At 41.5% G+C, this 230,686-nt stretch carries 216 protein-coding genes, 2 tRNA genes and 1 other RNA gene (2 of these 219 running past the window's edge); 98 read left to right on the top strand and 121 right to left on the bottom strand.

Annotated features, from left to right (window positions below; genetic code table 11):
• Positions 1–812 carry the 5' portion of a proline--tRNA ligase gene (gene proS / locus ACXAFK_RS05485; protein ID WP_474957058.1) on the bottom strand. Its footprint begins 664 nt before the window's first position, so only the first 812 of its 1,476 coding nucleotides appear in the window; its start codon is at positions 810–812; the stop codon falls past the left edge of the window.
• A gap of 95 nt (positions 813–907) precedes the next feature.
• Here proS and ACXAFK_RS05480 point away from each other — a divergent pair, with 95 nt between their 5' ends.
• Together ACXAFK_RS05480 and ACXAFK_RS05475 are read left to right on the top strand one after the other, a co-directional pair.
• A complete protein-coding gene (locus tag ACXAFK_RS05480) occupies positions 908–2,209 on the top strand; it encodes a hypothetical protein (protein WP_474957057.1) in 1,302 nt (433 codons plus the stop codon).
• Positions 2,210–2,245: 36 nt separating this feature from the next.
• Positions 2,246–3,748, top strand: a complete 1,503-nt coding sequence (locus ACXAFK_RS05475; protein WP_369885005.1) for an OmpP1/FadL family transporter — start codon at positions 2,246–2,248, stop codon at positions 3,746–3,748.
• 50 nt (positions 3,749–3,798) lie between these two features.
• Here the strand turns inward: ACXAFK_RS05475 and ACXAFK_RS05470 are convergent, their stop codons facing one another.
• Both ACXAFK_RS05470 and ACXAFK_RS05465 read right to left on the bottom strand, forming a co-directional pair.
• The gene (locus ACXAFK_RS05470; protein ID WP_474957056.1) at positions 3,799–5,244 is read right to left on the bottom strand and encodes a T9SS type B sorting domain-containing protein; all 1,446 of its coding nucleotides are present in this window, start codon (positions 5,242–5,244) and stop codon (positions 3,799–3,801) included.
• Positions 5,245–5,360: 116 nt separating this feature from the next.
• On the bottom strand, positions 5,361–7,163 hold the full coding sequence (locus ACXAFK_RS05465; RefSeq protein ID WP_474957055.1) for a T9SS type B sorting domain-containing protein: 1,803 nt from the start codon (positions 7,161–7,163) through the stop codon (positions 5,361–5,363).
• Between the two features lie 133 nt (positions 7,164–7,296).
• Between ACXAFK_RS05465 and folE the strand changes: the two genes are divergently transcribed.
• Together folE and cysS are read left to right on the top strand one after the other, a co-directional pair.
• The gene (gene folE / locus ACXAFK_RS05460) at positions 7,297–7,980 is read left to right on the top strand and encodes a GTP cyclohydrolase I FolE (RefSeq protein WP_375334443.1); all 684 of its coding nucleotides are present in this window, start codon (positions 7,297–7,299) and stop codon (positions 7,978–7,980) included.
• A gap of 13 nt (positions 7,981–7,993) precedes the next feature.
• On the top strand, positions 7,994–9,475 hold the full coding sequence (gene cysS, locus ACXAFK_RS05455) for a cysteine--tRNA ligase (RefSeq protein ID WP_474957054.1): 1,482 nt from the start codon (positions 7,994–7,996) through the stop codon (positions 9,473–9,475).
• Here the strand turns inward: cysS and ACXAFK_RS05450 are convergent.
• On the bottom strand, positions 9,472–10,380 hold the full coding sequence (locus ACXAFK_RS05450; protein WP_224835316.1) for an AraC family transcriptional regulator: 909 nt from the start codon (positions 10,378–10,380) through the stop codon (positions 9,472–9,474). The genes cysS and ACXAFK_RS05450 overlap by 4 nt on opposite strands.
• A 211-nt stretch (positions 10,381–10,591) precedes the next feature.
• Between ACXAFK_RS05450 and exaC the strand changes: the two genes are divergently transcribed.
• The 7 genes from exaC to ACXAFK_RS05415 all read left to right on the top strand — a co-directional run bounded on the left by exaC (position 10,592) and on the right by ACXAFK_RS05415 (position 16,123).
• On the top strand, positions 10,592–12,115 hold the full coding sequence (gene exaC / locus ACXAFK_RS05445; protein ID WP_224835317.1) for an acetaldehyde dehydrogenase ExaC: 1,524 nt from the start codon (positions 10,592–10,594) through the stop codon (positions 12,113–12,115).
• Between the two features lies 1 nt (position 12,116).
• Positions 12,117–12,503 carry a DUF779 domain-containing protein gene (locus ACXAFK_RS05440; protein ID WP_474957053.1) on the top strand — a complete coding sequence of 129 codons (387 nt, stop codon included), beginning with the start codon at positions 12,117–12,119 and terminating at the stop codon, positions 12,501–12,503.
• A gap of 63 nt (positions 12,504–12,566) precedes the next feature.
• Positions 12,567–12,788 carry a membrane protein insertion efficiency factor YidD gene (gene yidD / locus ACXAFK_RS05435; RefSeq protein WP_224835319.1) on the top strand — a complete coding sequence of 74 codons (222 nt, stop codon included), beginning with the start codon at positions 12,567–12,569 and terminating at the stop codon, positions 12,786–12,788.
• 67 nt (positions 12,789–12,855) lie between these two features.
• Complete coding sequence (gene lgt, locus ACXAFK_RS05430) at positions 12,856–13,818, top strand: prolipoprotein diacylglyceryl transferase (protein ID WP_224835320.1); 963 nt, start codon at positions 12,856–12,858, stop codon at positions 13,816–13,818.
• A 4-nt stretch (positions 13,819–13,822) separates the two neighbouring features.
• Complete coding sequence (locus ACXAFK_RS05425) at positions 13,823–14,308, top strand: DUF192 domain-containing protein (RefSeq protein WP_474957052.1); 486 nt, start codon at positions 13,823–13,825, stop codon at positions 14,306–14,308.
• Positions 14,309–14,833, top strand: coding sequence for a GNAT family N-acetyltransferase (locus tag ACXAFK_RS05420; protein ID WP_474957051.1), 525 nt, complete (start codon positions 14,309–14,311; stop codon positions 14,831–14,833).
• A 30-nt stretch (positions 14,834–14,863) separates the two neighbouring features.
• Entirely contained in the window at positions 14,864–16,123 is a 1,260-nt protein-coding gene (locus ACXAFK_RS05415; protein ID WP_474957050.1) for an ATP-binding cassette domain-containing protein, read from the top strand.
• A gap of 134 nt (positions 16,124–16,257) precedes the next feature.
• Here ACXAFK_RS05415 and secDF read toward each other — a convergent pair whose 3' ends face one another.
• Positions 16,258–19,227 (bottom strand): protein translocase subunit SecDF, encoded by a 2,970-nt coding sequence (gene secDF / locus ACXAFK_RS05410; protein ID WP_252079073.1) that lies wholly within the window; start codon positions 19,225–19,227, stop codon positions 16,258–16,260.
• Between the two features lie 220 nt (positions 19,228–19,447).
• Positions 19,448–20,374: a malate dehydrogenase gene (gene mdh, locus ACXAFK_RS05405; RefSeq protein WP_224835325.1), complete on the bottom strand. Its 927-nt coding sequence runs from the start codon at positions 20,372–20,374 to the stop codon at positions 19,448–19,450.
• 243 nt (positions 20,375–20,617) lie between these two features.
• On the opposite strand from mdh, the gene ACXAFK_RS05400 reads away from it, so the two are divergent.
• Positions 20,618–20,989 (top strand): hypothetical protein, encoded by a 372-nt coding sequence (locus tag ACXAFK_RS05400; protein ID WP_224835326.1) that lies wholly within the window; start codon positions 20,618–20,620, stop codon positions 20,987–20,989.
• 81 nt (positions 20,990–21,070) lie between these two features.
• Here ACXAFK_RS05400 and ACXAFK_RS05395 read toward each other — a convergent pair whose 3' ends face one another.
• The 3 genes from ACXAFK_RS05395 to asnB all read right to left on the bottom strand — a co-directional run bounded on the left by ACXAFK_RS05395 (position 21,071) and on the right by asnB (position 26,020).
• Positions 21,071–22,081, bottom strand: coding sequence for a DUF6588 family protein (locus tag ACXAFK_RS05395; RefSeq protein ID WP_338193381.1), 1,011 nt, complete (start codon positions 22,079–22,081; stop codon positions 21,071–21,073).
• A gap of 73 nt (positions 22,082–22,154) precedes the next feature.
• The gene (gyrB, locus tag ACXAFK_RS05390) at positions 22,155–24,095 is read right to left on the bottom strand and encodes a DNA topoisomerase (ATP-hydrolyzing) subunit B (protein WP_224835328.1); all 1,941 of its coding nucleotides are present in this window, start codon (positions 24,093–24,095) and stop codon (positions 22,155–22,157) included.
• A 254-nt stretch (positions 24,096–24,349) separates the two neighbouring features.
• Positions 24,350–26,020, bottom strand: a complete 1,671-nt coding sequence (gene asnB / locus ACXAFK_RS05385; RefSeq protein ID WP_474957049.1) for an asparagine synthase B — start codon at positions 26,018–26,020, stop codon at positions 24,350–24,352.
• Positions 26,021–26,261: 241 nt separating this feature from the next.
• On the opposite strand from asnB, the gene ACXAFK_RS05380 reads away from it, so the two are divergent.
• Positions 26,262–26,795 carry a DUF2911 domain-containing protein gene (locus ACXAFK_RS05380; RefSeq protein WP_474957048.1) on the top strand — a complete coding sequence of 178 codons (534 nt, stop codon included), beginning with the start codon at positions 26,262–26,264 and terminating at the stop codon, positions 26,793–26,795.
• 118 nt (positions 26,796–26,913) lie between these two features.
• Here the strand turns inward: ACXAFK_RS05380 and ACXAFK_RS05375 are convergent, their stop codons facing one another.
• The 4 genes from ACXAFK_RS05375 to ACXAFK_RS05360 form a co-directional block, all read right to left on the bottom strand.
• Positions 26,914–28,533, bottom strand: coding sequence for an amidohydrolase (locus ACXAFK_RS05375; protein WP_474957047.1), 1,620 nt, complete (start codon positions 28,531–28,533; stop codon positions 26,914–26,916).
• A 42-nt stretch (positions 28,534–28,575) separates the two neighbouring features.
• The gene (locus tag ACXAFK_RS05370) at positions 28,576–29,625 is read right to left on the bottom strand and encodes an OmpA family protein (RefSeq protein WP_252079070.1); all 1,050 of its coding nucleotides are present in this window, start codon (positions 29,623–29,625) and stop codon (positions 28,576–28,578) included.
• Positions 29,626–29,772: 147 nt separating this feature from the next.
• On the bottom strand, positions 29,773–31,524 hold the full coding sequence (locus ACXAFK_RS05365) for a TonB-dependent receptor (protein ID WP_474957046.1): 1,752 nt from the start codon (positions 31,522–31,524) through the stop codon (positions 29,773–29,775).
• Between the two features lie 12 nt (positions 31,525–31,536).
• Positions 31,537–34,560, bottom strand: a complete 3,024-nt coding sequence (locus tag ACXAFK_RS05360) for a tetratricopeptide repeat protein (protein WP_474957045.1) — start codon at positions 34,558–34,560, stop codon at positions 31,537–31,539.
• Between the two features lie 258 nt (positions 34,561–34,818).
• On the opposite strand from ACXAFK_RS05360, the gene ACXAFK_RS05355 reads away from it, so the two are divergent.
• The 4 genes from ACXAFK_RS05355 (at position 34,819) to ppgK (ending at position 38,124) form a co-directional block, all read left to right on the top strand.
• Complete coding sequence (locus ACXAFK_RS05355) at positions 34,819–35,364, top strand: LemA family protein (protein WP_474957044.1); 546 nt, start codon at positions 34,819–34,821, stop codon at positions 35,362–35,364.
• A gap of 11 nt (positions 35,365–35,375) precedes the next feature.
• Positions 35,376–36,506 (top strand): DUF3137 domain-containing protein, encoded by a 1,131-nt coding sequence (locus ACXAFK_RS05350; protein ID WP_474957043.1) that lies wholly within the window; start codon positions 35,376–35,378, stop codon positions 36,504–36,506.
• Positions 36,507–36,583: 77 nt separating this feature from the next.
• Positions 36,584–37,267 (top strand): cell division ATP-binding protein FtsE, encoded by a 684-nt coding sequence (locus ACXAFK_RS05345; protein WP_293294028.1) that lies wholly within the window; start codon positions 36,584–36,586, stop codon positions 37,265–37,267.
• Positions 37,268–37,362: 95 nt separating this feature from the next.
• Positions 37,363–38,124, top strand: coding sequence for a polyphosphate--glucose phosphotransferase (gene ppgK / locus ACXAFK_RS05340; RefSeq protein WP_252079067.1), 762 nt, complete (start codon positions 37,363–37,365; stop codon positions 38,122–38,124).
• Between the two features lie 7 nt (positions 38,125–38,131).
• Here ppgK and ACXAFK_RS05335 read toward each other — a convergent pair whose 3' ends face one another.
• The 4 genes from ACXAFK_RS05335 to ACXAFK_RS05320 form a co-directional block, all read right to left on the bottom strand.
• Positions 38,132–39,028: a hypothetical protein gene (locus ACXAFK_RS05335; protein ID WP_474957042.1), complete on the bottom strand. Its 897-nt coding sequence runs from the start codon at positions 39,026–39,028 to the stop codon at positions 38,132–38,134.
• 90 nt (positions 39,029–39,118) lie between these two features.
• A complete protein-coding gene (gene typA / locus ACXAFK_RS05330; protein WP_224837524.1) occupies positions 39,119–40,915 on the bottom strand; it encodes a translational GTPase TypA in 1,797 nt (598 codons plus the stop codon).
• Positions 40,916–41,012: 97 nt separating this feature from the next.
• A complete protein-coding gene (locus ACXAFK_RS05325; protein ID WP_474957041.1) occupies positions 41,013–41,570 on the bottom strand; it encodes a hypothetical protein in 558 nt (185 codons plus the stop codon).
• Positions 41,571–41,636: 66 nt separating this feature from the next.
• Positions 41,637–42,218 (bottom strand): hypothetical protein, encoded by a 582-nt coding sequence (locus ACXAFK_RS05320; protein WP_224837522.1) that lies wholly within the window; start codon positions 42,216–42,218, stop codon positions 41,637–41,639.
• A gap of 73 nt (positions 42,219–42,291) precedes the next feature.
• Between ACXAFK_RS05320 and kdsA the strand changes: the two genes are divergently transcribed.
• The 6 genes from kdsA (at position 42,292) to ACXAFK_RS05290 (ending at position 48,671) form a co-directional block, all read left to right on the top strand.
• The gene (gene kdsA, locus ACXAFK_RS05315) at positions 42,292–43,110 is read left to right on the top strand and encodes a 3-deoxy-8-phosphooctulonate synthase (RefSeq protein WP_474957040.1); all 819 of its coding nucleotides are present in this window, start codon (positions 42,292–42,294) and stop codon (positions 43,108–43,110) included.
• Positions 43,111–43,275: 165 nt separating this feature from the next.
• Positions 43,276–45,738: a TonB-dependent siderophore receptor gene (locus tag ACXAFK_RS05310; RefSeq protein ID WP_474957039.1), complete on the top strand. Its 2,463-nt coding sequence runs from the start codon at positions 43,276–43,278 to the stop codon at positions 45,736–45,738.
• Positions 45,739–45,747: 9 nt separating this feature from the next.
• Positions 45,748–46,464 (top strand): DUF4198 domain-containing protein, encoded by a 717-nt coding sequence (locus ACXAFK_RS05305; protein WP_474957038.1) that lies wholly within the window; start codon positions 45,748–45,750, stop codon positions 46,462–46,464.
• Between the two features lie 2 nt (positions 46,465–46,466).
• Positions 46,467–46,799: a hypothetical protein gene (locus ACXAFK_RS05300; RefSeq protein WP_474957037.1), complete on the top strand. Its 333-nt coding sequence runs from the start codon at positions 46,467–46,469 to the stop codon at positions 46,797–46,799.
• Between the two features lie 3 nt (positions 46,800–46,802).
• On the top strand, positions 46,803–47,102 hold the full coding sequence (locus tag ACXAFK_RS05295) for a hypothetical protein (protein ID WP_293294008.1): 300 nt from the start codon (positions 46,803–46,805) through the stop codon (positions 47,100–47,102).
• Between the two features lie 3 nt (positions 47,103–47,105).
• On the top strand, positions 47,106–48,671 hold the full coding sequence (locus tag ACXAFK_RS05290) for a PepSY-associated TM helix domain-containing protein (protein WP_474957036.1): 1,566 nt from the start codon (positions 47,106–47,108) through the stop codon (positions 48,669–48,671).
• A 2-nt stretch (positions 48,672–48,673) separates the two neighbouring features.
• Here ACXAFK_RS05290 and ACXAFK_RS05285 read toward each other — a convergent pair whose 3' ends face one another.
• The 5 genes from ACXAFK_RS05285 to ACXAFK_RS05265 form a co-directional block, all read right to left on the bottom strand.
• A complete protein-coding gene (locus ACXAFK_RS05285) occupies positions 48,674–49,042 on the bottom strand; it encodes a DUF1801 domain-containing protein (RefSeq protein WP_474957035.1) in 369 nt (122 codons plus the stop codon).
• Between the two features lie 13 nt (positions 49,043–49,055).
• On the bottom strand, positions 49,056–49,928 hold the full coding sequence (locus ACXAFK_RS05280) for a DUF808 domain-containing protein (RefSeq protein WP_252080403.1): 873 nt from the start codon (positions 49,926–49,928) through the stop codon (positions 49,056–49,058).
• Positions 49,929–50,030: 102 nt separating this feature from the next.
• Positions 50,031–50,486 carry a COG2426 family protein gene (locus ACXAFK_RS05275; RefSeq protein ID WP_224837513.1) on the bottom strand — a complete coding sequence of 152 codons (456 nt, stop codon included), beginning with the start codon at positions 50,484–50,486 and terminating at the stop codon, positions 50,031–50,033.
• Between the two features lie 140 nt (positions 50,487–50,626).
• Complete coding sequence (locus ACXAFK_RS05270; protein WP_224837512.1) at positions 50,627–50,896, bottom strand: hypothetical protein; 270 nt, start codon at positions 50,894–50,896, stop codon at positions 50,627–50,629.
• A gap of 80 nt (positions 50,897–50,976) precedes the next feature.
• The gene (locus tag ACXAFK_RS05265; RefSeq protein WP_474957034.1) at positions 50,977–52,182 is read right to left on the bottom strand and encodes an NAD(P)-dependent oxidoreductase; all 1,206 of its coding nucleotides are present in this window, start codon (positions 52,180–52,182) and stop codon (positions 50,977–50,979) included.
• Positions 52,183–52,542: 360 nt separating this feature from the next.
• On the opposite strand from ACXAFK_RS05265, the gene ssrA reads away from it, so the two are divergent.
• Positions 52,543–52,942: a transfer-messenger RNA gene (gene ssrA, locus ACXAFK_RS05260) on the top strand.
• A gap of 42 nt (positions 52,943–52,984) precedes the next feature.
• Here the strand turns inward: ssrA and ACXAFK_RS05255 are convergent.
• A complete protein-coding gene (locus ACXAFK_RS05255; protein WP_474957033.1) occupies positions 52,985–53,908 on the bottom strand; it encodes a LysR family transcriptional regulator in 924 nt (307 codons plus the stop codon).
• A gap of 96 nt (positions 53,909–54,004) precedes the next feature.
• On the opposite strand from ACXAFK_RS05255, the gene ACXAFK_RS05250 reads away from it, so the two are divergent.
• From ACXAFK_RS05250 to ACXAFK_RS05235, 4 genes are read left to right on the top strand one after another with little or no spacing between them, the layout of a single operon-like run.
• Positions 54,005–54,313, top strand: a complete 309-nt coding sequence (locus ACXAFK_RS05250) for a hypothetical protein (RefSeq protein ID WP_224837496.1) — start codon at positions 54,005–54,007, stop codon at positions 54,311–54,313.
• Positions 54,314–54,359: 46 nt separating this feature from the next.
• Positions 54,360–54,560 (top strand): hypothetical protein, encoded by a 201-nt coding sequence (locus ACXAFK_RS05245; RefSeq protein ID WP_293293997.1) that lies wholly within the window; start codon positions 54,360–54,362, stop codon positions 54,558–54,560.
• Between the two features lie 22 nt (positions 54,561–54,582).
• Positions 54,583–56,040 (top strand): proton-conducting transporter transmembrane domain-containing protein, encoded by a 1,458-nt coding sequence (locus tag ACXAFK_RS05240; RefSeq protein ID WP_474957032.1) that lies wholly within the window; start codon positions 54,583–54,585, stop codon positions 56,038–56,040.
• Positions 56,037–58,433, top strand: coding sequence for a DUF2309 domain-containing protein (locus ACXAFK_RS05235; protein ID WP_474957031.1), 2,397 nt, complete (start codon positions 56,037–56,039; stop codon positions 58,431–58,433). The genes ACXAFK_RS05240 and ACXAFK_RS05235 overlap by 4 nt, the downstream gene beginning before the upstream one ends.
• Before the next feature lie 133 nt (positions 58,434–58,566).
• On the opposite strand, the gene ACXAFK_RS05230 is transcribed toward ACXAFK_RS05235, so the two are convergent.
• On the bottom strand, positions 58,567–59,328 hold the full coding sequence (locus ACXAFK_RS05230; protein WP_474957030.1) for a 3-keto-disaccharide hydrolase: 762 nt from the start codon (positions 59,326–59,328) through the stop codon (positions 58,567–58,569).
• Between the two features lie 158 nt (positions 59,329–59,486).
• Here ACXAFK_RS05230 and trxA point away from each other — a divergent pair, with 158 nt between their 5' ends.
• On the top strand, positions 59,487–59,786 hold the full coding sequence (gene trxA / locus ACXAFK_RS05225) for a thioredoxin (protein WP_474957029.1): 300 nt from the start codon (positions 59,487–59,489) through the stop codon (positions 59,784–59,786).
• Positions 59,787–59,800: 14 nt separating this feature from the next.
• On the opposite strand, the gene ACXAFK_RS05220 is transcribed toward trxA, so the two are convergent.
• The 6 genes from ACXAFK_RS05220 to ACXAFK_RS05195 all read right to left on the bottom strand — a co-directional run bounded on the left by ACXAFK_RS05220 (position 59,801) and on the right by ACXAFK_RS05195 (position 66,858).
• Positions 59,801–60,661: a universal stress protein gene (locus ACXAFK_RS05220; protein WP_474957028.1), complete on the bottom strand. Its 861-nt coding sequence runs from the start codon at positions 60,659–60,661 to the stop codon at positions 59,801–59,803.
• Between the two features lie 5 nt (positions 60,662–60,666).
• Entirely contained in the window at positions 60,667–61,512 is an 846-nt protein-coding gene (locus ACXAFK_RS05215) for a universal stress protein (RefSeq protein WP_474957027.1), read from the bottom strand.
• A 160-nt stretch (positions 61,513–61,672) separates the two neighbouring features.
• Entirely contained in the window at positions 61,673–63,391 is a 1,719-nt protein-coding gene (locus ACXAFK_RS05210) for a DUF885 family protein (RefSeq protein ID WP_474957026.1), read from the bottom strand.
• A 12-nt stretch (positions 63,392–63,403) separates the two neighbouring features.
• A complete protein-coding gene (locus ACXAFK_RS05205) occupies positions 63,404–64,411 on the bottom strand; it encodes a 4-hydroxyproline epimerase (protein WP_474957025.1) in 1,008 nt (335 codons plus the stop codon).
• Between the two features lie 3 nt (positions 64,412–64,414).
• Positions 64,415–65,938 (bottom strand): aldehyde dehydrogenase (NADP(+)), encoded by a 1,524-nt coding sequence (locus ACXAFK_RS05200; RefSeq protein ID WP_474957024.1) that lies wholly within the window; start codon positions 65,936–65,938, stop codon positions 64,415–64,417.
• Positions 65,935–66,858, bottom strand: a complete 924-nt coding sequence (locus tag ACXAFK_RS05195; RefSeq protein ID WP_474957023.1) for a dihydrodipicolinate synthase family protein — start codon at positions 66,856–66,858, stop codon at positions 65,935–65,937. The genes ACXAFK_RS05200 and ACXAFK_RS05195 overlap by 4 nt, the downstream gene beginning before the upstream one ends.
• A gap of 133 nt (positions 66,859–66,991) precedes the next feature.
• Here ACXAFK_RS05195 and ACXAFK_RS05190 point away from each other — a divergent pair, with 133 nt between their 5' ends.
• Both ACXAFK_RS05190 and ACXAFK_RS05185 read left to right on the top strand, forming a co-directional pair.
• On the top strand, positions 66,992–67,834 hold the full coding sequence (locus ACXAFK_RS05190) for an AraC family transcriptional regulator (protein ID WP_369884243.1): 843 nt from the start codon (positions 66,992–66,994) through the stop codon (positions 67,832–67,834).
• 69 nt (positions 67,835–67,903) lie between these two features.
• The gene (locus ACXAFK_RS05185) at positions 67,904–69,280 is read left to right on the top strand and encodes an exonuclease domain-containing protein (protein WP_474957022.1); all 1,377 of its coding nucleotides are present in this window, start codon (positions 67,904–67,906) and stop codon (positions 69,278–69,280) included.
• A 63-nt stretch (positions 69,281–69,343) separates the two neighbouring features.
• Here ACXAFK_RS05185 and aceA read toward each other — a convergent pair whose 3' ends face one another.
• Positions 69,344–70,624, bottom strand: coding sequence for an isocitrate lyase (aceA, locus tag ACXAFK_RS05180; RefSeq protein WP_474957021.1), 1,281 nt, complete (start codon positions 70,622–70,624; stop codon positions 69,344–69,346).
• Positions 70,625–70,710: 86 nt separating this feature from the next.
• Positions 70,711–72,309 carry a malate synthase A gene (gene aceB, locus ACXAFK_RS05175; RefSeq protein WP_474957020.1) on the bottom strand — a complete coding sequence of 533 codons (1,599 nt, stop codon included), beginning with the start codon at positions 72,307–72,309 and terminating at the stop codon, positions 70,711–70,713.
• A 127-nt stretch (positions 72,310–72,436) separates the two neighbouring features.
• On the opposite strand from aceB, the gene ACXAFK_RS05170 reads away from it, so the two are divergent.
• On the top strand, positions 72,437–73,912 hold the full coding sequence (locus ACXAFK_RS05170) for a helix-turn-helix domain-containing protein (RefSeq protein ID WP_474957019.1): 1,476 nt from the start codon (positions 72,437–72,439) through the stop codon (positions 73,910–73,912).
• A gap of 1 nt (position 73,913) precedes the next feature.
• On the opposite strand, the gene ACXAFK_RS05165 is transcribed toward ACXAFK_RS05170, so the two are convergent.
• Both ACXAFK_RS05165 and ACXAFK_RS05160 read right to left on the bottom strand, forming a co-directional pair.
• A complete protein-coding gene (locus ACXAFK_RS05165) occupies positions 73,914–74,690 on the bottom strand; it encodes an aldose epimerase family protein (protein WP_474957018.1) in 777 nt (258 codons plus the stop codon).
• Positions 74,691–74,705: 15 nt separating this feature from the next.
• Positions 74,706–75,947 carry an ABC transporter permease gene (locus ACXAFK_RS05160; RefSeq protein WP_474957017.1) on the bottom strand — a complete coding sequence of 414 codons (1,242 nt, stop codon included), beginning with the start codon at positions 75,945–75,947 and terminating at the stop codon, positions 74,706–74,708.
• Positions 75,948–75,950: 3 nt separating this feature from the next.
• On the opposite strand from ACXAFK_RS05160, the gene ACXAFK_RS05155 reads away from it, so the two are divergent.
• Positions 75,951–77,174: an exo-beta-N-acetylmuramidase NamZ family protein gene (locus tag ACXAFK_RS05155; protein WP_474957016.1), complete on the top strand. Its 1,224-nt coding sequence runs from the start codon at positions 75,951–75,953 to the stop codon at positions 77,172–77,174.
• 81 nt (positions 77,175–77,255) lie between these two features.
• Positions 77,256–80,693, top strand: a complete 3,438-nt coding sequence (gene mfd / locus ACXAFK_RS05150; protein WP_474957015.1) for a transcription-repair coupling factor — start codon at positions 77,256–77,258, stop codon at positions 80,691–80,693.
• Between the two features lie 123 nt (positions 80,694–80,816).
• Here mfd and ACXAFK_RS05145 read toward each other — a convergent pair whose 3' ends face one another.
• The 3 genes from ACXAFK_RS05145 to ACXAFK_RS05135 all read right to left on the bottom strand — a co-directional run bounded on the left by ACXAFK_RS05145 (position 80,817) and on the right by ACXAFK_RS05135 (position 83,479).
• On the bottom strand, positions 80,817–81,974 hold the full coding sequence (locus tag ACXAFK_RS05145) for a serine hydrolase domain-containing protein (RefSeq protein WP_474957014.1): 1,158 nt from the start codon (positions 81,972–81,974) through the stop codon (positions 80,817–80,819).
• A gap of 158 nt (positions 81,975–82,132) precedes the next feature.
• Positions 82,133–82,963: a sterol desaturase family protein gene (locus tag ACXAFK_RS05140; protein ID WP_474957013.1), complete on the bottom strand. Its 831-nt coding sequence runs from the start codon at positions 82,961–82,963 to the stop codon at positions 82,133–82,135.
• Between the two features lie 21 nt (positions 82,964–82,984).
• A complete protein-coding gene (locus ACXAFK_RS05135; RefSeq protein WP_224837474.1) occupies positions 82,985–83,479 on the bottom strand; it encodes a YkgJ family cysteine cluster protein in 495 nt (164 codons plus the stop codon).
• Between the two features lie 74 nt (positions 83,480–83,553).
• Between ACXAFK_RS05135 and ACXAFK_RS05130 the strand changes: the two genes are divergently transcribed.
• Both ACXAFK_RS05130 and ACXAFK_RS05125 read left to right on the top strand, forming a co-directional pair.
• Positions 83,554–84,264, top strand: a complete 711-nt coding sequence (locus ACXAFK_RS05130) for a class I SAM-dependent methyltransferase (protein WP_474957012.1) — start codon at positions 83,554–83,556, stop codon at positions 84,262–84,264.
• 41 nt (positions 84,265–84,305) lie between these two features.
• On the top strand, positions 84,306–85,130 hold the full coding sequence (locus tag ACXAFK_RS05125; RefSeq protein WP_474957011.1) for a hypothetical protein: 825 nt from the start codon (positions 84,306–84,308) through the stop codon (positions 85,128–85,130).
• Positions 85,131–85,144: 14 nt separating this feature from the next.
• Here the strand turns inward: ACXAFK_RS05125 and ACXAFK_RS05120 are convergent, their stop codons facing one another.
• Both ACXAFK_RS05120 and ACXAFK_RS05115 read right to left on the bottom strand, forming a co-directional pair.
• Positions 85,145–85,777 (bottom strand): 7-carboxy-7-deazaguanine synthase QueE, encoded by a 633-nt coding sequence (locus ACXAFK_RS05120; RefSeq protein WP_338196458.1) that lies wholly within the window; start codon positions 85,775–85,777, stop codon positions 85,145–85,147.
• Between the two features lie 32 nt (positions 85,778–85,809).
• On the bottom strand, positions 85,810–86,262 hold the full coding sequence (locus ACXAFK_RS05115; RefSeq protein ID WP_474957010.1) for a RidA family protein: 453 nt from the start codon (positions 86,260–86,262) through the stop codon (positions 85,810–85,812).
• Between the two features lie 57 nt (positions 86,263–86,319).
• Here ACXAFK_RS05115 and ACXAFK_RS05110 point away from each other — a divergent pair, with 57 nt between their 5' ends.
• From ACXAFK_RS05110 to ACXAFK_RS05095, 4 genes are read left to right on the top strand one after another with little or no spacing between them, the layout of a single operon-like run.
• Complete coding sequence (locus ACXAFK_RS05110) at positions 86,320–87,831, top strand: helicase HerA-like domain-containing protein (protein WP_224837469.1); 1,512 nt, start codon at positions 86,320–86,322, stop codon at positions 87,829–87,831.
• An 8-nt stretch (positions 87,832–87,839) separates the two neighbouring features.
• Positions 87,840–88,388 carry a hypothetical protein gene (locus tag ACXAFK_RS05105; RefSeq protein WP_474957009.1) on the top strand — a complete coding sequence of 183 codons (549 nt, stop codon included), beginning with the start codon at positions 87,840–87,842 and terminating at the stop codon, positions 88,386–88,388.
• Positions 88,389–88,409: 21 nt separating this feature from the next.
• A complete protein-coding gene (locus ACXAFK_RS05100) occupies positions 88,410–89,249 on the top strand; it encodes an alpha/beta hydrolase (RefSeq protein ID WP_474957008.1) in 840 nt (279 codons plus the stop codon).
• A 35-nt stretch (positions 89,250–89,284) separates the two neighbouring features.
• Positions 89,285–89,707, top strand: coding sequence for a VOC family protein (locus ACXAFK_RS05095; RefSeq protein WP_474957007.1), 423 nt, complete (start codon positions 89,285–89,287; stop codon positions 89,705–89,707).
• A gap of 1 nt (position 89,708) precedes the next feature.
• Here the strand turns inward: ACXAFK_RS05095 and ACXAFK_RS05090 are convergent, their stop codons facing one another.
• A complete protein-coding gene (locus tag ACXAFK_RS05090; protein WP_474957006.1) occupies positions 89,709–90,335 on the bottom strand; it encodes a DUF2306 domain-containing protein in 627 nt (208 codons plus the stop codon).
• A gap of 119 nt (positions 90,336–90,454) precedes the next feature.
• Here ACXAFK_RS05090 and ACXAFK_RS05085 point away from each other — a divergent pair, with 119 nt between their 5' ends.
• Positions 90,455–90,607, top strand: a complete 153-nt coding sequence (locus ACXAFK_RS05085) for a hypothetical protein (protein WP_224837464.1) — start codon at positions 90,455–90,457, stop codon at positions 90,605–90,607.
• 1 nt (position 90,608) lies between these two features.
• Here ACXAFK_RS05085 and folD read toward each other — a convergent pair whose 3' ends face one another.
• The 3 genes from folD to ACXAFK_RS05070 form a co-directional block, all read right to left on the bottom strand.
• Positions 90,609–91,490 (bottom strand): bifunctional methylenetetrahydrofolate dehydrogenase/methenyltetrahydrofolate cyclohydrolase FolD, encoded by an 882-nt coding sequence (gene folD / locus ACXAFK_RS05080; RefSeq protein ID WP_293293941.1) that lies wholly within the window; start codon positions 91,488–91,490, stop codon positions 90,609–90,611.
• A 31-nt stretch (positions 91,491–91,521) separates the two neighbouring features.
• Complete coding sequence (gene ffh / locus ACXAFK_RS05075) at positions 91,522–92,850, bottom strand: signal recognition particle protein (RefSeq protein ID WP_224837462.1); 1,329 nt, start codon at positions 92,848–92,850, stop codon at positions 91,522–91,524.
• A 105-nt stretch (positions 92,851–92,955) separates the two neighbouring features.
• On the bottom strand, positions 92,956–94,716 hold the full coding sequence (locus tag ACXAFK_RS05070; RefSeq protein WP_293293938.1) for a hypothetical protein: 1,761 nt from the start codon (positions 94,714–94,716) through the stop codon (positions 92,956–92,958).
• Positions 94,717–94,830: 114 nt separating this feature from the next.
• On the opposite strand from ACXAFK_RS05070, the gene ACXAFK_RS05065 reads away from it, so the two are divergent.
• From ACXAFK_RS05065 to ACXAFK_RS05055, 3 genes are all read left to right on the top strand, one after another.
• Positions 94,831–95,331 carry an RNA polymerase sigma factor gene (locus ACXAFK_RS05065; RefSeq protein WP_474957005.1) on the top strand — a complete coding sequence of 167 codons (501 nt, stop codon included), beginning with the start codon at positions 94,831–94,833 and terminating at the stop codon, positions 95,329–95,331.
• 65 nt (positions 95,332–95,396) lie between these two features.
• A complete protein-coding gene (locus ACXAFK_RS05060; protein ID WP_474957004.1) occupies positions 95,397–96,311 on the top strand; it encodes a FecR family protein in 915 nt (304 codons plus the stop codon).
• Positions 96,289–98,856 (top strand): TonB-dependent receptor, encoded by a 2,568-nt coding sequence (locus tag ACXAFK_RS05055; RefSeq protein ID WP_474957003.1) that lies wholly within the window; start codon positions 96,289–96,291, stop codon positions 98,854–98,856. Before ACXAFK_RS05060 ends, ACXAFK_RS05055 begins: the two co-directional genes overlap by 23 nt.
• A gap of 158 nt (positions 98,857–99,014) precedes the next feature.
• On the opposite strand, the gene argS is transcribed toward ACXAFK_RS05055, so the two are convergent.
• A complete protein-coding gene (argS, locus tag ACXAFK_RS05050; protein ID WP_474957002.1) occupies positions 99,015–100,793 on the bottom strand; it encodes an arginine--tRNA ligase in 1,779 nt (592 codons plus the stop codon).
• A 106-nt stretch (positions 100,794–100,899) separates the two neighbouring features.
• On the opposite strand from argS, the gene ACXAFK_RS05045 reads away from it, so the two are divergent.
• From ACXAFK_RS05045 to ACXAFK_RS05030, 4 genes are all read left to right on the top strand, one after another.
• Positions 100,900–101,253: a bleomycin resistance protein gene (locus ACXAFK_RS05045; RefSeq protein WP_224837456.1), complete on the top strand. Its 354-nt coding sequence runs from the start codon at positions 100,900–100,902 to the stop codon at positions 101,251–101,253.
• Positions 101,254–101,255: 2 nt separating this feature from the next.
• Positions 101,256–101,681, top strand: a complete 426-nt coding sequence (locus tag ACXAFK_RS05040) for a hypothetical protein (RefSeq protein ID WP_224837455.1) — start codon at positions 101,256–101,258, stop codon at positions 101,679–101,681.
• On the top strand, positions 101,678–103,102 hold the full coding sequence (locus ACXAFK_RS05035) for an SDR family oxidoreductase (protein ID WP_474957001.1): 1,425 nt from the start codon (positions 101,678–101,680) through the stop codon (positions 103,100–103,102). Before ACXAFK_RS05040 ends, ACXAFK_RS05035 begins: the two co-directional genes overlap by 4 nt.
• Positions 103,103–103,387: 285 nt before the next feature.
• A complete protein-coding gene (locus ACXAFK_RS05030; protein ID WP_474957000.1) occupies positions 103,388–105,025 on the top strand; it encodes a peptidase associated/transthyretin-like domain-containing protein in 1,638 nt (545 codons plus the stop codon).
• A gap of 256 nt (positions 105,026–105,281) precedes the next feature.
• Here the strand turns inward: ACXAFK_RS05030 and ctlX are convergent, their stop codons facing one another.
• Both ctlX and ACXAFK_RS05020 read right to left on the bottom strand, forming a co-directional pair.
• The gene (gene ctlX, locus ACXAFK_RS05025; RefSeq protein WP_474956999.1) at positions 105,282–106,223 is read right to left on the bottom strand and encodes a citrulline utilization hydrolase CtlX; all 942 of its coding nucleotides are present in this window, start codon (positions 106,221–106,223) and stop codon (positions 105,282–105,284) included.
• A 43-nt stretch (positions 106,224–106,266) separates the two neighbouring features.
• Positions 106,267–107,181 (bottom strand): dimethylarginine dimethylaminohydrolase family protein, encoded by a 915-nt coding sequence (locus ACXAFK_RS05020; protein WP_224837447.1) that lies wholly within the window; start codon positions 107,179–107,181, stop codon positions 106,267–106,269.
• 281 nt (positions 107,182–107,462) lie between these two features.
• On the opposite strand from ACXAFK_RS05020, the gene ACXAFK_RS05015 reads away from it, so the two are divergent.
• Positions 107,463–107,930, top strand: a complete 468-nt coding sequence (locus ACXAFK_RS05015; protein ID WP_474956998.1) for a hypothetical protein — start codon at positions 107,463–107,465, stop codon at positions 107,928–107,930.
• Positions 107,931–107,997: 67 nt separating this feature from the next.
• Here ACXAFK_RS05015 and ACXAFK_RS05010 read toward each other — a convergent pair whose 3' ends face one another.
• The 36 genes from ACXAFK_RS05010 to rpsL all read right to left on the bottom strand — a co-directional run bounded on the left by ACXAFK_RS05010 (position 107,998) and on the right by rpsL (position 130,812).
• A complete protein-coding gene (locus ACXAFK_RS05010) occupies positions 107,998–109,281 on the bottom strand; it encodes a citrate synthase (protein ID WP_474956997.1) in 1,284 nt (427 codons plus the stop codon).
• A gap of 120 nt (positions 109,282–109,401) precedes the next feature.
• Entirely contained in the window at positions 109,402–110,940 is a 1,539-nt protein-coding gene (locus ACXAFK_RS05005) for a glycogen synthase (protein ID WP_474956996.1), read from the bottom strand.
• Positions 110,941–111,060: 120 nt separating this feature from the next.
• The gene (gene eno / locus ACXAFK_RS05000; RefSeq protein ID WP_224837443.1) at positions 111,061–112,353 is read right to left on the bottom strand and encodes a phosphopyruvate hydratase; all 1,293 of its coding nucleotides are present in this window, start codon (positions 112,351–112,353) and stop codon (positions 111,061–111,063) included.
• A 117-nt stretch (positions 112,354–112,470) separates the two neighbouring features.
• Positions 112,471–113,583 (bottom strand): glutamine-hydrolyzing carbamoyl-phosphate synthase small subunit, encoded by a 1,113-nt coding sequence (gene carA, locus ACXAFK_RS04995; RefSeq protein ID WP_474956995.1) that lies wholly within the window; start codon positions 113,581–113,583, stop codon positions 112,471–112,473.
• Between the two features lie 97 nt (positions 113,584–113,680).
• Complete coding sequence (gene rplQ / locus ACXAFK_RS04990; protein ID WP_224837441.1) at positions 113,681–114,184, bottom strand: 50S ribosomal protein L17; 504 nt, start codon at positions 114,182–114,184, stop codon at positions 113,681–113,683.
• Between the two features lie 60 nt (positions 114,185–114,244).
• Complete coding sequence (locus ACXAFK_RS04985) at positions 114,245–115,237, bottom strand: DNA-directed RNA polymerase subunit alpha (RefSeq protein WP_224837440.1); 993 nt, start codon at positions 115,235–115,237, stop codon at positions 114,245–114,247.
• Between the two features lie 21 nt (positions 115,238–115,258).
• Positions 115,259–115,864, bottom strand: coding sequence for a 30S ribosomal protein S4 (rpsD, locus tag ACXAFK_RS04980; protein ID WP_224837439.1), 606 nt, complete (start codon positions 115,862–115,864; stop codon positions 115,259–115,261).
• A gap of 113 nt (positions 115,865–115,977) precedes the next feature.
• On the bottom strand, positions 115,978–116,370 hold the full coding sequence (gene rpsK, locus ACXAFK_RS04975) for a 30S ribosomal protein S11 (RefSeq protein ID WP_224837438.1): 393 nt from the start codon (positions 116,368–116,370) through the stop codon (positions 115,978–115,980).
• Between the two features lie 98 nt (positions 116,371–116,468).
• On the bottom strand, positions 116,469–116,843 hold the full coding sequence (gene rpsM, locus ACXAFK_RS04970) for a 30S ribosomal protein S13 (protein ID WP_224837437.1): 375 nt from the start codon (positions 116,841–116,843) through the stop codon (positions 116,469–116,471).
• 2 nt (positions 116,844–116,845) lie between these two features.
• The gene (gene ykgO / locus ACXAFK_RS04965; RefSeq protein WP_010519235.1) at positions 116,846–116,962 is read right to left on the bottom strand and encodes a type B 50S ribosomal protein L36; all 117 of its coding nucleotides are present in this window, start codon (positions 116,960–116,962) and stop codon (positions 116,846–116,848) included.
• Between the two features lie 4 nt (positions 116,963–116,966).
• On the bottom strand, positions 116,967–117,182 hold the full coding sequence (infA, locus tag ACXAFK_RS04960; RefSeq protein ID WP_014031991.1) for a translation initiation factor IF-1: 216 nt from the start codon (positions 117,180–117,182) through the stop codon (positions 116,967–116,969).
• 3 nt (positions 117,183–117,185) lie between these two features.
• Positions 117,186–118,529, bottom strand: a complete 1,344-nt coding sequence (secY, locus tag ACXAFK_RS04955) for a preprotein translocase subunit SecY (RefSeq protein WP_224837436.1) — start codon at positions 118,527–118,529, stop codon at positions 117,186–117,188.
• Positions 118,530–118,539: 10 nt separating this feature from the next.
• Positions 118,540–118,992 carry a 50S ribosomal protein L15 gene (gene rplO / locus ACXAFK_RS04950; protein ID WP_224837435.1) on the bottom strand — a complete coding sequence of 151 codons (453 nt, stop codon included), beginning with the start codon at positions 118,990–118,992 and terminating at the stop codon, positions 118,540–118,542.
• Between the two features lie 13 nt (positions 118,993–119,005).
• On the bottom strand, positions 119,006–119,185 hold the full coding sequence (rpmD, locus tag ACXAFK_RS04945; protein WP_224837434.1) for a 50S ribosomal protein L30: 180 nt from the start codon (positions 119,183–119,185) through the stop codon (positions 119,006–119,008).
• Between the two features lie 12 nt (positions 119,186–119,197).
• Complete coding sequence (rpsE, locus tag ACXAFK_RS04940; RefSeq protein WP_224837433.1) at positions 119,198–119,722, bottom strand: 30S ribosomal protein S5; 525 nt, start codon at positions 119,720–119,722, stop codon at positions 119,198–119,200.
• A 6-nt stretch (positions 119,723–119,728) separates the two neighbouring features.
• On the bottom strand, positions 119,729–120,082 hold the full coding sequence (gene rplR, locus ACXAFK_RS04935) for a 50S ribosomal protein L18 (RefSeq protein WP_224837432.1): 354 nt from the start codon (positions 120,080–120,082) through the stop codon (positions 119,729–119,731).
• Positions 120,083–120,093: 11 nt separating this feature from the next.
• A complete protein-coding gene (rplF, locus tag ACXAFK_RS04930; RefSeq protein WP_224837431.1) occupies positions 120,094–120,636 on the bottom strand; it encodes a 50S ribosomal protein L6 in 543 nt (180 codons plus the stop codon).
• A 19-nt stretch (positions 120,637–120,655) separates the two neighbouring features.
• On the bottom strand, positions 120,656–121,054 hold the full coding sequence (rpsH, locus tag ACXAFK_RS04925; protein ID WP_224837430.1) for a 30S ribosomal protein S8: 399 nt from the start codon (positions 121,052–121,054) through the stop codon (positions 120,656–120,658).
• An 18-nt stretch (positions 121,055–121,072) separates the two neighbouring features.
• Complete coding sequence (gene rpsN, locus ACXAFK_RS04920) at positions 121,073–121,342, bottom strand: 30S ribosomal protein S14 (RefSeq protein WP_474956994.1); 270 nt, start codon at positions 121,340–121,342, stop codon at positions 121,073–121,075.
• Position 121,343: 1 nt separating this feature from the next.
• Positions 121,344–121,895, bottom strand: a complete 552-nt coding sequence (gene rplE / locus ACXAFK_RS04915; RefSeq protein ID WP_108246819.1) for a 50S ribosomal protein L5 — start codon at positions 121,893–121,895, stop codon at positions 121,344–121,346.
• 2 nt (positions 121,896–121,897) lie between these two features.
• Entirely contained in the window at positions 121,898–122,209 is a 312-nt protein-coding gene (rplX, locus tag ACXAFK_RS04910; protein WP_224837428.1) for a 50S ribosomal protein L24, read from the bottom strand.
• A gap of 16 nt (positions 122,210–122,225) precedes the next feature.
• Positions 122,226–122,594: a 50S ribosomal protein L14 gene (rplN, locus tag ACXAFK_RS04905; RefSeq protein WP_014032002.1), complete on the bottom strand. Its 369-nt coding sequence runs from the start codon at positions 122,592–122,594 to the stop codon at positions 122,226–122,228.
• 2 nt (positions 122,595–122,596) lie between these two features.
• A complete protein-coding gene (gene rpsQ, locus ACXAFK_RS04900; protein WP_014032003.1) occupies positions 122,597–122,854 on the bottom strand; it encodes a 30S ribosomal protein S17 in 258 nt (85 codons plus the stop codon).
• A gap of 13 nt (positions 122,855–122,867) precedes the next feature.
• Positions 122,868–123,059: a 50S ribosomal protein L29 gene (gene rpmC / locus ACXAFK_RS04895; RefSeq protein WP_014032004.1), complete on the bottom strand. Its 192-nt coding sequence runs from the start codon at positions 123,057–123,059 to the stop codon at positions 122,868–122,870.
• A gap of 19 nt (positions 123,060–123,078) precedes the next feature.
• The gene (gene rplP / locus ACXAFK_RS04890; RefSeq protein ID WP_224837427.1) at positions 123,079–123,498 is read right to left on the bottom strand and encodes a 50S ribosomal protein L16; all 420 of its coding nucleotides are present in this window, start codon (positions 123,496–123,498) and stop codon (positions 123,079–123,081) included.
• Between the two features lie 20 nt (positions 123,499–123,518).
• Entirely contained in the window at positions 123,519–124,229 is a 711-nt protein-coding gene (gene rpsC / locus ACXAFK_RS04885; protein WP_224837426.1) for a 30S ribosomal protein S3, read from the bottom strand.
• Positions 124,230–124,238: 9 nt separating this feature from the next.
• Entirely contained in the window at positions 124,239–124,646 is a 408-nt protein-coding gene (gene rplV, locus ACXAFK_RS04880) for a 50S ribosomal protein L22 (RefSeq protein ID WP_014032007.1), read from the bottom strand.
• 7 nt (positions 124,647–124,653) lie between these two features.
• Complete coding sequence (gene rpsS, locus ACXAFK_RS04875) at positions 124,654–124,932, bottom strand: 30S ribosomal protein S19 (RefSeq protein WP_014032008.1); 279 nt, start codon at positions 124,930–124,932, stop codon at positions 124,654–124,656.
• Between the two features lie 11 nt (positions 124,933–124,943).
• Positions 124,944–125,768: a 50S ribosomal protein L2 gene (gene rplB / locus ACXAFK_RS04870; RefSeq protein WP_474956993.1), complete on the bottom strand. Its 825-nt coding sequence runs from the start codon at positions 125,766–125,768 to the stop codon at positions 124,944–124,946.
• A gap of 9 nt (positions 125,769–125,777) precedes the next feature.
• A complete protein-coding gene (gene rplW / locus ACXAFK_RS04865; protein ID WP_224837424.1) occupies positions 125,778–126,068 on the bottom strand; it encodes a 50S ribosomal protein L23 in 291 nt (96 codons plus the stop codon).
• Positions 126,069–126,075: 7 nt separating this feature from the next.
• Positions 126,076–126,705: a 50S ribosomal protein L4 gene (rplD, locus tag ACXAFK_RS04860; RefSeq protein WP_224837423.1), complete on the bottom strand. Its 630-nt coding sequence runs from the start codon at positions 126,703–126,705 to the stop codon at positions 126,076–126,078.
• A complete protein-coding gene (gene rplC / locus ACXAFK_RS04855; RefSeq protein WP_224837422.1) occupies positions 126,705–127,322 on the bottom strand; it encodes a 50S ribosomal protein L3 in 618 nt (205 codons plus the stop codon). The genes rplD and rplC overlap by 1 nt, the downstream gene beginning before the upstream one ends.
• 166 nt (positions 127,323–127,488) lie before the next feature.
• Positions 127,489–127,794 carry a 30S ribosomal protein S10 gene (gene rpsJ, locus ACXAFK_RS04850; RefSeq protein ID WP_014032013.1) on the bottom strand — a complete coding sequence of 102 codons (306 nt, stop codon included), beginning with the start codon at positions 127,792–127,794 and terminating at the stop codon, positions 127,489–127,491.
• A 12-nt stretch (positions 127,795–127,806) separates the two neighbouring features.
• A complete protein-coding gene (gene fusA, locus ACXAFK_RS04845) occupies positions 127,807–129,933 on the bottom strand; it encodes an elongation factor G (RefSeq protein WP_224837421.1) in 2,127 nt (708 codons plus the stop codon).
• An 8-nt stretch (positions 129,934–129,941) separates the two neighbouring features.
• Entirely contained in the window at positions 129,942–130,418 is a 477-nt protein-coding gene (gene rpsG, locus ACXAFK_RS04840) for a 30S ribosomal protein S7 (RefSeq protein ID WP_108246806.1), read from the bottom strand.
• A gap of 19 nt (positions 130,419–130,437) precedes the next feature.
• Entirely contained in the window at positions 130,438–130,812 is a 375-nt protein-coding gene (gene rpsL / locus ACXAFK_RS04835; protein WP_014032016.1) for a 30S ribosomal protein S12, read from the bottom strand.
• A gap of 527 nt (positions 130,813–131,339) precedes the next feature.
• Between rpsL and ACXAFK_RS04830 the strand changes: the two genes are divergently transcribed.
• From ACXAFK_RS04830 to rlmB, 7 genes are all read left to right on the top strand, one after another.
• A complete protein-coding gene (locus tag ACXAFK_RS04830) occupies positions 131,340–134,552 on the top strand; it encodes a SusC/RagA family TonB-linked outer membrane protein (RefSeq protein ID WP_474956992.1) in 3,213 nt (1,070 codons plus the stop codon).
• A gap of 18 nt (positions 134,553–134,570) precedes the next feature.
• On the top strand, positions 134,571–136,208 hold the full coding sequence (locus ACXAFK_RS04825) for a SusD/RagB family nutrient-binding outer membrane lipoprotein (RefSeq protein WP_474956991.1): 1,638 nt from the start codon (positions 134,571–134,573) through the stop codon (positions 136,206–136,208).
• Between the two features lie 11 nt (positions 136,209–136,219).
• Positions 136,220–137,557, top strand: coding sequence for a hypothetical protein (locus ACXAFK_RS04820; protein ID WP_293293891.1), 1,338 nt, complete (start codon positions 136,220–136,222; stop codon positions 137,555–137,557).
• 76 nt (positions 137,558–137,633) lie between these two features.
• The gene (locus ACXAFK_RS04815; RefSeq protein ID WP_474956990.1) at positions 137,634–138,977 is read left to right on the top strand and encodes an aryl-sulfate sulfotransferase; all 1,344 of its coding nucleotides are present in this window, start codon (positions 137,634–137,636) and stop codon (positions 138,975–138,977) included.
• Positions 138,977–139,717: a hypothetical protein gene (locus tag ACXAFK_RS04810; protein WP_474956989.1), complete on the top strand. Its 741-nt coding sequence runs from the start codon at positions 138,977–138,979 to the stop codon at positions 139,715–139,717. Before ACXAFK_RS04815 ends, ACXAFK_RS04810 begins: the two co-directional genes overlap by 1 nt.
• The gene (locus ACXAFK_RS04805; protein ID WP_224837415.1) at positions 139,714–140,490 is read left to right on the top strand and encodes a hypothetical protein; all 777 of its coding nucleotides are present in this window, start codon (positions 139,714–139,716) and stop codon (positions 140,488–140,490) included. Before ACXAFK_RS04810 ends, ACXAFK_RS04805 begins: the two co-directional genes overlap by 4 nt.
• A 16-nt stretch (positions 140,491–140,506) precedes the next feature.
• Positions 140,507–141,244 (top strand): 23S rRNA (guanosine(2251)-2'-O)-methyltransferase RlmB, encoded by a 738-nt coding sequence (gene rlmB, locus ACXAFK_RS04800; RefSeq protein WP_224837414.1) that lies wholly within the window; start codon positions 140,507–140,509, stop codon positions 141,242–141,244.
• A gap of 3 nt (positions 141,245–141,247) precedes the next feature.
• On the opposite strand, the gene ACXAFK_RS04795 is transcribed toward rlmB, so the two are convergent.
• Complete coding sequence (locus tag ACXAFK_RS04795; protein WP_474956988.1) at positions 141,248–141,973, bottom strand: rhomboid family intramembrane serine protease; 726 nt, start codon at positions 141,971–141,973, stop codon at positions 141,248–141,250.
• A gap of 109 nt (positions 141,974–142,082) precedes the next feature.
• On the opposite strand from ACXAFK_RS04795, the gene ACXAFK_RS04790 reads away from it, so the two are divergent.
• Positions 142,083–143,360 carry a replication-associated recombination protein A gene (locus ACXAFK_RS04790; protein WP_474958153.1) on the top strand — a complete coding sequence of 426 codons (1,278 nt, stop codon included), beginning with the start codon at positions 142,083–142,085 and terminating at the stop codon, positions 143,358–143,360.
• Here ACXAFK_RS04790 and ACXAFK_RS04785 read toward each other — a convergent pair.
• The 7 genes from ACXAFK_RS04785 to ACXAFK_RS04755 form a co-directional block, all read right to left on the bottom strand.
• Positions 143,357–144,202: a hypothetical protein gene (locus ACXAFK_RS04785; RefSeq protein WP_474956987.1), complete on the bottom strand. Its 846-nt coding sequence runs from the start codon at positions 144,200–144,202 to the stop codon at positions 143,357–143,359. The genes ACXAFK_RS04790 and ACXAFK_RS04785 overlap by 4 nt on opposite strands.
• Positions 144,203–144,215: 13 nt before the next feature.
• Positions 144,216–145,598 (bottom strand): DUF5723 family protein, encoded by a 1,383-nt coding sequence (locus ACXAFK_RS04780; RefSeq protein ID WP_474956986.1) that lies wholly within the window; start codon positions 145,596–145,598, stop codon positions 144,216–144,218.
• Between the two features lie 71 nt (positions 145,599–145,669).
• Positions 145,670–146,221, bottom strand: coding sequence for a hypothetical protein (locus ACXAFK_RS04775; RefSeq protein ID WP_474956985.1), 552 nt, complete (start codon positions 146,219–146,221; stop codon positions 145,670–145,672).
• A 36-nt stretch (positions 146,222–146,257) separates the two neighbouring features.
• Positions 146,258–146,947 (bottom strand): YjjG family noncanonical pyrimidine nucleotidase, encoded by a 690-nt coding sequence (locus tag ACXAFK_RS04770; RefSeq protein ID WP_474956984.1) that lies wholly within the window; start codon positions 146,945–146,947, stop codon positions 146,258–146,260.
• Positions 146,940–148,235: a polysaccharide deacetylase family protein gene (locus ACXAFK_RS04765; RefSeq protein WP_474956983.1), complete on the bottom strand. Its 1,296-nt coding sequence runs from the start codon at positions 148,233–148,235 to the stop codon at positions 146,940–146,942. Before ACXAFK_RS04765 ends, ACXAFK_RS04770 begins: the two co-directional genes overlap by 8 nt.
• A 3-nt stretch (positions 148,236–148,238) precedes the next feature.
• Positions 148,239–148,937 (bottom strand): RadC family protein, encoded by a 699-nt coding sequence (gene radC / locus ACXAFK_RS04760; protein WP_474956982.1) that lies wholly within the window; start codon positions 148,935–148,937, stop codon positions 148,239–148,241.
• A 145-nt stretch (positions 148,938–149,082) separates the two neighbouring features.
• Entirely contained in the window at positions 149,083–150,651 is a 1,569-nt protein-coding gene (locus ACXAFK_RS04755) for a hypothetical protein (RefSeq protein WP_474956981.1), read from the bottom strand.
• Between the two features lie 167 nt (positions 150,652–150,818).
• Between ACXAFK_RS04755 and ACXAFK_RS04750 the strand changes: the two genes are divergently transcribed.
• Positions 150,819–151,271 (top strand): DUF1569 domain-containing protein, encoded by a 453-nt coding sequence (locus ACXAFK_RS04750; protein WP_369884271.1) that lies wholly within the window; start codon positions 150,819–150,821, stop codon positions 151,269–151,271.
• 5 nt (positions 151,272–151,276) lie between these two features.
• On the opposite strand, the gene ACXAFK_RS04745 is transcribed toward ACXAFK_RS04750, so the two are convergent.
• Positions 151,277–152,161 carry a Mur ligase domain-containing protein gene (locus ACXAFK_RS04745; protein ID WP_474956980.1) on the bottom strand — a complete coding sequence of 295 codons (885 nt, stop codon included), beginning with the start codon at positions 152,159–152,161 and terminating at the stop codon, positions 151,277–151,279.
• 303 nt (positions 152,162–152,464) lie between these two features.
• On the opposite strand from ACXAFK_RS04745, the gene ACXAFK_RS04740 reads away from it, so the two are divergent.
• The 5 genes from ACXAFK_RS04740 to ACXAFK_RS04720 all read left to right on the top strand — a co-directional run bounded on the left by ACXAFK_RS04740 (position 152,465) and on the right by ACXAFK_RS04720 (position 159,198).
• A complete protein-coding gene (locus ACXAFK_RS04740) occupies positions 152,465–155,341 on the top strand; it encodes a T9SS type B sorting domain-containing protein (protein ID WP_474956979.1) in 2,877 nt (958 codons plus the stop codon).
• Between the two features lie 12 nt (positions 155,342–155,353).
• Positions 155,354–156,289 carry a PorP/SprF family type IX secretion system membrane protein gene (locus tag ACXAFK_RS04735; RefSeq protein ID WP_474956978.1) on the top strand — a complete coding sequence of 312 codons (936 nt, stop codon included), beginning with the start codon at positions 155,354–155,356 and terminating at the stop codon, positions 156,287–156,289.
• A 3-nt stretch (positions 156,290–156,292) separates the two neighbouring features.
• The gene (locus ACXAFK_RS04730) at positions 156,293–158,023 is read left to right on the top strand and encodes an OmpA family protein (RefSeq protein ID WP_474956977.1); all 1,731 of its coding nucleotides are present in this window, start codon (positions 156,293–156,295) and stop codon (positions 158,021–158,023) included.
• 75 nt (positions 158,024–158,098) lie between these two features.
• The gene (locus tag ACXAFK_RS04725) at positions 158,099–158,410 is read left to right on the top strand and encodes a cupin domain-containing protein (RefSeq protein ID WP_474956976.1); all 312 of its coding nucleotides are present in this window, start codon (positions 158,099–158,101) and stop codon (positions 158,408–158,410) included.
• A 2-nt stretch (positions 158,411–158,412) separates the two neighbouring features.
• Entirely contained in the window at positions 158,413–159,198 is a 786-nt protein-coding gene (locus ACXAFK_RS04720; RefSeq protein ID WP_474956975.1) for an SDR family oxidoreductase, read from the top strand.
• Between the two features lies 1 nt (position 159,199).
• On the opposite strand, the gene ACXAFK_RS04715 is transcribed toward ACXAFK_RS04720, so the two are convergent.
• From ACXAFK_RS04715 to ACXAFK_RS04690, 6 genes are all read right to left on the bottom strand, one after another.
• Positions 159,200–159,925, bottom strand: coding sequence for a LytR/AlgR family response regulator transcription factor (locus ACXAFK_RS04715; protein WP_369884274.1), 726 nt, complete (start codon positions 159,923–159,925; stop codon positions 159,200–159,202).
• Positions 159,922–160,980, bottom strand: coding sequence for a sensor histidine kinase (locus tag ACXAFK_RS04710; protein WP_224837399.1), 1,059 nt, complete (start codon positions 160,978–160,980; stop codon positions 159,922–159,924). Before ACXAFK_RS04710 ends, ACXAFK_RS04715 begins: the two co-directional genes overlap by 4 nt.
• Positions 160,981–161,035: 55 nt before the next feature.
• Positions 161,036–161,245, bottom strand: coding sequence for a hypothetical protein (locus ACXAFK_RS04705; protein WP_224837398.1), 210 nt, complete (start codon positions 161,243–161,245; stop codon positions 161,036–161,038).
• Between the two features lie 240 nt (positions 161,246–161,485).
• Complete coding sequence (locus tag ACXAFK_RS04700) at positions 161,486–162,010, bottom strand: DUF4136 domain-containing protein (RefSeq protein ID WP_474956974.1); 525 nt, start codon at positions 162,008–162,010, stop codon at positions 161,486–161,488.
• Positions 162,011–162,073: 63 nt separating this feature from the next.
• Positions 162,074–163,075, bottom strand: a complete 1,002-nt coding sequence (gene obgE, locus ACXAFK_RS04695; RefSeq protein ID WP_293293853.1) for a GTPase ObgE — start codon at positions 163,073–163,075, stop codon at positions 162,074–162,076.
• A 29-nt stretch (positions 163,076–163,104) separates the two neighbouring features.
• On the bottom strand, positions 163,105–164,211 hold the full coding sequence (locus ACXAFK_RS04690; protein WP_474958152.1) for an adenylate kinase: 1,107 nt from the start codon (positions 164,209–164,211) through the stop codon (positions 163,105–163,107).
• A 117-nt stretch (positions 164,212–164,328) separates the two neighbouring features.
• Between ACXAFK_RS04690 and ACXAFK_RS04685 the strand changes: the two genes are divergently transcribed.
• The 8 genes from ACXAFK_RS04685 to ACXAFK_RS04650 all read left to right on the top strand — a co-directional run bounded on the left by ACXAFK_RS04685 (position 164,329) and on the right by ACXAFK_RS04650 (position 172,905).
• Positions 164,329–165,483: a 5-(carboxyamino)imidazole ribonucleotide synthase gene (locus ACXAFK_RS04685; protein ID WP_474956973.1), complete on the top strand. Its 1,155-nt coding sequence runs from the start codon at positions 164,329–164,331 to the stop codon at positions 165,481–165,483.
• Positions 165,484–165,486: 3 nt separating this feature from the next.
• The gene (gene purE, locus ACXAFK_RS04680) at positions 165,487–165,978 is read left to right on the top strand and encodes a 5-(carboxyamino)imidazole ribonucleotide mutase (RefSeq protein WP_474956972.1); all 492 of its coding nucleotides are present in this window, start codon (positions 165,487–165,489) and stop codon (positions 165,976–165,978) included.
• Between the two features lie 15 nt (positions 165,979–165,993).
• Positions 165,994–166,380, top strand: a complete 387-nt coding sequence (locus ACXAFK_RS04675; protein ID WP_474956971.1) for a hypothetical protein — start codon at positions 165,994–165,996, stop codon at positions 166,378–166,380.
• Between the two features lie 11 nt (positions 166,381–166,391).
• Positions 166,392–168,416, top strand: a complete 2,025-nt coding sequence (locus ACXAFK_RS04670) for a M3 family metallopeptidase (RefSeq protein ID WP_474956970.1) — start codon at positions 166,392–166,394, stop codon at positions 168,414–168,416.
• A gap of 144 nt (positions 168,417–168,560) precedes the next feature.
• The gene (locus ACXAFK_RS04665; protein WP_474956969.1) at positions 168,561–171,566 is read left to right on the top strand and encodes a PAS domain-containing sensor histidine kinase; all 3,006 of its coding nucleotides are present in this window, start codon (positions 168,561–168,563) and stop codon (positions 171,564–171,566) included.
• A gap of 5 nt (positions 171,567–171,571) precedes the next feature.
• Positions 171,572–171,970: a response regulator gene (locus ACXAFK_RS04660; protein ID WP_338196588.1), complete on the top strand. Its 399-nt coding sequence runs from the start codon at positions 171,572–171,574 to the stop codon at positions 171,968–171,970.
• A 144-nt stretch (positions 171,971–172,114) separates the two neighbouring features.
• Complete coding sequence (locus ACXAFK_RS04655; RefSeq protein WP_224837390.1) at positions 172,115–172,669, top strand: sigma-70 family RNA polymerase sigma factor; 555 nt, start codon at positions 172,115–172,117, stop codon at positions 172,667–172,669.
• 2 nt (positions 172,670–172,671) lie between these two features.
• Positions 172,672–172,905, top strand: a complete 234-nt coding sequence (locus ACXAFK_RS04650) for a hypothetical protein (RefSeq protein WP_224837389.1) — start codon at positions 172,672–172,674, stop codon at positions 172,903–172,905.
• Here ACXAFK_RS04650 and ACXAFK_RS04645 read toward each other — a convergent pair.
• Positions 172,902–173,726, bottom strand: coding sequence for a UbiA prenyltransferase family protein (locus tag ACXAFK_RS04645; RefSeq protein WP_252080549.1), 825 nt, complete (start codon positions 173,724–173,726; stop codon positions 172,902–172,904). The two genes, ACXAFK_RS04650 and ACXAFK_RS04645, sit on opposite strands and share 4 nt — an antisense overlap.
• A 126-nt stretch (positions 173,727–173,852) precedes the next feature.
• Between ACXAFK_RS04645 and gcvP the strand changes: the two genes are divergently transcribed.
• The 9 genes from gcvP to ACXAFK_RS04600 all read left to right on the top strand — a co-directional run bounded on the left by gcvP (position 173,853) and on the right by ACXAFK_RS04600 (position 185,395).
• Positions 173,853–176,705, top strand: coding sequence for an aminomethyl-transferring glycine dehydrogenase (gcvP, locus tag ACXAFK_RS04640; RefSeq protein ID WP_474958151.1), 2,853 nt, complete (start codon positions 173,853–173,855; stop codon positions 176,703–176,705).
• Between the two features lie 161 nt (positions 176,706–176,866).
• Positions 176,867–177,925: a 3-oxoacyl-ACP synthase III family protein gene (locus ACXAFK_RS04635; protein WP_474956968.1), complete on the top strand. Its 1,059-nt coding sequence runs from the start codon at positions 176,867–176,869 to the stop codon at positions 177,923–177,925.
• Positions 177,926–177,995: 70 nt separating this feature from the next.
• Positions 177,996–178,517, top strand: coding sequence for a class I SAM-dependent methyltransferase (locus ACXAFK_RS04630; protein ID WP_474956967.1), 522 nt, complete (start codon positions 177,996–177,998; stop codon positions 178,515–178,517).
• A gap of 43 nt (positions 178,518–178,560) precedes the next feature.
• The gene (locus tag ACXAFK_RS04625; protein ID WP_474956966.1) at positions 178,561–179,409 is read left to right on the top strand and encodes a glycosyltransferase family 2 protein; all 849 of its coding nucleotides are present in this window, start codon (positions 178,561–178,563) and stop codon (positions 179,407–179,409) included.
• A gap of 271 nt (positions 179,410–179,680) precedes the next feature.
• Complete coding sequence (locus tag ACXAFK_RS04620) at positions 179,681–182,044, top strand: MopE-related protein (protein ID WP_474956965.1); 2,364 nt, start codon at positions 179,681–179,683, stop codon at positions 182,042–182,044.
• Between the two features lie 192 nt (positions 182,045–182,236).
• Positions 182,237–182,443: a hypothetical protein gene (locus ACXAFK_RS04615; RefSeq protein WP_474956964.1), complete on the top strand. Its 207-nt coding sequence runs from the start codon at positions 182,237–182,239 to the stop codon at positions 182,441–182,443.
• A 48-nt stretch (positions 182,444–182,491) separates the two neighbouring features.
• Positions 182,492–182,890: a hypothetical protein gene (locus ACXAFK_RS04610; RefSeq protein ID WP_474956963.1), complete on the top strand. Its 399-nt coding sequence runs from the start codon at positions 182,492–182,494 to the stop codon at positions 182,888–182,890.
• A 347-nt stretch (positions 182,891–183,237) separates the two neighbouring features.
• Entirely contained in the window at positions 183,238–183,663 is a 426-nt protein-coding gene (locus ACXAFK_RS04605; RefSeq protein ID WP_474956962.1) for a hypothetical protein, read from the top strand.
• A 322-nt stretch (positions 183,664–183,985) separates the two neighbouring features.
• Complete coding sequence (locus tag ACXAFK_RS04600) at positions 183,986–185,395, top strand: PKD domain-containing protein (protein WP_474956961.1); 1,410 nt, start codon at positions 183,986–183,988, stop codon at positions 185,393–185,395.
• 4 nt (positions 185,396–185,399) lie between these two features.
• On the opposite strand, the gene pafA is transcribed toward ACXAFK_RS04600, so the two are convergent.
• Entirely contained in the window at positions 185,400–187,073 is a 1,674-nt protein-coding gene (pafA, locus tag ACXAFK_RS04595; RefSeq protein ID WP_474956960.1) for an alkaline phosphatase PafA, read from the bottom strand.
• 117 nt (positions 187,074–187,190) lie between these two features.
• On the opposite strand from pafA, the gene ACXAFK_RS04590 reads away from it, so the two are divergent.
• The gene (locus tag ACXAFK_RS04590; protein ID WP_224837382.1) at positions 187,191–187,928 is read left to right on the top strand and encodes an MlaE family ABC transporter permease; all 738 of its coding nucleotides are present in this window, start codon (positions 187,191–187,193) and stop codon (positions 187,926–187,928) included.
• Entirely contained in the window at positions 187,928–188,695 is a 768-nt protein-coding gene (locus ACXAFK_RS04585; protein ID WP_224837381.1) for an ABC transporter ATP-binding protein, read from the top strand. The genes ACXAFK_RS04590 and ACXAFK_RS04585 overlap by 1 nt, the downstream gene beginning before the upstream one ends.
• 23 nt (positions 188,696–188,718) lie before the next feature.
• On the opposite strand, the gene ACXAFK_RS04580 is transcribed toward ACXAFK_RS04585, so the two are convergent.
• From ACXAFK_RS04580 to porV, 9 genes are all read right to left on the bottom strand, one after another.
• Positions 188,719–190,173: a DUF389 domain-containing protein gene (locus tag ACXAFK_RS04580; RefSeq protein WP_252080555.1), complete on the bottom strand. Its 1,455-nt coding sequence runs from the start codon at positions 190,171–190,173 to the stop codon at positions 188,719–188,721.
• Between the two features lie 3 nt (positions 190,174–190,176).
• A complete protein-coding gene (locus ACXAFK_RS04575; protein WP_474956959.1) occupies positions 190,177–191,256 on the bottom strand; it encodes a mannose-1-phosphate guanylyltransferase in 1,080 nt (359 codons plus the stop codon).
• A gap of 26 nt (positions 191,257–191,282) precedes the next feature.
• Entirely contained in the window at positions 191,283–191,894 is a 612-nt protein-coding gene (locus ACXAFK_RS04570; protein ID WP_474956958.1) for a SprT-like domain-containing protein, read from the bottom strand.
• 45 nt (positions 191,895–191,939) lie between these two features.
• A complete protein-coding gene (locus ACXAFK_RS04565; protein ID WP_474956957.1) occupies positions 191,940–192,617 on the bottom strand; it encodes an SDR family NAD(P)-dependent oxidoreductase in 678 nt (225 codons plus the stop codon).
• Between the two features lie 122 nt (positions 192,618–192,739).
• On the bottom strand, positions 192,740–193,720 hold the full coding sequence (locus tag ACXAFK_RS04560) for a M28 family metallopeptidase (RefSeq protein WP_474956956.1): 981 nt from the start codon (positions 193,718–193,720) through the stop codon (positions 192,740–192,742).
• A gap of 93 nt (positions 193,721–193,813) precedes the next feature.
• Positions 193,814–195,436, bottom strand: coding sequence for a pyruvate dehydrogenase complex dihydrolipoamide acetyltransferase (locus ACXAFK_RS04555; RefSeq protein WP_474956955.1), 1,623 nt, complete (start codon positions 195,434–195,436; stop codon positions 193,814–193,816).
• Positions 195,437–195,440: 4 nt separating this feature from the next.
• Positions 195,441–196,439 (bottom strand): pyruvate dehydrogenase (acetyl-transferring) E1 component subunit alpha, encoded by a 999-nt coding sequence (gene pdhA, locus ACXAFK_RS04550; protein ID WP_252080560.1) that lies wholly within the window; start codon positions 196,437–196,439, stop codon positions 195,441–195,443.
• An 82-nt stretch (positions 196,440–196,521) separates the two neighbouring features.
• Positions 196,522–197,013: a cytidine deaminase gene (cdd, locus tag ACXAFK_RS04545; protein ID WP_252080561.1), complete on the bottom strand. Its 492-nt coding sequence runs from the start codon at positions 197,011–197,013 to the stop codon at positions 196,522–196,524.
• Between the two features lie 80 nt (positions 197,014–197,093).
• The gene (gene porV, locus ACXAFK_RS04540; RefSeq protein WP_224837372.1) at positions 197,094–198,239 is read right to left on the bottom strand and encodes a type IX secretion system outer membrane channel protein PorV; all 1,146 of its coding nucleotides are present in this window, start codon (positions 198,237–198,239) and stop codon (positions 197,094–197,096) included.
• Positions 198,240–198,603: 364 nt separating this feature from the next.
• Between porV and gldJ the strand changes: the two genes are divergently transcribed.
• The gene (gene gldJ, locus ACXAFK_RS04535; RefSeq protein WP_224837371.1) at positions 198,604–200,253 is read left to right on the top strand and encodes a gliding motility lipoprotein GldJ; all 1,650 of its coding nucleotides are present in this window, start codon (positions 198,604–198,606) and stop codon (positions 200,251–200,253) included.
• Between the two features lie 64 nt (positions 200,254–200,317).
• A complete protein-coding gene (locus ACXAFK_RS04530; RefSeq protein ID WP_474956954.1) occupies positions 200,318–201,592 on the top strand; it encodes a UDP-N-acetylmuramoyl-tripeptide--D-alanyl-D-alanine ligase in 1,275 nt (424 codons plus the stop codon).
• Between the two features lie 14 nt (positions 201,593–201,606).
• On the opposite strand, the gene ACXAFK_RS04525 is transcribed toward ACXAFK_RS04530, so the two are convergent.
• Positions 201,607–201,681: transfer RNA gene (locus ACXAFK_RS04525), tRNA-Val, on the bottom strand.
• A gap of 29 nt (positions 201,682–201,710) precedes the next feature.
• Complete coding sequence (locus ACXAFK_RS04520) at positions 201,711–202,124, bottom strand: 6-carboxytetrahydropterin synthase (RefSeq protein ID WP_224837583.1); 414 nt, start codon at positions 202,122–202,124, stop codon at positions 201,711–201,713.
• A 152-nt stretch (positions 202,125–202,276) separates the two neighbouring features.
• Here ACXAFK_RS04520 and ACXAFK_RS04515 point away from each other — a divergent pair, with 152 nt between their 5' ends.
• Entirely contained in the window at positions 202,277–202,960 is a 684-nt protein-coding gene (locus tag ACXAFK_RS04515) for a metal-dependent hydrolase (protein WP_252080563.1), read from the top strand.
• 174 nt (positions 202,961–203,134) lie between these two features.
• On the opposite strand, the gene ACXAFK_RS04510 is transcribed toward ACXAFK_RS04515, so the two are convergent.
• Positions 203,135–204,205 carry an alpha/beta hydrolase family protein gene (locus tag ACXAFK_RS04510; protein WP_474956953.1) on the bottom strand — a complete coding sequence of 357 codons (1,071 nt, stop codon included), beginning with the start codon at positions 204,203–204,205 and terminating at the stop codon, positions 203,135–203,137.
• Positions 204,206–204,321: 116 nt separating this feature from the next.
• Here ACXAFK_RS04510 and ACXAFK_RS04505 point away from each other — a divergent pair, with 116 nt between their 5' ends.
• On the top strand, positions 204,322–204,477 hold the full coding sequence (locus ACXAFK_RS04505; protein WP_474956952.1) for a hypothetical protein: 156 nt from the start codon (positions 204,322–204,324) through the stop codon (positions 204,475–204,477).
• 38 nt (positions 204,478–204,515) lie between these two features.
• Here ACXAFK_RS04505 and ACXAFK_RS04500 read toward each other — a convergent pair.
• The 3 genes from ACXAFK_RS04500 to ACXAFK_RS04490 form a co-directional block, all read right to left on the bottom strand.
• Positions 204,516–204,590: transfer RNA gene (locus ACXAFK_RS04500), tRNA-Val, on the bottom strand.
• A gap of 86 nt (positions 204,591–204,676) precedes the next feature.
• Positions 204,677–205,882 carry a BamG family beta-barrel-assembly machinery protein gene (bamG, locus tag ACXAFK_RS04495; protein WP_474956951.1) on the bottom strand — a complete coding sequence of 402 codons (1,206 nt, stop codon included), beginning with the start codon at positions 205,880–205,882 and terminating at the stop codon, positions 204,677–204,679.
• A 28-nt stretch (positions 205,883–205,910) separates the two neighbouring features.
• Complete coding sequence (locus tag ACXAFK_RS04490) at positions 205,911–207,242, bottom strand: DUF4270 family protein (RefSeq protein WP_474956950.1); 1,332 nt, start codon at positions 207,240–207,242, stop codon at positions 205,911–205,913.
• Positions 207,243–207,467: 225 nt separating this feature from the next.
• Here ACXAFK_RS04490 and ACXAFK_RS04485 point away from each other — a divergent pair, with 225 nt between their 5' ends.
• The 4 genes from ACXAFK_RS04485 (at position 207,468) to ACXAFK_RS04470 (ending at position 210,695) form a co-directional block, all read left to right on the top strand.
• Positions 207,468–208,463 (top strand): Kelch repeat-containing protein, encoded by a 996-nt coding sequence (locus tag ACXAFK_RS04485; RefSeq protein ID WP_474956949.1) that lies wholly within the window; start codon positions 207,468–207,470, stop codon positions 208,461–208,463.
• 77 nt (positions 208,464–208,540) lie between these two features.
• Positions 208,541–208,876: a DUF4907 domain-containing protein gene (locus ACXAFK_RS04480; protein WP_474956948.1), complete on the top strand. Its 336-nt coding sequence runs from the start codon at positions 208,541–208,543 to the stop codon at positions 208,874–208,876.
• Positions 208,877–209,092: 216 nt separating this feature from the next.
• Entirely contained in the window at positions 209,093–209,938 is an 846-nt protein-coding gene (locus ACXAFK_RS04475) for a sensor histidine kinase (RefSeq protein ID WP_369884297.1), read from the top strand.
• 22 nt (positions 209,939–209,960) lie between these two features.
• Positions 209,961–210,695, top strand: coding sequence for a LytR/AlgR family response regulator transcription factor (locus tag ACXAFK_RS04470; RefSeq protein WP_252080577.1), 735 nt, complete (start codon positions 209,961–209,963; stop codon positions 210,693–210,695).
• Positions 210,696–210,701: 6 nt separating this feature from the next.
• On the opposite strand, the gene ACXAFK_RS04465 is transcribed toward ACXAFK_RS04470, so the two are convergent.
• Genes ACXAFK_RS04465 through nhaD form a run of 5 tightly spaced genes read right to left on the bottom strand, consistent with a single transcriptional unit; the run spans position 210,702 to position 215,323 of the window.
• Complete coding sequence (locus ACXAFK_RS04465) at positions 210,702–211,913, bottom strand: bifunctional folylpolyglutamate synthase/dihydrofolate synthase (RefSeq protein ID WP_474956947.1); 1,212 nt, start codon at positions 211,911–211,913, stop codon at positions 210,702–210,704.
• Complete coding sequence (locus ACXAFK_RS04460) at positions 211,913–212,791, bottom strand: cell envelope integrity TolA family protein (protein WP_474956946.1); 879 nt, start codon at positions 212,789–212,791, stop codon at positions 211,913–211,915. Before ACXAFK_RS04460 ends, ACXAFK_RS04465 begins: the two co-directional genes overlap by 1 nt.
• Entirely contained in the window at positions 212,791–213,177 is a 387-nt protein-coding gene (locus ACXAFK_RS04455) for an ExbD/TolR family protein (RefSeq protein WP_014032087.1), read from the bottom strand. The genes ACXAFK_RS04460 and ACXAFK_RS04455 overlap by 1 nt, the downstream gene beginning before the upstream one ends.
• A gap of 10 nt (positions 213,178–213,187) precedes the next feature.
• A complete protein-coding gene (locus ACXAFK_RS04450) occupies positions 213,188–213,880 on the bottom strand; it encodes a MotA/TolQ/ExbB proton channel family protein (protein WP_474956945.1) in 693 nt (230 codons plus the stop codon).
• Positions 213,881–213,937: 57 nt separating this feature from the next.
• The gene (gene nhaD / locus ACXAFK_RS04445) at positions 213,938–215,323 is read right to left on the bottom strand and encodes a sodium:proton antiporter NhaD (RefSeq protein ID WP_293293786.1); all 1,386 of its coding nucleotides are present in this window, start codon (positions 215,321–215,323) and stop codon (positions 213,938–213,940) included.
• A gap of 236 nt (positions 215,324–215,559) precedes the next feature.
• Here nhaD and ACXAFK_RS04440 point away from each other — a divergent pair, with 236 nt between their 5' ends.
• The 3 genes from ACXAFK_RS04440 (at position 215,560) to ACXAFK_RS04430 (ending at position 222,992) form a co-directional block, all read left to right on the top strand.
• Entirely contained in the window at positions 215,560–216,702 is a 1,143-nt protein-coding gene (locus ACXAFK_RS04440; protein WP_474956944.1) for an acyl-CoA dehydrogenase, read from the top strand.
• A gap of 309 nt (positions 216,703–217,011) precedes the next feature.
• Positions 217,012–221,517, top strand: coding sequence for a glutamate synthase large subunit (gene gltB, locus ACXAFK_RS04435; protein ID WP_474956943.1), 4,506 nt, complete (start codon positions 217,012–217,014; stop codon positions 221,515–221,517).
• Positions 221,518–221,525: 8 nt separating this feature from the next.
• Positions 221,526–222,992, top strand: coding sequence for a glutamate synthase subunit beta (locus ACXAFK_RS04430; protein ID WP_474956942.1), 1,467 nt, complete (start codon positions 221,526–221,528; stop codon positions 222,990–222,992).
• A gap of 72 nt (positions 222,993–223,064) precedes the next feature.
• On the opposite strand, the gene ACXAFK_RS04425 is transcribed toward ACXAFK_RS04430, so the two are convergent.
• Positions 223,065–224,546, bottom strand: coding sequence for a sensor histidine kinase (locus ACXAFK_RS04425; RefSeq protein WP_474958150.1), 1,482 nt, complete (start codon positions 224,544–224,546; stop codon positions 223,065–223,067).
• A gap of 25 nt (positions 224,547–224,571) precedes the next feature.
• Positions 224,572–225,309, bottom strand: coding sequence for a LytR/AlgR family response regulator transcription factor (locus tag ACXAFK_RS04420; protein ID WP_474956941.1), 738 nt, complete (start codon positions 225,307–225,309; stop codon positions 224,572–224,574).
• A 387-nt stretch (positions 225,310–225,696) separates the two neighbouring features.
• On the opposite strand from ACXAFK_RS04420, the gene ACXAFK_RS04415 reads away from it, so the two are divergent.
• The 5 genes from ACXAFK_RS04415 to ACXAFK_RS04395 all read left to right on the top strand — a co-directional run.
• Entirely contained in the window at positions 225,697–226,575 is an 879-nt protein-coding gene (locus ACXAFK_RS04415) for a hypothetical protein (RefSeq protein WP_474956940.1), read from the top strand.
• A 7-nt stretch (positions 226,576–226,582) separates the two neighbouring features.
• Positions 226,583–227,491 (top strand): DUF4412 domain-containing protein, encoded by a 909-nt coding sequence (locus tag ACXAFK_RS04410; RefSeq protein WP_474956939.1) that lies wholly within the window; start codon positions 226,583–226,585, stop codon positions 227,489–227,491.
• A gap of 10 nt (positions 227,492–227,501) precedes the next feature.
• Entirely contained in the window at positions 227,502–228,404 is a 903-nt protein-coding gene (locus tag ACXAFK_RS04405) for a hypothetical protein (protein WP_474956938.1), read from the top strand.
• Positions 228,392–229,045, top strand: coding sequence for a hypothetical protein (locus ACXAFK_RS04400; protein ID WP_474956937.1), 654 nt, complete (start codon positions 228,392–228,394; stop codon positions 229,043–229,045). Before ACXAFK_RS04405 ends, ACXAFK_RS04400 begins: the two co-directional genes overlap by 13 nt.
• A 162-nt stretch (positions 229,046–229,207) precedes the next feature.
• Positions 229,208–230,686, top strand: the 5' portion of a protein-coding gene (locus ACXAFK_RS04395; RefSeq protein ID WP_474956936.1) for a hypothetical protein. The gene runs 1,404 nt beyond the window's last position; only the first 1,479 of its 2,883 coding nucleotides appear in the window; its start codon is at positions 229,208–229,210; its stop codon lies beyond the right edge, outside the window.

Here is a 230,686-nt window from a genome sequence, read left to right as displayed (position 1 = left end):
CATGAGGTTGCCCAGACATATTCTTGTTTTCCTTCTTTGTTTGCGAACTTCACATCAAAAGCTTTTGCGAAATTCTGTCCTAAAAAGTGAGAAGTACCGGCCTGTAGAGCTTTACCATCCTGCATTAGAGCCTCTATACAAAAAGTCTCTTCTGCTCCCGCAAAACGTTCGCTTTCCGTTTTTGTGCCCTTGATCACAGGAACACCCATATATTTTTCGGCAAACTCGGCATACACGTTCATCATAAGCTCAGCCTCCTCCATAGCCTCTTCTCTTGTTGCATGAGCCGTATGTCCCTCTTGCCATAAAAATTCGGCAGTCCGTAAAAAAAGGCGTGTTCTCATTTCCCAACGAACCACATTTGCCCATTGGTTCACCTTTAACGGAAGATCTCTATACGATTGAATCCATCTGCGGTACGTATCCCAGATAATGGTTTCCGAAGTTGGCCTTACGATCAGCTCTTCTTCCAGTTTTGCATCCTCGTCCACCACAATGCCACTGCCATCCTCGGCATTCTTTAGCCGGTAATGGGTCACCACGGCACACTCCTTGGCAAAACCTTCCACATGGCTCGCTTCCTTACTTAAGTAAGACTTGGGTATAAACAACGGAAAGTAAGCATTCTCGTGCCCTGTCTCCTTGAACATTTTGTCCAGTTGACCCTGCATTTTTTCCCATATGGCATAACCATAGGGCTTAATCACCATACATCCCCGAACTCCTGAGTTTTCCGCCAAATCTGACTTCACAACCAGTTCGTTGTACCATTTGGAATAATCCTCTTCTCTTCTTGTTAAATTTTTACCCATCTGTTGTAGTTTGGCACAAAACTTGTGCCTTTAAGTCTTGAAATGATTGGGTAAAACTAATTATTTTTAGTATGTTCAACAATAAAAATTGCGCCATGTTAAAGTCTTTACTCCACAATAAATTGAGAACGCCCTCCATATTGATGGTAACTGCCATCCTTATGGCATCGTGCGGCTCCTACCAACAAGCATCTTATTATGATGATGGAATCTATTCTACCAACGATCGTGTAGTTGGGGTAGAAAAGAAAAATGCCGAAGCTATGCGGGTTGAAGAGCAGGAAAATAATATGTATGGGGATTATTTTGGCCAAAAGGCAAACGAATATGGCGAAATATTGGATGACGAAGTTTTCACCGATATCGATAGTTACTCAAGTCAAGTTCGAAATGACTCGATTCCTTATGGTGAACAAACCGATTATTTCGCGTACAACAATAACTATAACGGCAACCCTGGGTGGGGAGACAATCCAACAAGCATCTCCATAAACGTTTACGATAACAGTTGGGGCTGGGGAGGCTATTACGGCTGGAACGATCCTTGGTTATGGAATGCCGGATGGGCATGGAACACTGGTTGGGGCTGGGGCTGGAACAACCCTTGGAGATGGAACCGCTGGGGCTGGGCAGGCTACGGTTGGGGCTGGAATGCTGGATGGGGCTGGGGCTACCCATATAATGGCTGGGGCTGGGCAGGTTACGGCTGGGGCGGCTACTATGGCCGCTATTGGAACAACCCTTACAACAGAGGGTACTACGGCAGAAATTATGCCTATATGTCCGGAAGAAGAGGATATAGTTCACGAATTCCCGGCACTACCCTATCATCTAGAACTAATACCTATGCCAGTAGATATAGAAGCAATAGTGGCCGCTCCAATGCAACAGTTTCCCGAAACAGCAATTTGGCCAATAGAAGCTCTCGTGGATATAGCAATCGTTCCAATGTAAGACGCTCTGTTAGTGCGGATGCCGTGGCCAGAAACCAAAACTATAGAACAAGCAGAAGCACACGGACCTCACCTAATTACAATAGAAGCTCAAGAAATTATCCTTCTTATGGAACATCGCCTTCCACGCGCAGTAGTAGGAGTTACAACAGAAGTAGCTCATCTTCATCGAGAAGCTACAGGAACCCTAGTGGAACCTCAAGAAGCTACCAATCAAGAAGTTCTGCTCCCAGCAGAAATTACAGTCGCTCCTCTAGTAGGTCAAGCTCCAGGAGTTACCGCAGCAGCGGTTCCTCCAGCAGCAGATCCAGCGGAAGTTACAGAAGCTCCGGTGGCAGCTCAAGAAGTTCTGGCGTAAGTAGGTCTTCCGGTTCGTCAAGGTCTTCGGGAGCATCTCGTTCTTCAGGTGGAAGTAGAGGTGGCAGAGGTGGCGGAAGACCATAATTCCACAAACGGCATAAAAAAACTAAAACATAAAAAATGAAAAGAATCTCAACTTTCATAATGGTATTGGCTTGCACTTTCGCAAGTGCTCAGACCATCGACGATGTATTGCGCTACAGTTCCGAAAACCTTCAGGGAACTGCAAGGTTCCAAGCCATGGGCGGCGCATTTGGTGCCTTGGGAGGCGACTTGTCCGCCCTAAATATCAATCCTGCGGGTTCGGCCGTGTTCAATTTTAGTGAAATTGCCATCACAGGGTCCAACTATCATACCAATAACGATGCACTTTACGGAAACAGCGTAACCAATACAACATCCAACTCTTTGGATTTTAATCAGGTCGGTGGCGTATTTGTTTTTAATTCATCGAACGATGGTCCTTGGAAGAAAATTGCACTGGCATTCAACTATGATTTGGTGAATAACTTTGACAATGAATTCGTTGCTACCGGAAACACTTCCGTCGGAATTGACAATTATTTCCTCAATTTTGCACAAGGAGAACCATTGGGGCCATTGCGAACCCAACAAGGGGAATTTATCGAAGAGGCTTATTTGGATATTGGCTCTAGTTTGGGCTATTCCGCGCAACAAGCGTTTCTTGGTTTTCAGGCCGGATTAATAGAACCCGTTGATGATGATGACCAAAACACAGCTTATTTTTCCAATGCCCAATACGGAAGCGTAAACCAGAGATTTATCCAAAACACATCGGGCTACAATAGCAAGTTCACCTTGAATTTTGCCAGTCAATACGAGGAGAGCCTTTACATAGGGGCCACGCTGAATTTTCACAATGTATTGTACGACAGGGTCACCTATTTGGATGAAAGTGGGTACGATGCCGAATCCCCGATTCAGTTTGCCTCTTTTGACAATTTATTGCACACCGAGGGACACGGTTTCTCCTTTAGCGTGGGCGCCATAGCCAAATTGAACCAATCCATTAGGGTGGGCGGTAGTTACCAATCACCAACATGGTATAGACTAACGGATGATACATCCCAACGCATCAACACTAATTTGGCGGTTTCCGATATCGACTTCATCAATTTTGGCATTGTTAACCTATATGATGAATACAGAATCAAAACACCCGAAAAGTATACCGGTAGTATTGCCCTTGTATTTGGACAAGAAGGACTGATCAGCTTGGATTATTCGTACCAAGATATGTCCAAGGCCGAACTTAGACCCACATCCGACCCTAGTTTTGGCGCTGAGAACGATTTTATAGCCAGCACGCTGGGTGCTGTAAATTCGTATCGACTTGGTGGCGAATACAGGATACAGGAAGTAAGCCTTAGAGCTGGATACCGGTTTGAAGAAAGCCCTTATGAGGATGGTGATTTTATTGGTGACCTAAATGGGTTCTCCGCAGGAATTGGTTACAATTTTGGTCCCAACCGACTGGATTTGGCCTTTAGTAGAACCGAACAAGATGTAAATTCATATTTATTTGATGGCGGCATCGATAGCGCAACCTTTATTGAAAGGGTCAACACCAATATATCTCTGGGCTACACCTTAAAATTTTAGAATACAATTCGAAGATGATATTCAATGGCCGGAAGAAATTCCGGCTTTTTTTATCGCACCAATGAAAAGTGTCGGCGAACCGAGGTAGCCACCAATACACCCTCGTCGTCGCGTTCATAATCCAAAAGGAACCAATAATCGGAAGAGGGCATATCACGACCATTAAATGTTCCGTCCCAACCGATATTTACATCTATTTGTTTTAATAGTTTACCATAACGGTCAAAAATATAAACCACCGGATTCACCAACTCCTCAACACCGTAAACATTCCAGTTATCGTGAACCCCATCGCTATTGGGAGTAAAAAATTTAGGATAACCGACCACTAAAAACTCAATAGGATCGGTTATACCACATCCGTTTTTATCGTTGATCACCACGGTATTTATCCCGGGAGGCACATCGTAGAACAAGGGGTCGTCCTGAAACTCTCCACCGTTAATGGCATATTCGTAATTACCATCGCCCACGGGCACAATCTCGATATTGTAGGGGTCAGTTTGATCACTGTTTACCAAATCGTCGATTACCCGGACCTCATCCAATTCGGGCGTTCCGTAAAAGGTAATCAAGATGTCGTCGGTCAAAGGGTTACCAAAAGGCCATTCGATCTCAACATAATATCTTCCTGAATTAGGACTTGAAACCACCAACTCGGCACCAAAAGAACCTGTTCCTGGCAAAGTAGCATCAATAATTCCATCATCATCATAGTCCACACTCCATTCTACTGAAGTGATATTGGAACCCGCCGGCGAGTTTAAAGCTGACAAGGTGATATCCGGGTCACCCTCGCAAGCAACAATATCGAACCCTAAAAACTGGTCACGAAGTGTACAATCCAATGCGCTGTTCTGATCAGCATCTACCGAAGACCCTGTAAACGTAAGGATAAAATCTTCTGGCTCGTCATCAAAATTGGTGTTGTAGTTGTTAATGTACAAATAGTAAATTTCCCCAGCAGTCACATTTAGCCATTCGTCGTAAGTGTTTTGACTGGACTTTACAAAGGGAGCTCCCTCCCGGCCATCCACAGGATTAACCCCAATTCCGGTAAAACCTGTGTCGTTGTATTCGTAATTGCAGCGAATCGGCTGGGCGCTGCCATCCCCTATTATGGTACAAAAATTATCATTGGATGTTTCATCAAATGGCCCATATAGTGCAAAATCCCATTCCGCCGTTATAGGGCCTCCGGGATTAACGGGCAATGCCTCAATATCAAACCCTATTTGACCGTCTGTTCCAGCCCTAAATACAAACCAGCCCGTATTGTTTTCTATATTGGCAGAACTTACGCTTCCTTTTTCCAAACATCCTGTTTGGGTAATCACTTCCGGGTCAAAATCGTCGATATCCCCACCTCCATCGGTGGTCCCCAAGATAGGCGCGTCGGCGCAAACAGGAATTGCAGTTCTACAATCTGGCGAGTTTTGCGCACTTGTCGCTTGAAATAGAAAAAAACAGCAGACAGCGCTGAAAAGGGCTTTCATAGAATTTTGGGGCTAAAGGTTATTCTATTTATAACCTGTATAACTCCTTAACTCATCGTTTTAGTATGTTTTTATCCGAAAAATTTGCAGTTAATCGATGAACGGGACGTTTTCCGTTATCTTCTCAAAGAAAAGTGACTTTGTAAATACTTGGCATAGGTTCTGTTCCCACTCTCGTCTATGTAAGATAATTTAAACCAATAATCGGTAGAGGGAAGTGGTTTCCCATTTAAGCTGCCATCCCATCCAGGGTCGAACTCCGTCATCTGTTTTATAAGTTTTCCATAACGATCAAATATGGTGACTATTGGAGAATTTAAAGTAGAAAGCCCCTCTATTTGCCATGTTTCGTTCAAAACATCCCCATTAGGAGAAAAAATGGGCATAAACCCAACAACGACAATATCTTCTTGAACCTCGCCGCAACCATGGGGATCTCGCATGGTAACTCTGTGAACACCTGGAGCTACGGCTGTAAAAAGGTTGCTTTCCTGAAACTCTCCACCATCCATACTAAACTCGTAGGCCCCAGAAGTTTCTGTATTGATGGTTACGGTGTTGTTTACGCTCATATCCTCGATATCGATACTCGAAATTACCGGCAAATTGGATATCGTTACAGACACGGTACGGACAGTTTCGCATACAACTCCATTGGATTCATTGCTCACCGTGAGCGTATATTCCCCTTCTTCCGAAACCAGAATGGACGGTGTTTGTTCGCCGGATTCCCACTCGTAGCTATAGTTGGGGTCGGGTGTTGTTTCCCCTATTTCTAAAACGCCTACCGATTCACAAATCACCACTTGCTGATCAAAGGTTAAAACCGGGATCTCAATGGAATTCAAAATAAAACTTTGACTGGCATCGTAACAATCCGGGTTGGACAAAGACGTGGTCCTAACAAAGATCGTTTCCGCACCACCTATGGGCATGTAATCCTTATCCAAGGCATTGATTCCTGCGAAGGCGTCTTGTTGGGAGGCATGATAGCTCACCATGACACTTTGGTGGTCCATGCCACCCAGCGCTTCGGAATTCTTTGCATTCAGATCAAAGATCGTATCAAAATCATAACAAACAGACTCATCTTCAAGCGTGCCCGTCACCGGAACTTGGTTGAAGCCAACCTGAACATCGCTTATTTCACTTCCGCTAGGCGTTGAAACCACTACGCGATACTGACCCGAAACTTGTGGACTGTAAACTGAGCTCACCTGACCTGTAATCAACTGAAAACCAATGCCCGTATCCATGTACCACTCATATCCCAGGGCTCCGGAGGTAGTAGCATCCAAGATAATATTCTCGCCCTCACATGCGGCTATGGGTGGACCCAGAAGGTTACTAACAATGGAACAGTCCAATGCAGTATTCGGATGATTCTCCCAAATATCACCAGTAAACTGTATGGAAAAACCAGAATTTACATTGCTAAAATTATTGATGAACAAATAGTAATCTTCACCAGCCTGCACCTGAACCCAATCTTCAAAATGTACCGAATCCAAATCACCTGTAGGATCTTCCCCTACTCCAATAAAACTGGCTCCCTCACTATTGTCAAAAAAATTGCACCGAATGGGTTCGCCCAAATTATTGCAATCGGTAGCTCGATAAAGTGCAAAATCCCAATCTTCGTTGCTATTATGGCCAATATTAAACCCTAACTGACCTGCCTCTGCGGTCCTGAACCGGTACCAGGATGAGTTGGATTCAATGGCACCAGTAGTTGTTTGCTCCAAACACCCACTAGAGGTCGCACCGTAAAAATCGTCGGAACCAAAACCATTGGTACCTCCATTGATAGGAGTATTGTTACAAATGGGAATGGCATCCGTACAATCTTGGGCCACCTGTGCCAGAGCACATTGGCAAAATAAGAACAGAAGTAAAGTCTTTGAAATCGATTTGAACATAAAACACTGTAGGTTTGCGCATTATAAAAGTACCATGGCATAGGTCTTAACAATAATTTATGTTGTCAAACCCTTGATACCAGATGTTAAATCGTTCATTAATGTATATCTTTGCTCTCTTTAAGCAACAGCTATGAAACTTGAGCAAACTTTGGAAGAACAACACGACGAAAGAGGTGAGGACCATGTAGGGTCTGCATCTACCGACACACCCATGAGAGAAGATGCTTTTGTATTGAGCGATGAAGAAAAAATCGAGAGAATACAGAGCAATGTAAGAGAAATTATGCTTACGCTCGGACTTGATCTGGATGACGATAGTTTGAAAGGAACACCAAAACGCGTAGCAAAAATGTACGTACAGGAAATCTTCGGAGGATTGCACCCTGATAGAAAACCAAAATCGTCCACGTTCGACAATAAATACAAGTACGGTGAAATGTTGGTGGAAAAAAACATTGTGGTCTATTCCACTTGCGAACACCATCTGCTGCCCATTGTAGGAAGGGCACATATTGCCTATATTTCCAATGGTACCGTGGTTGGTCTCTCCAAAATGAACCGTATTGTAGATTATTTTGCCAAACGACCTCAGGTTCAAGAACGTATGAACATCCAAATTGTAAAGGAACTCCAGAAAGTATTGGGCACCGAAGATGTCGCTTGTGTTATCGACGCAAAACACCTTTGTGTCAACTCCCGTGGAATCCGCGATATAGAAAGCAGCACGGTAACCGCGGAATATGGCGGAAAGTTTAAAGAAGAAGCCACACGAAGAGAGTTCCTGGATTACATTAAACTAGAAACCGAATTTTAATCCTAAAAGATTAATGCAACTTTATAAACACCAACCAGTACGAATCCATAATTCACTTACCGGAAAAAAAGACCTGTTCGAACCCATAAACGAAGGCCACGTAGGCATGTATGTTTGCGGTCCTACCGTATACAGTAACGTGCACTTGGGCAACTGCCGCACGTTTATGTCGTTCGATATGATCTTTAGGTACTTCAAACATTTGGGATATAAAGTGCGTTACGTTCGAAACATCACCGATGCCGGACACTTGGAAAACGATGCTGACGAAGGTGAGGATAAAATTGCAAAAAAGGCCAAACTGGAGCAGATTGAACCCATGGAAGTGGTGCAGCGCTACACCGTGGATTTCCATAACACCCTGCAGCAATTCAACCTTTTACCACCCAGTATTGAGCCAACGGCCACAGGTCATATTATTGAGCAAATAGAGATTATTAAAGAGATCCTTGAAAAAGGATTTGCCTACGAAGCAAATGGCTCTGTATATTTTGATGTGGTCAAGTTCAACCAAGATCACGATTACGGAAAATTAAGTGGTAGAAAGTTGGAGGATATGATCACCAACACTCGAGAGCTTACCGCCCAGGACGAAAAAAGAAACCCTCAGGATTTTGCCCTCTGGAAAAAAGCGGAACCCCAGCACATCATGCGCTGGCCATCCCCTTGGGGAGATGGTTTTCCCGGATGGCACTTGGAGTGTACTGCCATGAGCACCAAATATCTTGGCGAAACCTTCGATATTCACGGCGGAGGAATGGACCTTAAATTCCCCCACCACGAGTGCGAGATCGCACAGGCAGAGGCCAGTACGGGTAAATCCCCTGTAAACTACTGGATGCACGCCAATATGTTGACCCTGAACGGCAGAAAAATGTCCAAATCCACGGACAACAACATCTACCCTGCCGAAATTTTTAGCGGCGACAATAATATTTTAAGCAAGCCCTACACCCCTGCAGTGGTTCGCTTCTTTATGATGCAGGCCCATTACACCAGCATTTTAGATCTTAGTGACGAAGCATTACAGGCATCTGAAAAAGGGTACAACCGTTTGATGGATGCTTTGGACGGAATCGATAAACTGAAAACCGCAGACAAAACAGATTTTGATGTGGCTACTTGGAAGCAGAAATGCTACGATGCCATGAACGACGACTTCAACACGCCAATTTTAATTGCACAGTTGTTCGAGGCCGTAAAGCATATCAACTTGATCAAAGAGGACAAGGAAACAATTTCTGCAGAGGACAAAGAGGTGCTTTCCAGTTCACTTAAAGCCTTTGTTTACGATGTGCTCGGTATCGAAAATCAATCCATGGCCAAAGATGATTCCAATACGCTCAATGGAGTTATGGAATTATTGATTGATATTAGAAATGAAGCCCGTGCCAAAAAGGACTTTGCCACTTCCGACAAAATCAGGGACCAATTGGTTGAACTGGGCATCCAAATCAAAGATGGTAAGGACGGGACCACTTTCAGCGTAAATTAATGCTTGATAAATTTTGATTGGTACTCCCCTGGCGAAACGTGTATTTTTCGCTTGAACAAACGGTTGAAATACGAGCGGTTTTCAAACCCACATTCCAAATAAATCTCCTTTATTTTCCTATCGGGATCTTTTAAGAGATTGATGGCCATTTTTATGCGCTCGCTGTTAATGTAATCAATCGGGGTTACTCCTAATTCTTCTTTAAAAGTCTTATGGAAATGCGATTCGCTCATACAGGCTTTTTTGCTCAGATCACTTACGGACAAAGGTTCGTGCAAGTGCTGGGAGATAAATTCGATTACATAGGCCAACCGATTGTTAGAACTTATTTTAGAGGCATTTTGCATGTATTTTTCCCGCGTATTGCCCTGTAAAATTCGAATAATCAATTCCTGAAGCATGTTGTCCACAAAATAGTCTTTGGACGGATGGTTCTCGGTGAACAAGTACAATAATCGCTGAATAATACCATAAATACTGGCATCGTTGGTAAAGTGGTAGTTGTAATCCATCAAAACCCATTCAGTTCCATCGTGTTTCGGCATTACTTCGTTCATTAAATTGATGACTTTGTTTATTTTTTCATCGGAAATGGCCATGGCCAAGCAACGTGTCGGATTCTCTTCGTTTGCTTCTGGAAAATCAATGCACATAACTTCATTGGAGGGAAGAATCAAGGACTCACCCGGCAAAAAATTAAATGACTTCTTATCCCTGAGATGCATTACCTTTTTCCCTATCAGCATAGAGGCGAGCACAGGTTGATCAAACTGAAGGAATACTTTTTCTGCTTGCAGATGCGTCTCAAAAACATGCATTGAAGCATTGTTCAAAGTATAGGAGGTTTGGTTCTCGACCAAATATTCCAGCTTTCTTTCTTTAAAGAATTTATCCGGTAAATGCATATAAAATACCTACTTCTTAATAAATTATATAAATACTTAATAAATATAAAAATTATGATACTTTTTTTTGTTAAAAGTATAAAAACAAAGAGAATTGGTCATGTCATTAATAGTATACGTCAGATATACGGGGTTCAAAATCAATACTTTTAGAATCAGCCACTTGAGCAAAGTGCGCAACACATAAAAATTAATTTTAACAACAAGTATTATGAGCAATGTACAAACTACGGAACGTAGTGTTTTGGAAAAACCTAAGTTCAAAGATCAGTATGAAAATTACATCGGCGGAAAATGGACCCCACCGACAAAAGGGGAATATTTTGACAATATTTCTCCTGTCGATGGGAATGCATTCACCAAAATTGCGCGATCTACGTCCGAGGATGTGGACAAAGCCATCGATGCAGCGTGGGCGGCAGCACCAGAATGGAACAATTCCTCCGCAACCTACCGCAGCAACTTATTGTTAAAGATTGCCGACGTTATGGAAAACAATCTCGAGGCTTTGGCCCGTGCCGAAACCTGGGACAATGGCAAAGCCTTGCGCGAGACACGTGCCGCGGACATGCCATTAGCGGTTGACCACTTCAGGTATTTTGCGGGAGTAATTCGCGCAGAAGAAGGTTCCGTAAGTGAGTTGGATTCCAACACCGTGTCCATGAACGTTTTGGAGCCTCTAGGTGTGGTCGGGCAAATCATCCCATGGAACTTCCCTATCCTGATGGCCGCATGGAAATTGGCCCCCGCATTGGCCGCTGGGAACTGTGTAGTACTTAAGCCTGCAGAGCAAACACCCGTTGGAATCCTTATTTTGATGGAACTTATAGAGGATATTCTACCCGCAGGCGTACTTAACATTGTAAATGGATTTGGCTTGGAAGCAGGAAAACCATTGGCTTCCAGTCCACGCATAAAAAAAATCGCGTTTACGGGAGAAACCACTACTGGGCAATTGATCATGCAATATGCGTCCAAGAACATTATTCCCGTGACCTTGGAGTTGGGCGGTAAATCCCCGAACGTTTTCTTCGAAAGCATTATGGATGCGGATGATGAGTTCTTCGATAAATGTTTGGAAGGCGCTGTAATGTTTGCCTTGAACCAAGGGGAGGTCTGTACCTGCCCATCCAGAATATTGGTTCAGGAAAGCATTTATGACAAATTCATTGAGCGAGTTATAGAGCGTACCAAAGCCATCAAACTTGGCCATCCGTTGGATCCAACCACCATGATGGGCGCACAAGCATCGAATGATCAGTTCGAGAAAATCATGAACTACATCCAAATAGGTAAAGAAGAAGGATGCGAAGTTCTGGCAGGAGGTGACGCTGCTTATAACGAAGGCCTGGAAGGTGGGTATTACATTCAGCCCACTATTTTGAAAGGAAACAACAAAATGCGCGTATTCCAAGAAGAAATTTTTGGTCCCGTGGTCTGTGTCACCACTTTTAAAGATGAAGCAGAAGCACTGGAAATCGCCAACGACACCCTTTATGGATTGGGAGCGGGAGTTTGGACACGCGATATGCACCAAGCCTATAAAATCTCCAGACAGATACAAGCTGGCAGGGTTTGGGTAAACTGCTATCACAACTACCCTGCACATGCACCGTTTGGAGGATACAAAAAGTCAGGAATCGGAAGAGAAAATCATAAAATGATGCTCAGCCACTATACTCAGACCAAAAATATGCTGATTTCCTACGATAAGAACAAATTAGGCTTTTTCTAGGATGGAAAACTTGATTAAACGTGTGTTGGTTTCGGACCATGCCATAAAAATAATTGATCAATTGAGGGAACGCCACGATGAACTGATGTTCCATCAAAGTGGAGGTTGTTGTGATGGTTCCTCTCCCATGTGCTTTCCAAAAGGTGAGTTGATGCTGAATGAGAACGATGTGAAGTTGGGCACCATCCACGGCTGTGATTTTTTTATGAGTAAGGACCAGTTCGAATACTGGAAACACACACAGCTCACGGTCGATGTGACCACGGGACGTGGTGCCAGTTTTAGCCTGGAAATTCCGTTGGGACTCCGTTTTGTCATCAAATCACGATTGTACACGGATGAGGAACGAGAACATTTGGCGCCCGTACAACCCGCAGAAGAAGCATAAAGCAAGCCCCGACAAATTCGGGGCTTTTTCATACCTTGTCCTTGGATTCACCCGGAAGATAATATGAAGAAAATTTTGATAGCGCCATTTGTTTTGTTGGTAAGGTTTTACCAACTTTTTATATCGCCCATGTTTCCTTCCACATGCCGCTATTCCCCCACTTGTTCACAATACACCTTGGAAGCCTTAAAAAAGCACGGACTCTTTAAAGGCGGATGGCTTTCTATTAAACGTATAGCCAGTTGCCACCCCTGGGGAGGAAGCGGATATGATCCTGTCCCTTAAAAAATTGCACTTTAATTAACACCCTGCAACCGTTCAAAGTAGTTATATTAGTCCAAAATTTATTTCAATGTACTTTCTAGGATTTGACTGGAACCCCGAAGGAACTCTTTTTAAACTGGGTTTTCTACAGATAAAATATTACAATTTGCTATGGATTGCCGCCTTCATATTAGGCTGGTTCATCATGAAGAAAATCTTCTTGAACGAAAAGAAGTCCATGGAAAAACTGGATTCCCTTTTTATTTATACCGTGGTATCCATAATGCTCGGAGCACGATTGGGACACGTATTTTTTTACGATTGGGACTACTATAAAGATCATTTGGCAGAAATCCTTTTACCTATCCACGAGAACGCGAACAGTTCGCTCTTCGGCATCATCAACGGGTACGAGTTTACCGGCTTTACAGGCTTGGCCAGTCATGGAGCTACTATCGCTGCCATTATCGGTATTTGGTTATATACTCGTAAATGGAAAGATATTAAAATGCTTTGGCTATTGGATAGGTTGGTGGTTCCCTCTGCAATCGGTGCCGCATTTGTGAGGTTCGGTAATTTTTTCAATTCCGAGATCAATGGAAAAAAAGTGGATGAAGCCTATTTCCTAGCAACTCGTTTTATCCGTGATTCGGACGATATGCCTGCATATCAAGCGATGGCACTCACCAAAGAAAAAACACCGAACGCAGCCTACAAAGCCATTCAGCACAACCCGGAGTTCTCTGAAGTTTTACAGTCCATACCATTTCGCCATCCCGCCCAATTGTACGAGGCCATTTGTTACATTTTCGTATTCGTGGTTCTATACCTGCTCTACTGGAAAACAGATTGGAAAAACAAACCGGGCTTCCTTTTTGGTTTGTTTATGGTTCTTTTGTTCGTGGTAAGGTTCTTTGTGGAATTCTACAAAAAAAGCCAAGGCGGTTTCGAAGATACCCTCGGCATGCTTTCCACTGGGCAATGGCTCAGTATCCCCATGATTTTGATCGGTGTATTTTTTATGGTAAAACCAGCACCTGTAGAACCTTAGCAACATGGCAAATTTTGGAAAAATAATAGTATTCACGGTTGTTTTGATTCTGGTATCGTGCAAGAGCGAATCCAAACAAGCCATTAAAACAGAAACGGTTTCCTTTACAAAAGAAGGAGAGCTAACCATTCTTTCTGAAGAATCAGAAGCCATAAAGGCTAGTTTTGAAATTGAGATTGCCGAGTCGGAATATGAGACCCAAACTGGGTTAATGTATCGAAAATCCATGAAAGAGAATCGAGGAATGCTATTTATTCAGCCCACAGAATCCTTGCAGTACTTTTACATGAAGAACACAGAAATTCCCTTGGATATAATTTACATTGATTCAGGAATGAAGATCGTGAGCTTTCAGAAAAACGCCCAACCGTTCAATGAAGATACCTTACCATCCAATGTCCCTGCAAGATATGTATTTGAAATTAACGCAGGGCTTTCGGATAAATTGGGACTACAAGTTGGTGATAGCATTTCATTTACACGTGATTAAATGTCTAAATACCTACTGGACAACCAAACATCCGACCGACTGCTTTATCGTAAGTTGACCGATTCAGATTTCGAAGATTGGCTCCCTTTTTACAACGACCCAAGATCCACACAATACTGGGACGGTCTGCCCAAAGATCCCGTAGAAGCTTGCAAAGCACAGTTCGAACGGGTATTTGAACGCTATCAAAACGATCTAGGCGGCATGAACGCCCTAATTTTAAAAGAATCCGGAAAACTGATCGGTATTTGCGGACTCCTAGTTCAAACTGTGGACAATGTACAGGAACTGGAAATTGGCTATTCCATTCTACCCAATTATTGGCTTAAGGGTCTTGCATCTGAAGCTGCCAGAAAATGTAAGGCCTTTGCGTTTGAAAACAATTTTTCGGATTCCCTGATCTCCATTATCCATGTGGACAACATACCCTCCCAAAAAGTCGCAATAAACAATGGTATGTACTTGAACAAAACAACAGTCTATAAGAACAATCCCGTACATATTTTTAGAGTTAAGCGAGGATAATCGTAATTTTAAGGCAATACCAATTGCCTCATGAAGCTACACAAAAGCTACACTATCCTTACGCAGAACAATTCCAATACCAATCAATTGGTTCAAAATCTATTGAAGAACGATCCAATTGATGGGCTGCTCGAATTACAGAACTTAAAAGGTTTGCTTTTCTCAAAGTCAGAAATTGACCGTTATATGGACGAAGAGGAACGCCACGATATTAAAATTTTGACCAAGGACAGCGAACAGCCGTTAAAAACCATGAGCAGTGGAGAGCAAAAAAAAGCGCTACTTACCTATCTGCTTCAAAAAGACCCGGATTTTTTAATCTTGATAAATCCATTCGATAATTTGGACACTGACACACAAGCCAAATTAAAAGAAGAACTTGTAAATATTTCATCAAACAAAATTTTGGTACAATTGGTCAGTAGATTGGATGATATTTTGCCCAACACTTCCGATTTTTTTAAACTTGATGGAAATACGCTACACCACTATTGTTCATCCGATGAGTTTTGGACGCAAAACAAAATGGAACCCATACCTTTTAATGGCACCATTCCTCCATCTTTGTCACAAGTCAAAATTGACCATAAGGAACTGGTAAGTTTTAAGAAGGTTTCGGTCAGCTTTAATGGCCGTCAAGTACTGAACAATATAGATTGGACCATAAACAAAGGAGAGTTTTGGCAATTGAAAGGTCCGAATGGAAGCGGAAAGTCCACACTATTGTCCATGATCACAGGGGACAGCCATAAAGGTTACGGCCAAGATTTGACCATTTTTGGCCTACAAAAGGGCAAGGGTGAAAGTGTTTGGGATCTCAAACAAAACATCGGCTATTACACTCCTGCAATCACCAATACATTTAGAGGATACCACAGTCTGGAAAATATGATCATTTCTGGCCTGCACGATTCCATTGGACTGTATGTACAACCAACCGACCGTGAAAAAAATTTGGCCGAACAATGGCTACAACTACTCAATTTGGAAACTCGAAAAAATGAGTATTTCAAAGATCTAACAATTGGTGAAAGCCGATTACTTATGATGGCACGGGCCATGATAAAACACCCTCCTTTGTTAATTTTGGACGAACCTACTGCTGGACTTGACGATAAGAGCGCCAATCTTTTTGTTGCCTTGGTGAACAAGGTGGCCAAAGAAAGCGACACTGCTATAGTTTTTGTCTCACATAGAGAAGAACCTCAGTTGCATCCAGAACACATCTTTGAACTACAACCATCCGAAATGGGATCGACGGGCAAACCATCACAAAAAATTCATAAATAGATTGGCGCACGACGCATTCTTTTACAAAAACCACTGATTTGATCACTGATTGTATTTATTCAGGATAGTTCAAAAAAAAAGACCCTCTAAAAAAGAGGGTCTTTAATATAAAGTGTAATATAAAAAACGAAAAACTACGATTCGGTTGCTTCAGCAACTTTGTTCTTTAATGAATCGAACATCACCGGTGTTGCGATAAATACAGATGAATATGTACCTACGATTACACCAATGATCATCGCGAACATAAATCCTCTTAGGCTCTCACCTCCAAAAATAAAGATGGCCAACAACACGATCAATGTGGTAAGCGAGGTGTTCAAGGTTCGGCTCAATGTACTGTTCAATGCCAAGTTAATGTGCTCTCCACCCTTCCAGCCTTTTAGACCAGTTACTTCACGAATACGGTCGAATACTACCACCGTATCGTTCAGGGAATAACCAATTACGGTTAGGATGGCCGCAATAAAGGCTTGGTCAATTTCCATGTTGAACGGCATTATGCTACCTGTAAGGGAGAATATACCCAAAACGATCATAACATCGTGGAATACCGCTACCACAGCCCCTAAAGAGAACTGCCATTTTCTAAACCTGAAAAGAATATAAAGGAATACTACCGCCAAGGAACCGATAATGGCCAAGAAAGCGTTTTTCTTGATATCATCCGCGATGGTAGGCCCAACCTTAACAGATTGAAGGATACCGATAGATTTTTCGGAAGCACCAACGGTAAAATCTTCAAAAGAAGTTCCGTCTGGCAAATATTTTTGTAGCGATGTGTACAGCTTATCCTGGATCTCCGTATCTATCTCCACTCCTTCTTGATCCACTTTGTATGGTGTGGTCACTTTTATCTGATTGGCATCACCAAAAGTTTTCACATTGGTACCACTACCGAATACCGTATTAAGTTCGGATGCAATCTCCGAAGGGTTCACAGCTTTCTCAAAACGGATCTGATAAGAACGTCCTCCTATAAAATCAACCCCTTGGTTAAGTCCATTGGTAAACAACGAGAAAACACTCACCGCTACCAAAATGGCGGATACCACATAGGCAATCTTACGTTTGGACAAGAAGTTGATATCCAAATTGGTAAACAGGTTCTTTGTGATACCTGTACTGAAATCGAGGCGCCTTCCTTTTTTGCTCGTGTAGGCCTCGATCATTAATCGAGTAACAAAAATGGCCGTGAACAAGGAAGTAACAATACCGATCATCAAGGTCGTGGCAAAACCTTTAATTGGTCCCGAGCCAAAAACAAAAAGAATGATCGCGGTAAGACCTGTAGTAATATTGGCATCCAAAATAGAGGACAAAGCGTTTCCAAAACCATCGGCTATGGCTTGTGCCTTTCCTTTTCCGCGCGCCAACTCTTCTTTAACCCTTTCAAAAATAAGTACGTTGGCATCTACCGACATACCTATAGTCAGTACAATACCCGCAATACCTGGCAATGTCAATACAGCGCCAAGGCTGGTCAGCACACCAAAAATCAACAAAATATTGAATACCAAAGCGATATCCGCAAACACTCCTGCCCTACCGTAGTAGAATATCATCCAAAGCAATACGAACGCCATGGCGATCATAAAGGACATAAATCCACTATCGATAGCTTCTTGACCCAAAGATGGGCCTACCACTTCTGACTGGATAATATCCGCAGAAGCAGGAAGTTTACCCGCACGCAAAACGTTGGCAATATCTTTGGTCTCGTTTACAGTAAATGTTCCCGTAATTTCCGAACGCCCTCCAGAAATTGGCCCCGAAGAAACCCCAGGTGCAGTGTACACTTTGTTATCCAATACAATGGCAATACCAGTTTGGTTGTTGTAGGCATCCCCCGTTAATTCTTCCCATTCTTTGGCACCACGAGTATTCATCGTCATGCTAACGGCCGGTTTATTGAACTGATCAAAGGTATCCTGAGCATCGGAAACAACATCTCCGCTAATCCTTGGTGTACCTTCTCGGTTGGATTTCAAAGCATACAAGTCAACTATTTCCGCATCTTGCGAAGGTCTTTCCCAAAGGAATTTGGTAAACTGAACATCATTCGGCAATAGCCTTTTAATTGCAGGCATTCTTAAATACCCGCCAATTTCTGCGGTATCGGCCACCAAGGCTCTTGCTATGGCGTGACTCCCTGGATCGGCCGGAATCAATTTACCCAAAATCGGATTGGCATCCTGTGACATATCCAACGAGTCTTGAGCTACATCGGATAGCAGGGAATCAATTTCCGATTCCGGTTTTGAGATTTCGTCTTCGGTAGATGTTTTCGGCTCCAAAATCTCTTTTAAACGTTCGTTGGCATTAACCAAAAACGTTGCAATACTTTGGTTGCTCTGTGGATAGGTTTCCCAAAATTCCAACTGTGCCGTACTGGACAACAATTCCTGGGCACGGGCAATATCCTTGGCCCCTGGAAGTTCCACCAAAATTCTTCCCGAGTTACCTTCTCTTTGAATATTGGGCTGTGTTACCCCAAAACCATCGATACGCTCTCGCAAAACTTCGAACGCAGAAACTATGGATTCATCAATCTTTCTTCTGATGATGGGTTTTACCTCATCATCGGACATTTGAAAATTAATATCATCGCTCAGTCCTTTATTGGCAAAAATGTCCGGTGAGGCCAGTTTGGTATCTCCTTTGATATTATCAAAAGCTTCGAAAAACAGTTCCAAATAGGTGTTGTCACTATTTTTTGATGCTTCGTCGGCATCTGCCAAGGCTTTGTTGAACACAGGGTTCTTGGTGTTGTTGGCCAAGCCTTTCAAAATATCCTTAACGGAAATCTGAAGGGTAACGTTGATACCTCCTTTAAGGTCCAATCCTTTGTTCAACTCTTTTGTTTTGGCATCCGCGTAGCTCGTATACCCCAAAACAGTATTATCACTGATGGAATCCAAGTACGATGCCTCTAAAGCTTCGCGCTTTGCAACATAATCTTCCTCAGCCTCCGAAATTTGGCCAATTGCGTAAGCCTCAGCATCTTTCTCCAACTTATTAGTGATGAAAGTATAAGATAACTGATAGATGCTCACCAAGCCAAAAAGGATCGCGAAAAGCCTTATAAGTCCTTTATTCTGCATTGATTGTTAATTTTTTAGAAGTTTTCTTAAACAGCGTGCAAATATATCATTTCCGATAAGATTTGACAATAGAATTTGATGTAATTGCAATTACTGTTAATGGTTACGGTATAAAATTAAAAATGTCATCCCGGACAAACCTAGAAATTTCCATTTAATTTAATGGTAACTTTCTTTTGGTTTATGCCCAAAATGACACTTTAACCGATAGGGTTTAAATCTAGACCTCTAGCAGTCCGTTGGTCTTTTTTACACCTTCGGCACTTTCCTGCATTTTGGCCTTTTCGGCATCGGACAATTCTATCTCTACAATTTTCTCGATACCATTTTTACCTAGGATTACCGGTACTCCTATACAAATATCGTTTAGTCCGTACTCACCTTCCAACAGTGATGAGCAAGGGAACATTTTCTTTTGATCACATGCAATGGCCTGGACCAAGCTGGAAACGGCAGCACCTGGGGCATACCAAGCACTTGTACCCAACAATCCGGTCAAGGTAGCACCTCCAACTTTGGTTTCTTCCACAACCCAGTTCATTTTTTCTTCGGATAGGAACTCGGAAACTTTTACACTGTTTCTTGTAGCATGGCCGATCAAGGGCACCATTCCTTTATCGCTGTGCCCGCCGATCACCATACCATCCACATCTGAAATAGGTGCTTCCAAGGCTTGGGCCAATCTATATTTGAAACGGGCACTGTCCAAAGCTCCACCCATTCCTATAATTCTATTTTTAGGAAGTCCTGTTGCTTTGTGCACCAAATAGGTCATCGTATCCATTGGGTTGCTCACTACAATAATAGTTACGTTAGGGGAGTGCTCCAAAAGGCTTGTGGCCACTGTTTTCACAATGCCGGCATTAATACCTATCAACTCTTCACGCGTCATACCAGGTTTACGAGGAATTCCCGAAGTGATCACTGCAATGTCGCTATTGGCAGTCTTACCATAATCGCTGGTAGACCCGGTAATTTTGGTATCAAATCCGTTCAATGATGCCGTTTGCATCAAATCCATGGCCTTACCTTCGGCATACCCTTCTTTGATGTCCAATAAAACTACTTCCGATGCAAAATTTTTCATTGCTATGTACTCAGCGCAACTTGCTCCAACTGCGCCTGCTCCTACTACGGTAACTTTCATTTGTATAGATTTAAATTTTAGTCCTCAAAAATAAGGCATTTAGGGCAGATAAAAACTGACATTTACCAGTTTTAGACCATCAATTCCGGTAAAAACAACAAAGTTGACATGGATTTAACTATGCCTAGATCACTCTTGAGCAGCATAAGAGTTGTGCAATAAAATATTTTATCCGTTTTATACAATAGATTCTTACAAACCTACGTTCTTATAGTCCCAAATTTAACGTAACCTACTTGACCTATGAAAAAGCTCTTTTCATTGTTGTCCATTCTTGGCATTATAGCCATAAGCAACTGTACCAGTGTTCCGGACAACCACGATCCCATTCTGGGTATCTGGGCAAAAACTGCATCTTCAACTATTGAAGGAAAAAATTCGAACACGATCCGTGAAGAGTGGATTTTTAACGATGTCTATCTAGGAAGATACCAGAGATACACCAACTCCCAATTAGATTTCTACACCGATTTTAAATGGTCGCAAGAAAATGGGGCCTATTCCATTATTTATGGCGACCCACAGGTTACCGATATAACCGTTAGTTTGGAAAAAGCAAAAACCCCCGAAGTATTAACCTTGGATAATGGCTCGGTCTTCGCCACCAGGGAATGACGTGAAGACTACATATATGAAAATAGTAGGCCCCGGAAACGGGGCCTTCTTTATTTTTGATCGGTAATTTTTGATTCTCTCTTACCTAAATCCAAAGTTCACTCCAAAGGTAAATGTGCTGAACTCGGAGAAATTATATTCTGCATTCAACCTAAAAAATCCCAGTTTAAGTTTGGTACCCAAATTAGCAGATACTCCGCTTGCATCTTGCGATACCGTAAAAGGGTCTACCACAGTTTCTGAAAAGAAAGGTCCGTTGGCCTCGTAAGTACCAAGCACATCGATATCCGAGTTCCCTGTGATATATCCAATCCCTCCATAAAAATTAATTACCGGGATATTTTTAGTAGAGACCACGGCGCTAAAATTCCATGTTCTGAAAGAAGCATCGATTCGTTGATCACTTCCGCTGATAAAATCAGAATCGGAAAAATCGTATTCCCCATTTAAATTGGTATAGCCAATTACCGCAGAAATAGCAACGGGCAATACTTTATCGGCAGGCAATATTTTGGTAAAATCATATTGCAATCCGGCCCCGAACAGTCCAATCTTGGCATCGTCGTCAAATTTGATCTTTGGCAAAAAACGAGCTTTTACTTCCAACCCCTTGATCAAACCTACACTGGCCTGTAGATACCCCGATGGTATAAAATTGAGGTTTTCAGCAGAAAGACCTGTGGGCAGCTCAAAACTCTCTCTGAAGATACCACTTTCATCTTCCACAAAAACTTCTACTCCCTCAATATCCCCTAACGCGGTAGACACCATTCTGGCCTGGCCCGGGTTTTGTACAAAATCCAAGTTATCGTAATCGGCAGGATCCAATATAAATGCTTTTTTATCGTCCTTGTTTTTAAATCCGGTCATGTTTCCTATAATGGAAATCTCAAATCCACCCAAGGGCTTGGCATCTGCCGTATTGTACCATCCATTGGAGATGCTGTAAATGGCTCCTTCCGAGACCGGGGACAAATAAGCGTTGGCAAATCGCTCGGCATCCGCAACTCCCGAAACAAATATATCGTTGAGATCCTGGGACTTGCCCATGGTCACAGTAACTAGTGCAAGCGCTAAAATTAGTCTTTTCATAATATTGAAGTTATACCCAAAACTAAAAAACTCGCCCTGCTGGGGCGAGTTTTTGTTGTGAAATGCCTGAATTCTATACATCTATATTCGCATAGACGGCATTTTTCTCAATAAATTCACGTCTCGGTGGCACTTCGTCACCCATTAGCATTGAGAATATACGATCGGACTCTGTTGCATTGTCAATACTAACTTGACGTAAAGTTCTGAATTCCGGGTTCATTGTGGTGTCCCAAAGTTGCTCGGCGTTCATCTCACCAAGACCTTTATATCGCTGGATACCTGCTCCCCCTCCCATTTCTGCATTGATCTGATCACGCTCCTTATCATTCCATGCGTAACGTTTTTTAGATCCTTTTTTTACCAAATATAGAGGTGGTGTTGCGATGTAGACATGGCCACCCTCGATCAACTCCCTCATATATCGGAAGAAGAAAGTTAAAATCAGGGTTTCAATATGGCTACCATCGACATCCGCATCACACATGATCACCACTTTATGATATCGCAGTTTATCTAAATTGAGGGCCTTACTATCTTCTTCGGTTCCGATGGTAACTCCCAAAGCAGTATAAATATTCTTTATTTCCTCGTTTTCAAAAACCTTATGCTGCATGGCTTTTTCCACATTCAGGATTTTACCTCTCAATGGGAGAATGGCCTGGAAGTTTCTATCCCTACCTTGTTTGGCTGTTCCACCTGCAGAATCCCCCTCTACCAAAAACACTTCGCACTTGGTAGGATCTTGCTCCGAACAGTCGGATAGTTTCCCTGGCAACCCTCCTACACTCATAGGGTTCTTGCGCTGTACCATTTCTCTGGCCTTTGCCGCAGCATGTCTGGCCTGTGCAGCAAGTTTCACTTTTTCAACGATTTGTTTGGCATCATCCGGGTTTTCCTCCAAATAATCGGTCAGCATTTCGGATACGGCCTGGCTCACTGCACTGGTAACCTCTCGGTTACCCAATTTGGTCTTTGTCTGCCCTTCGAATTGCGGTTCTGCCACTTTCACCGAAACGATCGCCGTCAGTCCTTCGCGGAAATCATCACCAGAGATTTCAAATTTCAACTTATCCAGCATGCCGGAATTATCGGCATACTTTTTAAGGGTCGATGTTAAACCTCTTCTAAAACCTGAAAGATGTGTTCCTCCTTCATGGGTATTGATATTGTTTACATAGGAATGAAGGTTTTCGGTGTATCCCGTATTATAGATCATGGCTACTTCCACCGGAATTCCGTTCTTCTCCCCTTCCATGGAGATTACCTTTTGGATCAAGGGCTCACGAGTACCGTCCAAAAACTTGATAAATTCCTTTAGGCCTTCCTCGGAATGGAAAGTTTCGGAAACGAATTCTCCTTTTTCGTCCTTATTGCGCTTGTCGGTAAGCGTTATGGTCACTCCTTTATTCAGGTATGCGAGTTCCCTCATCCTATTGGCAAGGGTCTCATAACTGTATTCTGTGGTTTGGGTGAATATGGTATTGTCCGGAACAAAGGTTACTATGGTACCAGTCTCATTGCTTTCGCCAACACTTTTTACTGGGTACAACGTTTTTCCTCTTTCGTATTCCTGCTCCCAAATTTTTCCATCTCGGTAAACAGTGGCCTTTAAATGGGACGATAGAGCGTTCACACAAGACACACCCACTCCGTGCAATCCACCGGAAACTTTATAGGAGTCCTTATCGAATTTACCCCCTGCCCCGATCTTCGTCATTACTACCTCCAAGGCGGAAACACCTTCTTTTTTGTGCAGGTCCACGGGGATACCCCTTCCGTTATCCTGGGTAGTGATAGAGTTGTCTTCGTTAATAATTACATCTATCGTATCGCAATGGCCCGCCATGGCTTCATCAATGGAGTTGTCCACCACCTCATAAACCAAATGGTGCAATCCTCTGACCCCAACATCTCCAATATACATGGAAGGTCTCATACGTACGTGCTCCATCCCCTCCAGGGCCTGGATACTATCCGCGGAGTATTGTTTCTTGTTAGCTTCTTCGCTCATATATATTCAGTATTTGCCTCAAAAATTCAAATCTTACAAATATAATCAATACCCTGTGGAAATGGCCTAAAACACCCCTCTCAAGCCCCTAAGTTATCAACAAAGTGTGTGGAAAACAGCCTCTTTTTATTGCTTGTACCCCAACATGGCCCCAACAACAAAAAAGCCCCTTGGGAAAGGGGCTTTCTGACTAATTAAAAAATGAAACATGTTAGATTAACTGCTTCATATCGTTTGGTTGGTTTAAACAGGGGTTATTTCACATATGCATCGGTATGAACCTTAGCCACAGCTCTTCCCGATGGATCGTTCATGTTCTTGAATGCCTCGTCCCACTCCAGGGCAATTTTGGTACTACATGCCACTGATGGTTCTTGCGGCACGCTCATAGCCGCCGCATCGGAAGGGAAATGACTTTCAAAAATTGAACGGTAATAATACTCCTCTTTGGATGTAGGGGTCTGAATTGGAAACTTAAAATGGGCATTTTTTAGTTGCTCATCCGAAATCTCCTCTTCCACTAAAGCTTTTAAGGTATCTATCCAGCTGTACCCGACTCCATCGGAAAATTGTTCTTTTTGCCTCCAGGCTACGCTTTCGGGCAAATAATCCTCAAATGCTTTGCGCACTACCCATTTCTCCATGCGTTCGCCGTTGATCATTTTATCTTTTGGGTTTATGCTCATGGCCACATCCATAAACTCTTTGTCCAAAAAGGGCACACGCCCCTCAATACCCCAGGCCGCCAAGGATTTATTGGCCCTAAGGCAGTCGTACATGTGCAGCTTGTCCAGTTTTCTTACTGTTTCTTCATGAAAATCCTTTGGACTAGGGGCCTTATGGAAGTATAAATATCCGCCGAACAATTCGTCCGCTCCTTCACCCGAAAGGACCATTTTAATTCCCATGGATTTGATCACCCTGGCCATTAAATACATTGGAGTCGAAGCTCTTATGGTTGTAATATCGTATGTTTCGAGGTTATAAACAACGTCCTTTATGGCATCCAACCCTTCTTGGATGGTAAATTTGATCTCGTGATGGACCGTTCCAATATGGTCGGCCACCTTTTGGGCCGCCGCCAAATCAGGAGAACCCTCCAAGCCTACCGAAAAGGAGTGCAATTGTGGCCACCAAGCATCGGCCGTGTCCCCGGACTCGATTCTTTTTTGGGAATATTTTTTTGCAATGGCCGATGTTACCGATGAATCCAATCCACCGGACAATAGTACGCCATAAGGCACATCGGACATTAATTGACGGTGTACCGCAGCTTCCAATGCATCTTTGATTTTTGCAATGCTGGTCTCGTTTTCCTTAACTGCATCATATTCCATCCAATCCCGCTTGTACCAGCGTACAAATTCACCGTTAGAACTGTGCATATAATGACCAGGGGGGAAAAGTTGGATTTTGGAACAAGTGCCTTCCAAAGCTTTCAACTCGGAAGCCACGTAGAACGTTCCGTTTTTGTCCCAACCTATGTACAACGGGATAATTCCCATATGGTCGCGGGCGATGAAATACTCGTCTTTTTCCGAGTCGTATATGGCAAAACCAAATATACCGTTCATGTCATCAACAAAATCGACTCCCTTTTCCTGATATAGGGCTAAAATAACCTCACAATCGGATTGTGTACGGAACTCATATTTCCCCTCGAACTGTTTTCTTAATTCTTGATGATTATAAATTTCGCCATTGGCTGCCAATACCAATTTACCATCGGCACTGATTAACGGCTGCTTTCCCGAAGCCGGATCAACAATAGCCAATCGCTCATGGGCCAAAATTGCCTTATCATCGGCATAAATACCACTCCAATCCGGCCCTCTATGTCTCACTTTTTTAGACATTTCCAATAGTTGGGGCCTTAGTACTTCCGTACTTTCCTTCACATCAAATGCGCAAACAATACCACACATAATTTATTATATTTAATAACAATTTTAAAACAAATATGAACCTTATTATTATTTAATAAAACTATTATTAGATATTTAATTATATTTTATAATTTTAAATCATCTTACTGTTTCATATTGAAATAATATGCGCTTTTAAATCATTTTTATCCAATGCTTTGTAAGGTCGCTTAATTTTCCCGTCTGTATATTTGAAAAAACTATTAATCAACTCCTGAAAAACGGAAATTAAATCGCAATCATGAAGAATTTAACAGTATTAGTATTGATGTTTTGTGCCAGTTTAGTGTTTTCTACGGATGCCTTGGCCCAAAAGTTTAGTGGACTCGACAAAAGTCCTGCGGATATTGCCTATTATCCAGCAAGCTCTAGAGAAAATGATAAATCTGCGCGCATTATTTACAGTCGTCCACAATTGAAGGGACGTAGCATGGCCGAATTGGCCCCTGCCGGAAAAGTTTGGAGAACCGGAGCCAACGAAGCTACGGAAATAACTTTTTACAAAGATGCCACTATTGGCGGCAAAACGATCAAGGCAGGTTCTTATGCATTGTTCACTATTCCGGGTGATAGCGAATGGACCGTTATCTTGAACAGCAACCTACACCAATGGGGCGCTTATTCTTATGATAGTGACGGTGATGTGGTACGTGCCACTGCTGCAGTTTCTTCGGATAGCGAAGAATTGGAAGCCTTCTCCGTTGCTTTTGACGACGATGGAAACTTGGTCATGGGCTGGGGAACTACAAGGGTTACCTTGCCTATCAGCTATTAATTAATGGTCGTTCTAAAAATACGAAAGCCCCTTAATAAGGGGCTTTTTTATTGTTCTTTTGCAACAAAACCTATTATAGATTGGTTTCCTCGCTTAGTTTAAATCAACATAGGGGGCATTATTTCTTCTGAACACCACCCAAGAACACATGTTCTGCAGTTATATTGGGAATATCTTCGGATGGGATTGTCATAATATCATCGCTCAGAATCACAAAGTCTGCAAATTTACCTGGTTCAATACTTCCTTTTTCTTCTTCCTCAAAATTGGAATAGGCCGCCCAAATGGTCATCCCCTTTAAAGTTTCCTCTCTGCTCAAGGCATTTTCCATCTGAAAACCACCTTCGGGGTATTGTGCTACATCCTGGCGGGCGACCGCCGCATAAAAGGTTAAGAACGGATTTACCTGCTCCACTGGGAAATCGGTTCCCAAGGCAACCAGTCCTGCTTTGTTCAACAGGTCTTTATATGCGTAAGCTCCTTTTATCCGTTCTTTGCCTAAACGATCTTCTGCCCAATACATATCACTTGTGGCATGTGTTGGCTGTACGGATGGAATGATTCCCTTTTCAAAATAGTTAAAATCTGATGGCGAAATTACCTGCGCGTGTTCCACTTTCCATCTGCGGTCCGTTCTACCTTTTAGTGCTTTTTCGTAGGCCCTTAGCACCACAATATTGGCAGAATCGCCAATTGCATGGGTGTTCATCTGATAATCGGTTTCCGCAATGCGATGAGCCAGTGCTTCTATTTGGTCCACAGGTGTTACCATAGCACCAAAATGGCCAGGCTTATCGGAATAATGATCTCTTAGGGCCGCACCTCGCGAACCAAGGGCCCCATCGCCATATACCTTTACGGAACGTACATTTAATTGATTGGTTTTGATGATTCCCTTTTCCAAAAAGTAATTCAAATTTTCTGGATAATTGGAGATCATTGCATATACCCTAATGGATAGCTCACCAGATTGTTGTAGACTATCGATCAACTCGATAATATCTCTGGACAGACCAGCATCGTTTACCGTGGTCAATCCATAACCCAAGGAAATCTTTTCAGCATCTTTAAGTGCTTGAATTTGTTGTTCTTTGGTCAGTGGAGGAACAATAGGATCGATAAGTCCCATTGGATTGTCCACTAAAACACCTGTTAGCTCACCGTTTTCCTTTACGATTTCACCACCTTCGGTTTTTGTTTCAGCAGTAATTCCGGCCATATCCAAGGCTTTTTGATTGACCAAATAGGCATGACCATCCACGCGCTCCAAAGCCACGGGCGTGTCCGGAAACAATTCATCTAGTTTATCCTTGGTGGGAAACTCTTTGACCTCCCAATCGTTTTGATCCCAACCTCTACCACGAATAAAATTGGATGGGCGTTCCTTTTGGAAGGCCACCACTCTCTCCATCACCTCTTCATAACTTTCCGTGCCGACCAAATCGACCACTTGTTGATTTTGCCCCAATCCGTAAAAATGGCAGTGTGCATCTATAAGTCCCGGAACTATGGTTTTACCTTGGGCATCAAAACTGTTTTGGGCAGTATATTTTTTGTTGATTTCGTCCGTATCCCCGACTTCTACAAACTTTCCGTCTTTTATCGCAATGCCGGTCGCTTTGGAAAAATCCTCATCTACCGTATAAATATTGGCATTGGATACAATTAGGTCCACTTGTTCCTTATTATGGCAAGAAATAATGAACAATGTGGAGAGCAGTAAAACGTACTTTTTCATTTTGGATGGTTTCTTCCAAAAATAGAAAAAGTGATTGAAATTTTAGGGATTGTCATCCTCGAACTCTGTCATAACAAACTCTACTCTTCTATTTTTCCTCCGTGCTTCTTCGGTCAGAGTAGTATCCAATGGTTTACTGTCACCATATCCTTGATAGGAAATCCGGTTTTTGTGCAACCCTAAAGTTATAAGGTAATTGGCGACCGAACTTGCCCTCTCGCGACTGAGCACATTGTTATATTCTGAGGAACCCAAATCATCCGTATGGCCACTGATAGCTACTTTTAAATCCGGGTTTTGCTGCAAATAATTATAAACATCCCGGAGACTTTGTTTTGCCTTGGGTTGCAAGTCGAACCTATCAAAATTAAAATTTACATGATTTAAAACGTACACTTCGTTGGTCTTGTATTCCGGTCCTAAATAGACCAAAGAAATATCGTCCAAATAGTAATAGGCATAACCTTCCTTATTATTTGAAGGGTCTTTGCTATCGATATATGCGGTACCTGCGTTACTTTTAAAATTTCCCAGGATCAAATGATTCTCAAATCCTTTGGCTACCAAATCAAAACTTAACTCCATCCACTGTTGTTTATCCTGATAATAATTTGATACTGGAAATTGTTTGATATGGGTAGTTTGTGCGGAAGTGGCGATCAATTGACTTTGAGACAGTTCTTTTTTGGTATAAATAGATAAGGGTCTATCCGACAAAACGGCGCCCATATCCATCACAGCACCATCCGATTTTTCGGATAGGCTCAAAAATAAGGTCAACCTGTACCGACTACCTTTTTGCAGGGTTTCGGTCAACGGCACTTGTATATATTCGCGATAATCCTTTGGAGCAAACAAGTAGAGTCCGGCATATGCTGCACCCTCATAAGGCTCTTGTTTACCTTTAAAGTTCATGGGGACACCCAACTTGGTTCTACTACATTGATTAAAATAATCGGTTGTTCCCAAAGTCGGAGCGCTCCAGTAAGCAGCATCCCTATTTAGATTACTCATTTTAACAGGACAGGAAGAATATTCTTCGAAACCTCCATTATGAACCAAATTTTGACCAATTCCAAAGAAGGAATTCATCAAAAAAAGGCATAGAAGTCTTTTAAATATTGGTCTTGGCTCCATTATTTTCCTCAAAATAAGAAAGGTCAACTATGGGTACATCAACAAGTTGACCAAAAATAATGAACGGTATTTTCAATAATTTATTGCGTAAAATCCTACAAACTAGAAATCAAACTTATAGGAGACCCCTGCCAACGCTTGGAATCCCTGCACTCTAAAATTGGCCCATCGTTGGTAATTGTTATTTGCTATATTCGAAGCTTTTAAAAAGATGGAGAGCTGATCATTGAAACGATAGCCAAGGTGCGCATTGGCATCAAAAAACGAATCCAAGGTAATTGGCGAATAGGAAATGGTCGGTGGCACATTATCGGTTAGTGCAATTGAGGTCAAAGCATCTCTCTCGCCCACAAAGAACAGATTGGCGCCCATATACCATTGGTCGGTGATCTGGTAATCCAAAAACAGGGATCCTTTTATCGATGGCAAGTTCCAGGCCGGATTATCCGTTTCCGTATCGTAATCGTAGAATTCTGCGTTTACCCCTAAAGAAAAATTTCGATTTACATCTACATTTATTTCACCAAAAACTCCCAATGTTTTTACATCATCATAAAAAACCTGAAAAGAATTACCGTAGTAATAGCTCTTTTCATCCATTCTGGAAGTATTGACTGTATTTTGATAAAAAAGCGGCTTTCTATTTTCCGCCATGTAGGATCCTTTAAGATTATAACCGATATTGGAGGTTAGCTGGCCCTTAAGTCCCAAATACCCTTCGTATTGCTGGTCGGTGGGCATAATGTCCAACGTTGGCGACACATACGGATTTTCATTCACAAAATCGTAATAGGAGTTTTGCTTTAGCTCTCCTTCTATTCCGCCATACGCAATTACATTTTCTTCCAATAATCTATACGAAGCGGTTACGGCAGGATAGATATAAAAATTGTTCTCGCTGTTTTCCAAATCCAGACCATAAACTATGTTGGCCCCCAGGTTCAATGTAAGGTCATCCCTCAAAATCAAAAGACTTGGGGTTACACCGGCCTGTAAATGGCTATATTTTTTTTCTCCTGTATTCTCGAGTTCCGTTATGGTGCCATTTTTAAAATTTCCTCCAACATAATCCACTTTGGCAGCGACGGTAATCAATTCCTCGGTTATGGGAAGTTCAAAAGTTGGGTTGATCACCGCACGGTTCTCCGCTGATTCGGTTGCATCCCAAAAACGCCTCAACAATACATTTCCACTTTTAAAAGGAGAATCCTCCATATTAAAATGGGCCTTGGCCTGGGCATTAAAATAATTTTGCGTCTCGTCGATTGCATTGATTTCATCTTCGCTGAACAATTCACTCTGGATGCCGTACCAGTTATATAATTGATGTTGCAAGCCAATACTTGCGCCCCAATCCATATAGCGATCTTTTTTGGCATAGGAAGCGTTGAGCTTGGTGTTGTAAAAATCGGTATCCAAAGGTGTGGAATCCAAGTCACCTCTTGAAGAATTGTGGGTCAAACCAAAGTCCAAAAGGTCTTCGCCCCGATTAAATTCTCGGCTGGTATAAAAATCGACCAGGGCATTGTTATAATTGCCCAATCCCACCGAGGCATATGAATTGTACAAGGTGGGCGGTGGTGTTTTCTCCACACCCGAAGCCTTTCCTTTTGCCGGTGTAAAAGTGGATGCTACGGGCACCGAAAATATGCTATAATTGATTTTCTTCTTTTGCAGCACAATGGAATCGTTTAAACTAGGCGACGATTTAATTTTAAAGGCATCCGAAACGGTAGGGGAATACGGTTTCACCACCGTTACCGTTTCTGTACCAATGTTATCCTCTTCTTGGGCGATAACTGATCCGCAAAGGCTCAAAAATAGTAATGAAAATATATAGGTTCTCTTCTGCATGTTGTGTCTCGTTTAATTTTGGTTGGGATCCACGGATGAATTGCTCTCTGCCTCTTTGGCCTTAATGGTGGCCAACTCAATTTCAGCATCCGAAACGATTTCCTCAAATTCGGAAAAATTGGAAATAACGCTTTCCAAAATGTAGGTGGCCTGGAAGGCATCTCCCAAATTGTAGAAGTTCTTCGCCATGATTACCAAACCTTTTCCCGCCCATTCTTTATACGCCGCATAATCTTTGGCCAATTTTTGAACGGAAGTGTTGGAAGCCTCAAAATTTCCCTCTTTATTTTTAAAATACGCATCGTAGTACCAAGCTTCGGCAGCGAGCTCACCAGATGCAATTTGCTGAACTTCTTGGTAGGCAGATTTGGCTATACTTTCGTTATCTGTTGCAATAGCCGAACGCGCGATCATGATCTGCGCATCACTTTTTATACGATCATCTATTTTGGAGGCGCTAAGTACCTTTTCGGCGTAGGCGATGGTCTGTTCATAATCCTTTTGACCGTAAAAACCTTTCATCAAATTGGACTGGGCAAAGGTTTTGTTCTCTGAAATATCGGCCGTGTTTTCCAATCTTTTTAAATAAGGGATAGCACTGTTGTAATCCTGCTTATCCACATAAATCTCACAAACACGTGTCAAGGCCTGTTCAGTGTATTCTCCAGTTCCACTATCGGCAACTGCTTTATATTTTGGCAGGGCTTTATCTTTTTCTCCATCGGCAAAATATAGCTGCGCCAAGGCAAAATTTGCATTTTGCGCATGGAGTCCGTTAGGGAATTCGTTCAAATAATCTTCATAGCCACGGATTGCTGCTGCGGTTTTACCTTCAATTTGTTTTCGCTCTGCGGATTCAAAACTGGCATTGTCTAACTCGGTATCGGTTACTTCAACAAAATCCAAACTTCTGGCCCAGGCTGCGTATTCGCTTACTCGACCTTCGTCCACATACACCAATTTAGCTGTGGCCACCGCTTGTTTGGCTTCTGGGGTTTTCGGGTACTTTTGAACTACTTCTTTTAACTTGCTCAATGCTTGGTCGTTTCTATTGGAATTGTAGTACACCAGCCCAGATCGGAGCAGTCCTCGAGGGGCAAACTTACTCCCGGAATATTCGGCCACAATCCTATCGTAAGTCTGAAGTCCTAAACTTTCTTGGTTATTGTTGATGTAAGAATTACCCAATTCAAACAAGGCATCATCTCGTAATGATGACGTTGGGAACTTCCTCAAAAATGCGTTCAAGCCTTCAATTTTTGCAGCATTGTTACCTAAAAATCCATCGCAAAGTGTTTTTTGAAATGCAGCATAGTCACGCTCTGGCCCGTTCATTTTGGATGATGCGTCGTAAGCTTTTTTGGCCAATTGGTATTTGCTGTTTACAAAGTAACTGTCGCCCAATCTTAGATAACCATCATTCTTTCTTTCCTCATCAATGGCATTGGAGCTCACTACGTTTTGAAAATAGGATATAGCGTTGTTGTAATCTTTTAGTTTGAAGTACGAGTAGCCTAAATTATAATCCAACTGCTCGTATTCTGAAAGTGATTTGGCCGCTGGTGAGTTCTGAAACCGCACAAAATCCACCAAAGCTTCCTCAAAACGGTTCAATCTGTAGGCCGATTCCGCTTTCCAATATAAAGCACGGGCTTCAAAGTTTGCGTTATCTTCACTTTTCAGTGATTTATCGAATCTTTCCCAAGCCCCTTCGTAATTACCATCAATAAAAAGTTCCACTCCTCGGTAGTAGGCGACTTTCTGATAGGTTTCCTTGCTAGCATAGTTCTGGTTCTCCTCCAAAAGTTGCATAGCACCTTCAAAATTTCGGGAGGTGATATAGGAATCCACCAAAAGCTCCTGAATTTCCATTTGATGCTCATCCTTTGGGTATTTTTCCAAGTACGTGGTCAACACTTGGGGAACAGGTTCGTAAGCATTACCGATTTCGTAGCTCAAGCGAGCATAGTTCAACCAAGCATCTTTTTGAATTTCTGGACTAAACTCCATCTGCGAAGCATTTCGAAATGCATTCAAGGCTTCGGATTTTTTATCCAACTTTAAATAACATTCCGCCAAGTGGTAATATGCGTTTTGGGAAACAGCATTGCTGCCCCCTATAATTTTATTGAATTGCTGAATTGCTTTTTGATAATCACCGAGCTTATAATGACTATATCCGAGCAAATAGAAATCAGTATTGTTCCATTTGCCACGTTTGCCCTTGTATTCCTCCAAATAAGGAACTGCCTCGGCGTATTGTTCTAAATTAAAATAGCTTTCGCCAATGATCTTATTTAATTCCGAAACTTCTTGACGATTGGATTTGGGCAGTTGTTTTTTGGCCAACGCAATGGCTTCTTCAAACTTGCCCAATTTAAAATTCAAATCGGCCTGATAATAGGTCAACTTTTCATCTAGCAATTCGGGGTCTTGGATTTGGTCGAACCGGGCACTTGCAGAGTTGTAGTCGTCCTGCTCGTAAGCTATATACCCCAAATAATATTTGGCCTGTGACCCATATTTTTGAGAAGTAGTGACCTTGTTCAAATAACGTTCGGCCTCCTGCGGACGCTTGGATGCGTACAATGCGTAGCCATTGTTGAAGTTAAAGCGGTCGCGCTCCGAATAGGGCATGGAGTTCTCATCCACTTTCTTGTACCATTTTAACGCATAGGGGTATTTTCCCGTTTCAAAATAGTAGTCGGCCACATCCAAAAAAGCAGAATTCCTTTTGGTGGACGTGGGATAACGTTTCACAAAATCCTCCATCATTTTATCCGCTCCTCGCTGATTCAGTCGAATGGCGGCATTAGCGGCATAATAGGCGCTATTGGCTTCGGTTTCCCCATCCTTAGTGTTGGCTTTGACAGACTCAAAAATATTTTGCGCTGCTTGGTATTGCTCATTGTTGTAGAGCGCCAAGGCATCTTGATACGCTTTGTTCTCGTGAGTGTGGATCTTGGTTTCCTGTGCGGAAAGCACAAAAAAAGTTCCCATTAAAATGGGAATACATAGAAGGTTGTTTCGATTCATAGTGTTCTACGCTGTTCTCGATTGACTTTAATCATAACGTCAAAATTAAGGCCAAAGTATATTTCAAATGTCATTTGCCGAAATTTACGACCCTGCGCTTGATTTATTGACATGAAATAGTAATTTTAGACCAAATGCCGAAAAGACCTCGTTGGCAATTTCCATCAAAACCTCAACATAAAAGGGCAAAAGCCTTTTAACATCGTAAAACGGACAATGCTCTATCATTGTCCCATTGTATAATTTTTAATTGTTGAGATGACCTACTTGTTTATTCCATTATCCATTGTCCTATTGTTCATTGTGTTTTTGTACAATAACCTTATAGGTAAAAAAAATAAGGTCAAAGAAGCATACAGCAGTATAGATGTGATGCTAAAAAAGAGGAGCGACCTAATTCCTCAATTGGTCAATACGGTAAAAGGGTATTTAAAGCACGAAAGCGAAACACTGATCTCCATAACCAAATTAAGGGAAAAGGTAGTTGATGATAAGCTTTCTATCGATAAAAGATTGAATCTAGAGAGCGAAATGGACCGACTGTTAAGCAAACTAAACGTTTCGATGGAGGACTATCCTGACCTAAAGGCCAGCCAGAATTTTATGCTCTTGCAATCCAGTTTAAATGAGGTCGAAGAACAGCTTTCCGCCGCCCGACGGGCCTACAACGCTGCAGTAAATGCCTTTAACAACGCATTGCAAATGTTCCCTTCTAATATTATGGGGCGAGCAATGGGGTATACCAACCAGGACTTGTACAAAATCGATCCGTCCGATGCCATACAGCCCAAAGTATCCTTTTAAAAATAGCATCCATGATCAATTTCGCTAAAACCAGAGAAGAACTTTTACCATTGTTGGTACTGGCAGAGAAATACAGGAAAACATATCGATTTTTCTTATTTGCAAACTCCTTGTTTTTGCTTGGCGTGCTTCTACTAGGTATTTCAATTCCATTGGTTTTCTACTTGCTCAGTTTACTTTTACCTACATGGACATTAAATATTAACAGTGATAAGCTGCCCTACCTTTCTCCCCAACTGATATTGCTTTTGTTCTGGGGACTCTTTTTTGTGTTTATGACAGTTTCGAACAAAGCGAAAGCGAAGTATGTTAAGATCGAAAAAGAGATTCTAAAAACTTTCCTTGCCAAAACCGCTCCATCTTTCAAGTATTATGAAAGCAAACAGATCAACGGTAAGGATATAGCAGAGAGCGAATTGATTTCGCCGCTAGGACTCCGATTTAATAAAAACAAGGGAACAAATTCCATTTACAATCTCACCCATGGCTTACTTTCCGGAAAAGTCGGCCATACAAAAATAACCATGGGAGCAGTTAAAACCTTAAGTAGCAACCCCTATTCTTACTTTCTATATATTCCGTTGTTCAACTACCTCTACCTCACCTTTACCTATATTAGGCCCTGGTTGTTTAAAAGGTACACGTTTGAACAGGTTGGAAGTACATTTTTGGGAATGGTCGCTGTAATGGAGTTCAATAAAAATTTTAAGGGTAAAACCATCATACTTCCCGATTCAATGGAAAAAAGAATTGGCTACTTGGCCAAAACTTTCCAATCCTTGAATCTAAACAACAATCAACTGGTAAACCTTGAGGATACCGAATTTGAAAATGAATTTGTGGTTTATAGTTCAGACCAAATAGAGGCACGCTACATTCTTTCACCATTGCTAATGCAACGAATAACCCACTTAAAAAAGAAAATCAACAAACCAATAATGCTCTCTTTCAAAAATAACAAACTGTATGTTGCGGTACACCATACCTATGGTTTTTTACGATTGGAAGAAAGCAAAAATTTGATTGGATCAAATGCTTTGGAGCTACTGTATGAAGATGTTTTAATGGCTATTGATATCGTGGAGGACCTCAACCTAAATTCCAAAATCTGGAAAAGGGAATCGATTGCCAAACCTGTTTAAATTTACAGATTCGTATCACGTTTTAATTCTGAGTTCCATTTTTTCAAATATTTTTGTGTAACCTTTGAAATAAAATTATGCCCGAGACTATCGTAAAATTACAAGACGCCGCTGTTTTCCAAAATGAGAACCTAGTGCTCAACCATATAGACCTGGAAGTAAAAAAGGGCGATTTTGTCTATGTGATCGGTAAAACCGGAAGTGGCAAAAGTAGTTTTATGAAAACGCTCTATGCCGATCTCCCCTTAAGGCAAGGGAGCGGTAATGTTGTAGATTTCGACCTAAAAACCATGCGGGAAAAGGACATCCCTTTTTTACGAAGAAAATTGGGCATTGTTTTTCAGGATTTTAAATTGCTACCAGATAGAAATGTAAACAACAACCTTAAATTTGTTCTTAAGGCCACCGGTTGGACCGACCCAAAAAAAATGGACGACAAAATAGGTGAAGTCTTGGATAAAGTGGGTATGAAAACCAAAGGTTTTAAATTCCCCCACGAACTATCGGGCGGAGAGCAACAGCGGATTGCCATAGCCCGTGCCCTTTTGAACGATCCTGAACTTATTTTGGCAGACGAGCCTACGGGCAACCTTGACCCACAGACCAGCGTAGAGGTGATGAAGGTATTGCAGGATATCAATCAAAATGGACGTACCATTATAATGGCTACCCACGATTACGCCCTTATCCTAAAATATCCTCACAAAACATTGAAGTGCGATGGCAGCAAGGTTTTTGAAGTAATCCAAAAGGCGATTTAGCAAGACGTATCACGCTGTAAACCATTCATTTACAAAACATTTGCCTGATCACCGAAAGTTTTTGTTACTTTGCCTAAACAAATTTCGCTTCCTATATGGAAATTCTTGGTATTGATATTGGCGGATCGGGCATTAAAGGTGCCTTGGTGAACGCCGAAACTGGGGAAATGTTAACAGAACGCTTCCGAATCCCAACTCCAAAATCAAAAAAACCAGAGGACATGGCCAAAGTAGTGGCCAAAATTGTGAAGCACTTCAATTACGAAGGGCCCGTTGGCTGTGGTTTTCCTTCCATTGTTAAAAATGGGGTCTGCATGTCTCCCGGTAATCTCCATAAAAGTTGGGTAGGCGTTAATATTGATGAACTTTTCACCGAATACACCAATCATGAATTTACCGTACTTAACGATGCCGACGCCGCAGGTTACGCATCCATGAACTATGGTGTGGGAAAAGGAAAAAATGGTTTGGTGATCATGATCACCATTGGCACCGGACTGGGAAGTGGCGCCTTTTACAATGGGGTCTTGATCCCAAATTTTGAATTGGGCCAAATTCCATATAAGAAATACAAAAAAATAGAATCTTGGGCAGCCGCTTCCGCCAAAGAACGAGAGGATCTTAGCTATGAGAAATGGAGCAAACGGTTCAATAAATTTTTAAAATATGTAGAACTGATCGTTTCACCGGATCTTATTATTGTGGGTGGTGGAACTTCCAAAAAATGGGGAGAATTCAGTCACAATATCAAGATTGAGACAAAAGTGGTAAAAGCAGAACTTATGAACCATGCCGGTATTATTGGGGCGGCCGTGGCATGTTTAAGGGAACAACACCACGGACACTTGCACCAATAAATCCATATTACAGTTTTTTTGCCCCATCCGGCGCATCAAAAAAGTTGGACGGCAGCCCTGATTTGAACTCCATCTCGGAAATTTCTATTTTGGTAATATATTCACCTGGTTTTCCATTTACTGTCCAATGCGTTTTCAATTCACTTGGAAGCAATACACCATTGACATTTACCAATTCCCCGACTTCCATAAATTTTTCTGGATTATGCCCGCCATCCTTAAAATATTCCGGGTACGAAACAATGTAACGTGTTGCAGTGAGAAGGTAGGTCTCTGCATCAAAATGTAGGATGTAATAATCGTCCGGTGCATCTCCGGTGCCAGGGTCATAGGTTACTTTTACCACCTTGTTTTTTTTACCCTTATAAGTGGTATCCGGGAGCAATTCCAAATTAACCCCTTCTCCATCCTCCACGAACGGATGTCCCATTAAATAAAGTGGTGTAAGTGCCCAAAATTTAACATCGTAATTAAATGCCGTGGAATCCTCCGCCTTTATCCAGGCTTCTTTTCCTGTGAACCCGAATTTGGCATCAGGATTTTCGATACTATTGTGCACAACCCTATTGTTCCAGACATCCACCACTTCGTAACTATCACGCGGGGTTTTACCGTCCAACGGCTGATATTTGAAACGCATTCCCAACGGTCCGTTTTTATACCAAGTATCCAATCCTCCATGAGCTTTCATAGCAGCCCAAACTATTTGTCCTGCTTCTGACGAGACTAAGCGTTCTTCTGCTTTTTTCACTCTGTTGTTGATCCAGCTTTCTGGAACGGCAACAGTATTTTCAACTTTTTCTTTTGTAGTGACCTCAATCTCGGAATCGGGATCCTGCTTTGCCTGTTCCTTGCAAGAAACGACAAATAAAATTGATGCTATTGTTAAAATGGTTTTGTTCATGTTATTTGCTTTAGGTTTGATTACAGTAAGTCGTTGTAACAAAAAATCCTTTCAATAAAAAAGCCCCTTTTTTAAAGGGGCTTTTCCATTTTATAATTTATTTCTTTTTCTATCTACTTCCTTAAGATAGATTTTTCGAATTCTTAAGTGGTTGGGAGTAACCTCCACGTATTCGTCCTTTTGGATATATTCGAGCGCTTCTTCCAAAGAAAACTTAATGGCCGGTACAATTTTGGCTTTTTCATCTGCTCCGGCAGAACGGACGTTCGAAAGCTTTTTGGTCTTGGTCACATTTACTGTCATATCATCTTGACGGGAGTTTTCCCCAATGACCTGTCCTTCGTAGATATCCTCTCCTGGATCAATAAAGAATTTACCCCTTTCTTGAAGTTTATCAATGGAATAAGGAATCGCCGTTCCATTTTCCATGGAAACCAAAGATCCGTTCAATCGTTGTGCGATATCGCCTTTTAGTGGTTGATATTCAAAGAACCGGTGCGCCATAATAGCCTCTCCGGCCGTTGCGGTCAACAATTGGTTTCTTAGTCCAATGATTCCCCTTGATGGAATTATAAATTCACAGACCATTCGGGAGCCTCTTGCTTCCATACTGGTCATCTCTCCTTTTCGGATGGACACCATTTCTACAGCCTTTCCGGATACTTCTTCTGGCAAATCGATGGTCAAGTGCTCTACTGGCTCGCATTTTACACCATCAATTTCTTTGATGATTACCTGTGGCTGTCCAATTTGAAGCTCATAACCTTCCCTACGCATGGTTTCTATCAATACCGAAAGGTGCAATACTCCACGTCCGAAAACTAGGAATTTATCGGCACTGTCGGTTTCTTGAACACGAAGCGCCAAGTTTTTTTCCAGTTCTTTTTCCAAACGCTCTTTAATGTGCCTTGAAGTAACAAACTTTCCATCTTTACCAAAAAACGGGCTATCGTTAATTGTAAAAAGCATGCTCATTGTTGGCTCATCGATCGCAATGGTCTTTAATTTTTCGGGGCTTTCGATATCGGCAACGGTATCACCGATCTCAAAACCTTCCATACCTACAATGGCACAAATATCTCCTGCTACGACCTCTTCAACTCTCAACCTCCCAAGACCTTCAAAAGTGTAAAGTTCCTTTATTCTTGTTTTAACGATGGAACCATCTCTTTTTACCAAAGAAACTTGTTGCCCTTCACGAAGTGTTCCCCTTTGTAATCTACCAATAGCAATTCGTCCTGTAAATGAGGAGAAATCCAACGATGTGATCAACATTTGGGTGGTACCTTCCTCTGGTTTAAATTCTGGCACGTGCTCGATTACCATATCCAAAAGTGGCTCGATATTTTCGGTTGGCTTTTGCCAATCCTCACCCATCCAGTTGTTTTTGGCAGAACCATAAACCGTTGGAAAATCTAGCTGCCACTCCTCTGCGCCCAGTTCAAACATCAAATCGAACACTTTCTCGTGTACTTCGTCCGGGGTACAGTTTTCTTTATCCACTTTATTGATAACCACACAAGGCTTTAATCCAAGATCGATAGCCTTTTGAAGTACAAAACGCGTTTGTGGCATTGGTCCTTCAAAAGCATCGACCAACAACAAAACCCCATCGGCCATGTTCAATACACGCTCTACTTCCCCACCGAAATCGGCGTGACCAGGGGTATCTATAATATTGATTTTTGTGTCTTTATAAACAACGGAAACGTTTTTGGATACAATGGTGATCCCACGTTCTCGTTCGAGGTCATTGTTGTCCAATATAAGGTCGCCTTTGTTCTCGTTTTCTCGGAACAACTGGCAGTGGTACATTATTTTATCGACCAAGGTTGTCTTGCCGTGGTCTACGTGTGCAATGATTGCAATGTTCTTGATTTTGGACATAACCTAAATTTTAAGCCCGCAAAGATACTGCTATTTTTTTCTTGTCAGCACACCTAAATGTTATTTTTATCTTATTGATTTAGTGATAGTTCCGAACCTACAAACCAACACACCAACGTTTTTCGCTAATAATCCACCCAATACTCAAGTTAATTACGGGCTGTATAGTGCCCTTGAACGGGCCTACATAATAACCGGCACCTGCATCTATAGAGAAACTAAATCCCGAATCGTAACTACGCTGAACCCCGTAGACCACACCGCCATAGCCATGTATCCCATCTACTAACCGACCTTCTACCACTCGATCTCCGGGAGAAAAAACGGCAACACTCGGCGCAATATAATTCCCAGAGTTTCCATAAATAGATCTTCTGCGGCGCTCTCTTCCATTAAAATTATGATAATATCTGTTTTGGACCGTTATGGCCGGGAAAAAATCAAAATCTTCTATGGGTTTGGAACTCGCAGGTTCCAGAGAGGCTTGGTATGCTACCCTAATATCTAAAGTACTGTTGACACCCAATGCCATTTCGTACTCAATACCCGGGTTGAAGGCATTGAGTTTAAATTGACGGATTTCGCAATTTTTACCATATTGGGCATGCATAAAAACACCTGAGAACAGGAATGCCAAAATAAAGAAGCAACGCATTGTAGGTTAATTTGGTAGTATATATAACCTCCACTTTGTTAAAATAGTATGTTGTAATGTTGTTATTTAATCAAAATAAGGGTCTTTTTTCTTTCTTTTGGTCGCCACCCATCCAAAAGTAAAATTGAACAGTGGGCCATAACCATTTAGCACACCATCACCTTTATAATATCCCGCTCCCAGTTCCAGATTAAAATTGAACCCTTTTTCGTAAGTACGCTGGATACCGTAGACCATGCCATAAAATCCAAGGTTAAAATCGTCCGGTCCCTCCACATCCGTTGCAATCCGCAATTGCGAAAAAAAAATGGCCTGGGCCGCGGCAATGTAATTTCCTGAGTTTCCTGATGTATTTTTTCCCATCCTATCCCTCCTATTAAAATTATGATAGTAGCGATAGCGGTTATTGGAGGCCAAACCAAACACGTAACCTTCCTCATAAGTCGCCAGGGCCAAACCTAAATTGGTGGAGACACTCTGATTTTTAAACAACCCAAACTCATAGGTAAATCCGGGACTCAATAGATTAAATTTAAACTGATGACGTTCCAAATGGGCCAAATCAAAAGTACCGCCGCGCTCCTGCCACTGCGCAGTGGATAGTACAGGGAATAAACAGAGGGCGAGCAACAGATATTTATAATTCATGGCTTATGTTTTATCCTCATAAATCTAAAAAGGATACCGTGGTTTAATACTATATTTGTGCAAACTTTAAGAAATGGACATCACCAAAATTCCACAGATAAAACATACCGAAAGCGATAATTTTTTCTTGTTGGCGGGCCCCTGTGCCATAGAAGGCGAGGATATGGCCATGCGAATTGCAGAAAAAGTTGTAGCCATAACGGACAAGCTGAGCATTCCATACGTGTTTAAAGGGAGTTTTAAAAAAGCGAACCGTAGCCGTATTGATTCTTTTACTGGAATTGGTGATGAAAAGGCCTTGAAAATTTTAAAAAAAGTTTCAGAAACTTTTAAAGTACCTACCATTACCGACATCCATGAAATTTCCGATGCCCACATGGCGGCAGAATATGTTGATGTTCTGCAAATTCCGGCATTTCTGGTTAGGCAGACGGACTTAGTTGTGGCAGCCGCGGAAACCGGCAAGGTCGTTAACTTAAAAAAGGGGCAATTTATGAGTCCTGAAAGCATGCAGCATGCTGTAAAAAAGGTGACCGATTCTGGTAACGAACAAGTTTGGATCACCGATCGGGGAACAATGTTCGGGTATCAGGACATGATCGTGGATTTTCGAGGAGTTCCCACCATGAAGCAATACGCTCCTGTGGTGCTGGATGTTACCCATTCCCTACAACAGCCCAATCAATCATCAGGGGTTACGGGCGGTAGGCCCGCTTTGATCGGGACCATGGCACGTGCTGGAATTGCGGCAGGTGTGGATGGCCTTTTTATGGAGACCCATTTTGATCCCGCGAATGCCAAAAGTGATGGCGCCAACATGCTGGATTTAAGTTTGTTGGAAAAGTTGTTGACGGATTTGACTGCTATCCGAAATACAATCAATTCATTATAGCTCCATGTTTAAATGTTAAAATTTTAACTGTAAGCAATTGTTTATCAGATAGCTATCTAAATCCTATGTTCACTATTTGTAATTAGTCTAAATATTCTTTGTTTGATTTAGCAACGGAATATACATTTGCACTGCAAATTTATTTAGACCAATTATAAATAAAAAATGAAACATCTACTCCTCATACTAAGCTTGGCTTTTTATTCCTTGGCACAAGCTCAATCAGGTAACATCTCAGGAAAAGTAACAGACCAAAGAAACAATCCTTTGGCCAATGTCAATATTGCCGTTTCCAACACTAGTTTAGGGACAAACACCAATTATTCTGGCAACTATGAAATACCCGACCTAGCCCCTGGCGCTTATACTTTAACGTTTTCTATGGTAGGTTTTGGTACACAGAACAAAACTGTTCGTGTTTACGCCGATCAAACCACAAACGTACAGACCATTACTCTGGTAGAACGTCAAGAACAACTGAATGAAGTTGTTGTCGAAGGGAGTCAAGTGAACAAATTTTCTCGCAAGGCAAGTGTTTATGTTTCCAAAATGCCATTAAAGGATATTGAAAATCCACAGGTGTACAATTCCATTTCAACCGAATTGTTGCAAGACCAAGTGGTCACCAATTTTGATGACGCCCTTAAAAACGCACCAGGAATCGACAAACTTTGGGAGTCTACAGGTAGGGGCAACGATGGTGCAGGTTATTTCTCCCTTCGTGGTTTTGCCGTTCAACCTACTATGATCAACGGATTGCCCAGCTTGACCAACGGAAGTCCGGATCCGGCCAATATAGAATCCATCGAAGTAATCAAGGGTCCATCGGGAACTCTGTACGGGAGCAGTTTAATTTCCTATGGAGGTTTGATCAACATCAACACTAAAAAACCTTATTATGGATTTGGAGGAAACATCTCCTATACTTCTGGCAGTTATGGCCTTAATAGGGTAAGCGCCGATGTAAATACGACCTTGGGCTCCCAAAACAATATTGCTCTTCGTGTGAACACGGCATACCACACACAGAACAGCTACCAGGACGCTGGGTTTAGAAAATCCTTCTTTTTTGCCCCTTCATTGGCATTTCAGGCAAGTGATAGACTCTCTTTCAACATCAATACCGAATTTTATAACGGCAGAAGCACTAACCAAACCATGCTTTTCCTAGATCGCGGTTCACCTCTACGCGTGACCAATTTGGATGAATTGGGTTACGACTTTAAACGTTCGTACACTAGCAACGATTTATATATCGATACCCCAACATACAGTCTACAAGGTCAGATGAACTACATTTTAAATGATTCATGGACTTCCCAGACCGTTATATCGCGATCCAACTCAAAGTCTGATGGCTATTACTCATATTTATATGAAGTTACCTCGACCGCTGAAGCGGTTTCCGGAACACCCCTTGAAGACGGCATTATCTTGGCGCGCTACACCAGTAAACAAAACTCTGAGACATTGGGGACCGATATTCAACAGAACTTCATTGGGGATTTTAATATTGGAACCATGCGAAACCGCTTGGTAGTGGGCTTGGATTACCTCAAAACAAGAACTATAAACAACAGTACAGGTTATGGAAATCAAGGGTTTGCCTATGTTGGAAGAAACACCGATGAGTTCCAAACTGCTGCCCCTGCCCTGCACAATTACTTTGGAACACCTATGGGCACCGGCTTGTACGACTCTGGTGTTCTGACGCAAGCAGGAGCGGATGCCGGTATCGCCACCTTGGCCAATCCAGGAGCGCAATTCAGTGAGGCGGAGCAAGAGGTTTTCAGTGCCTATGCCTCAAACGTAATCAACCTACTGCCGGAATTGTCCGCAATGGCCAGTTTACGTGTGGACCGTTTTTCTAACGATGGATACAATCAAACCGCGTTTTCCCCAAAATTTGGTTTGGTATATCAACCTATTTTAAACAAGGTTTCCCTATTTGCCAACTACATGAACGGCTTTAGTAATGTGGCCCCTGTTACCGAATTATCGAACGGAAACCAAGCGGTACGGGCATTAAATCCAGAACAGGCAGATCAGTTTGAGGTAGGAACAAAATTAAATTTGTTCCACGATAAGCTTTCTGCCACTTTGAGCTATTATGATATTACCGTGACCGATGTGGCGCAACGAATCGATACCGATGCCAACAACTACTTTTACACCCAAGATGGCGAACAGACCAGTAAAGGTTTTGAGGCAAGTATTATAGCATCTCCCATAGAAGGATTGAACATTGTTGCCGGCTATAGTTACAATGATAGTGAACTGGTAGAGGGTGATGCCAGCTTTATAGGATTTAGACCCGAGAGCGCCGGGCCAATGAACTTGGCCAACTTATGGGCAAGTTACAGATTTACCCAAGGTACTTTGGAAAACTTTGGACTTGGATTTGGAGGTAACTACGCCAGCGAGAACAAAATCTTTAATAGATCCAATGGTACGTTTGCAATTGACGAGTACACCATTTTTAATGCATCCGCCTTTTACGATGCCAGGGATTTCAGAATTACTTTGAAACTGGACAACATTGCCAACAAAGACTACTACAAAGGTTGGTCAACCATCAGCCCCCAAAACTTAAGAAGTCTTTCTGCCAATTTCACTTATAAATTCTAAGAGAACCAAATGAAAAAACTCATCGCAACATTATTGCTCATTACCCTGCCCGTACTATCGGCCTCAGCTCACTACCTATGGATCGAAACAAACGGCAAAGGGGCCTTGGGCCAGACACAGGAAATCCGTGTACATTATGGAGAATACACCTATGGTGTGTTTGAAGAAGTAGAGGGCGAAGCCTTTCCACTGGTTTCCAAGTTTACCCTTTGGGCAATAGCTCCCGATGGCACAAAGACCCCATTGAGCACAGTAGCAAATGAGGACCATTATTTAGCGAGCTTTACACCATCTCAGAAAGGTGTGTACACCATCGCTTTGAACAATAATGAGATTGATGTGATCGATTATACCCAATACGATTTTGGGATTTTTAAGACCCACTATCATTCAACAGCAAAGATTTTGGTAGGAACCGATGGCGATACCAAAACCGCCAATCCCGATGGAATTGTGATAAAGCAGTTGGAGAACGATGGAGAGGTAATCAAGCTTCAAGTATTGTACAAAGGTGAGCCCATTGCCAAAAACGAACTTAAAGTCTATGTTTCCGACCTATGGTCCAAAACCTTGTTCACGGACGATAATGGAGAGGTTTCCTTTGCATTGCCCTGGAACACCAAGTACATTGTGGAGACCACGACCAAGGAAGAAATTCCTGGTACCTACAATGGAGACGATTATGAATTTATTTGGCATTGTGCCACTTATTGCATAAAACCCTAAGTATGGCCACAGGAATTTCCCTTCTTACTTTTATAGCGTTTTACCTGTTTTACGGCACTTCCAAAAAGATGGCCTCCGTAGGCGAGTTAGGCATTATGAAGTGGACTGGCGAAAATAGAAAAATAGCACAAATAGCCGGTTTGGCCCTAATGGTTTTCTCATTGGGGCTTAGCTGCTTTTATTGGGGACTAGGTTCGGGTACGTTTACTTTTTTCATCATATTGATGACAGTTGCCAGTTTAGTGATTCTCTTGGCGCCGTTACGCTTGTTGAACCACCGTTTTTTAGGCATCTTTTTTTTATGCTCCTTCCTTTTTGAAACCTTATTGTTTTAACCTATGCCTGCCAACAAAAAATATTTGACCCCTTCGCCATGGCAACGATTAGCCAAAATATCCGCTGCCATTTTGGGCGGTCTAGTTGTGGCCGTATTGTTCCACTTGGCCCTGGCCAGTTGGTTCAACCATGTGGCAGTTATTATTACCAGCACTTTTACCGCTTTTATCCTTTGGGCCATTTTGATGGTTATTGCCTTTTTGGGCAAAAATGGCTGGAAGATATGGGGTATTTACCTGTTGATCAGCCTTGTGCTCTTTGTCATATTTTATTTTGGAAACCAAACCAACCCACTTGTTTAAACCATGGGAAACCGCATTTACAATATTTTGTTCCACACACATACCGTAAGCGGTATAGTGATCAGTGTAGCGCTCTATGTTATTTTTTTCACGGGTTCATTCTCCTTTTTCAGGGATGAGATCGCCAATTGGCAGCACGGACATTCCGTTAGTCAGGAAGATGCATTGCCCGGCAGTGTGGATGGCCATCTCAACGATTTATCCAAAGAGTACAATTTATTCGGTCGTGATGTGGAACTGAGGCATTATTACAACGAAAGAAGTATTTCCGTCAACTTGGGAGCTTCCAAGGATTCCTTGGCTTCGGAAGATGCCAAAGCACCGGTATTTTTCTATTTAGATCCTGAAACCAAAACCAAAACGGCGGATTATGCAAGCAATTACCATTTGGGAGAATTTTTGTACCGCCTACACTTTTTAGATCAAATTCCCTACCCTTATGGCAGAACATTGGCGGGGCTTGTGGCCTTCTTTTTTCTTTTTGCCATCATTACCGGTATCTTGGTACATTGGAACAAGATAGTTTCCAACTTTTACACCTTCAGGCCATGGGCCAAACTCAAAACCATGTGGACGGATGCCCACACTGCCCTTGGTGTGATTGGATTTCCATTTCAATTTGTATATGCCGTAACCGGAGCGTTCTTTTTATTAAAAGGTATTTTAATGCTCCCCATTGTAATGGGGTTGTATAATGGTGATCAAAACCAATTGTTTGAAGATCTTGAGTACAACCATCCCGTTTACGAATTCCAAAACCAAAAATTGAAAAATGCCATTAACTTGGACCAATATGTTCGAGAAATGAAAGAAGAATGGGGCGATTTTCGAGTTACAGAAACACACATTTTTAACTACGGTGACCAAAACATGCACGCTGCCATTAGCGGATACCTGGGTTACGATACCAAACTGAATGGTTTGGGATATCGTATTTACAAAATTGCCGATGGTTCCATTGCGCAGGAAAAAGTACCGATTGCCCCAACCTCATACTTGGATGGTGTAAAAAATATGATGTTCCGTCTCCACTTTGGTGATTACGCAGGCTACGGGCTACGAGTGGTTTCCTTTATTTTGGGGTTGGTATCTTGCTTTGTGATCCTCTCCGGGATTATGATCTGGTTGGTGGCCCGCGACAAAAAGAACATTCCCGAAAAACGTAGAAAGTTCAACCAACAAGTAGCCAATTGGTTTATGGCCATTTGCCTTACCATGTTGCCCGTTACCGCTTTGGAGTTTATTATTGTAAAGTTTGCGCCCACAGTGGACATGGGTTTTCTATACCAAACGTATTTTACAATTTGGTTGGTGGCAACAGTGTTCTTCATCCTTAAAAAGGATATTGCCTTCACCAACAAATGGACTTTGATATCTGGTGGGGTTTTAGGCTTATTGGTACCGATTGCAAATGGAATTACAACGGGCAATTGGATGTGGGCGGCCTATCAAAACGGATATCAACATATCTTCTTGGTGGATTTGCTTTGGTTGATTTTGGGGCTAGTGGCTCTCTGGATCGCTTTATTTAAACTGAACACTTCTAGAGAAGATCTTGCACCTTCCTAAATCTATTTTTTGTAAAACCCTTTGCTTTTGAGGGAATAACATTCCTGTAAAACTTCTACCAATACCTCTTGATTAATTTCTTCCAAAGTAAAATAGCGAAGGGACTTAACCACCTTTCGGTTTTCGACGACCATTTTATCCAAATGCAATGTGAGATGGGCCGAATTCCAGAACGCAATGTCCACGTACTTCTTTTTTTGGGACACATTTAAATAGCAAATGGGCCTTTTACCAGAATAAAAACAAGGAATGCTCCATTTGTATCTCATATCTACATCAGGAACAACAGACTCGATTACAGCTTTTAAGTGCAATAAAATGCTTCTGAAAGGTTCTTTTTGATTAATGATATAATCTTCGGCCGGGTTCATATAAACGACTTGTTTACGACTTACGTTTGAACAATTTGTTGATCAACTGCAACAACAGTACCGCCACAAAACCGATACCCAACCCTAGTATAAAATCTTTTACCAAAGAAGGCAATCCCGGGAACAAGTGATGAAAGAATTCTACATTATGGCTAAAAATACCACCTGAAACCAATAATAAGGCCAGTGTTCCCACCACAGAAAGCGCTTTGATTATTTTAGGCAGTGCATTGACCAAAACCATTCCGACTTTATCAGAAAAACTATCGGTTTCTTCGTTTAAATTGATAAGTCGGTAACCGTAATCGTCCATACGAACAATCAGTGCCACAATGCCATAAACTCCTACGGTGGCCAATAATGCAACTACCGATACCGTGGCAATTTGAATTGTTAAGGTTTCGTTCACCACAGTACTCAATGCTATGATCACTATCTCTATGGAAAGAATAAAATCCGTTACTATGGCCTGCTTGATTTTCTTCTTCTCCAATTCGGGCAAATCTTCTTCCGGAATTTCGATCGGATCATCCCCATCGGCATTATCCTTTCTATGAAAGATGTATTCGTACACTTTTTCTGCCCCTTCGTACGCCAAATAAACACCTCCCAAAACAAGAATAACTGTTATTGCCGTGGGTAGATAAGCACTTAATAAAAAGGCTATGGGCAAAATAATCAGTTTATTAACAAAGGACCCTTTGGTGATGGCCCATAAAACGGGAATTTCCCTGCTGGATAAAAATCCTGTGGCTTTTTCTGCGTTGACGGCCAAATCGTCGCCCAAAATACCCGCAGTTTTCTTAGTGGCGATCTTGCTCATAGAAGCTACATCGTCCATAAGTGCGGAAATATCGTCTAAAACTGCAAAAAAACCGGAAGCCATAATAGTTTTATTAGGTTATAAATAAAGTTAGAGTTTGATCGCAAAGTAAATAAATAGAAAAATAATCCGGGGGCAAAAATCTAAAAATACCGGAGCTTCTTTTTATACACCTTTTAAAGACATTAAGGTAGCTACCCAAATAATTACCGATGAAAAGAAAATACCAATCGTATTAGCTGCAAATGCTTCTCTTTTTTTCATTTTGAACAAGTAAGCGGCAATACTGCCCGCATAAACTCCGGTTCCGGGCAGAGGAATCATTACAAAAAGAACGATGCCCAAAAAGCCAAATCGTTGAATCTTATTCCCCGATCCTTTTTTGGCTCTTTGCCCCACATATACAGCCGATTTTTTATAAAAACGCCATTTGATCAAATGACGGTTGATGTACTCCAAGAAAAACATCATTAACGGGAAAACCAAAACATTGGCCCCAAAGCACACTACGAACACAAGGTATTCGTTGACCCCCTGGTACATTCCATAAGGAATGCCCACCTTGGCCTCACCGAATGGCGAAAGGCTCCAGAGCGCCGCTATAATAAGGTCTATGTGCAAAATACCGTTTTTTTAAGCCTACAAACCTAATAAGGAATTTACGTTTACCCCCTTTTTTAACCCTTAAAAATTTATTAATTGTGATTTATAGCGCTGAACAGCACAACGAATTGGGCGATTTGCTCCAAATGAAGCAATTACTAGGCTACTGAAGAAAATGACGACCCATTTATTTCCTGGTTAAAACCGGGCGATATGATCAAAAAATATTCTTTTGGAGTCTTGTCTGATATGGAAACCCAGTTTTTGTCCACATCCACATCGAAACAAAATTGGGCAAAATCGGTATCCACATCCAATCTGGACAACAGAAACCTCATGATTTTAGGTCTTAGACTGTACTCCAGTTCGATACAGGTTCTTTTCATTACTGGATTGTCATCTCCAGAAAACACCCAACTAAATTTCATTATCTTCAAGAATAAGGACATACAAGATACTAAAAAACAATACATTATCACTCAAAACAGATCATATTTTCGGGCAATGGTTATTCTTTACCGTCCACGTAATCTTGTAGGTAGGCAAACCTTTCGGTCAACTTGCCATTTTGGGTCATACGCGCCCTATCGAGTATGCCTTGTGCATCTTTGTTAAAAAAGGCCGGGATAACGTAATTTGAAAATGCCTCCCCGAATCCTACGCTGGCATCCCGGGGCAGTTCGCATGGTAAATTGTCAACCGCCATAACTGCTATGGCATCCTTATTTTTAAAATCGGTTTCCTTCTCACCAATAGGATCATAGCCATATACAGGGTCCGCTATGGTGGATGGACGGATGGTGGAGGCCACAGGACCATCTATATCGCAACTGATATCGGCTACTACCTTTATTTTGAAATCGGGGTGTTTGGCATCTTCCCGAGTGTACAGATAAGGCGCTCCATCTCCATAAAAATGTCCGGCAATATAAAAATCGGTCACCTTGGCAAAACGGAAAAAGTTGGACTCATAGGCCTCTGGGTTCTCAAAAAAGTCAGCTTTGTTCCCCCGTACCCCATCTTTACGTTTATTGTATTCCGAAGCATCTATCTGACAATAGACCGGGTATTCAAAATCATCTTTTAAATACTCGGTCACCCCAACCTGATGCAATCCCATGGCATGGAGCATTTCCTTGGCACCATTGCCGACTCTTCCCTTGCCTGTGAGCAATATTTTAATTTGGGGAAGTTGTATTTTTTTGAGTTCGTTGATCAAAGCCTGTTGGTCCACAAGTGTCTCGGCCTTGGGCAATTGGTAAAGATCGTGTTTAAGCCCAAAAGCCCTAAACCCATTGTAGGCACCCACAATCCCGGCGTATCTGCCAAAAGCTACCAATCTTGCTCCCTTTGTATTGGTGATCACCTCGTGATCGCAGAGTTCTATGTTCTTATCCAATATGGCTCGTAGCAAATCTCTATTGTAAGGCTGCTTTTTTATGGTATGGGAAAAGAAGAAATACTTTTTGTTGGGTATCAAAGCGTTAATAGGCACCTCTTTTACGCCGAGCAGGACCTCGCATTCTTCTAGGTTTTGAACCACTTGGAGTCCTTTATCGATATATTCTTGATCGGAAAACACCCGAATTGGGGACGATTCCACTAAAATTTTGGCTTTTGGAAATTTGGAAAGGACATTTTGACATTCCTCTGGCGATAGGACCACCCTAAGATCGGGCGGATTTTTGCGCTCCCTGATGATTCCGAACTTCATATAAAATTTGGTATAATTGTTGACCAAAATAAGGGTAAATGGCAGGGTAAGCAAACTTTTTATTGTTTGATGGATATGATTTACCTTTGCCGACCGCGTTAGGGATAGAGGCGGCATCCTTTTTCTGTAATTTTGAGCGTAGCCAAGTGGCAGAAAAAGATAAAGCCGATAGCCCGACCAAAATATTGCGAAGCAATGTTTGGGTAACGCCCATTTTTCGACAGAACCTTCACAGATGGCGGTCGAAATACCAAGTGAGGATATAGTTCTTTGATAAAAAAGTGAGTTTACGTTTAGGCCCTTCGACTGCGCTCAGGGCATAATTCGTTTACGGTAAGCAAAGCTTACCTAACTCATTATGGGGCCGACCGGTTTTGACAGCAAGACCAATGGCGATGTAAGCATGCCGAGCGCTGGGATACAGCTCGTAAATCTCATGTTTCACACTTTTAATTGGCGAAAATAATTACGCTCTTGCCGCATAATCTGAATTATAGTAAGATGTGCCTCGTCCCTACAAGGTAGGGAAGCGAGATGTTCCTGAATAGCCCTTGTTGACGGCGATTCGTTTAGGAGCACCAAAAAAGTCAACACAAGGGTGTCCGCTCGCTTTGGCGGTGCCTCTAAAATCTTAAGAAGCTAAGTGTGTATTAGGCCGTATCTGGTCAGGTATGCATCGAAAATTAAGCAGATACTAAGCATGTAGAAAGCATGGTTATTGCTTGTTTGGACGAGGGTTCGAATCCCTCCGGCTCCACTGATAAAAGCTGCCGTTTAGGCGGCTTTTTTTGTTTTGAACCATTCAAAAATTATCGATCCAATTAAACTTTTCCTTAATTATTTCTTTCTTTTTTACTTCTAAATAATCCAAAAAGGCAACGGCTGCCGGAGAAAGGTTTTTGGACTTTAACCATATCAAATTCCACGTGGTCGAAATCGGAAGCCCTTTTAAATGAACAATTTTTAAATCTTTGTTCAACAACTCATTTTTTATACCGATCAATGGCATAATGGAACAACCCAAACCAGATATAACTGCCTGTTTAACAGCTTCGTTAGAGGTTAATTCTAATTTCTTGTTTACTCGAAAGCTGTTTTTCGCCACAAAGCTTTCCATGGCATTTCGGGTAGCCGAACCTGGTTCTCGATAAATTAATGGGATTTTCTCGAACAATTTTGTTTTACTAGGGTTTTTGGGCAATTCCCTTTTATAATGGCTCACATAAAATAACTTGTTCGGCATTAATTCAACGCGCTCAACATTCAGTTTTTCGGGCAAAACGGACACCAACGCAAAATCCACTTCGTTCAGTTCCAAACTTCGGATTACTTTGGTCTTGTTGGTTACATCCATAATTAGATCGATACCGTTATGTTCGCTCATAAACTCTGACATAAAATATGGCATTACGTACTTTCCAGTGGATACGACGGATATTTTTAACCGCCCCGATAACTTACCTTGATAGGCCATGGTACGGTAATTAATCTCCTGGACCTGATTAACGATCTTTTCTGCAGCAACGGCAATTTCCTTTCCAAAATCCGTGATAAAAAGTCGTCGTCCGACCACTTCGGTCAATGGAATTGGAAACTGATCCTGAAAATTTTTTAGCTGAATTGACACTGCTGGCTGGGTTAAGTGCAACTCTTCAGAAGCCTTTGTAATACTCTGTAATTCAGTTATTTTAAGAAATATCTGAAGTTGATGCAATGTATAGTTCATAAATATTTTTAATGCTTGTTATTATAAAGATAAATAAAAATTAATGATTAATATGGATAATCTTTGCAATCAAAATCACAGTAAAACAACATACACATGGAAACAAAGCAAGTCGCTAAGATCTTGACCGAAACAAAAAACATCCAACTGGTGGATGGAAAATTCACCCCGACCGAAGCATCGGACGTGATTACTTCTTTGATCAATGAAAAAATCAATTTTCACAAAATCCAAAGATTAAAAATTTGGGAAGGTGACCATCATCGCAAAACCAATTTGTTGGACAGTCGGATAGACGAGCTGGTAGAAGAAAAGAAAATAGCTAAAAAAATTGTAGCCGAAGCCAGGAGCCAAGGTAAAAACCTGAGCATAAATGGCATATTACAAATATCGCTCGAAGATTGACTCATTCTTTTCAACATTCAAAAAGTTCAATAAAAATTCATTTTCAATGGAACTATCAAAAAAAAACACAACAACACTATTGGGCCTCCTTCTACTATTAGGGTTTATAGCGCTTTCTTATTTGGAAGGATCTCTATTCCTAGATAAAATACTCCTATGCAGCTTTATTCTTGCCGTAGTGTTGTTGGCCAATCTGCAAAGTGGGGTGCGCCGCAACATTACCGGTAAAAAACAAGATAACGGATAATATATCAAGAGCCACAGAAACTATGACCACATTGACCAGTACATCTAAAACATCTTCCATAAAAAAGCACTTTTCTGGAGCTATACATATATTATTTTGGTTGGCCTTTTTGGCCAACCTCATCCCTATTTTAATTTTATATCCGGATATTCCAGAGTGGAAATGGTACGGCATTTTTAGAATAAACGGGTTTACAGCCTTACTGTGGACTACGTTCACATTTTTTAGTGCCATTATTGGCAAGTATGCGCTATCCTACTTTAAGGATGAAGACCAAAAAAACACATTCATGGGGTTAGGTCTTGCTTTTACCATAACGGTGATGCTCTTCGTAATCTCCGACCATCTCATTCTATTTATTGTGTTTTGGCTACTTATGGGAACAATAATGTCCAGGTTAATCGGAATGCAATCCCAATGGGGTGATGCAAGGGAAGCTAAAAGGTTTAGTCGACGTAATTTTGTTATCGGGACCGGTTTTTTAAGTATAGGCCTTCTTCTACCTGCATCGTACAACAATACCATCACGATAACTGAATGGGTTGCCCAAGTTAGTGCCACACCAGGTTTTATAAAAATCATCTCCGCATTGTGCATAATAACTGCTGCACTGATCCAATCCGCAATATTTCCATTCCATAAATGGTTATTATCCGCTATGACGGCCCCTACGCCTGCATCTGCATTGATGCACGCAGGATTTGTAAACGGCTCCGGAATATTGTTAACCTTGTTCGCACCATTATTATATGTTTCCAATACACTGGAGATCCTACTGGTCATAGGCGGCCTCACGGCAATCCTAGCCCAATTTACAAAGCTGATCCAGGTTAATGTTAAACAACGTTTGGCATGTTCTACCATTGCCCAAATGGGTTTTATGATCATGCAATGTGGGCTCGGGTTTTTTAATGCGGCAATAGCCCACCTTATTCTGCACGGGTTTTATAAGGCATACCTTTTTCTTGCTTCGGGAGAGGAGATTGAGAAAACAAGACCAAGTACCCGTCCGAAAATCAGAATAAAATGGTTCCAAGCTCCTGTTGTTCTGCTGTCCAGTGTACTTGGAGCATATACCTTTGTTCTGTTTACGGGGAAAAATGTGCAACTGGATAGTAGTATTTTCCTCATACTGATAGTTTCCTTAACGGTAGGCCAGGTGACCTACAATATCGTGAAACAGAGTCCACTATCCGGAATTCAGAAAATTTTATTGCCTCCCCTACTTTTTATCTTGGGCATTGGGGCGTACTCCCTATTTTATAATGGTGTTACCACTCTAATGTCGGACTTGCCACTGGTGGCCGCCCCCACTCCCCTATCCCCTGCACAAGTTGTTTTTGGCATAGTTTTCCTCATTGGGTTTTTCTTAATGAAGTTGGGGTTCTATCGCAAGATTCCGTGGTTATATGTCAAATTGCTCAACCTTTCACAACCGAAAAACCGAACCATTTTAATGTACAAATCCAAAATCCAATGAAATCCACAAACCTTATATATCAAATAGAGGAAGCTTCCAAGGTTATTGGTAATACCTGGCCCCTCTATTCTTTCGTAACATCCAATCCTTTGAACGACCTACAAGATCTACACTTTTCCGAGGCGGTGGACAAAATAAAATCACTTTTAGATGCCAAAGTGTATCCGAGTGCAACAATGTTTCGCAAAGCATGGGATAATGGAGAAATTAAAAAAAACGAATTGGTTCCACTTTTAAAAGAACATGGTTTCAATACTACACCGACAGATTGCCTGGAAATAATGGGTTGCGAATCAATATTGGAAATCAAAAATCAGAACCACCAGCTGGATAGAATTATGGTTAAGTGGCTATCCACTTTTTTGGATGAAGGCTTGGCCGAATGGGAAATGCCAGGTAAGGATCGTGGATTTTATATGGCATGGAGACAGTTGGCTCCTTTTGATGCCGAATCGGGCAAACCATCTTTAGCCAGCATTCCATCTTTAAGCGAGCAGGCACTAACACAACTTACCGAGGGATGCACAGATGAAGAAATACAATCTATCTTTACACATCATTTAGCGGCATTACCAGGTTGGGCAGGTTACATTAAACACAGAAACCTCCAGCCGCATGCCTGGCAAGATGCCTTCCCTATACATCTTCAAGATTACTTGGCCGTGCGACTATGGACGGCAAAATTACTACAGGTAGATATCCTCCCAAAAACAACAAAGGACAAAGACAATTCCGAGGTACAACAACTTAAATATATTTGGCTGAAAGCATGGGAAAAAAGTTGGCAAAAACGATTAATGCAGAAGCTAGAAAAAGCCTCCACTTGGACAGCAAAAGAAGCAAACCGAGAAAGTATCCCTGACGCCCAATTTGTTTTCTGTATCGATACTCGCTCGGAAATGATCCGAAGACATGTAGAGTCCACAGGAAACTACGAAACCTATGGATACGCAGGGTTCTTTGGCATTGCCATGGATTATGAGAATCCGAAAGACGGTCTATCCCATAAATCGTGCCCACCGATTTTAGATTCCAGCTATGCTGTGTCCGAATCGGCACAAAAAAATAAGAATGAGCAGAAAAGAACCCTGGATCTACAAATTGAAAAGCAAAGGTTTTGGAACTATTTTCTAAAAAGAATGAAAAACATGTTGCCCTCGAGCTTTGGCTTTGTCGAAGGTTCCGGGTTTTTCTATGGACTGCAGATGTTTTTAAAAACAATGGTGCCCGGAGCCATGTACAACATGTCCAAAACCAACGAGGCATCCTACGAATCCGCTTGTGAGCCACATTTGGAAAACAAAGGTTGTAACTCTTCATCAGAGTTGAATATCTCAGCGGAGGAAAAAGCAATGCTGGTTAAATCGGCCTTTGAACTAATGGGATGGAAACAATTTGCGCCGCTTATCCTTTTTATAGGACATGGGAGTCATTCAGCAAATAACCCATATGGTTCCAGTCTGGATTGTGGTGCATGTGCCGCTACTCCGGGAAGGCATAATGCCCGTTTGCTTGCCAAGCTGGCCAATGAACCCGAAGTTCGGCAAATCCTGAAGGACAAGTTTCTGATTAAAATACCTGAAAGAACCTACTTTGTAGGGGGCGAGCACAATACCACTACGGATCAAATCGTACTTTTTGATTCCACAATACCGAATTCTCATAAACAACAGATAAGTATACTACGGAAAGACTTGCGCAAGATTCAAGAAACAGCAACCCAGGAAAGGCTGGGCATTAACACCGGAAGTATTTATCGCGCCCAGATCAATGCGAGCAACTGGGGCGAAACCAGACCAGAATGGGGATTGGCAAAAAATGCAAGCTTTATAATAGCACCAAGGACCACTACGCAAAACTTGTCCTTGGATGGGCGTTCTTTTTTGCATTCCTATGATTGGAAAACGGACAAAGAAGGTAAAATACTGGAAACCATAATGCAAGGTCCTATGGTAGTTACCCAATGGATCAATAACCACTACTACTTTTCTACAGTGGACAACAACACATTTGGTGGCGGAACCAAGGTAACGCAAAACATTACAGGTAAATTTGGAGTAGTCCAGGGGAATGGAGGCGATCTTAAAATAGGTCTTCCGTGGGAATCGCTATACACTTCCAAGGAAACCCCATTCCACGCTCCCCTTCGACTATCCGTTGTAATACAGGCACCTTTGGATACGGTAAGAGCGATTATTAACCAAAACAACAACCTAAAATCATTGATCGATAACGAGTGGATCTATATCATTGTTATGGACCCTGTGAAAAATGGAGTCTTCTACAGTTATCAAAAAAACTTGGGGTGGTCCTCAAACTCAAAAAAGAAAGTTATACCATCTAAAAGCAAAACCGAGCTTAAAAAAAACATGCCCGAAAAAGTTCTGGCATAACCGATTGTTCTTAATAAGTAGGAGCAAGTTTGATTTGAACGTGAAACCTGTAAATGAAAGTTTACAGGTTTTTTCTTGTCCTATCTTAGCTGGAAAAACCAGGTTCAATAAATTTAATGGGGAATCTTTCGAACTACAGCTCCCTAATTTTAATATTCCTGAACCAAGTCTCAAAATACCAATATTGCAGAGAAATCTTGCCTTCGGTAGTTTTTCCGAATTCCGGATATTTGGATAAATGGGTGCCTTTTATCTTTTCTCTCCACTCGTCCGAACCCAAGTCTTCCTCTGCTGTAAGAATACCGTTCAAATAAAACTCAATTTTGCCATCGACTTGTTTTATTCTTGTCCTGTTCCAGTCTCCTTGTTTTACTTCTACCTTATTTTGTTGTGGTAAAAATGCATACAGACATCCGGGGCGTTTAACTGGAACATCGTAATCCATGTGGTCGGCACCCAAAATTTGATATTCTGGACCACTCTGCCATGCCGTGGGGACATCTGGCAGTTCCTGTACGTTTATAAAAATACCGCTGTTTCCATTTCCGACGACCTTCCATTCCAACAAAAGCTCATAGTTCGAATATGATGTATCGGTAACCAGATCGCCTGCGGATAAAGATTCGTTCTTTGTGTTGCTATGCAATGTCCCATCTTCTACTTCCCAAACCGAATCAGCCGTTGGATAATTGTACAAATGCCATCCATCCAAGGTCTCTCCATCGAACAGCAATTCCCACCCTTGCTCCTTTTCGACTTCCAGTAATTTATTGTGCACCGCATTTTCCATTGCTTCCTTTTTAGTGCGCCATGTGTTGGTTTCTTGCTCTTTTTTCTCTGTCTTACAGGATAGAATCACCACTACCAGAATACTTCCAAATATTTTCTTGTTCATAAAGGTTCAAAGAATTTTCAAATGTGCTGTGCTTAAAGATAGAAAAAGTAATCTACTCACTTTTGCCGACCTTCACTATAATGGGTAAAGCAAAGGTGACCTAGGTCACTTAGAAAAAAATGGGGTTTTTATACCTTGCGATATCAATTCTAAAAACAATGAAAGGAAATTTTGCAACATTGATCAACAGTGAGCAGTTAACACTGATCGATTTTTCTGCCGAATGGTGCGGTCCCTGTAAAATGTTGGCTCCTATTTTAAAACAGGTAAAAGATGAAATGGGCGATAATCTAAAAATTGTAAAGATCGATGTGGACAAAAATCAAAGTCTGGCCAATACGTATCAGGTAAGAGGGGTTCCAACCCTGATTTTCTTTAAAAACGGTGAACAACTCTGGAGGAAATCCGGAGTACTCCAAAAAGCAGAACTGGTTCAGCTTGCCAAGTCCTTCTTATAAATAAACCGTATCCATTATTCAAATAAATGAATCACCAAAAATGGCACTGTGGTATTAAAGGTTACTTTTTTAATCACAGGCTCACGGGTCAGTCGCTCAAAAAAAGTATGGTCCTGATTGATCATTACTACCATGTCCAGAGCCCTATCCATGTCAACGACCTTTTGTATGGTTCGGTTTACGGAGTCCTCTTTTTCAACCTCAAAAAATTCATATTCAACATTTGTCAACCGTTTTTCCAGTGCCAATTTGGAGGCTTTTTGTTCTGGCGTTAGGTTATCCATACGTCCTACGTGGGCAATCCATAATTTGGCATTGAAATGCTCTGCCAAGCTCAAAACCGGTTTCAGTTCATAGTTTTCGAACAGGTGCTCGTACCCGGTGGCCAAGAGAATGGCATCCATTTTACCATCAGGTCGATAATCGTCCGGAACCGCAATTATGGGGCAAAAATCGATATCCTTGATCACTTTGTAGGTGTTACTTCCCATAAATACTTCCTTTAATCCTGAAGACCCCTTGGTTCCCATGACCACATAATCTATTTCTTCCTTGTAAACTGTTTTTCCCACGGCATTTACCAAGGTACCAGCAACTGACCGTAGAATAAACCGATGTTCTGGATCGGTATCGATTTCCTGAATTTTTTTCAACTCTTGGTTGAGCTCACGTTCGGATTGTTCTTTCATCAAGTTATAAAGTCGCGTATCGTTGGCCCCTGCCATTTTAGTGGACAGTCCTGATGCACCCACTTGGTAGGAGTTAAGGAGAAAGAAATCGCAAGGAACGCCCTTAAAGGTTTTTAAAGCATAAGCTATGGCGTTCCAAGAGTTTTTGGAAAAATCCGTTGGCAGTACAATCCGCTTCTTTTTCATCTTGTTCATCTTTTTAAATTCTGCATTACCATAAACGGTATCTTGATCTTTAAGCCGAGCAGGTCCACCGTTGATCTATACAGCATGTCTTCAAAAAAAGAATGTCTTGAATTCATCATAACCAACATGCCCGCCTCTTTTTCCGCTATTTTTTCGAGTATAACTTCTGCCTTGTTTTTAATGGGTGCTGTTTCAAAATACAGATAGGGCTTAGTAAGGGTCTCTTCCAAGAACAGCTTGTTGTCCGCTTGTCGGGGACTGAGCTCATCAAAATCGGTGATGTACAAACAATGCACTTTGGATTTAAACTTGCCGGCCAGGTCTCCCAATAATTTAAGTTCCCTACGTTTATAAGGCAGTAAATAATCGGTCGGGAAAAGAATCGCTTTTGGTTGTTTGTATTCAAAACCCTCTGGCACGGCCAAAACAGGACATTTTACATACTTGAATATTTCTATGGTATAACTACCGAACGTTGTTTTATGATCACTGGTTTCCCCTTTGGTTCCCATGATCACCAAATCGATATTCATTTCATCCACAAAATCATTGATACCGTCGACCAGATTATCAAAACAGGCTACGGTTTCAAAATTATGCAGTGGGTTGGGTGGTTCCCCTATAACAGAATCGATCAATTCATCCAGTTTTCGCTCAACGACCTGCTTTTTCTCTTCTTTAATTTTATCAATTCCGTCTTTGTTTGCCGTATTGTACTCTCCATATACCTCTTCGGCAAAGGCATGCAGCACAAAAAAACAACTGCGCTCACATTTGTACAGCTCTTGGGCATACTGTAGTGCATGCAGTGCATTTTTGGAAAAATCGGTAGGGATCAGTATGGTTTTCATGGGTTCCTCGCTTTTCCCAAAGATAGCCCCCAATAAAGTGCAATAAAATGATATTGGTCAATCCCAAAGCCTATGCAACAACCCGCAGCGTTTTATCCTAAAGTCATTTACCTATAAAAAGTGCAAATTGAAAAATACAACCCGAAAACCTATTTCCACATTAATTGAATGCCGTAGAAAACTTCCAACTGGTTTTGTGGTTTTTATTTAATGGCAAATCCAATAACAGGCTTCTTAACATTTCGATGGGCATTCTGCCTTCGTGCATCACCAGGTCGTGGAATTCCTTCTCTGACCAACCTTCTGCCAAAAGCTCATTTCGAAGGGCATAAAATTGCAGCCCCCCCATCATATAGGCCAATTGATACAAGGGTGGATAACTGGTGGTAAAGGAACGTCGGACTTCGCCTTCGGCATTGGCGTATTCGTGACCAACCTCATCCACCAACATATCGATACACTCCTGTGGTGTCATTTCCCCCATATGGAACTTGAGCGAAAATATAATCCGTGCACAGCGGTGAATCCTCCAGAACAACATCCCCATTTTTTGTTCAGGTGTCTGAGGAAACCCTTTGTTCCAAAGAATTATTTCCCAATACAAGGCCCATCCTTCGGTCCAAAATGGAGTGTAAAATGCATTTCGATAAGGTTTATGGCGACTGGTCATAAAATACTGGAGGTTATGCCCTGGTAACAACTCGTGATGGACAACGGCTCTCGAGAAATTGGGATTATTGCCACGCATGCTCATCATTTTGTAATCATGGTCCATTTCCTGCGTTGGGTATGATATGATGATATCCCTTCCCCCCAAAAAGAAAGGGCTTACCTTTTGCCTTTCCGGGCTCATCATTTCCATTCCCCATGTTTCTTTGGCCAGTTCGGGCAATGTGATTAAATCGCGCTCCTCAATAAAATCGACCGATTCCTTATAAAGTTTCATAATGGCCTCTGGCTGCTCTCCTTCGGGAACATAGGTGTTTTTTACATGCTCTAGTGCCGCCTTCCAATCATCTCCATAACCCAACTCTCGAGAGGCTTTGATCATTTCTTGCTTGCACCATTCATATTGGGTTTGGGCCACTTTAATGAGTTCCTCCGGCGTGTAAGGAATAAACTCCATCTCCAAGCTTTCTTGCAGTGCATCTATACCAATAGGTTTGCCCACAATACCACTACCATCGTCCTTAACACTGTTCTGAGAATAATTTTCTTTTAGGAATTCCGCATAGACCGTCAATTTATCATACAATAAGTTATAGGGCCTATCCACCCACCATGTAAAATCCGGGTCGTAACTGTAATAGAAATCAAAAGCATTTTTTAATCCTTTTTGAAAGGAAATTACAACGGATGATGCTTTATCCGCAGTTTGCCAATCTTTAAAAGGTTTACTGTTTGATGGCCGCATTGCATTGTCCAAAACTTTGGTCGCATCTTGCATGATTTTTGCCAAATTCTTGGCATCCGGCCTTTTTCCTCTTCGTCTCTCTTGAATAAAAGAAAGCAATGGGGCAGTAAAATCTACCACATGTGCCACTTCTAAATATTTTTTGTATTCCTGGTCAAGAAAATAGTCCGCTTTGGTCACGGAGTTTTTTAAAAGGATATAATCCACTTTTTCCTGTTGGTTCAAAGTGGAGAAATCCATTTTCTCCAATCGATTATGCCAATTATCATAAAATTTGTTGAAGCGCTCATAATACTCTTCGGATTCTTCCATGATGTAGATATGGTTCAATGCCCTGGTATCTGCCCTAAACTCATCGATCCTATCCGCCAGATCACTATTCTGTGCCATAGCTTGAAGCGAAAATAGAAGTGCGACCATCCACATGGTTCTATTTCCCAAAAAATGCATTGATTTGTTTTCCATATCTCTTGATTTTTATATCACTTGAAACCCGTGTGCGTAGGGATCATCATCATCGATAACAATAGTATTGTACCCTGTAACCTGCGCCCAACCTTGAATACTGGGTATAATGGCTTTTTTATCCGCCAAGACCGATTCCTTTTCTACAATTCCAACAAACTTACTACCAATAAAACTTTCGTGGATATAAGGTTCACCAACCTTCAACTTGCCCTTGGCAAATAATTGTGCCATACGGGCCGAAGTGCCTGTGCCGCAAGGGGAGCGATCGATTGCTTTATCCCCGTAAAAAACGGCATTTCTTCCAGAAGATGTTGGGTCTATGGGGTCACCGGTCCAAAGCATATGGCTCACATCCCTAATGGTACTATCTTCCGGATGTATAAATATATTCGGATATTTCTCATTGATACGCTTTCTTACTACTTGGGAATAATGTATAATTTGACCTGCGGTAAAATTATGTACTCCTTCAAAGTTTTTCTGTTGATCTACTATTGCATAATAATTTCCGCCGTAGGCCACATCAAAAATCAACTCGCCCAGCTCAGGGCATTCTACGGTCAGGTTTTCTTCCGCCAGGTACGATTTCACATTGACCAAACGAACCCAATCCACTTTTTTTCCGGTTTGCCGGTATTCGATTTCCACCAAACCAGCCGGTGCTTCCATTCGGATTTTTCCCGGAACTTTAGGTTCAATGAGCCCTTCTTCCAAGGCTACGGTAATGGTGCCTATGGTTCCGTGCCCGCACATAGGCAAACAACCGGAGGTTTCAATAAACAGTATGGCAAAATCGTTTGCCGGATCGTGCGGTTCGAGCAAGACACTGCCACTCATCATATCATGGCCACGGGGTTCGAACATCAACCCCCTTCGAATCCAATCGAAATCCTTTAAAAAATGTTGCCGCTTCTCGCTCATGTTCTTACCCTGTAAATTTGGGGCTCCACCGGCAACTACCCTTACGGGGTTTCCGCAGGTATGGGCATCTACACAAAAAAATGTTTTTCTCGCCACTAGCTATTTTTTTAAATGGTCCGGCAACAACTCCATGGGAAACGATTGATAGCTAATCGGTCTTACCCATCGTTTTATGGAATGGGTTCCAACCGCGGTAAATCTGGAGTCGGTAGATGCGGGATATGGCCCTCCATGTTGCATGGACGGACATACTTCCACTCCTGTTGGAACTCCGTTGTAAATTATTCTTCCAACTCTGTTTTGAAGGGAATCCACTATCTCCACAAGGTTTAAATCGTCATCTTTTTCTGCGATCAAAGTGCCTGTGAGCTGGCCTTCCAATCCATCGATAATCTGGATAAGCTCTGCTTCGCTTTTACACTGGACCACCATACTGAATGGCCCAAAAACTTCTTCGTGCATTTTAGGGTTCTTTAAAAAGGCTTCGCCAGAAACGGAGGCAATTACAGATGCGGCATCGTTGGGATTTAGCTCCCCTACATATTTGGCAACTACTTCGACTCCATCCTGCGACAGCACATCTTCTCCTTTTTTCAGGTATCCTTTTTTAATATTCGGATGCAACATACTTTGTGGTGCAATAGCAATGGTCTCCTTTGCCAAGTTTTGAACAAATTGCTCGGTATCGGCAGTTTTAATAGTCAGCAAAAGTCCTGGATTTGTGCAAAATTGCCCAGTTCCCAAGGTGATGGAACCTGCATAGGTCTTGGCCAGTTCGTTTCCCCGTTTGGAAACGGCTCTTGCCGTAATGATCACCGGATTGATGCTTCCCATTTCTGCGAAAACCGGTATGGGTTCTTCACGTTTTGTTCCCAAATCGAAAAGTGCCCTACCTCCACCAATACTTCCGGTAAACCCAACGGCCTTTATTTTAGGGTGCTTTACCAAATCTACTCCAGCTTGAACGCCTCCGTTTATACTGGAAAAAACGCCTTGTGGCATTCCTGTTTTTTCGGCGGCCTTTACAATGGCCAGAGCCACTAGTTCGTTGGTACCAGCGTGCATGGGGTGCGCCTTTACCACAACTGGACATCCTGCAGCAAGGGCACTTGCTGTATCCCCGCCTGCCGTTGAGTATGCCAAGGGAAAATTACTGGCCCCAAAAACGGCAACTGGCCCCAATGGTATCATGGTTTTTCGAAGATCATCCTTTGGCATAGGTTTCCTGTCCGGCTGTGCGGCATCGAAAGTATTTTCGCGCCAGTCATCGTTCGCAATCAATTCGGCAAAAGAGCGTAATTGAAAAACGGTCCTCCCCCTTTCACCAATGGCACGTCCTTCCGGCAAACCGGACTCCAACATATACGTATCCACCAAAACCTTGTCCAAAGCTAAAATCTCGTCTGCAATCGCATTAAGAAACTCTGCTCGCATCTTTCCGGGCATCTTTCTGTATATTTTAAAAGCCGACCATGCCTTCTCCACGGCCGCTTCTATTTCATCCGAAGTCGCCTCGATGTGCACTGTAGGGTTTTGAACATTTTTTTTGGGATCAACGGTTCTAAATTCAACATTACCATCTGCTTTAAATTTCCCTGCTATACAGTTTTTACCTGTAATCATATTATGCTATTTATATTTTTATAATCCGGTAGTTCCGGTCTGTTTCTCATTGCCGTTTCAATCACATTTAGCACTCTTGCCCTTTCCGCTCCCTCCAAAGGCAAGCGAGGAGCCCGAACATGTTCCGTACCAATGCCTGTGGCCACCTCGGCCAGCTTTATGTTTTGAACCAATTGAGGGCTAATATCCAACTCCAATAGTGGCATAAACCATCTATAAATTTTAAGCGCTTCTTGAATTCTGTTGGCCTTCACCAACTCGTAAATGGCCACGGTTTCTGCTGGAAAAGCACAAACCAATCCAGCAACCCACCCTACTGCTCCAATAACCAAGCTTTCCATTCCAAGGGTATCCACTCCCGTGAACACCTTTATTCTATCCGCAAATCTATTTTGTATTCGAATAACATTGGTAATATCCCGGGTCGATTCTTTTATGGCTTCTATATTCTCACATTCGATCAACTCCTCCAACATATCCAAAGTTACCTCTATTTTATAATCCACTGGGTTATTGTACAACATAATAGGTAGGGAAGTACTGTTGGCCACCGCTTTAAAGTAAGTCACGGTTTCCCTATCGGTGGATTTGTAACGCATCGGTGGCAAAAGCATCAATCCATCTGCACCTGATTTTTCGGCCCTTTGAGCTGCTGCAATAGCCCCCTTGGTGCTTTGCTCTGCCACATTCATGATCACAGGAATTTTTCCTTCCGTTAGTTCTACACATTTCCTGATCAGGATTTCCTTTTCTTCTTGCTCCAAGGTGCTAGCCTCACCCAAAGTGCCCCCTAAAATAATCCCGTGTACACCAGCTTCGATTTGTGCTTGAATATTTTTTTGGAACATTACAAGATCCAAAGCATCCTCTTTTGTAAACTTTGTTGTTACCGCAGGCATTACGCCTTCCCATTTTACCATAGTTTCTAAAATTATATGATTTAAAATTACAAAGAGACCGGAAAGGTAGTTTATAGTATTATTAGCATATTTTGATACTATATTACCCTATTTTTGACATCAAACTTGTAATTAAATTAATTTAAGCTCACCCATGAAGGTCTTACCCTTTAAAATCCCAAAACCAAAAAATGAAGCTCTCGTTTATCAAATTGATAGGGAACATGTTTTTTATGACCAATTGCACCAACATGGAGAAATCCAGATCAGTTATGTGGAAAAAGGTTCAGGTACATTGATCGTAGGCGACCGTATAAACGATTACAAAGCTGGGGACATTCTTGTAATCGGCAGTTACATTCCTCATGTGTTCCGAAGTGATGCCCGGCACAAAGAGGAGTCCTTAATGCACACCCTTTTTTTTAATCAAGATGCCTTTGGCAAAGACTTTTTTCAACTGGCAGATCTATCGTCCACCCAAAATTTCTTTAAAAAAGCGGAGTTTGGTATGATGGTCTTGACTCAAAAAACTAAAATAATCCCCCTGTTCGATTCACTGTCCAAACAAAGCAAAGTGGAACAGATCTCCTCACTATTATTGATTATACATTATATCAACAAGTCCAAAACCGTTCCGCTTTCTTCTTTTATCTACAGAAAAAGTTTTTCGGACGACGAGGGAAAACGAATGGGCAAAGTTTATGACTATGCCATGGAGAAATATGGTGAGAACATCACCTTGGAGGAAATTGCTGAAAGGGCCAACATGACGAAGAATGCTTTTTGCAGATATTTTAAAAAACGAACCAACAAGACATTTTTTCAATTTTTGATCGAGATACGAATCGAGAATGCCTGTAAACTGATGCTTAAACAACCTGAGCTGTCGATCGGGACCATAGCCGAACAATGCGGGTTTAACAATATTGCCAATTTCAACCGAAAGTTTAAAACATACAAACATTGTACACCAACACAGTACCGTGCGCAATTTTAATACAGTGAACCTAGTTTTGGAAGCTGTTGAGTTTATCCATAATTTCATTCTTTTATTAGAGTCAGTAATTTGTACACTATAATCGACATAGAGACAACGGGAAACGGAGTCAAGGGCAACAAGATCACCGAAATATCCATTTTTAAATATGATGGAAATCAAATTGTGGATGAATTCACTTCTTTGGTGAACCCGCAAAGCCCCATCCCCTATTTTATTACCGGGCTCACGGGAATCGATGATCAAATGGTACAAAATGCCCCAACTTTCCTTGAGATTTCCGAAAATATAATGAGTATTACGGAGGGCTGTATTTTTGTGGCGCACTCCGTTAATTTTGATTACGGGGTGATCAAGGAAGAGTTTCGGCAAATTGGAATTGACTTTACTCGCAAAAAACTCTGCACGGTACGTTTGTCCAGAAAGTTGATTCCAGGTCTCCATTCGTACAGTTTGGGCAAATTATGCTCCGCCATCGAGATTCCATTAACGGACCGGCACCGTGCACGAGGAGATGCACACGCTACGGTTCTTCTATTTGAGCAACTCTTGGCAAAACCGGATTCGGAAACGGTGTTCAAAAAGTTTTTGAACGCCCGAAGCCAAGAAGCTACCCTTCCGCCCCATTTGCCCAAATCGGTATTTGACCGTATTCCCCAGAAACCGGGCATCTACTATTTTATGAACCAAAAAGGGGAGATTATTTATGTGGGAAAGGCCATTAACCTAAAAAAACGGGTGTTGGGACATTTTTACGACAAAAGCCGAAAAGAAATTCAAATGTGCAGCGAGACGGCCAACATTGATTTTAAACTCGCGGGGAGTGAACTGGTAGCTCTTTTAATGGAATCTGCGGAGATCAAACGGCTATTCCCACCCTATAACCGTGCCCAAAAAAGAATGGGAAAGCAGTACGCCATATTCTCTTATGAGGACCGGAACGGAATAACACACCTGGCTTTCAACACTATTAAAGGGGTGCCCGACCCATTGAAGATCTTTCATAACCAAACGGATTGCAGAGCGTATCTCGAGGAGATATGCAAAAGCTTTTCGTTGTGTCCAAAATACTGTCATCTACAACAGACCACATCGGCCTGTTCCCATCATCAAATTACCACATGCCAAGGCATTTGCAAGGGAGAAGAATCCGTTGCCGATTATAACGGAAAAGTGCAGGAAGCAATACAACACATGAAAATGCTCGCTTCCGAAGTGAGGGTTATCAAAGAAAAAGGAAGAGAAGCCAATGAAAACGCCATAATCCTAATAGCCGATGGTGTGTACAAGGGCTTTGGATTTATTGATACGGACATTGAAATTTCTTCTTTAGAGGATCTAACGGCTTTTATCATTCCTCAAAAACATACGGTGGAAACGGAAAGCATACTTACACAATACCTTTTAAAAGAGCCGACCACCCAAATATTTAACGTCGCCACATAAAAATGCCCCCAAAATCGGGGGCACTTTAAAACACAAATAACTACAACAAGTTAAAGTAAAGTATTATTTAAACTGAGCAGTTTCCGTACTATCTTTCATGGCCATGGTGCTCGCTTTTCCTGAAGTAACCACGTTTTGCACCATATCAAAATAGGACGTACCCACAAAACCTTGGTGTTTTACCGCTTTAAAGCCGTCTTTTTGCAAAGCAAACTCACGTTCTTGCAATTCTGAATAACCGGCCATACCCCTTTCTTTATAGGATTTTGAAAGTTCGAACATACTGGTGTTCAGGGCATGGAAACCGGCAAGGGTAATAAATTGGAACTTGTAGCCCAAAGCGGCGAGTTCTTCTCTGAAGCTCTCCATATCCTTTACGGATAGTTTTGCAGCCCAATTAAAGGATGGCGAACAATTATAGGCCAACATTTTGTCTGGATATTTACTGTGGATGGCCTCAGCAAATTTTCGTGCCTGTTCCAAGTCGGGGTTCGAAGTTTCCAACCAAATCAAATCGGCGAATGGAGCATAGCTCAGTCCACGGTCGATACCTTGATCTAGACCATTGTTCACATAAAAGAAGCCTTCTGGAGATCTTTCGCCCGTTAAAAATTTATGATCTCTGTCATCAATATCACTGGTCAACAGATTTGCCGCATCAGCATCGGTACGAGCAATAATTATTGATGGCACACCCATTACATCGGCAGCCAATCGAGCTGCAATTAACTTATTTATGGCTTCTTGGGTCGGTACCAGAACCTTTCCCCCCAAGTGCCCACATTTTTTGGCAGAACTTAACTGGTCTTCAAAATGCACTCCGGAGGCTCCGTTCTCTATCATGGATTTCATCAATTCATAGGCATTGAGGTTACCTCCAAAACCTGCTTCTGCATCGGCCACGATAGGCACCAAATAATCTTTTTTCGCCTCGATTTCGTTTACCGTTTGAATTTGATCGGCGCGCAAAAGGGCATTATTGATCCGTTTAACCACCATGGGCACGCTATTGGCCGGATACAATGATTGATCGGGATACATTTCCCCAGCCAGATTGGCATCTGCCGCTACTTGCCATCCGCTCAAATAAATGGCGTCCAGTCCGGCCTCGACTTCCTGTATGGCCTGGTTACCGGTCAATGCGCCCAGACCAGCGACAAAATCTTGGGTATTCAATTTTTTCCATAGCTTTTCGGCACCTAAACGTGCAATGGAATGGTCTATCTCATAAGACCCCCGAAGCTTTATAACTTCTTCTGCGGTATACGGGCGTTCCACACCTTTCCATCGCGGGTTAACGGTCCAATCTGTTACCAATGCTTGAATTTTCTCCTTTTTTTCCATAATTTTATAATTCGAAATTTGACTTGAATCCCAGGTAATGTTCGCGCATTCTTGGGATTTTTTTTGATTAATACGCTTTGTTTAAGTTATATCTCACGATAGGCCTTGGTGGTCAGAAATTCTTCAAACTTATCTGCCCTCACCAGCTTATCGAACAATTTGATGGCTTCATCAAATTTGGTATTGTGCAAATTGCCCTCACCTACCAAGTGTCGGATTTTTGCGATTTCTTCTTCCAATAGTTTTGTATAGAGAGCTTCGGTCAGTTTTCTACCATCATCCAACCTAACCGTAAACTTTAGCCATTGCCACAGTTGTGTCCTGGAGATTTCGGCCGTTGCCGCATCTTCCATTAAGTTATTGATGGCCACACACCCGTTGCCCCGCAACCAAGACTCCATGTACAGTATGCCAACGGAAATGTTCTTACGGACCCCTTTTTCGGTAACTGTACCTTTGGGAATGGCAAGTAGATCGGAAGCCGCTATTGAATCTTCTTCTCGCAGCACATCGTGTTGATTTGCACTGGGCATGTGCGCATCAAAGATATCCTTGGCAATTTTCACCAACCCGGGATGCGCCACCCATGTGCCATCGTGCCCGTTTTTAACCTCTCTTTCCTTATCCAATCGTACTTTTTCAAGTGCCTTTTCATTGGCAATGGGGTTGTTGTTGATAGGTATTTGTGCTGCCATACCGCCCATTGCATGAATACCTCTTTTATGACAACGCTGTATCACCAGTTTTGAATAGGCATCCATAAAGAGCACTGTCATGGTCACCTGATCTCTGTCCGGCAAAATAAATTCGGGATGATTCTTAAATTTTTTGATGTAGGAAAAAATATAATCCCATCGGCCACAATTAAGACCTACAATATGGTTTTTCAGCTCGTAAATGATCTCGTCCAATTGAAAACTGGCCGTTATGGTCTCTATTAAAACCGTTGCCTTGAAGGTTCCTACCGGAACGTTCAGGTATTCTTCAGCAAATGTCATTACCTCGTTCCACCATCTGGCCTCCAAGTAATGTTCCAACTTGGGCAAGTAGAAATATGGAGCGGATTTCCTGTTGCGCAATATCTCCGTGTTGTGGAACACATACAAACCAAAATCGACCAAACTGCCCGAAGCCTCCTCCCCATCGATCAAGATATGTCTCTCGTTCAAATGCAGTCCACGGGGCCTCACCAAGAGAACGGCTACCTCCTCGTTCAACTTATAGTTTTTACCTTTTTTTGAATCATAATAGGTAATGGTGCGTTTATTTGCATCTATTAAGTTCTGCTGGCCTTGCATACAATTATACCAAGTCGGGGCATTGCTGTCCTCAAAATCGGCCATAAAGGTCTTGGCGCCGGAGTTCAAAGCGTTGATCACCATTTTCCGGTCCACCGGCCCGGTAATCTCCACCCTTCTGTCCTGTAAATCTTCTGGAATTCCTTTTACCTTCCAATCTACGGTTCTTGTCTGTTCCGTTTCTTTGGGGAAATCCGGAAAAGTACCGGCATCAAATTGTGCTTGCCGCTTAGTTCGTTCGTCCAGCAACTGCAACCTTGATCTATTGAACTTTTGATGCAATGCGATCAAAAAATCAAAAGTCCGATTTGTCAACAGTTCTGGGTAGTAGTTCTTCACCTCTTTTGCAAATTGCAATTTGGTATTGGTCATAACTGCTTGTTCCATAGTACTTTTAAATTTATGAAACAAGGTTAACGCAAACGTTTGAAAAAAACAAGCGAACGTTCGCTAATTTTAATTTATTCGCTTTTTTTATCATATTCGCAAAAAGAACTATCTTTGATCGAGAAAAATGGAAGAAGAATATATTAAACTGATTTTTGGGCTCAAGCTCAAGCAGATACGGACCAAAAGAAAACTTTCGTTGTTTGGTTTGTCCAAACTATCCGGACTCTCCAAATCTTACCTCAACGAAATCGAAAAAGGGAAAAAGTATCCCAAAACGGATAAAATTGCCCTTCTGGCGGAAAAATTGGAAGTTCCCTACGATAATATGGTTTCCCTTAAGTTGGACAAAAATCTAGCTCCGGTCGGCGAATTGCTAAAGTCCAAAGTTTTGAAAGAACTTCCCTTGGAACTGTTCGGGATCAAGGAAAGTGACCTTATTGACATTGTAGCCAACGCCCCTACCAAGGTAAATGCTTTTATCAGCACCATTATTGAGATTGCCAAACACTATAACTTTGGCAAGGAAAGTTTTTACTTGGCCTCCTTGCGTTCTTTCCAAGAGGCCAGCAATAACTTTTTCCCCGAATTGGAGGAGGCGGCAGAGAATTTTATCAAAGCGTATCAGGTCAATTCTAAAAAGTCACCAACATCAACGGAACTAGAAGAAATATTGGTGGAGGAATATGGCTATTCCATTAATAATGACGAACTGACCCGATATAAGGAACTGGACAACCTACGGTCTATTTTTATCCCCAAAACAAAAACACTTTTGGTAGCGGACCATATCGATGAGGCACAACGGGCTTTTATCTATGCCAAAGAAATCGGGTACAATTATTTAAACATCGAAGAACGACTGTACACATTTACCTGGATCAAATTCAACAATTTTGATCAAGTGCTCAATAATTTTTACGCTTCTTATTTTGCTGGAGCTCTGGTCATCCCGAGGCACTTGATCAAACAAAATCTGGAGACCTTTTTAGCCCAACCAAAATTCGACAAATCGTTTCTTACCGAAATCAAGAACAGTTTTAATGCGTCACCGGAATCACTTTATCAGAGACTGACGAACATCTTGCCCAACGATTACCAGCTGGAAAACCTATTCTTTCTTCGGTTGGGGCATAAAGAAGGAAGCAATCGATTCCATATTACCAAAGAACTGCACCTTACCCACCACCATTCACCACACGGAAACGAATCCAACGAAAAATATTGTCGCCGTTGGGTCTCTATCCGGGTGTTGCAGGAAATTTCAAAAACATCGGCCGAGCACCTCATGGATGTTCAGATCTCCCATTACCCAAACGACGGTTTATCCTATCTTATTTTTTCCAGTGCTACGGCAGATCCATTTAAAAAAGACGAATATAGGAGTGTAAGTCTTGGACTATTGATCAATACAGAACTCCAAAAGAAAGTAAAGTTTTTGGATGATCCCAAAATAAAAACCTACAATGTTGGCGTTACTTGCGAGCGTTGTTCCATAAAAGATTGTGATGTAAGACAATCACCTCCTGTGGTGTTGCAAAAAAAACAACAGAACTTGAAAACCGAATCAGTAGTGGAAGAACTGCAGCAGAAATTCAGTTAGGTTACGCTTTTGGTTTTAACAGTACATTAAAAACAGCTTCGTCTTCCAATAGTTGAAATCCGTTGTGCAGATGGGACTGTTCCACGGCGTAAGGATAGAACGAAATCGGCTCGATACATACCATATTCCGAACTTCCGTCCAGCACATAAAATTTCCAAAACCTTTGGTCTCGATGGTAATCTCCTTTTCATCCTTTAGTGTGATGGAGGTACAATCCGCTACCTGCAGTGCCCTACTCCCAACAGCCAAAACTTCGTCCAAGGTTATTTCCCTGTTTTTGGTCACAATGGTGGGAGCACTGGAATACAACTTAAAAGTTGGATGATACCCCAACATAAAGGGCATTCCTTGCTCGCCGGTAATTCTAAAACCGATTTCCAACGAATCCTCATGCAACACAAACGATTTTTCAAACTTAAAATCATATGGCCAGATCAACGCTTCTTCAGTGGATTTTTCCGGGAACTTGGCATTGAAAACTTCAGTGCCCGCTTTATACTTTTTTTCGTAAACGGCTGTAGTATCCGAATGGTTTGCCAGTTCGTATTCCATTTGACGTAGATGACCATGTTGGTCCTGTACAGCAGGGCCTTTTGGGGTTTGAACCCTAAAACCGGCTTTGTTAACTGGCCCGATAATAGGGAACATTTCGGTATCCGAACTACTCCAACCCGGGCTTCCTTTTTGATGGATAAATTCAAATCCGTTAACCTTGTAACCGACCAACTCTCCTTTATCTATGCTTATTTCGCTTGTATTGTTTTTTAGCTGAATCATCTTCTTAATTTTTGGTTATTCGAACTGGATGGCTTTTACAGGTGTAATCTTTGTGATAATGTACGATGGGATCAAAAGCATTAACAAACAAAGTACCATGACCCCAATATTCAAAAATATAATTGTGGACAGATCCATATGTACGGGAATGTACTCAATATAATATTCTTGCGGGTTTGGAAATTTGAACATTCGATACCTGTCCTGAAGAAAAATAACACCCAATCCGATAAGGTTACCCCAAAATAGCCCAATGGCAATCAAATAGGCTGCGTTATATAAAAATACCTTTCGGATGCTCCAGTTCGCCGACCCCAACGCTTTAAGAATTCCTATCATTTGGGTACGTTCCAAAATCAAAACCAGTAAAGCGGTAATCATATTTATACCGCCCACAATGATCATAATCCCAATGATCAAAGCAATATTGAAATCAAAAAGTCCGATCCATTCAAAAATTCGGAAATACTTGTTCTTTATATTTTGGGTATCCAAAACAGAGATCGTTTTGTTATATATTTCGTTACTTTTTTCTTCAAGTTGGTCGAAATCCTCTATAAATACCTCAAAGTTTCCAATTTGATTTTCCTCCCATTTGTTCATTCGTTGGATATGTCGGATATCCACGAACACGTAGGTTTCATCAAACTCCTCGAAACCACTGTCATAAACACCCACAATATCGAACCGTCTATTATTCGGTGGCTTGGAGGCATCCCCATCCCTCAGAAAAAAGGAAAAAAAGCTATCACCGGTCTTTAGTTGCAACCTATTGGCCATTAATTTGGAGATCAACACCTCTTCGTTCAACTCATCGCTATAATCGGGCAACCTACCGTCCACCAGATATTCCTTGAACGTACTCCAATCATAATCCCTCCCAACCCCTTTGGCCAACATCCCTTCAAAAGTATCTGCAGTTCTAATAATTCCTCCTTTGGTGGCTACGGCCTGTACGTGCTTTATACCCTCAACGTTCAAAAACTCTGGATAAAAGTCCTGATCAATGGAAATTGGTTTCAAGGAAACCTCGGAGTTGTTATTATCAAAATTGGAAATTTGGATATGTCCGTTAAAGGCTGCAACCTTTTCTCGAACCTTGTTTTTAAGGCCCACACCTGTCGCTATGGCAATCAACATCATTACAACACCGATGGCAATTGCCGCAATGGCAATTTTTATAATCGGGGCGGAAATACTAATTTTATGCTCCTTCCCTGTAACAAGGCGTTTGGCTATAAATAATTCTAAATTCAACGAATGCCCATTTTATCTAGATTCAAAAGTACATTTTTATTGTTGTTTTTAATGCTTTCCGCATGCAAGGGTCAACAAAAAGAAGACAATTCCGATACCAAGGCACAAACAGCCACTCCCCCGTCCATAAAAGTGGCCGCCAACCGAACCGAGGCTTATGTTCCCCTTTTAAAAGAAAAATCAGTAGGAATTGTAGCCAACCCAACAAGCGTTATTTTCAAAGAAAAAGGCTACACACATTTGGTGGACTCTTTGCTTTCTCTAGGTGTCGATATTAAAAAAGTATTTGCCCCGGAACACGGTTTTCGAGGTACCGCAGATGCGGGAGAGCACGTGAAGGACGGTATGGATACGCGAACGGGACTGCCTTTAATTTCCCTTTATGGCAAAAATAAAAAACCTTCCAAAGAGCTACTCGAAGAGCTCGATGTTGTGGTTTTTGACATTCAGGATGTCGGGGTCAGGTTTTACACCTACATCGCCACACTGGAATTGGTAATGGAGGCTTGTGCCGAAAACAACAAGCCTATAATTGTGTTGGATAGGCCCAACCCCAACGGACATTATGTGGATGGCCCCACCATGATGAAGGAGCACACAGGATATTTGGGAATGAACACTATACCGTTGGTGTACGGGATGACGATGGGCGAATATGCCTTAATGCTGAACGGTGAAAAATGGATGGAAAACGGTATAAAAGCCGACTTAACAGTTATAGAACTCGAAAATTATACACACGATTCGGAGTACCATTTGCCTATCCGACCTTCCCCGAATTTGCCCAACGATACATCGATTACATTATACCCCAGCTTGGGACTTTTTGAGGGCACCAATGTGAATGCAGGCAGGGGCACCGAATCCCAATTTCAGCGCTATGGGGCATCCTTTATGGATAGTACGGCCTACGATTTCAGTTATGTTCCCAAACCTAATTTTGGCTCCAAATATCCTAAAGAAGAAGGCAAGACCTGCTACGGCAAAGATCTATCCAAAACGCCAAGGATGAACAAAGTAAGCATGGAGTGGATCATTGATGCCTACAACAACACCTTGGATAAATCAAAGTTCTTTTTAACCAATGGGTTTACCAAACATGCCGGCACGCCTTTGCTCCAACAACAGATTGAAGAAGGTATGACCAATGAAGAAATCCGGGCGACTTGGCAGAATGATCTGAAAGAATTCAAAAAGATCAGGGCAAAGTATTTGATCTATGATTAGTTTTTTGAATTGAAATTTTATCCAAAAAAACATTTCTTGTAAAAGATTTCACGATTTATCTTTGCCGCAAAGTTTTTTGGATTGACCAAAACCCCGATTTCCCAATTATACGAACAGTCTCCCGCACTTGGGAAACTGAGGAGCGCCATTGCCCAATCTCAAAGCAACTCTTCTGCAAGATCACAAAAAATCAATGTAAAAGGACTTGTGGGCTCATCGCTTTCTTTTATGATAACCGACACGTTCAAATCGGCAGACCTACCTTTTCTCCTAATTTTGAACGACAAGGAAGAAGCCGCCTATTATTTAAACGATCTGGAACAGCTCATCGGTGAAAAAGATGTGCTTTTCTACCCCGGAAGCTATCGCAGGCCATATCAAATAGAAGAAACCGATAATGCCAACGTACTTTTGCGTGCCGAAGTCCTAAACCGTATCAATTCCAGAAAAAAACCTGCGGTGATCGTTACCTACCCCGATGCACTATTTGAGAAAGTGGTTACGCGAAAGGAACTCGACAAAAACACTCAAAAGATTAAAATTGGCGACGAAATCTCTTTGGATTTCTTGAACGAAGTCCTTTTTGAATATCAGTTTAAACGAGTGGACTTTGTTACCGAACCGGGAGAATTTTCCGTTCGGGGCGGAATTGTGGATGTGTTCTCCTTCTCGCACGACGAACCTTATCGTATAGAGTTTTTTGGCGATGAAGTGGACAGTATTCGAACTTTTGATGTAGAAACACAACTCTCCACGGACAAAGTGAAGAAAATCACGATCATCCCCAATGTAGAGAACAAATTTACCGAGGAGATACGCGAAAGCTTTTTAAAATATGTTTCGGCAAGCACAGTGGTATTTGCCAAAAACCTGGCACTGATCTACGACCGAATCGATTCTCTTTTTGAAAAAGCGGAGGAAAGTTTCGCCAAATTGAGCCAAGAGATCAAACACGCAAAACCTAAAGAACTTTTTGCAGATTCGATTTTATTAAAAGCACAATTGGAGGATTATTTATGTGTTGAGATAGGCAATTCTTCCGTAAGTTCGGGGGCAGTCGAGAACCAGACAAAAGAACTTAGTTCGGCTACGCCCGGGACGACAGCTTCGATAATCCAATTCAATACCAAACCGCAACCCTCCTTCAATAAAAAGTTTGATCTGCTGATCGAAAATCTCAACGATAATCGGGATGGGGGTTACAGCAATTATATTTTCTGTTCCACGGAACAACAGGCCAAGCGTTTTCATGATATTTTTGATGAAGTGGACCAAACCGTCCATTATCAAACCATAATATTCCCGCTCTACCAAGGTTTTATTGATCAAGACCTGAAAATAGCCTGCTACACGGATCATCAAATTTTTGAGCGTTACCATAAGTTCCATTTAAAAAATGGCTATGCAAAAAAACAGGCCATTACTTTAAAAGAGCTCAACAAACTCGAAATTGGGGATTACGTGACCCATATTGACCATGGTATCGGCAAGTTTGGAGGATTGCAAAAAATTGATGTAGAGGGCAAAAAGCAGGAAGCCATTAAACTTATTTATGGCGATCGTGATATTTTATATGTGAGCATTCACTCATTGCACAAAATATCCAAGTACAACGGTAAGGACGGTGCACCACCAAAAATATTCAAACTGGGTTCTGCTGCCTGGAAAAAACTGAAACAAAAGACCAAGGCAAGGGTTAAGAAAATTGCTTTCGACCTTATTAAGGTTTATGCTAAGCGTAGACTCGAAAAAGGGTTCCAATATGCCCCGGACAGCTATCTGCAGCACGAACTGGAGGCATCCTTTATTTACGAAGACACCCCTGACCAAGAAAAGAGCACCCAAGATGTAAAAAAGGACATGGAAAGCGAACGCCCCATGGACCGTTTGATCTGTGGTGATGTAGGTTTTGGAAAAACCGAAGTTGCCATTCGTGCCGCATTCAAGGCCGTGGACAATGGCAAACAGGTCGCCGTTTTGGTACCTACTACCATTTTGGCCTTTCAACATAGCAGAACCTTTAAGGAGCGCTTAAAAGAAATGCCCGTATCGGTCGATTACCTCAACCGCTTCCGTACCGCTAAGGAGAAAAAGGATGTCCTGGAACGTTTGGCCGAGGGCAAAATAGATATCATTATAGGCACCCACCAACTTGTGAACAAGAACGTGCAGTTCAAAGATCTGGGATTGTTGATCGTGGACGAGGAACAAAAATTCGGGGTTGCTGTAAAAGAGAAGCTACGTTCCATAAAAGAAAATGTGGATGTGCTTACATTAACCGCCACTCCTATTCCGAGAACACTTCAATTTAGTTTGATGGCCGCTCGGGACCTATCCGTGATCAATACGCCACCGCCCAACCGCTACCCCATCGAAAGTCAGGTTATTCGTTTAAACGAAGAGGTTATACGCGATGCGGTATCCTACGAGATCCAAAGGGGCGGACAAGTATTTTTTATCCATAACCGCATAGAGAACATTAAAGAAGTTGCCGGAATGCTCCAACGTTTGGTACCCGATGCAAAAATTGGTATCGGACATGGTCAAATGGAAGGCAAAAAATTGGAATCCTTAATGCTTTCGTTCATGAACGGCGAGTTCGATGTATTGGTGTCCACCACGATTATAGAAAGTGGATTGGACGTAACCAACGCCAACACCATTTTTATTCATAATGCCAATAATTTTGGGTTGAGCGATCTACACCAAATGCGCGGGCGTGTAGGCAGAAGCAACAAAAAAGCCTTCTGTTACTTTATTACACCGCCTTACGAGGTTATGACCCCCGAAGCAAGGAAACGAATCGAAGCTTTGGAACAATTTACCGACTTGGGCAGTGGTTTTAACATAGCCATGAAAGATTTGGAAATACGAGGAGCGGGCGATCTTTTAGGAGGCGAGCAAAGTGGTTTCATAAATGAGATCGGTTTCGAGACCTATCAAAAAATATTGTCGGAAGCCATAGATGAACTTAAGGAGAATGAGTTCAAAGAATTGTATGAAGAAGTAGAGGGCGACAAAGAAAAAGTATATGTAAAAGAGATGCAGCTCGATACCGATTTTGAATTGCTCTTCCCTGATGATTACATAAACAACATAACCGAACGACTGAACCTTTACACCCAACTAAACAGTGTAGAGGACGAAGTAGGCCTACAAAAATTCGAGGCACAACTAGTAGATCGTTTTGGGGAGTTACCGGAACCTGCCGTGGATTTGATGAACTCCGTTCGTATAAAATGGATCGCCACCCATATAGGACTGGAAAAAGTGATCATGAAAAAAGGCAAGTTTATAGGTTACTTTATTGCCGACCAACAATCCAGTTTTTACCAAAGTCCTACATTCACCAAAGTATTGCAATACGCTCAAACACATCCGCAATTGGTAAAACTCAAGGAAAAACAGACCCGAAATGGACTCCGGTTATTGTTGGTTTTTGATAAAATAACAAGTGTGGAGAAGGCATTGAAGGTGTTGGAGCCGTTTACGCCTTCAAAAGAGAATGTTTCTGCATAAGGTAAGATATCTCATATCGTTCGAAAGGACTGATACACCACCTAGGTCATTTCGACTGAGTGAAGCGTCCAGCAACTTCAAAATAAAAGAATAAGTCCGTATAGTACGAAATGGCATTCAAACTTAAAAAGCCCCGTAAACCTGCTTAACAAACTCCCCTATTTTTGAAGGTTCCAGCCAACGGGTCACGATCACCAAACCACTTTTTTGATCCACCACAATAAAATTGCCCCCAAAACCGGCAGCGTAGAACACATGTTCTGGAACACTATCCCAATGGCGATCACCCTGTTGGTTTAACCACCACATGTAGCCATAATTCACATTGGGCACGGAAGGCATAGTCGCTTTCTTGATCCAATCCTCACTGATAATCTGTTCATCTTGCCATTTCCCGTTGTTCAAGAATAGGATTCCAAAACGGGCCATATCCTCGGTAGAAATAAAAAGCCCTGCACCTGAGTGTCCACCTCCCGTAACGGATTTCATTTTAATACCATCGATAACGGTCCAAGCATTTTCGTAACCGAACCATCGCCAAGATGTAGTTGCTCCAATTTTATCCATCACCTCTTCTTTGAGCACCATGGGAACAGGTTTTCTCCACACATGGGTGAGCGAATAGGCAAGTACGTTCACACGAACATCGTTATATTCCATTACGGTTCCTGGTTCGTTAAGGGTTCGGTACTTCCAATCGTCAAGACCTCCTTTGCTAGGTGGACGGTCCGCCCAGTCCTTTCCCCCCCACAGCTCGCCCGACCAATCGGAATTTTGTTGTAATAGGTGTTCCCAGGTAATTTTGGAATTATGCTCGCCATCAAAAGTGCCGTCCCAGATATAGTCGCCAACTTTATCCTTGGTGTCGTTGATCAATCCGTGATCTTCGGCAAGACCAGCAACGGTGGACAGAAAGCTCTTGGTAACACTAAAAGTCATATCAACACGTTTGGTATCTCCCCACGATGCCAAAACATAGCCGTTCTTCATAATCAATCCGGCAGGTCCCCCACGTTTTTTGGTCGGACCCAAAATTTGATGAAAAGGCTCTCTCTTGAACCCTTCCAAAATAGCGACCCGCAAATCCCTGGACCCGGAATATTCGTTGGATTTGGCATAATCGACCGCCTTTTTCAAAGCAGCTTTGTCAAATTTAAATTGACCATTCTCAGCTGTTTTCCACGTTGCGTAGCGTTCTGGAAAATATATTTCTTGGGAGTTGACATTAAAAGTGATGGCAAATGCGGCAAAAAGTAAGGCCGCAACAAAACTGTTTTTCATTTCAGAAAGGTTTGGATTGGGGAAGTAAGGTAGTGATTGTTACGGAATTTTAAATCATCAGTTCCAATGATGATGTAGATAGATAATGGATTCTGCTTAAAAACAAGAATAACATCTTGGAATTCTTGAGCAATCGAAATCTAAAGATCGATTCTTTACTACCCATCTGTTGTAGGCCTTCGATATTTATGGAAAGGTTGTTTTAGCAAGCCTTTGATGCTGCTGTTCTCCTTTTCATCCGGAAATGTATCCACGCCGTAAACAATATCCTCTGCATCCAAATACATATAGGTACCGAACAACCGGTCCCAAATAGAAAAGATATTCCCGTAATTGGAATCGGTATAGGGCAACTTGTAGTGATGATGCACTTTGTGCATGTCCGGACTTACAATGAACCAACTGATAGCCTTGTCCACTTTTTTTGGCAATCCGATGTTCGCATGGTTAAATTGAGAAAAAATTACCGACAGACTCTGGTACAGCATTATTATTCCTATGGGCGCACCAACGATTAAAACACCTGCCAAAGTAAAAGCGTAGCGTATTAAACTTTCCAATGGATGGTGCCTGTTGGCGGTAGTGGTATCCACATTGTGGTCGGAATGGTGCACCAAATGCACCATCCATAAAGGTTTTACTTTGTGCTCCACCCAATGAGCTGTATATGCCCCGATCAAATCCAGAAGCATTACCCCTAAAAGCACATAAAGCCACAACGGCATTTCGGGCAGCCAATTAATGATCCCGAACCCATTCTCCACAGCCCAGTCCGAAGATTTTAGGAGCAAGAACGCTAAAGGAAAGTTCACGATTATCGTTGTGATCGTAAAAAAGAAATTGGGGACGGAGTGCTTCCATTTTTTGTAAGGCGCGTTGAACAAGGGCACAATACCCTCCAAAATCCAAAAAAAAGTGATTCCTCCTACCAAAATTAGGCTTCGATGCCACGAAGGAATCGTTTCAAAATAAGAAATTATCTGTTCCATTCCTTCAAATATAACAAATCATCAAAATTTTATGGATTTTTTCATTTCTTCCACAATATTGAAGGCCGCTGGGCAAATGGCCACATTCTTCAGGGTCAAATGGGCAATCTGTTGGAACTTTTTTCGGTCCGTATGCGGAAACTCTCGACATGCCTTGGGCCGAACGTCGTAAATGGAGCAATAATTATCGGCACCCAAAAACGTACAGGGTACGGATTGCAGCACATAATCGTTCTCTTCATCCATTCGCAAAAACTCATCTATGAATTGTGAAGGTTTCATCCTAAAATGTTTTGCTATCCTCTCGATATCCGCAGTGGTAAACAATGGACCCGTGGTTTTGCAACAATTGGCACAATTAAGGCAGTCGGTACGCTCGAATTCGCTCTCGTGCAAATCCTGCATTGTATAATCAAGGTTTTTGGGAGGACGCTTTTTTAGTTTAGCAAAGAATTTTTTGTTCTCGGCATGTTTTTCCTTTGCCCGTTGCGCCAACTCCTTAAGTATTTCGTCCATAGTGCACAAACTTATCTATTTTAAACCTTTCAATGCAATTAAAGTCCCACCTTTGCAAAAACAAAACACCCAAAATGGCAGATGCTTTTGGAAAGGCGGTATTAGATTATCAAAAAGGCCTATATACGGAAGACATTAAAACCTTTTCATCTTTAGATGAAGAGGATGTTATCCCTGTCCCCTATTTGTTCCGCAGCTTCCATAAAATGCCCAAAATAGAACAAAAGGCCCTTGAGTTGGCACGGGGAAAGGTCCTGGATATTGGTGCAGGTGCCGGAAGCCACTCCCTGTATCTTCAAGAAAAGGGATTGGATGTTACAGCCTTGGACAATTCCAAAGGATGTATAGCGGTATGCGAGGAGCGTGGCATAAAATCTGTGGTTTTAGGCAGCATATTGGAGTATAGGGATACCCGTTTCGACACCTTGCTATTATTGATGAACGGAATCGGTTTGGCCGGAAAATTGAAAAATTTAAGTCACTTTTTAAAGCATTTGGCCTCATTATTGATGCCCAATGGTCAGGTTTTGGTCGATTCCAGCGACATTATTTACATGTTCGAACAGGATGATGACGGTGGTTATTGGATTCCGGACAATGGCGATTACTATGGCGAAGTAAAATTTAAGATGGAATATAAAGGAATGGAAACCGATGAGTTTGATTGGGTCTATATAGACTTCAATACCCTAAAAAATGCCTGTGAATCGAATAATCTTAATTGTGAACTTGTACTATCTGGGGAACACTACGATTATTTGGCCAAACTAACGTTAAAAAAGTAATAGTTTCCTATTTAGAACGTTGATATACTAATTCTCTTGTTATGAAAAAAATTGCTCTTTGTGCCCTATTCTGTGTTGGATTATTAACGAGCTGCTCCAAGAGTTCGGACGAAAACACCACTAACGAATCCAGTACCAATCTTAAAGCTGGGAACCTATTGACCACGGGCGCGTCGGCAAGAGACCTATTATCCAACGAAAATTTTGACAAGCTTATAATCGAAATTGCATATGTTGCCGGTTTTGAGCCTACATTTGAGGCCATTTCCAATTTTGAGGACTTTTTATTGGAAAGAACCTTTAAGGAGAATATAGAATTCAAGTTTACCTCACTTTCCACACCATCCGAAGAAACCCTTACCCTAGATGAAGTTGTAGACCTGGAGGAAAAAAACAGGACCCAGTACAACAGCGAAAATGCCATTGCGGTATATATCTATTTTGCCGACGCACCATCCGATAGTGATGATGAAGATGAAGGATTGGTCACTCTTGGCGCCGTCTACCGAAATACATCCATGGTCATTTATCAATCCACCGTGGAGGATATTGCAAACCGCAGCTCGTTCGTAACCATAGCCGATGTGGAGACTGCTACCTTACTACATGAATTTGGCCATTTGTTCGGTTTGGTAAACTTGTCCACACAATCTGTAAACGACCACGAAGAAACCACGGAAAATGAGGACGGGAATCAGGAAGGCACCAACCATTGTAATGTTGAAGGCTGTTTAATGCGTTCTGAATTGGAATTCGGGAGCTCCATGCTCAAACAGATGGAGAAAAACGCCTCCAAAGGATTGGCCACTATTCCCGATTTTGATACCGAATGCATTTTGGACCTTCAAAAGTACGGTGGTCGATAAATTTCCAAAAAAATTTAAGGGATATTTAAATATTTGTGGGTCTGCAAAGATACTTTCCATTTAGGGTGCTTCATTACATAATCCACAATTTGTGGCACCATTTTATCCCTAACGCTCCACTCGGGCTGTAAATACAAAATACAGTTCTCCCCAACTTGTGCCGCTTGCTCTTCCGCAAATATAAAGTCGTGTTTATTGTACACAATTACCTTTAGTTCGTGTGCTTTTTTGGAAATATCCCCAACAGGGAGCTTATTTTTTTTTGGCGAAAGACAAATCCAATCCCAAACCCCTGTTAAAGGATAAGCCCCGGAAGTCTCGATATGTGTCTTCATGTTTTTGGCCTTTAGGCCATGGGTCAATGGCCCCATATCCCAAGTCAGGGGCTCACCTCCTGTAATCACAATGGTATCGGAGTACTTTTCGGCGTTTGCTATTATGCTATCAATGTGTGTAGGAGGATGTGTTTCCGCGTTCCAGCTCTCCTTTACATCGCACCAATGACAACCCACATCACAACCTCCCACCCTTATAAAATAAGCGGCCGTACCTTTATGATATCCTTCACCCTGAATGGTATAGAATTCTTCCATGAGCGGCAACATGGCACCTTTCTCCACCAATTCCATTACATTTTCTTTTACCATGCCGCAAAGATAATCCTCTTGGGCGGTTTCACCTATTTTACGGCAATAACATCGATTTCTATCTGTCCGTTGGCAGCAATGCCCTTCGCGGCAAAAGTGGTCCGAGCAGGCTTTTTGGTAAAATACTGGACATAAATTTCGTTAAAAGCCGCAAAATCATCAATATCTGCCAAGATCACGGTACATTTCACCACATTGTCCAAAGTCAAATTGTGCTGCTCAAGAACCGCTTTTATATTTTCAATAGCTTGTTTGGTCTCGGCCTGGATACCGCCATCAACAAGGGTACGCGTTGTATGGTCCATTCCAATCTGCCCGGCCAAAAAATACATATTGCCAGCTTCAACCACGTCGCTAAAGGGAGCTTTCTGTTTTTTAGGTTCGTGCGAATTATGGAAAATAAGTTCGGTGGTTTCCTGTGCATAAGTGGTTGCAACAAAGCCGCTCAACAAAATTGCCAAGATGGTGTACTGAAAAGGTTTCATGATCTCGTTTTTAGTATTGCCTAAAATTACCCTATTTTTATCGCAAATTGAACAGCGATGGGCAATAAAGAAAATTTCTTTGAACATATAGCACAGGGATACGCCATGAAAGGCGATTACATTACCATGGGTGCCGGTATGTTGGATGGTGAAACCATCACCGATGCACATATAAAGATTCCTTTAAAAATGATGAACCGTCACGGACTCATCGCAGGTGCAACGGGAACCGGTAAGACGAAGACCCTACAAGTGCTTGCAGAGAATTTATCCGACAAAGGAATCCCGGTTTTGCTCATGGATCTAAAAGGAGATTTGAGCGGTATCGCCCAACCAAGCCCCGGCCATCCTAAAATTGATGAACGGCACGAAAAGATCGGGCTTCCATTCGAACCCAAAGGTTTTCCTGTAGAGATTATGTCACTATCCGAACAAGATGGGGTACGCCTGCGCGCCACTGTTTCCGAATTTGGCCCTGTACTTTTATCCCGTATTTTGGATTTGACAGTAACCCAAGAAGGTATTGTTGCCGTAGTATTTAAATATTGTGACGATAATAAATTACCCTTGCTCGACCTAAATGATTTTAAAAAGGTACTGCAATATGCAACTGGTGAGGGCAAAAAAGAGTTTCAATCGGCTTATGGCCGTATATCCACAAGTTCCACAGGGACTATTTTAAGAAAGATCATCGAGCTCGAACAACAGGGAGCCGATTTGTTTTTCGGGGAAAAATCGTTCGAAGTGGACGATTTGGTCCGTATTGATGAAAACGGACGAGGATTTATCAATATAATCCGTTTGACCGATATTCAGGACCGTCCCAAACTCTTCTCAACCTTTATGTTGAGCCTTTTGGCGGAAATTTATGCCACCTTCCCAGAGCAAGGCGATAGCGACCGACCCGAATTGATATTGTTCATAGACGAGGCACACCTTATTTTTGACAATGCCAGCAAAGCGCTTTTAGATCAAATTGAAAGTATTGTAAAACTAATTCGCTCCAAAGGAATAGGGTTGTATTTTGTAACCCAAAACCCGACCGACGTGCCGGACGACGTACTGGCACAATTAGGATTAAAGGTGCAACATGCCCTACGTGCTTTTACGGCCAAGGACCGAAAAGCCATCAAGCTCACGGCGCAGAACTATCCCATTTCCGAGTTTTACGACACAGCCGAGGTACTTACCTCTTTAGGAACCGGGGAAGCCTTGATCTCCGCTTTGGACGAAAAAGGACGCCCCACTCCACTGGCAGCAACCATGATGCGTGCTCCTATGAGTCGAATGGATGTGTTAAGCGATTCTGAGATCAAAGAGGTTTTGGACGCCTCCAAATTGATAAAAAAATACAATGAGGAAATCGATAGGGAAAGTGCTTACGAAATCCTGAGTGAAAAAATTGAAAAAGCTGAAAAGGAGGCAGAGAAAGAAAAAGAAATAAAACAAACTTCCCGCAGAACAACCTCAACACGAAGAAGCACCAGAATGAACCCTGTGGTCAAAGTTTTGACCAGTGCAACATTTATCCGGGGGGTTTTGGGCGTATTAAAAAAAGTGATTCGATAATAATTCAAATGAAAAGAACAATTAGCATATTGACCCTAATTTGCGGCATTGCAGCAATACAATCCTGTAAAAAGGACACCACGTTTTTAATTACCGAAACCAGTGTAGGCCCGCTGACCCAAACTACCAGAGTGGCAGACATAAAAACTGTTTTTGTGCAAGATTCGGTCGTAGCCGATTCTACACAGATCAACCTGGGGGTATCACCAAAAAAAATGGAGGTTTACGAAAAAGGCGGCAAACACCTTTTAACCCTAAAGGCGAATTCCGATAGTATCCCTACAATTGAAAACGTAAGGATCATGGACCCAAGGTATGTTTCGGACAAAGGTGTAAGCTTGCAAAGTACCTTCAAGGACATCCAAAACAGTTACGATATCAAAAAAATTGTGACCACATTGAACAGTATTGTTGTTTTTCCAAAAGGAAGCAATCTTTATTTTACCATTGATAAAGAAGAACTGCCCGAGGGCCTTCGTTTCTCATCTTCCAATATTGAAGCGGTACAGATACCCGATGAAGCTAAAATAAAATATTTGATGGTGGGTTGGGAATAGACCCAAAATCCTTGTCCCCAAATGAAAAAAGCACTTAACAAAATAATTCCATTGGTCTATGGGCAGTACTACAATGCCTATACATGGATAGCTCCGAAAAAAGCGGCCCAAAGTGCCTTTCATACGTTCAGTACAGCAAGAAAGGGAAGGGTTAAACCAGAACAGGCCGATTTTTTGAACGGGGCCAAGTTTACTATTGAAAAAGTTGTGGGACATCAAATACAGACCTACCATTGGCCCGGAAACAAAGAAACCGTTTTGCTGGTACATGGATGGGAGAGCAACACCTATAGATGGCGCAACCTTATTAAGAAACTACGGGAAGCCGGTTTTAATATCATTGCTTTTGATGCTCCATCGCATGGGTACTCCTCCGGGAAACATCTATACGTACCACTATATGAAGAAGTGGTAAACTACATGGTGCTAAAACACGACCCTAAGCACCTTATCGGCCACTCCATGGGCGGGATGACCATTGTTTACAACCAATATAAAAATCCCAAAGATTCCGTTGAAAAGATAATCACGATTGGAGCCCCTTCCCAGATCCAGGATTTTATCGACCATTTTCAAGATTTGTTAAAATTGAACAATAGGGTAATGAAGAATCTGGACAATTATATCGAAAATCGTTTTGGGTTTAAAATCGACCAATTTTCTACAGCGGAATTTGCCCAGTCCATCAGTAAAAAAGGTTTGCTTTTTCATGATAAACTAGACAAGATAGCACCCTACAATGCATCGGTATCGGTAAGTGAAAAATGGAAAAACAGCAAATTGATAAGTACAGAAGGGCTTGGCCATTCGATGCACCAAGACAATATAAACGACCAGATCATTTCATTTTTGGAGGGTTAAAAAAGTTGTTCTATTTTTCATAAAAAATAGAGACCATGCAAAGCATTTCACCTTTTCACGTTGCCGTACCCGTTCATAATTTGGAAGAATGCCGCACTTTTTACCGGGATGTTCTTGGATGCGAAGAGGGTCGAAGTGCCGAACATTGGGTCGATTTCAACTTTTTTGGTCACCAATTTGTAATTCATTACAAGCCTAAATCGGACGAAAAGACCCACACCAACCCAGTAGACGGGAAAAATGTTCCTGTACCCCACTACGGTGTTGTATTGCCCTGGGATACCTTTGAAACATTTTCCAAAGGTTTGATCGAAAAAGGAATCGAATTTGTAATAGAGCCCTACATTAGATTTAAGGGTGAGCCCGGGGAACAGGCCACCATGTTCTTTTTAGATCCTGCCGGTAATGCCTTGGAATTTAAAGCCTTTAAGGATATAGGACAATTGTTTGCAAAATAAGCTATACCAGGTTCAACCCTTTTTTACGAACCCACAAATGGGCAAAAATCATATTGGGCACCCAGCACAACCAAGCCACTATTTTGTAGGCCAATACAAATTCTCCAAAAATCAAGGTCAGGATAGGCAACCAAATCCGTAGAGTGACCGCAGCAAAACATGCCGCGTAGCTGTAAATCATCAATCCTTGGTGTAGCGATAGATCTTTGTTTTTAACGGCAATATAGGCCCTTATGGTCGTAAACAACCAAATAACGCCCAAACAAATAAACCCTATTGAAGAAACTATACCTCCTGTGGCAAAAAAACCAAGATAAACACCACATAGACCACTTGCCACTGCCGAGACTACATAAACCTTACCTACATTGCGGTGTACCAGCAATCGTTTGGACCTTATTTTTTTCACAAATTGCAACCAACCGATCATCAAGGCCAAACCCCCAAAACTGATATGTCCATAAAAGGCTAAATTCCATAAAGTACTGGACATCAACTCATCCGATTTGTTCATTAGGATACCAAACTCCTCCGTTGCAAATAGGTAAATTAATGGGTATAGACCAATACCAATGGCCAATAAAACGAAGACCACCCATGCCGCTTTATTCCGTACCGATTGAGCCATATTATTGGTTTTGCAAGAAGTAAGTTATCGATTATTTGGGGATAAAAACAAGAATTTACAAGGTAATTCGTTATAAATGCAATGATTAGGCCCTTATGCCTTGCCCAAATCCTACAATTATGAAGACAATTCTACTCTTGATCACCTTGATCTTTTCCGGTATGGCCGTGTCCAGTTGCACCAATGATGAAGACGATACGGATTTTCAGATCATAAACCCCGAGGAAGAGCAACAAACTGCTTTACAATTGGAACAGGAAAACGCAGACTGACCTATTTGGCGTTGTGGCGCTCTCTTGCCAACAATGTGTTTTTCAATAACATTGCAATGGTCATAGGACCTACGCCACCGGGTACCGGGGTAATATAGGATGCTTTTTTACTGACATTTTCAAAATCTACATCTCCCGTAATGTAATACCCTTTTTCGTATGTATTATCTGGAACACGGGTAATCCCTACGTCGATAATGGTAACCCCCTCTTTTACCATATCGGCCTTAAGAAACTTTGGAACACCCAAGGCAGAAATTACAATATCGGCCTGTAGAGTGAGCTCTTTTAGGTTTTTGGTCCTGCTGTGGGCCAAGGTCACTGTAGAATTTCCGGGACTTCCTTTTTGGCTCATCAAAATACTGATCGGCCTACCTACAATGTGGCTTCTACCGATTACAACGGTATGTTTGCCTTCGGTTTCTACCTGATAACGTTTCAACAACTCCATAATTCCGAATGGGGTAGCCGAAACAAAAGTTTCCATGTCCAAGGCCATTTTCCCAAAATTGGTGGGATGAAAACCATCCACATCTTTATCCGGATCTACGGCCATAAGAACTTTTTCCTCATCAATATGTTTGGGCAGTGGTAGTTGCACAATGTAACCGTCGATATTTGGATCATTGTTCAATTGATCTACTTGCTTTAGCAATTCTTCTTCGGTGGTTTCTTCTGGCAAATGTATCAATGTGGATTCGAACCCTATTTTTTTGCAGGATCTTACCTTGCTCCCAACATAGGTTAGGCTAGCACCATCGTTACCCACCAAAACGGCTGCCAAATGAGGGACTTTTTCCCCTTGCTGTTTCATTTTGGCCACCTCAACGGTGATTTCTTCTTTTATCTGGTTGGATACTTTTTTTCCGTCAAGGATCTTCATGGATTGTGTTGGTTTTATCTTTTGATTGGGGTTAGCGCATGTTCTGCATCATCTGCATCATTTTTTTGCCTCCACCGCCTTGCATCATCTTCATCATTTTGCTCATTTGATCGAACTGTTTTAGCAATTGGTTTACTTCTTGAATTGAAGTACCACTACCTGCGGCTATACGTTTTTTTCTACTGGCGTTCAGTTTGGAAGGTGTGGATCGCTCATCGGGGGTCATGGAATGAATGATGGCTTCGATATGTTTAAAGGCGTCATCATCAATATCTAGGCCTTTTAATGCTTTGCCGGCACCTGGGATCATTCCCATAAGGTCTTTCATGTTCCCCATTTTCTTGATTTGTTGGATCTGACTTAAGAAATCGTCGAATCCAAACTTATTTTTGGCAATTTTCTTTTGGATCTTGCGTGCCTGTTCTTCATCGAACTGCTCTTGGGCACGTTCCACCAAGGAGACAACATCTCCCATACCAAGGATACGGTCGGCCATACGTGATGGGTGGAACACATCGATAGCTTCCATTTTTTCACCAGTACCGATGAACTTGATGGGCTTGTCCACCACGGATTTAATGGAAATGGCAGCACCACCTCTGGTATCACCATCGAGCTTGGTTAGGATAACTCCATCAAAATTCAACACATCGTTGAATGCCTTAGCGGTATTTACGGCATCCTGACCCGTCATGGAATCCACTACGAACAATGTTTCTTGGGGTTGAATGGCTTTATGGATGTTGGATATCTCCGTCATCATCTGCTCATCCACGGCCAATCGACCTGCGGTATCTATGATCACCACATTGCACCCGACGCTCTTGGCGTGTGCAATACCTGCCTTGGCAATGGCCACAGGGTCATTGTTATCGCGATCGGAATACACCTCCACGCCAATTTGATCGCCCACTACGTGCAACTGATCTATCGCCGCCGGACGATATACATCACAAGCTACCAAAAGGGGCTTCTTGGTTTTCTTGTTTTTAAGATAATTGGCAAGTTTTCCAGAAAAAGTGGTTTTACCGGAACCTTGCAGACCGGACATTAAAATTACGGATGGGTTACCGGAAAGGTCTATTTCCTCTGCATCTCCACCCATAAGCTCGGTAAGCTCATCCTTTACCAATTTTACCATAAGCTGCCCTGGCTGAAGCGTGGTCAATACATTTTGACCCATTGCTTTTTCCTTGACGGTATTGGTAAATTCCTTTGCTATCTTAAAGTTGACATCGGCGTCCAACAAAGCCCTGCGGACTTCTTTGAGGGTCTCCGCAACATTTATTTCCGTAATCTGACCGTGTCCCTTTAGGACATGTAATGCCTTATCTAATTTTTCACTTAAATTATCGAACATGTGTTCTTTGTTTTAAAGGAGGCACAAATTTAATAATAATATAAAAGAAAAAGGACGGCTTTGGGGTGAGCCGTCCTTCTTTTGGAAAAAAGATTGGGGATAATCTTATGGTTTTTCAAAAACCAGGGTTTCTACTGTACCATCGTCGCTCTCATCTTTTAGTTCTATTCTGGTTGAAGTAATGGAAATAACTTTCCAATCTTCGGTCAATTCTCCCAAATCGTACTCGAAATCAAAGTTGAGGTAAAATTTTAAGCCTTCTTCGGAATCCCTAACTATTCTCCATAGTCCTTCGGCAATAGGATCGGCATTTATGGACACATCTACTTGGTGATCGGCGGAAAAATTAAAATCCATTTCGGCATAAGTAGCGGTCAAATCCGTTTCCCCTTCTTGATACAAAGCTACATTCCAGGTTCCGCCCATGGCTATGTTTCTAATTTCGGCCACATCTCCATCATTGGCACTATCGTCACATACCCGTAGGAGTACCATTTCGTGGTCAGTCTCTTCAATTTCGAACTCCAAGCGGGTTTCCAGCATTTCCCTGATTGGCCACTCAAAACTTACTCCTGGCTCGTCCCCGATCGAAATCATCAAGGATAGTTTGTATTCGCTATTGAATCCGACTTGCCAAGTTCCCTGCATGGTTGTAACGCCATTGCCCAGAGATACGCTTCCATCGGCCGTGAACTGGAACTCGTACCCTAGCAACCTTTCTACATCTTCTCCTTGGTTCTCCACCTCTTTTATGATCCACTCACATTCCAAAAGTAGATTTAGAAATGCTTCCCTATTTATGTTGCCATCGTCTTCACAAAACCTTTTGAGCACGATTTTGTTACCGCCATCTTTATATAGTTTGATGACTCCTTCTTCCAGTTCGTAAACGTACCATTCGGAAGTAAAATCCGGGAAATCCTGAAAATTTAAATCAAGCTGTACGCCTTGATCTGTATTGCTCGTACTCCATGTACCCATAACCTGATCTGTTGTGGAAGTTGAGAAATACACAGTGCCATCCGCATTAAATGTCAACAACCGCTCAATATACTGGCCTGTATTATCTACTTCGTTACGGATCACTTGCCTTACCTGCAATGGACACTCCATCAATAGCTCGTCCAATTCTTCTACTGTAAAATCATCATCGTTATAATCATCGTCGTCATCTTCATCGCACTCGTTTTTGGCCATTTCCAAAGCGGCCGCCAATTCGCTGTTGCCATTGATCACAACTTCTGTTCCATCATATTTTTTAAGGGTAATGGGAAACTCGATACTAATGAGTTCATTGTCCTCCAGATCAGCAAAAAACCTTCTCATTTCTTTATCACTCTCCACTTGAAATTCTCCGGTGACCTGGTTTTGCAAATCAAACTTGAACATAGTGATCGGGTAGACGAAATCGATACATTCGATATCATCGTCGTCACCACCTTCCAAACATTCCCTGGCCAACGCTTCCAACTGATCTTGGCTTTCGATATTGATTTCACTAAAATCCGACAGGGTAATCACAATGGGAAAAATAATATCAAGAATGTCCTGATCGCTATCAAGCTCATCAAAAATTTCTTCGACAACCTCAAGGTCTTCCTTGGAATCTATGGTGACCTCTACACCATTTACATTTACGGTATACGGAAATTGAACGGCGAAACAGCTTGCACCGTCCACGATATTGTCGTAGGAGCCATCATTGGAAGATGTGTTTTGGATCAAGATGGCCGTTGAGGAGTTAGCAGCTATAGTTTGTTCTTCGTTGCCGCCGCCAACTTCTTCATATTCTTCTTGGCATGCCGACATACTGAAAACGAGTACAACCAATGCTGCGCGCAATATATTGCTAATCAACTTTTTCATAATAACTGAACTTTTGGGGTTATAATTCAATATTGAAACAACACTCTAAAAAAAAACCCTACTTTTCCTTAAAATTTTTCAAATATATTTGGAGGGGTAAACAAATTCGGGTTTATGGACAATGTTTGTGAAGACCATATTTTTAGTGAAGTTTTTAAGACACACTCCAGTACTGTCTTTAATTTTATTTTCTACAAGTTCGGAAATGAGGAAAAGGCCCACGATGCCGTACAAGAGGCTTTTGTGAAACTTTGGCAGAACTGCGCCAAAGTTAGCCCCGACAAAGCTAAATCTTACGTTTACACCGTTGCCAACAATTTGTATTTGAATGTAATAAAAGCAGAAAAGGTAAGGTTAAAACATGCCGGCAGCCTGGTTAACGACCGCACCAATGAATCCCCTGAGTTCTTGATGGAAGAAAAAGAATACAAGGAAAAATTGGACAATGCATTGAACGCCCTTCCGGAAAACCAACGCACTACATTTTTATTGAACCGCGTGGATGGAAAAAAATATGCAGAAATTGCCGAATTGGAAGGTGTGAGCGTAAAAGCAATCGAAAAACGCATGCATTTGGCCCTTAAAAGTTTGCGCGAACATATCGACGGCATTTAATTTATTAATTAATAGGTAGGGTATTTTTTAGATCAGTTGTTTAAATAGAGTAAAGCATAGAAACCATGCAGGAAAATTATTTGGCAAAATGGCTTAGTGGAGAGCTTTCCGGTGAAGAACTCAGGGAATTTGAGAGTTCTCCGGAGTATGCTTCGTACCAAAAGCTCAAAAACGCTTCCGAGAAGTTAACAGCACCCGAATTTGATGCTGATCTTGCTTTGCAACGCTTAAAAGATGAACAAATTTACAATACTCCCAAGGTCATTACCCTTAACCCGTTCAAGAAATTTCTAAGAGTGGCAGCGGTTATCGCTGTTTTGATTGCTGGTTCGTATTTTTATATCAGCACAATTAACGAAAGCGTAAGAACCGAATTCGCCGAACGCTCCGAAGTTGTTCTGCCCGATAATTCAGAGGTTTTCCTTAACGCAGAATCCAGAATATCTTACAGTAAAAAGAATTGGGACAAAAACAGAAATATTGAACTGGAAGGCGAAGCTTTTTTTAAGGTTGCCAAAGGAAAAAAGTTTACTGTTTCCACAGAACATGGAGCTGTTACTGTTTTGGGAACCCAGTTCAATGTGGAAAATAGAGATGGCTTTTTTGAGGTAACCTGTTTCGAAGGGTTGGTCAGCGTAACCCATAACGAACAAGTTACCAAGCTACCTGCAGGTAGCGCTTTTATGGTGGTCAACGGTAAAATAGTGAACACGGTCATCCCAGAAGGCACTGTTCCATCTTGGATGAACAACGAAAGTAGTTTTGAAAGCATTCCTCTTACCTACGTCTTCGCCGAGCTGGAAAGGCAGTTCAACATTAAAGTAAGCACAAAAGACATCGACACAAACCTCTTATTTACAGGGTCTTTTAACAACACAGACCTAAATATGGCGTTAAAAAGTATAAGCACACCCTCCAAAACAAGATTTAAAATAGACGGAGACAACGTACTTTTTTATGCTGGGAACAAACTACAATAAGCATTTTGGGCTCATCTTAGGTTTACTGTTTTTTCTGTTTTGCCATGTTAATGCACAGGAAAAACAACCGACTTCCGTTGGCCTTATCCCGTATTTAAAAACCTTGGAAAATAGATTCGACGTAAAGTTCTCTTACATTGACAAGGATTTGGAAGGGCTCAATATTACTATTCCCGAGAACTTAAATACGCTAGGGCAAATCCTAACATTTATCGAAAGTACTTTCCATATAGACACGGAAAAATTGAATGATAGATACTACGCCATCACCAAAAACGACCGAGTGGATCTCTGTGGTGTGGTCTTGGATAATTTTGCCGAGAATACGGTAATAGGTGCCACTGTGGAAGTTTTAGGGACGAAAATCGCCAAAATAACTGATTCGGACGGTTCTTTTACATTGAGAAACATCCCCAGAAACAGTTCCCTAAAGATTAGATATCTTGGCTTTATCACCAAATATGTTCCCATAGAAAAGCTCTTGCAGCAAGGTGATTGCCCCAAAATATTATTGGCCCAATATTATGAGCAACTAGATGAAGTATTCGTTTATAAATATCTTACTTCTGGAATTATTAAAGAAAATGATGCGAGTATAACCTTGAACACTGCCGAATTCGGTATTCTACCCGGCCTGATCGAACCCGATATCCTGCAAACCGTTCAAGCTTTGCCAGGCATAAAAAGTATCGACGAAACCGTTTCCGATATCAATGTCCGAGGTGGCACGAACGACCAGAACCTTATTCTTTGGAATGGTATAAAAATGTATCAATCAGGGCACTTTTTTGGGTTGATTTCAGCCTTCAACCCATACCAGACAGATAAGGTCACCATCTACAAAAACGGAACACCATCCAATTTTGGCGATGGGGTAAGCAGTGTGATCCAAATGGAAACCGGCAATACCATAACCGAAACCTGGAAAGGTGGTGCAGGCTTTAATTTGATCAGTGGCGATGTTTACGCAGAAGTTCCCATTGCACCCAATTTGGGAATACAGTTCTCAGCACGTCGCTCTGCAACCGATTTTTTGAGTACTCCCACCTACAAACAGTTCATCAACAGAGCCTTTCAGGATAGTGAAATTACCCTGCAAAACAACAATATGGTAGATGATGAATTTGCTAGGGACGAAGATTTTTTCTTTTACGATTTTTCAGGAAAAATTCTTTATGACCTCAATAACGCGCACAAAATCAGACTGAGTGCCATTCATATTAAAAACAACTTAAAATTCGAAGAGACCAATATCGATGCCAACGAAACCAATGTTAGCCTATTAAAACAAGACAATATTTCCGTTGGAGGGCAATTGCAAAGCCAATGGACGGATAGGTTTACCTCCCACCTCAATCTATATTACTCCAAATATAATTTGGATGCACAAAATGTGTTCGCCAATCAGGTACAGCAATTGTTCCAGAACAATCAGGTCACCGAAAACGCACTAAAGTTCGATACCAACTATATGATGAACGATCAATTTAGTTGGAACAACGGTTACCAATATATTGAAACGGGGATCACAAATGCCACCATAATCAATCAACCGGATTTTAATAGCGAAATTAAAGGGGTTATCCGAACACATGCCCCCTATTCCCAGCTGAATTACAGTTCGCTCGACAATACGTTTGTTGGAAAAGTGGGAGCACGGTTCAATTTTGTGGAAAATCTGGACACTTTTAAAAAATTACTAATAGAGCCACGGCTCAATTTAAATTTTAAGCTGGCCAATTATGTAAGAGCCGAAATATTGGGCGAATTTAAAAGCCAGACCACAAATCAGGTGATAGATTTGGAGCAAAACTTTTTGGGTATCGAAAAACGACGATGGATCCTGTCCAACGATGATACACTACCGGTAACCAAGAGCAAGCAAGGTTCTGTTGGACTCAATTACGAAAAGAACAATTTTTATATCGGTATTGAAGGGTTTATCAAAAATGTGGATGGTATCAGTACAAGTACCCAAGGATTTCAGAACCCCTATCAGTTTTCCGGAGAAATTGGGAGTTACAAGGTTAAGGGACTAGAGTTTCTTATCAACAAAAAAGGGGACAATTATAGTACATGGTTGAGCTATGCGTACAACAAAAATGACTACACGTTCGATTCCATTGTACCTAAACGTTTCCCAAACAACTTGGATATTCGGCACACGGTCACATTTGCGAGCACCTACACCTACAAAAATCTAAAACTGAGTATGGGTATCAATTACCGAACGGGTAAGCCTTATACGGAACCTGTTGAGGGGGACGAAGGACTTGATGAAGAATTCTTTCCGCCCAGAATCAATTTTCAATCGCCAAACAATAGCCGTCTACCGGAATATTTTAGGGCCGATGCATCCGCCATCTATAATTTTTCGATAAGCAGGGCCATCCGTGCCAATGCAGGACTCTCCATTTTAAATATTACCAACCGAAGAAACACCCTGAACAAATACTATCGGGTAAACGAGGACAATGAAATTGAAACCATTGAAAATTTTTCTTTGGGTATTACGCCCAATGTGAGTTTTAGGGTTAGTTTTTAAATCGAGATTTTTCGATTGCGCCCTAAACGGCCTACGCAAATTTGTGAGCACTCAAATAATTCGCAAAAAATACCTAAAGCACTTTTATAAAACCATCGAATACGCTCAGGTTAGCTACTCAAAATAACAAAAGATGTCGTTCCGGCAAAAGTAAGTTGCTACATTCTCTCGGGCACATCGATACCCAACAGGCGGAAGGAAGATTGAATCACCTCGCCCACCTTCTTGGACAACAATACCCTAAAGGTTTTCTTTTGTTCGTCCGTTTCACCTAAAATGGAAACTTGTTGATAAAACGAGTTGAATTCCTTGACCAGTTCGTAGGTATAGTTGGCAATTAGTGCTGGACTATAGTTTTCTGCCGCCAACTGTACCGTTTCAGGGAACAATTGCAGCTGTTTCAATAGTTCCTTCTCCTTTTCGTGCAAATCCATTGTTATGTCGATCGCAGTCGAGAGATCAAAATCGGCCTTGCGCAAAATGGATTGTATCCTTGCATAGGTGTACTGGATAAACGGCCCTGTGTTTCCTTGAAAATCCACGGATTCCTCCGGGTTAAAAAGAATACGTTTTTTGGGATCTACTTTTAATATATAGTATTTAAGTGCCCCCAAACCTATGGTTCGGTACAATTGTTTTTTTTCTTCTTCGGTATAACCGTCGAGCTTGCCCAATTCTTGTGAAATGGATGCTGCGGTATCTTCCATATTTTTGATTAGGTCATCGGCATCCACAACGGTTCCTTCCCTACTCTTCATTTTGCCACTTGGCAAATCTACCATACCATAACTTAAATGGTACAGTTGTTCTGCCCATGCATAACCCAACTTTTTAAGAATAAGGAACAAGACCTTAAAATGATAATCTTGTTCGTTTCCCACTGTGTAGACCATTCCGTTGATATCCGGAAAATCGGTTACCCGTTGAATGGCGGTGCCGATATCCTGGGTCATGTATACCGCGGTACCATCCGAACGCAACACAATTTTCTCATCCAAGCCTTCATCGGTAAGATCTATCCAAACACTGCCATCCTCTTTTCTAAAGAAAATACCACGTTCCAATCCATCCTTTACCACATCACGCCCCAACAAATAGGTATCGCTCTCGTAGTACAGGGTATCAAAATCAACCCCCAAATTTTTGTAGGTAATATCGAAACCATCGTACACCCAACCGTTCATTTTTTTCCAAAGATGTACTACCTCATCATCGCCAGCTTCCCATTTACGAAGCATTTCCTGGGCTTCGAGCAATATTGGCGCTTCTTTCTCTGCTCTTTCCTTGGATATGCCCTTATCTACCAGACCGGTAATTTCTTCTTTATAGGCCTTATCAAAAGCAACATAGTACTTTCCGACCAAGTGATCGCCCTTTAAACCTGAAGACTCCGGCGTTTCTCCTTCACCAAACTTCTGCCAGGCCAGCATACTTTTGCAAATATGTATTCCCCGATCGTTAATGATCTGGGTTTTATAGACCTTTTTGCCCGAGGCTTTTAGAATCTCTGCCACGGAATACCCCAATAAGTTGTTCCGAATATGCCCCAAGTGTAATGGTTTGTTGGTGTTCGGGGACGAATACTCCACCATTACCGCATCATCGGACCTAGATGTTACATAACCAAAATCCACCTCGCCCAAAATGGTATTGAAGAAGTTTAAATAGTAGCTTTCTTCGATAACGATATTCAAAAAACCTTGGACCACATTGCATTTGGACACCTCGTCGACCTGCTCTACCAAGTAATCACCGATCTTTGTTCCAATCTGCACAGGATTACCCTTCACGTAGCGCAACATTGGGAATACCACTACGGTAATATCTCCTTCAAAATCCTTCCGGGTAGGTTGAAACTCCACTGTTGGCAGCTCAACTTGGTACAGTTGTTTTACCGCCTCGATCACGTTTTGGGTCAAATCGTTCTGCAAACTCATTTAAAAAGGCTTTTAAGGGCGCAAAACTACGCATTTTTTTGGGCTTTTTCCGTCATATGGATTGGTGTTGACCACATATAAATCGTATTTTTAAGAAAAACTATCTATGGATCATCTTCAACATGCCGCCCCTGTTTTGGCCTCAATGGACATCCATAAAACCGTGACTTTTTACAAAGAGAAATTGGGGTTTGATAAATCTGGCTGGATTGATGAAAACTATGCCGTAATTGGCAGGGACAAAGTGGAGATCCATTTTTGGAAATGCAACAACAAGATATTTCCAGAAAACACCAGTTGTTACATCTATGTTGAAAATGTGGACGGGCTCTACCTTGAAATGCAAAATTCCAAAGTTATCCACCCCAATGGCAGTCTAGAAGACAAACCTTGGGGAGTTCGAGAGTTTTCCATATTGGACATTGACGGCAACCTGATCCGATTTGGACAAAACCTTTAAACATGCTACTGAACGTTTCGTACAACGACAAAAAAATCATTCAAAAAATAAACGATGCCGTTGGTAAGCCATACCCATTAAAAGATCGTTTTGCCATGGGGGGCATTGGATCGCCAAAACTACACGTAACAGAAGCCAGTGTAGATATTTATAATTTGTTTGTTTTGGACAACAATACCAATACGTGCAATGTAGAAATGCGACCTAACGGCATAATCGTGCGGTTTCGCTCCCGATTGGAAACCTACGGGCTGGTAATACCCTATTACAAATTAAATATGTACAAAGGGGATATTGGCATTTATTCCATTTATATGGACCATTATTTTGTAAAGGTGCGTGCCGATACCAAAGCTATCCAACGTTATTTTAAAAAGTTAATGGATCATCGTGCGGAAAACCTACCTACAAATCTCGAAGACCTATGAAAATAGTACTGACAGGTGCCAATGGGTATATCGGTATGCGTCTATTGCCCCAACTTTTGGACATGGGCCACGAAGTGGTATGTGCCGTTCGGGATGAAAAAAGACTTTCGGTAGATAGTAAGATACGCTCCCGAATCCAAGTAGTTGAGATAGATTTTCTGGACATCCCTGAAGAACAAAAAATACCCCCCGATATTGATGCGGCCTATTACCTGATACACTCCATGACCTCCTCTGTTACCGATTTTGATGAAAAGGAGGCCCAGGCCGCTAAAAACTTTAATAAAATTATTGAAAAAACCCAGTGCGAACAGGTGATCTACCTGAGCGGGATCGTAAATAACGAAGAACTCTCCAAACATTTAAGTTCCAGGAAAAATGTGGAGGACATACTATATCGGGGCAATTTTAAACTTACCGTGCTCCGAGCCGGGATCATTGTAGGCTCGGGCAGTTCCTCTTTTGAGATTATTCGAGATCTCTGCGAAAAACTGCCGGTTATGATCACGCCCAAATGGGTACTTACCAAAACACAGCCCATAGCCATTCGCGATGTGATCCAATTTCTGACCATGGTATTGGGCAATAAGCAAACCTACGACGAATCTTTTGATATAGGTGGGCCAGATGTTCTTACTTACAAGGATATGCTCCAACGCTACGCAAAGGTCCGTGGCTTTAAAAACTGGATATTCACCGTTCCGGTAATGACACCTAAACTATCCTCCTATTGGCTTTATTTTGTTACCTCTACTTCGTACAAATTGGCCACAAATCTTGTGGATAGCATGAAAATGGAAGTCGTGGCAAAGGACAATCGATTACAGCAAATGTTGGCACTAAAAACCCACACTTATGAAGAAGCCATTGATCTGGCCTTTAAGAAAATTGAACAGAATCTGGTAATAAGTAGTTGGAAGGACAGCATAGCTAGCGGGCAAATACAGGAAGATCTCGAAAATTATATCCAAGTACCTAAATTCGGGGTGCTACAAGATAAAAAATCCATTAAAATTACAAACGAAGGAGCTGTTTTGGACAACATTTGGCGAATTGGTGGTGAAAATGGGTGGTATTATGGCAATTGGCTGTGGAAAATCCGTGGTTTTTTGGATAAATTGGTCGGAGGTCCGGGGCTACGACGTGGACGAACCCATCTTGATAAAATTTTTCCCGGTGATGCCCTGGATTTTTGGAGAGTGCTTTTAGCCGACAAAAAAAACAAACGTTTGCTCCTTTTTGCAGAAATGCGAACCCCTGGGGAAGCATGGCTAGAATTTAGGATCAAGGACAACATTCTGTACCAAACTGCCACGTTCCGACCGAAAGGATTATTGGGTCGCCTGTATTGGTATTCCGTACTACCCTTTCACCTCTTCATTTTTGGGAATATGATAAAGAATATTGCAAAAACTGATTGACCCCAGTGTTTAGACCTTAAATGTTGCTCAACGTACTTTTCACCAAAAGAAACACAACAATTAATCTCATTTCAAACTAAGAAAATTAAGAGGTTTCAAGTTCGAGAGCAATGATCAAACCATACTGCTGTCCGTTCGACTACGCTCAGGGATCCATCCATGAGCGAGAAAATATAGATGGTTCTATAATAGGAACAATCCTTATCAAAAACCATAAATCTTTCTCCATTGCCCCTATCTCCCTACACCTAACTTTAAACACATACATTGTTAAAATACTACTAAGTGCCACTACTATTCGCGGAATTTTTGGCACTTTGTCACAAAATTCATTTCGGCTCGTCTAACAAGCAGGCAACCTTTTCCATCCAAGAGGCGTCTATTTTTAATGAAACCATACATCACAATATGTCCATAAAACCTATTTACTACCTTTCCATTTTTAGCATTTTTACAGGGTTTACATCAATGGCACAGACCATTAGTTCTCGTTTGGTGGATGCCAAGACCCAAAAAGGAATTCCCTATGCCACTGTTCAATATGGAGAATATAACGGGGTTATAACGAACGAAGAAGGCAGGTTCAGTTTTGTTTTGGAGGATGGCATTTCCAGGCCCGATTCGATCTATATTACCTCGATGGGGTATGAAAAAAAAGGTTTCGCCCTAGAGCAAATGCAAGACAGTGTGATCACATTAAATGCCAGGGCCATTGAACTTAGCGGAGTCTATGTTTTCGACAAGGAACTGGAGGTGGACGACATTATTGAAAAAATGATCGAGAACATTTCCAAAAACGTGAACAAGGAAACCATTAAACAACGCTTCTTCCTTAGGAAATCGGAACTGGCCAACATGCAAAAAGTGGATTTTGGTTTTGAGAAATCCACCATAAAAGAGTTGAACAAAGAGCTTATGGACAGTATAGCCAGGGCCATTCCACAACATGCTTCACATTACACAGAAAGTTTTGGGGATCTTTATAAAAACGATACGGAGTACAAACTCAACATAATAAAAGCGGCCGATCTTTACGATAAAAAAGATGTGGGTTCCTTTGAAGATCTGGCCGAACACATGGAGGATATATTTAAACAGAATGTAAAACCGGGATCCTATCTTAAAATTAAATCGGGCATTTTCAGTGAAAAAATCCAAGTGGATTCCATTTTGGACACTATGGACGACGAACGGATGGAGCAAGTTGAAAAAGTGAAAGCTCAGGTAAAAAAAGACAGTGTTTCTGGATTGGTGGACAGTCAACGCTGGCAGTTTGAGGAAATGTTGAGTCAATTGTATTACAAAGAGGATACCAAGCTGGACTTTGTGGAAAAACCCAACCGCTACGAATTTCAACTGGCGGGTTATGCGGAAATAGACAATGCAGGGGTCTACGTGATAGACTTTTGGCCCAAACGGAGCAGTGCGGACTTTAAAGGTCGCCTATTCATCAACATTGAGGATTATGCCATTATGCGGCTCGACTTTACCAATACCCAACGCCTCCGCAATTTTAGGTTGCTGGGTATTACCTACCGCAAAACCATGTACAAGGGAACCATGCGCTTTGCTAAATTGCCCACTGGCAAATACGATCTTCAGTTTATGGATTTATCCGATGGTAGATATTTTGGCGTTGACCGTCCGTTAAAAGTCGTGGAAAAAAACAAACACGTAAAAGGCCGCCGTAAGCAAAACGAATTAAAGTTGAACATTGATTTCCGTATGAACATGACCACCAAATATGAACTCGTAGTGTTCGAGCAAGATAATATTTCCAAATCCGAATTCACATCTTACAAAGAGGATAAAACAGTGCGGGCCACCTATATGCCCCGTTACAATCCTGAGTTTTGGAACGGTTACAATATTATGGAACCCAACCAGGCCATTCGTGGTTTTACGGTTGAAGAGGAAGATTAGTTATGAGTTTTGGGTTAAGAGTTCTGAGTTTCCAAACTACAAATTTGGGATAAAGGGACTTCCATGTTTTTATCTCTTGACTTTATATACCTTCTAGTTCATCATGATAAGGTGTCATTTCGAAATGAGACGCGAATGCAGTGATTGAGAAATCATTACTGTTTTTTAGATTTCTCACTCTGCTTTCAGTCGGTTCGAAATGACACTATACATTTTCGATTCCGCTCAGGAACCATCTGGAAATGAAACTGAGGCACTATGCCTTTGGCAAAAAAACTTCGGCCATCATACAACGTGCACTGCCGCCTCCGCAAGTCTCAATGGTATCAAGGGAACTGTGTACAATGCCACAATGCTTTTCGATAGCATTGATCTGTTGTGTGGTCAGGCTTTTGTACGCCTGGGTACTCATTACCATAAATCGTCGGTCGTTGGAGCCCACAACTTGGAGCATGTTCCCTGCAAAATGGTACATCTGTTCTTCGGTGATCTTAATGATTTCCTTTCCATCCATCTTTAGGTGTTCCACGACACTTTTTCTTTCTTTCTTGTCATCGATACAATCCAAACAGATTACAGCAAAGGTCTCCGCCATGGCCATCATTACATTGGTGTGATAAATGGGCAATCGCTTGTTGTCCACAGTTTGGTTCGCATGAAAAATCACGGGAAAACAATCAAAATCTTCGCAAAATTCTATAAATAGCTCTTCGTGGGCTCGCTCGGACAAAGCACAATAGGCCTTTTGATTTATGCGGTCCATTAGTATGCTCCCAGTGCCTTCCAAATACACGCCCTCTTCCTCGGCAGATGTATAATCCATAACATTGTTGATCACAAATCCGTTCTGTTCCAACAACTCAAATATATCCTCTCTACGTTCTCTTCTTCGGTTTTCGGCAAACATCGGGTATACACATACTGTTCCACTATCGTGAAAGGACACCCAGTTATTTGGAAAAATAGAGTCTGGTGTATCCTGCTCCATATTATCATCTATGGTCAATACATTTACGCCCTGCTCCCGAAGCACCTTTACAAATTGATCAAACTCCTCTTGTGCCTTTAGGTTGATTTCGGCTTTTTTTAAATCCGGATCTTCTTGAAAATAATTGTTGACCGCTGTTTGTTCGTTCATCCTAAAATTAACCGGACGAACCATAAGAATGGTATTGGTAATCTGATTTCTCAATTGCATGAAGTTTTTTGTTGTTCCCCGCAAAAGGGATTATTCTACTAATTTACGCTCTTACCAAAGGCATGGTGCTACAACGTAACAGCCCCTCCTGTTTGGCAATCTCGGCATAGGGAATTTCTTCCACGGTAAAACCATGGTCACGAAGCCAATTGTTGAGTCTGGTAAAGCTTTTTTCGGATACCACTACCTCTGGCGATATGGAGAAAACATTACTGAACATTTGGTACATTTCCTCTTTATCTATATCAAAAATGTTTTCTGGACCAAAAAAATCAACCAAATATTGATATTCTTCCTCTACCAAAAAACCGTTTTTGTGCAAAATAGCTTTGTCCTTTCCAACAGGTTGAAAACAACAATCCAGATGCAGGGCATTTTCCTTGGGATCGGTATTGGATTTACGCAGTTCGAAAGATTTTACGGTCTTATGTGGAAACATATCGCGAATAAACTCAACTGCCTCAATATTTGTTCGTGCCGTAATATAGCTAGCATAGTCCGGGCCGGTGTAGGTTCCAATAAAAATATGATCGTTCCACGGCATTACGTCACCACCTTCAATATGCACCTCTTCCGGCGGCCTAATTATTTTATTGGGGTCAATTATATCCAGCACATTATGTATGGCCTCAAATTCCTGCTCTCGATCGGGCAAAATATTGGCATGGAACAATTTGTCCTCTATTACAAAAGCAATATCCCTTGCAAAAATTTGGTTGCAATCTTGGAGGACTTCCGGTCGATATACCTTTACCCCGTACTTGGCAAAAACCTGGGCAAAGGCCTCCATTTCTTTGATCATATCCTCTTCTTTGGGGTAAGTGCCCGCTTTGATATGTTCAATTGATTTTGGATCGTAGGCTTCATCAATAGTGGGTACAGGTCCATTGCTTTGTGCCGTTCCCAGTATAACCTCTTTTAGTGCACTGGTCTCGTTGACCACGTTTAGTTTAATCATATAAGGTTTTTTATGGGTCAAAAATCATAGATGACCACCCTAAAGTAGTGTCCTTTAGAGTATGAGGGCAAATCTAGTGTTTTACTTGATTTTTTTGCCCTGACAAAATCAAAAATTCTTTACTGAATACACGGTAGAAATATTAAATCAACAAAATGATGTTATTCCATACGAAATTGTTTATCAAATGCTTAAAAATACCTTTGAAACCAAAAAACTAACAATTATCAGTTTTTCAATAAATTATATTGACTACATTTGCATTAAGATTTTTCCTACTTATGAAAAAACTACTACTTACATCAGCTATTTTAGCTACCTTATTCATTGTTATGGGAAGTATGCATGCGTTCCAAAAAATGAATGATGTCCGTTTATCTTCCAAACCTGATGCCGATCTACCTTTTGAAGGACAATCCTCCATCAAATACAACGATTGTATTACAGATGCTGATCTACCCACTGAACTACATGGGCATATTCAAAAATTATATGAGCTTCAGTTGGATAGTTCAATTTCTAAAATAGATGCTTCTATAAAAAAGTTTGGGAGATCCATGGACGCTACCTTAAAGAATCTAAGCACGGTGGATGCGCATGAATATATCCATCAGTCCTTTGAAAAATCCAAGCACATTATTGCCAATAAAGATATATCCGACCTACAGAAATATTATCATTTGGAAATTATGCGAATTTGCTACGAAAGGGACAAATCGTTGAACCATAATGCCGCAGGCATGTTGTAGTTTAAAGGTTTACCCTATATAAAAAGGGGCGAAACCGCCCCTTTTAATTTTTGTATTGTCCCAAATCTTACCTTTTTTCCAAAGGAACAAAACTTCTTAGGTTTTCTCCTATGTATACCTGTCTTGGCCTTCCGATGGGCTCTTTTCTCAAACGCATTTCTCTCCATTGTGCTATCCAGCCGGGCAGTCTGCCCAACGCGAACATTACGGTAAACATTTCTGTAGGTATGCCCAACGCCCGATAAATGATACCGGAATAAAAGTCCACGTTTGGATATAATTTTCTATCCACAAAGTACTGATCTTCCAATGCTTCTTTTTCCAGACCTTTGGCTATGTCCAAAATAGGATCTTCGATACCTAGATTGCCCAACACTTCGTCTGCGGATTTTTTAATGATCTTGGCCCTTGGGTCAAAGTTTTTGTATACACGGTGTCCAAAGCCCATCAAACGGAAGGGATCGTCCTTATCCTTGGCTTTGGCCATATATTTTTTAGTATCGCCTCCATCGGCCTCTATAGCCTCGAGCATTTCTAAAACCGCTTGGTTGGCCCCCCCGTGCAATGGTCCCCAAAGTGCAGAAATGCCTGCGGACAGCGATGCGAACAATCCGGCGTGCGAAGAACCAACAATACGAACTGTAGAAGTTGAGCAGTTTTGCTCGTGATCAGCGTGTAAAATCAAAAGTTTGTCTAGGGCATCAATGGCAATAGGGTCTCTTTTATACTCTTGATTAGGTCTTTTGAACATCATTTTATGGATGTTCTCAACATACCCCAGGGAATCGTCTCCATAATCCAACGGAAGACCTTTTTTCTTGCGCATGGCCCAAGCGACCAACACCGGGAACTTGGCCAAAATACGGACTATGGAATTGTACATGGCGGATTCCGAGGATACATCTACGCAAGATGGATTGAACGCCACCAAAGCACTGGTCAATGAGGATAACACCCCCATTGGGTGAGCCGATTTTGGAAAGCCATCCAAGATTTTCTTCATTTCTTCATCAACTTGGGACTCTTCCTTGATATCGCTATGGAATTTCTCCAATTGTTCTTTATTAGGCAGTTCACCAAATATTAATAGGTAGGCTACTTCCAAAAAGTCGGCTTTCTCTGCTAAATCTTCAATGGAATATCCACGATATCTTAAAATACCTTGCTCGCCATCCAAAAAAGTAATGGCACTTTCGCACGAGCCCGTATTTTTATATCCGGGGTCTATCGTCACCATTCCTGTTACGGCCCTCAAGGTTTTAATATCTATGGCCAATTCATCTTCAGTACCTTTGATCACAGGGAATTCATACCTTTCTCCCCCATATTCGAGTATAGCTTTATCCGACATTTTATATTTTAATAGATTAGTAAAAATTGATTGCGAAAATTACGAAAAAGCACTGCCATTAACAATTTACAGACCCTTTTTGTGCTGATATTAACGCTAAAATGATATAGGAAAAATAACCTAATCCAATTTATAGAGCAGTTTGTAATACTCGTCCGCTGATTTCTTCCATGTAAAACGTTTTCTACGCGCAGCGGATTGGATTTTTTTCCAGGTAGGTTTGTCGTTTTCGAACACATTTAGTGCCTCATCCAGAGTCTGGATCATGCTGGAAATTTTCTCGTCGTAGCTTTCCCCATCAAAGGCAAAACCGGTTTTCATGTGTTCAACGGTATCCTTTAGCCCCCCGGTATGGTGCACAAGGCATGGATTTCCGTTCCGCATGGCCAACATCTGGCTAATTCCACAAGGTTCAAACAGACTGGGCATGAAATACAGGTCCGATTCCAAATAAATGGAATCGATCAACTTTTCCGACTGACCATTGGTGAAAATAAAGTTTTTGTGCTCGTAGCTCAATTTTCTAAAAAGCTCTTCGTATTCCGGTGCACCCGTTCCCAACAGCATAAAAATTCCGTCGACTTTCTCCAATCGTTTCAAAATTTCTACAAATGCTTCGGGAGATCGCATAAAAAAGTAAAACTTTTGCTCGGTCAACCGTGCCACACTCGAAGCGATGAACTTAGGGTTTTCGTCCACATATGCCATTATTTTCTCCCCGGTGTGTGCCAAAAAATCGGCCTTGTATTTTTTGGATTCCTCTTGCAACCATCTAAACAAAGCCTTTACCGTATTGCGATAAATATTTCCTTTCTTCTCCTTGTTGATGTTCTTATAATTACATCCGTTCAAAATACCGAACAAACGTCCTTCTTGATCCGCTTTCTGTAGGTCTTTTTCCAACCCTTCGCCACCAATAAACTCTGGTGGGGAACTTGGTAGTAGCACATCTTCTTTATAGGATGGTGAAACGGTATGGACAGCATCTGCAAATCGAATACCTACGGCCATAAGGTTAATGCAATCCTGATATCGGTAATCCATCAACTTTTGATAGTCCAACGGTACACTGGGGAACCAATTTTTTACCGAAGAATAATTACCATCGAACGGACGAATTCCCTGTATTGCCAAATTGTGGATGCTATACACTATGCGTATGTCCTTTAAATTGGTATACTCTATGTGATATTCCCTTAAGAACAAAAGCAGACTGGAATGCCAATCGTGTAAATGTACAATGTCCACATCGCCAAAGGCACCTTGCTTTATGGCTTCTGCAACCGCTGTACAAAATATAATGTATTTAATGGCGTCGGTGTAAAACGGCTCTTCTGGGTCGTTGTGGTAGATGTGTGCAATATCTCCAGCTTCTATCTCAGGATGATGGAGCACATAATGAAATATATTGGGAAATTCTTTTTTAGGTTTTACTTCGTACAACTCCGCAGTGTAGGCCATGCCCCGCAATGAAAAATTCAGGGTAGTTCGTGGCAATCCCCCATGATGAAGTCTAGAATAGGCCGGAACTACCACGTGCACTTTATCTCCACGCTCCGAAATTTGTCTCGGTACATCGCGAACCACATCGCCCATGCCCCCGGCTTTACAGTTTTCCAAAGCATCGTTTTCGGCGGCGACAAAAAGAAAGTTGTTCATGTAGGAGAATTTGATATGGTAGTTTAGTGCACCCTTAATTTAACCAAAGTTTGTTACTGAAACAAAAAAAAGCCTTTCCGAAACGGAAAAGGCTTTTTTAATGCTAAGTAATCATTATGATTATTTTACTTTGAATGCTTTTTCTTGTGGATAGTAGGCCACATCTCCCAACTCTTCTTCAATTCTCAACAGCTGGTTGTATTTGGCCATACGATCACTTCGAGAAGCGGAACCGGTCTTGATCTGACCTGTGTTCAAAGCTACTGCCAAATCGGCAATGGTATTGTCTTCGGTTTCACCAGATCTATGGGACATTACGGAAGTATACCCTGCATTCTTGGCCATATTTACGGCTGCAATGGTTTCCGTTAATGTACCTATTTGATTTACTTTGATCAAAATAGAATTGGCAATACCGTTCTCGATACCACGGGACAAACGCTCTACGTTGGTCACGAATAGATCATCGCCTACCAATTGTACCTTATCACCGATTTTGTCGGTCAGCATCTTCCAACCGTCCCAATCGTTCTCGTCCATTCCGTCTTCTATGGATATTATTGGATATTTTTCGCAAAGATCGGCCAAGTATTGGGCCTGTTCTTCGGATGTTCTGACCATTCCTTTATCTCCTTCGAACTTGGTATAATCGTATTTGCCGTCCACATAGAATTCCGCAGATGCGCAATCCAATGCGATCATGATTTCATCACCCAATTTGTAGCCTGCTTTTTCCACCGCTTTTCCGATAGTATCCAAAGCATCTTCGGTACCACCTTCCAAGGTTGGGGCGAACCCTCCTTCATCTCCCACTGCAGTACTCAAATTACGATCGTGCAATACTTTTTTAAGGTTATGGAAAATCTCTGTCCCCATTTGCATGGCATGGCTAAAATCCTTGGCCTTAACGGGCATCACCATAAACTCTTGGAACGCAATGGGAGCATCGGAGTGCGAACCTCCATTTATAATGTTCATCATTGGAACTGGAAGTGTGTTGGCACTTACGCCGCCCACGTAACGGTACAACGGCATACCCAATTCATTGGCTGCTGCTTTGGCCACTGCCAAGGAAACCCCTAGTATGGCATTTGCTCCCAATTTTGATTTGTTCGGCGTGCCATCCAGCTCGATCATTGTCTGGTCGATGTAATTCTGTTCAAAAACAGAAGTACCGATCAATTCTTCGGCTATCAGGGTATTTACATTGTTTACTGCATTACCTACTCCTTTACCCATAAAGGAATTGCCACCATCGCGCAACTCAACGGCTTCATGCTCTCCGGTAGAGGCTCCAGAAGGCACTGCCGCCCTTCCCATAATTCCATTTTCTGTTACGACATCTACTTCTACTGTCGGGTTCCCTCTGGAATCCAATATCTGTCTTGCATGAATGTTGATAATGATGCTCATTTTACTACTATATTTTTAGTTGTGATTATTGGGCTAAGATACAAAAGGTGCTGTTTTTAATTCCATGATAATCCTCACAAAACGCACATATTTACTTAAAAATAAAACTATATCGTTTTAGTTTTTCCTAGCCTTGATCAAATCAAAGAACTGGTCGAACAAATAATCTGCATCGTGTGGACCTGGGCTTGCTTCTGGGTGATATTGTACCGAGAAAACATCTTTGTTCTTCATTTTTATTCCTGCCACCGTCTGGTCGTTCAAATGGGTATGTGTAATCTCCAGTTCGGCGTTGGCCTCTGTCTCTTCCCTGTTCACGGCAAATCCATGGTTTTGGGAAGTAATCTCACCCTTACCGGTCATTAAATTTAGTATCGGGTGGTTGATTCCCCTGTGGCCATTGTGCATTTTATAGGTGGATACTCCGTTTGCCAATGCCAATACTTGGTGCCCCAAACAGATTCCGAACAATGGTTTGTCGGAAGCAATCATTTGTTTGGTTGCTGTAACGGCATCTGTCAAAGGCTCTGGGTCACCTGGTCCGTTAGATATAAAATATCCATCGGGGTTCCATTCCTTCATTTCCGAATACGACGTGTTGTATGGGAAGACTTTAATGTACGCTCCTCTTTTTGCCAGGTTTCTAAGGATATTCTTTTTGATTCCGATATCCAAAGCGGAAATTTTAATATCCGCATTTTCATCTCCATAAAAATATGGTTCTTTTGTGGATACTTTGGAAGATAGTTCCAGACCTTCCATGCTTGGCACTTGCTTCAACTCTTCTTTTAGAGCTTCGATTTCGTCAACTCTAGTGGAAATCAATGCGTTCATGGCTCCATTGTCCCTTATGTAGCTTACCAAAGCACGGGTATCTACATCGGAGATGGCCAAAAGGTTGTTGTTGTCCAAGAAATCCAAAAGGCTCATAGTGGCATCTGGTCTTGAATATTCGTAACTGAAATTTTTACAGATCAGACCTGCAATCTTAACAGAATCCGATTCCACTTCGTCCAAATGGGCTCCGTAATTGCCAATGTGCGCGTTAGTGGTCACCATTAATTGTCCGTAATAGGATGGATCGGTAAAAATCTCTTGATAACCGGTCATCCCGGTGTTGAAACATACTTCTCCTACTGCGGTACCTTCTCTACCTCCGACTGCCTTTCCATAAAAAATGGTTCCATCGGCCAACAAAATCAACGCTTTTTTCTTTGTGTGATACTTCATTTCGTGCTCTAGTTTCAGTTATGACAAAAAAACATAAAAAAAGGATAAGTTTTCACTTATCCTTTTTCCTAAAATACAATAGTTAATAACATTCTTCTTATTCTTCAGAATCGTCAGTTTTTGTTTCAGCTGCCGGGGCCGGTGCTTCAGCTTTTTTAGCTCCACCACCTCTTCTGCTTCTTCTGGTCGATTTCTTCTTAGGTTTACCTGCATTGTACAGCTCGTTGAAATCTACCAGCTCGATCATTGCCATATCGGCATTATCTCCCAATCGGTTGCCTAACTTGATAATTCTAGTGTAACCTCCAGGTCTGTCGCCAACTTTCTCAGCAACTGTACCGAACAATTCGGTTACAGCCTCTTTACTTCTCAAGTTACTGAAAACAACCCTTCTGTTGTGTGTACCTTTTTCGGTAGTCTGGTTGTTCTCGGTCTTGGCTTTGGTGATCAAAGGCTCGATAAACCTTTTCAACGCTTTGGCTTTTGCAACCGTTGTGTTGATTCTTTTATGTTCTATTAGGGAACAGCCCATGTTGGCCAACATTGCCTTTCTGTGTGCGGCAGTTCTACCTAAATGATTAAACTTCTTTCCGTGTCTCATTGTTCTAAGTTATCATCTTGCTACCAAATCCTTTTGTATGAGGAGAGCAAAATATGATTGTTAATCTTTATCTAATTTGTATTTGGAAAGGTCCATACCAAATTGTAGGCCTTTATTGATGACCAATTCTTCCAATTCGGTCAATGATTTTTTACCGAAGTTTCTGAACTTCATCAAATCGTTTTTATTGAATGATACCAAATCCCCCAAAGTATCCACCTCGGCAGCTTTAAGACAGTTCAGAGCCCTTACGGACAAATCCATGTCCACTAATTTGGTCTTCAACAATTGGCGCATGTGCAATGATTCCTCATCATAAGTCTCTGTCTGGGCAATTTCATCGGCCTCAAGGGTGATGCGCTCATCGGAGAACAGCATAAAGTGGTGAATCAAAACTTTGGCGGCCTCGGTCAATGCATCTTTTGGGTGGATAGAACCATCCGTAATGATTTCAAAAACCAATTTTTCGTAATCGGTCTTTTGCTCTACCCTATAGTTTTCGATGCTGTATTTTACATTCTTTATAGGAGTATAAACAGAATCCACTGAAATTGTGCCCAGAGGGGCATTGGATTTTTTGTTTTCTTCCGCTGGAACATAACCACGACCTTTTTCTATAACGATCTCCATGTTGATGCTCACTTTCGGATCCATGTTGCAAATAACCAAGTCCGGGTTAAGGACTTGATATCCGGAGATGAACTTTTGGAAGTCACCAGCGGTCATTTGCTCCTTTCCGCTAACGGAAATGGATACGGTTTCGCTCTCAACATCATCAATCTGTCTTTTGAACCTAACTTGTTTTAGGTTCAGTATAATTTCTGTAACGTCTTCAACAACGCCTGGTATAACAGAAAATTCATGTTCAACTCCATCTATGCGCACAGAAGTGATGGCAAAACCTTCCAAAGAGGAAAGCAAAACCCTTCTCAGCGCATTCCCAACTGTTAATCCATATCCAGGTTCCAAAGGACGAAATTCGAATTTCCCCTCGAAATCTGTTGAATCGATCATTATAACTTTATCGGGCTTCTGAAAATTAAGTAATGCCATAATTGGATTAATGTTGAATTCTTATTTAGAGTATAATTCGACTATCAGTTGCTCCTTGATATTCTCAGGGATCTGAAGTCTTTCTGGAACAGCAACGTAAGTACCTTCTTTCTTTTCAGAGTTCCAAGTGATCCATTCGTAAACACTGCTATTGTTAGCCAAAGAATCTACGATGGACTGTACTGATTTAGATTTTTCCCTAACACCAACTACATCTCCTGCTTTTAGTGAATAGGATGGAATGTTAACAACATTTCCGTTTACGGTAATGTGACGGTGCGAAACCAATTGGCGCGCGCCTCTTCTTGATGGTGAAATTCCCATTCTGAAAACTACGTTGTCCAAACGAGACTCACACAATTGAAGCAATACCTCACCGGTTACTCCTTCTTTTCTTTTTGCCTCGGCAAACAGGTTACGGAATTGCTTTTCCAAAATACCGTATGTGTATTTTGCTTTTTGCTTTTCCATTAACTGGATTGCGTATTCAGATTTCTTACCACGACGTCTGTTGTTACCGTGTTGTCCTGGAGGATAATTTTTCTTTTCGAACGACTTATCGTCTCCGAAAATCGCTTCTCCAAATTTTCTAGCGATTTTTGTTTTTGGTCCTGTGTATCTTGCCATCTTCTATTTATTTGAAAGTGCGATTATGAATTAAGGCTTATCCTTCGATAATCTAACTGCACCTTCGGGTGAAGACCCTTTTTAGGGGGCCCGTTAAACAATATAATTGATAATTAAACTCTTCTTCTTTTCGGTGGTCTACATCCGTTGTGCGGCAATGGAGTAACATCTACGATCTCTGTTACTTCGATTCCTGCATTGTGAATGGAACGTATAGCTGATTCTCTACCGTTACCTGGTCCTTTTACATAAACCTTCACTTTTCTCAGTCCTGCTTCGTGAGCAACCTTGGCACAATCTTCTGCTGCAACCTGTGCTGCGTATGGAGTGTTCTTTTTAGAGCCTCGGAAACCCATTTTACCTGCGGATGACCATGATATAACATCACCTTTCTTATTGGTAAGTGAAATAATGATGTTGTTGAAAGATGCAACAACATGCGCCTCTCCGGTAGATTCTACTACTACCTTGCGCTTCTTTGCTGTTTTGGTACTTGCCTTTGCCATATTTTTTAGTTTCTAGTGTTAGCTTTTTGGTTATTGGAATCCTAGACTTTTACATTTCAAACAGATTCTTCTAACGTCTAAATACTAATGACTATCTATTATTTAGTTGCTTTTTTCTTGTTGGCAACTGTTTTTCTTTTTCCTTTTCTGGTCCTAGAGTTGTTTTTGGTACGTTGACCTCTTAATGGCAATCCGGATCTGTGACGAATTCCACGGTAACAACCGATGTCCATCAAACGCTTGATGTTCATTTGGGTCTCTGAACGAAGTTCTCCTTCTATAGTGTAGGCACCAACAGCTTCCCTGATTTTTCCGATTTCATCGTCGGTCCAATCTGAAACCTTTGTATCTTCACTTACTTGGGCCGCCGCCAAAATTTCCTTCGCCCTACTTTTACCTACCCCGAAGATATAGGTAAGCGAAATAACGCCACGCTTTTGTTTAGGTATATCTACCCCTGCAATTCTTGCCATAATTACCCTTGTCTTTGTTTAAATCTAGGATTCTTTTTGTTGATTACATACAATCTGCCCTTTCTGCGAACAATCTTGCAGTCGGCACTTCTCTTCTTTATTGATGCTCTTACTTTCATGTAACTAGTATCTATACGTAATTCTTGCTTTTGTTAAATCGTATGGACTCATTTCCAACTTTACCTTATCCCCGGGAAGCAACTTAATATAGTGCATACGCATTTTTCCGGAGATGTGCGCCGTTACCACGTGCCCGTTTTCCAATTCTACCCTGAACATTGCATTGGACAATGCTTCAATAATAGTCCCGTCTTGTTCTATTGCTGGCTGCTTTGCCATATATTATGCTACTTTTCTGTTTTTACCGGTTTTCATTAAGCCATCGTAATGTCTGTTCAACAAATAAGAATTTACTTGCTGTACCGTATCAATAGCTACACCTACCATAATCAACAGTGATGTACCTCCATAAAACAATGCCCAACCTGCCTGTACATCCATCAACTTTACCACTACTGCCGGCAATACTGCCAAAAGTGCCAAAAAGATGGAACCAGGAAATGTAATCAAGGACATTATCTTGTCCAAATAGTTTCCTGTTTCTTTCCCTGGACGAATGCCCGGGATAAAACCACCACTTCTTTTCAGGTCATCGGCCATTTTGTTCGTAGGCACGGTAATCGCTGTGTAGAAGTAGGTAAATATAATGATCAACACTGCAAACAGTATGTTGTAGGCCAATCCGAATATATCGGCAAATTGAACCTCCATCCATTGTCCTGCTGCGGTGTCGTTAAATGTTCTACCAATTAAACTTGGCGCGAACATAATTGCCTGTGCAAAGATAATGGGCATTACTCCAGATGCATTCAACTTAAGTGGAATGTACTGACGTGCTCCCATTACGTTCTTTTCGTATCCTCCAGAAGCTGTTCTTCTTGCGTACTGTACCGGAATCTGCCTTACAGCCATTGTTAAATACACACTGGCCAAGATAACCAAGAACCAAACAATCACCTCTATCAACATAAACATGATTCCACCGGTATTGTTGGTTGTTCTTGACACGAATTCCTGTGCAAACGCTTGTGGCAATGTTGCAATGATACCGACCATAATCAACAAGGAGATACCGTTTCCGATTCCCTTGTCGGTGATTTTCTCACCCAACCACATGGCAAACACACACCCTGTAACCAAGATGATTACCGCTGGAACGATAAAATCCAAGCCTTTACCCAAAACAAAAGCACTGTCCGGTACACCTAGGGCGCCAAGACCGTACAAATAGGCAGGAGCTTGAACAATACAGATACCGATGGTTAACCAACGGGTAATCTGGTTTATGGTTTTTCTACCACTTTCTCCTTCCTTTTGTAGTTTTTGAAGGTAGGGAATCGCTATTCCCATCAACTGCACCACAATGGAAGCGGAGATGTAGGGCATAATACCCAAAGCGAACACAGAAGCATTCGCAAAAGCACCACCCGTAAAAGCATTCAGAATACCCAAGATACCATTTTCAGTGTTCGAGGATAATTGGGCCAACTGGGCGGTATCAATACCGGGAAGTACAACTTGCGCACCGAATCGGTACACCAACAATAAACCCAATGTTAGGATAATGCGTTGTCTTAGTTCTTCTATCTTCCAGATATTTGATATGGTCTCAATAAATTTCTTCATGCTATAATTCTTATAAACTTATTGCTTCACCTCCTGCCGACTCGATAGCAGCTTTAGCGGAAGCAGTAAATTTATGTACAGATACTTTTAGCGCTGCTTTTAATTCACCATCGCCCAATATCTTTACCAAATCGTTTTTGTGTGCCAATCCGTTCTCCACAAGAATGTCCAAGGTAACAACATCTTTAATGGTTCCTTTATCCACCAATTCTTGTAGTTTGCCCAAATTGATCCCTGTGTACTCTTTTCTGTTGATGTTGGTGAAACCAAACTTGGGTACACGTCTTTGCAATGGCATCTGACCACCTTCGAAACCAATCTTTTTGGAATACCCCGATCTAGACTTGGCTCCTTTGTGCCCACGTGTTGCAGTTCCTCCTTTACCGGAACCTTCTCCACGTCCTACACGTTTTCCTTCTTTGTGCACAGCGCCATCCGCTGGTTTTAGATTATTCAAATCCATGTGCCTTTATATTTTAAGCTTCCTCTGTGGAAACCAAGTGTTTTACCTTATTTACCATTCCAAGGATACTAGGAGTTGCTTCGTGCTCAACCACCTGTCCGATTTTCTTTAGTCCAAGAGCCTCCAAAGTTCTTTTTTGGTTCTGTGGCTTTTTGATGCCGCTCTTTATTTGTGTAACTTTAATCTTTGACATAATATCCTCTATTTATCCTTTAAAGACTTTTTCCAAAGAAATTCCCCTCTGCTTTGCAACGGTATCCGCACTTCTTAGTTGCAACAATGCATCAAAAGTAGCTTTTACCACGTTGTGCGGGTTGGAAGAACCTTGGGATTTAGAAAGTACGTCCTGTACACCTACAGCTTCCAATACGGCCCTTACAGCTCCACCGGCAATTACCCCGGTACCGTGCGATGCAGGCTTAATGAACACTCTAGCACCACCGAACTTTCCTTTTTGCTCGTGAGGCAGCGTGCCTTTGTTCAATGGAATACGAACCAAGTTCTTTTTGGCATCCTCGATAGCTTTGGCGATGGCCGTTGCTACTTCTTTGGATTTACCCAAACCATGTCCTACTACTCCGTTTTCATCACCAACCACAACAATTGCTGAAAAACCAAAGGCTCTACCACCTTTTGTTACCTTGGTAACCCTTTGTACTCCAACCAAACGGTCTTTCAACTCCAGTCCACCCGGCTTTACTGTTTCTACGTTTTTGTAATTCTGGTACATAGTTTATTAAAATTTTAGTCCGGCTTCCCTAGCTCCTTCAGCCAATGATTTTACTCTTCCGTGATATAGGTTTCCTCCCCTATCAAAAGCAACAGTTTCAACACCTAGCTTAAGAGCCTTTTCGGCTATGGCCTTACCCACGTTGGTCGCTACTTCGGACTTGGTTCCTTTGGCATCGACATCTTTATCCCTGGATGAAGCTGCCGCCAAAGTTACACCTTTATTGTCGTCAATCAACTGGGCGTATATTTCTTTATTGCTTCTGAATACAGACAACCTTGGTCTTGCTTCAGTTCCGAAGGACACTTTTCGTATTCTTCTTCGGATGCGTAATTTTCTTTCAGTCTTAGATAATCCCATAGTCTTAATTATTAAGCTGATTTACCTGCTTTTCTTCTTAATTGCTCACCTACAAACTTCACTCCTTTTCCTTTGTAAGGTTCTGGCTTACGGAAAGATCTGATCTTGGCGGCCACCTGGCCTACCAATTGCTTGTCGTGAGATGTTAGTTTTACAATAGGGTTTTTCCCTTTTTCGGAGATGGTCTCGATCTTTACTTCGGGAGCAATGTCCAGAACAATGTTATGAGAGAATCCGAGTGCCAAATCCAATTTTTGTCCTTGGTTGCTGGCTCTGTAACCAACGCCTACAAGTTCCAATTCCTTGGTCCATCCATTGGAAACACCTTCTACCATATTATTGATAAGAGCTCGGTATAAACCATGTTTTGATTTATGATCTTTGTCGTCGGAGGCTCTTTCTAAAACAACACTTCCGTCCTCGACTTTGATGTCGATTCCCGAAAATTCTTGTGTAAGCTCACCCATTTTACCTTTTACAGTAACCGTGGAATCTTTCACTTCTACAGTGACTCCATCAGGAATGTTTACTGGACTGTTACCTATTCTAGACATTTTTCTTCTCTTTTCTCAATTAATATACGTAGCACAATACTTCACCACCTACGTTCTCCTGTTGGGCCTGCTTACTTGTCATAACACCATGTGATGTTGATACAATGGCAATTCCCAATCCGTTCAGAACTCTAGGTAAATCGTTAGAGCCTGAATACTTACGCAGACCGGGCTTACTTACCCTCTGCAATTTTTTTATGATGGGTTCTTTGGTCAACTTGTCGTACTTAAGGGCTATTTTAATGTTCCCTTGTACTTTATCGTCCTCGAACTTATAGCTCAAAATATATCCTTGATCGAACAATATTTTGGTAATCTGTCTCTTTAGATTGGAACCTGGGATATCTACAACCCTATGACCTGCCTTGTTGGCATTTCTCAATCTGGTCAAATAATCTGAAATTGGATCTGTAAGCATTTCTTTTCTTTATCTAAATTACCAACTTGCCTTTTTAACTCCTGGAATTAGACCTTTATTGGCCATTTCCCTGAACATAACCCTAGATACACCGAAGGTTCTCATGTAACCACGTGGTCTACCAGTTAGTTTACAACGGTTTCTCATACGAACAGGAGAAGCATTCTTTGGCAACCTTTGCAAAGCCTCATAATCTCCCGCTTCTTTTAGAGCCTTTCTTTTCTCGGCGTATTTTTCTACCATTTTAGCCCTTTTTCTCTCGCGGGCTTTCATTGATTCCTTGGCCATTCTAGTTCTTTTTAAAGGGTACTCCCAGTTCGGTTAACAATGATTTTGCTTCTTTATCAGTTTCAGCGGAGGTCACAAACGTGATGTCCATCCCATTGATCCTGTTAATTCTGTCGATATTGATTTCTGGAAAGATGATTTGCTCGGTAACTCCCAAATTGTAGTTACCTCTACCGTCGAAACCTGTGGCTTTAACTCCTGAGAAATCACGCACCCTTGGAAGGGCACTTGTGATCAATCTATCCAAAAATTCGTACATGCGTTCTCCTCTAAGGGTTACTTTGGCCCCGATAGGCATACCTTTTCTTAATTTAAAGGTAGCCACATCCTTTTTGGATAGGGTCGCAACCGCTTTCTGACCTGTAATATTGGTCAACTCGTCCACAGCGTGATCGATTAGTTTTTTATCGGAAACAGCAGCACCTACTCCTCGGCTAACCACTATTTTCTGCAACTTGGGAACTTGCATTACATTTTTGTAACCAAATTCTTCGGTCAGCGCCTTGATCACGCGCTCCTTGTATTCTTGCTTTAATCTTGGAATGTAACTCATGACTAAATTACTTCATTGGATTTTTTGGAAAACCTTACTTTTTTCCCGTCCCTTACTTCGTACCCAACACGAGTTGCCTCGCCAGATTTTGGGTCGATCAAGGAAAGATTGGAAATGTGTATAGGGGCCTCCTTTTTTGTTATGCCTCCTTGAGGGTTGTTCGCACTTGGCTTTTCGTGCTTGGACACCTCGTTGATGCCTTCTACGATAGCCTTGTTCTTTTCACGGTCTACTTTAAGTACTTTACCTTCGCTGCCTTTGTGGTCTCCCGCAATGACTTTTACCGTATCCCCTGTTTTTATTTTCAACTTCATCTTTCTGATATTTCTGTTATAGCACTTCAGGCGCCAATGAAACAATCTTCATGAATTGTCTGTCCCTCAACTCTCTTGCAACAGGACCGAACACACGAGTTCCTCTCATCTCCCCTGTCGGGTTCAACAACACACATGCATTGTCATCGAAACGGATGTAAGAACCGTCAGGCCTTCTCACTTCTTTCTTGGTTCTAACAACAACTGCTGTAGAAACAGAACCTTTTTTTACAGTACCGTTTGGAGTAGCCTCTTTTACGGTAACAACAATTTTGTCACCCAAAGAAGCATATCTTCTTTTTGTTCCTCCTAGTACGCGGATGGTCAAAACTTCCTTTGCACCGGTATTGTCCGCAACTCTTAATCTTGATTCTTGCTGTACCATAATTATTTAGCTCTTTCTAGGATTTCTACCAACCTCCAGCATTTTGTTTTGCTCAATGGTCGTGTTTCCATTATTTTAACGGTATCACCTTCGTTGCAATCGTTCTTCTCGTCGTGCGCAACATATTTTTTGGTCTTCAGAACGAACTTCCCGTACATGGGGTGCTTCACTCTTTTTACCTCAGAAACCACTATCGATTTCTCCATTTTGTTGCTGGTAACAACGCCTATTCTTTCTTTTCTTAAATTTCTGTTTTCCATAAGGCAGAACCGATTATTGTAATTCCCTTTTAGTTAATTCAGTTGCAAGTCTTGCTACCGTCCTTCTAGTCTTCCTGATCTGTAAAGGATTTTCCAAAGGCGTAACGGCATGGGCCATCTTAAGATCGGCGTGTTGTTTTTTGAACTCGGCCAATCTCTCCTTTAGCTCTTCAATTGAAAGTTCTTTTATTTCTGATTGTCTCATCTTTCTTCTCAATTAAAAATTAGGCGGAATAATCCCTTGCTACAACAAACTTGGTCTTCACCGGAAGTTTTTGTGCCGCAAGCCTTAAGGCTTCCTGGGCAATCTCCTTTGGTACACCGGCAACCTCGAACATGATTCTACCCGGCTTTACCACGGCTACCCAATATTCCGGAGCACCTTTACCTTTACCCATACGAACCTCAAGAGGTTTTTTGGTGATGGGCTTGTCCGGGAATATTTTGATCCACAACTGACCTTGTCTCTTCATGTATCTTGTCGCAGCGATACGCGCAGCCTCTATCTGACGGGAAGTAATGAAGTGTGAATCCATGGACTTGATACCGAACATTCCATTGGAAAGTTGGTGCCCTCTCTGGGAATTACCCTTCATACGCCCTTTCTGGGCCTTACGAAATTTTGTTCTTTTTGGCTGTAACATTTTACCTTACTTTATCTTAATTACTTTCTACGACGGGATTTCTTGTTATCCTTGCCGCCTTTTCCTTGACTTTTGCTCAATCCTACAAGTGGGGAAAGCTCTCTTTTTCCATACACCTCTCCTTTCATGATCCAAACTTTGATACCCAATCTACCATAGGTAGTATGAGCCTCGTGCAAAGCGTAGTCCACATCTGCACGGAAAGTAGACAATGGAATTCTTCCTTCTTTGTAGGACTCGGAACGTGCCATTTCTGCACCGTTCAATCGTCCGGAAATCTGAATCTTGATACCTTCTGCATTCATACGCATTGCTGCGGCGATTGCCATTTTAATGGCTCTCCTGTATGAAATTCTGCTCTCGATCTGTCTTGCAACACTGGCAGCGACCAAATTTGCATCAAGCTCAGGTCTCTTTATTTCATGTATATTGATCTGAACTTCCTTATTGGTGATCTTCTTAAGCTCTTCCTTAAGTTTATCTACCTCTTGACCTCCTTTACCGATTATGATACCAGGTCTGGACGTGGTAATGGTAATCGTGATCAATTTTAAGGTTCTCTCAATTATAATCCTTGATACACTGGCTTTGGCCAAACGCGCATAAAGGTATTTTCTGATCTTATCGTCTTCAGCCAGTTTATCGCCGTAATCATTTCCTCCGTACCAGTTGGATTCCCATCCTCTGATAATTCCTAAGCGATTTCCTATTGGATTGGTCTTCTGTCCCATATTATTCTTCTAGCTTTGAACGTTGTTATTGGCCTCCAAGATCATGGTTACATGATTGGAACGCTTTCTAATTCTATGTGCCCTACCTTGCGGAGCTGGTCTCAATCGCTTCAACATGGTTCCCCCATCTACACGAATCTCTTTAATATAAAGATCCGCAGCTTCGATATCGGCACCTTCATTTTTAGCTTCCCAGTTTGCAATCGCAGAAAGTAAAAGCTTTTCCAATTTTCTGGATGCCTCTTTAGGGTTAAACCTTAAGGTTGCCAAGGCCATCTCAATTTGCTTACCTCTTACCAAGTCAGCGACCAAACGCATTTTTCTTGGAGAAGTTGGGCAATTGTTAAGCTTTGCAATAGCAAGTTGCTTTTTTTCTTCTTTTAACCTTTCGGCCATTTGTCTTTTACGAACTCCCATAGCTTACTTACTTTTTACCTTTGTTTTTAGCCCCTGCATGACCTCTAAACGATCTTGTAGGTGAAAATTCCCCTAATTTGTGACCCACCATGTTCTCGGTTACAAATACAGGAACAAATTGTCTCCCATTATGCACCGCGATGGTCTGCCCAACAAAGTCCGGCGTTATCATAGAGGCCCTAGACCACGTTTTGATAACTGATTTCTTACCTGATTCTATATTGGCCTGGACTTTTTTCTCCAGACTAAAATGAACGTATGGTCCTTTTTTTAACGAACGTGCCATTTACTTTTCTTTTATTTCTTTCTACGTTCTATGATATATCTATTGGTGTCCTTGGTCTTGGAACGGGTTCTAAATCCTTTTGCAGGAATACCGTTCTTAGATCTTGGATGACCTCCTGAAGCTCTACCTTCACCACCTCCCATTGGGTGATCCACAGGGTTCATAGCTACTGGTCTGGTTCTTGGTCTTCTACCCAACCATCTGCTTCTACCAGCTTTACCGGATACAAGCAATTGGTGGTCGGAGTTGGAAACTGCACCGATGGTAGCCAAACAAGTAGCCAACACCATTCTAGTTTCCCCTGAAGGCAATTTAAGGGTTACAAACTTACCGTCTTTTGCCATCAACTGAGCAAATGTACCTGCGCTACGAGCCATAATAGCTCCTTGACCAGGCCTTAACTCTATACAAGAGACAATAGTACCCAAAGGAACCTCGCTCAAAGGAAGTGCATTTCCTATTTCGGGTGCAGATCCGGTACCAGACATGATTGTCTGACCAACCTGCAATCCGTTTTGGGCAACTACATATCTTTTTTCACCATCCTTGTATTCTACCAAGGCGATAAACGCAGTTCTGTTGGGATCATATTGTATAGACACCACAGTGGCCTCTACACCTTGCTTATCCCTTTTGAAATCGATGATTCGATATCTTCTCTTATGACCACCACCTCTGTGACGCATGGTCATTTTTCCTTGACTGTTCCTACCACCTGACTTTTTTAACGGAGCAAGCAAGCTTTTCTCCGGCTTATCAGTAGTAATCGCGTCAAATCCGTTTACTACTCTAAAACGCTGCCCAGGGGTTATCGGTTTTAATTTTCTAACTGACATTTCTCGTCTTTATAGATTACTGTAAAAATCAATAATATCGCCTTCAGCCACATCAACAATTGCCTTTTTCCTAACATTTGTCTTACCGTGCTGAATTCCGGTTTTTGTATAACGACTCTTACGCGTTGGACCATAGATCATGGTTCTTACCTTTTCAACAGAAACACCATAAGTAGCTTCTACAGCTTCCTTGATCTCCAACTTATTGGCTTTCGGATCAACATAGAAACCATAGCGATTGAAAAGCTCGCTGTCAGCGGTCATTTTCTCCGTAATTATCGGTTTTATCAACACACTCATGATTCTCTTATTTCTTTAGGTTCGATTCAATTCCTTCCAAAGCGCTTTCGGTCAACACCAAACTAGTTGCATTAACTATTTTGTAAGTGTTTAATTCTGAGCCTGTTACGACTTCAGAGCGCTCCAAATTACGCGACGACAAATATACGTTATTATTTGTATCGCCCAACACTATAAGGGACTTTTTCTTTTCTATTCCCAAGGAAGACAAGAAATTAACGAAGTCCTTGGTCTTTGGAGCTTCAAAACTGAAGTCTTCCACAACCACCAAGGATTGCTCTTTAGACTTCATGCTCAAGGCCGATTTTCTGGCCAATCGCTTCATGTTCTTGTTCAACTTTTGGGTATAATCCTTTGGTCTTGGACCAAAAATCCTACCACCACCCCTAAAAACAGGTGATTTGATACTGCCCGCCCTTGCGGTACCGGTACCTTTTTGTTTTTTGATCTTTCTGGTACTACCAGCGATTTCGGCTCTCTCCTTGGCTTTGTGCGTTCCTTGCCTTTGATGGGCCAAGTACTGCTTAACATCCAAATAAATAGCGTGCTCGTTAGGCTCTATCGCGAAAACATCGTCAGAAAGCTCTACCTTTCTACCTGTTTCTTTTCCGTTGATATCTAATACTGCAACCTTCATTACTTCTCAATTGTTACGTAAGCATTCTTATGACCTGGAACACATCCTTTGACAACCAAAAGATTTTTCTCAGGAACCACTTTCAATACTCTTAAGTTTTGAACTGTCACTCTTTCACCACCCATTCTACCGGCCATACGAAGACCTTTAACAACTTTAGAAGGGTAAGATGCCGCACCGATGGAACCTGGAGCCCTCAATCTATTGTGCTGACCGTGTGTCGCTTGTCCAACTCCTCCAAAACCATGACGTTTTACAACACCTTGGAATCCTTTTCCTTTGGATGTACCGATTACATCCACAAATTCACCTTCCACAAATAGATCGACACCAACAGTATCGCCTAATTTGTATTCACCTTCAAATCCTTGGAACTCAACGACTTTTTTCTTAGGAGAAGTACCTGCTTTCTTGTAGTGACCTGTTTCGGCCTTGTTAGCACGTTTTTCTGCCTTGTCATCGAAACCTAATTGAAGGGCCTTGTACCCGTCCACCTCTTCGGTTCTGACTTGGGTAACCACGCATGGCCCAGCTTCCAGCACGGTACATGGAATATTTTTTCCATTCTCGTCGAAAATGCTGGTCATACCGATTTTTCTACCTATTAACCCAGACATATTTAATTAATTAATAATTACTTACTTATTTAAAATCTCGCCAATTATTTGGCAAAAAAATTGGGTCAAGAAAAACATTCTGTTCTGACCCAGATTTTTTTTCTTTCTCCGTTTTTCCCGAACCGTCGTTCGGGACATGTCGTTTCTGCTCGAGGCAGAAACATTATCAGACTTTGATCTCAACCTCGACACCACTTGGAAGCTCGAGCTTCATAAGTGCATCGATGGTTTTTGATGAAGAGCTATATATATCCAATAGTCTTTTATATGAACTTAATTGGAACTGCTCTCTCGATTTTTTATTTACGTGAGGGGAACGCAAAACTGTAAATATCTTCTTGCGTGTTGGCAATGGAATTGGTCCGGTCACCACAGCCCCTGTTGTTTTTACTGTCTTCACGATCTTTTCAGCAGATTTGTCCACCAAATTGTGATCGTAAGATTTCAATTTTATTCTAATTTTTTGACTCATCTTGCTGAAAAATTAAGCGGTTACTCCTTTAGCTGCTTTTACAACTTCCTCTGCAATATTGGAAGGGGTATCGGCATAGTGTGAAAATTCCATTGTTGATGTTGCTCTACCAGAGGACAATGTTCTCAAAGAAGTTACATACCCGAACATTTCGGATAGTGGCACTTCAGCTTTGATAACCTTGGCACCGGCCCTGTCGGACATGTTGTTCACTTGACCCCTTCTACGGTTCAAGTCCCCAACAATATCACCCATGTTCTCTTCTGGTGTCAACACCTCCAATTTCATGATTGGCTCCATTATTACCGCTTTTGCTTTCTTAGCAGCCTCCTTATAACCCAATTTGGCAGCCAATTCAAAAGAAAGCTGATCAGAATCCACCGGGTGGAACGAACCATCTTTAAGGGTAATTTTCATAGAATCCATTTCGAAACCGGCCAAAGGACCATTTTTCATAGCCTCTTTGAATCCTTTTTCAACCGATGGCACAAATTCCTTAGGAATGTTACCACCTTTAATTTCGTTCACAAACTCAAGTCCGGATTTTCCTTCCTCGGCAGGTTCCATAGTAAATACGATATCCGCAAATTTACCACGACCACCTGTTTGTTTCTTATATGTTTCCCTATGATCGGCAGTTCCAGTAATAGCCTCTTTGTACTCTACTTGAGGTTGACCCTGGTTCACATCCACCTTGAACTCACGTTTAAGACGGTCGCAAATAATATCCAAGTGAAGCTCGCCCATTCCAGAAATAATGGTCTGACCTGAAGCCTCATCTGTTTTTACCTGGAATGTTGGATCTTCTTCGGCCAATTTAGCCAAAGCCATACCCAATTTATCAACATCAGCCTTTGTTTTTGGCTCCACCGCGATACCGATTACGGGATCAGGGAAATCCATACTCTCCAATACTATCGGAGCATTCTCGGCCGACATGGTATCTCCTGTCTTAATATCTTTGAAACCAACAGCTGCACCAATGTCCCCTGCTTCGATATAATCGATCGAGTTTTGTTTATTGGAGTGCATTTGGTAAATACGGGAAATACGCTCTTTTTTACCTGAACGGTTGTTCAATATATAAGAACCTGCATCCAAACGACCTGAATACGCTCTAAAGAATGCCAAACGACCAACAAAAGGATCGGTAGCAATTTTAAATGCAAGCGCAGCAAAAGGCTCTTTTGGATCCGGCTTTCTTGTAACTTCTTTACCTGTATCCGGATTTACACCAACGATATCATCCTTGTCCAATGGCGATGGCAAGTAACGACAAACAGCATCCAACAAGAACTGAACACCTTTGTTTTTAAACGAAGAACCACAAACCATAGGAATGATAGCCCTATCCATTACAGCGGCACGCAATGCAGCATGCACTTCCTCCTCTGTGATAGAATCCTCATCTTCGAAGAATTTCTCCATCAACTCCTCATCATACTCCGCAACAGCCTCAATAAGGGCAGCTCTATACTCTCTTACCTCTTCCTGCATTTCTGCTGGAATATCAACTACATCAAAGGTAGAACCGAAGTTATCCTCGTGCCAAACAACAGCTCTGTTCTTGGCCAAATCCACGATACCTTTAAAATCCGCTTCCTCGCCAATTGGCAATACAATTGGTACAGCATTCGAACCCAACATTTCTCGAACCTGCTTGCACACGTTCAAAAAGTTGGAACCTTGACGATCCATTTTGTTTACGAATCCAATACGGGGCACCTTGTAGTTATCGGCCAATCTCCAGTTGGTTTCCGACTGAGGCTCAACACCATCAACAGCACTGAACAAGAAAACCAAACCATCCAACACACGCAAAGAACGGTTCACCTCAACGGTAAAGTCCACGTGTCCGGGAGTATCTATAATATTAAAGTGATAATCTTTTGTATCCGGCAAAGTCTGCGCATTCTCCATTGGAAACTTCCAAGTACAAGTCGTAGCTGCAGAAGTAATGGTAATACCCCGCTCCTGCTCTTGCTCCATCCAGTCCATGGTAGCTGCACCATCGTGCACCTCTCCGATTTTGTGACTCACACCTGTATAGAAAAGAATACGCTCCGTAGTCGTCGTCTTACCCGCGTCAATGTGTGCCGCAATACCTATGTTCCTTGTATATTTTAAATCTCTTCCCATTGTATTGATTAGAATCTAAAGTGCGAGAATGCTTTATTGGCCTCGGCCATTTTGTGTGTATCTACTCTCTTTTTCACTGCAGCACCTTCTTCTTTGGCCGCTGCCAAAATCTCGGCCGCTAATTTTTGGGCCATAGATTTTTCATTACGTTTTCTGGAAAAACTGATCAACCACTTCATAGCAGTTGAGATTTTTCTATCTGGACGAATTTGCATTGGAATCTGAAATGTAGCACCACCCACTCTTCTACTTCTAACCTCAACGTGCGGCATTACATTGGAAAGAGCATCTTTCCAAAGCTCCAATCCTGTTTTTTCCTCGTCCGTATTCTTTTCATCGACTATCTCAATGGCATCATAAAATATTTTAAATGCAATTGATTTCTTACCATCCCACATCATCATGTTAACAAAACGCGTAACAAGTTGATCGTTAAATTTTGGATCTGGCAATAACGGTCTCTTTTTTGCCTGCTTTTTTCTCATCGCTTCTTCTTAAAAATGATTAATTTTTAGGGCGCTTTGCACCATACTTAGATCGTCGCTGAGTTCTACCTGCAACACCTGCAGTATCCAGCGCACCCCTAACGATATGATAACGCACACCAGGCAAATCCTTTACTCTCCCACCTCTAACCAATACTATCGAGTGCTCCTGGAGGTTGTGGCCTTCTCCGGGGATGTATGCGTTGACCTCTTTACCGTTAGTTAACCTCACCCTTGCAACTTTACGCATTGCAGAGTTAGGTTTTTTTGGTGTAGTAGTGTAAACACGCGTACAAACCCCTCTTCTTTGAGGACACGAATCCAAAGCAGCCGATTTACTCTTCTTGGTAATTGTGGCCCTTCCTTTTCGTACTAATTGTGAAATTGTTGGCATTAAATTTCTTTTAAAAACTAAATAACCCTCTTTTTGAGGGCTGCAAATGTAATGATAATTCCCAATAATTCAAATCCATACCGATTTAATTTTCATCTTAACAGAAAAAAGTTGTGTGCCCATTAAACCTATAGAGTCAATACGGTACCACAACAGCAAAATATCACCACCAAACAAAGTGTTTTCATTTGTTTTTTTACCACTTATATATATTAAGGTATACCATAAATTTCAAATCTATTTATGTTAACATTTCTATAACATTTTTTATTAACATTATTTTTGATTTTACTTCAATCCAATCAAAATACAGTTGATTTAAATATACCACCCCTTTTTTATGTTAAACCATGTTTATTATGCATTATATAATCATTTGACTTGATTTTTATACATCTATTAATCATACTCAATGATTTTATTGTTATCTAAATTAAATCCATATTCTTAAATATTTTATAAAATTATTTTGGATTATTAACATGAAATTAAGATTTTAGCGATCAGCTAATTCAAATAATTTAACAATGAGAACAAAACTTAATGGATTGTTAACGCTATTATTGGCGTTTGTTGTGCATATATCCTATGCGCAGGACAAGACGATTACAGGTACAGTTACGGATGGCGATGGCCTCCCGCTGCCTGGGGTCAACATTGTCGTTGAAGGGACCTCCACGGGTACCCAAACGGATTTTGATGGGAACTATGCCATCAGCGCAAGTGAAGGCCAAACACTTCTCTTTACCTACATTGGCCAGAGACCCGCAACCAGAACTGTTGGCGCATCCAGCGTAATAAACGTTCAGATGGAGGCGGACACTCAAGCGCTCGAGGAAGTTATTGTTACCGCACAAGGTATCAAGAAAGAAAAGCAGGCTCTAGGTTATGCGGTTTCCGAAGTAGGAAACGAGCAATTGGAGCAGCGTGCCGAGGGTGATGTCGGACGTATTCTAACAGGTAAGGCCTCCGGGGTAAACATTACTTCCCAAAGTGGTCTTTCAGGATCTGGTACAAGTATTATTATTCGTGGTTTAAGCACATTTAGTGGAAGTAACCAGCCATTGTTCATTGTTGATGGTGTACCTTTCGATAGCGGAACCAACGAACAAGGTGATTTCGTGGATGGTAACAATGGTTCCAGCCGTTTCTTGGATTTGGACCCGAACAACATTGAAAGTGTAAACGTACTTAAAGGTCTTGCTGCAGCAACATTATATGGTACGGCAGGGCGTAATGGGGTAATCTTGATTACCACTAAAAACGGTGCTGCTGGAACTGCGGCCAAGAAAAATGAGATTACCGTTTCCAGCTCTATTTTCTTCAACGAGATTGCTTCGTTGCCGGATTACCAAGATCAGTACGGTAACGGATTCGACCAAAACTTTGGATGGTTCTTTAGTAACTGGGGACCAAGTTTTGATAGAGGCGGAATCGCTGGATGGGGAGCTCAACCCTCAATTGATGACAATGGAACATTGGCTCACCCTTATTCAACTTCTACATCTGCAATCCAAGCAGCCTTTCCAGAATTTCAAGGCGCTCGTTACGATTGGAAACCTTATGATAGCGTTGAAAAATTCTTTAGAACCGGGGTAGTTCAAACTAACTCTGTTAACGTTCGAGGAGCTTCGTCCGACGGAAAAGTATCCTACAACGCTAACTTTGGACATCTGGACGATCAAGGTTTTACCCCTGGAAACCAGCTTAAAAGACATACAATAGGTTTGGGAGGTAGAGCAGAATTATCCAACAAGTTCACAGTTTCCGGAACATTGAACTATGCCAAAACGGATTTTGAGACACCTCCTGTTGCTGCAAGTACAGGTAACAGTGTATTCGGTACAGGTTCTTCCATATTCGCAAACTTGTTCTACACTCCCCGAAGTGTAGATATCCAAGGATTGCCTTTCGAGAACCCAATTGATGGTTCCAGCGTTTACTATCGTCAAAACAATAGTATACAACACCCATTGTGGACAGTTAAGAACTCCAAAAACCAACAGGTTACCAACCGTGTTTTTGGTAATGCAGCCTTGTCCTATAACATAAACGACAATTTGAATCTTACTTATAGATTCGGTTTGGACAACTATAGCGAGAACAACACCAACTACCAGAACAAAGGTGGTGTAGGTGGTAGTGTTGCCACTCAAAGTGGTGTGTTGGACACATGGAACAACACCAATACCATCCACGACCACAACCTTATACTTACAGGTCAATATGAGCTATCCGAAAAAGTAGGATTTAGCTTTAACACCGGTGCGACTACCAGAAGAGAGGTTTTTGACCAGAACGGTGTAGGCAGTACAGGTCAGCAGGTATTTGGCGTTCTTAGACACTTCAACTTTGCACTTCAAGATGAGATTCAGTTCTTCCAAGAGAGGAATATTGCAGGTGCATATGGCCAGTTGGATTTCGATTATGACAGAATGGTGTACTTAACCTTGGCAGGAAGGAACGATTGGGTATCCAACCTAGCAAGAGAAAATCGTTCTATATTCTATCCATCCGCGAGTCTTTCTGTGATCCCTACCAAAATATTCCCAGGGTTACAAACACCAGGAGGAGTTAATTACCTTAAACTTAGAGCTGGTTACGGAACTTCGGCAAACTTCCCGACAGGATATCCAGTGGCGTCCACGCTAAACCTGAACACCCAGTCATTCCAAGATGGATCTGGTGTTGATGTAGTGGGCAACACAAGTGCAAATCTTTTGGGTAACCCAAATTTGAAGCCCGAGCTTTTATCTGAGATCGAAGTAGGTATGGAATCAAGGTTCTTTAACAGCCGTTTAACGCTGGATGTATCTTACTACAGTAGAACAACCGAAGATTTGATCATCGATAGACCACTTGATCCATCTACAGGTTATACTTCCACACAAACAAACATTGGTGAGATCAAATCCGATGGTTGGGAAATTGACTTGGGAGCGGATATCTTCCGTAACGATGGCGATGGGTTCAACTGGAACATCAATGCCAACTGGACAACTTACGACTCCGAAGTTACCGACCTTGGTCTTGATACCGATATTGTTGTATATGCCGGGTTCAGTAACTTGGGTAATGCAGCCATCGTAGGAGAACAATTAGGTGTAATCGTTGGTAGTAGGATCGGCAGAACCGAAAGCGGAGAGTATTTGGTAAATTCTGCTGGTGATTATGTAGTTGAGGAAGGTACTTTTGTAATTGGCAATCCAAACCCGGACTGGCAATTTAACGTGGCAAACACATTGAGATTTAAAAATTTCTCTTTGAATTTCTTGGTAAACTACACCCACGGCGGGGACATATACAGTCGTACTGTTTCAACCCTTTTGGGTAGAGGTCTGACCACGGATACAGAAGATCGTTTGAACACGTTCATCCTTCCGGGTGTATTAGCGGACGGCACTCCTAACACCAGACAGATCAACAACTCAACGTTCTACTTCAACAACGTTCTATTTGGACCGGATGAATTAGGTATTTACGATGCTTCGACCATCAGACTTCAGGAGTTGGGATTAACTTATGCCCTGCCAAGTAAATTTTTGGACAAAACTCCTTTCGGAAGCTTGAGCTTCACAGTATCAGGACAGAACCTATGGTATAAAGCCATCAACATGCCCGATGGAACAAACTTTGATCCAAACGTTGCGGGTGTAGGTGTTGGTAACGGTGCTGGTTTTGATTACCTAAATGGACCTAGTTCTAGAAGATACGGTTTGAGCGTTAAAGCATCATTTTAATTAGAAAAAAATTGAATCATGAAAAAAATAACAAAATACTTTGGTTTTGCTCTAATGACCGCCACATTGCTCTTCTCGTGTGAGACAGTAGAATTGGACATTAGTGAAAACCCTAATCAACTCACCCCGAGTCAGGCGAATCCTGATTTCTATTTGAACGCCCTTCAAGAAACTTTTGCTCGTGTAGTGGAGGAACTTGGCGAGAATGGCGCAGAGGTGACAAGAATAGAGAATATGAATGGTAGAAATTACCAGAACAACTATTCTCCATCATCTTTCGATACGGCTTGGGAAAGAGCGTATCAAGAGGTAATAAAGAACATTCGCGACATGAATGTTCTGGCCGAAGAAGCTGAATTGACCTACCATATTGGAATGGGCCAATTCATAGAGGCTTACACAATTACCCTTTTGGTGGATTATTTTGGAGATGTACCTTATACAGAGGCCATCGCAGCTCCAGAGATCCTTAATCCACAAGTTGATGGCGGAGCAGATATTTATGCAGCTGCATTGGCCTTGGTAGACCAAGCCATTTCTAGCTTCAATGCGACACCATCTGCATTGCCTCAATACGATTTCTTTTATGACGGGGATGCCAGCCAATGGATCAAGGCCTGTAACACTTTAAAATTAAGGTTACACCTAAATCTAGGCAACACAGCTGCATTCAACTCAATAATCAGTAGTGGAAATTACATTCAAAGTACAGAAGATGACCTACAATTCCAGTGGGGCGCCAACCAGGTACAACCAGATACAAGGCATCCAAACTATTCGCAAAACTACTCCAACGAAGGTGGTGGCGACTATGCTTCCATTTGGTTGATGGATATGATGGATACCACAGGTGACCCTAGGATCAGATATTACTTCTATCGTCAGAGCGAAACTGTACCTGGTGCTCCAGGTGTAGCCCCTAACGAAGAAACCTTGGCATGTTCCCTTACAAGTGCTCCTGCACATTATGTAAATGGAGGATACCCATACTGTTCTTTGCCTAATGGCTACTGGGGAAGAAATCACGGTAACGATGAAGGTATTCCACCAGATGGTCTTTTAAGGACTTCTCCTGGTGTTTACCCACAAGCAGGTAAGTATGATGACAGTTCGTTCTCTGAAATTTCATTAGTTACAGGTGGACAAGGGGCAGGTGTAACACCAATGCTTTTGGCCTCTACGGTTGACTTTTGGAGAGCTGAGTTGGCCATGGCAACAAGCCCAGAGGCAGCAAGACCGTTTATGATTTCCGGTATCGAAAAATCTATTGCCAAGGTTCAAACCTTTGGTAGCTTAGACCCAGATGCCGACCTTTCTGTTGGCCCAACCGCACTCGAGATCAACGACTTTGTTTTGAACAGAGGAGCTGCTTTCGATGAAGCAGAGGGAACCGACAAATGGAACGTATTAGCGGAACAATTCTTTACTGCATTAAAAGGAAACGGCCATGATGCCTATAACTTTTATAGAAGAACAGGATTCCCTGATAACCTTGAGCCAAACATAGAGCCAGATCCAGGAGCATTCATCCGATCTTTCTTCTATCCTGCAAATGCTGCTAGTAACAATCAGTTTATAGTACAGAAATCAGGTGTTGCGAGCCAAGTATTCTGGGATACAAACCCTGCATCTCCAGCATTTCCACCTGCTAACTAAAAAAAATAACGATGAAAAAAATCAGTTTATATCTAATTTGTATTTCCCTACTCGCGCTCAATTTCTCTTGTGATACCGACGAAAAAGTAGTGGATCAGGTTTTGGAAACCTACACCTCCGGAGCCGTATTAAGAACCCTGGAAACAGTTCCAGATGACGAAGATGAAGCATTTGATATGTTCAGGACGGAAAACTCTTTTTCTGTTACGGTTGAAGAACAAGACGAAACCGAAGGCGAACTTATCGACCGTGTTGACCTTACCGTTGACTATGTGGACAACAACAAGGACGACAACGATGTCAGTGTATCCGGTGTTGCCTATAGCACTATTCCGGCATCTGCTTTTACAGTAGGTGACAGAGGATTGCCAAGCACCAGCTTTTCATTCACCATGGAAGAGGCTTTGACCACTTTGAACATTCCATTGACCGAAGTTCTACCTGGAGATAGAATCATTATGAATCTTGAACTATTCTTCACCGATGGTAGGTCTTTTAAAGCCAGTGATGCTGCCGTAACGGTAACAGGAGGCTCGTTCTTTAGCTCACCTTTCCTGTATTCCCTATTGATCGATGATGGTATTGCTTTCGATTATGAAGTAACCACAAGCGACGAAATAGATCTATCCGAAGGTGCTGTAGTCGAAGATTATGAAGCATCCATCAGCATTGATGATGCCAGTGAAGGAAGCCTTTTAGAAACATTGAATATTTACAGGACTTTCAGGGACTTGACCATTGGTGACGACAATGTAAATCTTTCTGAAGAAGAGGCACTTTTCGAAACTTATGCCATTGCAGACCTTGATTTGGTAGATGGGGCTAGAACTCTGGACATCTCTTATACTATCGAAGAACTTTTAGGTGAGGACTTGGAACTATCCGATCTTGCTGTAGGTGACGATATTAAACTAAGATACGAGATAATTACTACGGACGGTAGAATTGTTACCACCGATGAGAATGATACCGAGTACTTCTTTAGCATATCGACTTCTCAGTGCGTTCAATTGAATGCCGATGGTCCATATGCCGGTGACTACATTATCAACATGGCCGATAGCTACGGGGACGGATGGAACGGTGGATTCCTGACCGTTACTTTGGACGGCGAGGAAGTTCCTGGATCTCCTTTCAGGGTCGAAACAGGTTCCGAAGCCACAGGTGAATTCACAGTACCGGAAGGCGCCACTTCTTTGACCGTGGTCTATACCAGTTTGGAATGGGACGATGAAAACACTTTCACCATTCTAGACCCTAATGGTAAAAAAGCAGCCGTGGGATCGTTCCCTCGCACCAATGGCCAAGGACCAATAGAATATCCTATAGAACTAAAAGTTTGTGAATAATTTTTTTGAATATAGTTCCTAATTACTTCAAAGGTCACTTTAATCGGTGGCCTTTGTCTTTTTCTTATATTGTAGCATGAAACCTAACAAACTCATTTATACTTTACTCCTCTTTCTTTTAATTTATTCTTGTGATAATAATTCAACCACCGAGGATGTATTACCTGATGAGGAACAGCAAGACAATACGGACGATGGACCGGACAATAACGATGACCCCGATCAGGACAATGGCAATGCACCTACTTATGAAAAGGCCGGTGAAGTAGAAATATTAAACTCCGATCTTATAGATCAAAATCCTGTATTGATCAATGATGCAGGAAACAATTTGGTCTATTTAATGAACAAAAAAGGGGAAATCATATTCGATTGGAACATTAATAACGGTAATCTGGGCAACGATTGTTTTATAGAGAGCAACGGCAAACTGCTGGCCATGCTCGAATCCGAGGAAACTTTGATAGCGCTAGGTGGGCAAGGTGGCAAAATAGAACTTTTGGACAAAGAGGGCAATGTGGAATGGCAGTTCACATATTCATCCGAAGATTATATTCTACACCACGATGCCGAACGAATGCCCAACGGAAACGTGCTACTTATGGTATGGGAAAAATTATCAGCTTCCAATGCGTTAGCAATCGGGTACAAACAAGAAATTGATATTTATCCAGATGCCATAATTGAAGTCGACCCAACCAACAACGAAATCGTATGGGAATGGCACATGTGGGACCATCTTGTTCAGGATTACGACGAAAATCTACCGTATTATGGTAGTATTTCAGAAAATCCGCATTTAATAGACATCAACTACAATCAACTCGAAAATGGAGATGTAAGCCACGCAAACGGCATTGAATACGACGCCACCAACGATATTATCTACCTCAGTGTTAACTTTTATCACGAAATTTGGGCAATCGATCATAGCACCACTACAGAGGAAGCCTCCTCGCACGAAGGTGGAAATTATAATATGGGAGGTGACCTGATCTATCGATTTGGAAACCCGGAGGCCTATGGAGATTTTGAATCCAAAAGGATGTTTAACAACAACCACCATCCCAATCTTATCGAAGACAATACAATGTTTGTTTTTGGAAACGGCTCCGACCAGCTTCAATCTACTGTTTTTGAGATTGAAATACCCGAAACCTTTAAAAACCAAAATAACGAATTCAATGAACCCTCAATCCTCTGGAGTTTTACGGACCCAGAATTGTTTTCCCCGAAAGTATCCGGTGCAGTTACACTGCCCAATGGCAATATTCTGATTACCGAAGGAGATTTCGGTGTCTGGGAAGTTACACGGGATAAAGAAGTGGTCTGGAAATTTTCAGGTGACGGTTTCTATTGGAGAACCTACAGCTATACAGAGAACGAACTTATATCGAATGACATACTAAACCCTAATTAATGAAATATTCAATTTTTACCGTATTTATCGCATTAACTTTTAACGGATTTGCACAACTGTCCTCCGCTCCCACCACCGAACAGGGAATGTTCGACGCAGCAAGAGGAGGAAGTCCCCAATTGAACCTGGTAATGATGGAGCTAAGAAACAAGAAAAGTTCCTTTAATGAAAACTCCAATATTTTGGGCTCTCCGTACTACACCAAAAACTTTGTCCGAAGCAAAGTTTTTTATGATGGTGAATTTACAGGCGAATTTATGGTTCGCTACAATGCGTTCAACAACGAGTTCGAAATAAAGGAAAGTGCCCAAGGGGACAAACCGTTAAAATCTTTTTTACCGGACAAAAAAATAGAAGTGCTCTATGGTAGCAAAATGATGAAGTTCTCCACCTTTATCAACAGGAAAAAAGAAACTAAAAACGGCTACTTGGCAACCATTTGGGAAGGTGATAAATACAAGCTCTACCACAAACTATCCGTAAAGTTCACCGAAGGAAGGTCAGCCGTAAATTCCATGGTACAAAGTACACCGAGCAGATTTACCCATTTTTCAGAATATTATTTCCAAAAGAAAGGGGTAAACCGAATCGATGAGGTCGATACCCGTAAAGGAAAATTTTTGAAACTATTTACACCGGATCAAAGAAAAACAATAAACGAAATCTTAAAAACCGAAAAAACCGATTTAAACGACGAGAACGACTTAAAACTGTTTTTTCAAAAAATAGACACCTTATGAAACCTATAGTACTTATTCTTTTTTTAAGCACAACCTGTCTTGCTTTTGGGCAGGTTTTGGACACTAACGATGCATCGGTTCGTGCCGCACTTGGCAACGCGCAAGTAGAAGGAAGCCCATTGGCCAATTATTTTCAGAGAAGAACACCTGCAATGGACCAGCTAATGCGGGATGTAAAAAACAATGGTACAACACAGTCTTTCTATATAGGCGCCCAAGAAGGTTCCGCTTACGAAAACGAAAAATTCACCAATGGAAAAGTTTACAGTAAAGACGAACTTTTGGACGACGTTTATTTTAGGTACAATGCCTTTTCCGATGAATTGGAAGTAAAAAAGACCCAGTTGGAAGAAGAAGACTATCAGGCACTTATAAAGAGTAACGATATCTATATCATCTCCAATAGCGGCAAAAAGTATATCTACAACCAATTCTTCGATAAAAAAGGAGAGGTACAAAATGGCTATCTTATTCTTTTATCTGCCGGAGAAAAGGCATCTTTGTACAAACAATACGATGTTAAGTTTTTTGAAGGCAAAGAAGCTGAAAATTCCATGGTAAACCCTATACCCAGTAGATTTACACCATTTATTGGATATTATGTGCAAATGGAAGGATCGGATAAAATTGTAAAACTACCCACTAAAAAGAACAAACTTTTTAAGTTTTTAGAGGATAATATTGCAGGATTTGATGCAAAAAGCTTCAGAAAAAAAGACATCGATTTAGATACGGACCAAGGTCTTTTGATACTTTTTAACAATCTTTATTAAATCTGATCGATCACTATTGAAATCTGACCACACCATTTACGGCATACGGGCGATCCAAGAAGCGATTCATTCCGGAACCCCAATAAACAAAGTTTATCTACAAAAAGGATTACAGGGTGATCTTTTTACACAATTGGAGGAGGACATAAGAAGAAGCAAAATAAGTCATTCTTATGTCCCTCTTCAAAAATTGGACAAATTGGCACATGGCAATCACCAGGGAGCCGTGGCCAAAATTTCCCAAATAGCATTCCAAGATTTTGAATCTGTTGCAGAAGCCGTAATGGCAACCGAAAAATTACCGCTCTTCCTATTATTGGATCAAGTAACCGATGTACGCAATTTTGGAGCAATAATACGTACTGCAGAATGTACCGGTGTTCATGCGATCATAGTACCTACCTCCGGGTCCGCCCCTCTGAACGAGAATGCGATTAAAACATCTGCCGGGGCTGCTTTTAACATTCCCATTGCCAAAGTAGATCACTTAAAGGACGCTATTTTTTACCTACAGTCCTCGGGGGTTGTTGTCACCGGAGCCACGGAAAAAGCGGAACATGAGATCTATAGTTTGGATTTTAACCAACCTACGGCCATAATTATGGGCTCAGAGGAAAAAGGTATCTCCCCTTCCACTCTCAACATATTGGACCATAGGGCAAAACTACCTTTAATGGGCAAAATTGGCTCACTAAATGTGTCTGTTGCCTGTGGCGTTTTCCTTTACGAAGTAGTAAGGCAGCGAAATACGTAAGCATCAATCCTTATCGGACTCTTTGTAGTGGTATTTGATTTCCACTTTTTGGACAGGTTCATCTTCCTCAGATGATGCTATAAAATTGCCGTTTTCATCAAAATGTTGTAAAAATGGGTCGTCCTTCTCGTTGTAATCGTCCTTTTCCCAATCGTACTTTCGAACTTCGGGAACAGGTACTTTGGTAAAAAAGGCAAAAAACAATCCCGTTACAAAACCTGCCAAGTGCCCTTCCCACGAAATACCATCCTTTACCGGGAAAATATACCAGATCATACTGCCATAGATAAAAACAACCACTAAAGAAAGTGCAACCAAACGATAATTTTTGGCCAAAATGCCCTTAAAAAAGATAAAACTGGCCAATAAATAGATTACCCCGCTTGCACCAATATGGTACGATGGTCTAGCAATCGCCCACGTGAGAATACCCGAGACAAGCGTCCCCAAAAGCAATACCCGTAGTGCGGCACTATTATAAAAATAAAACAAGAAAGCCGTTAAGACCGCCAACGGAATGGTATTGTTGTACAAATGCGTAATGGACCCATGGATAAAAGGACTGAACACTACACCCTTTAACCCGGATAGCCTACGGGGGTATACCCCATACTCGTTAAGGTTGACGCCGAATTTGACCTCGACCCAAAAAACCACCCAAATGGCCAGAACGGCAAACAAGGGCACAAAAACCACCGAATTTGAAAATTTAAATGTATCCGCACTCATATTACCACAAAATCAAACATCCCGCCACAATCCTAAAATTATACAAATTGTCAGGCATACCATAAAATCCATTGATGAAAGACCATCAAAAATATTTTATTTTTACGCCATGAACGAACCTTTGGCAGAACGCATACGTCCTAAAACGTTAGAAGATTATATAAGTCAACAGCATTTGGTGGGCAAGCAAGGAGCATTGATCAACCAGATAAAAAACGGCGTTATTCCTTCTTTGATTTTTTGGGGACCTCCCGGAACGGGAAAAACCACCTTGGCCAATATTATTGCAACAGAAAGCCAAAGGCCATTTTACACATTGAGCGCTATCAGTAGCGGTGTTAAGGATGTTAGGGAAGTTATAGACAAAGCCAAACAGAGCGGTGGACTTTTTACGTCTAAAAATCCGATTCTTTTTATTGATGAAATCCATCGGTTTAGCAAATCGCAACAAGATTCGTTGCTTGGAGCGGTTGAAAAAGGCTGGGTCACTTTGATTGGTGCGACCACGGAAAACCCAAGCTTTGAAGTAATTCCTGCACTTTTATCACGGTGCCAGGTTTACGTATTGAACCCATTTGGCAAGGACGACCTTATCGCCTTGTTGGAACGTGCCATAAAAACTGATGCTCAACTTGCCAAAAAAGAAATAATCCTAAAGGAAACCGAAGCCCTCCTACGATTGTCGGGAGGTGATGGCAGAAAATTGCTGAACATTTTTGAATTGATCATAAATTCCGAAGCCAGCGACAAAATAGTCATCACCAACGAATTAGTGCAAAACAAAGTGCAAAAAAACACCGTGCTTTACGACAAGACCGGTGAACAGCATTACGATATAATTTCGGCATTTATTAAAAGTATTCGTGGGAGCGACCCAAATGCCGCCGTATATTGGTTGGCCCGAATGATCGAAGGTGGGGAGGACGTTAAATTTATTGCCCGTAGAATGGTAATACTAGCATCGGAGGATATAGGAAACGCCAATCCGACCGCCTTGGTACTTGCCAATACCACCTTCCAGTCCGTTACAACCATTGGTTACCCAGAAGCGAGACTTATTTTAGGACAATGTGCTGTTTACTTGGCAAGTTCGGCCAAAAGTAATGCCAGCTATATGGCCATCAACGAAGCACAACAAACGGTTCGCAAAACCGGTGACCTATCCGTGCCCATGGCCATTCGCAATGCCCCCACCAAATTAATGAAAGACCTTGGCTATGGCAAGGGTTATGACTATGCCCATAACCACGAAAACAACTTTGTGGATTTTGAATTTCTACCAGATGAAATAAAAGGCACTACCTTTTATAAGCCTGGCAATAATCCCAGGGAAAATGCCATGAAGGATTTTTTAAAGAAAAGGTGGAAGAACAAATATGATTATTAAAACTTGATGTTCAATTCTTTTTGGATTTTCTCCCCATTATCTGAATACTCCAATATCCATTTATCATTTTTCTTAAAAACCAATGCGTTGTTTCCGTTATAACTGGTCATAAAAACATTGTCCATGGATGTTTCTTCCAGTTTTAGCACCACTTTAGGACTACTGTCCACTAGCTGATACCCATTTCCTATGGCCTGTGCATACAAAACATTAGATGGGTCCGGAAGTTCTGTTTTCTCCACTACTGCCCTGGTGATATTACTTGACTTTGGCTCTATGGCCTTATAAACTTGCTCATCCATTGTGGATTTTTGCTCAACTACATACTTTGCCGGCTCTTCTTCCACGGTTTTAACATCGTCCTTAAAACTTATGGTTACCGGAGCTTCGTCCTGCACCTTCACTTTTGTTTTTGGAACATAGCTATAATTCATCCCAGAAAAGGAAACGAAGGCTTTTTGGATAGCATCCTTGTAGGATTCATTGAATTCTTTGATTCTACTCTTGCCCTCCATAGACCGGAATACTTCAACATTATTGCAATCTTTTAAGGTAATATTCAATTTTGTTGCAAACAAGGAAGAGCTATCTTCGATATCGGCCACCAGACCTAAACATCTTTCATTTGCCAAGTCCGAAGGCAGAGCGTCATCATATACGGCATTGAACCCGTTTTGCTCAAAATAATATTTGACCAACGTACTGGTCTGGTACTTGTTTACTGTTTTGTAGGCTTCAAATTTCTTGGGAACAATAATATATTTATAGTTGTTCAGTTGAGCATTTACAGCTCCGCTCACCCCCATTGCAAATAGCAATATGTACAATACTTTTGTTTTCATATAGATGGTATACTCAATTATCGTTCCAAGATATAATATTAAATCCGAACTGTAAAGAAGCATAGTGACTGTCGGCCATATTGGAATAACTGAGCAGATTGTCCGCCAAGACATAAAAATTTACCGGCCCCATTTGAAGACTAGTGCCCAGTCCAACATTTGTATAGGAATATTTGTCCATCGTATATGTTGCTTTTAAGGTAATCGCCCTTCCGAACCTTCTCTGGTAAAAACCCGTTAACGCCGGTTGAATACCTTTGGGTCTTTTGATCATGAACAATTGTCCGCCCAAGCTGTTCCTGTAATAATCCCGATTTACTCCTCCTCCGGGATTTACGGCACACCCACAATTATCGGACAGTGGGTTTCCCCCTTCTCCAAAATCGTAACGGATAGATCCGTACAGTTTTACAGGCCTCCATGAAATATATGCTTCCTGGTTTTCCCCATGTGGCAATGCTTCGTCTATCTCATCGATCAGGTCTTGCCATAAATCATTGTCCAGATTGTTTATATCATCCGGAAGAATGACCGAAATGCCATCGGTAACGGTACTTCCGCTAAAGGTATAGTTCCAAACATCTTTGGCGTTATAAATAAATCCTAAATCCAATATGCTGCCAGTGATGGTCGTCTGTTGATTTAGTTGGTGACTAAACCCAAAATCCAGTCCGAGACCAAGATTGCCCCCCAATAAAACACGTTTGGAAAACAACCGCTCCACATCTTTTCTTGTTGTTCCAGAATCTTCGTCCACAATATCATAAAACCCTTTTACACCGGCCGTTTGAAGCTGCATGTCGGCGTTAATGGCACTTTCAAAAATATTGTTGGTTCCTTGGGTGGTTACAAACGACCCTGAGTTTTTTATGGATTGAAACTGAAAAATACTCGAATAGAGCTTGCCCCTGATTCCCATGGTAAGATCGGAGTTCACTTTTCTGTTGATACCAAAATGAAAAACATTGACCATTTCTCCTCGAACGTTTAAATCACCCAGATCAAAACTTCGGCCAATATTTGTGCCTCCATTGCCTTCAAAGGCCAATATAGCTAGATCTTTGGGCCAATAAGAGATAACATCCATTTCCCCGTACATTCCAAAGGAATAATAATCGTCCGGCCTGTTTTTTCCTCGAAAACCAATGGTAAACCCCTCTATCTGGCTTGTTGAACCAAAATCGTCCCTATTGCCCATTACATCAAGCAATCGCTCTTGAACCTTTGTAGTGAAATCAACACCGTCATTGGCAAAAAGATCGTTTACGGTTACCCCACTGCTAGCTCCCTGAACCGATATGCCCGATATTACCGGAACTCCTACATGCCATTTTTGTGAGGTCTTTGCCCCTGGGTTTATCATTAAAGATTGGGGAATCTCATAAAAGTCGTACAACAACTGCTTGTTTTGGGCAAAAGTAGTTGCACAACAAAAAACAACGGCTGAAAAAATCTTGCATACCATTCTCATAGCAGCTCAAATTCAAATTCCGCCCCAGAACGTAAAATAACCTTTGGATCCTCGTTGGAAGATACACTAGTACTATCACTTAAATTATTACCGGATATCCGTAAACCCGAAGTATTGATAAGAACATCCAAACTTTTTCCTCCCGGTCCGTAATACACATCTCTGGTTATTATATCTGTTGTATTGGCCGGGACGTTAAAAACTTCTGTGTCCAAAACCTGACCATCTTCACTTAAAAAATCGATGGTAACCCGTAGTTGTTTGCTTGTTGTATTTTCCAATTCGTAAAGAATTGTCCCTTCCAACAAACGTTCCGAGACGTACTCTTCATTAAAAGCATCAAAATTTACTTCCTGAAAATAAAACGAATTAAAAGGACCTGCTTGATTTATAGAAGCTTCGTCCGATTCCAGATAAAAAATACCTGTGGACAAAGTCGGGGTAAGACTTAAATCTTCGATCTGATTAAAGTTTTGTTCTTCGGTACAAGAAACCAAGGTACACAGGCAAGCCGTTACCAAAGCAAGTAAATAGGGTAATTTTTTCATAGCCAAAAAATGGGGTATGCCACTTTTTAGATAACTCTATAATATGCTTTTTATTTCAATAAGATCGTTAATCATTCTACATTCACCGTGATTTGGATCATTATGAAAATTGTAGTGAAGCACTTGCATCCCCATGGCCTTTGCCCCCAAAATATCGGCTTCCAAGCTATCCCCAACCATAAGTGAATTTTCTGGTCTTACCTCGGCCAGGTCCAAAGCCAACTTAAAAATATGCGGATTCGGTTTTTTAACCCCTGCCATCTCCGAATCTATTACTTTCTCAAAAAAATGGTGTATGCTGCTCCCTTTCAACTTTTTGTTCTGCACTTCCTGAAACCCATTGGTAATAATGTGCAATCTGTATTTTGGAAATAGATATTCCAGAACGGTAAGCGTATTGGGCAATAGATGGGTAAACGATGACAAATGCGCAATATAATCGTGGGCCAGTGCATTGATCATATCATCGGAAATGGATATGTTCAGAACATCAAAAGTTTTTTTCAACCGTTGGTATCGCAACTCCGATTTACTTATATCATTTTTACGATACAAGGCCCACATTTGTAGGTTGATGGGGGCATAAATTTCCAAAAACCCATTTAAATCCACTTCTACTTTATGATGGTCAAGAATTTTGGCAAATGTAAGGGCCGAATTCCTCTCAAAATCCCATAGTGTGTGATCTAGATCAAAAAAAATATCGGTTACTTTATGTTCAAACATAATAGCGCTTTAACATGGCTTGATACAGTTCCATCCAATCCCATTGTTGTTTTCCACCCAGTAGTTCGTTGGAAAACACAAGGACAAATTCTCCCTTGACCTGTTTTACCATTCGGTACAAATTGTCCATTTTTTCAAATACCTCTTCCTTTTTCTTGAACTTGAGCAAGGCATAATCGTGCATGGCGAAGGGGTGTATTTTAATGGGCTGCCTCACCTCGGTGTTTATATCGTAAAAATAAAAAGGTGTGCAAGTGCCCGCCCTAAAACCTATTTCGTGTGTATAGCCCATAGAAAAATCGTCTGTAAATTCTGTTTCCACCAAGTTTCGGTATGTGGCCGGAACGTTGACTTTATTATAGCGGAGCCTGGCATAGTTGATGGGCCTATTGATCAAATTGCCCAACTGCTTCTTTTCTTCTTTAAGCACATTCTTGTCCAACGAGGATACAAAAGAGGTACTAAGGGAGACTGCACTATAATCCGCTACGGATTTTATTAGGTAACGGAACTTGTTATTGTTTGTGGATATGTTCTTATCGTGGGCCGAATGCTTGGCGAATTGAAAAAAGAACATGGTCTCGATCGGAAACCTTTTGTGTATTTCCACCAGTTCCAAAAAATTATCGTAAGGATCTTTTTTGATGCCCAATACAACGGAAATACGCTCCCAAACTTTTCTGAACTTGAAATTGCCCAAATCCAATAAGAGCCCTCCAATGGTTCTTGATGGCCCTCTAAGGGCGTAGGCATGGGAGGTGGTAACATTAATGATCGATGTAAACCGATACCCATTTTCCTTATTTTCCAATTCCGGAAAACGCTCTTTCAAAGCTTTGAACAGCTTGTATGCCCACAGATCTACCACTGGCAGTTCTAAAAAATTGTTTTGATAAGCAATACTTTCCTTTACGGGAAATCTGCCCACACTATCCTTTACATGAGGCAAATACTCTTCATACCTACTCAATAGAAAAAAACTTGCGGAAAAAATATCGAAAGGTACCGTGCTTTTATCTCCCGCCGAGAAAAAACAAGGTATGTCGTCCCAATCGGCGACCTTTATATCCAGATCATTAATGCCCTGTTCGAACAAAAGGTCGTTGCTTCGAATAAAAAACTCATTTTGCAACGGTTGTTTGGAATAGGTCATCTTGGGGCCGTTATGCTTTATAAAGTCTTCCACCTTTGTGGTAAAACCTATCTCCACTCCCAAGATCCTTTCAAAAATCTGTTTGGCAGTATATGTTAATCGGTTGGTTACCTTATGGGTAAATATCAATAACATGGGCTATAATATTCCTTTGTCCGCAAAACTAAGATAGTCTTGTCTGGCCAATATCAAATGATCTAATATTTTAATGTCCAGAGATTCCGAAGCTATCTTCAACTTGTCGGTAAGTTGTTTGTCTGCCTCACTGGGCCTTAACGTACCCGATGGATGGTTGTGTGCCAAAATCAATCCGACGGCACCCAGTTCCAAAGCTAGTTTGAGCACCAACCTAACATCCACCAAAGTTCCGGTTATCCCTCCCTTGCTCAACTGGCATTTATGGAGCACCTTATTCGAATTATTCAGGTACACTATCCAAAACTCCTCGTGCGGCAACTCGCCGATCAAAGGGTAGAGCATCTCGTATGCATCGTAGCTACTTTTAATTTTTGTAATCTTGGCGGTATCTTCCGTTCTCCTTCGTCGACCTACTTCCAAAGCCGCGGCAATGGAAACCGCCTTGGCTTCCCCAATACCTTTAAATCGCATTAATTGGTTTACGGAGAGCTTCCCAAGTTCGTTAAGGTTATGGTCGACCGATGCCAATATCCGTTTGGCCAGCTCCACGGCGCTTTCCTCCCTACTGCCCGATCCAATCAAAATAGCGATCAATTCTGCATCGGACAATACTGAGCTTCCTTTTTGCACCAATTTTTCTCTGGGACGATCATCGTCCGCCCAATTTTTAATGGAAAAAGAAGCTAGTTTATCTTGCATGGCCTAAAGATAGAAGAATAATTTTATGTGATTTTTAAATTAAACATCTCAAGATAAAGCTGTTCCACCGATCAAATCAAAATTTGGTCTGATTAGGTCAAATGCCTTCACTTAAGCAGTTCGGTCCCTTCTTTTCCCAAAATCCTTATAGATTGATGGATAATTCCCTAACATCACCAAGGCGATTATAGGTATATATATTGAACAGTAGCTCCTCATATTCCAATTCTTCCGAAGAATCGAACAAGGATATGAAGAAAATGCTATTGGAATGCAAGCTTGATAGATTTAAGTTTTGCGAGGTGGCATAGGTCAAAAAATCATCGGGAAATTCAAAAGATTCAAACGGTAATACAAAAGTTTCTTCCGGCTCATTTGTAAAGGACCACTTAAGTCCTGCGTTGGGATCGTGCGTTGTTAGAATGGAAAGGGTAAACGTATCGAATTCGCCGGCCAGCGAAAGAGTTGTTCCATTCCGTTGAGCGCTCCAATTCGGTATTTCGGTTATATTTTTTAAGCCCAAGGTGGAAGATTCATATCGTTTAGAGTTATTAAGCTGCATGGTAACCGTGTTCCTTACCACACCAAATTCCGAAATAACCGGTACCTCTATTTTATTGGTAAGATTATCGGAGAACTTAGTATCATAAATGTAGTGGTACGCATTGTTGGAATAAGCTTCAGCATCCTGAAATCCGACCACACTCAAAGCATGTGAGGTCACTGAGCTCGGAATACTAATATTTTCAATGCTTTGAGGTGTTTTAAATTCGGAATAAGAGAGTGACGAACTCGACGGGTCTTCCATAAATACATATTGATAATCCCCAACATTAATCTGATCATTGCTAGGGAATGAAAAATTGGAAGTATAGATAAATGCTTTATCAATGGTTTGTTTTTGCGACCTGAATGGCAATTGTGCAGTAAACCCTTCGGATTCCTCCACAATGTTTACAGCTTTTGCACTATGATCTTTTCCGATGGTCCAAAGCGAATTTGCCAGTTTACTTGTTGGAACACCCGATACCCCAATAGTAACAGGAGTGCCATATGGTCCGCCATTATAGGTGTGCTCTGTAAGTACTCCTCCGGTAACTTGAAAATCGATCAAATTTGTACCTGGTTCTATGTTCGCAATGGAATTTATCGTCGCTTTTCTTGTAGACTGTGGTTCCAAAATATAAGAAGTCACCACTATTGGCTGTGGGGAGAAGCTATCTTCGGCATAAAGTTTTACGTTCTCGACTTTCCGTTCAGTTTCAATAAACGCAAGTAGCTCACCTTCTAAAGAATTGACCGAAAATAGCACTTGCTGGCTATCGGCCACCAAGGGTGCCGCTATACTTACCAGAAGTTTTCTCAGCTCAAAAGTTTCACTTTGTTCAACGCTGTTGTCTTCTCCATCCCGGGAAACCAAAGTAAGGGTATTCTCCCCGGAAGGGTAATCAAAGGGGTCCACATCAAAAGAAAAAGATTTTTGATCGCTCATGTATATTTCTTGTCCATTGATCAAAACCTCGGTAGAAACTACATCGGACTTGTCCTCAACGGTGATATTAAAAGTGGTTGTGACTTCCACAGTGGCCACCAAATTGGAAATAGTGACAGTTGGCGGTGTTGTATCCAACTCTTCATTGGTTTCATCCGGTGGTAAGGTCCCGGGGGTTTCATTTTCTTCAGAATCACAACCAAATACCAAAAACAATATCATCAGCAAGGGTAAAATCTCTTTTCTTATTGATATACAGGGATTTATTTGTTTCCCCAAGGGGATAATTTGGCCTGCCTTATTTTCTTGAAAAAAGTAGGTCTGTTTTATATGCATGGCCTAAAGATAGAAGAATAATTTTATGTACCTTGGGCATAAAGAATTCAAAAATGAAATCGCTTTTTAGTCCCGAGGCCCACAAAGAAATATTGGAACGTATCGATAACCTATCGAATTCTTCCGAAAGGCAATGGGGCAAAATGGAAGTGGGTCAGATGCTGAATCACTGTCAATACCCACTAAAAATTTCGTTAAAAAGATACAATCCCAATAACCGACCCAACATAATGCTGAAACTTATGGGGAAGTTTTTCAAAAAAAGCCTGTACAACGATAAACCATGGAGACAAAACCTTCCAACGGCCAAAGGTTTAAAAGTAACCGAGTCCAAAGATTTTGGCAAGGAAAAAGATAAATTGATAGGGTTAATCAATGATTTCCATCAAGAAAAAGATAAGAAAGAATGGGATCCACATCCGGTTTTTGGCTCGTTTACCCCAGAGCAATGGGGACAAATGCAATATAAACATCTGGACCATCATTTGCGACAATTTGGGGTTTGAGAATCTTATCCAAAAGTTGCCATGGCCTCGTAAAACTCGACCTCATCAATACCCATTTGTTGACATATCCACTTGGCCCCTGCCATACATCTTAGTTTTTCCTGTCCAGAAATTTTCAAGGGCATTTCACCATCCGGGGTATCCACAAACACTTCACCATCCATTACTTGGTATGCCGGGGTTGAATATGGAAATTTTCGGATAGGGTTTTCAGATGCTTCGACCCGCTTTTTAACCTCGACATCCTCCTCATTATAGGTAATGCTACCGCCTTTTACAACACTGTCCACAAACTTACCGTACGTCTCGGCATAGTTTTCAAAATCTGGTTGCACCGAAGTTTCATCATAATAAATATCGCTCAGTAAAGCTATGTTCGGGGGAATGGATTGGAGTTGGAAACCTCCTTCCACGATTACATTACCACCATCGATGATCACAAAATCGTTCTCCTCTGTCAAACGAATTTCAGTGGATTTGGACAAAACATAGTCAACCTGAAGTTCGTTGTAGACGCAAACATGAAAAACCATGGCAGCAACCGTTGCACTGTTATTGGTCCCCGCTATAACCACCCTAGTTTTAAGTTTGGTCTGCTCGAACAAAAATTGGGAACAGGTCAGTATATTTAAATTGAGTTCCTTTGCCTTGAGCAACTCTGGATTATCAGGTTTTACATTAGGACCGAATACCACTGCGTCCAACCGATCATGGATTTTATCGGTAAACCAACCTGCTTTCTGGGCAATCTGACCCCGCTCTTTTACACCCGATGAGAGGGAATCGTTGAATGTTTCTTCGCTGCCGGTTACAGTTGCCCCTTTTTTGTACAAGGCCACGGCCAAATTCAACATGTTTATTTCGCCCAAACCAATAAAATGTACCTGCATCTTTTGTGTTTTGAACCGCAAAAATAACCATTGCCGATGCCATTGCAAATAGGGGTGTTCGATATTCCATTTGGAGCCAACTCCAAAAATCATCAAAAACACAAAACTTTAAACCATCTGTACCGATAAGTCTGCATTAAGTACATGCAAGCCCGCCCTAAAAATTTTTTTTATTAGTTTTGTGACTTCTAACCTCAAAAAGCATATCGCGTTGTAACCCCACAACCGATTTTTAATTGTTTTTAATACCGTTGTTTTCAGTTCTTCCCCGAATTGACCTACAACTTTTTGACCTACTTAAAAATGACAAAAAACAACCTTGCCCATATTTGGCATCGTGCTTTTGGGGTTTCTTTAATGTTCTTGACTGTTGTACAGTCAATGTATTCCCAATGTGCTGGAGAGGACAATACGATAACCGTTTGCAACAAGTATGATGATATCTCGAATAAAACTTTTGATTTATTCACAAACTTGAACGGAATGCCCGACCCAGGTGGTACTTGGTCCACACCAAACTCCAACATCATTGGTGCCTTGGACACCAATACAGGAATACTTAACCTTTGGGCAGTAAGCTATTCTGGGGAACATCAGTTCACCTACACCAATCCAAATTGCAACGAATCTGCTACCATCACACTGTTCTTAGGCGGTTACGCTGGACAAGATAATATTGATGGAAGTGCGAATGCGTGCAGTGATGGACCCGTAAACATGTTCAATTTTTTAGGAAGCTTAATAGATGGAGAGGTTCCAGACTTTAATGGTGTTTGGGCTGAGGACCCCAATACAGAAACGGGTTTTTTAAACGGCAATCTATTTGATGCGCAAGCTGCAGGTCCTGGAGAATACATTTTCACCTATACCGTACCCGCAGTGGATGTATGTCCAGGAATGCAATCCACCGTAAATTTAGAAGTACACGAGGCACCAAATTCTGGTGAACCTATCGACTTTATAGTATGCACTACAGACGACCTATCCGGTTTTACAAATCTGGATCTGAATAGTTTACTAAACAATGAAGATCCAAATGGAGTATGGTCCGAAGTCAGTACCAATCAACTTGAAAATCTTCAGGACCACTTTGTGAATGTGGATGACATCAACACAAATCATGGATATGGGAGTTACAGTTTCACTTACACCGTTCAACCCTCACATCCTGTTTGTCCAGAATCTTCCACTGAAATTTTCATCATCATTCTTCCTACATTAAATGGCTCCTTGGAGTCCGAAAACTACTGTTTAGGAACACCCTACGAAGTTACTTTAAACTACGATTCGTCGCTTTTACCATCGGGACAATATCAAATTGATTATCGTGTCACCAGTAGCGAGGGAAATCAAGATGAGTCTGCCAGTATTCTCTTGGAAAACGGAACGGGCACGTTCAATGTGATGCCCTCGGCAGTCCCCATAAATGAAACAGTACAAGTAAACGTAATTGGAATAATAGGCACCTTACCCGAACAAATAATCTGCGATGATATTGATGTGGCACAGACAGAATTTTTGGTATCCAATCCAGTTGCTACCGCTGAGAATATCTGTCCTAACAATCTCGTGAACGTGAATCTGGAAAACATCTTGGATGCAATGGCGAATCCTACCAATGAAGTACATTCCATAGATTATGATGTAATACTTCCCGATAACGCTGTGGTAAACCTATCAGAACAGAATATTGCGTTTACCAATGGTTCTGCATCATTCCAAATTGCAGCGGAGCAATTTCAGCTCTCGGGATCATACACCGTAGAAATCACGGTTGTGGATAGTTATGAAATCGGCTGCACTATCAACACCGGAATTCAGGTACAGCCCATTCCCGAAGAAATTCAGTTGGATATTGCCGTGGACAACAATTGTGATGCCACATCAATTGATGTGCTTGTAGATGCCCCCAACCTTCCAAACGGAAGCTACACGATTGAATACGAAGTTGTGGAGCAAAATAGCCAAACCAGCCTAACGGACAACAGTATTAATTTTATGGGAGGAGTTGCTGTTTATGGAATCGATATTGCCAATCTCCCCGATGGAGATTACATGGTACTTCTAAAGAGTACACAAGACGACGCTACTCCCTGTAGAACACAATTCGAATTTGAACTACAAGAAGGTTTTTCCATTGGAGGAGAACCTATTGTGGTAGACGCAGAAGAACAACAATCCTTTTGCTTGAACAATGGCACCCCAACTTTGGAGGACATTGCGGTTACCACAAGTGGCTCTGTTTCCTTTTATCCAACTGCGGACAGTCAGGAAGCACTGCCTTTGGGTACTGAGTTGGAAGATGGCGAGGATTATTACATCTCCAGCACCGATCAGAACAACAACTGCGTCAGCGAAGAACGTACCAGGGTTCAAGTATCTTTTTTCACATCAGGTGTACCCACTACCAACAATTCCAATCCAGTTTTATGTGCTTCTGAAAACTTTACATTGTCAGATCTCTCAATATCTACGCCCAATGGAGGAAATGTGGTTTGGTACGATGCGGATTTAGGCGGGACCATTTTGGACCCGACAGAAATCCTTATTGATGGGCAATCCTACTATGCAGCAGAACAACTGGAAGGATTCTGCGAGAGCAACACCAGATTGGAAATTACACCGATCATTGTGCAACCTCCAATACCCTATTTAATCTCCGATGCACTCTTGGTCTGTGCACTGGATAATCCTACCGTAGCGGAATTGGAATCTCTTGAAAACGTGATTGCGGCAGAAGTGGAATGGTTCAACGTGGCGGAGGGTGGTGCGGCCTTATCTAGCTTCGAACTTTTGGAAGACGATACAGTTTACTACGCACAAAGTTATGATGTGGATACCGGGTGCATCAATACCAATAGAGTCCCCGTAGCGGTCGATCTCAACAATTGTGACCCCGAAAAGTATGGTTTCTTTATTCCAGATGCATTCTCTCCGAATAACGACAGCAGAAACGACACATATTATATTCCCAACATTGAAATAATATTTCCCGATTTCACATTGGAAATCTTTAATCGCTATGGCAATTCACTATTCAAGGGAGATGCCTCCAGACCTGCTTGGGATGGCTCTGGACCTAACGGAAAGACCGTTCCCAACGGGGTCTATTTCTATATCATCAATTTTAACAGGGAAGGTTATCAACCCAAACAGGGAAGACTATACCTAAACCGATAAGCAACCAAATCCATGAAAAGAATTCCAATAACCTTGTTATTATTTCTCAGTTTCGTCGGGGCAAAATCGCAGCAAGACCCACAATATACACAATACATGTACAACCTTAGTGTAATAAATCCCGCCTACACCACAAACGAAAGGGGACTTATCAATTTTGGAGCACTTTACCGGTCTCAATGGCAAAATGTTGAGGGCGCCCCTGAAACATTCACGTTTTTTGCACACGCCACCTTAAGTGACAAGGTGGAAACAGGAATTTCCATCATAAAAGATGAGATTGGGGACGGCGTTCTTTCAGAAAGCAATATTAATACGGACTTTGCGTATATTTTACAACTGGACTCCAAAAGCAATTTGGCCCTTGGTCTAAAGGGCGGCATTACCTCCTTTGAGACCAATTTTAACAATTTGGTTTTTCCAGAATTCCAAGAAGATGATGCCTTTAATGAAAACATCAATAGTATTTTCCCTACTATCGGAGTCGGGGCATTTTACAATAGATCTAACTTTTACGTCGGGGTTTCGGCCCCTAACCTACTCACCTCAAAACATATTGAAAACCAAGATGGAGTTAGGCGCATAGGTTCGGAGGAAATACACTTGTTTTTTACATCAGGTTATGTATACACCATAAACCCTGACTTTAAATTAAAGCCCTCAATAATGACCAAAATGATGAAGGGTTCACCTATTTCGTTGGATACTTCCTTAAACCTACTTTTCAATAACAAGTTTGAGACTGGACTTTCTTATCGGTGGGAAGATGCCGTAAGTGCCATGTTCAACGTGTACGTGGCACCTTCCGTTAGAATAGGCTACGCCTACGATTATACATTGTCCAACTTGGGAAGCTTCAGTTCTGGATCGCATGAAATTTTTGCTCTTTTTGACTTGGATTTGCTGGGATTGAGAAAAGGATATGACAAATCTCCTAGATTTTATTAAACAATGAAAAAGTTACTCTTTATCCTGCTTATTGGGTTACAACCTTTATCTGCACAGCAAGAATTGGAACGTGCCAATACTTATTTTGAAAGGGCTTTTTATAGTGATGCAATCCCTTTGTACGAGGAAATTTTATCAACCAATCAGAGTCAGCAAGTTTTGCAAAACCTTGCGGATTCTTATTATAGGACCTACGACATGCATTCCGCGGCGCGTTGGTACAAGACACTTACTTCAAGAGCAGGAAGAATTGTCGATGCTTCCTACTATTTCAAACTTAACCAATCCTTAAAAGCAATCGGAAAATATACTGAAGCGGAAAAAGCCCTGCAAAAATATTACCAACAGTTGGGAGATTCGGTACCCATTGAAAAAGCACGAAAGGATAACGTATACCTGAATTCCATTAAAGACAATGGCGATAGATTTACTATTCAAAATTTACCTTTGAATACAGCTGCTTCGGAATTCGGGGCGATTCAAATAGATTCCAACCTAATTTACACCGCAGCTGAAAAAAACAACACTTCATTAAAGAGAAGATACCGGTGGAACAACCAAAATTACCTCGACCTTTACTTCCATCCTATCGTTAAAATCAAACAAAATGACGCTTTCAGCAAACCTCTTCCGGGTAAGATAAATACCAAAATGCACGAAGGAACCTTTGCCATGACCAAAGATCGAAAGACCCTATATTTTACACGAAACAATTTTTTACATGGCAAAAAACGATCGGACAATAAAAAAGTCTCCAATTTAAAGATTTACAAAGCAGAATGGATTGATGACGAATGGTCGAACATTACAGAACTGTCCTTTAACAGTGATAGCTTTTCGACTGCCCACCCGGCATTGAACGAGGACGAAACTAAATTGTATTTCTCCTCCGATCGTCCTGGTGGTTTCGGTTCATTTGATCTGTACAGTGTTGATATTATTTCCCAAACAGCTTTTGGTAACCCTATCAACCTTGGCTCAACCATCAATACAGATAAGAAGGAACAATTCCCGTTCGTAGACACCCAAAACAACCTTTACTTTGCCTCCAATGGTCATCCTGGTTTTGGTTTGCTGGATATTTTTATCTCAACGTTTGAATCAGGAAACCATACAAAACCCGACAACTTAGGGTTGCCCGTAAATAGTGGGTATGATGATTTTGCGATTTCTTTGCACACATCCAAAGAAGGCTATTTTTCATCAAACCGACCTACTGGCAAGGGAAGTGATGACATCTATTCTTTCAAAGAAACCAAACCCCTTATCATAAAAGATATTGATGACAGCCCAACAATAGTATCCCAGACTAAACCTGTTATAGATAAAAATGAAAGGCCAGAAGAAGGCACCATTGTGCGGAAGGACGACAAAACCTTTATTAAAACCCAACAAATCCATTTTGATTATGACCTTTGGTATTTGAGAAAAGATGTTAGAAGTCGATTGGATGTGGTTGTTCGCATAATGAACGAACACCCTAGTATGAAAATTGAAGTCGGAACCCATACCGACAATAGAGGAGATGACAAGTACAATTTGGAACTTTCCCAAAAACGAGCCAATTCTGTCAAGGAATTCTTGGTTAACAAAGGTATTTCCGAAGAAAGGATAACAGCGGTAGGGTATGGGGAATCCAAACCACTTGTGCAATGCGGAACTGAAAACGATTGTACCGAACAGGATCACGAGCAAAACAGGAGATGTGAGTTTTTAATCATTGAGCAGCATTAAATCCACACAAAGCATTTGTTTTAGATTGAGTCCATTTTTATTTGATATATTGTTATTTTTCCAAAAAATAGCAAAATGAACCTATCAGAAATTGAACCAAGGGAAATTATGCCCGGTTACCACGGTAAATTAGTGCACGGAGAGCGGATGAGCTGGGTGTTTTGGGATGTGGAACAAAATGCGGAAGTACCCGAACACCAGCACGACCACGAACAGATCATGCACGTAGTGGAAGGTACTTTCGAATTTACCCTGAATGGAGAAAAAGGAGTGTACAAGCCCGGTGATGTTGTAGTAATTCCATCCAACATTCCCCATAGCGGAAAAGCCTTGACACCTTGTAAACTAATGGATATTTTTAGTCCTGTAAGAGAAGAGTACCGATAATCATGAATATATCATTAAAGGGAAAAAAAGCCCTAGTTGGAGGCAGCAGCAAAGGGATCGGCGAAGCCATAGCAAAACAACTTGCAGCTAGTGGCGCCAGTGTGACCCTTATGGCACGTAGCGCAGGGCGGATGCAGGAGCTCATTATGGAAATGGACAGCTCCCAAGGGCAACAGCACCAATTCCTTTCAGTGGATTTTACAGATTTTGAGGCCTACAAGGTAAAAATATCAGCCTTCTTCGAGACCAATACCGTGGATATCCTGGTCAACAATACACAAGGACCCGAAGGCGGAGGTGCATTGGAAAAGAAAGTGGATGATTATCAGAACGCGTTCGACTTGCTGTTCAAATCGGTGGTATTCACCACGGAACTTGCCCTAAAGCATATGCAAGAGCAACAATGGGGGCGCATCATCAATATAGCATCCATATCGGTAAAGGAGCCCTTGAATTATTTGGCACTTTCCAACACGATACGGGCCGCAGTGGTTACCTGGGCCAAAAGTTTGGCGTACGATGTAGCCAAAGATGGCATTACCGTGAACAGTACGCTAACAGGTTATTTTGATACTGACCGAATTGCCCAGCTGAACTCTAAAAAAGCAGAAAAATTGGGTGTTTCCCCAAATGAAGTGCGCTCCAACATGGAAGAGCAAGTACCTGTAAAACGGATTGGCGACCCAAAGGAATATGGCTATTTGGTTGCCTTCTTGGCATCGGAACAGGCGGCCTTTATTACGGGAACCAATATCCCGATTGATGGCGGACTGCTAAAATCGTTGTAAATTAAAGACTCATTTTGTCCTTGAAAATATAAGATTGCCTGCGGGAAACTTCCACCTCTTCCCCATTCTTCATGGTAAGTTTTAACTTCCCGTTGAACCATGGCACTACATTTTCAATATAGTTGGTGTTGACAATCTGTTGGCGATTGGCTCTAAAAAAAGAATCTTGGGGCAATTTTTCCTCAACCTGGTTCAAGGATTTATATAGTAATGGTTTTTTATCCTCAAAATGCACCCTGGTATAGTTCCCAACAATTTCGAACAGGGTAATATCCCCTATTTTAACCAACCAACAGGCTTCCCCATCTTTAATAAAAATTTGACTGGTCTCTGTCAAAACCTTAACGTTGGAAGCAATCTCCTCCTTGGTCACCATTTTTTCACGTACCTTTTCCAAGGCCATATCGAAACGCTTACTGCTAACAGGTTTCAGTAAGTAGTCCAACGCATTGTACTCAAAGGATTTTATAGCATACTCGTCATAAGCCGTGGTAAAAACAGTAATAGGGACCTCATCCAACATTTCCAATAGATCAAAACCATCTTTCTCTGGCATGTTAATGTCCAAAAACAACAAATCCGGCGACTCGGATTCTATCAGCGCCACCCCATCGTCCACATTTTCCGCTTCACCTACTAGCTCTAGATCATCGTGGAGTTTTAAAAGCTCCTTAAGCTCGTTCCTAGCCAGTCTGGAATCTTCTACGATTACCGCCTTTATCTTCATGCCAATGGTATTTTAATTTCTGCCACTACTTCATCGGATATTTCCTCTAATTTAAAGGAAGCTTTATCGGCGTACAACAATTTAAGGCGCTGTTCTATGTTCTTCAACCCCAATTTGGTGGAGCCCTTGGAAAAGTTGAGTTTCCCGGTATTCCGAACAATAATGAACAAATCGCCGTCCTTTTTATAAATGGACAAGAGCACCCGCCCTCCATTTTTTAGATTGGAAATGCCATGCTTTACCGCATTTTCTATCAACAATTGAATGACCATCGGAGGGATTCTAAGATCGAACGTATCTTCCTCAATTTGTTTTACATACTCTAAACGATCTTCGAACTGAATCTTGGATAGATCGATATAATTGTCCACTACCTCCAGTTCTTCGTGTACCGGGATGTCGTTTACATTGTTTTTGGTCAAGGAGTAGCGGATAATTTCAGAAAGTTTAGTGAGCATCTCCCTGGATTTTTCCACATCTTCCAACATAAGCCCACGGATATTGTTGAGGCTATTGAACATAAAATGTGGATTTATCTGACCTTTTAGCGTATTTAATTGAGCCTGCTTTAAAGTAGTGTTGAGCTCCAACCGTTCAATGCGGTTTTGGTTCACCTTTAAAAGCAATTTGATCACCAAATAGGTAATCGTCCATGCGCCGACCAAAAAGAGCGAATTCAGCACTTGGACCATTACTTTATCATAGCCTTCGAACATATGGATTTCCGACTCCGTGAGCTCCGGCCCAAATTCCACATATATATACCCAAAAAGGACATTAAGGAGCCCAAAAATTGCAGAGGCCACCAATGTGGACAAAATAATTTTAATGACTTCTTTGCCTCCAAAGGAATCAAAATGAACGTTCCTTTTAAGATACCAGCGCAAAATAGCGGTTGAAAACACACCTATAAAAGTTCCAACAACAATCGAAAACACGACCATCTCGAAACTGATCTTTTGGGGTATCAATGCTCCAATAGAGTTAATAAAAACCCATCCTAACAATTGAAGCGTCCAAAACGCAATATTCCTTTTCTTTGAACTTAATTCCATTCGCTAGGGTATCTACTGCCCAAATTTGCATTAAACTTACTCGGCACAGACTCTACTACGATTTTTGCGCCGCTTTCCTTTTAAAAAGACTGCAACAGGATTTTCTCTGTGGCAAAAATGCAATCCACATCATGGCGGAGCCAGAATAGAAGAATGGAAAATACATTGCATGTTCCCAGGAATTGAACTTTCCATAGATTCCTATCAACACCCCAAGGATACCCATGGCAAATACTATTTTTTGTTGTGTGCTCAGTTTTTTCATATTGATGAGTTTTTACCCCGATTAAACGGATTATAAAATTATGCTTACTAAAATTGAGATAATAAATTTAGCTAGTGCTATCATGACTGTTCTGCTTTTTAGATTTTATTTCTAAAGCGAAAGTAATGGACAACACTTCTTACGAGAAGTATTTTATGACAAGTGGTAATTTGGGGCAAGTGAACGGTAAATGTACTATATATGTGCGCCAATAATCCTGTAAACAGTTGATTTTAAGAACTATTTGGGCTGTGGTGGAAATTTGGAGAACACCTTTTTTACCACAGCTCTAAGTTTGGCTTCCCGTACACTGGGCGATGCATTATCCCGAAGTCCGCTCTCTGCCCTAGCCTGCCAGACAAGTGCATCTCGCTGGGCATCCACTAGATCAAACTGAATACTCCTTTGTAAAGTTGGGCCTCCCAATGGCAGTCCAACAGAAATACCACCACCAACATTTCTCCCTGTCCCCCCGATACCGACACCAACATTATTGTTCGGCGCACCTCTGTATTCATCGCTTATTATATTGAAAAAGAGTTCGGGTTCTTCGGCCAATCGGTAGCCACGGGCCTGTAAAGTTGAATCCAGTGCACTGAGAAGACGCCTTTCGTCCAATTGGCTCAGGCCAGACTGCATATCCGGATAATAATTATAGGTAGAGTAACTTAAAAAGTCGACCGTTTTATCATAATCGTAGTTCACCCTTACAGCACTACAGGAGAACAATATGAATACCGATAGTAAAGAAAGAAATTTGCGCATGATAAATCTTTGGATCCACTTAAATTTAACCAATAAATTGATCGGAAAAGTGAATATTGACGATTAATCGTTCAATAACTTCCAAAGTCTGTCCTTAAGTTGCTGAATACCGAGTCCGCTCACAGAAGAAATAAACATGTATGGAACATCCTTAAAATCTTCTTTCATATCCTCGTTCATTTCCTCGATAAGCTCATCGTCCAACATATCACATTTGGAAATGGCCACCAAGCGTTGCTTATCCAACAATTCGGGATTGTACCTCCTTAATTCATCCAGAAGAATATTATATTCTTGACTGATGTCCTTGCTATCGGCGGGAACCAAGAACAAGAGCGTTGCATTACGTTCAATATGGCGTAAAAAATAGTGTCCCAGACCCTTACCTTCTGCAGCTCCTTCGATTATTCCGGGAATGTCTGCCATTACAAAACTTTGAAAATCCCGATATTCAACAATCCCTAAATTGGGTTTTAGGGTAGTAAACTCGTAATTGGCAATTTTAGGTTTTGCGGAGGTCATTGCGGAAAGCAATGTGGATTTACCTGCATTGGGAAAACCAACCAGACCAACATCCGCCAAAACTTTAAGTTCCAAGGTAAGGTGATCTTCCTTACCGCTGATCCCGGGTTGGGCATATCTTGGAGTTTGGTTCGTGGCACTTTTAAAGTGCCAGTTGCCACGACCTCCCATACCGCCTTCGAGAACAATTTTTTCCTCACCGTCCTCGGTTATCTCAAAGAGTATTTCGTTGGTTTCAGTATTTCGTACCACTGTGCCCAAAGGCACCTCCAAGTACACATCTTCGCCATCGGCTCCTGTGCTTCGGCTTTTGCTTCCGTGCTCACCGTGACCTGCCTTAAAATGCTTTTTAAACTTAAAATGGACCAAAGTCCATAGATTTTTGTTCCCTTTTATGATCACATGACCTCCTCTACCGCCATCACCGCCATCCGGGCCACCTTTGGCCACATACTTTTCGCGACGTAAATGTGCAGAGCCTTTGCCTCCGTTACCAGAAGTGACATGCACTTTTACATAATCCACAAAATTACCCTCGGTCATAAATCCAATATCTTTTCAAAGGAAACTAATTATAGGGAATCGATCACTTTGCTCAAACGCCCGGTAATCTCATCAATGCCACCTATCCCGTTTACGGAGTGGAACTTCCCTTGTTTTTCATAATAGGCTTTCAAGGGAGCGGTTTTTTCGTTGTACTCATCAAAACGGTTGCGGATCTTGCTTTCGTCCTGGTCATCGGAGCGACCACTACTCTTGCCCCGCTCCAAAAGGCGTTGTACCAAAATATCGTCCTCAGCTTCCAATGCAATGGTTGCGTTCACCTTCATATCCTTGGACTCCAAGAAATTGTCCAATGCTTCTGCTTGTGCCGCCGTTCTGGGGAATCCATCAAAAATAAAACCTGCCGCTTCCGGGTTTTTTTCGACTTCGTCCTTCAACATATCAATGGTAACCTCATCTGGAACCAAATCCCCTTTATCAATATAGGACTTGGCCAATTTACCGAGCTCCGTACCGTTTTTAATGTTGTATCGGAAAACATCCCCCGTGGAAATGTGCTTCAGATTATATTTTTCCTTTAGGAACCCTGCTTGGGTACCTTTTCCAGCTCCTGGCTTTCCAAAAAGCACTAGGTTAATCATATCTGTTTGATTTAATTGGTAAACTTCTCTTAGGTTTCGGCCCAATTCATTATAATCCAGCCCATACCCTACAATAAAATCATCGGGAATTTCCAGGCCTACATAGTCGATGGCATATTCGCCATTGTACACATCGGATTTATAAAAAAGGGTGCCGATCTTAAATTCCTTTACATTGGTATTGGAAAATAAATGGACCAACTGCTTTAAGGTGCGACCGGTATCCACAACATCTTCCAAAATGATCACACTTTTTCCCTCCATCCCTTCTGGAACATCGAGGAGGGTCTCCACAATACCCGTTGATGTGAGACCTTGGTACGAGCTCAACCGAACAAAAGACACCTCGCAAGGATGTTGATAGGCTTTTAAAAAATCGGAAACAAACATAAAGGCCCCATTGAGCACACCGACAAATAGAGGTGTTTCGTCCTTATAATCCTCAGCGATCTCTTGAGCCATTTTTTCAATGGCGGCGAGGATTTTTTCTTCCTTAATATAGGGCTTAAAATACTTGTCGTGGAGCTTAATCAATGTGTTCAAGTTATCATCAGGTTGGCAAAGATAATATTTTTAAAGCTGCTAGGCCCGTTCAACTTTTATACCCTCGTGGATTTCACGTATTTTTGCTCACATTCAATTCACAAATCAATGCAAATTTTCTCTTCCGACTTTAAACTGGGAATTTTAGGTGGTGGACAACTGGGCAAAATGATGCTTTACGAAACCAGGAAATGGGACATACAGACCAAAGTGATGGATGCTTCGGCCGAAGCCCCTTGCAAAATAGCCTGTAACGAATTTATTCAGGGCAGCCTGATGGATTATGATGCTGTTTTGGCATTTGGAAAAGATGTAGATGTACTTACCATAGAGATCGAGAACGTAAATATAGATGCACTCGAAAAATTAGAGCACGAAGGAATCCAGGTTTATCCCCCGACCAAAACTCTAAGAACCATCCAGAACAAGGCCGTACAAAAGTTGTTCTATACCGATCACAATATACCCACTGCCCCATTCACCCGATTTGCCTATACTTCAGAAATTGAGGACAGCATTCACAATGGAGGACTTTCCTTGCCGTTTGTTTGGAAAAGCGCCCAATTTGGTTACGACGGACAGGGCGTTAAGGTGGTCCGTAAAATAGAGGACCTTAAAGAGCTGCCCAATGTTGAGTGCATTGCCGAAAAAATGATCGATTTTAAAAATGAGCTGGCCGTTGTAGTTGCGCGAAACATCAAAGGTGAAGTTAAAACATACCCTGTTGTGGAAATGGAGTTTCACCCAGAAGCCAATCAGGTGGAATATGTAATCTGTCCTGCTCGAATTGATGATGCCGTAGCCAAAAAAGCACAGGAAGTGGCATTAAAAGTTTCGGAACATATGAAACATGTTGGTTTGTTGGCCGTAGAAATGTTCCAGACCAAGGATGATAAGATTATGGTAAACGAGTCTGCTCCACGACCTCATAACAGTGGCCATTACAGCATTGAGGCCTCGTACACCAATCAGTTCGAACAGCATATTCGTGCCATTTTGGGCATGCCTTTAGGAAAAACCGACAGTAAAGTGGCCGGAATTATGGTTAATTTGGTCGGTGCCGAGGGCCATACCGGGAATGTGGTTTACGAGAATATCGACAAAATATTGGAAATGGACGGGGTTACCCCACACATTTATGGCAAAAAACAAACACGTCCGTTCCGTAAAATGGGCCATGTAACCATCGTGGACGAGAATATGGCCAGAGCCAGAGAAGTGGCACAGCAGGTAAAAGAAACCATTAAAGTGATAAGCAAATAAGATATGAGCAAAGTAGCCGTGATCATGGGAAGCACAAGTGACCTTCCCGTTATGAAAGACGCCATCGATATTTTAAAAGAATTGGGAATTAATGTGGATGTGGACATTGTTTCGGCCCACAGAACGCCCGAAAAATTGTTCAGTTTTAGCAAAAGTGCCCACACCAACGGTTACTCTGCTATTATAGCCGGAGCGGGCGGTGCGGCACATTTACCCGGAATGGTAGCATCCTTATCGCCACTTCCGGTGATAGGGGTTCCCGTTAAAAGTAGCAACTCCATTGATGGTTGGGATTCAGTGTTATCTATTTTACAAATGCCAGGAGGTGTTCCCGTGGCCACAGTAGCCCTTAACGGTGCCAAAAATGCCGGAATCCTTGCCGCCCAGATTATTGGGAGCTCCAATAACGAGATTATGGAGAATATCATCGCCTACAAGGAAGGTCTCAAAGAAAAAGTGATCAAAGGGGCTGAGGAAGTCAAAAAATCTTTCTAATAATCTTTTTTGATTATGAACTATAATCAAATCGGTATTTTGCTAGGCATCTGTGCCATTGCTCTTTTTGGGCTGACCTTAAAAAAAGTCGACAACCCATATATAAAAGGACTTTGGAAAGGTGGTCTGCTGGTGTTCACCATTTATGCCGCTTTGCTAATTTTTATTGAAATTCGTTGGCAATTTATTTCGGATTATGCCAACACTTATGATTTGAACAATAATGGCTTTGTAGACCTCAACGAATACACGGATGAAGCCATGGAAGCCATGAACAAAAGAACCTACGGCGCCAATATCCGATTGTATGCCCCAGTAACGATGGCAATCATTTCATCTATTATTGGATTGGCTTATGTATTGAGCGACTGGGCGGTAATATGGTTAAAAAACAAAAAATAGATTTGACAACTATGAACAATCCATTATTGGAGCCATTTGATCAAGCTCCATTTTCCAAAATAAAGAACGAACATTTTAAGCCTGCTTTTCTTCAGGCCATCGAGGATACCAAAAAGGAAATCGATGACATTGTGAACAACCCAAAACCTCCAACTTTCAAAAACACGTTGGAAGCCTTGGATTTTTCCGGGCAACAATTGGATCGTATCTCGAGTGTTTTTTTCAATCTAAATTCAGCGGAAACCAACGAAGAAATTCAAAAAATCGCACAGGAAGTCTCCCCACTATTATCGGAATTCAGCAACGACATCACTTTAAACGAGGACCTGTTCAACAGAATTAAAACTGTTTACGAACAACGCGATTCTTTAGACCTTACCACGGAGCAGCAAACCCTTCTTGAAAAGAAATACAAGAATTTCAGCCGAAATGGTGCCAACTTAAAAGAAAAAGAAAAAAAACGCCTACGAGAAATCGATGCGGAACTCTCCAAATTAAAGCTCACGTTTGGCGAAAACGTGCTGGCCGAGACTAACAAATATGAAATGTTGCTAACGGATGAAAAAGATGTGGATGGCCTTCCCGAAGGCACCAAAGAGGCAGCAGCGCAACTAGCAGAATCCAAAGGCAGGCAAGGCTGGCTGATTACCTTGGACTATCCGAGCTATATCCCGTTTATGAAATACGCCAAGAACAGGGAATTGCGCAGAGAACTTTCTTTAGCTTTCGGCAGTAAAGGGTTTCATAATGACGAGCTGGACAATCAAGAAAATGTAAAAAAAATCGTAAACCTGCGCTTTGAGCGTGCCAATTTGCTCGGTTATAAAACCCATGCAGATTTTGTTCTGGAAGAGCGCATGGCGGAGACCCCCGAAAAAGTACTTGACTTCCTGAACGAACTTTTAGAGAAAGCCAAACCAGCCGCCGATCGCGAGTTTGCTGAATTGGAAGCGTATGCCAAAGAGTTGGATAATATTGATCGGCTTGAAAAATGGGACAGCGCCTATTATTCCGAAAAATTGAAGCAGAAACTCTTTGATCTGGACGATGAAAAACTAAAACCCTATTTTAAACTGGAGAACGTGATCAACGGCGTTTTCAAAGTGGCCGAAAAACTGTTTGGACTCACTTTTAAAGAGGTTGACACAGTGGACAAATACCACGAAGAGGTAAAAACCTTCGAGGTTTACGAGAACGATAATTTTTTATCGCTCTTCTATGCCGACTTCCATCCAAGACCGGGTAAACGTGGTGGCGCATGGATGACATCTTTTAAGCCACAATACACCTTGAACGGTAAAAATAGTAGACCACACATAGCAAACGTATGTAATTTTACCAAACCAACAGCCTCAAAACCTTCCTTGCTCACTTTTAACGAAGTGACCACGCTTTTCCATGAGTTTGGACATGCCCTGCACGGGATGTTGGCCAACACCACTTACCCTAGTTTATCCGGCACTTCGGTATACTGGGATTTTGTGGAACTGCCAAGTCAAGTAATGGAAAACTGGTGCTACGAAAAAGAGGCTCTGGAACTTTTTGCCCATCACTACGAAAGTGGGGAAATGATTCCCATGGAACTGGTTGAAAAGATAAAGGAATCGGCAACTTTCCAAGAAGGCATGGCTACGGTACGCCAATTGAGCTTTGGCCTTTTAGATATGGCATGGCATGGAAAAGACCCATATAACATCAACAACGTTAAAGCATACGAAACAGCGGCCTTTAAAAGCACCAACCTGTTCCCTGAAACACCGGAAACATGTATGAGCACATCATTTTCACACATCTTCCAAGGCGGGTATTCATCCGGCTACTATAGTTATAAGTGGGCCGAGGTCTTGGATGCCGACGCCTTTGCCCATTTTAAGGAAAATGGAATTTTCAATACTACGGTGGCCGATAAGTTCAAAGAACATGTCCTCTCGAAAGGAGGCACAGAAAACCCAATGGACCTTTACAAAAAGTTCAGGGGAGCCGAACCCAACATTGATGCATTGCTCGAACGGGCAGGTTTGTTGAAAACCAATTGATTTTAAAGTCAATCTTGATTGATATCATAAATTAGAGTTATATTGTTCTATAACTTAACGGTTTACCAAATACAAATGAAACGGGCAAAACAAATGTCCTAAACAATAATGCTATGTTCCCCCTAAATGTAATCAACCTTTAAAATGAAGCATTGGGATATTGAAGATATCAGCACAAGGGATTTGTTCGAAAAAACCTTAAAGATCGCAAAGGTCGGCATATATGAACTTAGCGTTGCATCCAATACAATATATTGGAGCGGAGTTACCCGAGAAATTACGGAAGTGCCAAGCGATTTTGTGCCAACACTGGAAAATATCAAATATTTTTTCAAGGAGGGAAATTGTAGGGAACAAGCCATACAGGCATTAAACCGGGCAAAGGAACATGGAGAACCTTTTGATCTGGATGTGGAAATGATAACCGCCAAAGGAAATCAGCGATATGTACGGAACATAGGATATCCAGAGTTCAGGAATGGCAATTGTGTTAAGATCATTGGCGTTCTACAGGATATTACGGAGCGAAAAAGAATAAAATTCGATTTGACCCGAAAGAACCAGCTCCTAGGTTTTGCCGAAAAAATGGCCCATATAGGCCATTGGAGAATAGATCCGGTATCCCAAAAATTCACTTGGTCCGAAAATATGTACAGGATAGCCGACTTTAAAATCGGTGTTCCAATGACCTTGGAAAAATATTTAAAACACATTCCCGGAGAGGATAGAAAAAAGATCTTGGAGCATATAGACAAATGCAACGAAACCAAGATATTTGAACCCTTCACCCACAGAATAAAACACAAAGATGGCAGTATACACCATTTTAAAGTCTTAGGAGAGATCATTGTTAATGAACAGAGAGAAATAGATCAGATAATCGGCACCTCTCAGGATATAACGGAATTTGTGCATCAGAAACAAGAATTAATAAAAAAGAACCAACAACTCAACAACGCCGAAAAAATCGCAAAAATCGGACACTGGCGCTGGTGTTTGGATACCGACACAGCCTATTGGTCGGATAACTTATATGAAATATCAGGAGTTGACAAAAACATCAAAGTTGATACCGAAGTATTTTTGAACACCATTTTCCATGAAGACAGAGAAGCCGTTAAGGCAAATATGGAAAACGCTGTAGCTACAAGAAATTTTGAGCCCATTGTTTATCGTATCCAGTTAAAAGATGGAACCCTAAAAACCATTAATACCGTTGGGCAGGCTATAACGGACAGCAAAGGAATGGTCCAGGAAATTCTGGGCACGTGTCAAGATATTACCGAACAAACCATAAAGGAACAAGAACTTATAATTAAGAACCAGCAGCTCAACCTTGCCGAAAAGATGGCCAAAATCGGCAACTGGAAATGGAACGCACTTACCAATGAAGTACAATGGTCCGATAACTTATACGACATCTACGGACACCCAAAAGACGCAGACTTAAGTTATGAAGTGTATTTAAACTATGTACATGAAGAAGATCGACCTTTTGTGGAACGAAAGATAGGCGAAGCAGCAGAAACAGGGGTTTACGAAGACCTTAACTATCGTATCCGGTTACAAGATGGTTCCGTAAAAACCATTAAATCCACTGGAATTGTCAATGTGGCCCATGGGCAAACCATTGAAATGCTGGGCACATGCCAAGATATTACCGATCAATTCAACAAAGCTCAAGAGGTAATTCAAAAAAACCAGCAAATGACCTTTGCCGAAGAACTGGCAAAAATAGGATATTGGGAATGGGATGTAGTGAACGACCATCTTACTTGGTCCGACAACATGTACCGAATCTTTGACATGGAGGTGGGCACTCCCCTTGGTTTTGAGAATGTGGTTGAAGCCATTCACCCCGACGACAGGGATATGTTCCGCGCCCATGCAGAGGAATTTATTGCAGAAAAAAAGTTCAGAAAGTTTATGCACCGTATTGTTTACGATAGTGGAGCGGTGAGAACCGTTGAACTTTATGGCGAGGTGGTAACGGACAGAGCAGGAAATGTTCTAAAAATGGTTGGGATCACACAGGACATTACAGAACAACGTATGTCCGAAATTAAGTTCCGGGGCCTATTGGATTCCGCACCGGACACAATGATCATTGTAGACACAAAAGGTCTGATACAATTGGCCAACAAACAAGCGGAAAAAATGTTCGGGTACAAGGCAACCGAACTTGTAGACCAACATGTTTCCATGCTCGTACCCAATCGCTTGTGGGATACCATGGAGTACCACGCCAACATATTTTTTAAAGACCCAAAACATACAGGACTGCCTGCCGATCTCGATTTCTATGTACAAAACAAAGCTGGTTTTCAAATACCCGTTCAGGTCACCCTTAGTCCTCTTGTAACCTCCGAGGGACTGTTGGTCTCCTTGGCCATTCGGGATATTACCGAACAAAAACAGAGTGCCCATCGGATTTTGGAAACCAATAAAAGTTTAAAGGAATCCGCAAACAAGCTAAAAATCCAGAATAAGCAACTGGCCGAATTCAACCATATAACATCGCATAATCTGCGATCGCCGGTGAGCAACCTAAGTTCCCTGATCAATATTTACAAGACGGAGGAGGACAGTGACCTGCGGGAGGAGCTCATAGAAAAAATGGAATCTGTTACCAATCATTTAACCTGGACTTTGGACACACTAGTAGAGTCCTTGGTAATAAAAAACAAGACCAACGTTGCCCTCGAAGAGACCATTTTTGAATCTATCCTCCAGAAGACAAAGGATATGCTAGCCGCCCAAATACTGAAGACCGAAGCAATTATTGAACATGATTTTTCCGAAGTCGAAAGCGCCATGTACAATAAAATTTATTTGGAGAGCATTTTCCTGAATCTGATCAGCAATTCGTTGAAGTATAGGGACGAGAATAGAAAACCAAAAATATTGGTGAAGTCCAAAATAGAAAATGGAAGGACCCAACTGGAATTTCGGGACAACGGACTGGGCATCGACCTTAAAAAAAACGGACATAAATTGTTTGGATTTAGCAAGGTGTTCCATCGTAACAAGGACGCCAAAGGCGTGGGCCTTTTTCTGACCAAGGCACAAATAGACGCCATGGGCGGAAAAATTTGGGCCGAGAGCGAACCGGGCATCGGCACATCCTTTTTTGTTAACCTAAATCATTGACCCCCATGAAACCTATTAATGTATGTATAGTCGACGATGATGATATCTATCAATTTACCATGAAGGTGACCATAAGAAACATCCCTACGGTAAAATCTACCCAAGTTTTTACCGACGGCGCCCAAGCACTCGAATATATCATCAACAATAAAAATGATAAGGATGCACTGCCCGATATTATTTTTCTGGACATCAACATGCCCGTAATGGATGGGTTCCAATTTATGGATGAATTCGCAGATCTGCTACCAAAGCTGAACAAACCCATACAGGTATATCTTGTATCCTCTTCCATTGACCCTAAAGACATCCGCAAGGCCAAAAGAAACGATGCCATTACCGATTATTTGATCAAACCGCTAAAATCGGAACAGGTAAAAAACATCCTGACCCAATTCAAATAAACTCAATTTTCCTTTTTTTTATAGAACTAAATTGTTGTTAAACCACAAACAATGTGTTAGGTAGGAGCAATTCATACGTCTAACCTGCCTCAAAACCTATGTTAAAACGCCAAAAACCATTACTTTTGGTTATTCGATAGGAATATGACCAAACATAAACTTCAACCGGACACTTGGGTAGATCAATATGCGGATTACCTCTTTAACTATGCAGTATCCCGTGTAAGCGACACAGAAATTGCAAAGGATTTGGTTCAAGAGACCTTTTTTGCAGGTCTTAATTCAGCTAAAAACTACAAGGGCGATGCTGCCGAGCGAACTTGGTTGGTGTCCATCCTAAAACGAAAGGTTATAGACCACTACCGAAAAATCAATTCAAAAAAAGGCAAAGCAGAAGTACGTATAAATTATAGTTCCGATACCGATGCTGAAGGTGATTGGCTGGAACAGCAGGTAGCCGACCCTTACAGTAAAGACGGCGACAATGTACTTGAGAACGAGGAATTGGGTGATGCACTACAAGATTGTATATCCAAATTACCCCAAAAACAAGCATTGGTTTTTAGCATGAAAACCATACAGGGCATGAGCACGGAAGATGTTTGTAATGAATTGGGTATAAATCCGTCCAACTTATGGGTAATGATCCATAGGGCAAGAACTGCATTAATGGGTTGTTTAAACGAAAATTGGTTTTAGCTATGAAGATTTCATGTGAGGAAGCACAGGGCATCTGCGATAAATCCCAATACAAGGAAGCAAGTTTTTGGGATATTATCAAGTTGCGCTTTCACTTGTTTACCTGCAAAGTATGCAAAGGATATTCCAAGAAGAACAACGAACTGACCTCGCTTTGCGATAGGGCCGGACTTACTGTATTGTCCGAAGAAGACAAGGAAAAAATGAAAAGGGACCTGGAAAAAAAGAATGCCTAACCGTATCTTTCCGAAAGCCAAAGCAGACCCAACCAAAAAATAGGGATTGCTTCTATCCAGAACATTACAAAATACTTGGAACGCATTTTTTTACCCATCTGCAAAACAAAAATCAATATTGCGACCAGGATCAGTCTGAGGGCTATTTCCTCGCTTTTCAGGTTGTCCTTTAAAAATGTGATCATAAAGAAAACCAAGGACAATATAGTTCCCAAGCGCCGGGTATTGCGTTCACCCAATAGTTGTGGTAAGGTTCTCAAACTCTTGTGGTCCCATTGTAAATCGCGGATTTCAAACGGTAGAATAAGAATCAAGACCAAAAGCATCCTCTGGATAAATGTAACTGCAAAATCCCAATCCAAGGGCATATCGGCATCCAAAACCGGCAGCAAGACCGTGAATCCGGCCCAAACAAAGGCCACAATATACACTTTAAGACCAGCTAAATTCCTTAAGTTCCTGGCCCTGGGCAATAAAGGAACCGCATAAAGTACGGACAATACTGCAAGACAAATGGTTGCCACCCATATTTTGGCATCCAATCGCATCAGAAAAAGAATGGCCATACCGAACGACAAAAAACTAAAAACTTGGATAAGCTTGTGGTACGCATTGGACACGATTATATACTTATAGGCCTCTACCCCATATTTTATAAAGTTGTAACAAACGATCACACTAAAAAAAATAAAGCCCAAAAGATATATATCGGTAGAGCTGCCCATCAAATAAAATGTTGCCCCGGCCATAGAAATAACCGAAACGGCCACATGGATACTGGCATCGAGATAAAAGTCGAATATAGCTTTTAAGGTTCGCATCAAATCATTGTCGCTTCTATTTCACTCAAGGTTAATTTGTGGTTAACAACTTTGTTCCCGTGATATTCAAAATTGACCATTTTCATCGAATTTATCCCTAATTTTGTGCACTTTATTGGATTGAACATGAACACAGAGGTTTTTGCTGCCAGGCACATTGGCATTACAGAAAAGGACTTGCCCCACATGCTCGAAACTATTGGGGTCGATAGTATGGATCAACTCATTTATGAGACTATCCCCGATGACATCAAATTAAAAAAGACACTTGATCTTCCCGAAGGGATAAGTGAACACGAATTCCTGAGCCACCTTCACAAACTGGCCGAAAAGAACAAGGTTTTTAAAAGTTATATCGGGCTGGGATACCATGAAACCTTGACACCATCGGTAATCAAACGAAATATATTGGAAAACCCGGGGTGGTACACCGCTTACACGCCTTATCAGGCCGAGATTGCCCAAGGAAGACTGGAAGCATTGCTTAACTTCCAGACCATGGTTTCCGACCTAACCGGCATGGAAATTGCCAATGCCTCGCTTTTGGACGAAAGTACCGCTGCGGCCGAAGCGATGACCATGTTGTTTGAATTGCGCAGTCGTCCCCAGAAAAAAGAACAAGTAAGCAAGTTCTTTGTATCCGAAGAGATTTTGCCGCAAACATTGAGCTTGCTCAAAACGCGGGCTATACCTTTAGGTATAGAATTGGTAGTGGGCAACCATGAAACTTTTCAATTTTCCGATGATTTTTATGGCGCTATGTTACAGTATCCCGGAAAATACGGTCAGGTCCATGATTATGCATCCTTTGTGGAAAATGCAAAAGCCAAGGATATAAAAGTGGCCGTTGCTGCCGATATTCTAAGTTTGGTTATGCTGACCCCTCCTGGAGAATGGGGCGTAGATGCCGTGGTGGGAACTACACAACGCTTTGGTATCCCCTTGGGTTACGGAGGACCGCACGCTGCTTTTTTTGCCACCAAAGAAGAATATAAGAGAAGTATCCCGGGCCGTATAATCGGTGTTACCAAAGATACTGATGGTAACCGTGCCTTGCGTATGGCATTACAAACAAGGGAACAACATATAAAAAGGGACAAGGCCACCTCCAATATTTGTACCGCCCAAGTACTATTGGCCGTAATGGCCGGGATGTACGCCGTTTATCACGGACCGGATGGATTAAAATACATCGCCGATAAAGTACACGGCTATACTAAAAAATTGGCCAAAAGTCTGGAAGCTTGTGGGTTTGACCAAGTAAACTCTTCCTATTTTGACACTGTACAAGTAAAAGTCAAAAACACGAAGCGCCTTAAAGAGCTTGCCGAGAAGAAAGGCATCAACCTATTTTATGTAGATGGGGAAACTGTGTCCATTTCGATGAATGAATCCGTTTCGGAATCGGATTTGAACACATTGATATCTTGTTTCCTTGAATCACACAATTTACAGGAAAAGTCTTTAATAGACTTAGAATTGGACGATGCCATACCCGCCGGTCTTCAGAGAAAAGCTCCATTTATGGAGCATGAAGTCTTCAACTCCTATCATTCAGAAACCGAGTTGATGCGCTACATCAAAAAATTGGAGCGTAAGGATTTGGCACTGAACCACTCTATGATTTCCTTGGGTAGCTGCACTATGAAGCTCAATGCAGCTTCGGAAATGCTACCATTAAGTTGGCCACAATGGGGCAATATCCATCCCTTTGCCCCACTGGATCAGGCACAAGGCTATCAAGAAGTTCTTCAATCCTTGGAGGAGCAACTGAACGTTATTACAGGTTTCGCTGCCACATCACTACAACCTAACTCGGGAGCCCAAGGTGAGTATGCCGGCTTAATGGTCATACGCGCTTACCACGAATCCCGTGGCGAAGGACACCGTAATATCTGTATTATTCCGGCGTCCGCACATGGCACCAACCCTGCTTCTGCCGTAATGGCCGGAATGAAAGTGGTGGTGACCAAAACAGATGACCAAGGAAATATTGATGTAACCGACTTGGAGGAAAAAGTGGTTAAACATGCCGAAAACCTTGCAGCCTTAATGGTAACCTACCCTTCCACCCATGGGGTTTTTGAATCATCCATAAAACAGATTACCAAACTGATACACGACCACGGTGGTCAAGTTTACATGGATGGCGCCAACATGAACGCTCAAGTAGGCTTGACCAATCCGGCCACCATAGGTGCAGATGTATGCCACTTAAACTTACACAAAACATTTGCCATTCCACACGGAGGCGGTGGGCCCGGAGTTGGGCCAATTTGCGTAGCTGAACAATTAAAACCGTTCTTACCGTCCAATCCCGTGGTTAAAACGGGTGGAAAAGATGCTATTACCGCCATATCCGCAGCTCCATGGGGCAGCTCATTGGTATGTTTGATCTCCTATGGGTATATTAAAATGTTGGGGGCCGAAGGTTTGACCAATGCTACCAAAGCTGCTATTTTGAATGCCAACTACATAAAGGACCGATTAAAAGGAAAATTCGATGTTCTTTATGCCGGTGAACGGGGCCGAGCCGCACATGAGATGATCGTGGATTGTCGTCCGTTTAAAGCCAATGGCATAGAAGTTACCGATATCGCAAAGCGATTGATAGATTATGGCTTCCATGCCCCAACGGTATCGTTCCCTGTAGCCGGCACTTTAATGATAGAGCCAACAGAAAGTGAAAGCCTGGCAGAACTCGATAAATTCTGCGACGCCATGCTTTCCATAAGGCAAGAAATCGATGAGGCCACAGCTGGAGAGCCCAACAACGTACTAAAAAATGCACCCCACACGCTTGGTATGCTAACCAACGATTCTTGGGATTTTCCCTATTCCAGAGAAAAAGCCGCCTATCCGTTGACCTATGTTGCCGAAAATAAGTTTTGGCCTAGTATTAGAAGAACCGATGAAGCTTTTGGGGATCGTAATTTAATTTGTACTTGTGCACCGATTGAAGAATACATGGAGGCTTAAAAACCTCGATGAGCATTGATATATAGCCCTGAAGACGTTATGCCTTCAGGGCTTTTTTGATTCCAATAAAGTTCCAGAACGGGACTGGGCATTGTAAGATTTATTATGCATGCATAATAAAAAACATACAATGATGTATCTTAGATCAAATTATCCTCAGCATGAAAATAGGCATATCCGGAACAGGAAGTTACATCCCCTCCATCATTACTACAAACGAAGCATTTTTGGAACATGCATTTTTAGAAACGGACGGTTCTAAATTTGAACAGCCCAATACGGTTATCGTAGAAAAATTCAAGGCCATAACCGGAATTAAGGCAAGGCGTTATGCAAAACCGGAATTAAAAACCTCCGATATTGGTTTTTTGGCCGCAGAAAAAGCGGTCCAAAATGCAGGAATTGACAAGGAAGAACTGGACTACATTATTTTTGCCCATAATTTTGGAGATCTTACTGCTGGCAAGACCCAAAGTGATATGTTGCCAAGCTTGGCTTCGAGGGTAAAACATCTTTTACGCATTAAAAACCCCAAATGTGTTGCCTACGATCTTATTTTTGGTTGTCCCGGTTGGGTTGAAGGAATAATTCAGGCATCCGCCTTCATCAAAAGTGGAATGGCCAAAAAATGTTTGGTTATTGGGGGTGAAACGCTTTCCAGGGTTATCGATCCACACGACCGCGACAGCATGATCTTTGCCGATGGTGCAGGAGCCGCCATTCTTGAAGCCAATGCTCCTTCGGGGGAAATTCTTGCCCACGCATCGGAAACATATGCCAATGAGGAGGCTTACTACCTAAATTTTGACAAGTCCAACAATCCAGAGCAAAACCAGAACACTAGATTTATAAAAATGCAGGGACGTAAAATTTACGAATTTGCCTGCATCAATGTACCCAAGGCTATGGCCGAATGTCTGGACAAGAGCGGCACGGATATTGACAACGTAAAAAAAATCTTCATCCATCAGGCCAACGAAAAAATGGACGAAGCCATAATTAAGCGCTTTTACAAAAGTTATGGCAAGCGTGTTCCAGAGAATATTATGCCCATGAGCATTCACGAACTGGGAAACAGTTCCGTGGCCACCATTCCCACTTTATACGACATGGTCCTACAGGGCAATCTCCCAGGGCACGATCTACAAAAAGGGGATGTTATCATGTTTGCCAGTGTTGGTGCCGGAATGAACATCAATGCCATTGTTTATCGGTATTGATCTCATCACAAAATCGATCTAACGTAAAAGTAATTTGGGAATTGTTATTTGTTTTTTGGAATTTTAGCCCATGTACGAAAACAACTTTCCCAATAAACGTTACAGGCACACCCTCGAGTTTTTGCAAAAACACGTTGACCCTGCCGAATCGATTTTAGACCTGGGGGTGGATAATCCTTTTTCGGAGATAATGAGGACCAACGGGTTTCAGGTGGAAAATACAAAAGGTGAAGATTTGGATGTGGACTTTAGCCGGGTTGTCCAATCGGATGTGGATGTAGTGACCGCTTTTGAAATATTTGAACATTTAGTGGCTCCTTTTAATGTTCTAAGGGAAATCAAAGCCAAAAAATTGATTGCAAGCATACCCATGCGATTATGGTTCTCCCCTGCGTATCGCAGTAAAACCGACCCATGGGACAGGCATTATCATGAGTTTGAAGATTGGCAGTTTGATTGGCTGTTGGAAAAATCGGGTTGGCACATTAAAGACACTGCCAAATGGACAAACCCTACCAAAAAAATTGGTATTAGACCGATTCTTAGATACTTCACCGACCGATACTATATTGTGTACGCTGAAAGGCCTTAATGCAACTTGGGATTATACCCACGATTATAGAAGAACATAGCCCATGAAAATAAGTATTGTTGTTCCCGCCCATAATGAGGCTGCCCATTTAAACGAGTGCTTAAACTCATTTGCAAAGCAGACCTATTTGCCCAATGAGCTCATTGTGGTGGACGATAATTCTACGGACGATACGTTCTTGATAGCCCAAGGTTTTGCCCAACAACATAACTGGATAAAAGTAGTAAAGCGTTTTTCTTCGGATGAACATATCCCCGGGAAAAAGGTTGTAGACACTTTTAATTTTGGTTTGGAACATGCTTCGGAATATGACCTCATTGGCAAATTTGATGCAGATATTGTTCTCCCAAACAATTATTTTGAACTCATTGTGAATCAATTTCAGGCCAATTGGAAACTAGGAATGTGCTCAGGACTCCTTTTCATCAAAAAAGAACACAAATGGGTCTATGAGAACATCGCCGACAAAAACCATATCCGAGGCCCGATCAAACTCTATCACAAAGCCTGCTTTAACAAAATAGGAGGCTTGCGAGCGGGTATAGGCTGGGACACAGTGGATATTCTTTTGGCCAAATTTCACGATTTTGAAACCTTGACACTCCCCGATCTTCTGGTAAAACACCTACGCCCTACCGGTCATGGATATTCTTCCAAAAACTACAGAGCCAAAGGTATTGCCATGTACAAAATGCGATACGGACTTGTGCTTACCAAAATTGCCGCCTTAAAAATGGCATGGCAAGCTAAAAGTCCATCGTTGTATTTATTCGCAATATTGGGTTTTATACAATCCTATTTAGGACAAACGTCCAAATATGTGACCAAAAAAGAAGGCAAGTTCATTCGAAAATACCGTTGGAAAGGGATAATCTCGAAATTGTCACAATAGTCAAATAGCTGATAATCAACTTTTAACATTCCCTTCTGTATAAAAAAAAGTGATTATACTTACAGGTTTGTCATTGTCAAGCTACAAAATTACCAATAAAGGACTTTTCATCAATTGAAAAGGGGCATTCATCAATTTTCATAACCCGAAACAGTAATCGATTTATAACTTTAATAGATAACAGAACTGTAGCATAACCTTATTTAATATTAATAGATCAAAGGTGTAAAACCCCGTACATCAAATGGATTGATTATTTAATCTTAAGGTTATGAAACCATCGTTATTCCACGACATTTTCAGGCTCTGCGTACTTTGTACGCTGTTCTTTTCCAATTCACTTTTAGCTCAGTTACCAGGTCAAAGCTCCTTCGATGATACAGGTTATATTGAATACATTACAGGCAATTATCCACTCATTATATCCATACCTCATGGTGGGTATTTGGTACCGGACGAGGTAGCGGATAGGGACTGTGATGGCTGTAATTATAAGAGAGACTCTTTTACTCAGGAAATTGGGAGGAGCATTACCCAATACTTTTTTAACGAAACAGGTCATTACCCGCATGTAATCATCAATCTTCTGGACCGCAGTAAACTGGACACCAATCGCCCCATTGAAGAGGGTGCGGATGGCGACCCCATTGGGGTGCAAGCCTGGCAGAATTATCAAGATTTTATAGAAGACGCAAAAACCAAGATTGGTCAAGATTTTGAAAGAGGACTTTTAGTGGACCTACATGGACACGGCCATCAAATCCAACGAATAGAATTAGGGTATATACTAACACATAACGATCTTAACACCACAGATGACGAGCTGAACGGACAATTTCACATTAATAGAAATAGTACTAAAAACTTGGTCAACGATAATGTTCTAAATCTAACGCATTCAGAATTGGTGAGAGGCCCTTTAAGCTTTGGAGCTCTTATTCATAACAAAGGATATCCTGCTGTTCCAAGTCCGGCCGATCCCTATCCCAATTTTAATGAACCATACTTTAACGGAGGGTACAATGTATATTACCATGGAGCTCACTTCAATGATAATTTTGATGCTTTTCAAATTGAGGCCGACCAAGATATCCGAATAAACGGTGGTGAGGCAGTAAGAGAACAGTTTGCTGAATCATGCGCAATATCAATAAAAAACTATTTAGGGCTCCATTATGGAATCGGAATTATTGATTATGACGAAGATGGGGCACTGTCTGATATTGATTGCGACGACACCAATGCCAACGTAAACCCCGATGCGGAGGAGATTCCCTACAATGGCATCGACGATGACTGCGACCCGGACACCTTGGACGATGACCTTGACCAAGATGGTTTCAACAATGCAGATGATTGCGACGACACCAATGCCAACGTAAACCCCGGTGCGGAGGAGATTCCCTACAATGGCATCGATGATGATTGTGACCCGGACACCTTGGACGACGACCTTGACCAAGATGGGTTCGACCAAGTCAATGATTGTGACGACACCAATGCCAACGTAAACCCCGGTGCGGAGGAGATTCCCTACAACGGTATCGACGATGACTGCGACCCGGACACCTTGGACGACGACCTTGACCAGGATGGGTTCGACCAAGTCAATGATTGCGACGACACCAATGCCAACGTAAACCCCGGTGCGGAGGAGATTCCTTACAACGGCATAGACGATGACTGCGACCCGGACACCTTGGACGACGACCTTGATCAGGATGGGTTCGACCAAGTGGATGATTGCGATGATTCCAATGCCAATGTAAACCCCGGTGCAGAAGAAGTACCCTACAACGGTATCGACGATGACTGCGACCCGGACACCTTGGACGATGACCTTGATCAGGATGGTTTCAACAATGCAGATGATTGCGACGACACCAATGCCAACGTAAACCCCGATGCGGAGGAGATTCCCTACAATGGCATCGACGATGACTGCGACCCGGACACCTTGGACGATGACCTTGACCAAGATGGTTTCAACAATGCAGATGATTGCGATGATTCCAATGCCAACGTAAACCCCGGTGTAGAAGAAGTACCCTACAACGGTATTGACGATGATTGCGATCCCGCAACTCTAGACGATGACCTTGACCAAGATGGTTTCAACAATGCAGATGATTGTGATGATTCCAATGCCGACATCAACCCCGGTGCGGATGAGATTCCCTACAACGGTATCGACGATGACTGCGATCCCGCAACTCTAGACGATGACCTTGACCAAGATGGTTTCAACAATGCAGATGATTGTGATGATTCCAATGCCGACATCAACCCCGGTGCGGAGGAGGTGCTAGACAATCAAATTGACGAAAATTGTGATGGGTATATTGAGGTTTCAATACCATTCGAACCCAAACCTGAGCCTGAACCCAAGTCTGAACAAGCATTATCAAATGCCTTTTTGATTTACCCCAATCCAGCCTCCCAAGTTTTATATGTGGTAAAACCGGACAAACATCACTTTTACATCGAAATATTTGACACAAGACAGCGTCTTGTAGAACGCTGGGAAAATCGCACTGCATTGGATATTTCCCACTTATCCAACGGTATCTATTTTTTAATCTACCACGATTTAACAGTTGGTAAAAGAATTGTAAAAAAACTGATTATACGTTAATAGATGATGGATACACTTCATCCGTCAATTGAAAACGGGCATCCGTCAATTCATACACACTTTTTATTGGTAAAATTCTTTTCTTGAGAGAAATAAACTACGGTTTATATCAGTAAAGGAAATTGTAAACGCCGTTCGCAATTTCTTATACCTAAACTTAACCTGAACGGCAAAAACTTAAACTTATGTATTATGAGAACAATGAACTTAAATGAAATGGAACAGGTTAGTGGTGGTAAATGCAGTGGAGCGGTAGAAGAAGCTAGTTTTGCTGTTAGTGGTAGCGGTCTAATATTTGCAGTTGCAGCAGTGGCTGCTGCATCAAACCCAATTGGTTGGGGAATGTTGGCTTTAGCAGCTACCTCAATGGCGCTTTCTACAGCTTCTTGTATGAATTAGTAAAAGAAAACTGGGACAATTTTTATTGTCCCAGTTTAAAACTTGAATATGAAAACTATAAAAATTATACGAAAGCCAACTCTAAACCTAAGAAACGGCACGATAAAAATATATTCCAACCAAAAAGAAGTAGGAGTTTTAGGCGACTACCAACAGGAAGTTGAAGTAATGGCAAATGAAGGGGACACTCTCTGCGCTAAATTTCAGTTCTGCTCTTCGAATATGTTTCAAGTTGACGACAAAACTGAAAAGGTTTTTTTGACCAGCTTTTTATCCAACAAAGCTTTTGTTTTGATTTTAAGTTTAATCTTACTTTCAACTCTTGTTGCCATAGTTACTGAGTACACATTCTTTGGTTTATTTCCTTTTATCATCTGTTTATATCCTTTTTATTACATCACCATTGGAAAAAAGAAATATTTAAAGCTTTCAGATAAGGAGAAATAAACTACGGTTTATATCAGAGTAGGAAATTGTTAATGCTGTTCGCAATTTCTTATGCTCTAACCTGAACGGCAAAAACCAAAATTTATCTATTATGAGAACAATGAATTTAAACGAAATGGAAAATGTTCTTGGTGGCAATGTACAATGTAATGGTTTTTATCTGAAGGATTAGGTGGAGTAGCTCTTATTATTGAAGTATTTGCATGGTGGACCGGCGTTGGCGGTGGAATTGTATTGGCAATTAGTGCCGCAGCTTATGCTGCAGATTTAGCTGGTTGTTAACAAGTAAAAACTGTAATAACGGGTTTCTCTACAGAAATCCGTTATTCAATTGAAAAATACAAAATATGCCTATTATAATATTAAAAAGAAAGAGAGATTACATGATTATTTTCAGAGCTTTAAAAATATATATAAATAATGAATTTATAGATTATTTTGAACCAGATGAAAAGATCAAAAAAATTGAAATCGAAGAAGGCTCTAAACTGAAAATCAAGGTTGATTGGTGCTATTCCAACACCGTGGAAATTTCACATAGAGAAAATCAAAATGTTAATGAAGGTCACTCCTTTATTATCTCTAGTCAAATCCATAATGGTTTATTTATACTAATATTCGGATGCTTTATAACAGGGAATTTTTTAATGATTTTGGATAAGATAAATCCATTTGCATATCTAGGTCTTATTTCTCCAATAGCCATAATTGTGGGCTGGCAAATCTTTGGTAGAAATAATTATTTAAGGTTAACACGGCTTAACCACAATTAGATTTATAAATTATGACAATAAGGAGTATACTATATTTTTTGTTTTTAGTAATACTGTCACTTAGTCTTGGTTTAGTCTCCAAAACTCTATTAAATGGAGATAATCTTTAGATTGAATCCTTATCCGACCATTACACCATTGAGCAAGTAGAGGAAATCATCAATTTTCAAAAAAAATGGATTGTCAAACGGTAGAATACTATTTTGGGCTCATTTTTTGTCATTTTTCCTCATCCCCGTCAATTGAAAATGGGCATCCGTCAATTCATACCTGTTATTCAATGTTAAAATCCAGTAATTAGTATCAATAAAATTCAAAAACGATGCAGAAAAGTATAAAGAAAATTTCACTTTTATTAATTCTAATTGTTGCTGGGTGTAGCAAAGACAACAACAATTCACCTGAAAGTATTGCATGTTTTGAAATAGAAAAATTAACTTTAGAAATTGGTGAATCAACGGAACTGAACAATTGTTCTGTGGGAGCAATTTCTTTTGAATTTGATTTTGGAAACGATACAACAAGTAATGACCCCAATCCCAGTATATCATATGATTATCCAGGTGAGTATATCATAAGATTAACCATCAAAACTCAAGATGGTCAATCAAAATCAATTTCTACTAAAATCAATGTAAGTCCAATAGAAGATAATTATATTCATCCACCAGTAGTCAAAGGTGATTTTATTCACCCTACCGATTTCGGAATATTAAATGATAAATTCTATTATATAGAAAATTATCAGAACGTAATTTCCAACGATATCAGAAACTTTAACTATGTAGAAATTGATAATTCATACAATATCACAAAATTCAATCTACATGATCGTAATTACAATTCATCCCATGTTTCTTTAAGACAACTTAACAATGGAAATAAAATAGTTCATACTCTTGAATCTATGACCGACAGAATCGGCTCTAGTGAAATATTTCTGGACACCAACTGGAATAAAGAAACCGCCTCATACAGTTCTTCAAAACCAATATATGGGTCAATTGAGGTAAATTCAGGATTAGTTTTTTTCGGTTCAACAAGAGTTACAGATGAACAGAATGAAAACTTCACTTATTTTAGGAGGCCTTATATAGAAATAACAGACGAACTTGGTCAGGAGATGGACTCTAAAGTCTTTAATGAAATAGAGCAGGGATTCATTGGAGATCTTATTGCGGTCGATAACGGTTATATTGCTTTCGGCGGAACATCTACGGTTACAGGCATAAATACTTTTATTGACTATAAGCCTATGATTATGATTCTGGATTCAAATTTTGAACTTATCGACTATAAGTTTTTCGAAACAGAAATAAAAATCAATGATTTTAATGACCTTGACGTTTCATTTCACATTAAGAAACTTTCTAATAACAATTTTGTTTTATACAGTCATGATGAGTTCAGAATAATTAATTCTGATGGCGTCGAACTTAAGAAGGTGTTTCTATCAAATAATTCTTATAATCAAGGATTGATATGTCTTTCAGAGGGTGGATTCATTATATCATCAGGAAGGTATTTAAAAAAATACGATTTAAATGGTAATCTAATTAAATCTTTAAGATTTGCAGGCAATTCCACACCTGATTTAATCAGAAAAGGAAATCAAATATACTTTGCTTCCAGTTATGGGTCATCATACCCGACTGATTACGGAAACTTATCAGTCACCAAAATTTTCATTGGATCTGTTGATACAGATTTAAATGTTATTAATTTAAATTAATATTCTACTTAGAAAAAACCTCTCCAATGGGTCGCCCCGTGGTTCCGCTAGGGAAAGCAATACCTAATAGAGCAGCAATTGTGGGCGCAATATCCGGGATCTCCGTACGGTTTACCGTACTCCCTTGTTTTATCCCTTTCCCATAAAGCAATAAGGGCACATGTGTATCATATATTTGCGGTGAACCATGGGTGGAACCGGTTCTATTGTAAGATATATACCCCACTTCTGGTACCAAAAGAACATCACCTGAGCGTTTTTGGTTGTATCCGTTCTGTAGTATATATGGAATTCCCTCTACGTACTCGTTTTGCCACATTTGGTATCCGGTGTACACTTGACCAATCCCTGGATAGGACAACATTTCCATGGCAATATCTTTTTGCGCTTGCTCTACATCAATGTCCAGATTGGTCAAAATCTTATGATCCAAAAAAACCTGATAATTACTAATGTTTTTTACAACATCCGTTGTGCCATATTTATACTGAAGAAACTCGTTGAATTGGGCTTTCATACCTTGCATATCCAAATACCCGGATGGAATGTTCGAATCCATTAAATAAGAAGGAACATGGATTGCAGCATGATCGGCAGTCAAAAAAACCGTGTACTCACCTTTACCCACCTTGTTGTCCAATACGGATAGAATACGCTCTAAATCTCTATCCAATCTAATGTAGGTATCTTCTATTTCTTTGGAATTTACCCCAAAAAAATGCCCTACATAGTCGGTACTGGAAAAGCTAATGGCCAAGAAATCGGTTATGGAGTCCACTCCCAAAGCTTCGCCTTCCAAAGCCGCCAGTGCAAAATCTGCCGTAATACTGTTTCCAAAAGGACTTCTTCTCAATAAATCAAACTGACCGTTGTCTTCCCAAATTGCAGGAAGGTCATGTGGAAAAGCATTGGTAGTCTCCCCTTTTTGCAATCCTTCATAATTATTGACATCCAATCCGCTCTCAACGTAAGTTTCTATAGGTTTTAAGGTAGTCCAGGGCTTTTTGTACTCTTCAACCTTATCCGAAGCATTAAAATCCAAGACCCATTGTGGCAACTCCTCCATATAATAGGAGCTGCTGATCCAATTACCGGTTGCTCCCCCTTCAAACCAATAGGCCGCATTGGCGGCATGTCCTGCTGGCAACACTGCACCTCTGTCCTTAACGGCAACACCAATTACCTTGCCCCGCATTTGTGTGTGCAATCGCAATTGATCGGTTATGGTTGAGGTCAACATTCTATGCGGGGACATTTTCCCTGCACCCGAAGTGGTTCCTACAGAGGTATAGGCATCGTCTCCGGCGCAGTACACATCCTCACCCGTTGTTTTATCGAACCAATCGTTCCCGATAATACCGTGCATGGCAGGTGTAGTTCCCGTGTACACCGAAGCATGTCCTGGCCCGGTGCTGGTTGGCGCATAGTTAAAATGATTGTTCTTGCAATTAAAACCTTCGTTAACCAAGCGTTTAAAACCGCCTTCGCCATACTGATCCCAAAAGCGGGTCAAATAATCGTACCGCATTTGATCGACCACAATACCCACTACCAATTTTGGCGATTGGGCAATAACTTTGGGCTTTTCTTCCACAACATTCTTTTTTCTGCGTTGACCGTAAGTAAGGCCGATAGTACAGAATGCTAAAACAGAAACGATAAGGTTGGTTGTTCTCATGATTGGTATTTATTCAGAATTTGGGCAAAACTATAGATTTCTCCCCTTTAAAAATTTAAATCAAGGTTAAATGCTTAACAATATTCTTATTTTTATCAACTCAAGTCCATAAAACGCATGAAATACCTAGAAGCGATTGGAAAATACTTCATCATGATTTGGGAAGTATTTAAAAAACCTACCAAGTGGCGCATAATGAAGACCTTGATCCTCAAGGAAATCGACGAGCTTATTTTTGGTGCTATGGGCATCATCATATTTATATCTTTTTTTATCGGGGGCGTGGTCACTATCCAAACTGCACTGAACTTGAACAATCCCCTTCTGCCAAAAAGTCTGATCGGGTTTGCAACGAGGCAATCGGTCATCTTGGAATTTGCCCCGACTTTCACCTCCATCATCATGGCAGGAAAAGTGGGTTCGTACATCACATCCAGTATTGGTACCATGCGGGTAACCGAGCAGATAGACGCTCTTGAAGTTATGGGAATCAACTCGTTGAACTACCTTGTTTTCCCCAAGATAATAGCAACCATGATGTACCCTTTTGCAGTAGCTATTTCCATGTTTGTCGGTATTTTGGGTGGATGGGTCGCGGCCGTATTTGGTGGTTTTGCACCCAGCGGTGATTTTATACAAGGGCTACAAATGGATTTTGATTCTTACCATGTTACCTATGCCTTTATAAAATCGATCGTGTTCGCCTTTGTGATCGCCACAGTGCCATCTTACCACGGTTTTTACATGAAAGGTGGTGCCTTGGAAGTTGGAAAGGCTAGCACCACATCCTTTGTTTGGACCAGTGTGGTGATCATTATATCGAACTATGTTCTAACTCAATTGTTACTGGGCTGATGATACAAGTAGAAAACATTCATAAATCGTTCGGGGACAACCACGTTCTTAAAGGAATCTCCACCGAGTTCGAAACAGGAAAAACAAACTTGATCATTGGGCAAAGTGGCTCGGGAAAAACAGTTTTTATAAAATGTTTACTTGGTCTATTTGAGCCCGATGAAGGGCAAATTTGCTACAATGGGCAATACTACTCCGAACTATCTACCAAAGAACGGCGAAACTTGCGCCAAGAAATGGGCATGGTTTTTCAAGGCAGTGCCCTTTTTGATTCGATGACAGTAGAGGGCAATGTTATGTTTCCCTTGGATATGTTCACCAACCAGTCACAGTCGGAAAAGCAAGACAGGGTAGATTTTGTCCTGAAACGCGTCAACTTGATCGATGCCCATAAAAGATATCCCGCCGAAATTTCCGGTGGAATGCAAAAAAGGGTGGCCATTGCCAGGGCGATCGTGATGAATCCAAAATATTTGTTTTGCGATGAACCAAATTCCGGTCTCGACCCAAAAACGGCCATTTTAATCGATAACCTGATTCAAGAAATTACCCAAGAATACAATATTACCACGGTGATAAACACCCACGATATGAACTCGGTTATGGAAATTGGGGAAAAAATCATTTTTTTAAAGAATGGAATCAAAGAATGGGAAGGCACCAATAAAGAAATCTTTAAAACCGACAACCAATCCGTTACCGATTTTGTCTATTCCTCCGAGCTTTTCAAAAAAGTAAGACAAATGTATATCGAAGAACGGAATTGATTCCAACTTCAAACATCGGACATTTAATTAACTTGTTTGATCACCAATGTGCTATCCTGTAAACGAAGTTTTAGCCAGGACAACATTTTTTTGGCATCTGTTTGCTTTTGATCGGTTCGTAGCCCGTCTTTCCATTTTACTTCAAATACGGGGACGGTATCCAGTTTGTTAAAATCGGTTTTAATGAGGTACGAAAACCCTAGCGCATCAATATTTTCATAATTGGCCTTGGCCTCGGCACTAATTTCTCGAAATGGGATTTGTTTTCCAACGTTTTTGGTCAACGTTGCCAGTTCTTCTTCAAGCAATCTAATCTGTTCATCCTTGTTCAGCAATTCAGCTTTGTTCTTCTCATACAATTCACTCACATAGTTGAATTTTTCCTCGGAATCGTCCCTACCTCCCTGAATAATGTGCAGTTCGGCATTCTTTAATCTTGAAAATTGATTTTTCTGTGTTCTCCATGTATTGATAACGTTATCAGGAATCAATTCATCACCCATAAAAACAACTTCTACCAGGGATTCTCCATCATCTACATATTCCAATTTGGTCAAATTATCCACATACCTTCCGGAACCGTTGAACTGGTACATCTCTACCGTATCCTGCAAAAATTCTTGTGCCTGTTTTTTAAACAGTGATTCCTGAAATACTTGATAAAATGTGAATCCGGCCGGAATCATAACCAAAATACCCGTAATGGAGGCCAAACGTGCAATCATCCTCCTTCGTTGCGAATTGGCATATCGCACCATAGGAAAACGCAGGTACTTGATGACCAAAAATGTCGCCAGGCCAATAAAAATTGTATTGATTATGAACAAGTACATGGCCCCAGCCGCATACCAAGGTTTACCAATCGCCAAACCAAATCCAACTGTGCAAAGTGGCGGCATAAGGGCCGTTGCAATGGCCACACCAAAGATAACACTGGCAATGGTCCCTTTTTTGGCCCTTGCAATAACAAGGGCAAGACCACCAAAAAACGCAATGAGCACATCACGGATATCCGGCTTGGTCCTCGCTAAAAGTTCCGAGGATTCATCCCTTAACGGAAAAAGGTAAAAAAACAAAAAGGCGGTGATAACACTGAGCACCACCATTACCGTAAAATTCTTTAGGGATCGCCTCAACGTGTCAATATCGTTGATGGCCAAGGACATACCCATTCCCAAAATGGGACCCATTAGTGGGGAGATCAACATAGCCCCGATGACCACAGCTGTCGAGTTCGCGTTTAACCCGATGGATGCAATAAATATGGAACACACCAAAATCCAGGAGGTATGCCCTTTAAAGGGTATATCCGCATTTATGGATTCCTTGGTGGCAACAGCATCGGTATTGGATCGTATTTCCAAAAGTTCCGAAAGGAATTTCCGAACACTCCCCAAAAGCCCTTTTAGGTCTTTTCTTACTTCGTCTCCACTATCCTGTCCGGAAGGTGCTGTTACATTTTTTTGATTCTCGTTCATATGTTACGCAAACTGATCGCCAAATTTATCCTTTACTTGGCTCAATACCTTTTTAATATCCTGTTGTTTGTCCTTTGGATAAATTAGAAGCACCTCTTCTTTATCCACAATAATATAATCTTCCAATCCATCTACCACGACTACTTTTCCTTTTGGCGACCTGATCATATTGCCTTTGGCATTGTTCAATACCACTTGAGCGTTGACCACTGCATTATCGGCATCGTCCTTTTCCAATTTTTCGTACAGAGCGCCCCAAGTTCCCAGGTCGTTCCAGTCGAAGGTCGCTGGCAGTGTATAAATGGCCTTGGATTGTTCCAAGATAGCATAATCAATGGATATGTTTTCTGCCTTGCCATAATTTTCTTTGATAAAGGTTCTCTCCTCTTTGGTGTTGTAGCAAGAAATCCCCTCTCCAAATAGTTTGTACTGACTTGGCTGGTATTTTTTAAATGCATCCACAATGGTTTCTACGCTCCACATAAAAATACCTGCATTCCAAAGAAAGTTGCCCTGAGCCAAAAACTCCTTGGCGGTTTCATAATCCGGCTTTTCCCTGAATTGAGACACATTTTTGAGTTGCTCGTCACTTCCTTTTTTAAATTCGATGTAGCCAAAACCCGTATTCGGAAACGTTGGCTGAATACCAAGCGTGCAAAGAGCCGTCTCTTTTTCACATTTATCAAAACAAGCGATCACATCTTTTTCAAATGCTTCCTCATCCTCTATCCAATGATCACTAGGGGCCACAATCATCAACGCATTTGGATTCATTTTTTGAATTTTAAGGGAAGCATACAAGATACATGGGGCAGTATTGCGCATGGCCGGCTCCAGGACCACCTGTTCTTGTTTTACCTTTGGTAATTGTTCCAAAACAAGATCATTATATCTCTCATTGGTCAAGATCAATATGTTTTCCGTTGGGATAAATCGGTTCAAACGATCAAACGTTTTTTGTATCAATGTTTTCCCTGTCCCTAACATATCGTGGAACTGTTTTGGATTGGATGTTGTGCTTACCGGCCAAAACCTTGACCCTACACCTCCGGCCATTAAAACTGCGTAATAATTCTTGTTCATGTTGCTGTTTTTATATTTAAGGCTTGTTATCCACTTGCATCCTTGACCAGCTCAACCTCAGCGTTGGGTTGGAACAAATATAATCTGCCTGTTGATAACTCCACACATTCGTAGCGTTTTACTTTTTTATTTCCTTTTTTGAACAACTTACCATTGTATAGTCTAAAAATACTTCCTTCGGACAACTCGTACACATAACTGTTTTTTCGTTCTTCATCATCAAAAGCCTTTAGAGCGATGGACAACCGAGCGTCCGTGCTACTGCTCGCTTTTGGACTTTTAAAGTGATTCGCAATTATGGGCAATAGTTGAGATGGAAATACTTCTGGCCGAATAAATGGAACCATTAAAAGTTGAAAGGTACGTTTCCATTCCACACCATGCGGTTTTATTCGACGACCGTAGGTCTCAAAGGCCACCAAATGCGCTATTTCGTGGACGAGCGTAATTAGGAATCGGTATTTATTCAATGAAGCGTTTACCGTAATTTGATGCATCCCATTGGGCAATCTACGGTAATCCCCATGCCTTGTGACCCTATGATCCACTATTTTTAGATGGACACTGTGCTTTTTTATTAGCTCAAAACAAGGAGCAACTGCAAGTTCAGGCAGGTATTTTTGAAGGGTATGGTTCACAGGAATAAAGTTACAAGTTTATCCGTACAACGAACTTTGTAAAACCTACGGGGTACTGTTACTCACCTGTAACAACTTTCCATTGTAGAGTTTATGGCCCGTAAGCGCAAAATCTTTAATGTAAGTTGCCATTTCCAGAGCTGTTACGGGAGCTTGATAACCGGGAAATGCCTCTTCCAACATTTCAGTTTGCACAGCCCCCAAAGCCAACACATTAAAACTTGGGCCTGTCTCCTTATATTCCTCTGCCAAAAGTTCGGTCAAAGTAATTACGGCGCCTTTGCTCGAACTGTATGCGGATAGTCCCGGAAACTTCATGCTGCCCTGTACCCCGCCCATAGAACTTACAGTGACCACATGCCCCTCTTTCCCCATTTTATGACGAACAGTCCGGATCATCTCCGCCACCCCAAATACGTTTACTTTGTAAACTCGCTCAAACTCCTCGATAGTGGTCTCCGAAAAGGGTTTGTTCAATAAACTTCCCGCATTGTTGATCAGCACATCCACCCCGTTCCATTGTTCTAGAAATGCTTCTACTTTTTTAAAATCGTTCGGGTTACCTAAATCAAACGAAAAACAATGGACATTGGACAAATCCAAACGCTGAACTGGTTGCACATTCCGTGAGAGTGCCAACACTTGGTGTCCCTCTTTGGCAAAAAGTTTAACCAACTCAAATCCAATTCCCCTGCTTGTCCCCGTAATAATAATGTTTGCCATTTTACTTTATTAATTTAGATTCCCACAACAGCAGGAATACTTTTGATGCATTTTTAGGTCAACAAACAACCTCTCATCCGTTTAAAAATAATTGCCCATTAACTATAGAAACCGAAATACGGTTACTCCGCCAATTTAATCTCTTGGAAAGAGGAGTTGGCTATACCCTCGATTACAGGAATGGTCTTGTTCACCAAAGTAGCCATATGTTCAAAATCCATCAACGATGCTTCGTCCCCTACCTTGTGATAAAACGCATAATTGGTAAAATCAAAAGAGCAGAAGGTATGCGAGGGAACTCCAAATTCTTGATAAAAAGGATAATTGTCCGAACGTTGAAATAAACCGAACTCTTTTGCAGTCGGTAAAAAACCAACCAATTTTTCATTAGCATACGTATTACTTACCTCCGCCAAATTGGACATTTCGTACCCTGTTATATACACGGTATAATCCTTTTGGTTCATAGGAACCCCGGTCATTTCAAAATTGAGCATGGTATAGAGGTTCAAGTCCTCTTCTTTTAGTTTTTTTGCCAAGTGCTTTGACCCCAACAGTCCTTTTTCCTCTGCACTGAACAAGGCAAAGATCAAACTTCGTTTATTGGTTTTGTGTGTACCAAAATAGCGTGCCAACTCCAAAACGGATATGGTCCCAGAAGCATTGTCATTAGCTCCATTGGCGATGTTATCACCATTTTCGGGATCAATAATGCCTATATGATCGTAATGTGCACCGATAAGAATATACTCATCCTTCAATTCCGGGTCGGTTCCCTCGATTACCCCAACAATATTATAGGAAGGTTTCTTAAAGTTTGATAGCGTATCCCGATAAGATGTAAAATACGGAGCAAGCCTATATGATGTAAAATAATTCTCTATGTAAACTGCGGCCATTTCAATGCCCTCGCTCCCGGAATCTCTCCCTTTCATGTCATTGGATGCCAAATAGTTCATCATCTCCCCTACACGTTCCGCGTTAGTAAAGGCTTCTTCGGAAACCGGCCGGGCCGGAGATTCATTTTTTGAGGTTTCCACCATTTGAGTGGACCCACAATTCATTGCAAACAGGGTTGCCAAAGTACAGATAACAATCTTCATAATTTCGTTTTTTGAAATTTTTTAAAGATAAAAAAAGCATCCTTAAAAGGATGCTTTTATATATATAAGTTAAGGGAAGAGTCCCTACTATTTTTAGGCGAGCATGGTAACAGGATTCTCTAAATATGCCCTCAAAGTTTGAAGGAACTGGGCCCCTGTTGCCCCATCGACGGTCCTATGATCACAGGCCAAAGTAATTTTCATGGTACTGCCCACAACTATTTCACCATTTTTCACCACTGGTTTATCTACAATGGCACCCACCGACAAGATTGCCGAATTAGGTTGGTTTATAATTGATGTGAACTCCAGAATACCGAACATTCCCAAATTGGAAACAGTAAAGGTGCTGCCTTCCATTTCGTCCGGCTTTATTTTCTTGCTCCTAGCTCTTCCTGCCAAATCCTTCACAGCAGAACCAAGTTGGGTCAAACTCAACTGGTCGGCAAACTTAATTACGGGAACAACAAGGCCTTCGTCTACTGCCACCGCAACGCCCATGTGCACATGATGCTTATAGATCGTGGTGTCACCGTTCCAAGACGTATTTACTTGTGGGTGTTTTTTAAGTGCCATGGCACAGGCTTTCAACACCATATCGTTGAAAGATACTTTTGTGTCCGGCAAACCATTGATCTGTGAACGGGATGCTTTTGCATTGTCCATGTCCACTTCAATGGTAAGATAGTAATGCGGAGCAGAGAATTTGGACTCTCCCAATCGTTTGGCTATTACCTTGCGCATTGTAGAGTTTTTTACCTCCTCAACGCTTTCTTCACCAACAGGAATACCCACTGGGGCAACTGCTGTGACAGGCTCCCCGGCTTTCTCAGCAGCTGGCGCCGATTGCGATGGCTTAAAGTTCTCTATATCCTTTTTTACAATTCTACCACCGTCTCCGGTTCCTTTTACCTGAGAAAGATCAACTCCTTTTTCTTCGGCTATTTTTTTTGCCAATGGCGATGCAAAAATACGCTGACCATCTTTTGCAGAAGGTGTCTCTACTTTGTTTGATGATTCTTCGGTTTTTGTAGCCTCGCTTTTGGGAGCTTCTTGTTTTGGAGCACTTTTTGAAGATCCTCCGGATGCTTGTGATTTGAGCACTGCGTCCACATCCGTGCCTTTTGGACCAATTATGGCTAATAAAGAATCCACTGGCGCTCCTTCTCCTTCTTGAATACCGATATGAAGAAGTGTACCCGAATAGAAAGATTCAAACTCCATTGTGGCCTTGTCCGTTTCGATTTCGGCCAAAATATCTCCTTCCTCGACTTCGTCCCCAACACTTTTCAACCAACTGGCCACGGTACCTTCTTCCATAGTATCGCTCAACCGAGGCATGGTAACAATTTCGACTCCTTCAGGAACATCTACGGATTCCGCCGGAGCTTCTGGTTTTTCTTCAGCTGATACCGAAGTTTCTTCCTGTTGTGCCGAGTCACTTGTATTGCCGTTCAAAAGGGCGGAAATATCTTCTCCCTCTTCACCGATAATTGCCAAAAGTGAATCAACCGGGGCCCCATCACCTTCCGCTATTCCGATATGAAGCAAAGTTCCCTCATGAAAGGATTCAAACTCCATTGTGGCCTTGTCCGTTTCGATTTCGGCCAAAATATCTCCCTCTTCGACTTTGTCCCCTACGTTCTTGAGCCATTTTGCCACGGTACCTTCCTCCATGGTGTCGCTCAATCTAGGCATGTTGATTACTTCTGCCATCTAATTATAATTTATGTTGTAAAAATGGATAGTCTTCTTGCTCGTAAACAGTATCGTACAATTGTTCTTTTGGTGGAAAATCCGACTCTTCCGCGAATTTTTCACACTCCTTTACCAAGTCCTTGACTTTTTTATCTATTTGTTTAAGGTCGTCCTCGGATGCATATCCTTTCTCCAGAATTACATCTTTTACTTGAGTAATCGGATCTATCTTTTTATACTCTTCTACTTCTTCTTTAGTTCTATAATGCTGTGCATCTGACATGGAATGTCCTCGATAACGGTAGGTTTTCATTTCCAGGAAAGTTGGGCCTCCCCCTGTTCTTGCACGTTCAATGGCCTTATCCATTTCTTTGGCCACAATTGCAGGGTCCATACCATCTACAGGGCCACATGGCATTTCGTACCCAAGACCCAATTTCCAGATATCCGTGGAATAAGATGTTCTTGCAACTGATGTTCCCATGGCGTAGCCATTGTTCTCACATATAAAAACAACGGGCAGTTGCCACAACATGGCCAAGTTAAATGCCTCATGGAGCGAACCTTGTCGAACGGCACCATCTCCCATATAACATAAAGTTACCGAATCTCTTTTAAAATATTTGTCGCCAAAGGCCAACCCGGCACCTAAAGGGATTTGCCCCCCTACGATACCATGTCCACCGTAAAAACGATGTTCTTTAGAAAAGATATGCATTGACCCGCCCATTCCTTTGGAGGTACCGGTTACTTTTCCATAGAGTTCTGCCATCACCTTTCTTGGATCAACACCCATACCAATCGGTTGAACGTGATTCCGGTAGGCCGTGATCATACGGTCCTTTTCCAGGTCCATTGCGTGCAATGCACCGGCCAGTACCGCTTCTTGACCATTGTAGAGGTGCAAAAACCCTCTAACTTTTTGTTGTATATATACAGCGGCCAGTTTATCCTCGAACTTTCTCCAGAATAACATGTCCTCATACCATTTAAGGTAAACTTCTTTGGTGATTTTTTTCATCGACTGTGATATTAAATGGATTCGCCCTGCACTAGGGAAGAGCAAAAATACATATATATCTGTTTTTGGAAAAAGAATTGAATTAAGAATCGCTCAAAAATGAACTATTGAACGCCAAAGGCAAAATATCGGACATGGAAGCACATTTATAAACAGGTCCGTTGGGCACCCCCAGTATTATTGAAATTGGTGATTTTTGCTTTTGTTCGTACTCGATCATGGATTGTCGGCAATTGCCACATGGCGCCGCTGGAACGGTAACCTCGTGCAAAGATGATGATGCTACAATGGCAACAGCTAGAATGGTGACCCCGGGATATGTGGCACCTGCATGGAAAACGGCGACCCGCTCGGCACATAGACCGGAAGGGTACGAAGCGTTTTCTTGGTTGTTCCCTTGGACAACCTCCCCGTTTTCTAAAAGTACTGCGGCACCTACCTTGAACTTGGAATATGGCGCATAAGCATTCTGCATAGCCTCTTTGGCCTTTTCTAACAATTTTTTGTCGTTTTGTGACAGCTCGTTTTCATTCTCGTAAATGAGCAGTTCAAAATCAATCTTCTTTTTCTCCATATCTTTTGATGGTGATGTGTTCCAAAAATAAGAAAACCTGCCCAAGGGACAGGTTTTTATTATGGTGTTTCTGTTTGTGATCAATCGTTGAAGAACTCCTCTCCAAAATCGAACGATAACGAAAATCGCAAGGTGTTTTCCAGTGGGTTTCTAACCTGTGAGGTCGAAAAGAGGTAAGAAAGATCTATTTGGGCCGATTTAAATTTGAATCCGGCACCCAGAGTAAAGAATTTTCTAGAGCCTTTTTCCTCACTCTCGTTAAAGTAACCACTTCGGAGCATAAAAGCTTCCCGGAAACGGTATTCCGCTCCGAGTGCCCAGGTCACCTCTTTCAATTCCTCACTAAAACCATCTGGTGCATCTCCAAAAGATTCGAATATACCGTTAAAGAAACTGATGTTTTGATACTCGTCATTATCTTCAATAGTAATATCGCCGTCCCCATTGAAATCCCGTGGGGTGGGCACCAATAATTTATTGAACTCCGTATTGATGGCCAATACATTGTCCGCATCAAAAATAAAGTCAAATCCACCTCCGAATTTAAGGTTGGTAGGCAAAAAGTTTTCCTGTCCGCCCTCATCGTATTGTAGTGAACCCCCAATATTTGAAATATTGAATCCTGCTCTCCATCGGCCATCAAAATTACTGTAGGCAATTTCCCTTGACCTAAAAAAACCGGCTATATCCACTGCAAATGCATTTGCTGCCTGAGAATCCTGCGCACCATCTTGGAACCTAAGATTGGAACTAATAAAGCGCCCCCCGACCGCCATGGAAAAAGTTTGGCTAAGTTTAAGGGAGTAGGACCCATCCAATGCAAACTCATTAGGTTTTACCAAGGTAGCATCTTGATCTATGGTCTGTCTTAATTCAATTTCCCCCAACCCAAAATAGCGAAGTCCAAAGGCGAAAGCACTTCTATCGTTCAGCTTATTATAGTAGTTGGCATTTAAAAGGGAGACATCGTTTACAATAGTCTCCAGATAGGGCGTATAACTAATGCCCACACCCGATTTTTGATCGGCAAATGCATATTTGGCCGGGTTCCATTGTTGTGAATAGGCATCAAAAGATGTAGCTACCCCCATATCGCCCATACCAGATGCCCTTGCATCGGCAGCAATGGTCAAAAATGGTACTGCCGTTGTAATCGCTCTTTCCTGTTGTGCGCTCATCCATGGGGCTATGGCAAGCATTGCTACTAATGCGAGTAACTTTTTCATTCTAAGTATTTAGCGTTTAGTAAAGTTCACGGTCTAAATTTAAACCTATTGGATTATTACATGTAAACGCTTAATTCCACAAATTCTTGTAACCAACGGTGTTTTTTTTAAAGGTATGGAGATTCCTGTAAAATTTATATGGGAGCGAATTCGTTAAAAACAAAGGCAATCATACTAATTCGGTTCCTTCTCCGTTACAGAAATGTAGCAGGTGCCGATCATGGCATTGCGATAAATATTTGATGTGCACAAAATATAATGGCAAAATCGCCGTTTTAATGCCATCGAAAGATTTTAAAAATCAAAACAAATCGAAGTTACTGAGGGTATGAACCCTGAGTTTTAAAGTACTCAAGCCCAAATTATGAAAAAACACTTAATCAAAGTTGTACTTTCTTGCGCCGTAGTGATGGGAAGTTTTTCAAGTTGTAAAAACTCTTCTTCATCCAAGAACGTCTCCAGAGCCACTGGTTGGAAAATCAATGCCAAAGAAGGGGGATTTCAATACAATTCGGACTTCAAAGAGCAGGAAACTCCTCCTGGAACAGTATTTATAGAGGGTGGAACATTTACCAAAGGTAAAGTTCAGGACGATGTAATGCACGATTGGAACAATACGCCGACCCAACAGCATGTGCAGTCCTTTTATATGGACGAAACAGAGGTGACCAACGTAATGTACCTGGAATATTTGGATTATTTGAAGGAAGTTTATCCTCCTGAAAACCCAAATTATGCCAACATTTATCAAGGTGCCCTACCCGATACTTTGGTATGGAGAAACCGTTTGGGCTTTAACGAAACCATGACCAACAACTACTTAAGACATCCCGCATATGCAGAATACCCCGTAGTAGGTGTAAACTGGGTACAGGCCACACAATATGCCGAGTGGAGGACTGATCGGGTAAACGAGGTTATGTTGGAGCGCGAAGGATATTTGGCGGAGGACGCCAAGTACAAAGTTTTGAATGGTGACATTCAAGGTACTTTTAGCACCGAAGCTTACCTTAACAATCCAGAATCCGTATATGGTGGGCAAATAGATTCACTTCAAGGGAAACAAAAAAGAGACTCCATAAACACTTTTGCAAAAAGAAGCAGTGGGGTAATTATGCCCGAGTACCGACTACCTACCGAAACAGAGTGGGAATATGCCGCACAGGCACTTGTTGGATCAAGGGAATACAATAACTACAGAGGTAGAAAAAAATATCCATGGGACGGTGATTACACCAGAAATGGACAACGTGTAGGACGTGGTGACCAGCTAGCCAACTTTAAACAAGGTAAAGGTGATTACGGCGGGATTGCCGGATGGTCCGATGATGGTGCCGATATTACGGGACAGGTTAAATCCTATAAACCCAACGATTTTGGACTTTACGATATGGCCGGAAACGTTAACGAATGGGTTGCCGATGTTTACCGCCCCATTGTCGATGATGAAATCAGTGACTTTAACTACTATCGTGGAAACGTTTTCATGAAAAAAGCAATCGGCGAAGATGGTAAAGTTGAAATCCTAGAGGATAAAATTGTGTACGATACACTCCCTAATGGAAAAATCGTAGCCATCAACCTGCCAGGAGAGATCAAAGAAGTTGCGGTAACAGAAGAGGAAACTTATTTAAGAACCAATTTTGATAAAAGTGATAACCGTGGATTTAGGGATGGGGACCCAGGTTCCTCTAGATTCTTCAGCCGTTTTAGCGACGAAGAGGATAACCAAAAGATGTATGACTCTCCGCAGCACAAAGTGGAGCGCAACGAAGACGGGGAGCTCGTTCGCCAGTACGACGAATCCAACTACAGAACTTCTTTGATCAACAACGAAGTTCGAGTGTACAAAGGTGGATCCTGGAGAGACCGTGCATTCTGGTTAGACCCGGCACAACGTAGATATTTGCCACAATACATGGCAACGGACGATATCGGATTTAGATGTGCCATGTCCAGAGTGGGATCAAAATCCAAATCAAAGAAAACAGTACGCCATAAAAAGGCGAGATAAATAACTTCTTGAGTATTTTAAAAGCCCCGGCCAAAAGGTCGGGGCTTTTTTTTATCTTCGATTTATGACTATAACAGAATTGCACGCGCTCTTTTTAGCGCACCCTACAATTTCGACGGATACACGTAAAATCAAGAAAAACGGTTTGTTTTTTGCTCTTAAAGGCCCCAATTTTAATGGAAATGCCTTTGCCCAAGATGCGTTGGAAAAAGGTGCGGCCTATGCAATTATTGATGATCCATCCTACAAAACTTCAGACCGATTTGTAGTTTGCAAAGATGTACTGACCACCTTACAGCAATTGGCCACTTTTCACAGACAATATTCCAATGCCAGAATTATTTCTCTGACCGGAAGTAATGGAAAGACCACGACCAAGGAGCTCATTAATGTCGTGCTTTCCAAGAAATACAGGACCATCGCTACGGTGGGCAACCTTAATAACCATATCGGGGTGCCATTGACCTTGCTATCCATTAAAGAGGACACTGAAATTGCCATTGTGGAAATGGGCGCCAACCATAAAAAAGAAATTGCAGCTTTGAGCTCTATTGCCCAACCAGATTTTGGGTACATCACCAATTTTGGCAAGGCCCATCTTGAAGGGTTTGGGGGTGTCGAAGGTGTAATTCAGGGCAAGAGCGAACTATACGATTATCTTATAGGCAACGACAAACATGTTTTTTTTAATGCCGATGATGGAATCCAAAAAGAAAAACTGAATGCCTACACAAAAAAAATCGGGTTCAGCACCCAAGACCATCAATTTTACAACATCGTGTTTTTAGGGGCCGATCCTTATGTATCCTTGGAGTTTGAAGGAAAAAGAGTAACCACACAGCTGGTAGGCAAATACAATTTTACCAATTGCTGCGCTGCCATTCTAATGGGTAAGTATTTTAGCGTTCCATTGGATGATATTAAATCGGCCATAGCATCATATCGACCGCAAAACAACCGTTCCCAAATACTTGATAAAGATGGGTTTTCTATTGTCTTGGACGCTTACAATGCAAACCCTACAAGCATGAAAGCCGCTTTGGAAAATTTTGACTCCATGCCAAATCATCCAAAAACCATAATTATAGGCGATATGTTCGAACTGGGCAGTACTGCCAAAGAGGAGCACCAGGCCATCGCTGATTTGGCCGCAACACTACATTTTGACCATATTTATTTGGTAGGCACCAACTTTTTTGGCACCAATACGACCTTGAACAAGTTCAATTCGTTTGATGATTTAAAAGAACACCTCCTGAAAAATCCTTTAGAAAAAGGCAATTTACTGATAAAAGGCTCTCGCGGTATGGCCCTAGAACGGGTTTTGGATATTCTGTAAATGGAAAAGAAAAGTGGGATATACTGGATTCGAACCAGTGACCTCTGCCCTGTCAAGGCAGCGCTCTAAACCAACTGAGCTAATATCCCCTATTGGAAACGGGCTGCAATATCGGAAATTAATCCCAATCTCCATACTCCGCAGAGTTCTTTGATGTCTCGTGCAAAGTAATATGCAATAATTGTCCCTCTTTTAATTTAGGTTTTAGAATATCGTAGATTACTTTCACAAAGTATTCTGTAGTTGGCAATAGGTTTGCGAACTCAGGACAGTCCTCGTTCAAGTTCTTGTGATCAAAACGTTCCTCGACCTCTTCCTTGATCAATGTTCCCAGCTCCGCTAGATCCATTACAAACCCGGTGTCGGGATCAACCTCGCCCTTAATTCTCACCTCAAGATCAAAATTATGACCATGGTAACTTGGGCTGTTGCATTTTCCGAACACTTCTATGTTCTTCTCATCGCTCCAATTAGGGTTATGGAGCCTATGGGCTGCATTAAAATGGGCTTTTCTGCAAATTGTGGCAATCATGCTGCAAAGGTAATCCCTTTTTCTGCATTCCATATTTTCGGATTCAAAAAAATAAGCGGAATTGATAATGCCGTGCGTTCTTACTAAATTTATGCATCAAAAAAACACTTCTTATTACAGCTACGTTTAAAATCTGATATAAACATTACACTATGAAAATAACCTATTTGGGCCATGCCACTTTATTGGTAGAGATCAACAACAAGAAAATTTTGTTCGACCCCTTTATCACCGGTAATGAGCTTGCGTCCGACATCGACGTTGAAACTCTTAAGGTGGATTACGTATTTGTTACACACGGCCATCAAGACCATGTTCTGGATGTTGAGGCGATTTTAAAAAACAATCCAGATGCAACCTTGGTCTCCAATTTTGAAATTATTTCTTGGTTTGGGGAAAAGGGAATACAAGGCCACCCAATGAATCACGGCGGTAAATATTCGTTTGATTTTGGGACCGCAAAATATGTAAATGCCATCCATTCCAGTGTATTGCCCGATGGAAGCAATGGAGGCAATCCCGGTGGTTTTGTAATTTATGATGAATCCAATTGCATTTATATTGCCGGGGACACGGCATTGACAAAGGATATGGAGTTAATCCCATTGACCTGTCCCAAGTTGGATATTGCGGTACTGCCAATTGGCGATAATTTTACCATGGGTTATGAAGATGCAGCGATTGCAAGTGATTTTGTTGGCTGTGACCAGGTATTGGGCTATCATTACGATACATTCCCGCCTATAAAAATTGACAAAACAACAGCAGTGGAACACTTTGAAAGCAAGGGTAAGAAGCTGCTATTGCCCGGTATCGGGGAATCGATCAACATTTAAAAATAAAATCAACATTGTTTAAAAACAATTATTTGAATAGTGGCGACAATACTGTACAACTATCGGTCAAAGGTTTTAAATGATGTATTTGGCTCAAGGAGTAGTACAGGCAAAACATGGCGGATTCTTACATCAACTAAAAAATAAAAACTTGGGGGAAATGAATGAAATATATTAATGGGGGCGGTTTTTTATCCACTCAATTGCATTTTCTGACATTTTTTTATAGTCGTGGCCTACATTTTTCACTGTGTCCATTGTCCAATTAAACTCCCATTTGTTCTTATCTCCTAATTCCTTGTTCGCATTAAAAAAAGTTGTACCACGTTCCAACCTATGCGCTCCTTGTTCCATTGCCAGATCTGTTGTTCTAAAAGTCCCTAAACTTGGATCATTATCCAATTCCCCTAATAGAATGATCAATCTTTTTTTGTAGGCTTTCGGCAAATCTGTTCCTATATTTTTCAATCCATACGGATAGTCAAGGAACTGGTCCGGAAAGCTGTAAAATCCAGAATTTGCAGCAACCGCTGTTCCAATTCTGGATTCGGGCATTACCATCACCATTCTATGCACAAATTGTCCGCCAGCTGAATGACCAAAAATATCGTACTGCTCATTCGTAATATTATTTACAGATTTAATATGGTCGAATATGTTCTCAACGACTGAATACGCCCATTCAGTTTTTGGGTTTTTAGTTCCAAAAAAAGTAAATAAGTTTCCCTCTTGGTAGTCGTTTGTCGTATATTTTGAAAACTTGTTCTCAAATTCAGGCGCTACAATAAATAAGTTATTCTTATTTGCCAACTCAATCCATGCATTTAGATAATCATCTGCATTTCGACCACCACCGTGCATAACAAAAACAATTTTGTCTTGGTTGTTCCAACTTTCAGGTTTGTAGGTCCATACCTTAATGGATTTTTTCCCACTATCTTTAAAAGCCTGCATAACAAAAGTATCTATTCCTTCATTAATTTTATTGGCAACTGTGATTTCAGGTCCTTTTGGAAGTACATATAGGTAAGTGTATCCCGCAGCTGAAAGAAGTAATAGAACAGAAAATGTATATAAAACTACCTTTTTTAATATTTTCAGAAATTTATTCATTTGCACGCTTTTTGACCAATCCGATTTAGACATTGGTCGGTCAACTAAATATTTACTTTCATTTATCTTATTGAATGTATTTCCGGCTAGCCTCTCCAATTTTAATTGAGTCCGCTGTCTTGCTTTAATCAATATTGAAAACACTTCATTCTATTCATCAATATCCGGAGAATGGGCAGTAATTGAAGTTTGATCAAAACCAACACGAAAGAACAATTATAAAATCCCTTGATTATATTTTAGGTGCCATGATGAAGGATCTAGTTGGCCACAACCAAGTTCTAGGCTATCATTACGATATATTCCCGCCTATAAAAATTGACAAAACAACAGCAGTGGAACACTTTGAAAGTAAGGGCAAGAAACTGCTATTGCCCGGTATCGGGGAATCCATCAACATTTAAAAATAAAAAAGCCTCCAAAATTGGAGGCTTTTTTATTGTGGGCGCTGAGGGATTCGAACCCCCGACCCCCTCGGTGTAAACGAGGTGCTCTGAACCAACTGAGCTAAGCGCCCATTCATTTTCCTAAATGGGAGTGCAAATATATAATAGTTTTTCATTTTCAAAAAGAAAAAATAAAAAAAGAATCCACCTTTTTGGATCAATTGATTTTTCTATCTCTAAACCACAGATCCTCCAAACTAAAATTAATTGTTATGGTATGGTAATTTTCTTTGACCAAAATATTTTGAATTTGTCCCTTACTGCCATAGGAATAGGATATATTCAACATAGAATTGCTCGTACGCCCTACCGGAAGGCCCAGGCCAGCCGTTATAGCATATCCATCAATTTTATTATCGTTGATGGCGAGATATCCATTATCATAATTGAACCCCCCTCGGTACCGAACACGATCCCAATACTTAAAACCTCTCTCATTTTTTAAATATTCCAATCCAATGGCATATATATCCTGATCAATATAAGTCCCCACATTTTCGGACTGCTCGGTGGAATCCCAAAAGTTATGTTTGTAATCGGCCGACAAGGTGAAGGACTTAATGAGCTTTGTACTTAAACCAAAGCCAAGTTCCAATGGAAGTTTAAAATCTGAAACCGAATCGCCCTCTTCATCTTCTACCTGAATTTCTACATCGTCCAGTGTTTTATACACCGATCGCGTTACATTTCCTTTAAGGGAGACCGGTAATTGAACCGTACTCCCTATAGTAAAGTCCTTAAAAATATCGTACTGTGCACCGATACCCAGCCTAACTCCACTGTAATTGGTAACCTCATCCAATTGGAAATAACTATTACTTATGGCAAAACCCTCGGTTTCTTCGATATTGCCAAATAGGAAAGATGCCTTTATTCCAAGCCTAAAAGCCTCCGATAGGCCATACCCAAGGTTTATACTTAGGTCGTTAAGCCCCCCCAATCCGGTTACATTACTGTCAAATGTTTCGTTGGATCCTTCGATGTTCGTTTCCAGCCCTACCAAAGTGTAGCCAACATCAGTATAGGGAACTAAGGAGACACCCGCTCCCAATCGATCAGCAATTCTAAAAGCAAAGGCCAAATTAGAAAAATTCAAAGTACTCTTGGATTCGCTATAACTGGCATTGCTATAACTGTTCAGTTCACCGACCACCCCAATATCGTAAAAGAAGGAGTTTTGTGGTATTAGTGCAAAATTAGATGGGTTAAGATTATTGATTTCAGTCTCTGAACGCAATCCAATACCGGCATACCCCATTCCATTGGTTTTTCCAATACTTGTTTGATTGATCACTCCCAATCCATATAAAGAATAGGGTGAACTGGTAAGCCCTTCTGATTGAGCATTTGCCAAACCAGTCATAAAACATATAGCTATTATGGGTAAATATTTAATCGTCTTCTTCATCATAAATCGCAAATGTTAGTTCCATTACCGTGCTATACCCTGTATTGCCAGAGCCATTTAGTATAAATCGGTCTACCGTGGAATTATAATTATCCGGCAACAAGATCAATGCTTCTTCCGTTTCCATTTCTTCTGTGAACAGCTCTTCGATATAGCTTCCCAAAGAAAATTCGTAATACATATCATTGAACTCCTCATTGTCCCGATTTAGAATACCTTGTACGGGGGCGATTTCCTCTACAAGCAATTGAGAAATTAAATCGTTGTTTTGATCCACTATGTATACGGACAAGGAGTCCTTTAGAATAAGATTATCGGTAAACGATCCCGATAAAGGCCTGATCTTGAGTACTGCATCCAAAATTGTCCCCCGACCTTTTATGTCGTATAGGTTCTTTATATGTGGGAACTCTACCCGGGTGGCAATGCCCACACCCGATTGGATATAACTAAGTCCGCCTGTATCCTTAGAATCGAGATTGACTTCTTGATCTGATAATGTCTCGAGGTTTGTGTTGGGGTTTTCCGACTCGATGCGATTAAAAAATGGAACAGGAGAAGATGTCACATCCATATTCAGGTCCAAATAGCTTTGTACCCTTTCGGTTTCTTCTGCCTCACTAAAGTACAAGCGTACAAAAATAGATTCCGAAGATTTTGTAAATCCTATCACAGAACCATTGTCCGTTTGGCCGGGAATAAGTGCAATTCCCTTAAAGTAATCCTTAAATTGATCGGATGTGGTTATCTCCTTTTCCTGGAACTTTTCAAATAGATCTACCCCCAATGCATCAGAGAGTTTTATTTCCAAGGAGTCACCATCCATTGGTCGGGGCATAAAGGTCAATGTACCAATATCATCTTCAAAATATTCGGCTTCACTGGTATTATAAAGATAATCCCCTTCTGACGGTTTTAAGGTAGCGGACAATCGCTTTACGTGCAACGTATTGGTCCGCAGCGTATCGTTATAGTAGTAAGAGTCATACTTCATATACAAAGCAATACTATCATATTCCGCCTCGGAATCTATTACATACGAAGATGGCATCAATCCCATGTAAGCAGAAGACTTGACCACTCCAAATTCGGGGTCGTTATATTTACCCACCAACACCCTACTGGACTCGCTGGTAACAATACTATCAAACTTCATTGTGGAAATTTCCACGGTGATCGTATCGATCAGGGCAACACGAATATTGCTATCGGTAAATTCTTCTCCGGCCAAAAAATCTGATGCATTATAATTTTCAGAACTACAAGACCACAATACAAATATCGATAGGCTCAAAAAGCAAAAAACCTTTCCCATAATTATTTGTTTGATCCAAATGTAGGCTGAGTTTAAAGAGGGCGGAATGGGAATAGACCAACCTTTGTTTTTTTATGACGAAGAATCCAATAAATACGATGAACCCGAGAATCCCGTTCGTAGATCAATTCCACTAATTCATATGTTAAATCCATGTATTTATATATTCCGTTACGATCGACAAGAAGTCCAATTTAACTTTGGGAAAAAATTCAATTGTAACACATGAGAAAAACAATCGAAATAGTAAAGTTTGTGTTCTTTTTCACAATCCCTTTAATTTTTATCAATGCATGTTCAACAGATGAAGAAGACGAAGAATTAGGGAACTGGGTGGATCGCTCGGTATTCGACGGAACACCAAGAAGTAGCGTAGCCGGTTTCGTAATCGACAATATAGGTTACATGGGCACCGGATATGATGGGGACGATTATTTAAACTCGTTCTGGGCCTATAACATGGAGGGCGACTATTGGTCCCAAAAAGCTGATTTTCCGGGAACAGAAAGAAATGCGGCCGTTGGCTTTGAACTTAATGGAACAGGCTATATAGGCTCTGGATATGACGGTGTAAACGAATTGGGCGATTTTTACTCCTACGATCCTTCCAGCAATACCTGGACCCAAACAGCATCGCTACCAGACATTGTTAGAAGAAACGCTGTAGCATTTGGCGCCAATGGCTACGGATACTTTGGCACGGGCTACGATGGGGAGAATGACATGAAAGACTTCTGGAAATATGACCCGAGCACCGATACTTGGACAGAATTAGAAGGGTTTGGAGGCAACAAACGAAGAGCGGCGACCACATTTACCATTAATGGCACCGTTTACCTTGGTACCGGCGTTTCCAACGGAATATACCTTGATGATTTTTGGGCATTTGACCCTACAGATGAATCTTGGACCAAAAAATTAGATCTGGACGAAGAGGACGACTACAATGTGGAACGCAGTAATGCACTTGGGTTTGAACTCAATGGATATGGATATATTGCCTGTGGCGAACAAAATGGGTCCACCAATTCCGTTTGGCAATACGACCCATCTTCCGACACATGGGAAGAGAAAACCAACTTTGAGGGATCTAGTAGACAAGATGCCATAGTATTCTCCAATTCCTCTAGGGCCTTTATTGGGATGGGACGCACCGGTTCACTATATCTGGATGATCTGGATGAATTTTATCCTTTTGAGGAATATGATGATGAAGATTAATTTTTAATCAGTTCTAGTTTGTGTCGATTGGGGTCAAGAGGTCAGAAACTTGGCCCCAATCAAATTTATTTAAACCCATGAAAAAGATTCCGAACTTATTTTCCGTTTTGTTGATTTTAGGGCTTTTGCTTTTTGGTACGACCAAACTTATAAGCAAAACCAAAAATGAAGCTCCTGTGCTTTCTAAAAAGGCCATTAAGGTGGATGGTGGTTTTGGTTATCAAATATTTAGCGGGGAAAAACTTTTGGTACAGCAGGAGTTTATGCCTTCCGTTCAGGGCAAGGTTCCTTTCCGATCAGCAAAAGACGCACTAAAGGTCGCCACATTGGTGATGGATAAAATTAATGCCGGCACACAACCCATTATTAAAAAAGAAGAACTAAAACAATTAAACCTTTTTAAATTGGATTAGTCCTACTATCTAATGGTCTACGAAAAAAAACATATTCGATTATTTTTTATCCATCTATTTCTTTGGGCCCTTGTTTATGGCTTTTTTCTATTCCCTTTCTTCTTTCAATTAAGGCAACTACCTCCCAATTTACCGATTCGCCTGGTCCTTACCATTGTTCTTTTCTATTTCAACTATTTTGTTCTGGTCCCTCAATTGTTGTTAAAAAAAAGGACATTGATCTATCTAATAACGTGCATATCTTTAATCGTAGTGGCCGGTCTGATCGTGCACTTGGGTTTTACGCCTAGACCGAACAACCCACCATTTTTCCCTAGACCGGATATAAATCAATCTTTGCCCCTAAGAGGTCCTGGACGACCATGGAGATTTATGGGACACATCTTTACCTTGATCAATTTAAGCGCACCGATCATAGTTAGCGGGTTACTGCGCCTATATATAGAATGGAGAAAGAACGAAGATTTGAGAAAAAAAGTGGAAAATGAAAAAGTAAGCTCGGAACTTCAATTTTTGAAGACCCAGTTAAATCCCCACTTTTTGTTCAACTCCCTAAATGCCATTTACTCCCTTTCGGTAAAAAACTCAAATAGGACATCCGATGCAATAATTTCCCTTTCCGAATTGATGAGGTACATGCTGTATGAAGCGGATAACGATATGGTTCCGCTGAACAAGGAATTGGAGTACATCAAGAACTATGTACAGTTACAAAGATTAAGACTATCGGACAGTGCCAATGTTAAGCTGAAAATATCAGGTGAGGACAAAGGCAAAAAAGTTCCCCCATTATTATTTATATCATTTATTGAAAATGCATTTAAATATGGGACCGACTTTAAAGGTAGAACCTATGTAAACATTATTCTTCTCATTGAAGAAAAAACAATCCATTTTAAGGTAGAAAACAAAATAGGTGCACATAGAGGACACAACAAAAACTCTGGTGTTGGATTGGAGAACATTAAGAACCGTTTAAAATTGTTGTATCCAAACTCCCACGAGCTTAAAATTACCAATACTGGAGAAATGTATTTGGTAGATTTAATATTGCAGCTGTAAAAAGTCTAAAAAATCCCCAGTTATGAAATGTATTATTATTGATGATGAGCCCTTGGCGATTGACGTTTTGAAAGAATATTGCCAAAAAATGGATTTTATTGAGCTGGAAGAAACCTTTACCAATCCATTGGAGGCCATCTCCGTTATCAAGGAAAAAAAGATCGATCTGATCTTTTGTGATATTGAAATGCCACAAATAAACGGAATAGATTTTATAAATTCACTGGACAACACCCCGCTGTTTATTTTTACCACAGCATATTCACAGTACGCCGTTGAAGGTTTCAATCTTAACGCAATCGATTATTTGGTAAAACCTATCCCCTACCATAGATTTATAAAAGCCATTTCAAGAGCAAAAGAAGTTTTGGCATACAGAAAATCTCCGGTTAGTTTAAACGACAATGTTTTTCCTTCCCACGGAGAATCCAAATCAACTAACCCCGGATATATTTTTGTAAAAGCGGAGTACGAGAGTATAAAAATAAACTTGGATGATATTGAGTACATTCAAGGATTAAAGGATTACCTAAAAATTCATGTGCGAGACACCAACAAAGCCATACTTACCTTAATGAGCTTTAAGGAAATCCTGGACAAACTTCCTTCCCATCAATTTGTGAGGGCACACAAATCGTTTGTCGTCAACATAGGTTGCATTAAAACGATACAACGAAATCGAATTGTAATAAATGATATGAGAATTCCTATCGGGGAAAGCTATAAGTCCACTTTTTTGAACAATTTGGGACTGTAAAACCAACTAAACTACCTCTGCAACCACAAAGGTACTGCCCCCTATATATACCATATCTTGCACCTCGGCCATTTGCAAGGCCTTTTGGCGCCCCTCTTCTACAGATGCAAATTTTTCACCTGTTAGCCCTTGTTCAGTTGCCAATTCGAAAAGAACCCCTACATCCATTCCTCTTGGTATGGAGGGCCTTACAAAATAGTACTTGGCATCCTTTGGAAATAGTCCCAATACAGATTTCACATCCTTATCGTTCACAAAACCAAGAACAATGTGAAGCTGTTTATAGGTTTGTTTTTTGATTTGTTGGAGCACCAAACTTAGTCCTTCCTTGTTATGCGCAGTATCGCAAACCACTATTGGGTCTTCCTGTAAAACCTGCCATCTACCTAAAAGTCCTGTATTCGCCACCACTTTTTTAAGACCAACAACTATTGCATGTTCCGGGACATCAAAACCTTTCAATTGGCAAATGGTTGTTACAACCCCATTGATATTCTTATGTTGATATTCACCGAGCAGATCGGTTTCATATCCCTCATTGGGCACGGAATCGGCAAAAACGATGCTGCATTTTAGCTGATGGGCAATAAGGGTGAAAATCATTTTCGTTTCTGGTTGCGTCTCACTAATTACTACTGGCACATTTGGTTTAATGATACCCGCCTTTTCCAAGGCTATCTTTTCCAAAGTATCGCCCAAAAATTGGGTATGATCCATACCTATATTAGTAATCAAGGACACTTCGGGTGTAATGATATTGGTGGAATCCAACCTGCCTCCCAATCCGACCTCGATTACGGCAATATCAACTTGTTCTTGGGCAAAGTAATCAAAAGCCATACCCACTGTCATTTCAAAAAAAGAGAGTTTATGATATTCCAAAAAAGGTTGGTGCCGTGAGATAAATCCTTTTACAAATTCCTTACTTGTAACCTCTCCATTTATTTTGATGCGCTCTCGAAAATCTTTAAGATGAGGGGATGTATAAAGTCCTACTTTATACCCAGCTTCCTGTAGTATTGAAGCCAACATATGGCTACTGGAACCTTTACCATTGGTCCCGGCAACATGTATACTTTTAAATTTTTTTTCGGGATGGCCCAGTACACTACAAAAGTGGATTATGTTATCCAATTTTGCGTTCATGGCCGCAGCACCTTTCTGCTGGTACATCGGAAGCTGGGCGAACATCCAGTCCAACGTTTCTTTATAAGTCACTATTGGCCTAATTTAAAGTTGACTACCACAAATCCTATTTGTTGTGCAGGTGCATTGGAATCCGGGTTCCAACGGTGAAGCATTGCAGTTTTACGGGCAGGCTCCAAAAGGCAGGGAGCATTGTTCGTTGTTCCCTTAACACCTGGTTCGGCCTTGATCACTTTACCCGACCTATCTACCACAATACGAACTACCACACGCCCCTCTTCATTACATTCTTGACGAACTTTACCATTATCGGCCAATGCCCTGCCACTTAAACCATACCCTCCGGTTCCGGTTCCAGGAGAACCATAATAGGAAGTTGCATATGGATCACCATCAGGTTGGCCCTTGTCTCCAGCACGATCATCGTCCCCTTCGCTGCCCGTGGCCGTACCATCGGATTTTCCGATTCCGCCGATCAAGGCATCCACACTTTTCTTTTTGGCCTCTTGTTCTTGGCGCTTCCGTTCTTCGGCCTCTCTCTTTTCGCGGGCGATCCGCTCCGCTTCGGCCTTGGCTTTTTGAGCCTCTTCTTCCGCTTTGCGTTTAGCCTCTTGCTCTTGCCTTAGTTTAATGGTTTCCGCATCATCGCTGGTCAACACCTCTTCAACAGGAGCTTCTTCAACGACGGTCTCTTCCGGCTCGGCAGGTTCAGTAAACTCCTGTGGCTCCGGTTGGCTCTCCACTTCTCTGGGTTCGGACTTCACCCTTTCTGTAGGTTGAACCTCTCCACTACCATATTCCATGGTACCGAAATTAACGGCAATTCCATTTTCAATGGGCGGGTCGAGATAGGTCAATCCAATATAAAAAAGCAAAAGCAGCAATGCGCTTAACAAAAGAGTGGTAAGCGTAAAAGATTTTTTCTTGTGTCTCGTATCTAAGAACGACATTATTTAGGCCGCACCGCCAAGATAACCTTATAACTGTTCCTATTGGCAATGTCCATAACGTTGACCGCCTCTTTTATGGCGACGTTTTCTTCTGCCCTTAGGATAATTGTTGGCTTTTCTTGACCTTCTAGTGCTTTTTTTAATTCAATTTCAATGTATTCCTTGTTGATTTGCTCGTTGTTTACAAAATATTTCAGGTCCTTATCAATGGTAACAGAAACATTCTGAGTGTTCGTCGATTTTCCCTTCGCCTTTGGCAATAGCAAATCCAATGCATTGGGTGCATTGGAAGTCAGCATAAAGAACACCAATAACAGGAACACAATGTCCGTCATGGATGACATGCTGAATTCAGGGCTAATTTTGTTTCTTCCCTTCAGTTTCATAGCCCAGGATTTATATAGGTTCGTTCAAAAGATCCAAGAACTCTACCGCATTGGCCTCCATCTGATGAACAACCTTATCTGTCCTGTTCACAAGGTGGTTATACCCGATGTAAGCTATAATTCCAACAACAAGTCCAGCCACCGTAGTGGTCATTGCAGTATAGATGCCCGATGCCAAGGAACCCATTTCGGCCTGCCCGCCACTGCTTGCCATTTCGTGGAAAGCCAAAATCATACCGATTACAGTTCCCAAAAACCCGATCATTGGTGCCGCTCCGGCCACTGTGGCCAACACGCTAACATTCTTTTCCAACTTGTACACCTCCAGTGTGCCAGCATTTTCTATGGCCGTATTAATGTCGTCCAATGGTTTTCCAATGCGGGACACACCTTTTTCCGTAAGGCGGGCCACTGGAGAATCCGTTTGGGCACATAATAGTTTTGCGGCCTCCAATTTACCATTCATCACGTGGTCGCGAATCTGGTTCATGAAGTTCTTATCTATTTTGGACGCTGCCTTAATGGCAAAGATGCGTTCAAAATAAATGTACATAGCTACAAAAAGAAGCACAAAAAGGACCATAATAATTATGATGCTTCCTGTGCCTCCATTTACAATAAGATCGATTACGGACAAGGTCTTTTCCTCGGAAGTTGAAGCAGCTGCCTCAGTGCCTTCCGTTACTTCTTGAAAAATATTCATATAAAATCCCCAATTTAAGTTGCAATTATAACGGAGATTTTTGAACTAAAGTATTTTTTAGAACAAATATCGCATAAACATGTAACAAATTGCTCCGGCGATAAATCCAACAAAGGCCAACCAAGATATTTTCTTAAGATACCAGAAGAAATCTATTTTCTCCATTCCCATGGCCACAACCCCTGCAGCGGAGCCAATAATTAGCATACTTCCCCCTGTTCCGGCAGAGTAAGCTATAAAATGCCAAAGCTGGTCATCCATTGGCTCGGAGAACATTCCCAAACTTGCCGCAACAAGCGGTACATTATCTATAATTGCAGAACCTATACCTAATAATATTACCACTAAATCCGATACTTGAGTACCTGCCATCTCAGTTCCCATCAATGGCATGCCCTGTTTAAGACCTTCCGCAAAATTGAAAAGCAGACCCAGGGATTCCAAAGCGGCCACCGCCATTAAAATACCAAGAAAGAAAAGTATACTCGGCAATTCGATTTTGGTCAATGCACTATGTACCGGGCTATGGTGTGCTGCCGCATCACTTTCATGATCCACAGACGAAATAGCAATTTTGGAATTGCTGTAAATTTCGGCAAACGTTGCTACCACGGCCAAGGACAACATCATCCCCACATACGGTGGCAAATGGGTAAGGGTTTTAAAAATCGGAACAAAAACAATAGCTGCCAGACCTAAGTACAGCATGGTAGGTCCAAACTTTGATTTTGCCCCGGTATCTTCTTCCATCTCGATCTCCCCCTTGAAAGCGGGAAGGAAGGATGCAATAAAAGAAGGGATAAGCATACATACCAAAGAGGGAATCAACAAATGTTCGATCAACATTGCGGTAGAAACTTTGTCACCGATCCATAACATGGTCGTGGTAACATCACCAATTGGAGACCATGCCCCACCTGCGTTTGCTGCAATAATGATCAGACCTGCGTACCAAAGTCTTACTTCCCTGTCCTTAACTATTTTTTGAAGAATCGAAATTAATACGATAGTTGCGGTAAGGTTATCGATAATCGCAGAAAGTATAAACGCCAAGAAGGAGAAAATCCAAAGAATCTTCTTTTTGCTCCTTGTTTTCACAAAAGATTTTATGGTGGAGAAGCCATCAAAATAATCAATAATTTCCACAATGGTCATTGCACCGATAAGGAATACCAAAATTTCGGCGGTCTTGCCAAGATGGTGCAACAAGGTCTCCTCCATGAGCTCCATTTTCTCTTCGTGGCCAAAAGCACCGAAATTTTCGAGCAGAGCGTGGTTTCCGGAATCGAACCAAGTGTTGAAACCATCGATACCAAAAGCCATCATGGCCCATAAAATGGCCATCATCGCCAAAGCCGGAATAAGTTTATCTATTTTTAAATTATGTTCTAGGGTAATTGCCAAATATCCAATTACAAAAATGACAACTAAAAGGGTTTCCATGTGAAGATTGGTTTAATTAAGGAATAATTTTTTAGAGTAGTTATCTGAATTGCTAAAGATATTCAAAATGAATATTTCCGCATAATCTTAAGGATATAAAAATATGTGAAAGGAAAATAATGACAAATAAAAGAATCGTTAAAAATTCAATCATTCTCATTTATTCATCCTTTTCCATAGAAAATTAATATTCTAAAACTATATTTGTATGTAATTTTTAAAAATCTTTCAGTTTTATGGATTTCACACTTTCCGAAGAACAGTTGATGATACAACAGGCGGCAAGAGATTTTGCCCAGAATGAGCTCTTACCCGGAGTTATTGAGCGCGATGAGGCCCAAAAATTTCCAAGCGAACTAGTAAGAAAAATGGGGGAACTTGGATTTCTGGGAATGATGGTCAACGAAAAATATGGAGGAAGCGGACTGGACACCTTATCCTACGTATTGGCAATGGAAGAACTATCCAAAATCGATGCTTCTGCTTCGGTAATGGTATCTGTAAACAATTCTTTGGTCTGCTGGGGCCTGGAAACCTATGGAACAGAAGAGCAGAAGGAAAAATACCTTACCAAATTGGCATCCGGTGAAATTATCGGTGCATTTTGCCTGTCCGAACCAGAAGCGGGTAGCGATGCCACTTCACAAAAAACGACGGCATTGGACAAAGGTGATCACTACCTATTAAATGGAACCAAAAACTGGATCACAAACGGGAGCCAGGCCGAAGTGTACTTGGTTATCGCACAAACCGACAGAGAGAAAGGGCACCGTGGGATAAACGCATTGATTGTTGAAAAAGGAGCCGAAGGCTTCGATGTTGGCCCCAAAGAAAATAAACTTGGTATTCGCGGAAGCGACACCCACTCCTTAATGTTCAATGATGTTAAAGTCCCAAAAGAAAACCGTATAGGCGAAGATGGCTTTGGGTTTAAGTTTGCCATGAAGACGTTGGCCGGTGGAAGAATAGGTATTGCGGCCCAAGCCTTGGGAATAGCAGCCGGAGCATACGAATTGGCATTAAAATATTCCAAGGAACGAAAAGCTTTTGGAACGGAAATTTCCAACCACCAAGCAATTGCATTCAAGTTGGCGGATATGCACACTAAAATACAAGCAGCGCGGCACTTGGTGTACCAAGCCGCCTGCGATAAGGATACCGGCAATGATTATACCTTGTCCGGAGCCATGGCCAAACTATACGCTTCAGAAGTTGCTATGGAAACAGCCGTAGAAGCCGTACAAATCTATGGAGGCAATGGCTTTGTGAAAGAATATCATGTAGAACGATTAATGCGGGACGCCAAAATAACACAGATTTACGAAGGTACTTCCGAAATTCAAAAAATTGTTATTTCCAGAAGTATTTTAAAAGATTGATACTTACACACCCCCTTGCATTTAGGGGGTGTGTAAAAATACACCCCATTTTTACCTACCCCCATCCCTTTTAAATTGAATGCAGATACCCATATAGCGCAGTATTTACCCTTTTAGACACCTCAATTTACAGGGATAAAAGATATGGACGCCCCTTAAATTGTCAGAATGATAATTTATGAACAGAAATATTCCCATATTACACATTTTGCACACTTTCACTTCTTAAACTGATTTTTATCAATAGATATCCAATTTCTGTTGATATTTTCTCATCTTTTTCGATATTTTTGAGAAAATTCGTTAATAATGAGATTGAAAAAACAAGGATTGTACCTTCCCGAATTTGAACACGACAACTGCGGTGCCGGTTTTATTTGCAGCCTAAAAGGAATAAGATCCAACGACATTATCCATAAGGCTCTTGAGATTTTGGATAAGCTGGAACACCGCGGAGCTGTAAGTTCCGACGGAAAAACAGGCGATGGTGCTGGAATATTGATCGATATACCCCATGCTTTTTTTCAGGATGTTTGTGATTTTGAATTGCCAGATGCAGGAGATTATGCCGTTGGAAACGTGTTTTTACCTCAAAAAGAGAATCAACGGGACTTTTGTTTAAAAGTTCTCGAAGAGAACATAAAAAAGCAAGGGCTTGAACTATTGGGATGGAGAAGTGTACCTGTTAACCGATCGGTTCCTGGACGAATTGCAGCAGAGACCGAGCCTTTTGTAATGCAGGTTTTTATCGGAAAGGGAAACGCCCCGGACGATTTCCAGTTTAACCTTAAACTTTTTATTGCCCGAAAAATAACGGAACACAAGGTTATCGATAGCAAACTCTCTCAGAGTGATTTTTTCTATCTACCCAGCCTTTCCACCAAGATCATCATATTTAAAGGGCTTTTGGTACCAAAGGACATCAGTAGATATTACGAAGATCTATTGGACCCGAGAGTTGTTACCCGTTTGGCTTTGGTCCATCAACGTTTTAGCACCAACACATTTCCAATGTGGGATTTGGCACAACCATTTAGGTATATGTGTCACAATGGAGAAATCAATACCCTAAGAGGCAATGTCTCCCGCATGCGTTCTCGTGAGGAACTTATGCAGAGCGATTGGTTCGGGGACGATATTAAAAATATCCTTCCCGTGGTCTTACCTGCAAAGTCCGACTCGGCCAGCATGGACATGGTCGTCGAATTATTGCTGATGACCGGCCGTTCACTGCCGGAAGTAATGATGATGCTCGTACCCGAAGCATGGGAAAAAAACCCGGATATGTCCGAATCTAAAAGAGCGTTTTACGAATACAACTCCTGCTTAATGGAACCTTGGGACGGACCCGCATCCATACCTTTTACCGATGGCAACTACATTGGTGCCGTTTTGGACCGTAACGGTCTTCGACCATCCCGCTATTCCGTGACCAAACAGGGTTATGTGATCATGTCTTCGGAAACCGGTGTTGTGGAACTGGAACCAGAGGACATAGAATTCCATGGAAGATTGGAACCGGGCAAAATGTTCTTGGTAAATATGGAGGAAGGCAGAATTATCAACGACGAGGAAATCAAAGAAGCCATTGCCAAAAAACATCCTTATAAGAAATGGCTCAAGGACAATCTGGTCCATTTGAGGGACATACCTTATAACGACTGCCCTGTTTTCTTTGGAGAATTTCCATTACAAACCAGAAGAACTGCTTTTGGATATACCCAAGAAGACATCAATACCATAATAATGCCCATGGCTCAAAACGGCAAGGAGCCCATAGGTTCCATGGGGTCGGATACGCCTATTGCTGTTTTGTCCGAGAGACCACAATTGATCTACAACTATTTTAAACAATTGTTCGCCCAGGTCACCAACCCTCCTTTGGACGGCATCCGAGAAGAATTGATCACCGACATAAGTTTAACACTGGGCAGCGACCATAATATTTTTGAATTTTCCGAACTGCACTGTAGAAAGCTTAAAATTCAAAACCCGGTAATTTCAAAAGAAGACCTGGATAAAATAAAGAACTACGATGCCAGCCCGGATTACAAAGTGGTCTCGATCTCTATGCTGTACGAGATCAATAAGGGCCACAACGGCTTGGAGGAAGGATTGGAGTCCATTCTTAAACAAGCTACCAATGCCATAGACGAAGGAGCCAATATTATTATTCTATCCGATAGAATGATCAGTACGGAAATGGCCCCCATTCCCGCTCTTTTGGCCTGTTCCTTTGTAAACAGCGGATTGGTAAGATTGGGCAAGCGATCAAAATTGAGCATAATTATAGAATCTGCTGAACCAAGAGAAGTACATCATTTTGCTTTGTTGTTCGGTTTTGGGGCAAGCGCCATCAACCCATATTTGGTAAATGAGATAATTGGAGAACAAATAGAAGAAAACAATATCACCGATTATACTTTTGACGAGGCCATCAAAAATTACAATAAGGCGATAGGGAAAGGTATCTTAAAGGTGATGAACAAAATAGGGATTTCCACCTTGAATTCTTACAGAGGATCCCAATTGTTCGAATGCATTGGAATAAATACGAAAGTGGTGGACAAATATTTTCCCAACACCCCTACCCGTATCCAAGGAATAGGACTTTACGAAATTGAAAAAGAAATTACCAAACGCCATAACAAGGCGTTCCAATCTAAGGAAGTAGCGGCCAATCTCGATATAGAGGTCGGCGGAGAGTATCGATGGAGAAGAAATGGTGAAAAGCACATGTTCAATCCATTAAGTGTAGCCATGCTTCAAAAATCGGTACGCAATAACGAGCCGGAAACTTATAAAGAGTATTCCAAATTGGTAAATGAGCAATCCAAACACCTAATGACCATCCGTGGACTGTTCGAGTTTTCGAACTATGACCCGATTCCCATTGAGGAGGTTGAACCTTGGACAGAAATTGTAAAAAGGTTCAAAACAGGAGCAATGTCCTACGGTAGTATCAGCAAGGAGGCCCACGAAAATCTTGCGGTTGCCATGAACCGAATTGGAGGAAAGAGCAATTCAGGTGAAGGAGGAGAGGATTCGGCTCGTTTCTATAAAAGTCAAACCGGGGATTGGAAAAACAGTGCGATAAAACAGGTAGCCTCAGGAAGATTCGGGGTAACTTCCAACTATTTGACAAGTGCGCAAGAAATCCAGATTAAAATGGCCCAAGGGGCAAAACCAGGAGAAGGCGGTCAACTGCCCGGCCCTAAGGTAAACCCGGCCATTGCCAAAACAAGAAACTCAACCCCGTATGTTGGGTTGATCTCGCCACCGCCCCATCACGATATTTATTCCATAGAGGATTTGTCTCAACTGATCTATGATCTAAAATCTGCGAACAGGGAAGCAAGAATAAATGTAAAATTAGTTTCAGAAGTTGGCGTGGGGACCGTAGCGGCAGGTGTCGCAAAAGCCAAGGCAGATGTAATTTTAATCTCTGGTTTTGATGGAGGCACCGGTGCATCGCCACTGACCTCTCTAAAACATGCCGGCCTGCCTTGGGAGCTTGGCATTGCAGAAGCGCAACAAACATTGGTAATGAACGACCTGAGAAATCGGGTCACCCTGGAATGCGACGGGCAATTAAAAACAGGCCGGGATGTTGCCATTGCATGCCTTTTAGGGGCCGAAGAATTTGGCTTCGCAACAGCACCATTGGTTGCCTCGGGATGTGTAATGATGCGGGTCTGCCATTTGAACACTTGCCCTGTGGGAATAGCCACCCAAAATCCAGAACTGCGTAAAAAGTTCAAGGGAAAACCCGAACATGTGGTGAACTACATGTACTTTGTGGCGCAAGAACTGCGAGAGATTATGGCAAAACTAGGGTTTAGAACCTTGAATGAAATGGTAGGACAAGTACAAAAACTGGACAGAAAAAAAGCCATTGAACACTATAAAGCTGCTGGTATAGACCTTACCCCAATTCTTTATCAGATGGATGTGCCCGAAGGAACTAAGTTCCATAACACCGAAAAACAGCATCATGATATAGACAAATCCATAGAATTTGAAATTATCGGCAAGGCACACCCTGCTTTGTTCAGAAAGGAAAAAACCTCTTTGGATTTTCCGATCTGCAATACGGACAGGGCCGTTGGAGCAATCATTAGTAACGAAATATCAAAAATATATGGTGCAGACGGATTGCCAGAAAATACATTAAAACTCAATTTCACAGGCTCTGCCGGACAGAGTTTTGGCGCTTTTGCCACAAAAGGCCTTACCATGGTAGTTAACGGAAACACCAACGATTACCTTGGAAAAGGGCTTTCGGGCGCCAAATTGGTCATTAAGGTGCCATTTAAATCAACCATAAAACCAGAGGACAATATTATAACCGGTAACGTAACACTCTATGGGGCCACATCTGGTGAAGCATATATAAACGGTAAGGCCGGAGAACGTTTTTGTGTTCGAAACTCCGGTGCACAAGCGGTAGTTGAAGGTATTGGAGATCACGGTTGTGAATACATGACGGGCGGTGTTGCCGTTATACTTGGTTCCGTAGGAAGAAATTTCGGAGCAGGTATGAGTGGCGGAATTGCCTACGTATACGATCCCGATAATACATTTAGCCGAAACTGCAACGGCGACCATTTGAACCTGCTTCCTGTTGATGAGGATAAGGACGTTCAACAATTAAAAGACCTGATAGAAAACCACTATAATGCCACTTTGAGCCCGTTGGGGCAACGAATTTTGGAAAATTGGGAAAAATGCCTTCCCAAATTCATTAAAGTATTCCCAGAAGAATACCGCCAAGCACTTATTAGATTGGAAGAAGAAAAAATGCAAACCTTATAATTTTAGACATGGGAAAGATTACAGGATTTTTGGAGTTTGACAGAAAGGACGAAACATACGTTCCTGTGAAAGAGCGTATCAAAAACTATAAGGAGTTTACAAAACCATTAAAGGAAAACGAACTAAAAGACCAAGGAGCCCGCTGCATGGACTGCGGTATCCCGTTTTGCCACAGTGGATGCCCACTAGGGAATCTGATTCCGGATTTTAACGACGCTGTTTATCAAGGAAAATGGCAAAAAGCTGCAGAAATCCTGCATTCCACGAATAATTTTCCTGAGTTTACTGGAAGGCTATGCCCCGCACCCTGCGAGGAAGCATGCGTTCTTGGGATTAACGAACCGCCCGTATCCATTGAGAACATTGAAAAAAACATTGTGGAGACCGCTTTTAAAAACGGATGGATACAACCAAAACCACCACTAACAAGAACTGGTAAAAAAGTGGCCGTTATCGGATCTGGACCAGCTGGATTGGCCGCAGCTCAACAATTGAACCGCGCAGGCCATACGGTTACGGTTTTTGAGCGCGATGAAAAAATCGGAGGACTGCTCCGTTACGGAATCCCAGACTTTAAGATGGAGAAAAATGTTATCGATCGCCGTTTGGAGGTAATGGAAAAAGAAGGTATCGAATTTAAAACAGGCGTTCATGTTGGCGTCGATATTACAGCAACAGAGCTACAACAAGAGTATGATTCTTTGGTGCTCTGTGGTGGAGCGACAGTGAGAAGAAACTTGCCCATTCCCGGTTCCGATGCTAAAGGAGTGGTGCAGGCCATGGACTTTTTGCCACAGAACAATCGCAGGGTCGATGGCATTCCGTTTAAAGGTGAAGATATTTCCGCCAAAGGCAAAAAAGTAATCGTAATTGGTGGTGGAGACACAGGTTCCGATTGTATTGGAACTTCTATACGACAAGGCGCCACAGACGTCATCAATTTTGAAATTATGCCAAAAGGCACCGTTGACCGTCCCGAAGGTCAGCCATGGCCATTTTGGCCAATGCGATTGCGAACCAGCACCTCGCACAAAGAGGGTGCGGAACGTGTATTCAGTATTTCCACAAAAAAGTTTAATGCGGATAAGACCGGTAAACTAACTAGCTTGGTCACTGCAGAAGTTGAGTGGATCAAGCAACCCGGAAAACGTCCCACTCTCAAAGAAGTTGAAGGAACGGAAAAGGAATGGAAATGTGATTTGGTATTATTGGCGTTAGGTTTTACCGGCTCCGAAACTACCATTGCCGATCAATTAGGGCTAGAAATTGACCCACGGACCAACATAAAAGCATCTGCGGCCAATTACAAAACCAATGTGCCAGGCGTATTTGTTGCCGGGGATCAGCGTCGTGGCCAATCTTTGATTGTTTGGGCCATTTCCGAAGGTAGGGAAGCTGCCCACCATGTGGATACCTTTTTAATGGGAAGCTCCGGCTTACCACTTAAGGGAGAGGGCGATCTTCCAAGGGTTTAAGAACACATAGATCAACTAAATAAACAAACTCTCCAGGATGTACTGGGGAGTTTTTACGTATTGCAAACCCCTTTACAAATAAGGAAGGTCGATTACTACTTGTGTACCCGACAATTCCTTGCTCGTTTCTTCTAAATCTATGATGTTAATGGCTCCCTTACTTTGATACTGTTTAGAAAAATGTTCCAAACGTTCCTTGGACAACGATATACCTACAGAATCACTCTTATGTACCTTTCTTTCTTTTATATATCGTGATTTTCGCAATCCGATACCGTTATCGATAATCTCTATCCGGACTTCATTTTCTTTGTTTTTGAACAGGAAAACCTCAAGTTTCATATCTTTCTTTTTTGGAGAGAGGCCATGCCAAATCGCATTCTCCAAAAAGGGTTGCAAAAGAAGGGAAGGTATTTTGATGCCTGCTGGATTTATATCAGGCCCACATGTAATCGAGAACTCAATTTCGTTATTGAACCTGAGGTTTTCAATATTCACATAGAGTTCCATCGTCTCCAGTTCATCGGTCAAACTGGACTCCTTTTTCATGGTAGAGGCAAGAATCCTGCGAATCAACTTGGCAAACTTGTTCATGTAGTAAACAGCCTTTTCCTTATCGTTATCTATAATATAGCGCTTAATGGAATTCAAAGAATTAAAGATGAAATGGGGATTCATCTGGCTCCTCAATGCCAATAGTTTTAGTTCGGCCAATTCTTTATCATATTGGGTCTGTAGTCCCTTTAATCGCTCTGCTTCCGCCTTAATTTCCATAGCCTTCACATTTCCCTCTAATTGCGCCTGCACTTTCGACCTTAAATCTTCGTTCTCCCTAAATTGGGCAATTAGTTTTTCTTGTGAACGATTACGCTCATCCAAAATCAACTTTTGCTTATAGCCCAAAGCAAGAGCGAAAAATATATTTTCTATTACCAAACCTAAATAAAAAATGCTATACCGTACTTCTTGCTCTTCAGGTGCAAGACCAATTCGTTTTATAATTGAAACGGCTAAGGCAGTCATTAATAAAAAAAAACCTCCCATAACAATATAGAATCGCAATGGAGAGTTCAATTTAAATAAAGAGTAAAACAGTAATAGACCCGATAAGTATGTTAAGACAGAAAAAGCCAGATGTCCTTTCATTAAAATTTGCATGTCCCCTGTAATGAAATAGAGTAATTCTAGAATAATAGCATACAGAAAAATGATTCTCACCGTCCAATAGAAAAAGTGATACCACTTATATAAGTGTTTTTTAAAATCTAAAAGAACGTAGGCAAATACAATGTAAATGAGATTATAGGTTAAAATAAAATTAAGCTCAAGATGGTCAATAAATCCCCTAATGGGTTCAATGAGATCTATTACAAACCCAACTTTTGATCTATTGAGCAATCCAAAGAAAATCATAAATGTATATAGGCTATAATACAAATAGGCTTTGTCCTTGTGCTGAAAGTAAAGTAAAAAGTGGTAAACGCTTAAAATGAATAAAATCCCAATGACAAAAATTGTGATACCGTTCTCATTTGGATGATTGAGGACATCCATTAACCCATGCACAAATAAAAGAAAACTACCCATTTAAAGCTTGCATTAGCTTATGCTTCTTAGACCTCGAAACGGGCACATCAGTACCATCGCACAACACCAAATATTGACCGTCTTGGTTTACAAATTCCTTAATGGCATTCAACCGTATCAAATAGGAATTATGCACCCTAAAAAAACTGGAGCCCAACATTTTTTCGAAATCTTTGATTCGTTTGCTCAAAACCTCTTTTTTTCCATTTCCAAAAAAGACTTCGGTATAATTGCCGTCCGCTCTACAATAGAGAATTTCCGCAGGATCTACATACAGTGTTTTCCCTGCCATGGGCAAGGCCATTTTTTTTGATTTCTGATCTGCCCATTCGTTAAAAACACTTTTGAGCTCTGCTCCCAACATATTCTGCCCCTTGTTGCCGCTTATCCTTTTTATTGCTTCTTTAAGATCGTCGGAGTCAACCGGTTTTAAAAGATAATCTATTGCATGCTGGCGAAAGGCCTTGATCGCATAATTATCGTATGCAGTGGTTATAATAAGGTCAAAATTCCGATATTTTAGGGTGTTCAACAACTCGAAACCATCCATTTCCGGCATTTCAATATCCAAGAAAACACAGTCTGGTTTCAAATAGTTTATTGCAGAAATAGCTTCCATGGGATCGGTAAAAGTATCGAGTACTTTTACATCATCACAAAACCTCTCTATTTCCCAAGCCAGGTTTTTTATTGCATTGTACTCATCATCTACAATTATTGCCGTGATCATTATTGGAATTCTTAAGTCCTAATAAAGATAATCAATAAGGCAACATTCATCGTAACCATTACATATTCAGTAGGATTGGGCACATAGTTCGATAGAAAGGTGCTTTTTATGGTATTCCTCAGTGCTCTGAGACTTTTTTTGCCAACTACATAATACTTTCCACAGAAAATACAATCCATACCTCAGTGCCTAACAACAGCCTTTAAAAATGATGATCACTGATTAGCTTTGATCAGAGTTCTCCCATTCTGTTTTGACCCGTGTATGGCCAATAACAATGCAGATTATCAATATACAAAAAACCGAATTGCCTTTGTTATGAGAACACTATGCATCCTACTGACTTTGATAGTTGTCCTTCTATCCTGCAAACGCCAAAAAAAGGACATGGACAAAAAAGAAAAAAGTATCGACCTATCACGGTCCGTTACTCAACCTGGTGTGGTCCATGTAAAGAGCATTGGAATGGACTTTATAGTAAAAGACACCCTTAATTCGGGCTGGAACACTTTTAAATACACCAACGAGTCCACTGAAGTCCACTTTATATTAATGGATCTATATCCCGAAGGAAAGAATGCCAGAAATACCAAAAACGAAGTACTGCCTCCTTTCGAAGAAGGAATGAAACTTATAATGAATAATGATATGGAAAGTGCGGTTGCCGCTTTCGGAAAACTGCCTGCATGGTTCCAAGAAATTAAGTATATGGGAGGCACAGGCCTTATTTCACCCAATAGAACTGCAATAAGTACTATCTATCTTGAGCCTGGGCTTTATATAATGGAATGTTATGTGAAAATGGCCGACGGCACGTGGCATACTTCGCACGGTATGTACAAAGAAATTATCGTCACAGGAACAAACACCGATCTGGCGCCACCAATAGAAACGGTTGCTATTGAAATTTCAAGCAAAGCAGGCATCTTGGTCGCAGACAATATTCCAAAGGGCAAACAGGTATTCAAGGTCACATTTAGGGACCAGTCGACTCATGAACATTTTTTGGGACATGATGTTAATCTGGTTAAATATGATACAACGGCATCATTGGATTCCCTGGTACATTGGATGAACTGGATGAATCCAAGAGGATTGCGCACCCCTGCCCCAAAGGGATTCACTTTTTTGGGCGGAATGAACAATCTGCCTTCTGGGAAACACGGATATTTTGATGCAGACCTATCACCGGGAAACTACGTACTGATTTCCGAAGTACCCATGGCCAACGAAAAAAATATGATGTACAAATTCACAATTAAATAAACAAACCATGAAAGCAAGAACACTTATTTCAACACTGATATGTTTTTTAATCATGGGTCAATCAAATGCCCAATTTTTTAAAAAACTAAAGAAGAAAGCCAAAGACGCTGTAGAGCGCACCGTTTTGGAACGCACCGACAAAGAAGTCTCAAAAGGAACGGACCGCGCCATCGATTCCATTACCCAAGGAAAAAAAGGCAAAAAGACCCCTAAGAGCATTGGTGAAACAGAGAAAAATACGCCTACCAAAAAACAAACTGATGCCAAGAACAAAGCGATGGAGCAAAAAATGGCCGGTTTATTCGGGGGAAAGGACCTGAATGGAGTACCTGACATCTACACCTTTTCATATAAGGCCACAATGAAAATAACCACGCGTAAGGACGAAACCGAAATTCAGTATTGGATGGAACCGGACCAAAGGTATTTTGGCAACTGGCAAGAGCAGGGAACCACGAACAGCATTTCCATTATGGACATGGAGAATAAAATGGTGGTGATGTTCATGGATGACGGTGAACGTAAATCGGCCATGAAAATGCCCGTAGGAAAAAAAATGATGGAAAAAATGGCCAAGAAAATGGAGCAAAAGTCAAACGCTGATAACGTGCAGGTCACGCCGATCGGGAACAAAACCATACTCGGATATACGTGTCAGGGGTATCAAATCACAAGCAAGGAAGGCATCTCAAAAATTTGGCTCACCAATGAGACCCCAGTGGGATTCTTGGGAGGCATGGGACAGGCAGAAAGCATACCCACAACAGGCCTGCCCATTGGCAACAATACCATGTTCATGGAAATGCAGTTCGAGTCGGCCAAAAAGAAAAAGGACAATTTCAGCATGGTATGCACCGAACTGATCCAAGAAGACTTCGTATTGGCAAAAGCGGATTATATCTCATCCAACCCATAAAAATATTAGTATGAAAAATATAGTGTTTTATATAGTATTCCTAATCATATCCACTTCCCATCTGCAAGCCCAAGAATTCGATATGGGCGATGTAATGGAGACCGCCATGGATTTTGTAGAGGAAGCCCAAGGCGGAACAGAAACCCAAGCCGACAACCAATCCATGGGACAAATGGTCGACAAATTACTGAAGAAGACCGATGACCCAGCTTTTAAAGCACTTATAGAAAACCTAAGCCAAGCATTAAAAGAATTTGAAAACGAGTCCTATACCGGTAAATGTCTGCAGGTAATGGGCGCCTATGCCGAAGCATTGGCCTATGCAGACCGAAGAGTTGAATTGGCCGGCAATGCCTGCGAAAAAAAAGAGTGGTTGGGCATTGAGGGACTCTTACTCTTGACCGGGGGCACCATTAATTATTGTCCCACAGAATTTTATGGGCTTTCCGATGAAAGCTTAGATGAAAATGAACAAAAAAAAATCATAACTAGATATGAAGCAGAAATTTATATATACTTTTTTGGGTCTTACGCAGAAGATATTTTTAGATTAAATCAACAAATTGATGAAAAAAAATTGAAAGAATTATTAAGGGATAAAATTGTAAAAAACAATCCTGATATGAGTCTTGGGCCAGACGAATTAGATAATGCCGTTAATATTTATTATGATCTCGTAATAAGACTTCAACATGAGTACATCTTTGATGACTTCAAGAAAGAAGACGGCAATTTTGAACTCTTTGAAACTTTTCAAAAGGCTAACCAACAGTTAGGTTTACATGGAATAAATGGGATAAATCATAAGGGTGCTATGATAGACTTTGTAGGCAAAATGTTCACCCCAGAATTTATGCTTGCTAAGACCGTTGAAATCGCAAAACTCAGCAACCTTTACAAATGCAGCAACTAAAACCGATAAAATACATCTCCAATATTTTTTTAGCTAAAACCATTATGAAGACCATAAGAACAGTACTCATTATCCAAACGGTGTTTTGTTTGGTTGCCTGCAACACAAACAACCGTAAAAACCAAGAACAAAAACCCACCCAGACTGTGGTATCCAATACACCATCAAAATCTTTTGAAGAAAACAAGAATTCCCTCTTGAACAAAACACCTCTCACCAAGGAACAATTTGCCTCTTGGTTGCCAGAGACCATGTTGGGACTTCCCTTAACATCATCTACCATTAATCTACTCCCTGGTGTTGGGTCGTGCACGGCGAATTATAGTCAGGGAAATACAAGAATTCGGATCATGATCATAGACGGTGCCGGTGAAAAGGGTGCCAATGGTGTTGCTCCATACAGAGCTTCGAGCACATTAAATATTAACGACAAAGGTGCTTGGGGAAGTACCAAAACGGAAACCATAAACGGCTTAAAGGCCAAGGTGTCCTATTTGGAAGAGGACAGACTCAATGCATCCATGTTCTACAACGAAAGATTTGCTGTGGATATAAAACTTAACGAACTCACTAGGGAATCCCTTGACCAAATAGTACAGGAATTAAAATTGGAAAAACTGAGAGAATTAGAACGTCAATAACAAATGAAAAATCAAGGCACGACAGGTTTGGACGATCGATCCCGGCGGGAATTTTTCAGACAATTGGTTTTAGGGGGAACCGGAGTTTTTTTGTCTCCGTTACTACTTCAAAGCTGCAGTAGTGAAGATTTGGGTAGGCCGCCATTTGGAGTCTGGCAAGATATGATAAAAGCCTTAGAACAGAGCCCGGACCATTTTATGGGCAGACGCAAGACTCTTGTAGCCTCCAAAGACCCCAAGGCCATGACAGATTTCGTAAGGGATAGTTTTCAGGTTTTACCCTGGCAAAGCGATTTTCTGCACCATGCGGCCTATGGCTCCATTTATGGAACAGCAATGGCACTGCGCTGTGGTTTGGCAACCCCAAGGGAGAAAGCAGAGATTTTAAAGGACATGTTAGTGGATGCTGGATACGAAGCTCGCGTGATCATGGAGGAAACCAGTATTTCATTGGAAGAGGCAAAAGCAATAGTTTTCCGAAAATACATGCCAGCATTTAATCCTCCTGTCTCGGAAGGTAAAATAAAAAAATGGTACAAGGCATTGGGTATATCCGCTCCGCAGGGAGGTGTGGATGTTATTCCCGACCTGCTGGAACAAGCCAATAACCTCTCCAATAAACTGCTAAACACAATCGACCCAAAATTTATTCGGGACAGTATTGTAAACTTCAGGTTTCATGCAGATGCCGTTCCCTCGGTCGCTTTTAAGGATGGGGAAGAAGAAAAGTATGCACATGTATTTGACCCAGAGGTATCATTTGGAAACCTACACCCCACCAACACCGAAAATCATTTTTATGATGCCGTAGAAATGAGACCTTTTGAGAATGAGGAAGTCACCTTAACCCTATCTTGCCGTAGAGCTCTGGATCATTGGAACGAAACTGAATTGCTATCGGGAACATGGAAGTTGTCCGAACTTTTGGGAAACCAATTACAGGTCCAATTTCTCAACAATATGACTTTAGCAGGTCAAGCAACCCAAACCGTGTCCCAAATTGCCCACTTTACCCCCTGTTTTGCTGTCCAATGCCTAAATGAAGAACATGGGACTGCAGAGGAACGCTCTGTTATGGGAGAGCCTATCACAATGGAAGGTGAGCGGATTTTTGAAACCTATAGTCCATCTAGTTTACCAGAGTCAGAAGAAGCAGGTGCCATTGAAAAAATCCACAGCTTTGAAGCTAAGTTGCTGCCTCAAGCATTTCCAAAAGTACGGCTCGAACTAAGTCCCATGGACGCTTCTGGGGCAATCGTCGAAGGTCTTTCCATAAACAACTTTTCCGTTACCGATAATGGCAAACCTGTATCGGCCTGGATGAAACAAAATACCATATCCCCCAAAATCCTATTACTTTATGATACTTCCGCAAGCATGCCTGCGGAATATGCCGGTGAACAAATTAAAATGTTCTTAGAAAAAACAGAGGCCGCCATCCGTGAAGCATATCCAACGGTGCATCTTATTTTACAGGCTACGGGATCCAATATCTATACCGCTCTGCTTAAAGCGAAACAATTGGACGTTGATCTTATCCTTTACGCTACGGACGGTGATAACAACGATGAATTTGACCCTGCATTTACCCCGATTTATGAAAACGGTCCCCCGGCAATCTTCCTGAATGTAAAACCACAG

Source organism: Flagellimonas sp. ABD4_174 (assembly GCF_056160185.1).
Note: the sequence above shows the minus strand (reverse complement) of the source record. Positions and strands in the feature narration are given on the sequence as shown.

Coding starts and splice junctions, on each gene's coding strand:
- ACXAFK_RS04450 (WP_474956945.1), bottom strand. CDS start 213,880: ATGAATATTTTTCAAGAAGTAACGGAAGGCACTGAGGCAGCTGCTTCA.
- ACXAFK_RS05210 (WP_474957026.1), bottom strand. CDS start 63,391: ATGGAAAACAAATCAATGCATTTTTTGGGAAATAGAACCATGTGGATG.
- ACXAFK_RS05250 (WP_224837496.1), top strand. CDS start 54,005: ATGGAAACAAAGCAAGTCGCTAAGATCTTGACCGAAACAAAAAACATC.
- ACXAFK_RS04580 (WP_252080555.1), bottom strand. CDS start 190,173: ATGAACGAGAATCAAAAAAATGTAACAGCACCTTCCGGACAGGATAGT.
- ACXAFK_RS04605 (WP_474956962.1), top strand. CDS start 183,238: ATGCCTATTATAATATTAAAAAGAAAGAGAGATTACATGATTATTTTC.
- rpsM (WP_224837437.1), bottom strand. CDS start 116,843: ATGGCAAGAATTGCAGGGGTAGATATACCTAAACAAAAGCGTGGCGTT.
- pdhA (WP_252080560.1), bottom strand. CDS start 196,439: ATGAAAAAAATCACCAAAGAAGTTTACCTTAAATGGTATGAGGACATG.
- ACXAFK_RS05335 (WP_474957042.1), bottom strand. CDS start 39,028: ATGAACAAAACCATTTTAACAATAGCATCAATTTTATTTGTCGTTTCT.
- rplB (WP_474956993.1), bottom strand. CDS start 125,768: ATGTCAGTTAGAAAATTAAAACCGATAACCCCTGGGCAGCGTTTTAGA.
- ACXAFK_RS05145 (WP_474957014.1), bottom strand. CDS start 81,974: ATGAAAAACAGTTTTGTTGCGGCCTTACTTTTTGCCGCATTTGCCATC.
- ACXAFK_RS05215 (WP_474957027.1), bottom strand. CDS start 61,512: ATGAAAACCATACTGATCCCTACCGATTTTTCCAAAAATGCACTGCAT.
- ACXAFK_RS04810 (WP_474956989.1), top strand. CDS start 138,977: ATGAAATATTCAATTTTTACCGTATTTATCGCATTAACTTTTAACGGA.
- rpsJ (WP_014032013.1), bottom strand. CDS start 127,794: ATGAGTCAAAAAATTAGAATAAAATTGAAATCTTACGATCACAATTTG.
- ACXAFK_RS04830 (WP_474956992.1), top strand. CDS start 131,340: ATGAGAACAAAACTTAATGGATTGTTAACGCTATTATTGGCGTTTGTT.
- ACXAFK_RS05090 (WP_474957006.1), bottom strand. CDS start 90,335: ATGGCTCAATCGGTACGGAATAAAGCGGCATGGGTGGTCTTCGTTTTA.
- rpmD (WP_224837434.1), bottom strand. CDS start 119,185: ATGTCAAAGATTAAAGTTACACAAATAAAGAGCGGCATCAAAAAGCCA.
- rpsS (WP_014032008.1), bottom strand. CDS start 124,932: ATGGCACGTTCGTTAAAAAAAGGACCATACGTTCATTTTAGTCTGGAG.
- rplW (WP_224837424.1), bottom strand. CDS start 126,068: ATGAGTGTGTTGATAAAACCGATAATTACGGAGAAAATGACCGCTGAC.
- ACXAFK_RS04655 (WP_224837390.1), top strand. CDS start 172,115: ATGACCAAACATAAACTTCAACCGGACACTTGGGTAGATCAATATGCG.
- ACXAFK_RS05095 (WP_474957007.1), top strand. CDS start 89,285: ATGCAAAGCATTTCACCTTTTCACGTTGCCGTACCCGTTCATAATTTG.
- ACXAFK_RS05170 (WP_474957019.1), top strand. CDS start 72,437: ATGGAAGAAGAATATATTAAACTGATTTTTGGGCTCAAGCTCAAGCAG.
- eno (WP_224837443.1), bottom strand. CDS start 112,353: ATGAGCATCATTATCAACATTCATGCAAGACAGATATTGGATTCCAGA.
- ACXAFK_RS05255 (WP_474957033.1), bottom strand. CDS start 53,908: ATGAACTATACATTGCATCAACTTCAGATATTTCTTAAAATAACTGAA.
- ACXAFK_RS04425 (WP_474958150.1), bottom strand. CDS start 224,546: ATGGATGTCCTCAATCATCCAAATGAGAACGGTATCACAATTTTTGTC.
- ACXAFK_RS05195 (WP_474957023.1), bottom strand. CDS start 66,858: ATGGTAAAATGGGAAGGCGTAATGCCTGCGGTAACAACAAAGTTTACA.
- ACXAFK_RS04665 (WP_474956969.1), top strand. CDS start 168,561: ATGAAGCATTGGGATATTGAAGATATCAGCACAAGGGATTTGTTCGAA.
- secDF (WP_252079073.1), bottom strand. CDS start 19,227: ATGCAGAATAAAGGACTTATAAGGCTTTTCGCGATCCTTTTTGGCTTG.
- ACXAFK_RS05130 (WP_474957012.1), top strand. CDS start 83,554: ATGGCAGATGCTTTTGGAAAGGCGGTATTAGATTATCAAAAAGGCCTA.
- ACXAFK_RS04720 (WP_474956975.1), top strand. CDS start 158,413: ATGAATATATCATTAAAGGGAAAAAAAGCCCTAGTTGGAGGCAGCAGC.
- ACXAFK_RS05020 (WP_224837447.1), bottom strand. CDS start 107,181: ATGATTAAACTAAACGTGGTCAACGAGACCAGTGCACTAAAAGAGGTT.
- ACXAFK_RS04770 (WP_474956984.1), bottom strand. CDS start 146,947: ATGTTTGAACATAAAGTAACCGATATTTTTTTTGATCTAGATCACACA.
- ACXAFK_RS05365 (WP_474957046.1), bottom strand. CDS start 31,524: ATGCAGAAGAGAACCTATATATTTTCATTACTATTTTTGAGCCTTTGC.
- gldJ (WP_224837371.1), top strand. CDS start 198,604: ATGAAAAAACACTTAATCAAAGTTGTACTTTCTTGCGCCGTAGTGATG.
- porV (WP_224837372.1), bottom strand. CDS start 198,239: ATGAAAAAGTTACTCGCATTAGTAGCAATGCTTGCCATAGCCCCATGG.
- ACXAFK_RS05220 (WP_474957028.1), bottom strand. CDS start 60,661: ATGAAAAAGAAGCGGATTGTACTGCCAACGGATTTTTCCAAAAACTCT.
- ACXAFK_RS04795 (WP_474956988.1), bottom strand. CDS start 141,973: ATGAGTGCGGATACATTTAAATTTTCAAATTCGGTGGTTTTTGTGCCC.
- ACXAFK_RS05105 (WP_474957009.1), top strand. CDS start 87,840: ATGAAAAGAACAATTAGCATATTGACCCTAATTTGCGGCATTGCAGCA.
- ACXAFK_RS04410 (WP_474956939.1), top strand. CDS start 226,583: ATGAAAGCAAGAACACTTATTTCAACACTGATATGTTTTTTAATCATG.
- ACXAFK_RS04565 (WP_474956957.1), bottom strand. CDS start 192,617: ATGGCAAACATTATTATTACGGGGACAAGCAGGGGAATTGGATTTGAG.
- fusA (WP_224837421.1), bottom strand. CDS start 129,933: ATGGGAAGAGATTTAAAATATACAAGGAACATAGGTATTGCGGCACAC.
- ACXAFK_RS05350 (WP_474957043.1), top strand. CDS start 35,376: ATGATCAATTTCGCTAAAACCAGAGAAGAACTTTTACCATTGTTGGTA.
- ACXAFK_RS04705 (WP_224837398.1), bottom strand. CDS start 161,245: ATGAAAAAACTGAGCACACAACAAAAAATAGTATTTGCCATGGGTATC.
- cdd (WP_252080561.1), bottom strand. CDS start 197,013: ATGGAGAAAAAGAAGATTGATTTTGAACTGCTCATTTACGAGAATGAA.
- ACXAFK_RS05065 (WP_474957005.1), top strand. CDS start 94,831: ATGGACAATGTTTGTGAAGACCATATTTTTAGTGAAGTTTTTAAGACA.
- rpsC (WP_224837426.1), bottom strand. CDS start 124,229: ATGGGACAGAAGACCAATCCAATAGGAAATCGCTTAGGAATTATCAGA.
- ACXAFK_RS05270 (WP_224837512.1), bottom strand. CDS start 50,896: ATGAAATTTAGTTGGGTGTTTTCTGGAGATGACAATCCAGTAATGAAA.
- rplE (WP_108246819.1), bottom strand. CDS start 121,895: ATGAGTTACATTCCAAGATTAAAGCAAGAATACAAGGAGCGCGTGATC.
- ACXAFK_RS05040 (WP_224837455.1), top strand. CDS start 101,256: ATGCTACTGAACGTTTCGTACAACGACAAAAAAATCATTCAAAAAATA.
- folD (WP_293293941.1), bottom strand. CDS start 91,490: ATGAAGATCCTTGACGGAAAAAAAGTATCCAACCAGATAAAAGAAGAA.
- ACXAFK_RS05245 (WP_293293997.1), top strand. CDS start 54,360: ATGGAACTATCAAAAAAAAACACAACAACACTATTGGGCCTCCTTCTA.
- ACXAFK_RS05360 (WP_474957045.1), bottom strand. CDS start 34,560: ATGAATCGAAACAACCTTCTATGTATTCCCATTTTAATGGGAACTTTT.
- pafA (WP_474956960.1), bottom strand. CDS start 187,073: ATGAGAACAACCAACCTTATCGTTTCTGTTTTAGCATTCTGTACTATC.
- rplD (WP_224837423.1), bottom strand. CDS start 126,705: ATGAAGGTTGCAGTATTAGATATCAACGGAAAAGAAACAGGTAGAAAG.
- ACXAFK_RS04985 (WP_224837440.1), bottom strand. CDS start 115,237: ATGGCATTACTTAATTTTCAGAAGCCCGATAAAGTTATAATGATCGAT.
- ACXAFK_RS05010 (WP_474956997.1), bottom strand. CDS start 109,281: ATGTCGGATAAAGCTATACTCGAATATGGGGGAGAAAGGTATGAATTC.
- ACXAFK_RS04670 (WP_474956970.1), top strand. CDS start 166,392: ATGAACAATCCATTATTGGAGCCATTTGATCAAGCTCCATTTTCCAAA.
- ACXAFK_RS04430 (WP_474956942.1), top strand. CDS start 221,526: ATGGGAAAGATTACAGGATTTTTGGAGTTTGACAGAAAGGACGAAACA.
- ACXAFK_RS05055 (WP_474957003.1), top strand. CDS start 96,289: ATGCTGGGAACAAACTACAATAAGCATTTTGGGCTCATCTTAGGTTTA.
- ACXAFK_RS05265 (WP_474957034.1), bottom strand. CDS start 52,182: ATGAAGTTCGGAATCATCAGGGAGCGCAAAAATCCGCCCGATCTTAGG.
- ACXAFK_RS05135 (WP_224837474.1), bottom strand. CDS start 83,479: ATGGACGAAATACTTAAGGAGTTGGCGCAACGGGCAAAGGAAAAACAT.
- ACXAFK_RS04620 (WP_474956965.1), top strand. CDS start 179,681: ATGAAACCATCGTTATTCCACGACATTTTCAGGCTCTGCGTACTTTGT.
- rpsD (WP_224837439.1), bottom strand. CDS start 115,864: ATGGCAAGATACACAGGACCAAAAACAAAAATCGCTAGAAAATTTGGA.
- ACXAFK_RS04400 (WP_474956937.1), top strand. CDS start 228,392: ATGCAGCAACTAAAACCGATAAAATACATCTCCAATATTTTTTTAGCT.
- ACXAFK_RS04660 (WP_338196588.1), top strand. CDS start 171,572: ATGAAACCTATTAATGTATGTATAGTCGACGATGATGATATCTATCAA.
- ACXAFK_RS05115 (WP_474957010.1), bottom strand. CDS start 86,262: ATGAAACCTTTTCAGTACACCATCTTGGCAATTTTGTTGAGCGGCTTT.
- ACXAFK_RS05355 (WP_474957044.1), top strand. CDS start 34,819: ATGACCTACTTGTTTATTCCATTATCCATTGTCCTATTGTTCATTGTG.
- rplC (WP_224837422.1), bottom strand. CDS start 127,322: ATGTCTGGGTTAATAGGTAGAAAAATCGGTATGACCAGCATTTTCGAC.
- ACXAFK_RS04815 (WP_474956990.1), top strand. CDS start 137,634: ATGAAACCTAACAAACTCATTTATACTTTACTCCTCTTTCTTTTAATT.
- ACXAFK_RS04470 (WP_252080577.1), top strand. CDS start 209,961: ATGAAATGTATTATTATTGATGATGAGCCCTTGGCGATTGACGTTTTG.
- ACXAFK_RS04555 (WP_474956955.1), bottom strand. CDS start 195,436: ATGGCAGAAGTAATCAACATGCCTAGATTGAGCGACACCATGGAGGAA.
- ACXAFK_RS05165 (WP_474957018.1), bottom strand. CDS start 74,690: ATGATTCAGCTAAAAAACAATACAAGCGAAATAAGCATAGATAAAGGA.
- argS (WP_474957002.1), bottom strand. CDS start 100,793: ATGAGTTTGCAGAACGATTTGACCCAAAACGTGATCGAGGCGGTAAAA.
- ACXAFK_RS05035 (WP_474957001.1), top strand. CDS start 101,678: ATGAAAATAGTACTGACAGGTGCCAATGGGTATATCGGTATGCGTCTA.
- rplR (WP_224837432.1), bottom strand. CDS start 120,082: ATGGGATTATCTAAGACTGAAAGAAAATTACGCATCCGAAGAAGAATA.
- ACXAFK_RS05120 (WP_338196458.1), bottom strand. CDS start 85,777: ATGGTAAAAGAAAATGTAATGGAATTGGTGGAGAAAGGTGCCATGTTG.
- ACXAFK_RS04650 (WP_224837389.1), top strand. CDS start 172,672: ATGAAGATTTCATGTGAGGAAGCACAGGGCATCTGCGATAAATCCCAA.
- rpsK (WP_224837438.1), bottom strand. CDS start 116,370: ATGGCAAAGGCAAGTACCAAAACAGCAAAGAAGCGCAAGGTAGTAGTA.
- rplQ (WP_224837441.1), bottom strand. CDS start 114,184: ATGAGACACGGAAAGAAGTTTAATCATTTAGGTAGAACTGCCGCACAC.
- ACXAFK_RS04440 (WP_474956944.1), top strand. CDS start 215,560: ATGGATTTCACACTTTCCGAAGAACAGTTGATGATACAACAGGCGGCA.
- rpsL (WP_014032016.1), bottom strand. CDS start 130,812: ATGCCAACAATTTCACAATTAGTACGAAAAGGAAGGGCCACAATTACC.
- ACXAFK_RS04560 (WP_474956956.1), bottom strand. CDS start 193,720: ATGAAGATTGTTATCTGTACTTTGGCAACCCTGTTTGCAATGAATTGT.
- aceB (WP_474957020.1), bottom strand. CDS start 72,309: ATGGAACAAGCAGTTATGACCAATACCAAATTGCAATTTGCAAAAGAG.
- typA (WP_224837524.1), bottom strand. CDS start 40,915: ATGTCCAAAATCAAGAACATTGCAATCATTGCACACGTAGACCACGGC.
- ACXAFK_RS04480 (WP_474956948.1), top strand. CDS start 208,541: ATGAAAAAGATTCCGAACTTATTTTCCGTTTTGTTGATTTTAGGGCTT.
- ACXAFK_RS04730 (WP_474956977.1), top strand. CDS start 156,293: ATGAAAAAGTTACTCTTTATCCTGCTTATTGGGTTACAACCTTTATCT.
- ACXAFK_RS04635 (WP_474956968.1), top strand. CDS start 176,867: ATGAAAATAGGCATATCCGGAACAGGAAGTTACATCCCCTCCATCATT.
- ACXAFK_RS05060 (WP_474957004.1), top strand. CDS start 95,397: ATGCAGGAAAATTATTTGGCAAAATGGCTTAGTGGAGAGCTTTCCGGT.
- ACXAFK_RS04590 (WP_224837382.1), top strand. CDS start 187,191: ATGAAATACCTAGAAGCGATTGGAAAATACTTCATCATGATTTGGGAA.
- ACXAFK_RS05480 (WP_474957057.1), top strand. CDS start 908: ATGTTAAAGTCTTTACTCCACAATAAATTGAGAACGCCCTCCATATTG.
- ACXAFK_RS05320 (WP_224837522.1), bottom strand. CDS start 42,218: ATGAATTATAAATATCTGTTGCTCGCCCTCTGTTTATTCCCTGTACTA.
- ACXAFK_RS04735 (WP_474956978.1), top strand. CDS start 155,354: ATGAAAAGAATTCCAATAACCTTGTTATTATTTCTCAGTTTCGTCGGG.
- ACXAFK_RS04505 (WP_474956952.1), top strand. CDS start 204,322: ATGATGAAGGATCTAGTTGGCCACAACCAAGTTCTAGGCTATCATTAC.
- ACXAFK_RS05085 (WP_224837464.1), top strand. CDS start 90,455: ATGAAGACAATTCTACTCTTGATCACCTTGATCTTTTCCGGTATGGCC.
- ACXAFK_RS05465 (WP_474957055.1), bottom strand. CDS start 7,163: ATGTTCAAATCGATTTCAAAGACTTTACTTCTGTTCTTATTTTGCCAA.
- gyrB (WP_224835328.1), bottom strand. CDS start 24,095: ATGAGCGAAGAAGCTAACAAGAAACAATACTCCGCGGATAGTATCCAG.
- ACXAFK_RS04765 (WP_474956983.1), bottom strand. CDS start 148,235: ATGTTATTGATATTTACCCATAAGGTAACCAACCGATTAACATATACT.
- exaC (WP_224835317.1), top strand. CDS start 10,592: ATGAGCAATGTACAAACTACGGAACGTAGTGTTTTGGAAAAACCTAAG.
- ACXAFK_RS05110 (WP_224837469.1), top strand. CDS start 86,320: ATGGGCAATAAAGAAAATTTCTTTGAACATATAGCACAGGGATACGCC.
- trxA (WP_474957029.1), top strand. CDS start 59,487: ATGAAAGGAAATTTTGCAACATTGATCAACAGTGAGCAGTTAACACTG.
- ffh (WP_224837462.1), bottom strand. CDS start 92,850: ATGTTCGATAATTTAAGTGAAAAATTAGATAAGGCATTACATGTCCTA.
- ACXAFK_RS05375 (WP_474957047.1), bottom strand. CDS start 28,533: ATGAAAAAGTACGTTTTACTGCTCTCCACATTGTTCATTATTTCTTGC.
- ACXAFK_RS04785 (WP_474956987.1), bottom strand. CDS start 144,202: ATGAAAACAAAAGTATTGTACATATTGCTATTTGCAATGGGGGTGAGC.
- folE (WP_375334443.1), top strand. CDS start 7,297: ATGAAACTTGAGCAAACTTTGGAAGAACAACACGACGAAAGAGGTGAG.
- ACXAFK_RS05235 (WP_474957031.1), top strand. CDS start 56,037: ATGAAATCCACAAACCTTATATATCAAATAGAGGAAGCTTCCAAGGTT.
- ACXAFK_RS04700 (WP_474956974.1), bottom strand. CDS start 162,010: ATGCGCAAATTTCTTTCTTTACTATCGGTATTCATATTGTTCTCCTGT.
- rplF (WP_224837431.1), bottom strand. CDS start 120,636: ATGTCTAGAATAGGTAACAGTCCAGTAAACATTCCTGATGGAGTCACT.
- ACXAFK_RS05155 (WP_474957016.1), top strand. CDS start 75,951: ATGCCCATTTTATCTAGATTCAAAAGTACATTTTTATTGTTGTTTTTA.
- yidD (WP_224835319.1), top strand. CDS start 12,567: ATGAAGAAAATTTTGATAGCGCCATTTGTTTTGTTGGTAAGGTTTTAC.
- rpsE (WP_224837433.1), bottom strand. CDS start 119,722: ATGTACCAGAATTACAAAAACGTAGAAACAGTAAAGCCGGGTGGACTG.
- ACXAFK_RS04415 (WP_474956940.1), top strand. CDS start 225,697: ATGGACAAAAAAGAAAAAAGTATCGACCTATCACGGTCCGTTACTCAA.
- kdsA (WP_474957040.1), top strand. CDS start 42,292: ATGGACATCACCAAAATTCCACAGATAAAACATACCGAAAGCGATAAT.
- ACXAFK_RS04420 (WP_474956941.1), bottom strand. CDS start 225,309: ATGATCACGGCAATAATTGTAGATGATGAGTACAATGCAATAAAAAAC.
- nhaD (WP_293293786.1), bottom strand. CDS start 215,323: ATGGAAACCCTTTTAGTTGTCATTTTTGTAATTGGATATTTGGCAATT.
- ACXAFK_RS05290 (WP_474957036.1), top strand. CDS start 47,106: ATGGGAAACCGCATTTACAATATTTTGTTCCACACACATACCGTAAGC.
- ACXAFK_RS04675 (WP_474956971.1), top strand. CDS start 165,994: ATGAACTATAATCAAATCGGTATTTTGCTAGGCATCTGTGCCATTGCT.
- ACXAFK_RS05475 (WP_369885005.1), top strand. CDS start 2,246: ATGAAAAGAATCTCAACTTTCATAATGGTATTGGCTTGCACTTTCGCA.
- ACXAFK_RS04530 (WP_474956954.1), top strand. CDS start 200,318: ATGACTATAACAGAATTGCACGCGCTCTTTTTAGCGCACCCTACAATT.
- ACXAFK_RS04455 (WP_014032087.1), bottom strand. CDS start 213,177: ATGAAACTGAAGGGAAGAAACAAAATTAGCCCTGAATTCAGCATGTCA.
- ACXAFK_RS05045 (WP_224837456.1), top strand. CDS start 100,900: ATGGATCATCTTCAACATGCCGCCCCTGTTTTGGCCTCAATGGACATC.
- ACXAFK_RS05300 (WP_474957037.1), top strand. CDS start 46,467: ATGGCCACAGGAATTTCCCTTCTTACTTTTATAGCGTTTTACCTGTTT.
- ACXAFK_RS05280 (WP_252080403.1), bottom strand. CDS start 49,928: ATGGCTTCCGGTTTTTTTGCAGTTTTAGACGATATTTCCGCACTTATG.
- rpsQ (WP_014032003.1), bottom strand. CDS start 122,854: ATGGAAAACAGAAATTTAAGAAAAGAAAGAATAGGCGTTGTTACCAGC.
- rpsH (WP_224837430.1), bottom strand. CDS start 121,054: ATGCTTACAGATCCAATTTCAGATTATTTGACCAGATTGAGAAATGCC.
- rplN (WP_014032002.1), bottom strand. CDS start 122,594: ATGGTACAGCAAGAATCAAGATTAAGAGTTGCGGACAATACCGGTGCA.
- rpmC (WP_014032004.1), bottom strand. CDS start 123,059: ATGAGACAATCAGAAATAAAAGAACTTTCAATTGAAGAGCTAAAGGAG.
- ACXAFK_RS04775 (WP_474956985.1), bottom strand. CDS start 146,221: ATGAAAAAATTACCCTATTTACTTGCTTTGGTAACGGCTTGCCTGTGT.
- ACXAFK_RS04520 (WP_224837583.1), bottom strand. CDS start 202,124: ATGATTGCCACAATTTGCAGAAAAGCCCATTTTAATGCAGCCCATAGG.
- secY (WP_224837436.1), bottom strand. CDS start 118,529: ATGAAGAAATTTATTGAGACCATATCAAATATCTGGAAGATAGAAGAA.
- ACXAFK_RS05450 (WP_224835316.1), bottom strand. CDS start 10,380: ATGCATTTACCGGATAAATTCTTTAAAGAAAGAAAGCTGGAATATTTG.
- aceA (WP_474957021.1), bottom strand. CDS start 70,624: ATGGAAAAAAAGGAGAAAATTCAAGCATTGGTAACAGATTGGACCGTT.
- lgt (WP_224835320.1), top strand. CDS start 12,856: ATGTACTTTCTAGGATTTGACTGGAACCCCGAAGGAACTCTTTTTAAA.
- ACXAFK_RS05440 (WP_474957053.1), top strand. CDS start 12,117: ATGGAAAACTTGATTAAACGTGTGTTGGTTTCGGACCATGCCATAAAA.
- ACXAFK_RS05415 (WP_474957050.1), top strand. CDS start 14,864: ATGAAGCTACACAAAAGCTACACTATCCTTACGCAGAACAATTCCAAT.
- rpsG (WP_108246806.1), bottom strand. CDS start 130,418: ATGAGAAAAAAGCAGGCAAAAAAGAGACCGTTATTGCCAGATCCAAAA.
- ACXAFK_RS04790 (WP_474958153.1), top strand. CDS start 142,083: ATGAACGAACCTTTGGCAGAACGCATACGTCCTAAAACGTTAGAAGAT.
- radC (WP_474956982.1), bottom strand. CDS start 148,937: ATGCAAGATAAACTAGCTTCTTTTTCCATTAAAAATTGGGCGGACGAT.
- rplO (WP_224837435.1), bottom strand. CDS start 118,992: ATGGATTTGAATAATCTAAAACCAGCGGATGGCGCTGTGCACAAAGAA.
- ACXAFK_RS04645 (WP_252080549.1), bottom strand. CDS start 173,726: ATGCGAACCTTAAAAGCTATATTCGACTTTTATCTCGATGCCAGTATC.
- cysS (WP_474957054.1), top strand. CDS start 7,994: ATGCAACTTTATAAACACCAACCAGTACGAATCCATAATTCACTTACC.
- ACXAFK_RS04745 (WP_474956980.1), bottom strand. CDS start 152,161: ATGCAGGTACATTTTATTGGTTTGGGCGAAATAAACATGTTGAATTTG.
- ACXAFK_RS05240 (WP_474957032.1), top strand. CDS start 54,583: ATGACCACATTGACCAGTACATCTAAAACATCTTCCATAAAAAAGCAC.
- gltB (WP_474956943.1), top strand. CDS start 217,012: ATGAGATTGAAAAAACAAGGATTGTACCTTCCCGAATTTGAACACGAC.
- ACXAFK_RS04805 (WP_224837415.1), top strand. CDS start 139,714: ATGAAACCTATAGTACTTATTCTTTTTTTAAGCACAACCTGTCTTGCT.
- bamG (WP_474956951.1), bottom strand. CDS start 205,882: ATGACTGGTTTGGCAAATGCTCAATCAGAAGGGCTTACCAGTTCACCC.
- ACXAFK_RS05005 (WP_474956996.1), bottom strand. CDS start 110,940: ATGAACAACTTTCTTTTTGTCGCCGCCGAAAACGATGCTTTGGAAAAC.
- ACXAFK_RS04585 (WP_224837381.1), top strand. CDS start 187,928: ATGATACAAGTAGAAAACATTCATAAATCGTTCGGGGACAACCACGTT.
- ACXAFK_RS05015 (WP_474956998.1), top strand. CDS start 107,463: ATGAAAAAACTACTACTTACATCAGCTATTTTAGCTACCTTATTCATT.
- rpsN (WP_474956994.1), bottom strand. CDS start 121,342: ATGGCCAAGGAATCAATGAAAGCCCGCGAGAGAAAAAGGGCTAAAATG.
- ACXAFK_RS04460 (WP_474956946.1), bottom strand. CDS start 212,791: ATGTCGTTCTTAGATACGAGACACAAGAAAAAATCTTTTACGCTTACC.
- ACXAFK_RS04725 (WP_474956976.1), top strand. CDS start 158,099: ATGAACCTATCAGAAATTGAACCAAGGGAAATTATGCCCGGTTACCAC.
- asnB (WP_474957049.1), bottom strand. CDS start 26,020: ATGTGTGGTATTGTTTGCGCATTTGATGTGAAGGAAAGTACGGAAGTA.
- ACXAFK_RS04630 (WP_474956967.1), top strand. CDS start 177,996: ATGTACGAAAACAACTTTCCCAATAAACGTTACAGGCACACCCTCGAG.
- ACXAFK_RS05325 (WP_474957041.1), bottom strand. CDS start 41,570: ATGCGTTGCTTCTTTATTTTGGCATTCCTGTTCTCAGGTGTTTTTATG.
- ACXAFK_RS04755 (WP_474956981.1), bottom strand. CDS start 150,651: ATGATATTGTTTTTGGTATTTGGTTGTGATTCTGAAGAAAATGAAACC.
- ACXAFK_RS04405 (WP_474956938.1), top strand. CDS start 227,502: ATGAAAAATATAGTGTTTTATATAGTATTCCTAATCATATCCACTTCC.
- ACXAFK_RS04825 (WP_474956991.1), top strand. CDS start 134,571: ATGAAAAAAATAACAAAATACTTTGGTTTTGCTCTAATGACCGCCACA.
- rplX (WP_224837428.1), bottom strand. CDS start 122,209: ATGAAGTTGAAAATAAAAACAGGGGATACGGTAAAAGTCATTGCGGGA.
- ACXAFK_RS05100 (WP_474957008.1), top strand. CDS start 88,410: ATGAAAAAAGCACTTAACAAAATAATTCCATTGGTCTATGGGCAGTAC.
- ACXAFK_RS05345 (WP_293294028.1), top strand. CDS start 36,584: ATGCCCGAGACTATCGTAAAATTACAAGACGCCGCTGTTTTCCAAAAT.
- ACXAFK_RS04490 (WP_474956950.1), bottom strand. CDS start 207,242: ATGGGAAAGGTTTTTTGCTTTTTGAGCCTATCGATATTTGTATTGTGG.
- ACXAFK_RS04625 (WP_474956966.1), top strand. CDS start 178,561: ATGAAAATAAGTATTGTTGTTCCCGCCCATAATGAGGCTGCCCATTTA.
- ACXAFK_RS05140 (WP_474957013.1), bottom strand. CDS start 82,963: ATGGAACAGATAATTTCTTATTTTGAAACGATTCCTTCGTGGCATCGA.
- ACXAFK_RS05230 (WP_474957030.1), bottom strand. CDS start 59,328: ATGAACAAGAAAATATTTGGAAGTATTCTGGTAGTGGTGATTCTATCC.
- gcvP (WP_474958151.1), top strand. CDS start 173,853: ATGAACACAGAGGTTTTTGCTGCCAGGCACATTGGCATTACAGAAAAG.
- ACXAFK_RS04750 (WP_369884271.1), top strand. CDS start 150,819: ATGAAATCGCTTTTTAGTCCCGAGGCCCACAAAGAAATATTGGAACGT.
- ACXAFK_RS04485 (WP_474956949.1), top strand. CDS start 207,468: ATGAGAAAAACAATCGAAATAGTAAAGTTTGTGTTCTTTTTCACAATC.
- ACXAFK_RS05395 (WP_338193381.1), bottom strand. CDS start 22,081: ATGAAAAGACTAATTTTAGCGCTTGCACTAGTTACTGTGACCATGGGC.
- ACXAFK_RS05470 (WP_474957056.1), bottom strand. CDS start 5,244: ATGAAAGCCCTTTTCAGCGCTGTCTGCTGTTTTTTTCTATTTCAAGCG.
- ACXAFK_RS04610 (WP_474956963.1), top strand. CDS start 182,492: ATGAAAACTATAAAAATTATACGAAAGCCAACTCTAAACCTAAGAAAC.
- rplV (WP_014032007.1), bottom strand. CDS start 124,646: ATGGGAGTTCGTAAAAGACAAATGGCCGAAAGGTTAAAAGAAGAAAAA.
- mdh (WP_224835325.1), bottom strand. CDS start 20,374: ATGAAAGTTACCGTAGTAGGAGCAGGCGCAGTTGGAGCAAGTTGCGCT.
- ACXAFK_RS05310 (WP_474957039.1), top strand. CDS start 43,276: ATGAAACATCTACTCCTCATACTAAGCTTGGCTTTTTATTCCTTGGCA.
- ACXAFK_RS04575 (WP_474956959.1), bottom strand. CDS start 191,256: ATGAACAAGAATTATTACGCAGTTTTAATGGCCGGAGGTGTAGGGTCA.
- ACXAFK_RS04685 (WP_474956973.1), top strand. CDS start 164,329: ATGCAAATTTTCTCTTCCGACTTTAAACTGGGAATTTTAGGTGGTGGA.
- ACXAFK_RS05295 (WP_293294008.1), top strand. CDS start 46,803: ATGCCTGCCAACAAAAAATATTTGACCCCTTCGCCATGGCAACGATTA.
- ACXAFK_RS05125 (WP_474957011.1), top strand. CDS start 84,306: ATGAAAAAAATTGCTCTTTGTGCCCTATTCTGTGTTGGATTATTAACG.
- ACXAFK_RS05400 (WP_224835326.1), top strand. CDS start 20,618: ATGAAAAAGCTCTTTTCATTGTTGTCCATTCTTGGCATTATAGCCATA.
- purE (WP_474956972.1), top strand. CDS start 165,487: ATGAGCAAAGTAGCCGTGATCATGGGAAGCACAAGTGACCTTCCCGTT.
- ACXAFK_RS05200 (WP_474957024.1), bottom strand. CDS start 65,938: ATGATTACAGGTAAAAACTGTATAGCAGGGAAATTTAAAGCAGATGGT.
- ACXAFK_RS04820 (WP_293293891.1), top strand. CDS start 136,220: ATGAAAAAAATCAGTTTATATCTAATTTGTATTTCCCTACTCGCGCTC.
- ACXAFK_RS05285 (WP_474957035.1), bottom strand. CDS start 49,042: ATGAACCCGGCCGAAGATTATATCATTAATCAAAAAGAACCTTTCAGA.
- ACXAFK_RS05420 (WP_474957051.1), top strand. CDS start 14,309: ATGTCTAAATACCTACTGGACAACCAAACATCCGACCGACTGCTTTAT.
- ACXAFK_RS05370 (WP_252079070.1), bottom strand. CDS start 29,625: ATGAATTCCTTCTTTGGAATTGGTCAAAATTTGGTTCATAATGGAGGT.
- ppgK (WP_252079067.1), top strand. CDS start 37,363: ATGGAAATTCTTGGTATTGATATTGGCGGATCGGGCATTAAAGGTGCC.
- infA (WP_014031991.1), bottom strand. CDS start 117,182: ATGGCAAAGCAGCCAGCAATAGAACAAGACGGGACTATTATTGAAGCA.
- ACXAFK_RS05305 (WP_474957038.1), top strand. CDS start 45,748: ATGAAAAAACTCATCGCAACATTATTGCTCATTACCCTGCCCGTACTA.
- ACXAFK_RS04740 (WP_474956979.1), top strand. CDS start 152,465: ATGACAAAAAACAACCTTGCCCATATTTGGCATCGTGCTTTTGGGGTT.
- carA (WP_474956995.1), bottom strand. CDS start 113,583: ATGAAGTATCACACAAAGAAAAAAGCGTTGATTTTGTTGGCCGATGGA.
- ctlX (WP_474956999.1), bottom strand. CDS start 106,223: ATGCAATTGAGAAATCAGATTACCAATACCATTCTTATGGTTCGTCCG.
- ACXAFK_RS04715 (WP_369884274.1), bottom strand. CDS start 159,925: ATGAAGATAAAGGCGGTAATCGTAGAAGATTCCAGACTGGCTAGGAAC.
- ACXAFK_RS05380 (WP_474957048.1), top strand. CDS start 26,262: ATGAAGAATTTAACAGTATTAGTATTGATGTTTTGTGCCAGTTTAGTG.
- ACXAFK_RS05190 (WP_369884243.1), top strand. CDS start 66,992: ATGAAGGTCTTACCCTTTAAAATCCCAAAACCAAAAAATGAAGCTCTC.
- ACXAFK_RS04515 (WP_252080563.1), top strand. CDS start 202,277: ATGAAAATAACCTATTTGGGCCATGCCACTTTATTGGTAGAGATCAAC.
- ACXAFK_RS04710 (WP_224837399.1), bottom strand. CDS start 160,980: ATGGAATTAAGTTCAAAGAAAAGGAATATTGCGTTTTGGACGCTTCAA.
- ACXAFK_RS05425 (WP_474957052.1), top strand. CDS start 13,823: ATGGCAAATTTTGGAAAAATAATAGTATTCACGGTTGTTTTGATTCTG.
- obgE (WP_293293853.1), bottom strand. CDS start 163,075: ATGACCGAGGGTAATTTTGTGGATTATGTAAAAGTGCATGTCACTTCT.
- ACXAFK_RS04615 (WP_474956964.1), top strand. CDS start 182,237: ATGAGAACAATGAACTTAAATGAAATGGAACAGGTTAGTGGTGGTAAA.
- ACXAFK_RS05070 (WP_293293938.1), bottom strand. CDS start 94,716: ATGAAAAAGTTGATTAGCAATATATTGCGCGCAGCATTGGTTGTACTC.
- ykgO (WP_010519235.1), bottom strand. CDS start 116,962: ATGAAAGTAAGAGCATCAATAAAGAAGAGAAGTGCCGACTGCAAGATT.
- ACXAFK_RS04600 (WP_474956961.1), top strand. CDS start 183,986: ATGCAGAAAAGTATAAAGAAAATTTCACTTTTATTAATTCTAATTGTT.
- rplP (WP_224837427.1), bottom strand. CDS start 123,498: ATGTTACAGCCAAAAAGAACAAAATTTCGTAAGGCCCAGAAAGGGCGT.